The organism is Pseudomonas sp. 2822-15 (genome assembly GCF_002742515.1).
Lineage (GTDB): Bacteria > Pseudomonadota > Gammaproteobacteria > Pseudomonadales > Pseudomonadaceae > Aquipseudomonas > Aquipseudomonas salomonii.
Map to the genome: position 1 here is coordinate 1 of NZ_LJRY01000209.1, position 230,686 is coordinate 230,686.

Below are 230,686 nucleotides of genomic sequence, written 5' to 3' on the forward strand. Positions count from 1 at the left end.
GCGCTGTTGCAGCAGCAAGCGGTCAGCGTGTTGTGGATGACCGCCGGCCTGTTCCACCAGTACGCCGAAGGGTTGCTGCCGGTGTTCAAGCAGTTACGCTACCTGATCGTCGGCGGCGATGTGCTCGACCCAAGTGTCATCGCCCGAGTACTCAAGGACGGCGCGCCGCAGCACCTGCTCAATGGCTATGGCCCGACCGAAGCCACCACCTTCTCGACCACCTTTGAAATCACCTCGGCCGAGGAGGGCAGCATCCCGATTGGCCGGCCGGTCGGCAACAGCCGTGCCTATGTGCTGGATGCCCATCAGCAACCGGTGCCGGTCGGCGTGACCGGCGAGCTGTATATCGGCGGTCAGGGCGTTGCCCTCGGCTACCTGAACCGTGCCGATCTGACGGCGCAAACATTCCTCGCCGACCCGTTCAGCGACACGGGCTTGATGTACCGCACCGGCGACCTGGTGGCCTGGCGCGCGGACGGTACCTTGCAGTACCAGGGGCGTAACGACCAACAGGTGAAAATCCGTGGTTTCCGTATCGAGCTGGGCGAGATCGAGGCACGTCTGAGCGAGCACCCCCAGGTCAAGGACGCTGTGGTGCTGGCCCGTGAGGACGAGCCGGGGCACAAGCGCCTGGTGGCCTACTTCACTGAGCGCGACAGTGTCGACCTTCAGGCGCTGCGTGACCATCTGCACGCGCAATTGCCGGACTACATGGTGCCTGCCGCCTACGTTCGCCTGGAGCATTTGCCGCTGACCAACAACGGCAAGGTCGACCGCAAAGCCTTGCCTGCACCCGATCAGGACGCCTTGCTCAGCCGTGGCTACGAAGCGCCGCAAGGCGAGGTGGAGAAGGTGCTCGCGCAGATCTGGGCCGATGTGCTCAAGGTTGAGCAGGTCGGGCGGCATGACAACTTCTTCGAACTGGGCGGTCATTCACTGCTGGCCGTGAACCTGATTGAACGCATGCGCCGCGCCGAGCTCAGCGCCGACGTGCGCGTATTGTTCAGCCAACCGACCTTGGCGGCACTGGCCGCCGCCGTCGGCTCAGGGCGCGAGGTGGCCGTGCCGGCCAACCTGATTACCCCCGAGTGCACGCATATCACCCCGGACCTGCTGCCCCTGGCCCAACTGGACCCAGCGGCGATCGATCGCATTGTTGCCAGCGTGCCGGGCGGCGTGAGCAATGTGCAGGACATTTACGCCCTGGCGCCGTTGCAGGAAGGTATTCTCTATCACCACATCACCGCCGAGCAGGGCGACCCGTACCTGCTGCAATCGCAATTGGAGTTCGACGACGTCGAGCGGCTGCAGGCATTTGCCCAGGCGCTGCAGCAGGTGGTCGACCGTCATGACATCCTGCGTACGGCCGTTGTGTGGGAAGACATGGCCAGCCCGGCGCAAGTGGTGTGGCGTAATGCCGAATTGCCGGTGCAAGGGATTGACCTGGACCCAGCGGACGGTGACATTCTGGCGCAACTGCATGGGCGCTTTGACGCCCGGCATTACCGCCTCGAGGTCAGCCAGGCTCCGCTGATTCGCCTGGTGTATGCCGAGGACCGCGCCCATCAACGCGTGGTCGCCATCCTGTTGTTCCATCACCTGGCCCTGGACCATACCGCCCTGGAGGTGGTCAGCCAGGAAATGCAGGCCAGCCTGCTGGGGCAGGTCGAACCCCTGGCGCCTGCGATTCCGTACCGCAACTATGTGGCCCAGGCGCGCCTGGGTCTCAGTGAACAAGAACACGAGATGTTCTTCCGTGACATGCTCGGTGATATCGACGAGCCGACGTTGCCGTTCGGTTTGCAGGATGTACAGGGCGAGGGGCACGCCATCCGTGAAGCCTCGTTGACCCTGGACGCCGCATTGAGCCGGCGCCTGCGCACACGGGCACGGCTTCTGGGTGTCAGCGCCGCCAGCGTGTTTCATCTGGCGTGGGCCAAGGTGTTGGGCAGTGTGTCCGACACCCGCAACGTGGTGTTTGGCACCGTATTGATGGGCCGTATGCAAGGTGGCGACGGCGCCGACCGTGCACTGGGTATGTTTATCAATACCTTGCCGCTGCGGGTCGATATCACGGGGATGGGCGTGCAGGCTGCGGTCAAGGCGACCCATGCGCGCCTGACCGGGCTGCTGGGGCATGAGCATGCGTCGCTGGCCCTGGTGCAGCGTTGCAGCGGGGTGGCGCAATCGACACCGCTGTTCAGTGCATTGCTCAACTACCGTCACACGCCGGCGGCGCACACCACGCTGACGGCCGAGATGGAGCAGGCCTGGCGCGGTATGCGCTTCCTGGCGTCCGAAGAACGTACCAACTACCCGGTCAGCCTGAGCGTCAATGACCTGGGTGAAGACTTCAGCCTGGATGCGTTGACGGTCGCGTCGGTGGACCCGCAGTTGATCTGCGGTTACCTCGCGACCCTGCTCGAACAGTTGGTCGAGGCCCTGGAGCAAACGCCACAGATGGCGCTCGAGCATCTGTCGATGCTCTCGCCGAAGCAAACTCGCCAGTTGACCGTGGACTTCAACGCCACTGACGCCGAGTACCCACGGGACCTGACCGTGGTGCAGATGATCGAGGCACACGCCTTGCACACGCCGCACGCCGTGGCGGTGGTGCTGGGTGACCAAACGCTGAGCTACCGCCAACTCAACGAGCAGGCCAACCAGGTGGCGCATCACCTGCGCAGCCTCGGCGCGCAGGCCGATGCCCGGGTGGCGATCTGCATGGAGCGCAGCCCAGCGATGATCGTCGGGCTGCTGGGCATTCTCAAATCGGGCGCCGCCTATGTGCCACTTGACCCGCAATATCCGTCGCAACGCCTGGCACTGACCCTGCAAGACAGCCAGCCGCTGGCCGTGCTGGTGCAGGCTCAAACCCGCGCAGTACTGGCAGACAGCGGTATCGCGCTGCTGGACCTGGACGACGCGCGGTTACGTGCGCAACCGCTGCACAACCCGGCCACCGTGGCCGGGCCCAATCACCTGGCCTACGTGATCTTCACCTCGGGCTCTACCGGGCGCCCTAAAGGCGTGATGGTCGAGCATGGTTCGCTGGTCAACCACATCACCTGGCAGACCCGTACCTTTGGCTTCGATGCCGATGAACGGATCCTGCAACGCACCTCGGTGGCTTTCGACGCTTCGGTCTGGGAAATCTGGACGCCACTGGCCATCGGTGCGCGGCTTGTGCTGTTGCCGGCACACGCCTCGCGGGACGTTGAGCAGATGGCGCAGACTATGGTGGAACAACAGGTCAGCGTCGCCCAGTTCGTGCCGAGCCTGCTGCGTCTGCTGGTGCAACTGCCGGCCAGCGGCGTGCAATGTCGCTACCTGTTCAGCGGCGGCGAAGCACTGGAGCCCCAGCTGGCGATGCAAGCTCGGGCACTGACCACTCACGGTATCGTCAACCTGTATGGGCCCACCGAGGCCACCATCGACAGTACCTCGTGGACCTGCGACGGCCACTTGCCGGTCGAGTCGGTGCCGATCGGCAAACCGATCGCCAACGCGCGGGCCTATGTGCTCGATGCAGGCCTGAAACCGGTGGCGTTGGGGGTCGCGGGCGAGTTGTATATCGGCGGCGCCGGTGTCGCCCGCGGCTACCTGGGGCGCGATGACCTGACGGCCGAGCGCTTCCTGGCAGACCCGTTCACCGGCACTGGACGCTTGTACAAAACCGGTGACCTGGTGCGTTACCTGTCCGACGGCAGCCTCCAATATCTGGGACGCAATGACGATCAAGTCAAGCTGCGCGGCTTGCGCATCGAACTGGGGGAAATCCAAACCTGCCTGTTGGCGCACACCGACGTGTGCGAAGCCGTGGTAGTGGTGCGTGACGAGCGCCTGGTGGCGTATCTCACGCTGCATGAGGCGGCGTCTGCCCTGGATATCGAAGCCTTGCGCGAGCAGGTGCAGCAGTATTTACCGGCGTACATGGTGCCGCAGGCGTACGTGGTGCTGGAGACCTTGCCGTTGAGCCCCAATGGCAAGCTTGACCGCAAAGCCCTGCCGGAACCGGGGATGGAGTCGGTGATCGCACGGGGTTATGAAGCACCGATGGGTGCGGTCGAAACCCTGCTGGCGCAGATCTGGGCCGATGTGCTCAAGGTCGAGAAGGTGGGTCGTCATGATCACTTCTTCGAACTGGGCGGGCATTCGCTGCTGGCCGTCGGCCTGATTGGCCGCATGCGCCAGGCCGGCCTGAACGCCGACGTGCGTGTGTTGTTCAACCAGCCAACCCTGGCGGCGCTGGCCGCTGCCGTGGGCAGCGGGCGTGAGATCCAGGTGCCGTCCAACGTTATCCCGGACGGTTGCACGCACATTACCCCGCAGCTGCTGCCGCTGGTGACACTTGATCAGGCCAGCATCGATCGCATTGTCGCCACCGTCGCTGGCGGTGCCGCCAATGTGCAGGATATCTACCCGTTGGCACCGCTGCAGGAAGGCATCCTTTACCACCACATCAGCGCCGAACAGGGCGACTTGTATGTGCAACAGGGCCAGTTCGCGTTTGCCGACCCGGCACGTCTGCAGCAATTTGCCCAGGCGTTGCAACAGGTCATCGACCGCCACGATGTGCTGCGCACCAGCTTCGTCTGGGAAGGTCTGGAACAGCCGGTGCAAGTGGTCTGGCGCCAGGCGCAGATGATCATCCGGGCGGTGCAGTTCGACCCGCGTGGCGGCGACATCGCCGCGCAACTGGCCGCGCACGTTGACCCGCGCCGGCATCGCTTGAATGTGACCCAGGCGCCGCTGATGCAACTGGTGTACGCCGATGATGAGGCTGGCCGGCGCATCGTTGCTACGCTGCTGTTCCACCACACCATCATGGACCACATGGCTATGGACGTGGTGTGGCGCGAAATGGAGGCGTTCCTGCTCGGCAAAGGGGATGAGTTGGTCGCCTCGGTGCCTTACCGCAACTACGTGGTACAGACCCGCCTGGCCAGCCGCGAGCAGGAACACGAGACGTTCTTTCGCGACATGCTCTGCGATGTCGACGAGCCGACTCTGCCGTTCGCCCAGCAGGACGTACGTGACGACGGTTACGACATCGATGAGGTCGACCTGACCCTGGATGCGGGCCTGAGCCGGCGTCTGCGCAGCGTAACGCGTAAAAACGGGGTCAGCCCCGCCAGCCTGTTTCATTTGGCTTGGGCGCGGGTGCTGGGAGTGGTTTCCAGTACCGAACGCGTGGTGTTCGGCACTGTGATGATGGGCCGCCTGCAAGGCGGCGAGGGTGCCGACCGGGCCCTCGGCATGTTTATCAATACCTTGCCGCTGCGGGTCGATATCACCGATCAGGGCGTGCAGGAGGCCGTCAAGGCCACCCATGCACGCCTGTCTGGCTTGCTCGCCCATGAGTTGGCTTCGCTGGCCCAGGTGCAACGTTGCAGCGGCGTGCCGCAATCGTTGCCGTTGTTCAGTGCATTGTTCAACTACCGCCACACCCCGGCCAACGCCGTTGAAGTCAGCGAAGCGTCGCTGCGTGCCTGGCAAGGCATGGAGCTGTTACAGGCACGGGAGCGCTCCAACTACCCGTTGACCTTGAGCGTCAACGATTTGGGCGAGGCCTTCAGCCTCAGCGCGTTGGCACTGGCGTCCATGGGCGCGCAACGCATCTGTGCCTACGTGAACCGCGTCGTCGAGCAACTGGTCGAGGCCCTGGAGCAGGCGCCGCAGACCGCACTCAACAGCCTGTCGATCTTGCCGGCCGAGGCCCGTCAACAGGTGCTCGGCGGATTCAACGATACGCGTGTCGACTATGCCCACGGCCAGACCATTCACCAGCGTTTCGAACGCCAGGTCGAGCTGTACCCGCATACGCTGGCCGCTGTGTATCAGGGGCAGAGCCTGACCTACAGCGAGCTGAACCGCCAAGCCAACCAACTGGCGCACCAGTTGATCGAACTTGGCGTGCAACCCGACGATCGCGTGGCGATCTGCGCCCAGCGCAGCCTGGAAATGCTGGTGGGGCTGGTGGCGATTCTCAAGGCGGGCGCGTGCTACGTGCCCATCGATGCGGCGCACCCGGCCGAGCGCCTGCGTTACCTGCTCGACGACAGCGCACCGGTGGCTGTGCTGATTCAGCCCGCGCTGGCGCAACGTTTGCCGACCTTGACCGTGCCGGTGATGGAACTGGACCGGCGCCTGTGGCAAGGCCCGTCCAAAGGCAACCCGCACATCGCCGGGTTGACCCCGGCGCACCTGGCGTACGTGATCTACACCTCGGGCTCCACCGGCTTGCCCAAGGGCGTAATGGTCGAACACCGCACCCTGGAAAACCTGGTGAGCTGGCATTGTGATGCGTTTGAACTGGGGCACGGCAGCCATACGTCGAGCGTCGCCGGTTTTGGCTTTGATGCCATGGCCTGGGAGGTCTGGCCGGCGCTCTGCGTCGGTGCGACCCTGCATCTGCCGCCCGCCCATGACGGCAGTGAAGACATCGACGCGCTGCTGCGATGGTGGCTGGCGCAGCCGCTGGATGTCAGCTTCCTGCCGACGCCGGTGGCCGAGTACGCCTTCAGCCAGGCGCTGCAACATCCGACCCTCAAGACCCTGCTGATCGGCGGCGACCGTCTGCGTCAGTTCAATACGCCGCAGCGGTTCCATCTGGTCAACAACTATGGCCCGACCGAAGCCACTGTGGTGGCGACCTCCGGGCGTATAGAAGCCGGCCAGGTGTTGCATATCGGCAAGCCGGTGGCCAATACCCAGGTCTACCTGTTGGATGAGCGTCAGCAACCGGTGCCCCTGGGGGTTGCCGGTGAGCTGTATGTAGCCGGTGCCGGTGTGGCACGGGGTTACCTGAACCGCCCGCAGATGAGCGCCGAACGCTTCCTCAAAGACCCGTTCAGTCGCGACCCGCAGGCCCGCATGTACCGCACGGGCGACCTTGCGCGCTGGCTGGAAGACGGCACCCTCGATTACCTGGGGCGTAACGATGACCAGGTGAAAATCCGCGGCGTACGCATCGAATTGGGCGAAATCGAAACCCGCCTCGCTGAACAACCCCACGTGCGTGAAGCCGTGGTACTGGCCCGCGAAGGGCGCCTGGTGGCCTACTTCACTGAGACGCAGCCACTGCAAGTCGAGACGTTGCGCAACGGCCTGCAAGCTTGCCTGCCGGAGTACATGGTGCCGGCCGCGTATGTACGCCTGGACCATCTGCCGCTGACCGCCAACGGCAAGCTCGACCGCAAGGCATTGCCCGAACCGGGGCTGGAAGCGCTGATCAGCCGTGGCTATGAAGCCCCCGAGGGCGAGGTGGAAACCGCACTCGCGCAGATCTGGGCCGATGTGCTGAAGCTTGCGCAGGTAGGCCGCCACGATAACTTCTTTGAGCTGGGCGGCCATTCCTTGCTGGCTGTGGGCCTGGTTGAGCGCATGCGCCAGGCAGGTTTGCAGGCGGATGTACGTGTGCTGTTCAGCCAACCCACCCTGGCGGCACTCGCTGCGGCGGTGGGGGCCGGTAACGAAGTGGCGGTGCCCGTCAACCGTATTGACGCGGGCTGTACGCGCATCACCCCGGACCTGCTGCCGCTGGCCACGCTGGATCAGGCCAGCATCGACCGCATCGTCGCCCATGTCCCCGGTGGCGTCGCCAACGTGCAGGATATCTATGCCCTGGCGCCATTGCAGGAAGGTCTGTTGTATCACCATATCAGCGCGGAGCAGGGCGACCCGTACCAGCAACATGCACTGTTCGCGTTTGACAGTCGCCAGCGCCTGGACGGATTCGTCCAAGCCTTGCAACACGTGATCGACCGCCATGACATCCTGCGTACCGGGCTGTTCTGGGAGCAGCTTGAGGCACCGGTGCAAGTGGTCTGGCGCGAGGCCCCGCTGGGGCTCGACGAACTGATCCCGCGGGCCGGTGATGTGCTGGCGCAGTTGCGTGAACACTTCAGCCTGGGTCAACACCGCATGGACATCCGCCAAGCGCCGATGATGCACCTGGGGTTCGCCCATGACCCGCAGCACCAGCGCTGGATCGGCATGCTGTCCTTCCACCATATGGTCAACGACGCAACGTCCATGGGCGTGCTGGTGGGAGAGATCGAAGCACACATGAGCGGGCGTGCGCAGCAACTGGGGGCCTCGGTGCCGTACCGCAACTATGTGGCCCAGGCCCGCCAGGGCAATGACCAGGCGGCACACGCGGCGTTCTTCGGCACTATGCTCGGTGATGTCGATGAACCGACCTTGCCGTTTGGTGTGCAACGTATCGACAGCGAGCGCGATGCCACCGAAGAGGTTGATGATTGGCTGGGCCCGGTGCTTAGCCAGCGCTTGCGTCGGCAGGCGCGGCACCTGGGGGTCAGTGCCGCTGCGCTGTATCACTGGGTCTGGGCCCGGGTCATCGGTGCGCTGTCGGGCCGCGATGATGTGGTGTTCGGCACGGTTCTGCTCGGCCGCTTGCAGGCCGGTGACGGTGCTGACCGCTCCATGGGGATGTTCATCAACACCTTGCCGCTGCGCGTGCGCCTGAGCGATGACAGCCTGAGTGCGGCGGTCAAGCATACCCATGTCGCCTTGAGCCAGTTGGTGGCCCATGAGCATGCATCGCTGACGTTGGCCCAACGCTGCAGTGGCGTAGCGGCCCCGGCGCCATTGTTCAGTGCCTTGCTCAACTACCGTCATGCGTCGAGCACGGTCAGCGAAGCCAGTCGTGTGGCCTGGGAAGGTATCCAGATGCTCGCCAACGAAGGGGTCAACAGCTATCCGCTGATCCTCTCGGTGGACGATGTGGGCGAAGACTTCCGCATCAGTGCCTTGGCCCCACGTTCGGTGGGCGCGCAACGGGTACTGGGCTATGTGTGCACGGCGTTGGTCGGGTTGGTCGATACGTTGGAACACGCACCGCATGCACCCGCCAACCGCACGTCGTTGCTGGCCGAGGATGAACGCCGGCTGCTGCTGCAGACCTTCAATGGCACCCCGCGGGACTACCCGCAACAGCAATCGGTCCATCAAGTGTTCGAAGCCTGGGCACAAGCACAACCGCAAGCCGTTGCGGCAGTGCATGGCCAACAGCAGGTCAGCTATACCGAGTTGAACACACGTGCCAACCGCCTGGCCCATCATCTGATCAGCCTGGGGCTGCAAGGGGGCGACAGCGTAGCGGTGCTGCTGGAGCGCTCGATCGACCTGCTGCTGTGCCAACTGGCCATCAGCAAGTGCGCGGCGGTGTATGTGCCACTGGATGTTAATGCGCCCGTCGAACGCCAGGCGTTCATGCTGGAGGACAGCCACGCCGCATGGCTGTTGAGCAACACAGGGCAGGCGAGGGTGTTCGATGTGCCGCGCATCGACCTGGACCTGCTGAAGCTTGGCGACCAGCCCGCGCACAACCCGGCACTGGAGCCATCGGCCGAGACGGCGGCGTACATCATGTACACCTCCGGCTCCACCGGCACGCCGAAGGGCGTATTGGTGCCGCACCGGGCAATCACGCGCTTGGTGATCAACAACGGCTATGCCGATTTCAATCAGCACGACCGTGTGGCCTTTGCCTCCAACCCGGCGTTTGATGCCAGTACCCTCGACGTGTGGGCGCCGCTACTCAACGGGGGAGCGGTGGTGGTGGTCGACCAGGACACGCTGTTGTCTCGGGCCGATTTTGCGGCGCTGTTGCAGCAGCAAGCGGTCAGCGTGTTGTGGATGACCGCGGGCTTGTTCCACCAGTACGCCGAAGGGTTGCTGCCGGTGTTCAAGCAGTTACGCTACCTGATCGTCGGCGGCGATGTGCTCGACCCAAGTGTCATCGCCCGAGTACTCAAGGACGGCGCACCGCAGCACCTGCTCAACGGCTATGGCCCGACCGAAGCCACCACCTTCTCGACCACCTTTGAAATCACCTCGGCCGAGGAAGGTAGCATTCCGATCGGCCGGCCGGTCGGCAACAGCCGTGCCTACGTGCTGGATGCCCATCAGCAACCGGTGCCGCTCGGCGTGACCGGCGAGCTGTATATCGGTGGTCAGGGTGTCGCCCTGGGCTATCTCAACCGTGCGGACCTGACGGCGGAGAAATTCCTCGCCGACCCGTTCCGCGACGCCGGCCTGATGTACCGCACCGGCGACCTGGTGGCCTGGCGCGCGGACGGCACCTTGCAGTACCTGGGGCGTAACGACCAGCAGGTGAAAATCCGTGGTTTCCGTATCGAGCTGGGCGAGATCGAAACCCGCCTGGCCAGTTGCCCCGGGGTCAGGGACGCAATTGTGCTGGCCCGTGAGGATGAACCAGGGCACAAGCGTCTGGTGGCCTACTTCACCGAGCGTCAAGCGTTGGACATCGAGGTACTGCGCACGCGCCTGCAAGGGCAACTGCCGGAGTATATGGTGCCGAGCGCCTATGTGCGCCTGGACAGCCTGCCGCTGACCAGCAACGGCAAGGTTGACCGCAAGGCCTTGCCGGCGCCGGACCAGGACGCCTTGCTCAGTCGTGTCTACGAGGCCCCGGAGGGAGCGGTGGAGGTCGCCCTGGCACGGCTGTGGGAGAGCGTGCTCAAGGTTGAGAAAGTGGGGCGGCATGACCACTTCTTCGAGCTGGGTGGGCATTCACTGCTGGCGGTCAGCCTGGTTGAGCAGATGCGCAAGCAAGGCATGGACGCCGATCTGCGGGTGCTGCTCGCGCAACCGACGCTGGCTGCAATGGCCGCGGCCGTAGGGCAGGTGGAGCACGTGGTGGTGCCGCAATCAAGCGTGCCGACGCTTGAGCGCAAGCGCCGCATTTGAGTCAGCGTCTGATCTGAGGTCCACGTGGGAGCGAGCTTGCGCGCTCCCACATTGGCCTCGCGGTGACGCAGCCCCGACTCCCTGCATGAATTATCGGCATGTCACCCCCGCATTGTCCCGGCTTCCCATGACATACACCTTCTCGTGGATGTTTTAGTTTTCCAGCCCTGTGGAAAGCCCTGGGGCACGTATTCGATCCATCTCTTTTTTAAACCTGACGATAACGGTGTCCTGCCCATGACGGGCTTGGCGCTGCTGCTCAATGCGCGATGCACAGGTTGCAATTGAAACCGGACTTTCTCGTCACTGTTTTCGAATCTTAAGCAGGTCACAACATGCACTTCAGCGAATTGATGGCAGTTCTTTCGACCCACGCGATCCATCTGCAACGTGAGGAGGATGATTTGATCATCCTCGGCGACGATGAGGCGCTTGATGATGGGTTGATCGACAACGTACGCACCCACAAGGCGCAATTGCTTGAGTTGATAACCCGCAACGGGGGTGACTGGTTGAGCCCGGCTTACCGCATTACCCCGCAGATGCTGCCGTTGACCACGCTGGAGCAGGCGACCATCGACCAGATCGTCGACGCCGTGCCGGGCGGGCTGGCCAATGTGAAGGATATCTACCCGCTGGCGCCGTTGCAGGAAGGCATGCTGTACCACCACTTGAGCGCTGAGCAGGGCGACCCCTATTTGCTGCAGTCGCAGTACGCCTTCGACAGCCGCGCGCGCCTGGAGCACTTCATTCAGGCCTTGCAATACGTGATCAAGCGTCATGACATCCTGCGGACCACGGTGGTTTGGGAAAGCCTGGATGAACCGGTGCAGGTAGTGCTGCGCAAGGCCACGTTGAACCATGAAGAACTGCACCTGGATCCGCGCGACGGCGATGTGCTCGGCCAGTTGCGCGCCCGCTTCGATGCCCGCCACTATCGCCTGGACATTCGCGAGGCGCCGATGATGCGCGTGGCGTTTGCCCTGGATTCGCCGAACCAGCGCTGGGTGGCGGTGCTGCTGTTTCACCATATGGCCCTGGACCATACCGCGATGGAAGTGGTGCAGCACGAGATGCAAGCCTTCCTGCTCGGGCAGACCGAACACCTGGGTGAGCCGGTGCCGTACCGCAACTATGTGGCCCAGGCGCTCTTGGGGGTCAGTGAGCAACAACACGAAACATTCTTTCGCGAGATGCTTGGCGACATTGATGAGCCGACGCTGCCATTCGGTTTGCAGGATGTGCAGGGCGATGGCCACGGCATTGAAGAAAGCCACTTGATGCTCGACAACGGCTTGAGCAAGCGTCTGCGCGTGCAGGCGCGGCAATTGGGCGTCAGCGCGGCCAGCGTCATGCACCTGGCACTGGCCCAAGTGCTGGGCAAGGTTTCCGGGCGCCAGGAAGTGGTGTTCGGCACTGTGCTGTTGGGTCGCATGCACGCGGGCGAAGGTTCGGATCGCGCCCTGGGGATGTTCATCAACACGTTGCCGCTGCGCGTGAGCGTGGGTGAGCAAAGCGTACGCAGCGGCCTGAAGCTGACCCATCAGCGTCTCACCGCCTTGCTCCAGCATGAACACGCCTCGTTGGCCCTGGCCCAGCGCTGCAGTGCCGTTGCGCCGCCCACGCCGCTGTTCAGCGCCATGCTCAACTACCGCCACAGTGCTTCAGGCAGCAGTGCCGAGGCCCAGGCGGCCTGGGCCGGCATGCAAGCCCTGGGCGCTGAAGAGCGCACCAACTACCCGCTGACCGTCAACCTCGACGACCTGGGTGAAGACTTTCACATCACCGTACTGGCCGACGCCGAAATCGGTGCGTCGCGCGTCGCCCATTACCTGCATGCGGCACTGGAAAATCAGGTAGCGGCCCTGGAACACACACCAGAAGCCCCCCTGCAAAGCCTGGGTATCCTGCCGGCGAACGAACGTCAACACCTGCTGCAACACTGGAACAGCAGCGACACAGTGTTTGCCGACAGTGCGTTAATTCATGGCCAGTTCCAGGCGCAGGCGGCGGCACACCCCGACGCCTGTGCGTTGGTCTATGAAGGCCGGCACTTGAGCTACGGCGAACTGAACCGCCGCGCCAACCAGGTTGCGCATCACCTGTTGAGCCTGGGCGTGCACGTGGATGATCGCGTGGCGATCTGCGTCGAACGTGGCCTGGAGATGATCGTCGGCCTGTTGGGCATCCTCAAGGCGGGTGCCGGCTATGTACCGATTGACCCGGCCTATCCGCAGGAGCGCATCAGCTACACCCTGCAAGACAGCGCACCCGTGGCGGTGCTGGTGCAGCAGGCGACTCACGCCTTGGTGGCTGAGTTGTCGGTGCCGGTGATCGACCTGGACGCTGGCGATTGCCGCGCTGAATCGACCGATAACCCTCAGGTGCCGGGCCTGACCGCAGCGAACCTGGCCTATGTGATCTACACCTCCGGCTCTACTGGCCTACCCAAAGGCGTGATGATCGAACACCGCAACGTGGCGCGCCTGTTCAGCGCCACTGAGGCCTGGTTCAATTTCAATGATCAGGACGTGTGGGCCCTGTTCCATTCGTTTGCCTTTGACTTCTCCGTATGGGAAATCTGGGGTGCGCTGATGCACGGCGGGCAGTTGCTGATAGTGCCGCAGCTCACCAGTCGCTCGCCTGACGCCTGTTATGCGCTGCTGTGCAGCGCCGGCGTCACCGTCCTCAACCAGACGCCGAGTGCCTTTCGTTCGTTGATCGCCGCCCAAGGCCAGAGCGAACTCAAGCACGCCCTGCGTCAGGTGATCTTTGGCGGCGAAGCTCTGGAACCGGGGCTTCTCAAACCCTGGTATGCGCGCAGCAGCAACGCCGGCACGCAACTGGTGAACATGTACGGCATCACCGAAACCACCGTGCACGTGACCTATCGTGCCCTTGAAGCGGCGGATGCCCAGTTGGTGGGCGTTAGCCCCATCGGCGGGCGCATTCCCGACCTGCAGCTGTATGTACTGGACGAGCAGCGCGAACCCGTACCGGTCGGCGTGGTGGGCGAGTTGTATGTCGGCGGCGCCGGGGTTGCCCGTGGCTATCTGAACCGGCCGGAACTGAATGCCGAACGGTTTATTGCCGACCCTTTCAGCACCCGCGCCGCGGCGCGCTTGTATCGCAGCGGTGACCTCGGGCGTCGCCTGGCCGATGGCAGCATCGACTACCTGGGGCGCAATGACGATCAGGTTAAAATCCGTGGTTTCCGCATTGAGTTGGGCGAGATCGAAGCGCGCCTGGCTGCCTGTGACGGTGTGCGCGAGGCCGTGGTGATTGCCCGTGAGGATGAGCCCGGCGACAAACGCCTGGTGGCCTACGTCATCGCCCGCGACGGCGCCGAACCATCGGCCGCCGAATTACGCCAGCGGTTGCTGCTGTCCCTGGCTGAATACATGGTACCGGCCGCCTTTGTGCGGGTGGCGCAGTTCCCGTTGACCACCAATGGCAAACTCGACCGCAAAGCCCTGCCGGCACCGGATGCCGACGCGTTGGCGCGCCGGCAATACGCGGCCCCCGAAGGTGAGGTAGAAGCCACGATTGCCGCGATCTGGCAAGACCTGCTCGGGGTCGAGCGCGTGGGCCGTGAGGATCACTTTTTCGAACTGGGCGGTCACTCACTGTTGGCCGTCAAGCTGATCGAGCGCATGCGTCAGGTCGGCCTGGGCGCCGATGTGCGCGTGTTGTTTGGCCAACCGACCCTGGCCGCACTCGCGGCCGCCGTGGCCGGTGCGAGCAAGGATGTGGTGGTGCCCGCCCGTCGGGTGCCCGAGGGTTGCGCACACATCACCCCGGACATGCTGCCCCTGGCTGAATTGGACCAGACCGCCATCGACCGCATTGTTGCGACGGTGCCGGGCGGTGCGGCCAACGTCCAGGAAATCTACAGCCTGGCGCCGCTGCAAGAAGGGATCTTGTATCACCATCTTGCCGCTGCCCAAGGCGATCCCTACCTGCAATACGTAACCTTCAGCTTTGACAGCCGCGAGCGCCTGCAACGGTTTGCCGCTGCGCTGCAAGGCGTGATTTCCCGGCATGACATCCTGCGTACCGCGGTGGTGTGGGAGCGTCTTGATGAGCCGGTGCAAGTGGTCTGGCGCGAAGCGGAGCTGGGCGTCGACGAGATTCACCTGGACCCGGCCGGCGGCGATATCGCCACGCAGTTGACCGAATGCCTCAACCCGCGTCATCACCGTCTGGATATTCGCCAGGCGCCGATGATGCGCATCGGTTACAGCGAAGATGCGCCGAACCAACGCTGGGTCGCGGTGTTGCTGCTGCATCATCTGGTGGATGACGCCACCTCGCTGCGGATGCTGACGTCGGAGATCGAAGCCCACACCCGTGGCGAAGAAGCGTTGCTGGCGCCGTCCGTGCCGTACCGTAATTATGTGGCGCAGGCACGCCAGGGCGTTAGCCGCGAAGAGCACGAAGCGTTCTTCACCGAGATGTTGGGGGACATTGACGAGCCCACCTTGCCGTTTGGCCTGCAAGACGTGCAGGGCGACGGTCATGGCGTCGAGGAGGTGGTCCTGGCGCTGGATGATCGCCTCAGCCAGCGTTTGCGCGCGCAGTCACGCCAACTGGGTGTGACGCCGGCCAGCCTGTATCACTTGGCATGGGCCCGGGTGCTGGGTGGCCTTTCGGGGCGCAACGATGTGGTGTTCGGCACCGTATTGCTGGGACGTTTGCAGGGCGGTGAAGGTTCCGACCGTGCCCTCGGCATGTTTATCAATACCTTGCCGTTGCGGGTCAGTCTGGGTGAGGCCGGTGTGCGCGCCATGGTCAAGAGCACCCATACACGCTTGACCGGTTTGCTCGGCCATGAGCATGCCTCGCTGGTGCTGGCGCAGCGCTGCAGCAAAATCGCGGCATCCACACCCCTGTTCAGTTCGCTGCTCAACTATCGCCAGCTCGGCGGTGCAGACGTCTCGGCAGAAGCGGTAGCGGCCTGGGAAGGCATTGCGGTGCTCGACAGCAAGGAGCGCACCAACTACCCGCTGACCCTGTCGGTCAACGACATGGGTGAGGCATTCAGCCTCTCGGTGATGGCCGATGCGGCGATTGGCGCCGCGCGGGTCTGCGGTTACATGCAGTGCGTCCTCGACAACCTTGTGCAAGCCCTGGAGCAGACCCCGCAGGCCTCGTTGCGAGGCCTGGGGATGCTGCCGGCGCTTGAGCGCGAGCACCTGTTGCAGCACTGGAACGCCACCGACAGCCTGTTTGCCGACGCGGCCTTGATCCACCATCAGGTTGAGCAGCAAGCCGCTGAACGCCCTGACGCGACCGCCGTGCTGTTTGACGATGAGCGCTTGAGCTACGGCGAACTGAACCGCCGTGCCAACCAGGTTGCGCATCGCCTGTTGAGCCTGGGTGTGCGCGTGGACGATCGCGTAGCGATCTGCGTCGAACGTGGCCTGGAGATGATCGTCGGCTTGTTGGGCATCCTCAAGGCGGGTGCCGGCTATGTGCCGATTGACCCGGCCTATCCGCAGGAACGCATCAGCTACACCCTGCAAGACAGCGCACCGGTGGCGGTGCTGGTGCAGCAGGCGACTCACGCCCTGGTGGCCGAGTTGTCGGTGCCGGTGATCGACCTGGATTCGGCGGGCTTGCAAGTCGAGTCAGCGCTGAACCCACAGGTGCCCGACCTCACTTCGGCGAACCTGGCCTATGTGATCTACACCTCCGGCTCTACCGGGCTACCCAAAGGCGTGATGATCGAACACCGCAACGTAGCGCGGTTGTTCAGCGCCACCGAAGGCTGGTTCAACTTCAACCAGCAGGACGTGTGGGCGCTGTTCCACTCGTTTGCCTTCGACTTCTCCGTGTGGGAAATCTGGGGTGCGCTGATCCATGGCGGCCAGTTGCTGGTGGTGCCGCAGCTTACCAGCCGTTCGCCGGACGAATGTTATGCGCTGCTGTGCAGCGCGGGCGTCACCGTCCTCAACCAGACGCCGAGTGCCTTTCGTTCGTTGATTGCCGCCCAGGGCCAGAGCGCCTTGAAGCACTCCCTGCGGCAGGTGATCTTCGGTGGCGAAGCCCTGGAGCCGGGGCTTCTCAAGCCCTGGTATGCGCGCACGACCAACGCCGGCACGCAACTGGTGAACATGTACGGCATCACCGAAACCACCGTGCACGTGACCTATCGTGCCCTTGAAGCGGCGGATGCCCAGTTGGTGGGTGTTAGCCCCATCGGCGGGCGCATTCCCGACCTGCAGCTGTATGTCCTTGACGACCAGCGCGAACCCGTGCCGGTGGGTGTCGTCGGTGAACTCTATGTCGGTGGTGCCGGGGTTGCCCGTGGCTACCTGAACCGACCTGAATTGAACGCCGAACGATTTATCGCCGACCCGTTCAGCGGCCGTGCTGATGCCCGCCTGTACAAGACCGGGGACTTGGGGCGTTGGCTGGCGGACGGCAGCATTGACTACCTGGGGCGCAATGACGACCAGGTGAAGATCCGTGGATTCCGCATTGAGTTGGGTGAGATCGAAGCGCGCCTGGCCGCCTGTGAAGGCGTGCGTGAAGCCGTAGTGATTGCCCGCGAAGACGCACCCGGCAACAAGCGCCTGGTGGCTTATGTCATCGCGGCCGAGGGCGCAGAGCCATCGGCTACGGCGTTGCGCACTCAATTGTTGGTGTCGCTGGCCGACTATATGGTGCCCAGCGCGTTCGTCATGCTGGCGCGCTTGCCACTGACCACCAACGGCAAGCTTGATCGCAAGGCTCTGCCGGCACCCGACGGCGACGCCCTGGCCCGACGTGAATACGAGCGCCCTGAAGGCGAGGTCGAACAGACCCTCGCGGCGCTGTGGCAAGAGTTGCTTGACGTGCCTCGCGTGGGCCGCCATGACAACTTCTTTGAGCTGGGCGGTCATTCGCTGCTGGCGGTCAAATTGATCGAGCGCATGCGTCAGATCGACTTGAGCGCCGACGTGCGCGTGTTGTTCGGTCAACCGACCCTGGCGGCGTTGGCGGCGGCCGTCGGTGGCCATCAAGCGTTGGTGGTACCGGCCAACCTGATCGGTCTGGACTGCTCCCGTATCACGCCGGACTTGCTGCCGCTGGTCGACCTGGACCAGGCGGCCATCGACCGTGTCGTCGCCAGTGTGTCGGGCGGTACGCGCAACGTGCAGGACATCTACGCGCTGGCGCCGTTGCAGGACGGCATGCTCTACCATCACTTGGCTGCGCCGCAAGGCGATGCCTACTTGCTGCATATGTTGTTTGCCTTCACCGGACCGGAACCGGTGAACCAGTTTGCCAAGGCACTGCAGAGCGTCATCGACCGCCACGACATCCTGCGCAGCAGTATTGTCTGGGACGGGCTCGAAGAGCCGGTGCAGGTGGTTTGGCGCCAGGCAACCCTGGGCCTGGAAGAAGTGGTGATCGACGCGGGCGACGGTGACGTACTGGCGCAATTGCACAGTCAGTTCGACCCACGCCATTACCGCCTGGATATGCAGCGTGCGCCACTGATGCACCTGGCCTATACCCAGGACAGCGCCAACCAGCGCTGGGTGGGCATTCTGTTGTTCCACCACATGATGCTCGACCACACCGCGCTTGAGGTGCTGATCGAGGAAGTCCAGGCCAGCCTCAAGGGCCATACCGAACACTTGGCGCCGTCGATTCCGTATCGCAACCATGTGGCACAGTCGCGCCTCGGTGCCGATCGACAGGCCCATGAACGCTTCTTCACTGACCTGCTCGGTGATATTGACGAGCCGACCCTGGCGTTCGGCCTGCGCGATGTGCAGGGCGATGGCAGCGGTGTCGAAGAAGCCCACCTGATGCTCGACAGTCAATTGAGCGCGCGCCTGCGTGAGCAAGCGCGTCTGCTCGGGGTCAGCGCTGCGAGCCTGATGCACCTGGCCTGGGGGCAGGTGTTGGCGCAGGTTGCCGGGCGTGAGGAAGTGGTGTTCGGCACGGTGTTGCTCGGCCGCCTGCAAGGCGGTGAAGGCGCCGGCCGGGCCTTGGGGCTGTTCATCAACACCTTGCCCCTGCGGGTCAGTGTCGGTGAGCACGGTGCCCGCGAGGCGGTGCGTGTCACCCACGAACGCCTGTCACAATTGCTTGCCCATGAACACGCGTCTTTGTCCCTGGCTCAGCAGTGCAGCGGCCTGCCGGCGGCGCAAGCGCTGTTCAATACCTTGCTCAACTATCGGCACAGTGCGCCGGTCGAGGCTACAAGTGCGGACATCGCTGCCTGGGATGGCATCCAGGCCCTGAGCATGGAAGAGCGCACCAACTACCCGCTGGTGTTGAACATCGATGATTTTGGCGCAGGCTTCCAACTCAATGCCCAGGCGCTGGAAAAAATCGGTGCGCAACGGGTTTGCGGCTTTATGCAGACGGCCCTGGCGCAATTGGTCAACGCATTGGAAGAAACGCCACAGCTGGCCTTGAGTCAATTGTCGGTGCTGTCTACCGCCGAGCGCGAGGCGGTGCTGGTTGATGTCAACGTCACCGCCGTGCACTACCCCGAGCCGCAGACCATCCACCGGCTGTTCGAGGCGCAGGTCGAGCGGCAACCGGATGCCACGGCGGTGTGCCAGGGTGACCAGCACATCACGTATCGCCAGCTCAACCAGCGCGCCAATCAGTTGGCCCACCGCCTGCTCGAAGAGGGGGTGCGCCCGGATGACCGCGTGGCCATTTGCGCGCGGCGCAGCCTTGAAACCCTGGTCGGCCTGGTGGCGATCCTCAAGGCCGGCGCGGCGTACGTGCCGATCGACCCGGCGCACCCGCAGGAACGCATCGCCTACCTGTTGCAAGACTGCGCGCCGGTGCTGGTGCTGGCGCAATCCAATACCCGCTCATTGCTCAGCGACACGCCATTGCCGGTGATCGAGCTGGACAGTGATCAATGGCATCGCCGTGCGACACTTGACCCGAACGTGCAGGGCCTGACGTCGGCGAACCTGGCCTATGTGATCTACACCTCCGGCTCCACCGGCTTGCCCAAAGGGGTCATGGTGGAACACCGTACCCTGGAAAACCTGGTGCATTGGCATTGCCAGGCCTTCAACCTGCACGCCGGTAGCCAAACCTCCAGCGTCGCCGGGTTTGGCTTTGACGCCATGGCCTGGGAAGTCTGGCCAGCCCTTTGCGTGGGGGCGACCCTGCACCTGCCGCCGGCCAAGGAGGGCAGCGAAGACATCGATGCGCTGTTGCATTGGTGGCTGGCACAGCCGCTGGACGTGAGCTTCCTGCCCACTCCAGTGGCGGAATACGCGTTCAGCCAGGACCTGCAACACCCGACCCTTAAAACCTTGCTGATCGGCGGCGACCGCCTGCGTCAGTTCAGCACGCCGCAGCGTTTTCAGGTGGTCAACAACTATGGTCCGACCGAGGCTACGGTGGTTGCCACTTCCGGCCTGATCAACCCCGGCCAGCACCTGCACATCGGCAAACCCATCGCCAACACCCAGGTCTACCTGCTCGACGAACACCTCAAGCCCGTGCCCAAAGGCGTGGTCGGTGAGCTGTACGTCGGTGGTGCCGGTGTGGCGCGTGGTTACCTCAACCGCCCGGAACTGAGCGCCGAACGTTTCCTGCGTGACCCGTTCAGCCAGGATCCGTCGGCGCGTCTGTATCGTACCGGCGACCTGGCACGCTGGCTGGAGGAGGGCACCCTGGACTACCTGGGCCGTAACGACGACCAGGTGAAAATCCGTGGCGTGCGCATCGAACTCGGCGAAATCGAAAGCCGCTTGAGCGAGTACCCGGACGTCAGCGAAACCGTGGTGCTGGCGCGTGAAGGACGCCTGGTGGCGTACTTCACCGAACACCAGCCGGTCGACCGTCAAGCCCTGCGCAGTGCGTTGCAGACGCAGTTGCCGGAATACATGGTGCCAGCGGTGTATGTGCGCCTGGACAGCCTGCCGCTGACCGCCAATGGCAAGCTGGACCGCAAGGCCCTGCCGGTTCCCGATCAGGAGGCATTACTCACGCGCGGCTACGCAGCGCCCGAGGGTGAGGTGGAAATCGCCCTGGCGCAGATCTGGAGCCAAGTGCTCAAGGTCGAGCAGGTCGGGCGCGAGGATCACTTCTTTGAACTGGGCGGCCACTCGTTGCTGGCCATGCGCTTGATCTCCCAGGTACGCCTGCACTTGGGCGTGGAGCTGGACCTGGCGGCGCTGTTTGCGCACCCGCAGCTCTCGGCACTCGCGCAGGTAGTGGCCAAGGCGGGGCGCAGCCACTTGCCGGCGATTGTGCCGGTGTCCCGCGAAGAATCGTTGCCGCTGTCGTTTGCTCAGCAACGCCTGTGGTTCCTGGCACAGATGGACAATGCCGCAGCGGCCTATAACATGCCGATCGGTCTGGGCCTGCGTGGCACACTGGACGCCCTGGCGCTGGAGCGCGCACTGGCGCAGATCGTCAGTCGCCATGAAGTGCTGCGCAGCGCCTTCGTGGTGGACAATGATGAACCGCAACTGGTGTTTACTCCGGTCGAAGGTTCGTTCGTACTGGAGCAGGATGATCTGCGCGAGCAGGCCGACGCCCCGCAGCAATTGCAGGCACTGACCGAGCATGAAGCACTGGCGCCGTTCGACCTGGTCAACGGCCCGCTGCTGCGGGCGCGCCTGGTACGCCTGGGCGATGAACACCATGTGTTGCTGCTGACCGTGCACCATATTGCTGCCGATGGCTGGTCGATGGGCGTGCTGACCCGCGAAATGGTGGCGTTGTATGGCGCCTACAGCCAGGGCCTGGCCGACCCGTTGCCGCCGTTGGCGTTGCAATACGCCGACTTTGCTGTGTGGCAGCGCCGCTGGTTGAGTGGCGAGGTGCTGCACAAGCAGAACCTGTATTGGCAGCAGACCCTGGCCGGCGCGCCGGCCGTGTTGACCCTGCCCACCGACCGCCCGCGTCCGGCGCAGCAGGACTTCAGCGGCGCGGTGCTGCCATTGCAGCTGGATGCGCCGTTGAGCGAGGGCCTCAAGGCACTCAGCCAGCGGCATGGCACCACGTTGTACATGACCCTGCTGGCGGCGTGGGCTGTATTGCTGAGCCGCTTGTCCGGGCAGGATGAAGTGGTCATCGGCTCGCCGGTAGCCAACCGCAATCGGGTCGAAGTGGAGAGCCTGATCGGCCTGTTCGTCAACACCCTGGCGGTGCGCATCGATGCCTCGGGCGAACCGACGGTGCAAACTTTGCTGGCGCGGGTCAAGACCCAGGCGCTGGGCGCGCAGGCGCATCAGGACCTGCCGTTCGAGCAAGTGGTGGATATCGTCAAGCCGGTGCGCAGCATGGCCTACAGCCCGCTGTTCCAGACCATGCTCACCTGGCAGGGCAGCGAGGGCGCGGCCCCGGCATTCGGCGACCTTATAGTGGAGGGCGGCGGCCAGATCAACACGGCGGCCAAGTTCGACCTGTCCCTCGAATTGAGCGAAGCCCAAGGCCATATCATCGGTTCCCTGAGCTACGCCACGGCGCTGTTCGATGAGGCGACACTCGTGCGTCACCTGGGTTATTTCGATCGCCTGTTGCAGGCCATGGTCAGCGATGATCAGGGTGTGCTGGCGCGCGTGCCGCTGCTCGATGAACCGGAGCGCCAACAGCAACGGGTCGTGCTCAGTGGCCTGCGCACACCGCTCAACCCCGGCACCGTGCACAGCCTGTTTGAAGCACAGGCCGTGCGCATCCCGCAAGCACTGGCCGTGCAGGCGGGTGATCACTCGCTGACCTACCGCGAACTCAACGAGCGCGCCAACCAACTGGCCCATCATCTGCGCCAGCTCGGCGTACAACCGGATGCACGTGTAGCGATTTGTGTCGAGCGCAGCCCTGCGTTGATCGTCGGTCTGCTGGCGATTCTTAAGGCCGGCGGCGCCTACGTACCGATCGACGCGAACTACCCGCTGGAACGTATTCACTACATGCTGCAAGACAGCGCTCCGGCGGCGTTGCTGGTGCACGGCGTGACCGCACAGCTGGCCTGCGCGCCGGGGCTGCCGGTGGTCGACCTTGACGGTGGCGATTGGCGCGAGCACGCCCTGCATAACCCGCAGGTGGCCGGGCTGAGCCCGACGCACTTGACCTACGTGATCTACACCTCGGGCTCCACCGGTCAGCCCAAAGGCGTGATGGTCGAGCACCAGGGCGTGGTCAACATGCTTGGCTGGTACCTCGAAGACGTCGGGCTGGACGCCAGCGATGCGGTGCTGCTGCTGACCTCCCACAGCTTCGACCTGACTCAGAAAAACATCTTCGCCAGCCTTGCGGTGGGTGCCACCTTGCACCTGGCGGACAGCCCGTTTGATCCGGCGAGTATCGTGCGCCAGATCGGCGAGCAGGCGATCACCCACATAAACCTGGCACCGAGTGCGTTCTATGCGCTGATCGATGCCGACCAACAACAGGTGTTGAGCGGCCTGCGCAGGGTGGTCCTGGGCGGTGAGCCGATCAAACTGTCGCAGTTGGAAAAACTACAGGCCCCACGCCCGCTCTTCATCAACAGCTATGGCCCGACAGAGTGCAGCGACGTGGTTGCGTGGCACGCGGTCGACGCCGACCTTTCGAGCTATGGGGCGGGCGATATTCCCCTGGGCCGCCCATTGCGCAACCTGACGCTTTACGTGCTGGATGCCTACGGGCAACCGATGCCGACCGGCAGCGTCGGTGAGCTGTACATCGGCGGCGCCGGTGTGGCGCGCGGTTACCTCAACCGTGAAGAACTGACGGCCGAGCGTTTCCTCGACGACCCGCACACCACCGGCGGGCGCATGTACCGCACCGGCGACCTGGCGCGCTATCGTACAGACGGCACGCTCGACTACCTGGGGCGCAATGACGACCAGGTCAAAATTCGCGGCCTGCGCATCGAGCTCGGTGAAATCGAAGCCTTGCTCGCGGCCTGTCCCGAGGTCATCGAAGCGGCAGTACTGGTGCGTGATGAACGCCTGGTGGCGTACTTCACAGGGCAGGCGCCAAAGGTCGAAGACCTGCGTACCTACCTGCAAGGCGCATTGCCGGAGTACATGGTGCCGTCGGCCTATGTGCAGCTCGCGGTATGGCCGCTGAGCCCCAACGGCAAGCTGGATCGCAAGGCGCTACCGGCGCCGGGCCTCGATGCGGTAGTCAGTGGCGTGTATGAAGCCCCCGAGGGCGAGCTTGAAACCACGCTGGCGCAGATCTGGCAGGATTTACTGGGGTTGGAGCAGGTCGGACGCCAGGGGCACTTCTTTGAATTGGGCGGGCATTCGCTGCTGGCGATGCGCTTGATCTCCCAGGTGCGCCAGCGGCTGGGCGTGGAGTTGAGCCTGGCCGAGTTGTTTGCCCAGCCGCAACTGGCCGCGTTGGCCCAGGTGCTGGCCCAGGCGGCGCGCAGCACCTTGCCGGCCATCCTGCCGGTGCCTAGAGACCAGGACTTACCGCTGTCGTTCGCCCAGCAACGTTTGTGGTTCCTGGCGCAGATGGAAGGCGCCAGTACTGCCTACAACATGCCGATCGCCCTCGGGCTGCGGGGCCACCTGGATGCCCGGGCGCTGGAACGCGCGCTGGCCTCCATCGTGGCGCGTCACGAAGCCCTGCGCAGCCGGTTTGTGCAACACAACGATGAACCCCTGGTGTGTATTGACCCGCCGGAGCAGGGGTTCGCGCTGCTGCGCCTGTCAGTCGACAATGATGTCGCGTTGCAGGCGCATATCAGTGCCGACGCGCTGGAACCCTTCGACCTGGAGCGAGGACCGTTGATTCGGGCCTGCCTGTTGCAGCGTGCCGACGATCACCATGTGTTGCTGCTGACCATGCACCACATCGTCTCCGATGGTTGGTCGATGGGGGTGCTGACCCGTGAGCTGATGGCGCTGTACGAGGCGTTCCGTCTTGGCCACGCCGATCCGCTGCCGCCGTTGACCCTGCAATACAGCGACTTTGCCGTATGGCAACGGCGTTGGTTGAGTGGCGAAGTCCTGCAGCAGCAAAGCCAGTACTGGCAGCAAGTGCTCGCCGATGCGCCTGCACTGCTGATGCTGCCCACCGACCGCCCACGGCCGGCTCGCCAGGACTACAGCGGCGCCACCTTGAGCCTGCTGCTCGACGTCAACCTGACCGCCGGGCTCAAGGCCCTGAGCCAGCGCCACGGCACCACGTTGTACATGACCATGATGGCGGCGTGGGCCGCGTTGCTCTGCCGGTTGTCCGGCCAGGATGAAGTGGTGATCGGCTCGCCGACCGCCAACCGCATGCGCGCCGAAGTCGAAGGGCTGATCGGCCTGTTCGTCAACACCCTGGCGGTGCGTATCGGCGCCGGCGAAGACTTGAGCGTGGCAGCCTTGCTGGCCCATGCCAAGGACCGCACGCTGGCGGCGCAAGCCCATCAAGACTTGCCGTTCGAGCAAGTGGTGGAGGTGCTCAAGCCGGCGCGCAGCCTGGCCCATAGCCCGGTATTCCAGACCTTGCTGACCTGGCAGAACAGCGACGGCCCAAGCCTGGTGATGGGCGACTTGCAGTTCGAAGGGGTTGGTCAGGCCAGCAGTTTTTCCAAGTTCGACCTGTCATTGGACCTCAGCGAAGTGCAGGGCCACATCGCCGGCGCACTGGAGTACGCCACCGCGCTGTTCGACGAGACCACGATGCAACGTTATCTGGGCTATTTCGAACGCTTGCTGCAGGCGATGGTCGCCGATGACCAGGCCCGGTTGGCACACATCCGGTTGCTGGATGAAGAGGAGCGCAACTACCTGCTGCACGACCTTAACGCCAACCAGGTGGCCTATCCGCACGACAGCACCATTCACCAGTTGTTCGAGGCCCAGGTCGAGGCGCATCCGCACGCCATCGCCGTGGCGTTCGAACAGCAACGCCTCAGTTATGCCGAGCTGAACCGCCGAGCCAACCGCCTTGCGCACCAGTTGATCGGCCTTGGGGTCGGCCCGGATGACCGCGTGGCAATCTGCGCCGAGCGGGGCGATGAGGTGCTGGTGGGCCTGCTCGGGGTGCTGAAGGCCGGCGCCGCCTATGTGCCGCTGGACCCCAACTACCCGCCGGAGCGCCTGGCTTACATGATCGCCGACAGTGCGCCGTCGGTGGTGCTGAGCCAGCGCAGGCTGCTGGAGCGCCTGCCGGCGCTGACGATTGCGCACGTGCTGCTCGATGCGCCGCATACGGGGGCCGAACACAACCCACAGGTACCGGGCCTGACAGCTCGTCACCTGGCATATGTGATCTACACCTCGGGTTCGACCGGCAATCCCAAGGGCGTGATGATCGAGCACCGTGGGCTGGTCAACTACAGCCTGGACGCCGCGCGCTTGTTCGGCTTGACCGCGCAGGACACGGTGCTGCAACAAAACACCCTGAACTTCGACCTGTCGGTGGAGGAGATCTTCCCGGCCCTGCTGGCGGGCGCAACCTTGGCGCCGAGCCGCCATGTCTTTGGCAGCGAGGCCGCGAAGGATCCGGCGATCACGCCCACCGTCCTGCACCTGACGGCGGCGCACTGGCACACCCTGGCTGCCGAATGGCACCACACGCCGCACCAGGCCCAGGCGCATTTGCAGCATGTGCGCTTGATCAACGTCACCGGTGATGCGCTGTCGGCGCAGAAGTTGGAGCTGTGGGACGAAGTGCGTCCGGCCCATACCCGCCTGATCAACACCTATGGCCCGACGGAAGCGACGGTGTCCTGCACCGCGGCCTACGTGACCCATAGCGCGGACACCAACGGCAACACGACCATCGGCAAACCGATGGCCAACACCCGTATCTACCTGCTGGACAGCCAGCAGCAGCCGGTGCCGCTCGGTGTGGCGGGGGAGATCTTCATCGGCGGTGAGGGGGTTGCACGCGGTTATCTGAACCTCGACGTCATCAGCGCCGAGCGCTTTATCGCTGATCCGTTCAGCACCGCGCCGGCTGCGCGGATGTACAAGACCGGTGACTTGGCGCGCTACCTGGCCGATGGTTCGATCGAGTACCTGGGCCGCAATGACTTCCAGGTCAAGGTGCGCGGCTTCCGTATCGAATTGGGCGAGATCGAAGCGCGCCTCGGCAACTGCGCCGGGGTCAAGGAAGCGGCTGTGATTGCCCGCGAAGACCTGCCCGGCGAGAAGCGCCTGGTGGCCTACGTGGTACCGCACGCCGGGGTCAGCCTCACGGCGGCCGGCCTGCGCAGTTACCTGGCGCCGTTACTGGCCGAATACATGATTCCGTCTGCGTTCGTGACCCTCGAGGCTTTGCCGCTGACGCCTAATCGCAAGCTCGACCGCAAGGCCTTGCCGGCCCCGGATCAGCTGGCGGTGGCCAGCCGTGATTACCAGGCGCCCGAGGGGCGTATCGAACGCAGTCTTGCGCTGATCTGGGCGCAGGTCTTGCAGCTGGAGCAGGTCGGTCGGCATGACAACTTCTTCGAGCTGGGGGGCCATTCGCTGCTGGCGGTCAAACTGGTGGAGCGCATGCGCCAGGAAGACCTTCGGGTCGACGTCGGCGCCTTGTTTACCCACCCAACCCTGGCGGGGTTGGCCAAGGTCGTGGGCAGCCGCCGTGCACTGGCCATTCCGGCCAATGGCATCAGCGCCGCGTGCCAACGGATTACCCCGCAGATGTTGCCGCTGGCCAGCCTCGGCCAGGACGAAATCGATAGCCTGGTCGCCAGCGTGCCGGGCCAACTGGCCAACGTGCAGGACATCTACGGCATGACGCCGTTGCAGGAGGGCATTCTCTACCACCATTTGCTTGCCGATGAAGGCGACGTTTACCTGGAGCAGGCGACGTTCAACTTTGACAGCCGCGAGCGCCTCGACGCCTTTGCCCAGGCGTTGCAAGGCGTGGTCGAGCGCAACGATATCCTGCGCTCGACCATGCGCTGGGAAGGCTTGAGCGAGCCGGTGCAGGTGGTGCTGCGCCATGTGCCATTCGCACTCCAAGAGATCAGCCTGGAAGGCGAGGGCGACGCCGCCGCGCAACTGCGTGAGCGCTTCGACCCGCGCCATTTCCGCATGGACCTGCATGACGCCCCGCTGATGCGCCTGGTGTGTGCCTATGACGGCCCGCAACAGCACTGGTCCGCGCTGTTTATGTTCCATCACATGCTGTTCGATCACGTCGCCATGGACATCCTGCAATACGAGTTGCAGGCGTTCCTTTCGGGCCAGGAAGCCCGCCTGAATGCACCGGTGCCCTACCGCAACTACGTGGCCCAGGCACGCCTGGGCATGACCGAACAGGAGCATGAAGCGTTCTTCAGCGCGATGCTGGCGGACATCGACGAACCGACCCTGCCGTTCGGCCTGCACGATGTGCAAGCCGGGGGGGGCCTGGAACTGGCGCAACTGCCCGTGGAAGAAGGCCTCGGTCAGCGCCTGCGCAGTGCTGCGCGGCAACTGGGCGTGAGTGCCGCCAGCCTGATTCATGTGGCATGGGCCCAAGTGTTGGCGCATGTCTGCGGCCAGGATGACGTGGTGTTCGGTACCGTGCTGATGGGCGGCATGCAGGGCGGCGAACGCGCCCTGGGGCTGTTTATCAACACCTTGCCGCTGCGCGTCAGCCTGGGTGCCGAAAGCGCGCAGGCGGGGGTCAAGGCTACCCATGCCCGCCTGAGCACGCTGTTGAGCCATGAACACGCTTCCCTGGCTTTGGCGCAGCGTTGCAGCGGCGTGGCCGCGCCGGCACCGCTGTTCAGCGCCTTGCTCAACTACCGTCACAGTGTCGGCGCAGCCTCCAGTGAGGACATTGCCGTATGGGCCGGTATCCAGGCCCTGGGCGGTGAAGAGCGCAGTAACTATCCGCTGTCACTGGACGTCGATGACTTTGGCCAGGCCTTTGCCCTGACCGTGCAGGTCAGCCCGGACATCGGCGCGCAGCGCGTATGTGCCTATATGCACGGCGCGTTGGACAGCCTGGTGGACGCATTGGATCGCACCCCGAACGCTTCACTGAGCAGCCTGGAGATTCTGCCGCTGGTCGAGCGTCGCCAAGTGTTGCTGGATTTCAACCAGACCCGCACCGACGACGCCCAGGATCAACTGATCCATGGGTTGTTCGAGCAACAGGTACTGCGCAATGCCGATGCCATCGCGCTGGAGTTTGACGGCCAGTCGCTCACCTATGGCGAGTTGAATGCCCAGGCCAACCAGTTAGCCCATCATTTGATCGCCCTCGGCGTGCAGCCCGATGACCGTGTAGCCATCGCCCTGGAACGCGGAACACAGATGGTGGTGGCCTTGCTCGCCAGCCTGAAGGCTGGCGCCGCCTACGTGCCGCTCGATCCGGCCTACCCGCCACAACGCCTGGCCTTCATGCTGGCCGACAGTGCGCCGCGAGTGTTGCTCAGTGAGTATGCGGTACTGCCGTTGCTCGGTGCGCTGCCACAGGCGTTGCACGTGGTGACCTTGAACAGTGCGCTGCAACCCTGGCGTGAGCTGAGCGAGCACAACCCGCTCGCGGCTGAACGGGGGCTCGACAGCGGGCACCTGGCTTACGTGCTGTACACCTCCGGCTCCACCGGTACGCCCAAAGGCGTGATGATCGAGCATGCCGGTCTGTGCAACGAGATCCGTGCCATTCGCGGCTTGACCGGCCTGACGGCGGGGGATCGTGCACTGCAATTTGCGACCATCAACTTTGATGCCTCCATCGAGGAGATCTTCGGTGCGCTGACCTGCGGCGCCACCCTGGTACTGCGCAGCGCTGCCTGGTTGAATGATGCCGCTCAATTCTGGGCGCTGGCGGCGCAGGCGCGTCTGTCAGTGATCAGTCTGCCTACGCGGTTCTGGCAGGGCCTGGCGGACGACCCTGTGACCGCCATTCCGAGCTCCGTGCGGGTAGTCGTGGTGGGTGGTGAAGAACTGAGCCCGGAAGCGGTGCAGCACTGGTTCCTGCGCAGCGGGCATACGCCACGCTTGCTCAATACCTATGGCCCGACCGAGGCCACGATTATCGCCACCGCCAATGAGGTGTTCGCAGCCAACCCGCACCCACGCGCCATTGGCCGTCCAATTGCCAATACCCGTGTGTATGTGTTGGATGCCCATGGCCATCCGACTGGTCTGGGAGTGGCCGGTGAGATTCATATTGCCGGTGCCGGCCTCGCACGAGGCTATCTCAACCAACCGCAACTGAGCCGCGAGCGCTTCCTGGCCGACCCGTTCAGCGATGCACCAGGCCGAATGTATAAAACCGGTGACCTTGGCCGCTGGCTGCCGGACGGCACGCTGGAGTACCTGGGGCGCAATGATGACCAAGTGAAAATCCGAGGCTTCCGCATAGAACTGGGCGAAGTCGAAAGTGCGCTGCTGGCTTGCGAAGGTGTGCGCGCGGCGGTGGTCATGGCCCGGGATGACAGCGCGGGGCAGGTCAGCGGCAAGCAGTTGGTGGCCTACCTGTGCGGGACGCCGGTTTCGATCGAGCAACTGCGCGAGGAGCTGCTGACTCACTTACCGCAGTACATGATGCCCAGTGCCTATGTGCAGTTGGACAGCTTGCCGGTAACGCCCAATGGCAAGCTGGACCGCAAGGCGCTGCCGGCTCCGGAGCAGGTGATGCTCAGCCGCGACTACGAAGCCCCGGCGGATGCGCTGGAAGCTCGGTTGGCGAGCCAGTGGGCCCAGGTGCTGAAACTGCCACGAGTGGGGCGTCACGACAGCTTCTTTGAATCGGGCGGGCACTCGCTGTTGGCGATTCGCCTGGTCAGCCTGTTGGCTCAAGCACAGGTGCAGGTGACGTTGGCAGAGTTGTTCCAGCACGCCAGCGTCGCGTCGATGGCGGCGCTGTTGCGCTTGCGCACCGATGCGCCGACGCTGGAACAGGGCCTGGTCACCGTGCGTGCCGGGGGCACGCAGGCTCCGTTGTTCCTGGTGCACGAGTTCAGTGGCTTGAATGTGTATTTCCCGGCGCTGGGCCAGCATCTGGACGCTGATATTCCGGTGTACGGGCTCGAAGGCGTGGCCTGGGGGGCGCCGCAGTTGCAGACCATGCAATGCCTGGCCTCCCGGCATATCGACCTGATGCGCACGGTTCAACCCCACGGCCCTTACCGCCTGGCCGGTTGGTCGTTCGGCGGGGTACTGGCGTACGAAATCGCGGCGCAGTTGATCGGCATGGACGAGGAGGTGAGCTTCCTCGGCTTGCTCGATACCCACGTGCCGCGCCTGGTGGACCAGGGCAAGGCGCGCTGGTCGGTGGCCCATGCCCATCACTTGCATCTGCTTGAACAGTGCCGGGCTTTTTGCCAGGCCCAGGTGCCGGTGGACAGCCACGCGCTGGCGACCCTGGCACAGCTGGAGCGCGAAGCCGAGCAACTGGACTTCAACAGCCTGTTGCAACGCTGTCGCGACGCCGGCTTGTTGCAACCGCAGTTGGCGGCACTGTCACGTGATGGGTTGTGGGCTTACCTGGATCGTGAAGTCGCCCACGGCCATGCGCAGGCGCATTACAACCTGTTCGCGCTGAATATTGCGGTGCATTTGTTCACTGCTGAACAGCGTACTGATGACGCTTCACGCAGCAGCGAGACGCTGGGCTGGGATCAGATCGTGCCGGCCGCGTTGCTGCACCGCATTAATGTACCGGGCGATCACCAGAGCATGATGCAGGCGCCGCACATCGCGGCGCTGGGCCAGGCCCTCGGCACGGCCCTGAGTGCCTTGCCGGCGGCCACGAACCAGGCGCTGCATCAGCCGCTGCTGACGATCCAGAGTGGGCAGGCCGGGCGTGCACCGATCTTCTGCATCCCTGGGGCCGGCGACAGCGTTACCGGCTTTATCGGGCTGACCGATGCGTTCGGGCCGGATTGGCCGATCCATGGCCTGCAACCCCGTGGGCTGGACGCCAAATCGGTGCCCCATAGCCGTGTGGAATCGGCGGCGCAGGCGTATCTGGTGGCGCTGGAACAGCAATGCCCGGTCGGGCCCGTGCATCTGCTGGGGCATTCGTTTGGCGGTTGGGTGGCGTTCGAAATCGCGCTGCGCCTGCAGGCGCTGGGACGTGAAGTGCTGTCCCTGACCCTGGTCGACAGTGAGGCTCCTGGCGGCACCGGCGTGGCCGGCAAGCCGTATACGGCCACCGGTGTGTTGCTGCGGCTGATCGAAACCATGCAACTGGCGGCCGGAAAACCCTTCGGGATTGATCCGCACGTGTTTGCCAGCCTTGACGAAACGGCGCAACTGGCGGCGTTGCACGGTGCCATGGTGCGGGTCGGCATGCTCTCGGCGCGCTCGACCCCGGATGTGATGTACGGCCCGGCGCGTACCTTCGGTGCCGCACTGCGCACGGTGTACCAGCCACGCTCGCGCTTCAACGGCCCTATACGCCTGGTGCTGGCCGAGGATCCGACCCTGGACGCCCAGGGCAATCAGCGCGAACAGGCCGGCATGATCGAGGGGTGGAGCCGGCATACCGATCACCTGGAGACCTGGTATGGCCCAGGCAACCATTTCACGTTGCTCAAGGCGCCGTATGTTTACAGCTTGGCGTCCTGGTGGCACGACGGGCTGGTCGTGCCGGTCGGCAAGGTGACCTCATGACCTGTGGCAGAGGGGGAGCCGGCACGGGCGCTTGCGCCCTTACCTGAAGCAAGCAATCACGCAACTTAGCGCGAGCCCGGCAACTGGTCGGGCCTACCTTTCAACGTATTAGTGGTCATCTATGGAAAAGTCGAAGTTTCGCAAGATTGTCTGGGGCGTGGGTCTGGCCGTTGTTGCCGGCCTGGTGGTCTATTCGGTGCAGTCGCCGGCCGAGCCGCCGCAGTATCTGACTGCCAAGGTCGAACGGGGCGAGATCGAGAATTCGGTGCTGGCCACCGGGATTCTGCAGGGGGTCAAGCAGGTGGATGTCGGTGCGCAGGTCTCCGGCCAGTTGAAGTCTCTTAAGGTCAAGCTTGGCGACAAGGTCAAGAAGGGCCAGTGGTTGGCCGAGATCGACCCGTTGGTGTTGCAGAACGCGCTGCGCCAGGCCCAGGTCAACGAGGAAAACCTCGACGCGCAACGCAGGGCCACGGCGGCCCAGGTCGCCCAGACCAAATCGGTATGGGAGCGTTACCGCAGCCTGCAATCGGATGCCGCGATCTCCAAGCAGGATTTCGAGACCGCCGAATCCAACTATCTGGTGCAGAGCGCCAACCTGGTGGCACTGGACGCACAGCTCAAAAATGCGCGGATCCAGATCGACACCGCCAAGGTCAACCTGGGCTACACCCGTATCGTCGCGCCGATTGACGGTGATGTGGTCGGCATTGTCACTCAGGAAGGCCAGACCGTGATCGCCGAACAACTGGCACCGGTGCTGCTGAAACTGGCAGACCTGGACACCATGACGATCAAGGCTCAGGTATCGGAGGCGGATGTGATCCATATCCAACCGGGTCAGGAGGTGTACTTCACGATCCTGGGCGAAGCCAACAAGCGTTATTACGGCAAACTGCGCGGCACCGAGCCGGCGCCGCAGAACTACCTGGACACCCAGGCCGCCGGCACCACCAAGCAGAACACAGCGGTGTTCTACAATGCCTTGTTCGACGTGCCTAATCCGGAACATCGCCTGCGGATCTCGATGACCGCGCAGGTGCGCATCGTGCGGGACACCGCCAAGGATGTGCTGATGATGCCAGTGGCTGCGCTGGGCAAGCGCAATGCAGACGGCTCGTACGTCGTGCGCGTGGTGGATGAGACTGGCCACGCCCAGGAGCGCAACGTGCAGGTGGGAATCAACAATAACGTCAAGGCTCAGATCAAGGATGGCCTGGTGGAAGGTGACAAAGTCGTTATCGGTGATCCGACCCCAGCCGTGGCGGGGATCTGACAATGACCCAAGCATTGTTGGAGCTCAAAGGCATCAGCCGCAGCTTCGTGGCGGGTGAGAAGGCGTTCATGGCCCTCAAGGATGTCAACCTGACCATCAACGCCGGGGAAATGGTGGCGATCACGGGGGCCTCAGGCTCAGGCAAGTCGACGCTGATGAATATCCTTGGCTGTCTGGATTACGCCACCGATGGTAGCTACACCATCAGCGGTCGCGAAACCCGCGACCTGGCGGACCAGGAACTGGCCGAGCTGCGCCGTGATCACTTCGGGTTTATCTTTCAGCGCTACCATTTGCTACCGCACTTGAGCGCGATGCATAACGTCGAGATGCCGGCGATTTATTCCGGCGTACCGGAAGGGCAGCGCCACAGCCGTGCCAAGGAACTGCTGGCGCGACTCGGCCTGGCCGGCCACTTGGTCAACCGCCCCAGCCAGTTGTCCGGCGGGCAACAGCAACGGGTGAGTATCGCGCGGGCCCTGATGAATGGCGGCGAGGTCATTCTGGCCGATGAACCGACCGGCGCACTCGACACCGCCAGCGGCAAGGAGGTGATGAACATCCTGTTGGAACTGCACGCGGCAGGGCACACGGTGATCATCGTGACCCACGACGCCAAGGTCGCTGCACACGCCGAGCGCATTATCGAGATGCGCGACGGTGAGATTGTCAGTGACCGGCTCAATGAACGGCCCGGGGTCGAACTGGCCGAATCGGCCAATACCAAGGTTCGGGCCAAGCCGGGGCGGCGTCTGGTGGCGAGCCTTGGGTTGTTCAAGGAAGCGTTTGTGATGGCCTGGGTGGCGCTGATTTCTCACCGCATGCGCACGCTGCTGACCATGCTCGGCATCGTGATCGGCATCACCTCGGTGGTGTCGATCGTGGCCATCGGTGAAGGCGCCAAGCGCTATGTACTGAGTGACATCCAGGCGATCGGCAGCAATACCATCGATATCTACCCAGGCACCGACTTTGGCGACAGCCATGCCTCAGCCATCGAGACCCTGGTGTTATCCGATGTCACGGCCCTCAGCCAGTTGCATTACATCGACAGCGCCACGCCAAATGCCGGGCGCAATCTGTTGCTGCGCTTTGGCAATATCGACGTGGATGCCACGGTCAACGGCGTGAGTGCCAGCTCGTTCCAGGTCCGTGGGATCAAGATCGCCGAAGGCATCACCTTCAGTCAGGACGACGATACGCGCCAGGCTCAGGTGGTGGTGATCGACCACAACACCCGCAACCGGCTGTTTGGGCCGAATGTCGAGGCACTTGGCCAAATCATCTTGGTGGGAAACCTGCCGTGCACGGTGATTGGCGTGGCGGCGGACAATAAAAACATCTTCAACACCAGCAAGGCACTGAATGTCTGGGTGCCGTACGAGACCGCCGCTGGCCGCCTGTTGGGCCAGCGTTACCTGGACAGCATCACGGTGCGGATCAAGGACGGCCAGCCGAGCAAGGTGGTGGAAGAAAACGTGACCAAGCTGATGGAGCAGCGCCACGGCACCAAGGATTTCTTTACCTACAACCTCGACAGCATCATGCAAACGGTACAAAAGACCAGCCAGTCGCTGGCCTTGCTGCTGTCGTTGATTGCGTTGATTTCCTTGGTGGTGGGGGGCATTGGCGTGATGAATATCATGCTGGTGTCGGTAACCGAGCGCACACGGGAAATCGGCATTCGAATGGCCGTGGGCGCGCGTCAATCGGACATCCGCCAGCAGTTCCTGGTGGAAGCGGTCATGGTGTGTCTGATCGGTGGGGTGATTGGTATCTCGTTATCGTTTGGCATCGGCTTTGTCTTTTCCCTGGTCATCAAGGAATGGCAGATGGTGTTTTCCCTGGAATCGATTGTCACCGCATTCGTGTGTTCAAGCCTGATTGGCATCATTTTCGGATTTGTACCAGCCCGTAATGCGGCGCGGTTGGATCCGATCGAAGCCCTCGCACGGGACTGAGGCTGGTAAAAAAGCCCGCTCACCTTGACCGGTGGCGGGCTTTTTTGGTGCCTGTTTCAGGACTGGACGCCTATGTCAGTTCGACTGGCCGACGACATGCAAACGATGTGCGCTGGCGTTTTTGATCGCGTCCTCAAAACGGTCGAGCACGCTGCCCACCTGGGCTTCGGTAATGGTCAGGGCCGGTAGAAAACGCAGGACCGAACCGTGGCGCCCACCGGTTTCGATGATCAGGCCATTGTCGAAGCAATTGAGTTTGATCGCCCGTGCCAGTGTGCCGTCACCGAGGCCCGCACGCTTGTGCACGCCCGGCTTGGTGACTTCAACGCCAATCATCAGTCCACGGCCACGTACATCGGCGATCGGGTCATGCCGCTGGGCGATTTCTTTCAGGCCTGCGAGCAGTTGTGCACCTCGTGCAGCTGCGTGCTCCACCAAGCCGGCCTGGTGGATGTGGCGCATGGTCGCGCGCCCGGCGACCATCGCGATCTGATTACCGCGGAACGTGCCGGCATGCATGCCCGGACCCCAGGTGTCGAGGTGCTCGGCGTAAACTATCACCGACAGCGGGTAGCCGCCGCCGATCGCTTTGGACAGGACCAGGATGTCGGGGACGATACCGGCATGTTCGATGGCAAAGGTGCTGCCGGTACGGCCCAGGCCAGTCTGCACTTCGTCGATGATCAGCACGATGCCCAATTGCTGGGTGATCTCACGCAATCCACGCAGCCATTCGGCCGAGGCGGGGATGCAACCGCCTTCACCCTGCACCACTTCAACGAGCACAGCGGCGGGAAGGGTGACGCCGCCTTCCGGGTCCGAGAGCACGGTGCGGATGTACTCGATCGACAGTTGGTCCGTCTGCTCACCGTCGGTGCCGAACGGGCAGCGAAAGCGGTAAGGGTAGGGGAGGAAGTGGGTGTTTTGCGCGGTGACACTGGGAATGCCTTTGGGGTTCAGATTTCCCATGGCCGACAGCGCACCCGCGGTCATGCCGTGGTAGCCACCGTGAAAGGCCATCAGCGCTGAGCGTTTGGTGTAATGACGCGCCAGCTTGATGGCGGCTTCCACCGCGTCCGAGCCGCTGGGGCCGCAAAACAGAATCTTGCTGGAGGCGCGCATCGCGGCCGGCAACTGAGAAAACAGCTCTTGCACAAACGCATGCTTGGCGGGTGTGGCGAGGTCCGGGGCTTGTTGCAGTTGGTCGGTGCTCAGAAAGTCCAGTACAGCTTCCTTGACGGCAGGTGGGTTGTGGCCCAGGGCCAGGGTGCCGGCGTTAGCCAGGCAGTCGAGGTATTCCCTGCCTTGTGCATCCTTGACCCACACGCCATTTCCGCTGACAAACAGGCGTTGGAAAGTGGCGGCGTAGGTGCGAGCATTCGATTCAACTTTCTTCAGATAACTTAGCTCTTCCATAATCATGCACTCATCGGCTGCGTCAGTGCGCAGCGCTGGATAGTTGATGAAACAAGAAACGGCGGGTCGTGAATAACGACAAACTCTTCAAGAAAGCAAACGGGGGCGGTTATATGACCGTATTACTGTCGGCAGTGAAAATAAAATCAGCCGAAAGTTAGCCGTGTTGCTTCTGAAATGAGCGCTACCAAGGTAATTGATGGCCGTAGCCAGTTTGAAGGAAGCAGACAGTGATCGCTATCGGCTTAGGCGCAGGATGCCCCTGAAATCCATGTCATGGACATGGCATGGGTGGCAGCGAACTGGGAACAAGGTCTACACGAGAAAGTTGTGCATGCAAGGTCGCGCAGAAGAACGACGTTTATATCGCCGCCTGCGTCGGAAAATGAGTAAAAAGGCGTTGCTATCAGGCAGTAATGGCACTGCCTTTACCAACTTGCAACCTTAGCAGCGCCTGGATTGGCATGCATCCAACGAATCAGCGAATGCCGCCCACGAATACCCATTTTGATAACAGCACGTTTGAGGTAGCTTTCCACTGTGTTGACTTTCAGTACCAGCGCGTCAGCCAACTCAGGAGCGGTGTGTCCCGCTAAAAGGCCGATGCAAATTTCCTTCTCACGATTGGACAGCTTCAGGCCCGATTGCATTAGACGATTTTCAAAACGCTGGCGCAGGGAGTCAATGTTTGCGTTGTTGGGGACAAAATTTTCAGCGGCGATATTTTTGTCGAGTACCGCTTGTGAATTAATCGCGTTGATGTGTTTCTCTACCAGGGGTAGCAGCAATGATGAGAAATCCTTGAGCGTTATTTGTTCTTGCGTTGAGAAGCTATCGGCGTGCGTGCGATATAACGAAATTATATAACAATACTCGTTTTTGAGTGATTTCAGATGCAGCTGGGAGCTGAAGGGAATAGTTGTTAAGGCCTGTTCAATCCCGACGTTAACCACCGATGAACAGTCGGTCATGTGGTGAACAGGGGAGCATTCACTCATCAGCAGCTCACTCGTCAAGACCTCCGTTGTTTGTTTATTGGATCCAATCGGTGAGGCCATACATGCGGGGCCTCGTATCTCGTAGCTGATCGTATTGGGCTCTGCACGTGACGCGTCGGCGTCTTTTACGCGTAATTGCGTAATGTACGTAGCATCCACGTGCAACTTGGTGAGTACCAGATCGTGCAAAAGCCGCGTAAATTTTCGGCTGCCCGCACTGGTGATGACCTTACCGATAAGAGGGAACAGGGTTTGGGAGTTAATCATTTCATTTCACTGTCATGTTTCACGTTGAGGATTGTCGCAGCGGTTGGATCAGGGAGGTCGACGTCAGGCACCGCAACATTGAGCGTTAGAGAGCAGGCTTTGCGGATCGGCAGGGTAAGAAAATCCAAAGTGTTATTGCATGTTTTTAAATGCTGCCCTAGCATGATTACGAATAATGGCCTTCTGATATTATTTGGCCGATTTCCGTCCTCTTGCGCGTATTTTCATCCCTCCATAAGCCGTTGTGCGCCTAGGATTCCGGACAGCAGGCCTATACCCAGCAGAAATACACTGGGGGCCTTGGTCATGACTTTCTGGGCGGCCGCGAAGGACAGCAATCGGCGTGAAATAGCGCCATAGATCAGCAAAATAGAGACGTCGATCACACCCCAGATCAGTGCAAGCAGCAGCCCCTGTTTAATGAAGTCGCCATCGTGTTCAATGAAACCTGGCAGGAAGGCAAGGAAAAATAGTATGTCTTTGGGGTTGGACAGGCCCACTTTCAGGGCGCGCCAGAAAAAGTGACGGCGGCTGTTTTGCACCGGGGCGATTCCATCGGCGCTGGCACGGAGGCTGGAAACCCCAAGCCAGGCCAAATACAGTCCGCCGACAAGTTGGCCCCAATTGAGCAGCACCGGGCTGACGTCCATTGCGGTGTAGATAAGCGTCAGGGTGATCAGCAGCAGAAGTTGGGCGGACAGCACACCGCCAGTGATCGTGGCGGTGGGCCAGGCCTGCCTGGCGTCGGAAATGACCAGAGCCACCACGGGACCAGGAGAGGCGATGAGGAAAAATACCGCTACGGCAAAGGTTAGGTGCAATATGCTCATAGAGAGGTGACCAGGTCCAATATGCGGTTGCTTTTGCCCAGACGTTGCGCGTAGTAGCGATAGCCGGCCACCGCGAAGGTGCGTTGAATCCAACGATCGTTGCCATCCAGACGGGCTGAGAACGCGCTGCGGGCGTGGGCGGTTTTGCGGTTGTCGATGATCAACAGGTCGCCGGCATTGAGGTGCACCGGGCGGGCGACTTCCCAGGCGGCCTTGCGTAAACCCTCAAGTTTGAGTTGCGCGTGCTTGCTGCTTGCGACCATGAACTGAGGGTCGAAACGAAAAAAGGGCGATTCAGGGTCGCCGTATAGAACGGTTTGTTTTTGGTTTATATCGATACGGCAGTTTTTTTCTGTCGTACAGTAGTCCGAGAGGAAGTTGTAGTTTTCCCCATGAAAATAGTTAAGGTCTGCCGGTGTGACGATGTCGCGGATGTTATCGATGGAGCTGATGAAGGTCGCGGCGTCGGCGTCGGGCGCTTGGCGCAGGCAAAACAACACCAGATAATCCGGCGAGACAGCGTGAAACGCGTTTTCGGTATGCAACTCCAGCTCACAATCGTAACTGTCCGAGCTGGCACTCATAGAATGGATTTTATGGGGAAAAAAATTATTGATTATATCGCCGTTGGATTCTTGGATATAACCAATCGGATCACCCAGTATGGCTGTCGCTTTCAAGATAACTTGTTCACTGATCGTGCAGACTTTGTTTAGACTGGCGCGATCAACGGGTGTCGAAGGGATGGTACCGGTCGGCAAGTTTTTTAAATGCAGAAATCCGTTTTTGTTGCCAAATAAACGAAAATTTAATATCTCTGATTCAATGGCTTGGTCAAGACTTGCTAGTTGGATGCTGGAGAGCAGGAGTTGATTGAATTCGGGCATGGTAAGTTGTCTGCTGTGTTTTTTCAATGACGTTGAGGCTGCAGAGGCTAGTGATATGCCATAGGCAGATAAAACACGTTAATCCGGTCTAGGTGCGCTCGATTTTTTTATAGGTTATGTCGCTTATTTGTACGGGTATTATTTTGCAAACGCCCTGTATTTAAAAGCAGAAAAAAAGGACAGGTAAGGATGAGTATGAGTCATGATGCTCTTGATCAAACGGTGCGCCGACTGCCACCGCTCTACGCATTGCGTGCCTTCGAGCTGGCCGCTCGCTTCAGTTCTTTCACTCAGGCGGCCGACAACCTTTTCATCACCCAAAGTGCCGTGAGCCGGCATGTCAAGGCCCTGGAGGAGCATTTTGGCTGCGCGTTATTCGAGCGCAAAGGACCAAAAATAACCCTCACTCAGGCGGGTCGTTTGTTGGCTCAAGAACTGAGAATCGGCTTTCGTCTGATCGAACACGCCTGCACCACAATCACCCGTAAGGAAAAATCCTTGAGGGTCAAGGCGCCTTCCACCTTGACAATGCGCTGGTTGCTGCATGTGCTTGACGAGTTCAATACGGTGGACGTTACAGAGCAGGCGCAATTGTCCAGTGAGTGGATGGATGTTGACTACGTCAACTTCGATGTAGAGCCGTTCGATTGTGCGGTACTGTTGGGCAATGGCTGTTTCTCCAACGAGCTTGGTTTTATAAAGCTTTTTGACGAGTGGCTGATACCGGTCTGCTCGCCGGCTTTGCTGGAGCAGCGCAATTTAAGCGGTGAAGACGTGTTTGCCGCCGAGTTGATCCATCCGTCCCGGGACCGTCGTGATTGGCATCGCTGGCTGGAGCGCGTGGGCTTGACGTCCAAGGTTTCCTGGCATACCGGCAAGATTTTCGACACCTTGGAATTGGGTATCTCCGCAGCTATTCAGGGGCGCGGAGTGTCTATCGGTGACTTGGCGCTGGTAGGTGACGAACTGGCCAAAGGGTCTCTGGTATTACCCTATAACAAGGCTGTCAGTACGGGCGACAGCTATTACCTAGTCTGGCCCGCACGCAGTAATGGCAACCCTGCATTAGAGAACTTCAAACGTTATTTACTTGACACTTTGCCTGTTATTGACGAACGAGGGTTGGAGTTCCTAAGTTGAACGCAGCGCAAACAGTATCGTCCCAACTCAGCCATGGGCGCTCAGCATCCGTTGTCAGACTGCTCCAGGGGTAAACGCGTGAGGTTTGTCGCTGGCCTCGCCCTCAACCAACGCCGCAAGGATCGCGTCTACCTCGCCGCCCGCTGCTGCTCGCAACGAATCAAGTCGTGAATAAACGCTGACGATACGGAGGATGTTTATGAGCTCAGGGTACCTTTAGAGGTAGAGATAATATCTGCCCGAGAAATATCCTTAATTTTCAATAAGAAAATCCATCGTTCGATTCCGGGTTCGGCACCGTAAATATCAACGGCTTGCATGATTTTTCATGCGAGCCCTTTTTGTTCGGTTTTTGTAACAGATTGTTTGCGGCAGGCGCAGAAACCTATAAAGTTAACCTTTCGGTCAGCTTTGCACTGTCAGCTCCAGCCTTTTGCTTCCAGCGAAAGCGCTCCTGCAAGGATCGATTCCCCAGTACATAACTAAAAGGGCGGACCCATAACCGCCCAGAGGATGATCCATGTCCAACCGTGATATCTCCCGGCGCTCGTTCCTTCAGGGCGGGCTGGTGGCGGGTGTGAGCGTGACGCTTACACCGCTCAGCACCCAGGCGCTGGCGGCCTTGATGGAAAACAGCGTGACCGTGCCGTCCGAGCAATGGCTCGGCAACAACGGCAAGGCACGCTCGCGTAACGACGCCTTGTCCAAGGTCTGCGGGAGCAAGGTGTTTGCCCGCGACATCCGCGCCAAGGACATGCCGGGCTGGCCGCAGCAGCAGGGCCACGCCATGTTGCTGAAGACAACCAAGGCCGATCGCATCTACGCCGGCTACGACCTGTCGTGGCTCGGCGCCGAGTTGCAACCTGACCGCATTGTCACCGCCGCCGACCTGGACAAGGACGGCATCGTCTTCCCGGAAGAGCACGCGCCGGATCCGCTGCTGCCGGAAGGCAAGGTGCCGATGTTTATCGGTCACCCTGTGGCGATCCTGATCTGGAACGACTTCGAGCGTTTCCGTCAGGCCAAGGCCAAACTCAAATTCAATGATAAAGCCATCCGTTACGGCGCCCAGGTGCCGTACTACGAACGTGATCCGTACGGCAGCTTCCGCTACGTGCGCGTCGGCGGTGCGACCTCGGCGGACGAAGATGAATTCGCCAGCCTCAAGGATTCGATCCTGTTCCCGATGCTGAAAAACCGTCGCCCGGTGTGGAATTCCCAGCCGGACCTGCACGGCAACCTGACCGAGCGCGGGCTGTTTTACGCCGACCGGATGCAGCAGCAAATCGACGCGCCGCCAGACAACTGGCTGGTGTTCGACGAGCGCTACAAAACCCCGTCGATTGAACCGGCGGCGATGGAGCCGGACAACGGTAACGGCTGGTACGATCCAGCCACCAAGACGTTGCACTTTGTGGTCGCGACCCAGTGCCCGCTGGAAGCCGCCACCGAAACCGCGAAGATGATCGCGCCATCGCGCTTCGGCCTGGCGGATCTGAACATGCACCCGGGTTACACCGTCGGTTACGGTTCCAAGGACCACAACATATTTGTCTACTACGCAGCCCTGGCCGCGTTGTACGGTGCCAGTGTGCCGGTGCGCCTGGCCAACGACCGCTATGAGCAGTTCCAGAGCGGCATCAAGCGTCATCCGTTCGACATCCGTTACCAATTAGCGGTGGATAAAAACGATCACAGTTTCCAGATCTTTCGTGCCGAGATGAACGTCGACGGCGGCGGGCGGATCAACTACAGCCCTTCGGTGGCAGCGGTTGGCGCCACGGCAGCGCAGTCGATCTACTACATGCCGCAGAACGATTTGCAGGTCACGGCCTACCATTCCCGCGCGGTTGAGGCGGGTTCGATGCGCGGTTACGGCACCCTGCAAAGTATGGCCTCGACCGAGATGATGGTCGACGAAATCGCCGGACGTCTGGGCATCGACGCCATCGACCTGCGCAAGAAAAACGCCTTGCTGTCGGGCATGAAAAACACCCAGGGCGCGGTGCCGGCGGGGGCGTTGCGCTTACACGAGATTCTCGACAAAGCGGCTGCCCACGACGTCTGGAAAAACCGCGACCAGATCAAAAAGACCCGCGAGGCCGCTGACCCGGATAACTGGTATGGCGTGGGTTTTGCCATCTGCCAAAAAGACTTCGGCACCGGTTCCGAGGCACCCATGGCCAGCATCGAATTCACCGCCGAAGGCCACGTGACGTTGCGCCATATCGGCATTGAAATCGGCACCGGCATGTCCACCTCGCAGGCCCTGGTGGTGGCGGATTTCATCGGCATCCCGGCCACGCAAGTGAAGACCGGCGAAACCGAATGGCAAGAGTTGCAACTGATCACGGGCGGCAACCCTTACGTCATGAGCCAGGCCGAGCAGGATGGTTTTCTGCGTAACCCGCGTTGGGTCGGCAAACTGGCGTCGGCCTCGTCGGCGACCAACTCGGCGTATTACTTCAGCCACGCCACCCGTGAAGCCTCCCGGGTGCTGTTCAACCACGGCCTGTGGCCGGCGGCGTTGCAGATTTGGGGCCAGGGCCCTTACGGCGGCCAGGCCAACCCGTACGTGGTGCGCCGCGAAGACGCGCATTGGGTTGACGGCAAACTCACCGCCAATGGCATGCAGCCGCTGAGCTTTGAGCAATTGGCCAAACACGCCCACGAAAAAGGCCTGGTGACCGGCGCCACTGTGCACGGCTTCAACCGTTGGAGCTGGGCCGAGGCCGATTACAGCATCGATGGCGTGCGTGAACGCCTGCCGCTCGACGGTCTGGCCGTGAAGTACGGCGACGGTGCGCCAAACGCGAAGAAAGCCCAGATGACCAGCAACGGCTTCCACCTGCTGGATCGCCAGAATGTCCACTACCCGGACACTCAGTTGAACAACGCGGCGGTGACTTACTACAGCCCGGTCGCGACGCTGGTGGAATTGAAAGTGAACAAGGGCTCCGCTGAAGTGCAAGTGCTCAACCATCACTCGTGGGTCGAGTGCGGTCGGGTGCTGGTGGAGGAACTGGTCAAGGGGCAGCTCGAAGGCGGGATCGCCATGGGCATTGGCCACGCGTTGATGGAAGAGATGCCGCTGTACGAAGGCGGGCCGGGGGAGGGTGACTGGAATTTCAACCGTTACCGTCTACCGATGGCTCGACACGTTGCGGTGTGGAACCAAACGGCCGAAATCCTGCCGCCGCTGTCGCCGAGCGACCCGTCCAAGGGCATCGCCGAAGTGGTGATGATCCCGATCGTCGGCGCCATCGGTAACGCCGTGGCCCACGCCATCGGCAAACGTATCCGCGACCTGCCAATCACTTCTGCGCGCATCAAGGAGGCCCTCAATGGCTAACCGTCCGTTTCAACTGACCCTCAATGGTCAATCCGTCGGCCCGGTGGACATCCCTGATGACCTGCCGATGATTGACTACCTGCACGAATACAAAAACCTCACCGGCTCGCGGCTCGGCTGCGGCCAGGGCATTTGCCACGCCTGCGTGGTGATCGTCGACAACCCGGACGGCACCAGCGAAGAAGTGCGCACCTGCATCACGGGGGCACACTATTTCGAAGGCAAAAAAGTCCGCACCATCGAAGGCCACGCAACCCGCGACGAGCAGGGCAACGTCACTGAGCTGAACCCGATCCAGCAGCGCTTCGTCGATGAATTCGCCTTCCAGTGCAGCTACTGCGCACCGGGTTTCGTCAATGCCGCAACCGTGCTGGTGGAGAAGCTGCAACGTCAGCCGATCGTCAAAAGCCAGCTGGAAAAAGTCATTGAGGACAGCCTCGGTCACCACATCTGCCGCTGCACCGGCTACGTGCGTTACTACAACGCGACCCGCAACGTGCTGACCGATCTCGGTCTGGTCAAGGAGGGTTAAGCATGAAGCAACTACTTTCCCGCTTTGCGCTGGCGGTTGGCCTGGCCGCGCCGGTGTTGTTGGTGCACGCGGACGATCAGGTGAAGCGCGGCGAATATCTTGCCCGCGCCGCTGACTGCATGGCCTGCCACACCGCACCGGGTGGCGCGCCGTTTGCGGGCGGTCTGCCGATCGTTTCGCCGTTCGGCACGATCTATGGCACCAATATCACCCCGAGCAAAGAGCACGGCATTGGCCTGTACACCGATGACGAATTCTTCGCTGCGCTCACCGAAGGCAAACGCCGGGATGGCGCGAATCTGTATCCGGCGATGCCGTACACCTCGTATCACCTGATGCCCCGTGCTGATTCGGACGCAATCCATGCGTACCTGAAAACCATTGAGCCCATCGAGCGTGCGGCGCCGATTACCCGCCTGAGCTTTCCGTTCAACGTGCGTCTGGGCCTGATGGGCTGGAACATGCTCTACGGCAAGGACGTGAAACTTGCGCCGACCGAAGGCAAAAGTGCAGCGTTCCAGCGTGGCCAATACATGGTCGAAGTGCTCGGCCACTGCGGCGAATGCCATACACCACGGGGCTTGCCCGGCGCGATGCAGCAGGATAAACGCCTGACCGGCGGCGTGCTCAACGGCTACCTGGCACCCAGCCTGTTGGCCACTGACCTGGCCGCTCGCGGCTGGAATCATCAGGACCTGAGCACGTTCCTCAAGCACGGCATGAGTGCCCAGGGCACGATGTTCAACGAGATGTTCCCGGTGTTCCACAACAGCACCCAGGGCCTGAACGATCCGGACCTGGCCGCCATGGCGACCTTCCTGCTGGGCGATCAACCGCCGCAGGCCAAGGTGCTGAGCGAGACGTCGCTGGACGCCCTGAGCCCAAGCGCCCAACGCGGCCGCCAGGATTACCTGAACGTGTGCGCCGGTTGCCACGCGCCGAACGGCGAGGGCAAGCCGCACATCGCGGTGGCCATGCGTGGCAACACCACGTTGCGCCTGGAAGATCCGCGCAACCTGCTGCGGGTGATCGAGGACGGCATCGGCGAGCAGCAATTCACCGGGTTCGAGCGCATGCAACCGATGCCGGGCTTTGCCGACAAGCTCAATCACCAACAGCTGACCGACCTGCTCAACTACCTGCGCCAGGGTTGGGGCGGCCAGTCGGGTGAGCTGGCGGTCAGCGACGTGCAGAAGCTGCAGGCGGATGCACCGCCAACCGAGCACACGGCGCACTGACATCCGGCATCTGCTGCAGGATCCCGACGGGAACCAGGGGAATCTCTTTTCAGAACTTGAACAGCTCAGACAAATGGCTGCCCGCTGAAACCTCGTGGCAGGCGTTGCAGCCCAGGCAAATCGGTGAGGCGTTGCGTCCAGGCACTGCGCCAGTCAACGACAGTATGGGTTTTGGTCTTGCGCGCGGAGCGGCGGGCAGCGTTGCGCTGGGTGCGGCGCGCTTCTTTGTAGGCGTCGGTATTGCGGCAGGTGCGGCATTTGACCCGGTTCAGCTCCGTGCTGGACGTGAGGTTGGTGCCGTGATGGCCGCAAGCCAGATGCCCGGCGACCTTGAAGTGAGTGACCATGTAAGCGTCTCCTTCTTATGGGGGTACGCGCGGCCATTCAGCAGCGGCGACGCGTGGGCAGGGCGGGGGCAAACAACCCCGAGCCCTCAGGGTTGTGACCTCGTCGGCGGCGCGGCGTTCGGTTTTATTCCAGGGGCGGTTCACGCTACCCTGTGGCGCCAACAATCATAAAAAGGAGTGAGTGATGAGCGTCGAAACCTTGCCGCTGGAAGGCAGTTGCCGTTGTAACCGGGTGCGTTTCAGCGTGAGTTTGCCGCCGGTAATCACTATGGCGTGCCATTGCAGCGGCTGCCAGAAAATGACCGCCAGCGCGTTTTCCCTTAGCGCGTTGATTCCGGCCGCGGGTTTCACCGTGATCCAGGGTTGCCCGGTGATCGGCGGCTTGCACGGCGTGGACCGCCATTATTGCTGCCCGCACTGCATGAGCTGGCTGTTTACGCGCCCCCATGGCATCGATGAGTTCGTCAATGTGCGCGCCACCTTGCTGGATAATGTCCGCGACTACGTGCCGTTCATGGAAACCTGGACCAGTGAAAAACTGCCGTGGGCTGCGACGCCGGCGGTCGAAAGCTTTGCGCAATTGCCCGAGCCGCAGGACTTCCCGCGCTTGATGCAGGCTTACGCCACCTTCAGTGCCCGCTGAGTTCAATCAATCAGGGCCAGCAAGTCGGTATCACCGACGTCCACGCCCGCCTGGGTCAGCAATGTGGTTGCCTGGCCCCGGTGGTGGGTCTGGTGGTTGAAAAAATGCATCAGCAGTGCAAAGAACGGCTTGTGGTTCGCCACGCCGCGCATGTTGTGGTACTGCAGACGCTGGTCCAGATCGGGTTCGCACAGGCTGTTGCCCCAGTCGATGATCAGTTGGTCCAGCCAGGCGCGGCGGGCCGCCAGCTCGCGCAGGTTGGCGAAGGCCAGTTGCTTCAAGTCAGAAGGCGTGGCAATCGACGTTAATGGCGCCAGTTGGGCAAAGCCTGCCGGATGCTCGGCAAATCGCTTGAGCCACACCGTGTCCCCCAGCGTCAGGTGATTGAGTGTGCCGAGGATCGAGCCGAAGAACGCCTGCCGGTCCGTGGTCAGTTCTGCGTCGCTAAGCTGGCTGGCGGCGGCATACACCTTGCGGTTCATCCACTGGTTGTAGTCAGCCATCAATAGAATGTGCTCAAGACGGTTCACGTGGTTTCTCCTTCAACGTGGTGAGGCCATCATAAAGCGTGCCCGCCCGGCGGTCTTGGTGTTCCTGCGGCGGCAAGCTATGGTTGATAAACGCCAATACTGTGCTGCGGGAGAGTGACACCATGAATACCGGCAATTTACTTGAACAGCTGCTGCGTGCCAGCCAGCAAGGCGGCGGGGCCTCGGGCGGTGGCCTGGGTGGTTTGCTGGGCGGCTTGCTGAACCGTTCCGGCAGCGGCAACGCTTCGGCAAGTGGTGGGCTGGGCGGTTTATTAGGTGGCCTGGGCGGATTGTTGGGCGGTGCGCCGGCCGGTGGCACTCCCCAAACGCGTTCCGGCGGCATGAACTATGCGGCATTGGCCTCCTTGGGGATGGCCGCGTTCCAGGCGTATCAGGCCTGGCAACGCCAGCAGGCCAGCGCACCGCAGCAAGCGATTCAGACGGTTGACCAGCTTGACGGGCAGGCAGCTGAAGCCCATAGCCATGCGGTGTTACGTGCTTTGATTGCGGCAGCCAAAGCCGATGGCAGGATAGATGACAACGAGAAGCAAATGATCTCAACCGAGATAGGCCGCCATACCGATGAGCCGCAGTTGAAGCAGTGGCTCAACGACGAAGTCGCCAAGCCGCTGAATGCCGCAGATTTTGCCGAATATGCCGCTGATCCAGGCTTGGCGTCCGAGATCTACCTGGCCAGCGTGATGCTGGTCGACGATCAGCAGGATGCAGAGCGCAGCTACCTGGACGAACTGGCCGCGCAGTTGCAGATCGACGCGAACCTGCAACTGCACCTGGAGCAACAGGCCAAAGCTTAAAACCGTACGGTTGCGCCAGTGGTCAACCATTGGTTGTGATCACCGGTAAGGCTCTGGCCAACCACGACATCCACATCCACCCGCTTGCCCACATGGAAGCGCGGCCCGGCCTGCCACGCCTGGTCACCACCTTCCTGACCATAGCGTTCACCGATCAGCGTCAGCGCGTCTGCCAACTGGTACTCAAAACCGGTGCCCCAGGTGAGGCGGTGGTTTTGCTCGCCGCCGTTGTAGGCATGGGTCCAGCCGCCATTGAGGCTCAGGCGTAATGCCTGCACCGGTTGCCAGGTCAATGGCACATTAAAGTCCGCGCCGTCGAACGCATGCTGGCGGTCCAGGGCAAAGTGGCTGGTGGCAGACATCGCGATTTGCAGACCCAACGCCTCCTGCGACCACACTTGGGCCTTCACCTGCGGACTGATTTGCGTCTCGGCTTCGCCGGCATTGCTGGCGCGCGACAGTGCCGCGCTCCACTCCACGGCAGGCAGTGCGCTGAAGGTGCACGCCGGGTTAAGCGTCTGGTTATGAATGTTGCCTTGATGGCGGTTGGCGGTGTACCAGGCGTCGACGCTGCACTCACCCGGATCGTTGATCCCGCCGTCGTCGACCACATAGGAACCGCCGGCCGCCTGGGCTTTGGAAAACAGCGCGATCAGTAAGATAAGGCCGAGTGTGGTACCGACAAAAATCAGGTTACGTTGCAGCGCGCGGCGCTTGGCCGGTGGCAGCAGCAACAGGGTATGGCGAGCGCCCCGGTAGTGACGTTCGCGGTATTTGGCGAACCCGTCCGGGCGCTGTGGGCTGTGTTTTTTGTGCATGATGCACCTCGCTTGAATTCAGCTTTCTACGGTCAGCACCGAAATGCCGCTGGCTTTGGCCTGGCACACCAGCTCCAAGGTGTCGTCACCACCCGGCAGGGCGATGATCACGTCGGGGCGGCTGTCGGCGAGCATGAAATGGTTGCGCTGGCGTTCCGCCTGCTTGCCGTGGCGTTGCCAATTGGGCGGGTAGCGCACCACGTCGATGCGCATTTCCCGCGCCCATTCCTCGATGTCGCTGCCGAGGAACTGGTTGCCGCCGTGAATCAACACCTGCACGGGGCGCAGGCGGTGGTAGGCGTCCAGCACTTGGCGGGACTTTTTGGTGTCAGCGTAATGACGACCTGCACAGATAAGCACGCGCATAGTCAGGGTCCTTGTGATGCACGGTGGCGGCCGGGCGACCGCCACCGTTTAAACGGCGGGGGTGATCAGTACCACTGCTTGAAGCGGCGGATGTAGATCGTTTTCATCAGTTGTGCCACGCAGCAGTAGGCGAGCAGGGTGCCGACCAGCCATGGGAAGTACGCCAGCGGCAGGGGCTCCAGGCCCACCAGGGTGCCCAGCGGCGAGAACGGTACGTAGATCCCCAGCCCGATGACGATGGCGGTCATCATTAACACCGGCCAGGCGGCCGTGCTCTGGAAGAACGGGATCTTGCGAGTGCGCAACATGTGCACCACCAGGGTTTGCGAGAGCAGCCCTTCGATAAACCAGCCGGACTGGAACAGCGTCTGCATTTCCACGCTATTGGCGCTGAACACGTACCACATCAGCGCAAAGGTGGTGATGTCGAAGATCGACGAGGTCGGCCCGATCCAGATCATGAAGCGGCCGATGTTTTTGGCATCCCACTTGCGCGGTTTGGCCAGGTATTCCTTGTCCATCTTGTCCCACGGCAAGGCCAGCTGGGAGATGTCGTACATCAGGTTTTGCAGCAGCAGGTGAATGGCCAGCATCGGCATGAACGGGATGAACGCACTGGCCACCAGCACCGAGAACACGTTGCCGAAGTTGGAGCTGGCGGTCATGTTCAGGTACTTCATGATGTTGCCGAAGGTTTCGCGGCCCTTGAGCACGCCTTCTTCCAGCACCATCAGGCTCTTTTCCAGCAGGATGATGTCGGCCGACTCCTTGGCAATATCGGTGCCACTGTCCACCGAGATACCCACATCGGCATCACGCAGCGCCGGGGCATCGTTGATGCCGTCGCCGAGAAAGCCCACGGTGTGGCCGTTGGCTTGCAGGGCTTTAAGTACGCGGGACTTCTGCAGTGGCGTGAGCTTGGCAAACACCGTACGTTCTTCCACGCGGCGCAGCAGGGTGGCATCGTCCATCGCTTCGATTTCCACGCCCAGCAGCGGCTGGCCGGGTTCCAGGCCGACCTGGCGGCAGATCTTGCTGGTGACCACGGCGTTATCGCCGGTCAACACCTTCACGGCCACGCCGATTTGTTGCAGCGCGGCAATCGCCGGGCCTGCGGTTTCCTTCGGTGGGTCAAGGAAGGTCAGGAAGCCCTGGATCACCAGGTTGCGCTCATCGGCGGTGGTGTACTGCTGGCGCGCCATGGATTTAGGGATATTGCGCGTCGCGACCACCAGGACGCGGAAACCGTCCTCGTTGTAGTCGTTGGCCAATGCCAACAGTTCTTCGCGGCGTTGATCATCCAGCGGCACGGCGGTGCCACCTTCGAGCATGTGCGTGGAGATGCTCAACATCTCTTCCACGGCGCCCTTGCACACCAGCAATTGGTCGCCGGCCGTGTCGCGCACCACAATCGACAGGCGACGGCGCACGAAATCAAATGGCAGTTCATCGACCTTGCTGTAGGCCAGCGGCAACTGGAACTTGGGGTTCTGCTCCGAGAACTGCACCACGGCCTGGTCCATCAGGTTTTTCATGCCGCTCTGGTGGAAGCTGTTGAGCCAGGCCAGGGACAGCACCGCGTCATCCCGTTGGCCGAAGGCGTTGACGTGATGCTCAAGGATGATCTTGTCCTGGGTCAGCGTGCCGGTTTTGTCGGTGCACAGTACGTCCATCGAGCCGAAGTTCTGGATCGCATTGAGGCGTTTGACCACCACTTTGCGCTTGGCCATGGCCGTTGCGCCTTTGGCCAGGTTGGCGCTGACGATCATCGGCAGCATTTCCGGGGTCAGGCCCACGGCAACCGCCAGGGCGAACAGGAACGCATCGCCCCAGTCGCCTTTGGAGAAGCCGTTGAGGAAAAACACGATCGGCACCATCACCAGCATGAAGCGGATCAGCAGCCAGCTGACGCTGTTCACGCCACGGTCGAAGGCGGTTTGCACACGGGAGCCGACAATCGCCTTGGCCAGGGAGCCAAAGTAAGTGCGCGGCCCGGTGGCGACCACCACGGCCTTGGCGCGGCCGCTGACCACGTTGGTGCCCATAAAGCAGATGTTCGGCAGGTCCAGCAGGTTGCCTTGGTCGGCCGCCAGCGTAGAGGCGGATTTTTGCGTGACATCGCCGAGGGTGTCGTACTTCTCCACCGGCAAGGCTTCGCCGGTCAGCACGGCCTGGCTGATAAACAGGTCGCGGGACTCGATCAAGCGGATGTCGGCCGGGATCATGTCGCCGGCAGACAGCTGCACGATGTCACCGGCCACAAGGTCGCGCATCGGCACTTCGCGCAGGATCGGCTGGCTGCCGACTTGCTCGCGGCGCAGTACCGTTGCCGTGGTGCGCACCATGGCTTTGAGGGCTTCGGCGGATTTGGCCGAGCGGTGCTCCTGCCAGAAACGCAGCAGGCTGCTGAGCAGGACCATGGTCATGATGATGATGACCTTGGTCAAATCCACTTCTTCACCGGCCTGCAATGGCAACCAGTAGTCAGTAACAAAGCTGATCCCGGCCAGGGTCAGCAGTACATAGATGAACGGGTTATTCAGTGCCTGCAGGAACTGGACGATGGCATGAGGCGGCTTGTCGTGGGCCACTTCGTTGTAGCCTTCGCGTTGCAGGCGTGCCGAGGCGTCCAGTTCGGTCAGGCCGTCCTGGGTGGCACGCACATTGGCGAGGGTGGCCGACAGGCCGTTCTGGGCTTCACGGGCGGCACGCATCGACAGCTTGGTGTCGGTTGCAGTGCCATTTTTCTTGTGCAGAGGCGTGTTTTTTACGGCGCTCATTGTCTGTACTCCTGTCGCCAATTCTCGACAAAACATACCCGGTACTTACCTGAATACAGGCGAGCGAAAGCATGCCGAGCCGCGGACTTCGCGATCGGTTTAAATAGGGTGTTCAGATAACTTCTACAGTGCCCGCTTAGTGCGCGTTAGTTAACTGGCGCGCAGCGGGCTACTACTGGATGTGTTCATAACGAACTCCAGACTATTGATTGGGAAGTTGCTGTTTCCAGCTGGTTTAAGCGGCGCGAGTGCTCAGGTAAAACTCGAGCAACAGGCTGGCTTGAGCCAGGGTGGAAACCTGGGGTCTCTGCGGGTCTTGAGGGTCGGCGTGGTCCCAGTGCTGCAGCAACTGGCCGCTGGCAGGGCAGATACGCCAATGCGCCAGCGGGGGAGCTGGGCGCAGCTGATCTTTACTGGCTAGGGGAGAGGGCGCAGCAAAGGTTGAGCGCGTAGGTGAAAAACCTACAGGCTCGCGGCACAGCTTGGCGCGCAGGGCTGCGGCCAGCGTGCGAATGTCAGGCAAAACAATCAATTGAAAGGTCATAACACACCTCGGGACCGGACGGGCGACCGGTGAGGCAGTTACGGTGGAGCATCAAGCTCTAGCGCAGCTTACCGGACCTGGAAGGCGAGTCCTGTCATATTCTGGGTTTGGCGCCCGATGCCCGCGTGAGCGGTGCTCGGACAGCGACTAGATACTGTGTCCATTGGCTTCTTTTGTGAGGTTTAAAAAAGGCCCCAGTTGTGGGCAGGGGCAATCTACTCAGCTGGTTACAAAATGTCAACGCATGGTTGATTAAATGCGTCGGTGTTCAGAGTTCATTCAGATAAGCTGCCTCGACAAGTTGTGCGATATATAACTTCATATCCCTTGTGCAGCCAGAACTGCCAGATAGATCAATACCCCACCACAGGCGCCATAACTGATGCGTTGCCATAACGGTGAGGCGTTCTTGCGCAGCAGGTTGACCAACGCTGCAATCAGAAAGCACGACAACACCGCTGCCAGCATAAAGCCCGCAAAAAATATCAGCGTTTGCCCAGGGCTGGGCGTGGTGCCGACGATGCCGGACAAGGCGCTGCCCAGCGCGCCCCAATAGACAATGTTTTTCGGATTGGCCAGGGAAATCGCCGCGCCTACCACCAGCGCATTTTGCCTGGAGCTGGCGGGCGCGCTGCTCGACTCGGGCAAGTGCCAGGCATCGATCAAGCTGCGCATTCCCAGCCAGGCCAGGTACAGCGCGCAGACCACCGTTAGCGGCACACGCACCGCGTCATGCTGGATCAGCAAGGCGATGCCGGTAAGGCCGATCACCGCCCACACCGCATCGCCTACCAGCGAGCCGATCTGCACCAGCAAGGCCGGGGTGAAACCGTGCAGCAGGCCCCGGCGCAGCGTCTCTGCCAGCACGGCGCCGGGAGACAGACAAAACACAAAACCGAATACCAGCGCGTAAAAGAAGATCGTCAACATGCCCGTGTTCCTTCAAGAGAGGGCGGGCAGTGTGGCGGCAGGTGGGCCGGGTGTCTTGAACCAGATTGCGCTTCAGCGTTTAAACAACACACTTTGATAGCGGCCGGGCGTGATGCCATAAGCGGCGCGAAAATGCCGGTTGAGGTGGCTTTGGTCAGCAAAGCCCAGGTCATGGGCGACCTCGCTGGCCGCTATGCCATTGCGCAACAAGCCTTTGGCGCGGCGGGTGCGCAGTTGCATCGCCCATTGTCGCGGGCTGAGCCCGGTTTCCTTCTGGAAGGCGCGCAGCAGGTGAAATTTGGACAATCCTAGCTCATCGCCGAGGTGGTCCAGGGGCAACACTTGATGCAAGTGCGCAGCCAGCAATTCCTGGGCGCGGCTGATCATGCTTTTGCCCGTTGCTGTGCTGCCAGGTACACGCACACCACTGACGCCGACCACCTCACCCAGTAGCAACACCAAGGCTTCCTCATTGAGATCGCGGACCAATGCGTCGGTACTCAAGGCGCCTTTCACCGCCACTGCCAGGCGCTGCGCCAGATCAGGCTGAAAGCACAACGAACGATCGAACTCTAACTGCGCCAACCCAAGGTCAGCCGCCAATTGGTTGGCTGTGGCATACAGGCTGACAAACTGCCAGGGCGCGCCTTGTGCCGCGCCGCCGCCCTGAATCTGACCGGGGTTGTACAGCGTAATGCTGCCCGGCCCGGCTTCGAATTCGCGGCGGTCGAGCCAGACCTTTTCCTCACCGACCAGGTTTACACCGATCACGCATTCATCATGGCTATGGCGGGCAAAGGTCAGGCCGGTGCAAGCGGTGCTGCTGACTTCGTAATTGCCCAGCCAGGCGTGATATATGGCGCTCATGCGTCAGCTCCAAAGGCGTTCAGCATGAGCATACGCTGACAGGGCCGCTCAAATCGACCGTTGGCTGACACGCTGCGTCAGGGTTGTGCTCGGATTTGGCAACCTGGTCATCCGCTTCTCCAGTTACAACTGCGCGATGTGGTCGAGTTCGGTCTTCAGCTCGGCAGGGCTGAGGCTGGCGAAGTGCAGAGCGAAAAACGCCCTGCAGCGCCTGGCGATGATGTCCAATGTGGTGTTGAAGGCCGCGTCGATACTTGCCTCGTTACCGTCAATGTCGGACGGGTCTTCCAACCCCCAATGCGCCTTCACCGCCGGCCCGAAATATACCGGGCACGCTTCGCCCGCAGCTTTGTCGCACACGGTAATCACCACATCCGGCGGGCTGCCCTCAAAGGCCTCATTGCCCTTGCTGTACAGACCTTCGGTGCTGATGCCCGCGGCCTGCAACGTGCTCAGGCTGCGCGGCAGCACCTGGCCTTTGGGGAAGCTGCCGGAGCTGATCGCCTCAAAACCTGGCGGCGCCAGGTGGTTGAACATCGCCTCGGACAAGATGCTGCGGCAGCTGTTGGCGGTACACATGAACAGGACTTTCATTGTGGTATCTCCTTCAGAGACTCAGGCGCAAGGCGAGGGCGGCGAGGGTGATCAGCAGCACCGGCAAGGTCAGCACGATGCCGACCTTGAAGTAGTAACCCCAGGTGATGGTGATGCCTTTGCGCGCCAGGATATGCAGCCACAACAAGGTGGCCAGGCTGCCGATCGGGGTGATCTTGGGGCCCAGGTCGCTGCCGATCACGTTGGCGTAGATCATCGCGTCCTTGACCACGCCCACGGCATGGCTGGACTCGATCGACAGCGCGCCGATCAGCACCGTCGGCAGGTTGTTCATCGCCGACGACAACAGCGCCGTCAGCACGCCGGTGCCCATGGCCGCGCCCCATACGCCGTAGGTGGCAAAGGTGTCGAGCCAGGTGGCGAGGTAGGTGGTCAGGCCGGCGTTGCGCAGGCCGTAGACCACCAGGTACATGCCCAGGGAAAAAATCACGATCTGCCACGGCGCTTCTTTCAACACTTTGCGCGTAGAGATCTTGTGGCCCTTGGCGGCGATCACCAGCAGCAACACAGCGCACACCGCGGAAATCGCACTGATGGGAATGCCCAGCGGCTCTAACGCGAAACAGCCCACCAGCAAGATGCCCAACACCCACCAGCCGGCACGAAAGGTCGCACGATCATGGATGGCGCTGGCGGGGTCTTCGAGGTCGGCCGGGTCGTAGGCCTGGGGAATATCCCGGCGAAAGAACCACAGCAGGACCGCAAGGGTGGCGGCGACACTGACGAAGTTCACCGGCACCATCACTGCCGCGTATTCGTTGAAGCCGATCTTGAAGTAATCCGCCGAGACGATATTCACCAGGTTCGACACCACCAGCGGCAGGCTCGCGGTATCGGCGATAAACCCCGCGCCCATCACAAACGCCAGGGTCGCTGCCGGAGAAAAGCGCAAGGCCAGCAGCATCGACATGACGATGGGCGTAAGGATCAACGCGGCGCCGTCGTTGGCAAACAGCGCCGAAACCAGCGCGCCCAGCAGCACCATATAGGCAAACAGCCGCCGGCCACGCCCACGGCCCCAACGCGCCACATGCAGGGCGGTCCAGGCAAAGAAGCCGGCCTCGTCGAGCAACAGGCTGATGACAATCAGCGCAACAAAGGTGCCGGTGGCGTTCCAGATGATGTGCCACACCACGGGGATATCCGCCAGGCTGATGACCCCGCAGGCCAGGGCCAGAATGGCGCCCATGCTTGCACTCCAGCCGACCCCCAGGCCCTTGGGCTGCCAGATGACCAGGACGATGGTGAAGATAAAAATGCCAATTGCGACAAGCATGAATTAACGCTCCGATGGCTCAGCAGCAGGTGCTGGCCCGTTGTGGTCGGTCGCCCATGGCAGCAAGACGCTGCGCGTCGTGGTGCAACCAGGGCTGGTTGGCTTGCAAGGTGGTGTCCAGCACTTGAGTGACCCATGCGGGCAGTGCCGGGTTGATGCGGTAGTAGATCCATTGGCCCTGACGACGATCCAGCAGCAACCCGCCACTGCGCAGTTGCGCCAGGTGACGGGAGATCTTTGGCTGGCTGTCGTCCAGAGCATGGATCAGTTCGCACACGCAAAGTTCGCCTTCGCGCAGGATCAATAACGTCAGGCGGGCGCGGGTGGCGTCGGCCAGGCATTTGAACAGAGTGGGCGGGGAGAGGGGATCCGACATGATCAAGGTCTTTCATATATGGTTATACGAATATACGAATATCCATATATGTAGGTCAAATCCTGATTTCGATTGATGTGGATCAAACGCCCTTCAATCCGCCACAAGTGACTGAAATTAAAATGAAACACGAATGTCCTAAAGTGCCTGCCCATTGCTGATGAAGGATGAACCCGCGTGACCCGTGCCACTCGCAACCTGCGCAAGACCCTCGATTCCGTCGCGGACAATAACGAAACTGCGGCGTTTGACCTGATGCGCGCCGTCGAAAAACTCGGCGATGAAGTGCTGCGCCAACGCCTGCTCAATACCATTCACCGGCTCAATCAGGACGCCCATGAACTGCGTGAGGCGCGTGAATCGGTGGAGCAGGTGTCGGTCAAGCTCGCCTGAGTGCGCAAGATCGTTCAAGACAACCTGCTTTAAACGCTGGCATGCTTGTCGACTGTTTGTCGATGAGCCGTCTCCATGCCTGCTGCCTTACCGCATTACGCCTTCGCCCGCGGCGCCATCGCCGTTATTCCGTTATCCCTGGCCTGTGCGCCGTGGGGGCTGCTCGCCGGCTCCATGGCCATCGACGCGCAATTTACCCCGCTGCAGGCCCAGGGCTTGTCCGCCATCGTGTTTGCCGGTGCCGCGCAGTTGGTGGCCATCGGCATGGTCAAGAGCGGCGCCAGCCTGATTTCGATTGTGCTGACCACCTTGCTGCTGACTTCCCAGCACTTGCTGTATGGCATGCACATGCGCCCGACACTCTCGTCACTCAACGCCCGTTGGCGCATGAGCCTGGGCTTTTTGCTCACTGATGAGTTCTTCGCACTGGTCAACCACTATGACCGTGAGACGTTCAATCGCTGGTATGCGTTGGGGGTGGGGCTGACGTTTTACATCGCCTGGAACCTTTTTACCCTGGCCGGCATTGTGCTTGGCAAAAGCATTCCCGGGCTTGACCAGTTGGGGCTGGAGTTTTCGATTGCTGCGACCTTTATCGCGTTGATTACCCCGGTGGTGCGTGATGTGCCAACGGTGGTGTGCGTGGCGGTGTCGCTGCTGTTTTCGGTGTGGCTGAGCTTTCTGCACTGGGAGTCGGCGGTGGTGGTGTCCGGGGTGTTGGGCATGAGTGCAGGGTTTGCCTGCAAGCGACTGGGGGTAGGGCAGAAGTGATCTACATCATGATTGTGGCCATGGGGCTGGTGGTTTTCCTTAACCGTTACCTGTTTATCGAGCCGCGTTTGCCGGTGCGGCTTAACCGTGGGGCGCGGGAGTTTTTGGGGTTTGCAGTGCCTGGGATGCTGACGGCGATTTGCGGGCCGATTATTTTTCTCGCTGATCACAAGCTGAATTTGAGCCCGACGAATCCTTATTTGCTGGCGGGTGTTTGTGCGGTGGCGTTGATGTTCTGGACGCGTAGCGTGTTGATTACGGTGCTGTTGAGCATGGGGTTGTTTTATTTGTTTCGCTGGTGGTTTTGAGGGGCACGCCTTGGTGTTGCTTTTGCTGTGGCAACCCCGGCTCCCACAGGTTGACCGCATCTCGCCCTGAAATCGCAGGCAAAAAAAGGCCCGCGGGAGAGCGGGCAGAAGGGATACTTCTTAAAAATGAGCCTGCTGACTATAGGGGCCAGGCGCACCCTTCACAGTGAAACAAAGTTCATGCACGCATCAGACAATCACCGGAGAGTGGTAAAGTCGCATTTTTTCCAAAGGAAGCAATGGCATGCGAAAGCTGGTAATTGGCGCATTGGCAGTGGCCGCACTGTCCGGCTGTGCGGGCTCGAAGATGAAGGACGCGCGCAGCGGTCAGCCCTACAAGACCCTGGCGTCGGACAAGGCCACATTGGTGGTAGCCCAATGCATTCAGTTCGGCTGGCAGGACGAGGCGGTGTTCGGCGTTGATGCCGGTGGCTTCAAAGAGCCGCTCGAAGCCGGTGGTTTTACCGTCTACACCACGGGCGGTGACTACTTCGCCGATGTGCGCGTAGCCGGTGCCGGTTCCAGCGTCAACTACTATGCCGCCCAGGACACAATGCCGGCCAAGCGTCGATTGGCCGCACTGGCAACCTGTCTGTAAGCTGTCTCCTTAGCATTTTTCGGAAACGCCCGGCGGGACAGTCGCGGGGCATAGGTTTATCATTCGTTTCGCTCGCTCGACGTGATGGCTCTTTACCAGTACACGGACGTCGAGGCCTTATCGTCGAGCGGGCCTCGTTTTCTTCCTAGCGCGGCATGTAGCCCAAGTGCCAGCGCCGGGGAATCTTCAGTGATACCAGCCCCAGCACGGCGGCCAATGCGCCACTGACCAGCAGCGCCTTGAGCCCGAGCTGGTGCTCCAGCACCGCGCCGATCACGGCGCCCACGAACATGCCGACCCACGGCACCAGTTGCACCCGCCAACCATTACGCCGCTCCCCCAATATCCAGCGCCCCAGCCCGCGGCCAAAACGTGAGAGCGCGCCGGTCACATAGGTCAGGCCCACCGGCAAACCGTTGACCTCTTCCACGGCCGCATTGAGCATGCCCATGGCCAGGATCGCCGCCAGCAGCGCCGGCAATGTATCGTCGAAGGGCCACAGCGCCGCGCCGCACAACAAGGCGGCGATACACAGCAGCAAAGGCAGCGCATGCCGGCGGCTGAAGCGGCTGACCACCACACCCAGTGCGTTGCCCAGCACAAACATCGCCACCAGCAACAGCAGGCGCCCGGTCAGGCCCAGGTCGCCGGCGCTGATCGCCACCGCCAGGCGCGTGGTGTTGCCGCTCATGAATGAAACAAAATCCCCGCTGGCCATAAAGCCAATCGCATCGGTCATGCCCGCCAGCACCGACAGGCTGGCCACCAGCATCAAGCCGACCCGCCCGCGCCAGCGTTGGCGATGGGCAAGTGCTGCATTGGCGTAAGGCCTTTGGGACGAAGGCAACATAGGACCGGGCTCCGCGGTGAGATTATTCGGCCACTACCGTAGGACGCTTCGGCCGCGCATGCAATGACCTCAGACACTTTCCAGTCGCCAGCCGCTGGGCTGCCAGATCAAATGGTGGGTCGGCCGGATCGCCTGGATGAACGCCTCGTCATGGGACGCCGCGACAATCGCCCCGGTAAACCCGCGCAGCGCCTGTTCAAAGGCCAGTACCGATTCCAGGTCCAGAGGGTTGGTGGGCTCGCCCAGCAATAGCAGTTGCGCCGGGGAATCGCGCCACAAGGCGATCGCCATTGCGGCTTTCAAGCGTTCGCCGCCGCTCAGTTGGCCGGTGGGTTGGGTGACGCGCACCGCGTCCAGTTGCAACAAGGCCAGGCGCGTGCTCAGCTCGGCTTCGGCCAGAGGCGTGTCGAGCAGGTTGAGTTGTTCGACGATGGAACGCTCATCCATCAGCAGCGCCAGGTGCTGATCGATATACGCGGCGGGTATCGACACCGTGCAGGCGCCGCTGACCGCCTGCCATTGGCCTGCCAGCAGCTTGAGCAGCGTGGACTTGCCGCAACCGTTCGGCCCACGCACGGCCACGCGTACCGGGCCGATCAGGTTGAGCGAGAGGTAAGTCGCCGGCTGGTGCGGGTCAAGCCACGGCAGTTGGGCATGCTCCAGGGTGAGTAGGTGTCGGCCGTTGGGCAAGGCCGAGCCGGGCAGGGCGAGCAAGGTCGGGGTTTCATCGGCGACACGCGCATAAGCCTGGCGCACCTGCCCATCCAGCTCATTCTTGTAGGCGTGGTGAGCGCTGCGCACCGTGCTGACGATTTCCTTGGCGGCGCCTTTCCAGCGGGCTTTGGTAAAGCGATCAACGTTGGCGGTTTCGGCGTGCTTGCGTGAGCGTGCGGCATTGCGTTGCAGGTTGTCGTGATCTTTTTGCAGGCGCTTGCGTTCGCGGCTGCGTTGCAGGCGAGCATGCTCGAGCGCCATGGCGGCAGCGTGCTGTTCGGTCTCGCGTTGCTGGCGATAGGCAGCGTAATTGCCGCCATACACACGCATGCCAAGGGGCGACAGCTCGACGATGCGCCCCAGGGTATTGAGCAGCTGTCGATCATGGCTGACCACCACCAAACCGCCGCGCCACTCGCGCAAAACCCGCAGCAGCCACTCGCGTCCATGGCTGTCGAGGTGGTTGGTGGGTTCATCCAGCACCAGCAGATCCGGCGCCGCCAATAGCGCACCGATGACGGCAACCCTGGCCAACTGGCCGCCACTCAGCTGATTGGCTGGCGCGTCAAAGCCGAGCGCGTGTAAACCTGCGCCATCGAGTGCGGCACGCAAGCGTTCGGCAAGGTCCCAGCGATCGTCAATCAGCTCAAGGTCACCGGCCCGGGCCTCGCCTCGGGCCATGCGCCCAAGCGCGGCCAAGGCCTGGGCGGTATCGGTGATCTGCGCAAGGCTTGCTCCCGGTTGCAGCGTCAGGCTCTGTGCGACGTAAGCTACGCGGGCCTTGCCGTTCAGCTTACCGGAAGAGGGCGCAAGCACCCCGGCAAGCAGCTTCGCCAGGATACTTTTACCGCGACCATTACGGCCGACAATCCCGGTGGGTGTGTAATCAATGGACAGGGTGAGATCGTCCAGCAAGGTTTCGCCATTGGCGAACTGGAAGCACACGTGTTGCAGGGAAACCAATACGGGCAGGCGTTTGACGTCAGTCATCAGCACCTCCAAAAAAATGTCGAACAGGCCAACAAGCGCGCCAGGCGGCTGGTTGCAGGTACATTTTGGAAGGCTTAGTGGTTCACGTCGGCGCTCATCCCGTGAGTCAGAAGGGACCCGAAGGCTAACTCAGCTTGGCGCCCTTGGGCAAGTCAGTGGCCAATTGCTCGAGGAACATCGCCAGCGCGACTTCTTCGGCTTTGAGGCCCTTGCGCACCCGTGGTTTGGGCAGTTTGGACAGTTCGCCCAGGCTGAAATGCTCCAGCACGGCAGGGTGGATGTAGCACTTGCGGCACACCGCTGGCGTATTGCCCAACTGCTTGGCGACATCTTTAACCATCGCCACCACGTGGCGCTTGGCATCGGATTCGGGCTGCCACTGCAACTCGCGCAACACCGCCAGGGCCATGGCGGTGCCGGCCCAGGTGCGGTAATCCTTGGCGGTGAAATCGGCGCCGGTGAGGCTGTGCAAATAGGCATTCACGTCGTGGGAACTGACAGTGTGGCGCTCGCCGTCTTCGTCCAGGTACTGAAACAGATTCTGCCCCGGCAACTCCAGGCAGCGCTTGACCACCGTGGCCAGGCGCCGGTCCTTGACGCTGACCTGGTGCTCGACGCCACTCTTGCCGCGAAACTGGAACTGGATCTCGCTGCCCTTGATGTCCACATGGCGGTTGCGCAGGGTGGTCAGCCCGTAGGATTTGTTGTCGCGGGCATATTGGGTGTTGCCGACGCGGATCAGTGTGGCGTCCAGCAGCATCACCACGGTGGCCAGGACTTTTTCACGGGTGAACCCCGGCGCGGCGATTTGCGCTTCCAATTGCTTGCGCAGTTTGGGCAAGGCATTGCCGAACTCTTGCAGGCGCGAGTATTTGTCGGTGTCGCGCACTTCGCGCCAGCGCGCGTGATAGCGGTACTGCTTACGGCCTCGGGCATCACGGCCGGTGGCTTGCAGATGCCCGCGCGGGTCGGCGCAGATCCATACATCGGTGTAGGCCGGTGGCACGGCCAGGGCATTCAGGCGTTTGATTTCATCGGCATCGGTGATGCGCTGGCCTTTGGGGTCGACGTAGTGAAACTTGCCACGCAGCTTTTTGCGGCGGATGCCGGGTTGGGTGTCGTCCACATAATGCAGGTCGCGGGGCAGGTCGGCAGGCAGCGCAGAGTCGGGCATGGTGCAGGTTCCTTGGCAACAGATCAGGCCGGTATACCTGATTGACCACAGGGTTTTGCGCGGGTGCCAAATACTTACGCCAACACCGCCACCGCCTTGATTTGCGCCCACAACGCCTGGCCCGGATGCAGGTGCAGCTGGTCGCGGGAGAAGCGGGTAATCCTCGCCAGCAGCGGCGTACCGCCGGCATCCAGGCGCACCAGCACGTGGGCGCTGTTGTCCGCCGCTATTTCCTGGGTGACCGTCACCGGCAAGCGGTTGAGGATGCTGCTGGCTTCCTCGGCGTGCAGGCTGAGGCTGACGTCGCGCGCCTGCACCTTGACCCGCAACGGTTTGCCCAACGCCAGCGGTGCATGAGCCACGCGCATTTGCAACGGGCTGTCGGGCAATTGCAGGGTGAGCAGTTGATAGTGTTCATCGTAGGCAAGCACGCTGCCATTGATGACCACCCCGGCGTCATCGCCCAGCGCCATCGGCAAGTCCAGGCGTGCCAGGGTTTCGCCGATGGGGCCGCTGGCCAGGGCCTTGCCGTCACTTAACAGCACGATGTGATCGGCCAGGCGCGCGACCTCATCCTGGGCATGGCTGACGTACAGCACCGGAATATCCAACTCATCGTGCAGGCGTTCGAGGTAGGGCAGAATCTCGCTTTTGCGCTTGCTGTCCAGGGCCGCCAGGGGTTCATCCATCAACAACAACTGCGGGCTGGTGAGCAGCGCGCGGGCGATGCCGACGCGCTGACGTTCGCCGCCGGACAAGTGCTGCGGGTGGCGTTCAAGCAAGTGGCCAATGCCGAGCAGTTCGGCCGCCTGGGCCAGGTGCACGCGGCGAAGCGAGCGTGCAATACGCTTGAGGCCGAATTCCAGATTGGCGCGCACCGACAAATGCGCAAACAGGCTCGCCTCCTGGAACACATAACCCAATGCGCGCTTATGCGGCGGCACAAATATGCCGTTGCGGCTGTCTTGCCAGACCTCACCGTTAATTTGGACCAATCCGTCTGCAGCCCGCTCAAGCCCGGCGATACAGCGCAGGCAGGTGGTCTTGCCGGAGCCGGAATGCCCATACAGTGCGGTCACGCCACGGCCGGGCAGGTGCAGGTCCACGTCCAGCGCAAAACCCGGGTACTTCAGGTTCAGGCGTACATCAATCATGGCGGTCAGCTCCAACCCATTCTGGTTTTACGGCTGGAATAGAGCGCCAGCAATACGAGAAAAGCGAACACCACCATGGAGCCGGCCAGCCAGTGGGCCTGGGCGTATTCCATGGCCTCGACGTGGTCGTAGATCTGCACCGAGACCACGCGGGTCTTGTCGGGGATATTGCCGCCGATCATCAGCACCACGCCGAACTCACCGACGGTGTGAGCGAAGCCCAGAATCGAGGCGGTGATAAAACCAGGGCGGGCCAGGGGCAGGATCACCGTGAAAAATGTGTCCCAAGGGTTGGCGCGCAGCGTCGCCGCCACTTCCAGTGGGCGCGTGCCAATGGCGGAGAAGGCGTTTTGCAGCGGCTGCACCACAAACGGCATGGAATAGATCAGCGAGCCGATCACCAGCCCGGCGAAACTGAACGTCAGGGTGCCCAGGCCCAGCCATTGGGTGAACTGGCCGAAATAACCGTTGGGGCCCATGGTCAACAGCAGGTAAAAACCGATGACCGTCGGTGGCAACACCAACGGCAACGCGACAATCGCGCCTATGGGGCCGCGCCACCAGGAGCGGGTGCGCGACAGCCACAGGGCAATCGGAGTGCCGATGATCAGCAGGATCACAGTGGTCAGTGACGCCAGTTTGAGGGTCAACCAGATGGCGGAAAAATCGGCACTCGACAGCGGCATGTTCAGTGGGCCAATTCGTAACCGTAGGACTTGATCACCGCAGCGGCTTTTGGCCCCTTGAGGTATTCAACCAAGGCTTTGGCCGCCGCGCTGTCCTTGCCTTTATTGAGGATCACCGCGTCTTGCTTGATCGGGTCATGCATGGCCGCCGGAACGATCCACGCCGAACCGCTGGTAACCTTGCCGTCCTTGTAGATCTGCGACAGCGCAACAAAACCCAGCTCGGCGTTGCCGGTGGACACGAACTGGTAGGCCTGGGTGATGTTCTGGCCTTCGACCAGCTTGTCCCTGACCTTCTCGGTCAAGCCTTCTTTAGCCAGCACTTGAGTGGCCGCCAGGCCATAAGGCGCCGCTTTGGGGTTGGCGATGGACAGGTGCTTGAAGTCGTTTTTCTTCAGCACCTCGCCCCTGGCATCCACATAACCTTCTTTGGCCGACCACAGCGCCAGGGTGCCGACCGCGTAGGTGAAGCGTGAACCTTTGACCGTGTCGCCTTCGCTTTCAAGCTTTTGCGGGGTGGTGTCATCGGCGCTGAGGAACACTTCGAACGGCGCGCCGTTCTTGATCTGGGTATAGAACTGGCCGGTAGCGCCGTAGGCCGCGACCAACTTGTGGCCGGTGTCTTTTTCGAAATCGGCGGCCATCGCCTGGATCGGCGCGGTGAAGTTGGCGGCGACAGCCACCTGGACTTCATCGGCGTGGGCAGTGCCGAGGGCAAAGGCGGCAATAAGGGGGGCCAGGCGTGAAGCGCGGATCATCATGAAGCAGCTCCTTGGGGGTATACGGCATGCTCTAGGCAGAAGGCTCTACCGCTATGTATGAGAATATATAGCGGTTGGCCATTGCCGGTACAGTGCAAAGTTGCCCCAGGTGTCAGTTGCGCTTGAGCTTGGCCAGCACCTGTTCGGCCAGCTGACGGGTCAGGTCATACGTGGAAATATCTCTACCCAGACGCAGTGCCTGGCCTGCCCACAGGTTGCTGAAGCCGGCTTCATCCCTGGCCTTGAGCGGCATCAGGGCGCCGCCAGAGGTGGGGAATGCCGGTGCCGATGGGTTGATCGCGCCCAGTTCACGCATCACCCGATTGACGATGCCGCGCGCCGGGCGGCCGGTGAACAGGTTGGTCAGCGCGGTTTCGCTGGCCTGGGCATGGCGCAAGGCATAGTGGTGTGACCCGCTGACGTTGGCTTCAGGGGTGAACAGGTACGCAGTGCCGATTTGCACCGCCGAGGCACCCAGGGCCAATGCCGCGACGACGCCGCGTGCATCGCCAATGCCGCCTGCGGCGATCACCGGCACCTTCACCGCGTCAACCATTTGCGGCACCAGCGCCATCAAGCCGATTTGGGTGTTGAGGTCGTCACTGAGGAAAATCCCTCGGTGCCCGCCCGCTTCAATGCCCATTGCAATGATTGCATCGCAGCCATGCTGTTCGAGCCATATGGCTTCTTCAACGGTGGTCGCCGAGGACAGCACCTTGGCACCGGTGGCTTTAACCCGATCGAGCAAGGCTTGTTCCGGTAGCCCAAAGTGAAAGCTCACCACCTCGGGGCGAAACTCTTCGACGACTTTGCAGGCGGCCTCGTTGAACGGCGCGCGGTTGGACACCGGGGTGGGTGCATCAAAATCGGCGCCCAGTTCGCGGTAGTAGGGTTCCAGCAACGCCTTCCAGCGCTGGTCACGCGCTTGATCAGCCGGTGGCGGTTGGTGGCAGAAGAAATTGACGTTGATCGGGCCATTGCTGGCTTGGCGAATGGTGCTCAAGGCTTCGCGCAGTTGCTCGATGCTCAGCGCGGCGGCGGGCATTGAGCCCAAGGCGCCGGCCTGATTGGCGGCAATGACCATCGCGGTGGTGGTGGCGCCGGCCATCGGCGCCTGGATGATCGGCACGTCGATGCCCAGCAGGTCGAGAATGCGGGTGTCTGGCCAGGTGCTCATGGGATGCGTCTCCAGCGTGAGTAAGACTTTGCGCTGTTTTAGCAGGGCCATTGGCACCCGGCCAGTCTGTTTTATTCACTGGACGATGTGGCGGTTTTGTGCTTTTTCGTCAGTCGATGGCATGCCCCAACACCGTATGAATGCGCTCGGCGATATGCGCGGCGTGGGTTTCCAGGGCGAAGTGGCCGGTGTCCAGCAACTCGATCACGGCATTGGCATTGTCGCGCTTGTAGGCGTGGGCGCCGGGTGGAATGAAGAACGGGTCGTGCTCGCCCCAGATCACTAGCGTTGGCACCTGCGTGGCTTTGAAAAATGCCTGGAATTGCGGGTACAGGGTGAGGTTGTTGCGGTAGTCGAGAAACAGGTCCAACTGGATCTCGTCGTTGCCGGGGCGCTGCATCAACAGCACATCAAGCATGTAGGACTCCGGCGCAATCAACTCAGGTGTACTCACGCCGTGCAGGTATTGGTAGCGCGTGCCTTCCAGGCTGATCACCGCGTTGCGGATCACCTCGCGGTTGGCCTGGCTGGGCTCGGCCCAATAGGCACGAATCGGTGCCCAGGCATCGCCGAGGCCTTCCAGGTAAGCGTTGCCATTTTGCGAGACCAGCGCGCTGACCCGTTGAGGGTGCGCCACCGCCAGCCTCAGGCCAACCGGTGCGCCGTAATCGAAGACGTACAGGGCGTAGCGCGTGAGTTTCAGTGCATCGACAAAATGCCCCACGGTGGTTGCCAGGTTGTCGAAGCTGTAGTGGTAGTCGCGTTCTGCAGGCACTTCGGTAAAGCCGAAACCTGGCAAGTCCGGGGCAATCACCCGAAACCGCGTGGCCAGCAGCGGGATCAGGTCGCGGTACATATGCGAGGAACTCGGAAAGCCGTGCAGCAGCAAAATCACCGGGGCCGCCGGGTCGCCGGCTTCACGGTAGAACATGCGCACGCCGTCGGCGTCGACGTGGTGGTAGCGAACGGCAGGGGCTTGGATAGACATGATCAGTACGCCTTTTGTAACTTGATTGGTTTGTTTTAGTGGTTACATTCTCTAAAAATCTGCGCTCAAAATTGTAACCTGTCAAACGTTTTATACCGGTTATAAACTTGCCGGGTGTAACTACACAAAAATGAAAATAACGGTTACGATTGCGCCGTGATCAAGAGGATTCACCATGGCCATCTCTACGCCCTCAGTTGCACCGCTCGAACCTTATGTCCTGGCCGATGAGCCCGTGCTGGACATGCTCAATACCCTGGCGACTATCGACGGCGTGCCGTGGGATTTCTGGCAGGCGGACGCGGACGTGCAGCGTTGGCTGGTGCGTTTGCAGTGGGCCGAGGCGGGCGGCATTCCGGTATTTGCAGACGGTGCGTTGCTGCGCGCCGCGCGGGAGCTGCGTGAGGTGATTCGTGAATTGGTCGCCGCACGCAAGCAGGGCCAGGCGGGCAACCCGGCGGCCCTCAATGGCTTTTTGCGCAAGGCGGTGAGCCACCCGCAGCTGCTTTGGCCGGCATCCGGCGCGCCGCAATTGGAGCGCCAACGCAAAGTGCAGACCGCCGAGCAATTGTTGTCGCCGCTTGCCGAAGCCGCAGCTAATTTATTGGTGGCCGGCGACTTCAACCTGATTCGCCGCTGCGAGCATCCTGAATGCATCCTGTGGTTTTACGACCGGACCAAGGCTCACAAGCGCCGCTGGTGCAGCATGGCCTTGTGTGGCAACCGGCATAAGGTGGCCGAGTTTCGTAAACGAAAACTGGGGCTTTAACGGCGAGGGCGCTGCAAGCGATCAAATAACAGCCGGTGTCTATATCGGTATTCCCTAGGGTTTCACCGACTGTTCGCGTTCCAACAGTTGCCGTTTGCGCTCTACGCCCCAGCGGTAGCCCGACAGTTCTCCATCACTGCGCACCACGCGGTGACAGGGAATCGCCACCGCCAGGCTGTTGGCGCCACAGGCCTGGGCCACCGCGCGAAATGACTTGGGCGCGCCGATCTGCGCAGCTATCTGCGCGTAGCTGGCGGTGCTGCCCACCGGGATGTCGCGCAGTGCCTGCCACACGCGCTCCTGAAAGGCGGTGCCGCGCAAATCCAGGGGCAAATTCAAACCCAGGGCAGGGGCTTCGATAAAGCCCACGACCTGGGCGATCAACTGTTCGAACGCATGATCTGCGCCGACCAGTTCGGCTTTGGGGAACTGGTCTTGCAGGTCGCGCAGCAGGGCGTCCGGGTCATCGCCCAATAAAATCGCACACACGCCGCGTTGGCTTTGCGCCACCAGAATCGCCCCCAGCGAACATTGGCCCACGGCAAACAAAATCGTGCTGTTGGTGCCGCCGGCTTTGTAGTCGCTGGGCTTCATGCCAAGCACTTGATTGGCGGATTCATAAAAGCGGCTGTTGGAATTAAAACCCGCGTCATACAACGCATCCGTCACCGAATGCTCGCCCTTGAGGCTGTGGCGGACTTTGCGCGAACGCAAGGCGTTGGCGTAGGCCTTGGGTGTCAGCCCGGTCACCGCTTTGAATACGCGGTGAAAATGGAACACGCTTAGCCCGGCGCCATGGGCGAGGGCTTCCAGGCTGGGCGCGGTTTCGGCCTGCTCGATCTGCCTGCATGCCTCGGCCACCAGCTGGGCGTGATGGGCCGCCAATTGCGTCTGGTCGCCGGCCGCGCGTTTGCTCGGACGATAACCGGCCGCTTCAGCTTGTGCCGGGGTGTCGAAGAACTCGATGTTTTCCCGGCGTGGCAACCGCGAGGCGCTGCTGGGGCGGCCATACACGCCGGTGGTTTTAACGCCGTAGACAAACAGGGCGTCGGCCTTGGCATCGCGGGCGACGATAGCGGCCCAGCGTGGGTCTTGTTCGGTGGTCATGGCCTGCACTCTTGACGGATCACGGCCAGATTAACCGCGTTGCTGATGGCCGACACTCTGAAGCTTGCGGTCAAATTAGCCGGCGGTGCGAAAGGTCAGGTTGATGCGCTGCGGGCCCATGACCGCATGCACGTCTTCCTTGATTGGCATCACCCCATGAAAACGCAAGCGATCGACACCGCCCCAGACCACTACGTCGCCGTGGAACAGTGAAACTTTCTGGGTTTTGTCGCTGCGCTCGTGGCCGCCAAACAGGAATATAGCCGGCAAACCCAGGGAGATTGAAACGACTGGTGCGCTATAGACACGTTCGTTTTTGTCTTGATGCAGGGACATCTTGGCGCCGGGCACATAGCGGTTGATCAGGCAGGCGTCCGGGGCAAATGCGCTGAAGCCAGCTTCGGCTGCGGCAAGCGTGGCCAATTCACGCAACGTCTCGGGCATAACCGGCCAGGGCTGCTGATTGCGTGGGTCAATGGGGCTGTAGCGGTAGCCGGCGCTGTCGGTGGTCCAACCCAATGCGCCGCAACTGCTCAGTGCAGCCGACATGGTGAAACCGCCGGGTGTGACCATTTGCCGGAACGGCGATTGGGCCAACACCCGTCGCAACTCAGGCAGCAGGCGGTCAATCCAGGGCAGGGCGAAGCCCTTTAGCACGTAGGACTCTTCGCCAATCTGCTCGCGCCCCGCCGGTTGCTGCAAGGCATCCTCAGCGAACAGATCTGCCGTCGGGCCTGGCATGGTTTACAGCGCCTTGCTCACGGTGATGTCGGTGATTTCATCGGTGGCATCGTGGATTTTTGCCAGGGCTTCCTTGGCTTCTTCAACGCTTCCCGATTGCAGCAGGGCGAATTCAAAGCGACGTTCGCCATTGAGCTTGTACTTCATAACGTATTTAGTCACAGCGGTTTTCCTGTCGAGGGTTCGGCTCAGCTTAGTTTGGTGCTGGTGCGGCGAACAATGCGAATCTTGTGGGACAACGCAGGTTTGCGGGTAACGCTGATGGCGCGGCGCGTGACCACATCCAGGGTAATGTTCCAGAACCCGGTGCTGGGGGCGGTGATTTTCGCCGGAAATTTGTCAAACGCGCCGCCATGGTAGGTGTGGCGGCCGCCGTTCTTGAAACTGCGGAAATTGGCATCGCTCATCAGGCGAATGTTGCAGGTCTGCGAGCATTCGATGACAACGATGTCGCCCTCGTTGAGGTGCTCGCGCTGGTGGATGAATTTCATGGGGGTGTCTCCAGAAGGGCTTTTTCTGAAAAATCAGAATGATACGTAGGTTAAGATAGAGTTTATCAGCCCTGACGCGATTATTATCGGGTCGTCGTCGACGACTTCGACAATTTAAAACAGTTATTTCCCGAGTTTTCAGAGATAAATCCTACATATGCGGGAGAAATTTCCTCTCTACGCTGTCGTAGGGTCTTTATCGGAGGTTTAAGTATGAAGTGGAGTGTGTTGGTTCTGGCCTTGGCGTTAGGTGGATGTGCTTCGGTTGCAGATATCAAGCAGACCCCGCCAACCTTAGTGGTTATTTCAGGCAAAAAACCGCCTGAATATGCCGCGTGTGTGGTCCGAAAACTGGAAGCGACGCGCCGGCCGCCGCAGATTGAGCCGCATAAGGACGGTGTACAGGTTATTGTGCCGCAGAAATTCTCGGCCGACCCTTCGGCAATCTTCGAGATCGAAGAGCGCTCCAGCGGCAGCAGTATCAAGCTCTATGAAAGCATGTCAAATGTGCCGATTCGCCCAGGCGACATCAAGAAAGCCGGGGAGGATTGCATCTCCGGCTAAGCCTCTGGTTTATCCGCGTACTGAACCCGATAGAAAAGCCTGACCCTGCCGTTGCAGCGTCAGGCTTTTTTTTGCGTCTATCGGAGTGTTCTCGCTTAAGGATCATTGCCCTACTATTTGTAGGCCTATGCGTTTGTAGTCTAAGCCTATAACTATAAGGAAGGAGCCGTGATGATGTTTCTGGAACGACTGTTGATAGGCAGTGTGTTGCTGTTGCTAGTGGGCAATGCCCACGCGCTGGCGGGAAAAAAGGTCTTTACCGAAGGCGACTCACAGCCCGGCGCCATGCCCTGCGTAGCTTGCCGCGGCGGCGAAGGGCAGGGGCAAAAGGTCGGTGACAGCTATGTGATGCGGCCGCTGTGGGGCAAGGATTCCCACAACTGGGACGCCGGCATGCATCGAATCAACACGGCTGCGTCGTTCATCCGGGTCAAGTTTCACGCCAATGACGGGGTCAATCTTTACGGTCAGACGGTAGAGGGCGTGCTGATCGGGCAGGGCATCCGTTAAACTGTCGGCCACTCAACGCGCCATTCAATGCAAAGATGCCGCTCAAACCCTGGGTTTGCGCGGCATTTGTCCTTCCTGGAAAGCCCGTCATGAAACGAGAACACGTTAAAGCCCGACATGCCGAAGGCCAGATAACGGCCACCCATGTCATCCAGAACCCCGCCGACCTGGGCGAGTGGATCGTATTTTTCAAGAAGAGCGGCGGTCGCAGTTACTTCCTGGTTGACGATCAGGACGAGGTTGAGTCATTCCCGCGCCTGGACGACCTGATCGAGACCTTGCGTGGCCTGGGGATCAAGTTCGCCGAAGTTCATCTGTAGCGCGCAGGGTTACTTGCACACCACCACGACGCTGCGGCTTTTGAAGTTGCCCACGTCCTTACCCAGGGTCTTGTCGCTTTCCTTGAGTGCCGGCGTGCCTTCGGTGCCGACGATGCGGTAGCCGGTGCCTGCACACGAAGCGTCAGCTTTTTCGTAGCAACTGGCCCACGAATTGGCCTCGCCCGAGCAGTCGATAGTCAGGCCTTGCTCGCCGTTTTTCAGGTAGGTGTCGGACGTGGTGGTGCAGCCGGTCATCAGCGCCAGGGCCGCAGTCAGTGCCAGAATCTTGTTCATGAGTTGGGTCGTCGTTGAGGGTGTAGGTGGGGCGCAGACACTGTCGTGGGGCGTTTTCAGCAAGATTATAGCGAACGGCCATCAAGGTACAGACAAACACAAAAAAGCCCCGTCGACCGGGGCTTTGTGCGCAAGCAATGACGCTTACTTTTTATCTTTTGGGCGCTTGCTCGATGCGTGGCCGGCTTCGTCCACAAACACTTCAGCCACCGCAACGGCCATGCTTTCGCTCGCGAATACCCCGGCGACGCTGTCGCCGTGGAAGTTGATCAGGTGCCAGCCGTCCGCTCGCTTGGTGATCAGGTAGCCGTTTACGCCTTTGGGTTCTGACATCTATCAATCTCGTGGTGTGGTTCAGGCGAACAATGATAGCGCCAATTGGCCCCGAGGCGCGCAAGTTGTTGCAGGCCAGTGCCGTGCAGCGAAAAGCGTGCTAAAACCATTGAGGCGCTCGTAAGCGAAGGGGCGATGACGGGTTATATCGCCTCCCGAATAAATGCTCTTCGTAGGATCAGCGGAACTTACGCGCACATTTTTTCTCTATGTTGACATCGCAACGCCAGCAGGACCCATTGTAAGGTGACTGCGGCCTGATTAGACTGCGCCGAATTCCGTACGCACAGCCCTTTGTAAGGACTTATATGATCAAGAAATGCTTGTTCCCAGCAGCCGGTTACGGCACTCGCTTCTTGCCAGCGACCAAAGCCATGCCCAAAGAGATGCTGCCGGTGGTGAACAAGCCACTGATTCAGTACGGCGTCGAAGAGGCACTGGATGCCGGCCTGAACGAAATCTCCATCGTTACCGGCCGTGGTAAGCGCGCGCTGGAAGACCACTTCGACATCAGCTACGAGCTGGAAAACCAGATCAAGGGCACCGACAAGGAAAAGTACCTGGTCGGCATCCGTAAACTGCTCGACGAGTGCTCGTTCTCCTACACCCGTCAAACCCAGATGAAAGGCCTTGGCCACGCCATCCTCACCGGCCGCCCGCTGATCGGTGACGAACCGTTCGCCGTGGTCCTGGCGGACGACCTGTGCGTCAACCTGGAAGGCGACGGCGTACTGACCCAAATGGTCAAGCTGTACCAGAAATACCGTTGCACCATCGTTGCGGTTCAAGAGGTCGACCCTCAGGAAACCAACAAGTACGGCGTGATCGCCGGCGACGACATCGGTGATGGCCTGATCCGTGTGCGCGACATGGTTGAAAAGCCGGCGCCGGAAGACGCACCTTCGAACCTGGCGATCATCGGTCGTTACATCCTGACGCCGGATATCTTCAAGCTGATCGAAGAAACCGAGCCAGGCAAAGGCGGCGAGATTCAAATCACCGACGCCCTGTTGAAGCAAGCCAAAGATGGCTGCGTGATTGCCTACAAATTCAAAGGCCGTCGCTTCGACTGCGGTGGCGCTGAAGGCTACATTGAGGCCACCAACTTCTGCTACGAGCACTTCTACAAGACCGGTAAGGCTTACTGATTCACAGTAGCTCGCCCAAAAGCCACCTTCGGGTGGCTTTTTCGTTTTTCAGCCCCATGTAAGTCGGTATGCTGATGAGCTGCCGAGGAGAGTGAAATGGCCTACGATTTTGATCTGTATGTAATTGGCGCCGGTTCCGGCGGTGTTCGCGCGGCGCGCTTTGCCGCAGGCTTTGGCGCCAAAGTGGCGGTAGCTGAAAGCCGTTACCTGGGCGGTACCTGCGTGAACGTTGGCTGCGTGCCGAAAAAACTGCTGGTGTACGGCGCGCATTTCGCCGAAGACTTTGAGCAGGCCAGCGGTTTCGGCTGGTCACTGGGTGAAGCGAACTTTGACTGGGCGACCCTGATCGCCAACAAAGACCGCGAAATCAACCGCCTCAATGGCATCTACCGCAACCTGCTGGTTAACAGCGGCGTGACCCTGCACGAAGGGCACGCGCGTTTGGTTGATCCGCACCAGGTAGAGATCAATGGCGAGCGCTTTACGGCCAAACACATCCTGATCGCAACGGGCGGCTGGCCGCAGATCCCGGAAATTCCGGGGCGTGAGCATGCCATCGGGTCCAACGAGGCGTTCTTCCTCAAAGAGCTGCCCAAGCGCGTGCTGGTCGTTGGCGGTGGCTACATCGCCGTCGAGTTTGCGGGCATCTTCCATGGCCTGGGCGCGCAGACAACCTTGCTGTATCGCGGCGACCTGTTCCTGCGCGGGTTTGACGGCGCGGTGCGCACGCACCTGAAGGAAGAGCTGACCAAGCGCGGCCTCGACCTGCAATTCAATGCCGATATCGAGCGCATCGACAAGCAGGCCGACGGCAGCCTCAAGGCCACCCTCAAAGACGGCCGCGTGCTCGAAGCCGACTGCGTGTTCTACGCCACCGGCCGCCGCCCGATGCTCGACAACCTGGGGCTGGAAAACACCGGGGTCAAATTGGATAAGCGTGGCTTTGTCGAAGTCGACGACCTGTACCAGACCGCCGAAGCCTCGATCCTGGCGATTGGTGATGTGATCGGGCGGGTGCAATTGACGCCCGTCGCGCTGGCCGAAGGCATGGCGGTTGCGCGTCGGCTGTTCAAGCCTGAGCAATACCGTCCGGTGGATTACGCGATGATCCCGACCGCGGTGTTCAGCCTGCCGAATATCGGCACCGTGGGCCTGAGCGAAGAAGACGCGAAGCAAAACGGCCATAACGTGCAGATCTTCGAAAGCCGCTTCCGGCCGATGAAGCTGACGTTGACCGATTGCCAGGAAAAAACCTTGATGAAGCTGGTGGTCGACGCCGACACCGACAAAGTCCTGGGTTGCCACATGGTCGGGCCGGATGCGGGTGAGATCGTCCAGGGCCTGGCGATCGCGCTCAAGGCGGGTGCGACCAAGCAGCATTTCGATGAAACCATCGGCGTGCACCCCACAGCGGCGGAAGAGTTCGTCACCATGCGCACGCCTGTGGCGGGCTGATCAGGCCTCGGCAGTTGCCTCTGGCGGCGTTGCAACGACGGCCGCCAGGCGCAATGCCTCGATGCTGGCCTGCGCCTTGATCAGGTCCAACTCCAGGGTTTTGCTGAGCTGCTGTTGCTCGCTCAGCGCCGCCTGGCGCGCTTGACTGTCCTCTATCGCAACCCGCAAACGCTCCTGAAGCAGGGTGCGTTCGCTGTCTATCCGGCCAAGCTGTTCGCTGAGTGTTTGCTGTTGCGCCTGGTCCTTGCGTGATTGCTCCTGCAAGGCGGTCAATTCCTTGCTGGTCACGCGGTGCTCGATCAACAGTCGCTCATTATCGCGATGCAGCTGGGTGATCTCGTCCTGACGCACCATGGCGCTTTGTTGCGCCTGGCGCAGCTCGGCCTGCACCTGCTGCAACTGGCCTTCATGGCGCCGTTGTTCCTGCTCGCGTTGCTCCTTGACCGCATTGCGGTAGTGCTCAAGCGCGTCGCGGGCGTGCAGGTGCTTGTCTTCCAGTGAGCGAATCTGCTCGTCCTTGTCATTGATGCGCAACTCGTAATCGCTGCACGCCTGGCTGAGCCCCGCATTGCGGGTTTGTTCGGTTTGCAGGCTGGTGCTGGCGGTCTGCAAGGCGGCGCTTTCTTCGGCGAGTGCGGCGGCCTGGATATCAAATTGCTGCTTGAGCTGGCCGTGGGCTTCTTCAAGCGCTTGCACCTGAGCGAGCAGGGCGGCTTTTTGCCGTTCGAATTGCGCCAGCGCCAAGTCAATCGGCTCCTGGGCCTTGTCTTTAAGGCGCTGGGCCAGCCGCGCTACCAACTCGCCCAGCTCGTCGTCGATGGGCGCCTGGGTGATCGTCAGCCGGGTTTCGCTGTCATCGAGTTCCTTTAAGTACCGGTGAATCGTGGTTTTTGAGCCGGTATTGCCCATCTCGATGCGTACCGCATCGATGCTGGGGTTTTCGCCACGGGCCAGGATCGCCAGGCGTGCCGTTTGAACCACTGCTTTGTTTATGCCGCCGCGTGCCATGGGGTCTCCGTCGATTTAGTACTGTGGTACGTGGTATGTAAATACATACTATATCACGGATAAAATACCGTTAAAATTAATGAATTAACAGATGGGATATTGGCGTATTATCCCGTGTTATAGCGGTTTTAACTGTTAATACACCCGCCAGCAGTACGAATAGGCCTTTTATGAGCGACCTGGACCGTTACCTCAACGCCGCCACCCGCGACAACACGCGGCGCAGCTATCGCGCGGCGATCGAGCATTTTGAAGTGAGCTGGGGCGGGTTCCTGCCGGCCACCAGCGACAGCGTGGCGCGCTACCTGGTGGCCCATGCCGGGGTGCTTGCGGTCAACACCTTGAAGTTGCGGCTCTCGGCGCTGGCGCAGTGGCACACCAGCCAGGGTTTCCCGGACCCGACTAAGGCTCCGGTGGTGCGCAAGGTGCTCAAGGGCATTCGGGCGGTGCACCCGGCGCAGGAAAAACAGGCCGAGCCTTTGCAGCTCAAGCACCTTGAGCAGGTAGTGGCAGCACTGGAGGTTGAGGCCAGGCAAGCGCTTGAGGCGCAGGATCAGCCGCGATTGCTGCGCGCCAAGCGCGACACCGCGCTGATCCTGCTGGGCTTCTGGCGCGGCTTTCGCAGCGACGAGTTGTGCCGCCTGAACATCGAACACGTGCAAGCGGTGCCCGGCGCCGGCATCAGCCTGTACCTGCCGCGCAGCAAAAGTGACCGCGACAACCTCGGCAAGACCTACCAGACCCCGGCACTGCTGCGCCTGTGCCCCGTGCAGGCCTACAGCGAATGGCTGAGCGTTTCGGCCCTGGTGCGCGGCCCGGTGTTCCGTGGGGTAGACCGCTGGGGCAACCTGGGCGGGGAGGGGCTTCACCCCAACAGCGTGATCCCGTTGCTGCGCCAGGCCCTGGAGCGCGCGGGCATCCCTGCCGATCAATACACCAGCCACTCACTGCGCCGTGGCTTTGCCACCTGGGCCCACCGCAGCGGCTGGGATTTGAAGTCGCTGATGAGTTACGTCGGCTGGAGCGACATGAAATCCGCCATGCGCTATGTTGAAGCGACACCCTTTTTGGGCATGACCTTGGCGACCCAACCGCTGCTTTGAGATTTCTTCTATTAATACGCAGACCTGATAGAGAAAACCAATCGTCAGCATCAGGTTTGCCAATGAGCCATCGATGGAAAGAGTGAGTAGGATTCATCTCATCAACTTTTCAACCACTGACGGAGAGTCACCGATGCCTATCATCAACAGCCAAGTAAAACCGTTCAAAGCGACCGCCTACAAAAACGGCAACTTCGTAGATGTGACTGACGCTGACCTGAAAGGCAAATGGTCGGTAGTTTTCTTCTACCCAGCCGACTTCACCTTCGTTTGCCCAACCGAACTGGAAGACCTGGCTGACAACTACGCCGAATTCCAGAAACTGGGCGTCGAGATCTACAGCGTTTCCACCGACACCCACTTTGCCCACGCTGCCTGGCACAACACTTCGCCAGCCATCGGCAAAATCCAGTACACCATGATCGGCGACCCAACCCTGACCATCTCGCGCAACTTCGACGTACTGATCGAAGAAGCCGGCCTGGCAGACCGCGGTACTTTCGTGATCAACCCGGAAGGTCAGATCAAAATCGTTGAACTGAACGACGGCGGTGTTGGCCGTGACGCTTCCGAGCTGCTGCGCAAAATCAAAGCCGCTCAATACGTCGCTGCTCACCCAGGCGAAGTTTGCCCAGCCAAGTGGAAAGAAGGCGAGGCTACTCTGGCTCCGTCCCTGGACCTGGTCGGCAAGATCTAAGTCTGTGAAACATCAAGGGCGGATTGCCGCACCTTAAGTAAGCTGCACCGCCCTCAAAACGCCCGGGCGAGATTCGCTCGGGCGTTTTTTTGTCTGCAATAAACCGAATTAACAGGAAATCGCCCGTATGTTGGATGCCAATCTTAAAGCTCAGTTGAAGTCATACCTGGAACGGGTCACCCAGCCGATCGAGATCATCGCCTCCCTCGACGACGGTGCGAAATCCCAGGAAATGCTTGCCCTTTTGCAGGACGTAACCAGCCTCACCACGCTGATTACCCTCAACACCGATGGCAATGATGCGCGCAAGCCGTCGTTCTCCATCAACCGCCCGGGTGCCGATATCAGCCTGCGTTTTGCCGGCATCCCCATGGGCCATGAATTCACTTCGCTGGTGCTGGCCCTGTTGCAAGTCGGTGGCCACCCGTCGAAGGCCAGTGTCGAAGTGATTGAACAGATTCGTGCCTTGAAAGGCGAGTTCAGCTTCGAGACCTACTTCTCGCTGTCGTGCCAGAACTGCCCTGACGTGGTTCAGGCGCTGAACCTGATGGCCGTGCTTAACCCGAACATCCGCCACGTCGCCATCGACGGCGCGCTGTTCCAGGCTGAAGTCGATGAGCGCCAGGTCATGGCGGTGCCCAGCGTGTACCTCAATGGCGTGAACTTCGGCCAGGGCCGTATGGGCCTGGAAGAAATCCTCGCCAAGCTCGACACCAGCGGTATCGAAAAGGCTGCCGAGAAAATCAGCGCCAAAGACGCCTTTGATGTACTTGTTGTGGGTGGTGGCCCGGCCGGTTCCGCTGCTGCGATCTACGCTGCACGTAAAGGCATCCGCACCGGCGTGGCAGCTGAGCGCTTCGGCGGCCAGGTGCTGGACACCATGTCCATCGAAAACTTCATCTCCGTGCAGGAGACCGAAGGGCCGAAACTGGCCAGCGCGTTGGAAGCCCATGTGCGTCAGTACGACGTGGACATCATGAACCTGCAACGTGCCAGCAGCCTGGTGCCGGCCAAAAACGCCGGTGACTTGCACGAAATTCGCTTTGAAAGCGGTGCGACCCTCAAGTCCAAAACCGTGATTCTGGCCACCGGCGCCCGCTGGCGCGAAATGGGTGTGCCGGGCGAGCAGGAATACAAGGCCCGCGGCGTGTGCTTCTGCCCGCATTGCGACGGCCCGTTGTTCAAGGGCAAGCGTGTGGCAGTGATCGGCGGTGGTAACTCCGGCGTTGAAGCGGCCATTGACCTGGCCGGTATCGTCAGCCACGTGACCTTGCTCGAGTTCGACAGCAAATTGCGCGCCGATGCGGTGTTGCAGCGCAAGCTCCACAGCCTGCCGAACGTGGACGTGATCACCAGTGCGCTCACCAGTGAAGTCAAAGGCGATGGCCAGAAAGTCACCGGCCTGGCGTACAAGGATCGTGACAGCGGCGAGTTCAAGACCATCGAACTGGAAGGCATTTTTGTCCAGATCGGCTTGCTGCCCAACACCGACTGGCTCAAAGGCACGGTGGAATTGACCCCGCGCGGCGAGATCATCGTCGATGCGCGTGGCGAAACTTCACTGCCAGGCGTGTTTGCTGCCGGTGACGTGACGACCGTGCCGTACAAGCAGATTGTGATTGCGGTGGGCGAGGGCGCGAAGGCTTCGCTGAGTGCTTTTGATCACCTGATCCGCACGTCGGCACCGGCATAAATTCATATACCGCAAATAAAAAACCCCATGAGTGATCATGGGGTTTTCTCGTTCCCACGTTCTACGTGGGAATGCATCCGGTGACGCTCCGCGTCACGCAGAACGCTTACAGCGGTGCCGGCTGAATAATCTCAACCCAGTAAGCATCCGGGTCTTTGATGAACGCCAGGCTTTTCATGCGGCCATCACTCAGGCGCTTCTGGAAATCGCAGCCCAGCGCTTCAAAACGCTCGCACGCCGCGACGATATCCGGCACCGAGATGCAGATATGGCCAAAGCCGCGCGGGTCGGTATTGCCGTTGTGGTAAGCGAAGTCGGCGTCGTGTTCGGTGCCGTGGTTGTGGGTCAGTTCCAGGATGCCTGGGATCGACTTCATCCACTGCGTGCGCGCAGCGGCGTCGGCCGGGATCTGGGCCTTGTCCACCAGAGCGAGGAAATACAGGCTGAATTCGGCTTCAGGGAAGTCGCGTTTTTCAACCAGGGAAAAGCCCAGGACGCGGGTGTAGAAGTCCAGCGACCTGGTGATGTCCTTGACCCGCAGCATGGTGTGGTTGAACACGAAGTTCGAAGTGGCGGTGTCAGGTTGGGCAGTGACGCCCGGGAAAGTGTTCAGATCGTGCAGGCTCATGGGCCCTCCAGAAAAAATGGGGCAAACGCGACTCGTGACTTGAGTGGTCCCTTGGCTTGCGGCCGGCATCCGTGCCGCACCGTCATGATACGCAAGCGTGGCCGGGCGAGCCAAATGAAAAAAGTCACTCAGGCCTTGCGAGTCAAGGGTGCCAGGCTCAAACTTCGACGCTTGAACCTTGGGTGTTTGTCTTGATGATTGAATTTCGTAAACCGCTGTTGAGTGCTGTCTGTATGTTGTTGAGCAGCCCCTTTGTGTTGGCGGCCGATCCGGAAATTCATTGGCCCAGTGGCTGGCAAGTCGAGGAAGTCGTGCCCGACGACGACGCGCCGGTAAAACCTCAGGCGGTGTCCCGTCAGCGCGCCATCAAGAATGATGAAAACGGTAACACCCTGATGGTCATGGAGTTGACCGGCACACCGATTGAGGCGGGCCATAAAGTTAATCTTCAAGGCGTACTGCTGGACATGCGCAAATCCATCCAGAAGGATTTTGCCGACAGCGGTTATCAAAGCGTGTGCACAAAGATGCACACCAGCACATTGAGCCGTCTTGACGCGCTGGAAACTACTTGCGTGATTACCGAGAACGGCCGGCACATATTGTCACAAACATTGGTCGGCGCAGTTGATACCGATAAAGCCTATGTCTTTTCCTTTGCCGGCCAGGCCGAAGCCTATGAAGCCAGTAAGGACGAAGTCAATTCGGTGCGAGATAGCCTTAAACTTTGAACGGGTTATTACGCTCGTTTCTGAACAAAGTGATCGGTTAATCAAGTTCGTTTTCGAAGCAAAAAAAACCCCGCATCCGCGGGGTTTTTTGTACGCGTCTTTCGATCAGCCGCGCAACCAGGAATCTACAGTGGCAGCGCCATACTGTTCTTTCCAGGCTTTCAGGCCGCGGTGGTTGCCGCCTTTGGTTTCGATCAGTTCGCCGGTGTGCGGGTTGTGGTAAACCTTGACTACACGTGCGCGGCGCTGTTTTGGTGCGGCGGCGGCAGCGCTGGCTTTGCCAGGGTTGGGATCAAGGATCGAGATGATGTCGCGCAGGCCTTTGCCGTAGTGCTTCATCAAGCCTTGCAGCTTTTCTTCGAATTCGATTTCTTTTTTCAGGCCGGCGTCGTTCTTCAAGGATTCCAGCTGAGCCAGCTGCTCTTGAAGGGCTTTTTCTGCTGCGCGAAATTCGGCAAGTCTGGACAAAATCTGTACTCCAATAGTGTAGTTGGCTGATATCAACTGCAGATAAAGCGTGTAAGCCGAGAGCTTTAAGGTAACTCAAAGAAAGAGGCCTTTCTGCGAGTTCAGCACAGGCAGGAAAAATTGTAGTAGTTAATGCCGCACGAGTAAATCACGGCGTTCCCTGAATAAGATTATTTCATCCGGCGCACTAGATGGCTATTCAATGGCTGGTCAGCGACTTAATGAACGCTTCACAGGGTAACGGCTGACCGAACAGGTAGCCCTGCAGGAAGTCCACACCTTGGGCCGCGAGGTATTCGCATTGCTCTGCTGTTTCCACGCCCTCGGCCACAATACCCAGGTCCAGCTTGCCGCTGAGTTCTATGATGCTGTCCAGAATATGCCGTGAGAGTGCATCGGCGCCGATCATGGCGACAAAGCTTTGATCGATTTTCAAGTAGTCGACATTGAAGTTGCGCAAGTAACCCAGGCTGGAATGGCCGGTGCCGAAGTCATCAATCGCGATCATCACCCCCAGTTGATGCAGGGCGTCGAACAGCCGGGCGGTGGTGTCGGTCGGCTGAATCAGCTCACGTTCGGTCAACTCCAGTACCAGCGTCACCTGGCCGGGGGCGAACGCAGCGAGAAATTCCCGACAGTCCTGCACCAGGTCCAGGTCCTGGCAGTGACTGGCGGTGATGTTCACGCCGATGTGGAAGCCTGGGCTGAAGCGTCCGGCATGCGGGGCCAGTTGTGCGGCGGTCTGGCGTAGCAACGAGCGGGTCATCGGCACGATCAGGCCCGAATGTTCGGCCAGCGGGATAAACAGGTCAGGACGAACCAGGCCTTCCTTCGGGTGCCGCCAGCGCATCAACACTTCACAACCGGCCCATTCGCGGGTGTCGCCACGCACCACTGGCTGGAAATACGGAATGAATTCATTGGCCCCCAGTGCCCGCTGCAACTCATGGGTCGGCGCGGACGAGCGCTTTTGCAGCCAGTGGGCCAGCGCGCCCGCCAGTACCCCAAAGAACACCAACAGACTGAACAGCGCCGGGTAACGCGCCTCCATGTACCGCCACACCTCACCGACGGGCATGCCGGCATCGACACTGTACGGGTAACGCTCAGAGGCCAGGTGCTGATGGGCCACCGCAAACTGCGGCATCGCAGTGGTGTGCACCTTGCCGTCAGCGTCCAGCCAGTTGGGCCCCACTTGCAGGATCAGGTGCGCGTAGCGGCTGATCAGGCGCAAGGCGTTGGTCAGGTGGTAGCCGTCAACCGAGGCAAACGCGGCTTTATCGCCATCGACCCGGCGGTAAACCAATAACGCAGTATCGGGCGTTACCGGGTTGCCGTTCATCAACCACAGCGTGCCCGCTACGTAGTCGTCCGGGTTGACCGGTGACTGGTAGCTGTCGCCGAACAACGAGCTGCAATAGATGTTTTTTTGCCAGGACAAGGTGGTTGCCCGCACAAAAGGGCGCCGCGTCACCTGCTCGCGCAGTGCCAGTTGCGCGCCGTTGTCGCACGGCTGGCCGGCCAGCGGCAGTAATGTCTGGGCGGCGAGGGCGGTGTTGTCGAGCATTAAATCGAACTGGCGCACAGCCTCCAGCGCGGTTTGGGCGGTGCTTTGCTCAAGGGTGCGCTCGGCTTGCCAATGAAGAATCACAACCCCCAATAAAACGGGAATCAGGCCGCAGGCACTGCTGATGAGCGCGCGTGCGGTTCGGCTTCGGGGGCCTTTGGCAGTGAGGGGCATAGAGGCAGCCAATAACGGAATAAAAAGACGGGTGTGTGCCGATGATAGTTGGCATTGCGCAGTGTCGCTCACTTGTTTGGCACGCCTTGACCTAGCCGTTCGGTCAGTTGTTGCGATTGTCTCTGCTTGGCAAGATAAACATCGTTGCAAAAAGTAAGAGACTTCGAAGCACCGCCCCTTCCAGCCTCTCTCTCAGCCGTTTCAGCCCACTTCTGGCGGGACGGTCGACCCTCGTCTTTCAATTGTTGAAATTCGTTTCGTAACCCGTTAACGCGACTTGATAAGGAACTACCTGCAATGAATAACCTCCGACTGGCCGCGGCCTTCCTGGCTGCTACCGGCGTCGCCACGCTGCCTGCTTTTGCCGCAGACGGTACCATCAGCTTGACCGGTGAAATCACCGGCACCACCTGCAGTATCAGTGGCGGGGCAGGCTCGGCGCCTGGTGCCAGCCCGAACTTTGCCGTTGTACTCAACAAGGTTCAGGCCAGCGCGCTGGCGGCAAAAGGCCAGACAGCCGGCACCACCCCGTTTGTCGTGCGTGTGGGGGCGTGCCCCAAGGACACAACGGTGGCCGTGCTGTTTGAGAGCAGCAGCCCGGCGATCAACCCGGCTACCGGCAACTTGAAGAATCAAGCGCCGGCCAAACCCGCGCCTGCCAGCCTCGTCGAGGTGCAGATTGTCGACGGCACAACCCAAAAGCCAATGGACCTGCGCTTGGCGCTCAATTCGAGCAGCGCAAAAGTCCCCGAAAAAGGTGAAGCGTCGCTGCCGTTTGCGGCCCAGTACTTCGCCACCGGCGCCGCAACCCCAGGCCCGGTAAGCACGCAGGTGCTGTACTCCGTCACGTTCCCCTGATCAGGGCCCGGAGCCTGGCGGTTCGCCAGGCTCCGGATAGCGCCTTGGAGGACCGCCCCATGTTTGCTCGACTCCTGTTCGCAATTGCCTTGCTGCTCGCCATTTCGGTGTGCAGCGGATGGCCATCCATTGCCCATGCCGGCGTAGTGATCGACGGTACGCGGCACATTTACCCGCAACAGCGCCGCGAAATCACCTTGCGCCTGACCAACGACGACGAACGCGCTCCGCGTCTGGTACAGGTGTGGCTGGACCAGGGAGACCCGGCGTCAGATCCCTCTAACAGCGAGGTGCCTTTCAGCCTTTCGCCGCCGGTGTTTCGCCTGAACCCGCAGAAAAGCCAGGCCGTGCGCCTGGTCTACACCCAAGAGCCACTGCCGGCGGATCGGGAATCGTTGTTTTGGCTCAATGCACTGGAGATCCCGCCCAAGGTCAACACCGAGGCCGATGATGCCCCGGCCAACCACCTGCAGTTCGCCTTTCGTATCCGTACCAAAGTGTTTTTTCGCCCGGCCGATCTGCCCGGCAGCCCGAACGAAGCGCCCACGCAATTACGCTGGACCTTGCGCCGCAGTGCCCAGGGGGCGCTGCTGGAGGTACACAACCCATCGGCCTATCACGTGACATTCAACGAGGTGGCGTTGGCCATGGGCCCGCAAAAAGACGCGCCGCTGCTGCAGGCGCAAGAGGGCATGGTGCCGCCTGGCGGCAACCTGACCCTGAGGGTGCACAAGGCCGTGCAGACCATCCCCGCCGATGCGCAAGTGCATTTCAAATTCATCAATGACTACGGCACGTTTTCCGCGCCGCAGCGTGCTCCTCTGAAGTTCTGACTATGCCAGCCTTGTTGCCACTCACATTCTGCCAAGGCGCTGCCTGGCTGCTTTCTCATCCTAGACTGCTGTTGCTGTTCGGCTTGCTGAGCACGCTTGTGCTATCGGCCGAGGCTGCCCCGTTGTTGTTTGATCTGGAGGCTTTTACCAGCGGTGTGTCCAGCCCGGCGGATCTCTCGCGCTTCAATACCGGCAATGTGTTGACGCCTGGGGTTTATCGCGTTGACGTGATACTCAACGGGCAATCACTGGGCCGTCGCCCGATCACCTTCGTAAACGTGGACAAACAGAACGCTGCGCAACCCTGTGTGAGCGCGCAACAATTGGCCGAACTCGGGGTGGTACTGCGCAGCACCGAGGCAGCCGTCGAGGAGGCTTGTCGCGATTTCGCCGCATGGATTCCCATGGCCAGCCGCCATGTCGATGTCGAGTCCCTGACCCTGGACGTGAGTATCCCGCAGGTCTACATCAATCGCTCTGCTCGCGACTACGTTGACCCCGCCCAATGGGACGCAGGCATTGATGCCGCGCTGCTCAATTACACCTTCAGCGCCGCGGCGGTGACCTCGGGTGCGGGTGAAGATCGCGGTTACCTGGGCCTGGACGGCGGGGTCAACCTGGGTGACTGGCGGCTGCGCCACCAGGGCGGGCAAGCCTGGGCTTCACGAAGCGGCCACTTGCCTTATCAAGCCACGGCCACCTACCTGCAACGCGCCGTTGCCGCCTGGCAGTCGCAACTGACCGTGGGCGACAGTTTCAGCAGCGGCCAGATTCTCGACGGCGTGCGCGTGCGCGGCGTTACGCTGGCCACTGATAACCGGATGCTGGCGCCGTCGCAACAAGGTTATGCGCCTCAGGTGCGCGGCGTTGCCGACAGCAATGCCACGGTGACGGTGCGCCAGAACGGCTACACCCTTTACGAAACCACGGTGGCGCCTGGGCCTTTTGTGATCGATGATCTCTACCCCACGGGCTACGGAGGCGACCTCGACGTCAGTGTCACCGAGGTAGATGGGCGGCGCAGCACCTTTGTCGTGCCTTATTCGGTGGCCCCGCAGCTATTGCGTTACGGCGCCACGCACTACAGCGCAACGGTGGGACAGGTGCAGCAGCATGGCGTCAGCGATGCCAACGCCTCGGTGTTTCAAGGCACGCTGCAACATGGGCTGATCGATAGCCTCACCGTTTACGGGGGCACCACCCTTTCCCAGGGTTATAGCCAAGGCAAGGCGGGCCTGGCGCTAAGTACAGCCGTTGGCGCGTTCGCCCTGGACACCACCCACTCGCGCACACAGGTGCAGGGGCAGGCGGTAGCGCGCGGACAAAGCCTTGGCCTGGCCTATAACAAGAACCTGCCGTTTTCGGGAACGCATTTTGCGCTCGGCGCCTATCGCTTCTCGACCGCCGGCTACCTGAACCTGCCGGACGCCTTGAATGTGCGCGATCTGGGCCGTCACGGCGGGAACCTGGACAGCTATGCGCGGCAAAAAAGCCGCCTGGACCTGACGATCAGCCAGCAGTTGGGGGAGGGCACCCTGAGTGTGTATGGCAGCTCTACTGACTACTGGGCCGGGCAGCAAGGGCGCCAGACGTCGTTCACCGCCAGTTATGGGGCCAACTGGAAGTCACTGAGCTGGAACCTCTCGGCGCAGCGTTCGAGGGTCAGCGAACTGTATCGGGCGAGCGACCATGAACGCGCCGAGGACATTTTCTTCGGCCGCTCGACGCGCACCGAACGCGTGGAGAATCACTGGGTACTGAGCCTCTCCATGCCATTGGGCGAGGGCACGCGCGCACCGACCCTGAGCAGTTCACTGTCGCGGGATGCGGGTGATTCACGCGGCAGTCAGCAACAACTCGGCATCAATGGCTTGCTGGGGGAGAAGGCGCACACCCATTACGGCCTGGTCGGCAGTCGTGGCAGCGGCGATCACGGCGGTTCAAGTTTCAACGCCTATGCAGGCTATCGCAGTCACGCCGCCAACCTGCGCGGCGGGTATGGTCAGAGCCGGCGCAATGCGCAAGTGTCCGTGAGCGTCGACGGCGGCCTGATCGCCCACAGCGGTGGCGTCACCCTGGCACAAAACCTCGGTGAAGCGTCGGCGCTGGTGCATGCGCCGGGTGCCCAGGGAGCGCAGCTCGGCGGTTCCGGGGTGCTTATCAACAAGCAGGGTTATGGGGTCATGCCTGCTTTGCGGGCGTACCAGCCCAACGCAGTGGACATCGACCCGCAAGGCATGCCCATGGACGTGGAATTAAAGGAGTCGAACCGCTCCGTGGTACCCACCTTGGGCGCAATATCGCTGGTCAAGTTCGAGACCGTCAGCGGCCGGGCGGTGGTGATCAAGGCCACCCATCCGAATGGCAAGCCGTTGCCGTTCGCCGCCCAGGTATTGGATGAACAGGGCAACGAAGTGGGGGTTGTCGGCCAGGCGGGCAAGGCCTTTGTGCGCGGGGTTGCCGACCACGGCAGGTTGACCGTGCAGTGGGCGCAAGCGGCGCGCGATCGTTGTTTTATCCATTACCGGTTGCCGCCCCGAGACCCCGACCGGCGCCAGCAAAGTGCGGACCAATTGGTCAGCCGATGCACCCTCGACACCTCTACACACAAGGAAAACAGTTGATGAAGCTTCCTTGCCGCACGCGGCGGGTGATGCTTGCCGTGCTGGCCTGCGCAGTCATCATGCTCACCGCAAGCGCCCAGGCCGGCGTCGCCTGCGATCCCGGCTCGCCGACGGTACTTTCGGTGCCGCGTATCAACGTCCCGGCCAACCCGGTGGTCGGCCAGGTACTGGGTAGCCCGGATGGCTATCCCATTGAAGCCGCGCATGGACTCAGGTGCACTTACACGACCGACGTCATCATCAAATACTGGTCGTACATCAATATATCCCGCGACATTCGTTGGACCGGCCAATATTTCGGCCACTCGTCGCTCGCCATGCCGGTGTATCAGACCGGCGTGCAGGGCGTCGGTTTTGCGTTTATGGCGCAGGACCGTGACGGCGGCCCGATGCGAATCGTGACCACTGGCAACACGCTTTTGCGCGGGCCCATCCACCCCGGCCTGGCGACTTGGGGTGTACGTGGGCGGGTGTTTTTTGTGGTCACGGGCCCCATCCAGGGCGGCACGGTCACACCTCGAACATTCTCGGGCCTAAACCTGTACACCAACCCTACGTATCATGCCTTTAACTTCGGCAGCATCGAAATCGGCGAACCCAGCCGGCCCACCTGCAGTGTGTCGACCTCCACCGTGGCGATTGCCTTGGGGGCCGTGGAAAGCCGAGCCTTCAAGGGCATTCACAGCGTCGCCGGCAATGGCAGCGGGACGATCACTTTGCAATGCCCCGTCGGCAGTCCACAGCAGCACGTGCGGGTGACATTGGTCGACCAGACGCAACCGGCCAACCGCAGTGATCGGCTTTCGCTGACCGCCAGTTCTACCGCCAAGGGCGTGGCCTTGCAGGTGCTGTTTGGTGGTCGCGTGATCACTTATGGCCCCGCTGCGGGCGCTCGTACTGCCGATCAACCCCTGGGCCGCGCTGGCGCCAATGGCACCTTCGAACTGCCGTTGACGGCGCACTACATCCAGACTGCCGCGACGATTGAACCCGGCACGGCCAATGGCCTGGCGACATTTACCCTGGTCTATCGGTGACCCACTTCTGCGCAAGCGCGAGAAAAGCCAGTGTGGCAGGCGAGGCCTGGCGGCGATCCAGCACCGCCAGGCCGATGCGGCGCGGCACGGGCGGCGATAACGGCCGCTCGACATAACGGCCATCGGCGTGATCGGGCAGCGATGCCTGCGCCACGATGCTCACGCCGTCGCCACGGCTGACGGCCGCCAGCGTGCTGAGCAATTGCGCGCAACGATAACGCACGTTGGGCCGCAAACCGGCGACGCTGAACAAGCGCATCACCAGCTCCGATGAGCCGGCTTCGGTGAGGATGAACGGATCATCACACAGTGCCTGTAAAGGCACCGACGCGCTGGCAACCAGCGCATGGGTGGCCGGCAACAACGCGACCAACTGATCCTCCAACAACGCCACGGTGTCGAAGCGTTCACTGTCTGTTGGCGTGTCGGCGAGCACCACAAAACCCACGTCGACGCGCCGCTCGTCCAGCCACTGGATAACTTGCCGGTCTGACCCTTCGTCCACATGCACTTCAATGCCGGGGTAGGCCAGCCGGAAATGGCTGAGAATTGCCGGCAACAAACGCACCGACGCGGTGGGGCCGAAGGAGCCGATGCGCAAGGTACCGCGCTTCATCCCACGGGCATCGGCGGCTTCCTGCTGCAAGGTCGCGGCCAGACCCAGCATGGCACGGGCGCGCCCGAGTAATTGCGCGCCGATATCGCTCAGCTCCACCAGCGTCTGGTGGCGCCGAAACAATTCCACGCCCAGCTCCTGTTCCAGGGCCTTGACGGCATGGGACACCGCCGACTGGCTGATGCCCAGGCGGTGCGCCGCACTGGTGAAACCTCGCAGCTCGGCCACCAGAGAAAAAATTTCCAGTTGGGTCAAGGTCATGAGTAAAGGCTCATTTTACGATTACTGATCATTAGTCGAAGAATATGCCCATCCTGTCGCCTGTCGAGCAACTGCTAATGCAACCTCCGTCTGATCGCCTCACCTACCTGAAGCTGGCCGCTGTGACCATGATTTGGGGTGGCACTTTTGTCGCCGGACGTTACCTGGCCAATCAAGTCGACCCGCTGCTGGCCGCCAGCCTGCGGTTTATCCTGGCCAGCCTGGCGCTTCTGCTGTTTATGCTGTGTGCACGCATCCCGCTGGCGCGGCCACGTCCCCGGCAACTGCTGCATCTGGCGGTGCTGGGGTTTTTCGGGATCTTTTTCTACAACCTGTGTTTTTTCTACGGCCTGCAGTACATCAACGCCTCGCGCGCTTCGTTGATCGTGGCGTTGAATCCGGCGGTGATCGGCCTGGCTTCCTGGTGGTTGTTCAAAGAGCGCCTCGGCACTGCCAGGGGGCTGGGTATCACGTTGTGCCTGACCGGCGCTGCGACGGTGATCGTCAGTCGCAACCCGCAGTTGCTGCAAGGTGCATCGAGTACCTGGCAGGGCGACCTGCTGGTGTTCGGCTGTGTGCTGGGGTGGGGGATTTACTCGTTGTTTTCCCGCGCATTGAATCAAAACCTGGGGCCGTTGCAAACGGTCACCTGGTCAGTGCTGCTGGGCACCCTGATGCTGACGGTTGTCACCGCGCTCGCCGGGCGCTTCACGCTTGCAGGGCTTGGCAGCCTGCACCTGCCGCAGGTTGTGAGCCTGTTGTATTTGGGCGTGCTCGGCTCGGCGCTGGCGTACATCGGCTATTACGATGGCATCCGGCGTATCGGCGCGACCCGCGCAGGCGTGTTTATCGCGCTGAACCCGCTGACGGCGGTGATCTGCGGCGCGCTGCTGCTTGGCGAACAGCTAACGTTACCCATGGCGCTCGGCGGCGCGGTGATCCTGTTGGGCATCTATCTGTGCAACAAACCCCTTGCGCAGCCCAGCGCAATAGGGATTTGATGAGAGTGCGGACAAATACTGTTACGCTGTGTAGAATCGATTTACGCATACAAGAATATGGACTTGCGCTCACGCAAGCCTCGGCCGTCAGAGACTGATGTAATCATGAAGCTACTCGGCTCCCCCCTGATCTTTGGTGACTTCCTCGCCCGCAGCGTGCGGGGTCTCTCGTGCGCGCCACCCTGCAACCTCATCCTTGCCTGTAATTGACTACTTGCTACTTACGAGAATGATGAGGTGCCGAAATGGCCGACCAATACGAAAACCCAATGGGCCTGATGGGCTTTGAATTTATTGAATTCGCATCGCCCACTCCGGGCACCCTGGAGCCGATCTTCGAGATCATGGGCTTTACCAAAGTCGCGACCCACCGCTCCAAGAATGTGCACCTGTACCGCCAGGGCGAGATCAACCTGATCCTCAACAACCAGCCCGACAGCCTGGCCTCGTACTTCGCCGCCGAACACGGCCCTTCGGTGTGCGGCATGGCGTTCCGGGTCAAAGACTCGCAGCAGGCTTACAACCGCGCGTTGGAACTGGGCGCCCAGCCGATTCATATCGAAACCGGCCCGATGGAACTCAACCTGCCGGCCATCAAGGGCATCGGCGGTGCGCCGCTGTACCTGATCGACCGCTTCGGTGAAGGAAGCTCGATATATGACATCGACTTCGTGTACCTCGAAGGTGTCGACCGCAACCCGGTAGGGGCGGGCCTCAAGGTCATCGACCACCTGACCCACAACGTGTATCGCGGCCGCATGGCCTACTGGGCCAACTTCTACGAGAAACTGTTCAACTTCCGTGAAGCACGCTACTTCGATATCAAGGGCGAATACACCGGCCTTACGTCCAAGGCCATGAGTGCCCCGGACGGCATGATCCGCATCCCGCTGAACGAGGAATCGTCCAAGGGCGCCGGCCAGATCGAAGAGTTCCTGATGCAGTTCAACGGCGAGGGCATCCAGCACGTGGCGTTCCTCACCGAAGACCTGGTCAAGACCTGGGATGCGTTGAAGAAGATCGGCATGCGCTTCATGACCGCGCCGCCGGACACCTACTACGAAATGCTCGAAGGCCGCCTGCCAAACCACGGCGAGCCGGTGGATCAACTGCAGGCGCGCGGTATTTTGCTGGACGGCTCCTCGATCGAGGGCGACAAGCGCCTGCTGCTGCAGATCTTCTCGGAAACCCTGATGGGCCCGGTGTTCTTCGAATTCATCCAGCGCAAAGGCGACGATGGGTTTGGCGAGGGCAACTTCAAGGCGCTGTTCGAGTCGATCGAGCGTGACCAGGTACGTCGCGGTGTACTGACCACCGACTAAGCGTCAGCAACAAAAAAGCCCGGCCGAGAAGGTTTTCAGCCGGGCTTTTTAGTGCCTGCACCTTTTAAGCTTTGCGCTGACGCACCAAATGTTTGAAGCCTTCATACACCAGCACCATCACGGCCAGCCAGATCGGGATATACGTCAGCCATTGCCCGCCCTTGATGCCTTCGCCCAACAACAAGGCCACAAAGAGCAGTAAAACCGGCTCCACATAGCTGAGCAACCCGAACAGGCTAAAGGCCAATAAACGGCTGGCGATGATGTAGCTCACCAGCGCTGAAGCACTGATCAAACCCAGTATCGGGATCAAGGCATAGAGCTTGGGATGCACATCCAGCACCGCAAAACCTTGTTCGCCATGCTGCACAAACCACCAGGCCACCGGCAGCATCAGCGCCATGTCCAGCCACAAGCCGCCCAGATGATCGGTGTGCAGGTATTTACGCACCACGAAATACACCGGGTAACCGATGATCACCACCAGGGTGGCCCAGGAAAAACCACCGGCCTGGTACAGCTCATTAAGCACCCCGAGTGCGGCAAAAAATACCGCGATCTGCTGCAAGCGCGACAAGCGTTCGCCGTACACCAGGCGCCCGGTCAACACCATGGTCAGCGGCAACAGGAAATACCCCACCGACACATCCAGGCTGCGCCCGTTCAGCGGCGCCCACATAAATAGCCACAATTGCACGCCCAGCAGCGCGGACGAAAGCACCACGCCGCCGATCAATCGCGGCTTCGCCGCCAGCATTTGCAGCAACTCCCACACACGCCGCCATTCACCGCTGACAATCATGAACACAGTCATGCACGGCACGGTCAGCAGCATGCGCCAACCAAAAATCTCCAGGCCGCTCAAGGGCGTGAGCAGCGAGGTGAAGTAGTACATCACGGCAAACAACACCGAGGCCAAGACCGATAAAACAACACCTTTAGACACACTGTCCTCGCGAAAACTGTCTGATACACAAAGAAGGGGAGTTTCAGCAGGTGATTATGGTGCTTTTGGTGATGGTTGGTCGCACTGTTTAGGGGCGTTTTGCAGAAATTTACTCACGGGCAGGGCTTTGCGTGAAACAGTGGCGAGCAGGTTTACCTGCTCGCCACAAGGGCAGGGCGAACGGTTTTTATCTGCTACGAGCGCGCAATGCGGCCCGAGACAAAATGGCTCACATCATTAAACCCCGGCGTAGACGAATGCCCCGGCGTCACCAGCGAGTCAATAAACGCTTCATCTTCTGCCGTGATCTTCACGTCCAGCGCCCCGGTGTATGCGTCCCACTGCGCCTCGGTACGCGGCCCGACAATGGCCGAACTGACCGCCGCGTTATTCAGCACCCAGGCAATCGCAAACTCGACAATCCCCACGCCGCGCCCTTGGGTGTACTGCTGAATCTGCTGGGCGATGCGCAGCGACTCCACCCGCCATTCGGTTTCCAGGATGCGTTTGTCCTGGCGCGCCGCACGGCTGCCGGCTTCGGGTGTCACGTCGGGCGCGTATTTGCCACTGAGTACCCCGCGCGCCAATGGGCTGTAAGGCACGACGCCCAAGCCATAGGCAGCGGCTGCGGTGATCTGCTCGACTTCAGCCTGACGGTTGACGATGTTGTACAGCGGCTGGCTGATAACAGGTTTGTCGACACCCAGGCGTTCGGCCAGGCGAATCACTTCGGCGATACGCCAGCCCCGGTAGTTGGACAGCCCCCAGTGGCGGATTTTGCCTTGGCGGATCAGGTCGCCAATCGCCGACACGGTGACCTCCAGCGGTGTGCCGTGGTCCTCACGGTGCAGGTAGTAGATATCCAGGTAGTCGGTGTCCAGGCGTGTCAGGCTCGCTTCCAACGCATTGAACATGCGCTTGCGGCCCAAGCCACTGCGGTTGGGCAAACCGTCTGCCGGGCCGAAACCGACTTTGGACGCCACCACCCAATCCGCCCGATTGCGGGTGATCGCTTCGCCGACGATTTCCTCGGAGCGCCCGCCGGTGTAGACGTCGGCCGTGTCGATAAAATTGATGCCCTGGTCCCAGGCCTTGTCGATGATGCGCAGCGAGTCTTGTGTGTTGGTCTGCTCGCCAAACATCATGGTGCCCAGGGTCAGTGCGCTGACCTTCAACCCGGACTGGCCCAATGTGCGGTAAATCATGCAAAGCTCCTCATGGCAGGTAAACGTTACCCATGCAATACCAGACTCGGCAGCTCTGGAACAAGCCCTGCGCGTGTTTCTTCATGGATTGAGCAAGGCCTGGCAACGCTGCTGTAAAAAGCCATGCAGCACTTTCACCCGTTCCGACACTTGCAGGCGGTGTGGGCACATCAGGTTGAACGGTGTGGGCTCGCCTTGCCAGTCGGGCAGCAACGGCACCAGCCGCCCGGCCTTGATATCACCGGCAATATCGAGGTTGGCCTTATAAGCGATGCCGTGGCCTGCCAGCGCCCAGCGCCGCACGATTTCACCGTCATCGCTCAGGTAGTCGCCCGACACCTCCACCTCCTGCAGCAAGGCACCCTGGCGAAAGTACCAGGTGCTATTCGCCTGCCCACGGCGCATGTAGCGCAACGTGCTGTGCTGCGCCAGGTCAGCCGGCGTGCGCGGTGTGCCATGGCGCGCCAGGTAGTCGGGGCTGGCGCAGGGGATGCGATGGTGGCCAGGCACCACAGGCAACGCCACCAGGCTGGAATCCCTTGGCACACCAAAGCGCAGGGCGATGTCGACGGTGTCACGAAACAAATCCGCGTTGCTGTCGTTGAGCAGCAACTGCAGGCGGATAGTCGGGTGTTCGAGCTTGAACTCATCCAGCCAACCCAGCAGTACGTTACGGCCGAAGTCCGAAGGTGCCGCCAGTTGCAATAACCCACTCAAGCTCTGGCCTTGTTGCTTGATCGCCTGTTCACCTTCGGCCAGCGCTTCGAGGGCCACCCGCACGCTGTCCAGGTAGCGTCGGCCTTCTTCGGTCAGGCGCATGCTGCGCGTCGAGCGGGCGAGCAAGCGGATGCCCAGCCGGGTTTCCAGGCGCTTGAGCGCAATACTTGCCGCCGCCGGGGTGAGGTTGAGGCTGCGCGCCGCCGCCGACAGGCTGCCGGTGTCGGCGGTACGCGCGAACACTTCAAGGTCCAGGGTCGAGCTCATTTGTAAAAATCCTTTAAAGATCTTGTCGTTTTACCGGGATTTTTCGCCGATTGCCAAGCTGAGAAGATCAACGCTCACTTTCTTAGCCAGGTAACAACCCCATGACATCTTCCCTCAGCGGTAAAACCGTCATCGTGATCGGCGGCAGCAGCGGCATCGGCGCCGCCGTGGCCGAGGCCGCCACCGCCCGTGGCGCGCAGGTGGTGCTGGCCGGGCGCCGTTTGACCTCCGGTGTCGACAATGGCGTACGCAGCGAACCCGTCGACGTAACCGACAGCGCTTCGTTGCAACGGTTGTTCGAAACGGTCGGGCGCTTTGATCATCTGGTGTTTACCTCCGGCCCGTCGGTGCGGGCCAAACCGTTGATCGAGACGGACCTGGACGAGGCCCAGGACAATTTCAACGTGAAACTCTGGGGCGCCTTACGTGCGATCCAGCAGGCACTGCCATTTTTGGCTGAGCACGGCAGCATCAGCCTCACCTCGGGCCAGTTGGGCCGTAAGTTAATGGCAGGGCAGTTCATCAAGACGGGTATCAATGCTGCGACTGAAGCGTTGGGCAAGCAGTTGGCAAAAGAATTGGCACCACGGCGCGTCAACGTGATCAGCCCCGGCGTGATCGACACGCCAGCGTATGCCGGGTTGGCAGAAGAGCAACGCTTGGCGATGTTCGCTAAGGCCGGAGGGGCGTTGCCGGTGGGGCGAGTGGGGCAAGCAGAGGAGGTCGCGTCAGGGTATGTGCTGGCCATGGAAAATGGCTTTATAACCGGCGCCGTGTTGGATATCGACGGCGGCGGCCTGTTGTAAACACAGAATAGAAATGTGGGACCTGCTTGTGTGGGAGCTGGCTTGCCTGCGATGGCATCAACTCGGTGTACCTGATACACCGAGGTGTCTGCATCGCAGGCCAGCCAGCTCCCACAGAGGCCGCGCTATACCTTCAAGGTACGCGTCATGCGCAACGCCAGCACACTGCCGGCCACGATCACCGCCGCCAGCAAGTACAACGCCATGTCCGTCGACCCGGTGGCATCCTTCACAAAGCCGACGATATACGGGCTCAGGAACCCCGCCATCTGGCCCATGGAGTTGATCAACGCCAAACCGCCAGCCGCCGCACCCGCACTGAGCAGGGCAGTGGGCACCGGCCAGAACATCGGCAGGCCGGTAAGGGCGCCCATGGTGGCGATGGTCAGGCCGAGAATCGCAAGGGCCGGGGTGGTGGCGAAGTTCACCGCAATCACCAGGCCAATCGCGCCCATCAACATCGGTACCACCAAGTGCCAGCGACGTTCCTTGCGCAAATCGGCGGAGCGGCCCACCAGCAGCATGAACACGGCGGCCAGCAGGTAAGGGATCGCACTCAGCCAGCCAATCACCAGGTTATCGCTGAAGCCCAGGTTCTTGATGATCGACGGCAGCCAGAAGTTGATGGCGTACACGCCGCTCTGGATGCAGAAGTAGATCAGCCCGAACGCCCAGATCGCCGGGTTCTTGAACACTTCGCCGAGCGAATCGGTGGTGGTTTTCGGCTTGTTGGCCAAATCCGTCGCCTGATCGGCTTCCAGCACCGCACGCTCATGGGGCGTGAGCCACTTGGCGTTGGCAAAGCTGTCGCTGAGCAGGAAGTAGGCGAGGGCGCCGAGTATCACGGTGGGAATGCCTTGCAGCAGGAACATCCACTGCCAGCCCGCCAGGCCGCCCTGGCCCGCGGCGAAGTGGTTGAGGATCCAGCCGGAAAACGGGCTGCCCAGCAGGCCGGACACCGGAATTGCCGACATGAACAACGCCATGATCCGCCCACGGCGAAAGGTCGGGAACCACTGAGAGAGGTACAGCACCACGCCGGGGAAGAACCCGGCTTCTGCGGCACCGGTCAGCAGGCGCAAGCCATAGAAGTGGCTGGGGGTGGTGACGAACAGCAGGCACGTGGAAAGTGTGCCCCAGACAATCATCATCAGCGCAATCCAGCGCCGTGGGCCGAATTTGGTCAGCGCCAGGTTGCTCGGCACGCCGCACAGCACGTAGCCGATAAAGAAGATCCCGGCACCGAGGCCGTATACCGTTTCGCTGAATTTCAACGCATCGAGCATCTGCAACTTGGCAAAGCCAACGTTCACCCGGTCAAGGTAGTTGAACAAGTAGCAGATAAAAATGAAGGGGATCAGGCGCAGGGTAATGCGCTTGTAGATGGCGTTTTTATCGTCATCGGTGGCCAGTGTGGCAGCGGCGCTCTGTGACATGGCAGTCTCTCTTTATTATGATTTTTCGCGATGCGAGGGTAACGTTGATCGCCCAAAGAGTCTCGGCCACCTTGCTGGGTGCTGTCTTTGTGCCCGCGCACAGTCAAGCGGGCTTTGCGCTGTGCTTCTGTACAACCCCGCCTTTAAAGGAACTTAGCCCCATGTTCGAGCTGGATCATGACCTGGCGCAGGATATCGTCAATCGCACCATGGCGATCCTGCCCTATAACGTCAATGTCATGGACAGTCAGGGCCTGATTCTCGGCAGTGGCGAACCGGAGCGAATCAACACCCAGCATGAAGGCGCGCAATTGGTGTTGGCCAACGGCAGGGTCGTGGAAATCGATGGCCAGACCGCCAAACACCTGAAAGGTGTGCAGCCCGGCATCAATTTGCCGTTGATGCACGACCAGCGCCTGATCGGCGTGCTGGGCATCACCGGCGAGCCTGAGGTGTTGCGCACCTACGCGCAACTGGTGCGCATGACTGCCGAAATGCTGGTCAGCCATCGCCATCAACAAGCCGAGCAGCAGTGGCGGCGCCAACGCTGTGATGATCTGCTGGCCTTGCTGCTGGCCGACAGCGGTGACTCACCGCGCCTGGTCGATGAAGCCCGGCAGTTGGGGCTCAAACCCCAGCTGGCCCGCACGCCCTACCTGTTCGAACTGGGTGCAGGCCAATCAGCGGAGGCCTTGAGTGCCTGGTTGAGCAGCCGATTCCCGGACAGTTGGTGCGTCAGTTCTGCACAGTTTTCCTTGCTGTGGTGCAGGCCTGCGGCGACACCAGTGGATAACCCAAAACTGCTGGAAAAACTTCAGGGCCTGGGCTGGAAGGTCTTGCGCGTGGCGGTTGGCGGGCAGGCCGATGGCTTGGCCGGGTTGCGCCGCTGTTACCGCCGCGTCACAGACTTGCTGGCCTATGGTCGCGATATCCTGCCGCAAACGCAGCTGTTGACCCTCAATCGCTACCGCCTGCCGGTGATGCTCTGGCGCCACCGCAACGACGACGCCCTGGACGAATTGCTCAACCCCTTGCGCAAAGTCCTGGCCAAGGACGCCAACGGCCAGTTATTGGCTACTTTGCGCAGTTGGTGTGAACACGACGGCCAAAGCCAGGCTTGTGCCGATGCCCTGGGCATTCACCGCAACAGCCTGCGTTACCGCATGGAACGCATTGCCGAACTCAGCGGCGTCGACCCGCTGACCCTCGACGGCATGCTCGCGCTGTACCTCGGCGTACAGCTATTGCCCCAGGCTTTGTCGGAATGAACAACAAACCTCACCGGCACTTGTGCATCGGACCGGCGTCATTGCCGATGGCAACTGGCAGCATGGGCGTTATAAAAATCGGAGAAAGCCCATGAAAATCATCATCGCCCCCGACTCATTCAAGGACAGCCTGAGTGCCGAAGGCGTTGCCCAGGCGATTGCCGATGGGCTCGTTCAGGTATGGCCGGATGCACAGTTAATCCAGTGCCCAATGGCCGACGGCGGTGAGGGCACGGTGGATGCGGTACTCGCCGCCTGCAACGGCGAACTGCGTCGCGAAACGGTGCGCGGGCCCCTGGGGGAGGCAGTCGAAGCACGCTGGGGCTGGCTTGCAGCCAGCCACACCGCAATGATCGAAATGGCCGAAGCCAGCGGCTTGCAACGCGTACCGCCTGGCCAGCGTGATGCGTGCATCAGCAGCACATTCGGCACCGGCGAGCTGATCCGCGCAGCCCTGGATGCCGGTGCGCAACGCATCATCCTGGCGATCGGCGGCAGCGCCACCAACGACGGTGGGGCAGGCGCGATGCAGGCGCTCGGCGTGCAGTTGTTCAACGCCCAGGATCAGGCCCTTGCACCGGGCGGCCTGGCCTTGGCCGGGCTGACGCGTATCAGCCTGGAGCACCTGGACCCACGTTTGGCCCAGGTGCGGTTTGAAATCGCCGCCGACGTGAATAACCCGCTGTGCGGGCCGCACGGCGCGTCGGCCATTTTTGGCCCGCAAAAAGGCGCTGACCCACAGCAAGTCGAACAACTTGACGCGGCGCTCGGGCACTTTGCCGATCACTGTGCCCAGGTTCTGCCCAAAGACGTACGCGATGAGCCGGGCAGCGGTGCGGCCGGCGGTCTGGGGTTTGCCGCCAAGGCCTTTCTCGGGGCGCAGTTCCGTGCGGGCGTGGAGGTGGTCGCCGAGTTGGTGGGCCTGGACGCGGCCGTGTGTGGCGCGGACCTGGTGATCACTGGCGAGGGCCGCTTTGATGCCCAAACCCTGCGTGGCAAAACACCTTTTGGCGTGGCACGGATTGCTCAGCGTCATGGCGTGCCGGTCATCGTGATCGCCGGCACCTTGGGCGAAGGCTATGAGCACATGTACGCCCATGGTGTGGACGCCGCGTTCGCCTTGCCGTGCGGCCCCATGAGCCTGGAGCAGGCGTGCAGCGAGGCGCCGCGTTTGCTGCGTGAGCGCACGGTGGACATTGCGCGGGTATGGCGCACGGCGCTCGGCCAGCGTGGTTGACATGTGGGAGCTGGCTTCCACAACCGTCAGCCCCTAGCCAGCATGCCGCCTCGGCCCCTACACTGGCCGGCCACTTGTCTTTCAAAGGATGAAACACAATGCACGCACCTGAACCCCATATCGTGATCCAGCGCTTTACCGAAGCCCACCTGGAAGGCGTCGCTGCGCTCTATAACGACCCGGCCGTGTGCCGTCAGGTGCTGCAAATGCCTTATCAGTCGGTGGAGTCCTGGCGCAACAAGCTGGCTCTCGATAATGAGCGGCGGCTACAGCTGGTGGCGGTGCATGGCGGCGAGGTGATTGGCCAGCTTGGCCTGGAACAGACCCTGCGCGTGCGGCGCAGCCACGTCGGCTCATTCGGCATGGGCGTGGCGACGGCCTGGCAGGGCAAAGGCGTGGGTTCGCGGCTTTTGAGCGCCGCACTGGAGGTGGCCGACAACTGGATGAACCTGCACCGTGTGGAACTCAGGGTGTATGCCGACAACCAAGCCGCGCAAGGCCTGTACAAAAAGTTTGGCTTCGAGGTTGAAGGCCTGCTGCGCGATTACGCCCTGCGTGACGGCCGGTTTGTCGACACCGTGAGCATGGCGCGCCTGCGCCAGTCGGCTTAATCCTGCAGTGCAAACGCCACCGCAGCCTGCGCATGCAGCTCGGTGGTGTCCAGCAGCGGCAGGTGGCTGTGCTGCGGCTTGATCAGCAGGCCGATTTCCGTACAGCCCAGGATGATCGCCTGGGCACCTCGCGCCGCCAGTGATTCGATCACACGTTGGTAGACCCGGCGTGAAGCCTCGCTGATCACCCCGACACATAATTCCTCATAGATGATGCGGTGTACGGCCTGGCGCTCGTGTGTTTCCGGTACCAGCACGGTCAAGCCCTGCGCGGCCAGGCGGGATTTGAGAAAGTCCTGTTCCATGGTGAACGCAGTGCCGAGCAAACCCACGGTCAACGTACCGGCGTCGACCGCCGCCGTACCTGCGGCGTCGGCAATATGCAGGAATGGAATCGACACCGCCGCTTCGATACGCGGCGCCACCAAATGCATGGTGTTGGTACACAGCACCACACAGTCCGCGCCGCCGGCCTGCAGGCGGCGCGCGGCGTCTTCAAGGATCAGTGCGGTGTCGTCCCAACGCCCGGCATGCTGAGCCTGCTCCACCGGGCCGAAGTCAACGCTGTACATCAACAGTTGCGCCGAGCGCAGCGGCCCGAGTTGGTCACGCACGCGCTGGTTGATGATGCGGTAATACTCGGCGCTGGACTCCCAGCTCATGCCGCCGATAAGGCCGATAGTGCGCATGCGATACTCCGGACAAGGAATGTTGCTTCACCTTACCCATCGGCCACGCATTAGTCATACGCAGTTGCCGGCCAAATCACCGGTGCAGTTTCGCGGGCGGTAATCATACGGCCGGCCGCCGCATCTGCCATGATCATGCCTCGCAACCTGGCTCACCCAAGGAAATTGGCAATGGACGATATACAGCAACTGGGCGAGATGCTTCGTCATTACGCCGACAGCGAAGCGCATAAAAAACAGCAATTTGATCTGCAATCGGCGCGCTGGGCACAAAAGCTGGGTGAGCTGTTCGGGCACATTGAGCAGTGGCTGGAGCCGGTCAAGAGCGTCGGTTTGCTTGAAGTCCAACGTGAAGCTTATGTCGCCAGCGGCCCTGGCCTGCCGGCCGAGAGTTCGACCTTCAAGACCGAGAAGCTCACCGTGCATATCACTGGCAAGGCCGTGGAATTTGTGCCGGAAGTGATGGGGGCAGGCGGCTCGATAGCCGTGTCGGTAATGGGCCTGACAGCCGCGCGACACGGCAGTGTGTCACTGGTGCTGCCGGCGGACAAAAACGATTGGCTGTGGAAGAAAACCAACGGTTTGAAAGACCCGGACACCTTTGCCTTCGATGCCAACTTCCTGGCTGCGCAGCTGCAGAGCCTGATCCCGCGCGATCGCGGCTTTGACGCAGGTTGCAACGCTGTCAAACAGCTCGCTTGAAATAACAGCGATTTTCCCAGAGTTGGCTATACCTACAGCTCAGTGTCTCGACGATGACTGCCAGGGAGTTCAATGATGAAATCAAGGCTAATGATCAGCACGCTGTGCGTTGCAATCGCAATGGTCGGCTGTGCCGGCAAGGTAACGCAACCGGACGAGTATTCAGGCTTTCTCTCGGACTACAGCCACCTCAAAGAGGCGAAGTCGCCTTCAGGGGCCGAGGTGATGCGCTGGGTTGACCCCGACCTGAACCTGAGTAACTACACGGCAGTGTTCATTGAACCGACGCAGTTCTACCCCAAACCCCAAGCCACCGCGAAAATTCCCGACAGCACCCTCAACGGCATCAACACCTATTACAACCAGGCGCTCAAGCGTGAGCTGGCCAAGTCGCTGGCGCTGGCCAGCGCGCCGGGCCCAGGTGTGATCGTGGTGCGCGCGGCCATTACCGCCGTCAGCAGCAAGACTGAAAGCCTCAAGCCCTACGAGTACGTGCCCGTGGCGCTGGTGGCAGCTGCAGTGAGCACCGGCACCGGCATTCGTGACCAGGAAACCACCCTGGGCACCGAGGCGCAGTTCCTCGACGGTGGCAGCGGCAAAGTGATTGCCCAAGTGGTGCGCAAAGGCACCGGCAAGCCGTTGTCCAACGACTCGCAGGTGATGAAGGCCGATGACGTGAAAAGCGTGATCGACGGCTGGGCGTCGGACTTGCATCAGTCCTTTGTGAAGCTCAAAAAGCCCTGACTACTGGCTGTGGCAAGGGCGCAAGCTCCCTCGCCACAGCTTTTAGTCGTGCACGTGATGCTCCCTTGTCGGCCTGATATTTTGAGGCGCGTGCCGCAGCATCACTTAAGCGGTGTCAGTGGCGGCAGCTTCCATTGACCATTGCCCACCTCAGGCTTGGGCAGGTAAATCCGCAGTACGGCGTAAAACGGACCGGGTGGGGCCGGCAACCAGTTGCTCTGTTCGGCTTTTGGCGGCTCGTGGTGCTGCAGGGCCAGGGTCAGGCCGCCGTCGGCGTCCCGCTTGAGGTTGGGCAGCATCGCTGAGTTGATCAGGTAGCGCTTCTTGAGGTTGGGCGCCAACAGCTTGGTCTTGGCGTCGTACATGGTCAGCGACCAGAACGCATCGGCCGGTGGCAGTTGGTCCTTGGCAAAATGTACGGTGTAGCTGTGACGTGCGCCGTTGGCCGGTTTGCCTTCGCTGTCGACGAAGTAGGTCATGTAGATGGCTTCGTCGGTGGAGTTGCCGAAAATCCCCAGGTTGGCGCCGGCGTAGCGGTACAGGTAGTTGTTTTTCAGGCGGTCACGGCTGCCGAACAGGTCGCTGCTGGTGACTTGGTGGGTATCGACCTTGTCTTTCTTGAACGCAGCAAACTCGGCGCGGCCATCGGCGATCCCGTCTTCCAGGGCTTTACGCTGTTCAGTGGTCAGGTCCTTGACCTTGAAGGGCGCGCCGGGGGCGATACCAATCTTGGCAAAGCGCGCCATCAGGTCTTTTTCACTGTCCTGGGGCGCGGCAAAGGCCAGCATGAAGTTCAGGTAGCGAAACAGCTGCGGGCCTTCGGTCATGGTTGCCATGGGTTTGGGCCATTCGATCTTCGCCACTTTGGCCGGCGCAGGCTGCTTCACGTAGGCACTCAGCGGCTGCACTTTGTAGCCATTCTGGATCTGCTTGACCTTGTTCAGGTCCTTTTCATCAAACAGCTGCGTGCGGTACAGCGCATAGGCGATGTTGCTTTCGCTGTAGATCACGCGGTCGACGTCGACAGGCTGCTGACCTTTCCAGTCGGGCCCGGCGATCATGTAGTGGCCACCATTGTTGCCGGTGCTGCGAGTGCCCAGGTAGGCGATATTCTGCGTGTAGAGGTCGATCAACTGCACCGAGTAGTAACGGTTGTCGTCGATTTTGGGCAGGGTCAGTACCAGCGGCTCTTTGCGCAGGTCCATCCATACGAAAGAGTAGGGCGTGTCCGCGTTCGGGGTGACGAAGGCAGTGTCCCTGGGCGTGAACACCTGGGCGGTATTGCCGATATGGTTGAACGGCGCCTTGTAGTTGGCACCGCCTTTGTCGACGGCCTGGGTGTAGAGCGTCTTGTACATCTCCACTACCGGGTAGCCGTACAGGTAGGCTTCCTTGGCAATGGCCCGGGCTTCAGTCGGTGTCGCCGTGAAGTCGGCCCAGGCGCCGGTGCTCATGAGTATCGAGAGGCTCGCCAACAGCAGGCGCGTCGGTTTTCCAATCATGTTGTTGCGTCCTTCCTGAGTGCTTTATAGAGGGCGTGGGATCAAAGCGCCGAGTTTCCTGTTTTATTGGCCGAACGTCACGTTAATCCCTGCAAACAACGTGAACCGAGCTAATCCATCGCCTTTGCGTGCCACCGTCCATTGCGGCTCGACAAAGGCATTGACGATAGTGCTGCCGGCTTTCCAGGCCTTGCCTGCGCCCACGCCGATGGAAAGGTAGCAGGCATTCAGACTTGCCGGCTGACCAAACGCATCAGTTTGTGGGTGTGGGGATGTTCACGGTTTAGCGCGGGACGAAAACGCCGCAGGTTTCGGGCTCAAGCAGCGGGCAACATCGATTTGACCTTGTCACGCAGTTGGTCAATGGAGAACGGCTTGGCGATCACTTGCATGCCTGCGGGCACATCGATGTTATCGGCATAACCGCTGGCGAACAGAATCGGCAGGGCGGGGCGAAGCTCGCGCACGTTAGTGGCCAGTTGCTTGCCGTCCATGTCCGGCAGGCCCACATCGGTCATCATCAGGTCGATGGGCTGGTCGGTGTTTTTAACAATCTTGAGGGCCTCTTCGGCGTCGGCAGCTTCAACCACCGAGAACTCCAACTCTTCAAGTACATCGACGATCAGCATGCGCACGATGGCGTCGTCTTCGACTACAAGGATGGTGGAGGGGGCAGCGCACATAAGGGGAATTCCTGAAAAATGGAAAGGCAGGTGTCTGGCGGTGAAAGGCCGTTCTCTACTGAGTCACGGCCCTCTCGGCAAGTTCCATTGGCGGGGCATTGTGAAGGGAATGGATGCAAATGTCGCGTGGCATGCACGGCGGCGCGCCGAGCGCGCAAAGCGTCAATGACAGGCTACAAGCGGGCCATTGACGCCACGGGCTTCAAGTCAAAGTGTGGTGTTGAACAGGGCATACGGTTTGTTGTAGGGCACCGTCATAATAAAGTTTCCTTCGCTGAATTCGCTGATGTTGTACTCCGGCACGCCTTTGGTAATGGCCACCGGATCAAGCGTGCCCGCCGTCTTCCCGCTGTTCAGGGAGACTTCTAACCCTTTTCGCATTGACGCTTCATCAGGAAAGGTTGCAATACCGAAGTTTGGATTAAAGAAAAACCATTCCTTCTGGTTGTTTTTATCGAGAGTGACGCCCGCGAGAAGCCCATGATTCTGGGTGCTGATCTTCAGGGACATGGGAGGGGTTGCGGTGCTTAACCGCTCAGCAATGTCGGTATACGGCACTTGGCTGACGCGTTGAGTACCGTGAAACTGCTCACGGAGCACCTGATGCATTTGGTTCAGCTCTTTACGAAAGGCCTGAACCTTGGTGTCGTTAGCATTCCTGGCGGCTTTGAAAAAGTTATTGATGAAGGTGTCCCGCTGGTTGTTCAGAATGGCCAGCGCCATCATATTCACCAGGGCTGCACACTCACCATTGGAGGCCAGGTCTGTTTGGCTGAGGTAAAAGTTCTGCGGCATCATGGTGGCCTTGCCACCTTCGGCCAGTACTTCCGCTTCAAAAGTCTTGAAGCTCTCAAGACTTTGAATGGCCATGCGCCTTTCTATCTCTTTGGCCAATGTGCCGATGGCTTCGGGATTCCCGGCCTTGCTGACGGCCAGGCTTTTTATCTCCGAGACCCTCATGCTCGAGTGATAGCCCGGAATATCGTCGATAACCCCGGAAAGACCTCGAGCGTAAGCGGCTGGATCGCTTTGTCGCGCTGCCTGTAAGGCTTGCCTGAACTGTTCTCCGGTTGCCTTTGGTACGGGAGCGACATAAGTGGCCAGCCAATCTATGAAGTTGTTGTTTATTTCACCGTTGGCGGCGACGGTTGCAGGTTTGAAGTCTAGTAGCCCTGTACCGTAGGGCTGCTGCCTGATCGGATCAAAGGCATACCATTTTCCGTTTTGAAAGGCGGCACCGCTTTCAATGGTCTGCCCGGCGATCTTGTAGGTGCCTGTTGCCACAACGCCATGCTGTTTACTGGCCGCCTTGAGCAGGTCATAACTGCCGGCAGCTCCCTTGAGCATAGTGATGCCCCGAGCGCTTTTAGAGGCCAGAAACTTGACCCCTGTGCCTATGCCTCTCACCAAGTCGTCCATTCCGCTCAGTGGGTTGAACGCACTGATGGCCGCTGCACCGATGATGCGTGCTGCCCGCAAACCCTTCGAAACGGCCGTCACGGTCTTGATGCTGGTGGTAGCCACGCGCGCTGCCGTCGACGCGCCTAGCGTCACGAAACCGAAAGCATCCATTGCCAGGTCTAACCCGGCTTCCAGGTAGTCACCATTCCTGGCGTTAACGATCGCTGACCTGAGCGGGATGAAATTCAGGAAAAAGTCGGTCACTTTCCAATCGTTTTCTCTCTGTTGGTCGAAGCTGGTGAAACCTCTGGCCCGCTTGATCACATCCTGATTATCAAGATCGAGATGTTCGACAAAGGCATCGGCGAGGGCCTGCGTCCGAACGCTTGAGAAACTCGAAGGAACGGGTAATGGAATGCCGGCGGACTTGTCCTGGCTGAAGTCTGGCTTAGGATCCCTGGTCGGCGTGAACGGCTCTTTCCTGAAGATGTTGTTGGCATGGCGCTCACGCTGTTCGGTCAATACGCTGGCGGGCACCACGGTGATGGCGCCTTTACTCAGGTCGATCTCATAGACTTTATCGTCCGTCCCGCCTGTGACTTTTACCCACAATGTTTTACTGGTGTGTATCAGTTTATTTTTAGTTGGCGTGATGGGTATCTGGTAGGTTTTATCTTGATAAAACTCGAGCTTTCCATATTCGAAATTCTGCCTGTCAGCGAGCGGAAGGTCGGCCACCAGGGATTTGATCAACTTATCCACGCCTTGCTTGCGTGTGTCGATCGTCTGGGTTAATTGTGCGTTGAATGTCTTATTCACGTCGAAGGTGAGGGATTTGCCTTTAGTCGCTTGGAGAATGCGCGGGTCTTCAGTTTCCCATTTATAGGCGTGCAGCCCGCTCATCACGATATCCAACAGCGAGAACATACCCGCTGGCGCTCGATTCGGATCGTAAAGCGGTTGCGAGAGCGTTTGATTGGAGTCCTTGACCTTCAAGAGCTTTTCTTCAAGAGGCACCGTGTCGCCAAACCGCTCCTTTATCAAGGCTCGGGCCATTTGTTCGCGACTGGGAAATTCGGCGCCTACCTCGTTGGAACCTGCTACCCGCTGGCTTAATTGTCGGTTGAACTCGGTTCTGACTTTCTCAACGTCGTCATGGCTGTAATCACCCTCTGTTTTAAGGCTGATCACATTATTGACAACGCCCCAATCGAGCAACGCCGCTTGCTGGGCCTGCGCGGTGACGGAAGGATCCTGCAACGTGGCGTTTTCAGCTGCGAGCATGACCTGGGCAAACGTCATGCTCGATACTTTTCCCGGCGTCTGGGCTTCAATAGCCGCCACTGCGATCGACAAGTTGACCCATGCCACGCTGCCGTAGGTGACATTGGCGGGGATGTCCTTGACCAGCAGCGCGGGTGCCTTTCTTGCCAATAACAAGTAGGCACCCGCTTTGGCCATCTCGGGGGTGGTTTTGCCGCTTTCAATCAAGTGTTGGGTCAACCCCTCTTTTACAACCGAGAGTGGTTGCCCCCAATGCGCTCGCTGCGCCAGATCGAAGCCGGCCACCTTGTTTCGATGCGGTGCAGTGACGGACTCCGGGTCCAGCAGCGCATTGATCGCGGCCAATGTGTAGTCATTCACACTGGTCTGTGTGGCGATTCCGTTCAATCGGGTCTGCAATGCCAGCCCGAACGCTTGTGCGCGAGGCGAACTGACGATGGCTTCCAGGGCTTTGGCGGGATCGTCTGACGCCTGACCCGTGAGCGGCTGGTTGCTGTTCAAATACTCCAGCACACCCTGGCTTGCGCCCAAATGAGGTGGGTTTGGATGGCGGTTGGCGTACTGAACAGCGGCGTTCTGCAGCGCGCGTTGCTCAGTGCCACTCAGGGGCTGCGGCCACGACAGGCCACCGCCAAAGTTGCCTAAAGGGTGTTCCTGAGCCCGGTTAAGGACCGCATGGGCAAGGCCGACCAGGCCAGTATGGGTGCTTGGCGCAGACAAACCCATCGACTGGATGTAGGTCTCCAGGGTAACCGTACTGCCAGCCTCTGACGGGTAGCCTGAATCGGGATGAATATCCATCGGTGTGGTTCGCAATGCCGTCAGGATTGCAGGCACAGTGGCGTCGATGCCCAGACGTGTGGCGATGTCACGCAGCTTTTGCCCTAAAGACTGCAAATTCTGTTTGCGTCCAAGTTCCGTTTTAAGGTCACCTGACGGCGGGTGGGATGCAGGCGCGTGAGCTTGGGTTGATGCGGGCCGTGTTTGAGTGGTTGGGTGGGGGTTTGACGACAAGGTGTTAATGGGGGCTGGGGCAGGTGCGGGAGTTTCGAGGACAAAAGGACTGGGGTTGTCTGCAATTGTGCGGGTAGGGGCGGTTATGCTCATTGGAGTTACCTTGGTGGGTCAAAAAAGACGCCTTCCAAAAGATCTTCCGTGTTCCTGAGGCGCTATCCTGAGTGCCGCCCCCCTTCACCTACGTTCCGCCGCATCTGTGTGCACGTGTGTAAGTGATCTAATGAAACCGGCCCGAATTGGCGCGAAACTCAGTCGCGGCCTGTAGGCAAACGCTTCAAAACAACGCACAAACATAGCCTTGGCCACTGCTATTCGGGCAAACTCCCCCTTTTTCCGCACTTGGCCAAGGCATGCCCATGACTCCCGCGTCGTCCGTCGATGAAAAGAGCTTCCGTACCCTGCTGAGCCGAAACGTCGCGTTACCTTTGGGCGTCGGCGTGCTCAGCGCGGTGTTTTTCGTTTGCCTGATCACTTATTTGCTGTCGGTGATCCAGTGGGTGGAGCACACCGACCGGGTTATCAATAACCTCAATGAGTCGTCCAAGCTCACAGTGGACCTGGAAACCGGCCTGCGCGGTTTCCTGATCACCGGCGACGAGCATTTCCTCGACCCTTACGAAGTGGCCAAGCCGCGCATCATTGGTGACCTGCACAACCTGCAGGAGCTGGTGGCGGACAACCCGCAGCAGGTCGATCGCCTCAAGCGCCTGGAGTCGATGCAATACGAGTGGAACAAGTACGCCCAGTCGATGATCGACTTGCAGCGCAACGGCGGCGATTACCGCGGGGCGGTGAAGGCCGGACGCGGCAAGAGCCTGACCGACGCGATCCGCAATGAATACGTGGATGCAGTCGCGATGGAGCAGGCATTTCGCGTCAGCCGCAATGCCGATGTGACCCGCACCACGATTATCAGCGTGACCTTGTACCTGGTTTTTGTACTCGGGTTGAGCGGGTTCCTGGCTTATATCGGAAGAAGAAATTTAGTCGCACTTTCAGACAGTTACAGCGAAAACCTCGCGTCGCAACAGAAGATTGCCCGGCGCCTGGAGCAACAGGCCTGGCTGCGTAACGGCCAGACCGAACTGGCCGAACAGGTGCTCGGCCAACTGACCCTGAACATGCTGGGGCGCAATATCCTGCAGTTTTTTGCCCAATACATGGGGTCGGCGGTTGCAGCACTCTACGTGCGCGAAGAACACGGCGGCCTCAAGCGCGTGGCCACCTACGGGTTTTCCCGCGAGCAAGAGCAAAAAGAACAGGCGATCTACAGCGATGAGGGCATTGTCGGCCAGGCGGCCCAGCTTGATCGCCTGATCCGTCTGGACGATGTGCCGGTGGATTACTTCAAGGTCAGCTCCGGCCTGGGCGAAGGTTCGACCCGCAGTGTACTGGTGGTGCCCACCAGTGATGATGACCGCGTCAATGGCGTGATCGAGCTGGGGTTCCTGCGCCCACTGGATGAACGTGACGTTGAGTTGCTGGAACTGATTGCCGGCAATATCGGCACCTCCATCGAAGCCGCGCGCTATCGCCAGCGCCTGCAGGAAGTGCTGGCCGAGACCCAGCAGCTCAATGAAGAGCTGCAAGTGCAGCAGGAAGAGCTCAAGACCGCCAACGAAGAACTCGAAGAACAGTCGCGCATCCTCAAGGAGTCCCAGGCCCACCTGGAAACCCAACAGGCGGAGCTTGAGCAGACCAACGAGCAACTCGCCGAACAGACGCAAATCCTGTCCGATCAACGCGATGCCATGGACCGCAAGAACGTCGAGCTGAACCAGGCCCAACTGGAGCTCGAAGACCGTGCCGACGAGCTGCAGCGCTCCAGCAAGTACAAGTCCGAGTTCCTTGCCAACATGTCCCATGAGCTGCGCACGCCGCTCAACAGCTCGTTGATCCTGGCCAAATTGCTGGCCGAGAACCCGCAGGAAAACCTCAGCGCCGAGCAGGTCAAGTTTGCCGAGTCGATCTATTCGGCGGGCAACGACCTGTTGAACCTGATCAACGATATTCTGGATATTTCCAAGGTCGAAGCCGGCAAGCTGGAAATGCGTCCGGAAAACTCCAGCGTGGCCCGCCTGGTCGATGGCCTGCGCGGGATGTTCGAGCCCTTGGCCGCCGATCGCAAGCTGGGTTTTCAGGTGGACATTCAAGCGGACGCGCCGCCGATGCTGTTCACCGACCGCCAGCGCCTGGAGCAGATCCTCAAAAATCTGCTGTCCAACGCGGTCAAGTTTACCGAGCAGGGCGATGTCAGCCTGTCGGTGTCCCGTGCGCCAGGGGAGGGCGTTGCCTTTACCGTGCGCGACTCGGGCATCGGCATCGCGCTGGACCAGCAGGAAAGCATCTTCGAAGCCTTCCGTCAGGCCGATGGCACCACCAACCGCCGTTACGGCGGCACTGGCCTGGGCCTTTCGATCTCCCGTGACCTGGCGAGTTTGCTCGGCGGTTATATCAGCGTGACCAGCGAGCCGGGCAAGGGCAGCGTGTTCACCCTGGTACTGCCGGAACATTATGTAGAGCGCGAGGAGGGTGCCGCGCCGATCGAGGCGCCACGCCAGGCGGTGGCGGCGCCGGCGCCCAAGCCCATGGCGATTTCACCGCTGCCGGTGGCCGATGCCAAACAGATTCCGCGCTTTGCCGACGACCGCGACAAGGCACCGTTCGCCACGCGCTGCATCCTGGTGGTGGAAGACGAACCCAACTTTGCCCGCATCCTTTTCGACCTGGCCCACGAACTGGGCTACCACTGCCTGGTCGCCCACGGCGCAGACGAAGGCTACAGCCTGGCCGAGGAGTACATCCCGGATGCGATCCTGCTGGACATGCGCCTGCCTGACCATTCCGGCCTGACCGTGTTGCAACGCCTCAAGGAACACGCCAATACTCGCCACATTCCCGTGCACGTGATCTCCGTCGAAGACCGCGTCGAAGCCGCCATGCACATGGGCGCCATCGGTTATGCGGTGAAGCCGACCACCCGCGAAGAGCTCAAGGACGTGTTTGCGCGCCTGGAAGCCAAGCTGACCCAGAAGGTCAAGCGCGTGCTGCTGGTGGAGGACGATGACCTGCAGCGCGACAGCATTGCCCGCCTGATCGGCGACGATGACATCGAAATCACCGACGTAGGCTACGCCCAAGCAGCCCTGGACCTGCTGCGCACCAACATCTACGACTGTATGATCATCGACTTGAAGCTGCCGGACATGCTCGGCAATGAGCTGCTCAAGCGCATGGCCACCGAAGATATCTGCTCGTTCCCGCCGGTGATCGTGTACACCGGGCGTAACCTGACCCGTGACGAAGAAGCCGAGCTGCGCAAGTATTCGCGCTCGATCATCATCAAAGGCGCACGCTCACCTGAACGCTTGCTGGACGAAGTGACGCTGTTTCTGCACAAAGTCGAATCCCAGCTGTCCCATGACCGCCAGAAGATGCTCAAGACCGCCCGCAGCCGCGACAAGGTCTTCGAGGGGCGCAAGATCCTGTTGGTCGACGACGATGTGCGTAACATCTTCGCCCTGACCAGTGCCCTGGAGCACAAAGGCGCGGTGGTGGTGATCGGGCGTAATGGCCATGAAGCCATCGACAAACTCAATGAAGTCGAGGACATCGACCTGGTGCTGATGGACGTGATGATGCCGGAGATGGACGGTTACGAGGCAACTGCCTTGATCCGCCAGGACCCGCGCTGGAAGAAACTGCCGATTATTGCGGTGACGGCCAAGGCCATGAAGGACGATCAGGAACGCTGCCTGGCGGCAGGCTCCAACGATTACCTGGCCAAGCCGATCGACCTGGACCGGCTGTTCTCGCTGATTCGCGTATGGCTGCCGAAGATGGAACGCATTTAAGTGGAGCACGTTTTCTTGGAAAAAAGCAGCGACATTGAGCTGCGCCTGCTGATTGAGGCGATTTACCTCAAGTACAGCTACGACTTTCGCGACTATTCCGGCGCGTCCGTCAAGCGCCGCGTGGCCCACGCACTGCGCCAGTTCGATTGCGCGACCATTTCTGCGCTACAGGAGCGGGTGTTGCATGATCCGACGGCCTTTATGCAGTTGCTGCAGTTTCTGACGATCCCGGTAAGCGAGATGTTTCGCGACCCGTCGCACTTTTTGGCGATTCGCCGGGAAGTGGTGCCGCTGCTCAAGACCTACCCCTCGATCAAAATCTGGATCGCCGGGTGCAGCACGGGCGAGGAGGTGTACTCCATGGCAATCCTGCTGCGCGAAGAGGGCTTGCTCGACCGCACCATCATTTATGCCACCGACATTAATCCGGCGTCCCTGGACAAAGCCAAGCAAGGGATTTTTTCCCTGGAGAACGTGCGTGCCTACACCGCCAATTATCAGCAGGCGGGCGGCCAACGTTCATTTGCCGACTACTACACAGCGGCTTACGATTACGCGATCTTCGACAAGACGCTGCGCGAGAACGTGACCTTTGCCGATCACAGCCTGGCTACCGACAGCGTCTTTTCAGAAACTCAATTAATTTCATGTCGCAACGTATTGATTTATTTCAATAAAAAGTTGCAGGATCGAGCGTTCGGGTTGTTTCATGAGTCGCTGTGCCATCGCGGCTTTCTGGTGCTGGGCAGTAAGGAAACCCTGGATTTCTCCGCCTACAGCAAGCAATTCGAACCCTTGGTCAAACAGGAACGGATCTACCGAAAATCATGAGCGACGCCGCAACTAACCCGCCACGCGGGATTGAAGCCATCGTCGTCGGCGCTTCCGCCGGCGGTGTTGAGGCGTTGCTGACGATTTTCGGTACGTTGCCTGACACCTTCGGCTTACCGATCATTGCCGTGCTGCACCTGCCGGACGAGCGTCGCAGCCAGTTGGCCGAAGTCTTTGCGCGGCGCCTGAGCATTCCGGTGCAAGAAGCACGCGACAAGGAAACGATCGCGCCAGGCACCCTGTATTTCGCCGGCCCCGGCTATCACCTGTCGGTAGAAAGCGACCGCAGCCTGTCGATGAGCCAGGAAGACCGCGTGCATCATTCGCGGCCGGCCATCGATTACCTGTTTGCCTCGGCTGCCGACACCTACGGCAACAGCCTGCTGGCGATTCTGCTGACCGGCGCCAACCAGGATGGCGCGCGTGGCCTTGCCCACGTCAAAGACTCGGGTGGCACCACCATCGTCCAAGAGCCCACAGAAGCGCGTATCGCCGTGATGCCCCTGGCGGCGCTGGCCTTGCACACACCTGATCATATTCTCACCTTGAGCCAGATTGGTTCACTGCTGGCTTCCCTGGAATCTTCCCCATGTTAAGTACTGTCCAGGCCAAACTGCTGATCGTCGACGATCTGCCGGAAAACCTGCTGGCCCTTGAAGCGCTGATCAAGCGCGAAGATCGCCAGGTCTTCAAGGCATTGAGCGCTGACGAGGCCTTGTCACTGTTGCTGGAGCATGAGTTCGCCATGGCGATTCTCGATGTGCAGATGCCCGGCATGAACGGTTTCGAGCTGGCCGAACTGATGCGCGGCACCGAAAAGACCAAGAACATCCCGATTGTGTTCGTCAGCGCCGCCGGCCGCGAACTCAACTATGCGTTCAAAGGCTATGAAAGCGGCGCAGTGGATTTTTTGCACAAGCCGCTGGATATCCACGCGGTGAAGAGCAAGGTCAATGTGTTCGTCGACCTGTACCGCCAGAGCAAGGCGATGAAACAGCAAGTCGAAGCCCTGGAGCGCAGCCGCCGCGAGCAGGAGCTGCTGCTGACGCGCCTGCAGGCCACCCAGGCCGAGCTTGAGCAGGCCGTGCGCATGCGTGACGACTTCATGTCGATCGTTGCCCACGAAGTGCGCACACCGCTCAACGGGCTGATCCTCGAGACCCAGTTGCGCAAGATGCACCTGGCGCGGGATAACGCCGCCGCGTTCACCCTGGACAAGATGCACGCCATGGTCGACCGCGACGAGCGCCAGATCCAGAGCCTGATCCGCCTGATCGAAGACATGCTCGACGTGTCGCGCATCCGCACCGGCAAACTGTCGATTCGTCCGGCGCGCTTCGACCTGGCGCAACTGGTGCGCAACCTGGTGAAAAACTTCGAGCCGCAAGTGGCATCCGCCGGTTCTTCGATGCACTTGGTGGCCGATGAACCGGTGGAGGGCAATTGGGATGAGTTCCGTATTGAACAAGTGGTCACCAACCTGTTGACCAACGCCCTGCGTTACGGTGCCAAAAGCCCGGTGGATGTGCGTGTGTACACCGAACACGGTGAGGCGCGCGTCGAGGTGCGTGACCGTGGCATCGGCATCAGCGCAGACAACCAGAAGCGTATTTTCCAGCAATTCGAACGCGTTTCGGCCAGCCACGTCGCGGCGGGTCTGGGCCTGGGGCTGTTTATTTCCGAGCAGATCGTGACGGCCCATGGCGGCACCATCGAGGTCGAGAGCCAGATAGGCGAGGGCGCGCTGTTCCGGGTGTGCCTGCCACTTGGAGAGCCGCAATGAAATCAATCGTCAGCTCGACGCAACCTCTGCGTGACCCCATGGTCGTACTTGCAGCAACTGACCGGACAAAGGCTTCCCATGAGTGAAGATGCACAAGATGTCGTACTGATCGTCGAAGACGACGAATCCATTATGTTTGTGCTGGGTGAATACCTGGCAGGCCTTGGCTACCGGGTACTGAAGGCGATCGATGGGGAGCAGGCCTTCGAGATTCTGGCCACCAAGCCGCACCTGGACCTGATGGTCACGGATTACCGCCTGCCGGGCGGGATTTCCGGCGTGCAGATCGCTGAGCCTGCGATCAAGCTGCGACCTGAATTGAAAGTGATCTTTATCAGCGGTTACCCGCAGGAGATCCTCGACTGCAACAGCCCGATCACGCGCAATGCGCCGATTCTGGCCAAGCCGTTTGATCTGGATACCTTGCAAGAGCATATCCAGCGCCTGCTGGCCTGAATCACCAGGGCTGCCTGGCAGCAGCCCTATTGCTTGATCATCTCCCGCACCTTCGCCGTCAACAAATCGAAGGTAAACGGCTTGGTGATCAACTGCATTCCCGGGTCCAGGAACCCCCCGCGCACCGCCGCATGCTCGGCGTAGCCAGTGATAAACAAGACCTTGAGTTCCGGGCGCAATTGCCGCCCGATTTCTGCCAGTTGCCGCCCGTTCATGCCGGGCAGGCCCACATCACTGATCAGCAGGTCAATACGCTGGTCGGATTGGATGATCGGCACGGCGGTATTGGCATCGCCGGCCTCGACAAAGGCATAGCCCAATTCCTTGAGCACAGCGCTGACCAACAGACGCACGGCGGCATCGTCTTCGACGATCAGTACGGTTTCGCCGGCATTGGCGAAGGGCAGCAGCGCCGGGTTGACGACGGCGTCCGCGATGCGCTCACCGACAAAGCGCGGCAGGAACAGGCTGACCGTCGTGCCCTTGCCGACTTCACTGTGGATGGTCACATGGCCATGGGATTGCCGGGCAAAGCCGTAGATCATCGACAAGCCGAGGCCGGTGCCCTGGCCGATCGGCTTGGTCGTAAAGAACGGGTCGAAGACCCGGCCCAACAGGCTTTCGGGAATACCACAGCCGGTGTCGCTGACGCTCAGTTCCACGTAATCGCCTGGCAGCAAGGTGCCATAAGCGGCCGTAAACACATTGTCGAGGTGGCGGTTGGCGGTCTCTACAGTCAGGCTACCGCCGCTGGGCATGGCATCGCGCGCATTGATCACCAGGTTGAGCAGGGCGCTTTCCAGCTGATTGGGGTCGGCCTCGGCGGTCCACAGTTCATCGCTCAGACGCATGTCCAAAGCGATGCTTTCGTTGATACTGCGTTGCAGCAATTCGCCCATGGAACTGACCAGCTGGTTGATCTCCACGGGCTTGGAGTCCAGCGACTGACGGCGTGAAAACGCCAGCAAACGGTGGGTCAGGCCGGCAGCGCGGTTGGCCGAGGTCACGCCCAGGTCGATCAAGCTGTCGAGGTCGTCCAGTTTGCCGCGGGCCACCCGCCGGCGCAGCAGCTCCAGGCTGCCGATAATGCCGGTGAGCATATTGTTGAAGTCATGGGCGATACCACCGGTCAACTGGCCGACGGCCTCCATTTTCTGTGACTGGCGCAACGCTTCTTCGTTGTTGCGCAGTTGCGCCGTGCGCTCTTCAACCTGCTGCTCAAGGGTTTCCAGGGTGCGTTGCAGGCGCAGTTCGCTCTCGCTCAGGTCGATCAGGCGGTCACGCGCTTCGTATTGCCGGCGCCGACCACGCAGGGCAGCACTCACCAGGCTGATCAGGGTCACCGGATGGAAAGGGCGCTCCAGGAAGGTCACGTTGCCCAGCAAACCGCTCAGGTGCGATGAGCCGTTCTGTTCACTGCCGCCATGGTGGGTGAGCAGCACGATGGGCAAGTCGGACCAGGCCGGCTGCTCATGCAGGTAGGTCAGCAGCGGCTCCAGATCGACACCGCGCAGGGCTTCGGCGGCAATCACCAACATACCGACGCCGTGCTCAAGTGCTTCGCAGAGTACGGTCAGGTTGGCGGCAACCATGCCGTTGTAGCCGGCTTCCTTGAGCATCATCAGCGCCAGGGAGCCGTCACGGCCCAGTGGCGCGAGGATAATTGCGCGCTCGGAGACGGGAGAAAGACCGGTCACACGCCCTCTTCCTTGAGCAGGGGAGAACCGGCGCCCATATAAGTCGGGATACCGCGCAGTACGCCCTGGAAGTTGTCCAGAGGCTCGCCCACCGTCAAACCCGTGCTGCCAATACGGTATTCGCGAATAGTGGACTCGTGGGTGCCGGTGCGCTTCTTGATGATCGAAATAGCCCGGCGGACCTTGCCGAGGGCTTCGAAGTAACGCAACAGGATCACGGTATCAGCCAGGTAAGTAATGTCGACGGGAGCCTGCATGTCGCCCACCAACCCATGTTGAGCCACCGTCATGAACGTCGCCGCACCGCGACGGTTCAGGTACAGCAGCAACTCGTGCATATGCAGGATCAGAGAGTTTTCCTCAGGCATCGCCGCCTGGTAGCCGTTGATACTGTCGATAACCACGGTTTTGATCCCACGTTCATCGACGCAACGCCTGACTCGGTGGGAGAACTCGCCGGGCGACAGCTCCGCCGCGTCCACCTGCTCGATCAGCAGGTTGCCGGTGTCTTGCAGCGCGGCCAGGTCAATGCCCATGTTTTTCATGCGCTCGAACAACAGGCCCAGCTCTTCATCGAAAATGAACAGCGCGGCTTTTTCGCCGCGCGACACGGCAGCGGCGGCGAAGATCATCGAGATCAAGGATTTGCCGGTACCGGCAGGGCCGAGGATCAGCGTGCTGGAGCCGGTTTCTACGCCGCCGCCCATCAAGGCGTCCATTTCGCGGATGCCACTGCTCAAGGTCTGACGCACGTAACCACCACGATGTTCGGCGGCCACCAGGCGTGGGAACACGTGGATGCCGTCTTGCATGATGGTGAAGTCGTGAAAGCCGCCACGGTATTTCTGGCCACGGTACTTCACCACGCGGATGCGGCGGCGTTCAGCGCCGTAAGTGGGCGTCAGCTCTTCCAGGCGAATTACGCCGTGGGCCACGCTGTGTACGGTTTTATCCAAAGATTCGGTGGTCAGGTCGTCAAGCAACAATACCGTGGCGTCGTAGCGCACAAAGTAGTGCTTGATGGCCAGGATCTGGCGCCGATAGCGCAGCGAGCTTTGCGCCAGCAGGCGGATTTCCGAAAGGCTGTCGACCACCACGCGGGTGGGTTTGACCCGTTCCACCACTTCAAAAATCTGCCGGGTGGCCTCACCCAGTTCCAGGTCGGAGGAATACAGCAGGCTTTGCTGGTGCTCGGCGTTGAGCAAGCTTTCCGGTGGGGTCAGCTCAAAGATATGAATGTTGTCGTCCAGGTCCCAGCCGTGGGACTTGGCACCTTGGCGCAACTCGCGCTCGGTTTCGGACAGGGTGATGTACAAGGATCGCTCACCGTTTTTCGCGCCGGCTTGCAGGAAGTGCAGCGCTACGGTGGTTTTGCCGGTGCCGGGTTCGCCTTCCAGCAGGAACAGGTGGCTGCGTGATAGCCCCCCGGAAAGAATGTCATCAAGACCTTCGATGCCGGTGGCCGCCTTTTCACTGAACAGCTCTTTGGATGTAGACAAGAAGTGCCCTCGGGTCACGTACATGTAATGGGGGCGCGTCACCTCGGGCGCGCCATATTTACTTGACCGTAGCGGTTTGTGGCGGTTCAACCTGTCGTATAAATCGTGGTGGATTTGTGACCTGCGCCAAAGCGCTGCTTTTGTGTGGGAGCTAAAGCCCTTGCTGTAACGCCGGATCATCCGGGTTCTGTTGTTCCAGCTGCGCCAGCAATACCTGCACATTCTGCAACTGCCCGGTTTCTTTCCAATAGTTGACCAGCAACACACGCGCCTTGCGATTGGCGGGGTGGCGCTGAACGATTTCTTCCAGTTGACGCTGGGCGGCGTCCACTTCTTCCTGGGCGTGCAGGGTGGTGGCGAGGTCGAAACGGTAATCCTGATTGTCGGGCTCAAGCTCCACGGCTTTGGACAGGCCAAGCAGCGCGTACGGCCGCTCCCCATGGTGCAACAGCCACATGCCCAGAGCGTGTTGCAGGTAGGCCGACTCCGGATGCGCTGCCAACTGCCGCGCCAGCAACTGGCGGGACTCGTCGGTCTTGCCCTGTTTATCGAGCAATTCGATCTGCGCCACCACGGCTTGCAGGTTGTCCGGCTGCAGGCGCATGGCCTGCTCCAGTGCATGTTGTGCGTCCGGCAGCAGGGCGCTGTGGATGTACAGGCGCGCCAGCTGAATCCAGCCCTCGGCGGTTTCGGGCTGAGCCTTGAGCTTTTTCACAAACTCATCGAGCACTTGCTGCAAAGGCCCGAAATACAGGCCCAGGGTATCCGGCGACAGGCCGAGCAAGGCATTGGCGGCAGCAAAGCGAACTTCCTGCTCGGGGTCATCCAGCGCCGGGCCAAGCAGCAAGGTGCGCTGGCCGCTGGGCACCAGGCCGACAATGCTGTGAATCGCCGCTTCGCGAACCAATGGCGACTCATCCGCCAGGTCTTTATCTGCCAGCTTCAGCGCTTGGGGGCTTGGGTAATTGGGTAGTTCGGCGTGCAATGCGGCGCGACGTTCCGGCGACAGGTCCGGGCGACCCAGCTGTTGATACAGCACACGGGCGGCGCCGGGTTCGCCGTTGCGCGCCTGCTTCAATGCCTTGGCGTAACCATGGGCAATCGCCGGCGGCACGGCCACCGGAGTGGAACGGGAGAAAAACCAGGTGACCAACACAAGCAACAACAGGGCGCACAGGCCGAGGATGGAATAACGGCGTGACTTTGACATGCAGGCGTCCAAAAGCTGGGGGCAGCTATCGCAAAGCCTCAAGCTTCGGCCAGACCACGACGAGTGTCAAACCCGTATCAGCCGAGCACGTAATCCACCGGTTCCAGGGCAGGGGGCAGGTCGATCTCGCCCAGGGCTTTGATAATCTCGCGCTCCAGGGTGCGCACTATCGCATTGCAGGGCAGATCGTTTTCATCGAAACCGAACGGGTCTTCCAGATCATCACCGATTTCATCCAAACCAAAAAACGTGTAGCTGACGATGGCGGTGAACACCGGCGTCAACCAGCCCAACGGCTCGGCCATGGCGAACGGCAGCAAAATGCAGAACAGGTAAATGGTGCGGTGCAACAGCAAGGTGTACGGGAAGGGCAGCGGTGTGGTTTTGATCCGCTCGCAGGCGGCCTGCACCAGGCTGAGGCTGACCAGCCGGGTTTCCAGCTGGGTGTAGCGCCATTCACTGATCACGCCCTGTTCGGCCAGCCGCGAAAAGCGCGCGCCCAATTGTTGCAGCACGTGGTCGGGGAGATTGGGATGCGCCGGGTCGACAGCCATCCAGGGCGTGATGACGCGGGCTTGATCTTCACGGCGCAGGTGCGCGACCAGGCCGTGGGCAAACCCACACAGCCCACGCAGCAGGCTGGCGCGTTCAGGTGAGTCGCCCAGCACCTGGGTTTCGCGAATCAGCGAGCGCACCTCAATGACCATCTGCCCCAGCTGCTTGCGGCCCTCCCACCAACGGTCGTAGCAGGCGTTATTGCGAAAGCTCATGAAGATCGACAGCGACAACCCCAGCAAGGTAAACGGCGTGGCATTGACCTTGGAGAAGTAGGCCGGGTGCAGAGTCTCCACCAGCACGATCACCGACGCCAGCAACGTGACCATCAGGCTGCGCAAGGCGATGCGCTTGGCAATCGAACCTTTAAGGGAAAACAGGATACCCATGAGGTTGGGTTTGGGACGGACGATCATCGGGACACGGCTTCTTCGGCGGCATAGGCCTGGAGATTAGGAGGTTGCGCCCCGCGCGTCCAATCACTGCGGCTGACCGGCTGATAGGCCGGATCAATGATTAGCCAAACCAGTCAGCCAAGTTGAAGGCTTTGACCATTGCCGCCACCGCGCGCCAGGGCGATTATTTCCACGATTCTCGTCGTGAAAATGTCCTGAAAATAAAAACACACAAGGATTTGGAACCATGCGTGAGTATTTGGCTGCCACCACCGCATTCGATTACCAGCACACCGTCGACGCCGCCCTGTCCGGCAACCTGCAAGCCTTGAATGCCTGCGTGGAGTGTTGCGACCGCCACGCGCTGCCGGGTCGCATTGCGTTGTTTTGGGAAGGCAAGGACGGGCGCAGTGCCAGCGTGACCTTCACCCAATTGCAGGACCAGGCGGCGCGCTTTGCCAATTTCCTTCTGGCCCAAGGCGTGCAACGCGGCGACAAGGTGGCGGGGCTGCTGCCACGCACAGCAGAGTTATTGGTGGTGGTGTTCGCCACGTGGCGTATCGGCGCGGTGTATCAGCCACTGTTTACCGCCTTCGGGCCCAAGGCCATCGAGCATCGGCTGAACAGCTCCGGCGCCGCAGTGGTGGTCACCGATGCGGTCAACCGCGCCAAGCTGGCAGAAGTCGAGGGCTGCCCGACCATCGTCACGGTGGCCGGGGACAAGGGCGAAGGCATCGTGCGCGGCGACTACAGCTTCTGGGCCGAACTGCCGAATTATTCGAATACATGCGAGCCGGTGCTACTGGGCGCAGAAGACCCGTTCCTGCTGATGTTCACCTCGGGCACCACCGGCCCGTCAAAAGCGCTGTCGGTGCCGCTCAAGGCCATCGTCGCGTTCCAGAGCTACACCCGCGACGCGGTGGACTTGCGCCCCGAGGACGCCTTTTGGAATGTCGCCGACCCGGGCTGGGCTTACGGTATCTATTTTGGCGTGACCGGGCCGTTGTCCATGGGCCACCCGATTACGTTCTACGATGGGCCGTTCACCCTGGAAAGCACCTGCCGGGTGATCAATAAATACGGGATTACCAACCTCACCGGTTCACCCACCGCATACCGCCTGCTGATCGCCGGCGGCGAACAGTTCGCGCGCTCGATCAAGGGCAAGCTGCGTATCGTCAGCAGTGCCGGCGAACCGCTGAACCCGGAAGTGATCCGCTGGTTTGCCGACAACCTGGGCGTGGTCATCCATGACCATTACGGCCAGACCGAGCTGGGCATGGTGCTGTGCAACCACCATGGCCTGGAGCATCCCGTGCACGTCGGCTCGGCGGGCTTTGCCTCACCGGGCCACCGCATTGTGGTGCTCGATGATGAGTACCAGGAACTGCCGGCGGGCCAGCCGGGCATCCTCGCCATTGACCGTGAACAGTCGCCGATGTGCTGGTTCGCCGGCTACGACGGGGTAAAGACCAAGGCATTTGTCGGCAAGTATTACCTCAGTGGCGACACCGTGGAGCTGAACCCGGACGGCAGCATCAGCTTTGTCGGGCGCAGTGATGATGTGATCACCACGTCCGGCTACCGCGTAGGGCCATTCGACGTCGAAAGCGCACTGGTCGAACACCCGGCCGTGGTCGAAGCCGCCGTCGTCGGCAAACCCTGCCCGGAGCGCACCGAGCTGGTCAAAGCCTTTGTGGTGCTCAACGAACAGTACCGCGCCACGCCGGAGCTGGCCGAAGAGCTGCGTTTGCACGTGCGCAAGCGCCTGGCGGCCCACGCCTACCCACGGGAAATCGAATTTGTCAGCGACTTGCCCAAGACCCCGAGCGGCAAGCTGCAACGCTTTATTTTGCGTAATCAGGAAATTGCGAAGGCAAAGGCCATCGCCTGATCCACTTTTAAGGAAACAATGATGCAGATTGAAAACAAGGTATTCCTGGTCAGCGGCGGTGCTTCGGGCCTCGGCGCGGCCACCGCTGAAATGCTGATTGCCGCCGGTGCCAAAGTGATGCTGGTCGACCTGAACGCCGACGCCGTGGCGGCCAAAGCCAGGCAACTGGGCGACAACGCCCGCAGCGTTGTGGCCGATATCAGCCAGGAAGCCGCCGCCGAAGCGGCTGTTCACGCCGCCGTTGCAGCCTTTGGCGGCCTGCACGGGCTGGTGAACTGCGCCGGGGTGGTACGTGGCGAGAAGATCCTCGGCAAGAACGGCCCACACGCGTTGGCCAGCTTTGCCCAGGTGATCAACGTCAACCTGATCGGCAGCTTCAACCTGCTGCGCCTGGCGGCGGCGGCCATCGCTGAAACCGAGGCGAATGCCGACGGTGAGCGTGGCGTGATCATCAACACCGCCTCGGTGGCCGCGTTTGACGGGCAGATCGGCCAGGCGGCGTATGCCGCCTCCAAAGGCGCCATCGCCAGCCTGACCTTGCCCGCCGCCCGCGAAATGGCGCGTTTTGGCATTCGCGTGATGACCATTGCTCCGGGCATTTTCGAAACCCCGATGATGGCCGGCATGACCGCCGAAGTGCGCGATTCACTGGCCGCGGGCGTGCCATTTCCGCCGCGTTTGGGCAAACCGTGCGAGTACGCCGCGCTGGTACGCCACATCATCGAAAACAGCATGCTCAACGGCGAGGTGATCCGTCTCGACGGCGCCTTGCGCATGGCCGCCAAGTAAGGAGAACACCGCATGAACGATCCGATTGTCATTGTCAGCGCCGCGCGCACGCCCATGGGCGGTTTCCAGGGCGACCTCAAAGGCCTGACCGCGCCGCAACTGGGCGCTGCCGCGATCCGCGCCGCCGTCGAACGGGCCGGGATTGCCCCGGATGCCGTGGACGAAGTGCTGTTCGGCTGCGTGCTGCCCGCAGGCCTTGGCCAGGCGCCTGCGCGTCAGGCCGCTTTGGGCGCCGGGCTGGACAAGGCCACGCGCTGCACCACCTTGAACAAGATGTGCGGCTCGGGCATGGAAGCGACCATCCTCGCCCACGATTCGCTGCTGGCCGGCAGTGTCGACGTGGTGGTCGCCGGCGGCATGGAAAGCATGTCCAACGCGCCGTACCTGCTCGACCGCGCGCGCAGCGGCTACCGCATGGGCCACGGCAAGGTGCTTGACCATATGTTCCTCGACGGCCTCGAAGACGCCTACGACAAGGGCCGCCTGATGGGCACCTTTGCCGAAGACTGCGCCGAGCACAACGGTTTCACCCGTGAAGCCCAGGACGCCTTCGCCATTGCCTCGCTGACCCGCGCGCAAGAGGCCATCACCCACGGCAGCTTTGCCGCCGAAATCGTTCCGGTGCAGGTCACCGTCGGCAAAGAGCAAAAGACCATCCTGCATGACGAACAGCCGCCCAAGGCCAAGCTCGACAAGATCGCCAGCCTGAAACCGGCGTTCCGCGAGGGCGGCACGGTGACGGCGGCCAACTCCAGCTCGATTTCCGATGGGGCGGCGGCGTTGGTGCTGATGCGTCAGTCCGAGGCGCAACAGCGTGGCCTCAAACCCTTGGCGGTGATCCACGGGCACGCGGCGTTTGCCGATGAGCCCGGGTTGTTCCCGGTGGCGCCCGTGGGCGCGATTCGCAAGCTGATGAGCAAGACCGGCTGGAACCTGGGCGACGTTGACCTGTTTGAAATCAACGAAGCCTTCGCGGTGGTCAGCCTGGTGACCATGAGCAAGCTGGAAATCCCCCACAGCAAGGTCAATATTCACGGCGGCGCCTGTGCCCTGGGCCATCCGATTGGTGCTTCCGGTGCGCGTATCCTGGTGACGTTGCTTTCGGCCCTGCGCCAGAAAGGCCTCAAGCGTGGGGTTGCCGCCATCTGCATCGGCGGCGGTGAAGCCACGGCCATGGCCGTCGAATGCCTGTATTAAGGACTCAACATGCTGCCCAATGACGAACAACTGCAAATCAGCGAAGCGGCCCGGCAATTTGCCCAGGAACGCCTGAAACCGTTCGCCGCCGAGTGGGACCGTGAGCACCGTTTCCCCAAGGAGGCCATCGGCGAAATGGCCGAGCTGGGCTTTTTCGGCATGCTGGTGCCGGAACAGTGGGGCGGTTGCGACACCGGCTACCTGGCCTACGCCATGGCCCTGGAAGAAATCGCTGCCGGCGATGGCGCGTGCTCGACCATCATGAGCGTGCACAACTCGGTGGGTTGCGTGCCGATCCTTAAATTCGGCAACGAACAGCAGAAACACCAGTTCCTCACGCCGCTGGCCAGCGGCGCCATGCTCGGTGCCTTCGCGTTGACCGAGCCCCAGGCCGGCTCTGATGCCAGCAGCCTGAAAACCCGCGCCCGCCTTGAGGGCGACCATTACGTGCTCAATGGCTGCAAACAGTTCATCACCTCCGGGCAGAACGCCGGGATCGTGATTGTGTTTGCTGTCACCGACCCGGCCGCAGGCAAGCGCGGGATCAGCGCGTTCATCGTGCCCACCGACTCGCCGGGCTACACGGTAGCGCGAGTGGAAGACAAACTCGGCCAACATGCGTCCGACACCTGCCAGATCCTCTTCGAAGACGTAAAAGTGCCGGTCGCCAACCGTTTGGGTGAGGAGGGCGAAGGCTACAGGATCGCCCTGGCCAACCTCGAAGGCGGCCGCGTCGGTATCGCCTCGCAATCGGTGGGCATGGCCCGCGCCGCCTTCGAAGCCGCCCGTGACTATGCCCGCGAGCGCGAAAGTTTTGGCAAGGCGTTGATCGAACACCAGGCCGTGGCCTTCCGGTTGGCCGACATGGCGACCCAAATCGCGGTGGCCCGGCAAATGGTGCATTACGCAGCGGCCCTGCGTGACAGCGGCAAGCCGGCCTTGGTCGAAGCGTCGATGGCCAAGCTGTTTGCTTCGGAAATGGCCGAGAAAGTCTGCTCGGCCGCCTTGCAAACCCTGGGCGGTTACGGTTACCTGAGCGACTTCCCACTAGAGCGGATCTACCGCGATGTGCGGGTCTGCCAGATTTACGAAGGCACCAGCGATATTCAACGCATGGTCATCTCACGCAACCTTTAAGGAGCCGATAATGAGTTACGAAACCCTTTTGCTTGAAGTCCAGGGCCGCGTCGGGCTGATTACCCTTAATCGCCCGCAAGCCCTGAACGCCTTGAACGCGCAGCTGGTCAGCGAGTTGAACCAGGCGCTGGACGGCCTGGAAGCCGACCCGCAGATCGGCTGCATCGTGCTGACCGGCTCGAAAAAAGCCTTCGCCGCCGGCGCCGACATCAAAGAGATGGCCGAGCTGACCTACCCGCAGATCTACCTCGACGACCTGTTCAGCGACAGCGACCGCGTGGCCAACCGCCGCAAGCCGATCATTGCTGCCGTCAACGGCTTCGCCCTGGGTGGCGGTTGTGAACTGGCCTTGATGTGCGACTTTATCCTGGCCGGTGACGGCGCCAAATTCGGCCAGCCGGAAATCAACCTCGGCGTACTCCCGGGCATGGGCGGCACCCAGCGCCTGACCCGCGCCGTGGGCAAGGCCAAGGCCATGGAAATGTGCCTGACCGGGCGCTTTATCGACGCCGTCGAAGCTGAGCGTTGCGGGATTGTGGCGCGTATCGTGCCGGCCGATGACCTGCTTGAAGAGGCGCTGAAAACCGCGACCTTGATTGCCGGCAAGTCCGTGCCGATCAGCATGATGGTCAAGGAAAGCGTGAACCGTGCGTTTGAGGTGAGCTTGTCTGAAGGCGTGCGCTTTGAGCGGCGGGTGTTCCATGCCGCGTTTGCCACCCAGGACCAGAAGGAAGGCATGGCGGCGTTTGTGGCCAAGCGTGCGCCTGAGTTCAAGGACCAGTAACCCGAAAACCCTGAAGATGCTCGTTCCCACGCTCTGCGTGGGAATGCCGCCCTTGACGCTCTGCGTCAGCTATTGAGGCGTGACGCGGAGCGTCACCGGATGCATTCCCACGCAGAGCGTGGGAACGAGCAACTGGCAGTCAGAGCTGGTAGTTCTTCAGCTCCCTGGCAATCACCATCCGCTGAATCTCGCTGGTGCCTTCGTAAATCTGCGTAATCCGCGCATCCCGGTAGTAACGCTCCACCGGGTAATCCTCAAGGTACCCATACCCGCCATGAATCTGCATCGCCGAAGAGCAGACCTTTTCGGCCATCTCCGAGGCGAACAGCTTGGCCTGGGAGGCTTCCGACAGGCACGGCTTGCCGGCGCTGCGCAGACGTGCGGCGTGCAGGATCAGCAGGCGGGCGGCATTGAGTTGGGTCTGCATGTCGGCCAGCAGGTTGGCAATGCTTTGGTGCTCGATAATCGCCTTGTTGAATTGCACCCGATCACGGGCATACGCCAGCGCCGCCTCAAACGCCGCACGGGCGATGCCCAAGGCTTGCGCGGCGATGCCGATACGCCCGCCTTCGAGGTTGGACAGGGCGATGGCCAGCCCTTTACCGCGTTCACCCAACAGGTTGGCTTCGGCTACTGTGCATTGGTTGAGCGTGACGGCGCAGGTGTCCGAAGCGCGAATGCCCATCTTGTGTTCGGTACGGTCGACCACAAAGCCCGGCGTGTCGGTGGGCACCAGGAAGGCCGAGATACCTTTCTTGCCCAGCTCCGGGTCCGTCACCGCAAACACAATGGCCAACTTGGCGCGTTTGCCGTTGCTGACAAACTGCTTGGCGCCAGTGATTACCCACTGGCCATCGCGCAATTCGGCGCGGGTGCGCAGGTTATGGGCTTCGGAACCGGCCTGGGGCTCGGTGAGGCAGAAACAGCCAATGGCCTGACCGCTGGCCAGTTCGGCCAGCCAGGTGTGTTTTTGCGCATCGGTGCCGTAGTTGAGGATTGGCCCGCAACCGACTGAATTATGGATACTCATGAGTGCGCCGGTAGCCCCATCACCGGCGGAAATCTCCTCGACGGCCAGGGCATACGCCACGTAGTCGACATAGGTGCCGCCCCATTCTTCAGGCACCACCATGCCCAGCAGCCCGAGTTCGCCCATCTTCGCGACCAGGGCGTCATCGATCCAGCCGGCTTTTTCCCAGGCTTGCGCATGCGGGGCGATTTCGCCACGGGCAAAGTCGCGGGCCATGTCGCGAATCATCACTTGTTCTTCAGTGTATTCAATATCTTGCATGGCTTATTTCTCGCTCTGCGTGAAGTTTCTGAAGAAGCTCTCGACATGGCTGGCGTCCAGTTCATGGACCGTCGCGGGGTTCCAGTGCGGGGTTTTGTCCTTGTCGATGATCAGCGCGCGAACCCCCTCGATCAGGTCGCCGCGTTCAAACCACTGGCGATCCAGGTGCAACTCCAACGCGAAGCACTGCTCCAGCGACAAGCGTCGGCCACGGCGCAGCATCTGCAGGGTCACGGCCATCGCCAGCGGCGAGCGGGTCTGCATCAGGCTGGCAGTGGTGAGCGCCCATTCGTGGCTGTCGGCAACGGTGACTTGCTGCAGTTGCTCGACCATGCTCGGCACATCCGGCAACGCGAAGAAGTGGTCGATCGCCGGGCGCAGCGCGGCCAGTGGGGCGTCGGGCAATTGTTGAACCGCAAGCTTGGCCAGTACGCCTTGCAGGTCCTTGAGCGGCGAATCCTGCCATTGCAGGCGGTCGAGTTTCTGGTCGAGTTCGGCGAGTTTGGCGCTGTCGATACACCAGTCGGCCAGCCCGCAATACAGCGCATCGGCGGCGCGAATCTGCACGCCGGTGACGCCAAGGTAAACCCCCAGCTCGCCAGGGATGCGCGATAGGAAATAGCTGCCGCCCACGTCCGGGAAATAACCGATGGCCACTTCCGGCATCGCCAGGCGGCTGCGCTCGGTCACCACACGCAAGTCGGCGCCTTGCACCAGGCCCATGCCGCCGCCGAGAACAAACCCGTCCATCAGCGCCAGCACGGGTTTGCGGTAATGGTGAATCGCCAGGTCGAGGGCGTATTCCTCGACGAAGAAGTCCTGATGCAGGCTGTCGCCCTGCTTGAAGCTGTCGTAAAGGGAGCGAATATCGCCACCGGCGCAGAACGCCTTTTCACCGGCACCGCGCAGCACCACGGCATACACCTGCGGGTCATCCGCCCAGGTCTGCAACTGCGTGGTCAGACTGCGGACCATGTCCAGGGTGATGGCATTCAAACCGGCGGGGCGGTTAAGGGTGAGGTGGCCGATATGGTTGCGGACTTCAGCCAGTACCTCGTCTTGAAGAATTACGGCCTGGCTTGCTTCGGATGAAACCTGAGCAGTCATCACTAACTCCCTGCTTTTATTGTTCTTTATCAAGATGTTCGCGTACGAACCATCTCGCGATCGTACCAGTGCAAATTTGCCCAGTACAACCCGGAATCATGCAGGTCGTTTTTGCATTTATGCAGCGCTGCGGCTGCCGAGCACTTCGACGATGCTACGGCGCCGGGCATGGCCTTGCGCCGCGTGGATCAGTTGTTCCAGCTCGGTGGGCTCCACATCAAAGAACTGCTCCATGTCAGCCAGGGCCAGCTTAAGATCGGCTGCCGTGATGGCCGCGTCGGTCAGCGGCGCGGCGTTGCCCAAGACGATGGCAGGCGGCTCGACTGCACCTTTGGGGTAACGCGTACGTGTCAGGTTGTTATAGGCCAGTGCACAGGCCAGCAGCGCGCCCGCACCGAGCATCACTGGGCCTACTTCCTGCCAACCCAGAGCAATGGAGGCCGGATCTGCGAGTACCAGCGTCATCGCCAGGCCTCCGGCGGGCGGGTGCAGGCAGCGCAGCCAGCAAATCAAGACCACAGTCATGCCCGCCGCCAGGCAAGCGCTGCCCAATGTGCGGCCAAGTACCCGTGCCACCAGCAAGGCCACAACGGCGGCGCACAAGTAGCTGCCGATAATCGACCACGGCTGAGCCAGCGCACCGGACGACACGGCAAACAGCAACACCGCCGATGCACCGAGCGGCCCGAGCAGGTGCAAGGCGACTTCCATACCGAATACCTGGGCACACACCCAGACGCTTAATAGCGTGCCCAAGGCCATGCCAATCGCGGCGCGGCTCCATTCGGCGGGGCGGGTATTGATTGCAGCGGGTAACCAGCGAGCGAGCATCGACACGATCCATAAAGCAGCAGGCGAAAAAAAAGGCTCGCCTGGTTGCCCGGATAAGCCCTTTGAACGTTCCAACAGTTGGGGGAGGAACCTGAGCAGTGTGCCGAGCTTGCTGCCCTGGCGCCAATGCATATTAATGAAGGTTAAATGCAAAAATTATGCAGTTAGTTGCCCTCGTTATAGATGATGCGATGCGTCGGTTGCGGCAGTGGCGTGCAGATGCACCCGAGTACACGACTGTCCGTCTCTTCATTGAACAGCTGTCTTTGCAGGTTCTCCTGCAGTGCAGGGTCGTCGGCCAGCGGCCCCTTCAATGCCACCAAGGCGTCGCGCAACGCCATCAATCGATCCAGCCTCGGCGCAGGGATAAGCAACAGGTCTTCTGGCACGGCATTGCCCTTTTGATCAAGCAGGTCGGTGTGCGTGGAAGGCTGACTGCGCCCGGTAGTAGATAGTTAACGCACATGAAAAAGGAGTCTACATTTGGGTTCCGGGCATCGGAAGGCAAAGTGCGCCAGCGTTTACGCATAGCTGTGTAGGCGCTTTCCGGGCGGTTATAACGAAAAACGCCCACTCTCGAAGGAGTGGGCGCCGTTTCCGTCAGACCGCTGTCAGCGTAATTACGGCGCGCTGACTTTCTCCAGGTGGAGCAACACATACGGGTCTTTGTCGAATTCCCCGGTGAGCGTCGGCGTGATCGAACGCAAGCGCGGATCCTGCAGTTTTTCGAAGTCCTGAGCACTCATCACCAGCCACGCCGGGCCTTGCAGCGGCGCCAGGTCGGCGGCCGACTGGGTAAACAGCGGCACCTTATCGCAGTTGAAGTTGACCATGAACTTGATGGCTTTTGCATCTTTGCCTAATCCGTGCAGAACCACCGGCGCCGGTTGCTGCATGATCTGTTCTTTGACACCGAGGCTGAAGGTACGGGTGTCGTAGAGTGTGCGTTCCAGCGGTTCGACTACCACAATGTAGGTCGACCACAGCGCCAGCACCGCCGCGAGTGCAGGCCCCAGCGGACGTAGACGCACCTTGAGCAGTGACAGCAAGGCCACGACTTGAAGCACACCCAGTGCTCCGAAGATCAACCCGAGGTTGTCCAATTGCGCCGGGTAACGCTTGCGCGCCACCACCAGCCCGATCACCAGCAGCGCTGGCAGCAGCGTCCAGATGCCCAGCATCAAGCCGCGCAGCCAGGCGAACAACCGCCCTTGGCTGACCTGGAACGGATAGGCCGCAATAATCGCCGCCATGGGCAGCATCGGCAGGATGTAACGTGCCTTCTTGGCCTGAGGGACCGACAGGCCGAGCATCACCAGCAAACCCGCCGCGGCGCAATACAGCACCAGTTTCAGTGCCGGGTCGGGTGCCCGGCGACCGCCGATGGCGACTGCCAGCAGCACCAGCAACGCCAGTGGATAGGCCAGCGCGTAGTTGCCCATGGAACTGGTGAAGTAATACAAAACGCCGCTGGAACCTTCGGTGCCGTCCATGCGGCCCAGGAACTGCATGCGGATCACGTCCTGCATGAAGTCCTCGCCACCACTGAGCTTGGCCAACAGCAGCAACAGGCCGACACACGCCGCCAGCACGGCCAGGGCGATAAAGCCGAAGGTGAACAGTTGGCGCCATTGGCGGTTGATCAGGTAGTAGCTGCACAGCACCCCGGTGGGGATCACCAGACCGATTGGCCCACGCACCGCAAAGCCCAGGATCAGCAGCAAGAACAGCCAATGCAAGCGTTTGGCCGCCCCGAAGTGGTCATGGGCATAGCCCAGGTAGAACACCGTCAAGGCGATGGCCGCGAGCATCTGGTCCAGCGATACCGCGCGGGTTTCACTGATAAAGGTGCTGCTGAGCAGCAACATCGCGATGCTGAGCAGGCCCCAACGCGTGGAGTAGGGCGCCGTGAGGCGATACACCAGCACCACGATCAGCGCCGAGGCGATGGACGTGGGCAACCACGCCGTCAGGCTGCTGACCTCGCCGAACGGCAAGGACAACAGCCAGGTCAGCAGGGTCGAGGTCGCCAGGTAGTCAGCGTAAGGCTGGCCATAGGTGGTGGGGAAAAAACTTGGCCCATGGCGCAGCATTTCCTGGGCAAACACCACAAAGCGCGAGTCAAAGCCGATGATTGCCTGGTGCCAGTTGCCGACAATAAACAGCACCAGCGCCAGGAGCCCAAGCCCCAGCGACTGGTTGCGCAGCGTTGCTGTAAGCAGCGGCGGTTGAGCTTTGTTCACGTCTTTAGGCTTCCTTGGCTGGCGCGACCCAGTTTTGCTGGGGAATCGGCAGCTCGCAGGAGTCGCCACGGCCCATCGGGAAATACTTGAAGCCTTTGCGCGCCAGGCGCTCGCCGTCGTACAGGTTGCGACCGTCGAAGATCACCGGGTTTTTCAGGCGGGCGTGGATCAGTTCGAAGTCCGGCGCCTTGAATTGCTGCCATTCGGTGCAGACGATCAACGCATCGGCGCCGCTCAAGGCCGACTCCGGCGTGCCCAGCAGGGTCAGGCGCGACTCGTCACCGTAGATGCGCTGGGTTTCCTGCATGGCTTCGGGGTCGAACGCACGGACATTGGCGCCGGCCGCCCAGAGGGCTTCCATCAGTACGCGGCTTGGGGCATCGCGCATGTCATCGGTGTTGGGCTTGAAAGCCAGGCCCCACAAGGCGAAGGTTTTGCCTTGCAGCTCGCCCTTGAAGTAAGCGTTGATGCGTTCGAACAGCTTGCTCTTCTGGCGCTGGTTGATCGCTTCAACGGCTTCGAGCAGGTCGCTGGAGCAGTTGGCTTCCCTGGCGCTGTGGATCAGGGCGCGCATGTCTTTAGGGAAACACGAACCGCCGTAGCCGCAGCCTGGGTAGATGAAGTGGTAGCCGATGCGTGAATCGGCGCCGATGCCCAAACGCACGGCTTCGATGTCGGCGCCCAGGTGTTCGGCCAGCTCGGCGATCTGGTTGATGAAGCTGATCTTGGTGGCCAGCATGCAGTTGGCGGCGTACTTGGTCAGTTCGGCGCTGCGCAGGTCCATGAAGATGATGCGGTCATGGTTACGGTTGAACGGCGCGTAGAGGTCGCGCATGACTTCACGCACCTCTTCGCGCTCGCAGCCGATGATGATGCGGTCCGGGCGACGGCAGTCGGCAACGGCCGAACCTTCCTTGAGAAATTCCGGGTTGGAGACGATATCGAACGCCAGGTGGCGACCGGCAATGTGCAGGTTTTTTTCGATATGGGCGCGCAGTGTGTCGCCAGTGCCGACCGGCACGGTGGATTTTTCCACCAGGATCACCGGCTCCACGCGATGGCGGGACACGGCATCGCCCACAGACAGCACGTATTTGAGGTCGGCCGAACCGTCTTCGTCCGATGGCGTGCCCACGGCAATAAACAGGACTTCACCGTGTTCTACAGCGAGTTTTTCGTCAAAGGTAAAGTGCAGGCGCCCGCTTTCCAGGTTTTCCTTGACCATGGCCGCCAGGCCCGGCTCGAAGATGGTTACGTGGCCTTTTTGCAGCGACTCGACTTTGCTTTTGTCCACGTCCATGCAGATCACATCGTGACCGACTTCGGCCAATACGGTGGCCTGTACCAGACCGACGTAACCGCTACCAAATACACTGATTTTCATGGGGCATTCCTGGGGCTTGCAACGCTAGCACGACGAGAGTTAATAACCAGAACACCGAGAATGACCAAGGCCACTCCCAGGGTTTTTGAAAGCGAAAAATGTTCGTTGAACACCGGCAGGCTGGCGGCCAGCAGGTACACCAGCGCGTAGCTGATGCTTAGCAGCGAATAGGCGCGGCCCAGGGGCAGGTGTTTGAGCGCGCCAAGCCAGCACAGCATCGACAGCGCATAGGCGATAATCGCCAGGATCACCACGCCCAGGGCGCCCAGATCAATGGCGTTGCTGTTGAACGCATTCAACCATTCGGTCGGCAATGGCAGGCGCGTCATGCTCCAGCGCATGCCCAACTGGGCCGCGCTGACCAGGCCGACACTGCCCAAAGCCAGGGCAAACCCTTGCGCGCGGCTCATACGTGACGCCCCAGCAGCACTACGCCACCGATCACCAGGGCGACACCCAGCCAGTGACGGCCATCGATGTGTTCATGGAAGACAAACCGCGCCATCAGCGTGACCAGCACAAAATTGAGGCTGAGCATGGGGTAGGCGATGCCCACTTCCAGGCGCTGCAACACCAGCAGCCATACCAGCAGGCCAAGGCCCAGGCACACCAGCGCCGACCACAGCCACGGCGAGCGCAATTTGGGCGCCCAACCGTCTGGCTGGTCACGCCAGCTTTCCACCGCAAACTTTTGCGAAACCTGGCCCATGCAGGTGAGCAGACAGGCGCCCAACAGGAGAAGCAAAGTGATCATTGCGCAGCCTGTGGGAAAATCAGGATGACGATATTGCCTTGCTCGTAGCGCTTGCCGTCTTGGGGCAGCAGGTTCACTTCGGCTACTTCATCGTCGCCCTTGACCCGCATGACCACGCCAACCGAGCCTTTTTTACGCGCTTCGCTCATCCATTGCTGGACGTCGGCGGTGCCGACCTTGCGATAGGCGGTGTCCGGATAGGCAATGCCGTATTTCACCTCGCCGATCGTGTTGTACAGCGCAACATCCGGGCGACCCAGGCGCCATGACAACGCCGATGCAGCGCCAAGGTCATTGCTGAGCAGGGCGGTAGTCGGTTGCAGTTCGGGCAAGTGGTCGATGATGAATTGGTCCGGGGTTTTGTTATAAACCACCGAATGGGGCAGGGCGGCCGGCACCAGGGCCACCAGCAACCAGCTGCCGATGACCGGCGCAGCCCACAGTTTCAATGGGCGCGCCGCTTGCAGCAGGTTGACCAGGATCCAGCCGAACAGGAAGGTGAACACCAGCACCAGGCTGAAAGTTTCCTGGCCCGGCTCATACACCGGCTTCTTCAATTGGAACCAACTGATGGCCAGCAGCGCCACGATCCCAATAGCCAGGTTCAACCAGCCGTTGATGCGCAAAGCGCGGCCATGGCCCTTGGTCAGCTTGTCGCTGAGAGTGGAGCCCATCAGCAAGGCCAATGGCAGCAGGCACGGCATGATGTAGGACGGCAGCTTGCCTTTGGCCAGGCTGAAGAACGCCAGGGGCATCAACAGCCACAGCAGCAGGAACGCAGTCTTGGGCAGGCGCTTTTCCAGCCAGGCCTGTTTGACCGTGGACGGCAGCAGGGCGATCCATGGCAACGAGAACGCGACCATCAGCGGCAGGTAGAACCAGAACGGCTCGGCATGCTGGGCGTCATCGCCGGCAAAGCGCTGGATATGCTCGTGCCAGAAGAAGAAGTTCCAGTAGTCCGGCTCTTGCAGGTGCACGGCGAGTGCCCAGGGCAGACTGACGACAATGGCGACGACCACGGCCACCACGCCATAGCCCAGCAACTCACGAAAGCGTTTCTGCCAGATCGCGTAGGGCAGGGCGATCAGCACCGGCAGCAGCCAGGCCAGGAAGCCTTTGGTCATAAAGCCCATGCCGCAGGCAAAACCCAGCAAGGCCCAGGCCCCCAAGCGGCCGTTGCGCGTGGTGCTGTCGAAACAAAACCACAGGGCCACGCCCGTCAGGTTTACCCAGAAAGTGAATTGCGGGTCCAGGTTGGCGTAACCGCCGAGCAAGGCCACGCTGACAAAGCTCATGTACAGCACGCTGCTGACCAGGCTTTTTTGCGGGTCGTTCCACAACCGGCGCGAGACCAGATAGACCAGCAGGATGCTCAGCCCGGTGCTCAAGGCCGACGCAAAGCGCACGCCGAACAGGTTCTGCCCGAAAATCGCCTGGCCCAGCGCGATCATCCAGTAGCCCGCAGCGGGTTTCTCGAAGTAGCGGATGCCCATGAAGTGTGGCGAGGCCCACTTGCCGGTCAGCAGCATTTCCTGGCTGATCTGCGCATAGCGGGTTTCATCCGGGATCCACAGGCCATGGCTGGCCAGGGGCAACAGGTAAAACACGCCAAACGCCAACAGGAGCAGGGGCAATGCCCAGCGCCGGATCATGCCTTTTGCACTCCGAGCCAACCCTCACGGCCGCTGAGCGCGCCGCGCACCAGCTGTTGCTGGGGCAGGGTGGAGACATCCGCGGGCAACAAGTCGCCCAAGGGTTTGAAGTCGATGCCGCGCTGCCCGGCCTGGGCGAGCAGTTGGCGAAAATCTTCAGCCATCAGAATCCCTTCTACTTCTGCGTGGATCGTATAAACGTTGAGCTTCGACTCGGCGAACCGGTCAAGAATGAAGCCGTTGAAATCTTTGGCAGCCACTACCGGCCCGACGACTTCGTCGAAGGTCGGCAGGTCTACCGGAATTTGTGGGGTGCCCGCGCTGCCATCGTCCAGGGTCGGACGAAACAGGCTGGTGCCCCGGCAATCGCTGTTATAGCGAAAGTTGAAACCTTGTTTGGCTTGCACCACGCGCTCATCGGCACGCCAGCCGGCGGCGGCTGAACAGTCGATGCGCTCACCCAGGATGTCGCTCAGGGTGTCCACGCCTCGACGGATCTGCTCGACCAGCTGTGCGTCACTCCAGCGCCCGGTATTGGCTTGCCAACCGTGATGGTCCCATGCGTGCAGGCCGACTTCATGGCCGGCAGCCTTGGCCTGGCGCATCAAGTGCCCCAGGTCACGGCCGATCGGCTTGCCTGGCCAGGCGGTGCCGGCCAGGAGAATATCCAGGCCATACAAACCGACGGCATTGGAACGCAGCATCTTCCACAGAAACTGCGGGCGGATCAGGCGCCACAAGTGGCGCCCCATATTGTCCGGCCCGACACTGAAGAAGAACGTCGCTTTAACCCCGGCTTCATCCAGGGATTCAAGCAACCGCGGCACACCTTCACGGGTGCCACGGTAGGTGTCGACGTCGATTCGCAAGCCTGCCTGCATTACTTCTTGTCCGCGATTTCGAGCATGGCTTCTTTCAAGAAGAAGTCCAACGTGTTGCCGATGGTTTCGCTCATCTCAACGGTCGGCTCCCAGTTCAGCAGGCGCTTGGCGTTTTCGATGCTTGGCTTGCGGTGTGCCACGTCCTGGTAACCGGTGCCGTAGAACGCCTTGCTCTCTACGTCGCGGAAACCGGCGAACGGAGGGAAGTTGCTGCGCAGCGGGTGAGCTTCGAACTGACGCAGCAGTTCTTCGCCCAACTGGCGGATGCTGGCTTCGTTTTCCGGGTTGCCGATGTTGATGATCTGGCCGTTGCAGACATCGTTGTCGTTATCAATGATGCGGGCCAGGGCTTCGATGCCGTCGGCGATGTCGGTGAAGCAACGCTTCTGCTCACCACCGTCGAACAGGCGGATTGGCGTACCTTCCACCAGGTTGAGGATCAACTGGGTGATGGCACGGGAGCTGCCGATACGTGCCGAGTCCAGACGGTCGAGGCGTGGGCCCATCCAGTTGAACGGACGGAACAGGGTGAAGTTCAGGCCCTTGTCGCCGTAAGCCCAGATCACGCGGTCCAGCAGTTGCTTGGAGACCGAGTAGATCCAGCGCTGCTTGTTGACCGGGCCGACCACCAGGTTGGAGGTGTCTTCGTCGAAATACTGGTCCTGGCACATGCCATAGACTTCGGAGGTCGACGGGAAAATCACGCGCTTGTTGTACTTGACGCAGTAGCGAACCAGTTTCAGGTTTTCTTCGAAGTCGAGTTCGAACACGCGCAGCGGGTTACGGGTGTATTCGATCGGCGTGGCGATGGCCACCAACGGCAGGACCACGTCGCATTTCTTGATGTGGTACTCGATCCACTCGGAGTGGATGCTGATGTCGCCTTCCACGTAATGGAAGTTCGGGTGACTGCGCAGGCGCTCGATGGCGTCGGAGCCGATGTCCAGGCCGTAGATTTCGTAACGGTCGTCACGCAGCAGGCGCTCGGACAGGTGGTTACCGATAAAGCCGTTAACACCCAGGATCAGTACACGGGTGCGACGTGGCTTGCGGCCGGACTCGGCGCCGCGCAGTACGGAACCGTCGACCAGGCCCAGTTCGTCAGCCAGGGAAGGACCGGCCAGGTACAGGCCGTTTTCGTTGCGCTGGCCGAACTTGACCACCAGGGAATCTTCACCGCAAGCGATGCGCAGCGGGTTGACGCTGATCACCCGGCCCGGCGCCAGGCCTTCGTTGCCCTTGACCACGTCAGCTTGCCAAACGATGAGTTTGTGCTCGCCGACGGCGCAGAATGCGCCCGGGTACGGTTGGGTCACCGCGCGAACCAGGTTGAACAGTTCTTCAGCCGGCTTTTTCCAGTCCAGCTTGCCATCAGCCGCGGTGCGGCGGCCGAAGTAGGTGGCCTGGCTTTCGTTTTGGGCGGTTTCGGCCAATTTGCCTTGGGCCAGCTGTGGCAGTGCATCGCGCAGCAGGTTGGTGGCCGCGTCACGCAGTTTGGCGTGCAGGGTCAGGCCGGTGTCGGTGCGGTCGATGATGACTTTTTGCTGGGCCAGGATCGCGCCGGCGTCGGCACGCTTGACCATGCGGTGCAGGGTCACGCCGGTTTCGGTTTCACCGTTGACCAGCACCCAGTTGGCCGGAGCGCGGCCACGGTACTTAGGCAGCAAGGAACCGTGCAGGTTGAACGCGCCTTTTTTTGCGGTGGCCAGCAGGGCTTCGCTCAGCAGGTTGCGATAGTAGAACGAGAAGATGAAATCCGGGTTCAGCTTGGCAATACGCTCGATCCACAGCGGGTGGTTGGCGTCTTCCGGTGCGTGCACCGGGATGCCGTTACGGGCGCAGAGTTGGGCGACGGAGCCGTAGAAGTTGTTTTCCTTGGGGTCGTCGGCATGGGTGAACACGGCAGCAATGTCGTAGCCGGCGGTCAGCAGGGCTTCAATACCTGCACAGCCAATATCGTGATAAGCGAAGACAACAGCTTTTGAATTCATGACGAAACCTGATCGGAAGGAGAAGTAGGAGAGTGGGAAGTTGCCAGGCCGTCGACGACGACGACCGGAGCCGGTTCTGCGGGTTGGTTACGCAGCACCTTTTCAATAAAGAACCGTGGACGGGCACGCACGTCACTGTACATGCGCCCCAGGTATTCGCCCAAGAGGCCCATGCCGATGAATTGGCCGCCGGTGAACACAAACAGCACCGCGAACAGCACGAACATGCCTGAACCGGCCCATTCGGCGCCGAACACCAAACGCAGGAACACCAGCGCAAAGGCAAACAGCATGCCCAGTGCCGCGAGGCTGAAGCCAACGATGCTCAGCAGGCGCAGCGGGGTGGTGGTCATGCAGGTGAGCAGGTCGAACATCAGGCTGATCAGGCGCATGGCGCTGTACTTGGACTCGCCATGCTCACGCTCGGCGTGGTGCACCAGGATCTCGGTGGTGTGGCGCGCAAAGCCGTTGGCCAGGATCGGGATGAAGGTGCTGCGCTCGCGGCAGGCCAGCATCGCGTCGACGATGGTGCGACGGTAAGCGCGCAGCATGCAGCCGTAGTCGGTCATGGCCACGCCGGTGGAGCGTTGCACGGCCAGGTTGATCAGGCGCGAAGGCCAGCGGCGGAAGGCCGAATCCTGGCGGTTGTTACGCACGGTGGCGACGACGTCGTAGCCCAGGGCGGCTTGCTCGACCAGGCGCGGGATTTCTTCGGGTGGGTTCTGCAGGTCGGCGTCGAGGGTGATGATCACCTCGCCACGGCACTGCTCGAAGCCGGCCATGATCGCCGCGTGCTGGCCATAGTTGCGGTTGAGGATCACCGCCACTACGTTGCTGCCGTCTTCTGCGGCAGCGTCTTCCAGCAATTGGGCGGAATTGTCGCGACTACCGTCATCCACCAGGATGATTTCGTATTCGTAAGCCAGTTGCTTGCAAGCTGCGGTGGTGCGACGCAGCAATTCAGGCAGGCTCTCTTGTTCGTTGTAGACCGGGATAACGATCGACACGCAATGAATAGGGTAGGGTTTCAAAGATTCATGACCTCGGGGCTAGAACAATTGGAGCGTGAAAACAGCAGTAATCCATCGATAAACAACGCCGAAAGATTAAACAACGTAGCGTGGGTATGCGGCATTCATTCGACTTTCCTGAGGACGGGCAACGGTTTCTTCCATGGGTTAGCAGATTAAAGACGAAAACTACTAAAGGTAAAGCGTAATCAACAGGTTAGTCGGGGAAGACGCGGTTCGTTCTCAAGTCCTGGGGCCAAGATTAAGCGGAAAATTGTTGAACGAATATGAAAGGCGGATGAAAAACTCGTTTATTTGACAGGTAGACAGGTAGGGTTCAGCTAAACCGCTGAGGCGCCTGGGGATTGGTTCTGCGGGCAAAACCGCGATGGATTCTGCACCGTTGCGCTCACGCACAGGGTAATTCAACAAACTTCTCTGCATTGGCCCTCAAGTGCCGGTAAAGTAAGCCATCTCTTGCCAGGGTAGTCGGATGAATAGTGTGCGGATTTTGCGCGGCCAGTTGCGGCCTGCATTGATGGGCGTGTTGATGGCGGTGGCCTGTGTCACCACCGTTCGAGCCGACGATGGCGTGGCGCTGACCAGCGTCGAGCAGTTGCCGGACGGCGTGGAAGTGCGTGGCAAACAGGTCGCGGCCTATACCTGGGATGACCACCAGGGCAAGAACTTGCTGGTACTCGCCGAGCAGGTCAGCGAACGCGATGATGACGGCACCCAATCGGCGTTTGTCTACGCGGCCCAGTATCTGCTCGGCGGCGACCGCCCCAAGCGGGTCTGGATGCTTTATGACGATGTGCAGCATTGCGAATTCGACGCAGGGCTGCGTTTTGATATGACGGCAACCAAGGTCACTGACCTTGCCGGTGATGGCATTACCCAGGCCACGGTGGGCTATTCGCGCACCTGCACCAGTGATGTCAGCCCGCGCGAGTTCAAGCTGATCATGCATGTGGGCAAGTCGCAGAAGTACCGCCTGCGCGGTGTCGATCGCGTCGGCGCAAGCTGGTGGGACGAGGATGCCGGTGCCTTGCGGGGTATGCCGCTGCCTACCGACTGCAGCGTTGCCGCGCAGCAGGCATTGGTCAGCCAGTACAAGGAGCAGGGCACCGAGTTGCCGCTGCCGGGCTGTTACGGCGATGAAAGTGACTTTGCCAAGGCGCCGGACAGCTACCTGGCGTTCATGCGTCAGCATTGGTTTGCACTGATGCAGAAACAGGACGCCGACTGGAGCCAATCCCAGGCGCAGCCTCAGGGCGAAACCCCGACCGAGGACGACGAATCAGCCCCGTGATGTGTGTCGCGATTTGGTGCCAGGCCCGGTCCCGGGTTAGACTCGGCCTTCGCCAATTCACTAAATACCTCGATTAAACAAAGGCTTGAGCGAGGTATTTAATCCAAAGGCTGATCTACCTTGACTGAGTCTATCCGCAACCCACTGACCCTTTACCTCACCCGCTTGGCGCCCTCCAGCCAACTGACCATGCGCTACGTGCTGCAAGATGCCGCCGACCGCCTGGGCTATGAAGACATCAACCTGGAAGAGATCGACTGGCACCTGCTGCAACCCGAACAGGTGATTGCCCTGGTCGGCGCCTTGCGCGAGGACGGTTGTGCGCCGAACACGTCGTCGCTGTATGTGAATGCGGTACGCGGGGTGATGAACGAGGCCTGGCGGATGAGCCTGATCAGCCAGGATCATCTGTTGAAAATGCGCTCGGTCAAGGCCACTCCGGGCACGCGCCTCAGCCAGGGGCGTAACCTGCGCCGCAGCCTGATCCGCGAAATGATGGAAGTCTGTGCCGCCGACCCACGCCCACAAGGCCTGCGGGATGCCGCCGTGATCGGCATTTTGTATGGTTCAGGCATGCGCAAGTCCGAGTCGGTGAACCTGGACCTGGCGCAGATCAACTTCGATGAACGCAGCCTGCGGGTGATTGGTAAAGGCAACAAAGAACTGATCAAGTACGCCCCGGCCTGGGCGTTTGACAAGCTGCAGGCCTGGCTGGCGTTTCGTCGCGAGCAACTCAAGGAAGGCGAGCAGGACGATAGCTTCCTGTTCAACCGTATCCGCCGTGGCAGCCATATCACCCGTGAACGCATCACCAAGCACGCGATTTACTACATCGCCCGTCAACGCGGTGAGCAGGTGGGCGTGAAGATCATGCCCCATGACTTTCGGCGCTCGTTTATCACGCGGGTGATTGAAGAACACGATCTATCGATTGCGCAGAAACTGGCGCATCACACCAATATCCAGACCACCGCCAGTTATGACGTGCGCGATGACAACGAGCGGCGCCGGGCGGTGGACCGGTTTGATTTGTAGTTCTGAACACAGCAAAGATTTTGGAGCCCCCCTGTGGCAAGCCTGCTCGCCACAAGAGCGCCGTTGCCACATAGTCGCAACGAGTTAGAGAATCGGTTTGCCGCCGGTAACGGCGTAGCGTGAACCGGAGATATAGCTGGCTTCGTCCGAGGCCAGCAGCACATAGATCGGTGCCACCTCCACAGGCTGGCCTGGCCGGCCGAGCGGTGTTTCGCTGCCAAAGCTCTGCACATCCTTGTCGGGCATGGTCGCTACAATCAGCGGCGTCCAGATCGGCCCGGGTGCCACACTGTTGACGCGAATACCCTTGTCACCCAGCAACTGCGCCAGGCCACCGGTGAAGTTGGCGATCGCGCCTTTGGTGGCGGCGTAGGCCAGCAGGGTTGGCTTGGGCATATCGGAATTGACCGAACTGGTGTTGATGATCGAGCTGCCGGCTTTCATATGGGGCAGGGCTGCCTTGCAGATGCGAAACATCGCGGTGATGTTGATATCGAAGGTCTTGACCCATTCTTCATCCTCGATTTCTTCGAAGGTTTCGTGGGTCATTTGAAATGCGGCGTTATTGACCAGCACATCGATGCGGCCAAACTGCTCGACGGTCTTGTCCACCAGCGCCTGGCAGTTGGCTTTTTGCGCGATATCGCCCGGCAACAACAGGCATTGGCGCCCGGCTTCTTCGACCCAGCGCGCGGTTTCCCGGGCGTCTTCATGCTCATCCAGATACGCGATGGCCACATCGGCGCCTTCTCGGGCAAAGGCGATGGCCACCGCGCGGCCAATGCCGCTGTCGGCGCCGGTAATCAGCGCGATTTTGTTGGCCAACCGGCCGGAGCCTTTGTAGCTCTTCTCGCCGCAGTCGGGGTACGGGTCCATTTTCTTCTGGGTGCCTGGCACGGACTGGGCTTGAGGCGCGAAGGGTGGGCGAGGGTAGTCGGTCATTTCAGTCTCCATAGGTCTTGAGGGGCCTATGGAGTTAGTTGTTTTGCCGCCCGGGATAGTTGTAACGGATCGGCGACGGCCCCGACGAATGGCGTCAGCCACGCGTCAAGCACGCGCCAGATCAGCCGGCAAACGGCGCAGGGTCCACAAGGTCACCAGCATCGCCGCCACCGCGCACAGCGCAATGCCGACCAGCATGGGCGCAGGCGTATGGTCGGCAAACACGCCAACCAGCGTCATCGACACGGCCGCCGTGATCATCTGGATAGCACCGAGCAGCGCCGACGCAGAACCTGCGACTGCGCCGTGATCCTCCATGGACAACACCCCGGCGGCCGGCAGCAGCAGTCCGAGGAAACCGAAACCGATAAACAGCAGCACCATCATCAAGGCGAGGTTGTCGCTCCACAAGGTGGTGACGGCCAGCGCACTCATGACCACCGCCACGCCGATCACCGACCCGCGAATCAGCGGTGCCAGGCCAAAACGCGCACTCAGGCGTGCGGTCAGCTGGCTCATGGCGAAGAACGACGCGGCATTGACTGCAAAACACAGGCTGAATTGCGTGGGCGTGAGGCCGAAATACTCGATGTACACGAATGGCGCGCTGCCGATAAACACAAAGAACGTCGCCAGGCCAAACCCGCACACCACCGACAGGCCGGTAAATACCGGGTCGCGCAGCAAGGCGCCGTAGCTGCCGATCGCACTGCCCAGGGTCTTGCCCAGGCGGCGTTCGGCAGGATGGGTTTCGGGCAGTTGCACAAAGGTCATCACCAGGCACAACAGCGAAACCACCGCGAGCACCGCAAACACTTCACGCCAGCTCCAGAGTGAAATCACCACGCTGCCGGCCAGGGGCGCGAGGATCGGCGAAACACTCATCACCAGCATCAGCAGGGCCATCAGGCGCGCCGCTTCGTGGCCGGTGTACAGGTCACGCACCACCGCCCGCGGGATCACCATACCGGCGCAGGCGCCGAAGGCTTGCAGGGCACGAAACCCAATCAGCACTTCAATCGTCGGCGCCAGCGCACAGCCGACGCTGGCCACCGCGAAAATCGCCAGGCCCGCGTAAATCGGCGGCTTGCGCCCGTACACATCACTGATAGGCCCGTAGAACAACTGGCACACGCCAATGATCATGAAGAACACCGTGAGGCTCATCTGCACGGCCGCCGGCGACGCCTGCAGGCTGGCACCCAGGGTGGGCAGCGCAGGCAGATAGCTGTCGATGGCGAAAGGGCCAATGGCGGTGATCAACCCGAGCAACAAGGCCAGGTGGGCAATACTTCGAGACATGGGGGTTCCGGGTCAAAGCAAAAGATCGGCCAGCTTAGTGAGCTGTACCTGGGCACACAAGGTGATGCTTACACAGACGCTACATTTTCCTGCGGCTTGAAGGATCTTCATAAAATAAAGATTGAATAATCACACTTAATGTTATTTAAATAACAAAACAAGAGCGCTACGACCTGCCTGGTCGTGCCGCAACAAGGTGAGATAGCAATGGGCAAGATCGCAGTCATCGGCAGCAACATGGTGGATTTGATTACTTACATCGACCGCATGCCGGATCAGGGCGAAACCCTGGAAGCGCCGGGCTTTGCCTTGGGGTGTGGCGGCAAAGGCGCCAACCAGGCGGTGGCGGCGGCCAAGCTTGGCGCGGATGTGCTGATGCTGAGTAAGGTCGGTGACGACATGTTCGCCGACAACACCCTGGCCAACTTCCAGCGTTTTGGCATCGACACCCGTTATGTGCAGCGGGTGCCGGGCGTCTCCAGCGGCGTGGCGCCGATTTTCGTGCGGGCCGATTCCCATAACAGCATTTTGATCGTCAAGGGCGCGAACGCGCATTTGTTGCCGGCGGATATCGAGGCAGCGGCTGCCGACCTGCGTGAATGCACGCTGATCGTGCTGCAACTGGAGATCAACCTGGACACGGTCTACTACGCCATCGAATTCGCCCGCCGCCATGGCATTGCAGTGCTGCTTAATCCGGCACCGGCCCTGGCCGACTTGAGCGCCGAGCACCTGGCGCAGTTGGATTTCCTGATTCCCAACGAATCGGAGCTGGCGTTGATCGCAGGCAAAGTCGTGGACTCGCCGGACTCGGCCCGCAGCGCCGCACAGTCACTGGTCGCCCGCGGTATTCGCCACGTGATCGTCACCCTCGGCGAGCACGGCGCGCTTTACGTGGGCGCGGAGGGCGAGTTCCAGGTGCCTGGCCAGCGGGTAGTTGCCCGTGACACCACCGGCGCCGGTGACGCCTTTATCGGTTGTTTCATCCAGCACTGGAGCCGCGACGGCGCTATTCGCCAGGCCATGGAGCAGGCAGTGGCATATTCGGCCTGTTCGGTCACAGCGCTGGGTACGCAGACCTCCTATCCCGACGCCGAAGCGTTCGCCCGTTTCCAGCAACAGCGGTAATACATTCAACCCAGCCCGGAGAACAATAATGAACAAACCTGCGCTGCAACAGACACCCGATGGCTTCTATCTGAACCGCACGCCCTGGTTCGCCTTTATCCTGCTGTGCAGCATCTTTGCGCTGTGGGCCGCAGCGGCGAGCATGAACGACGTGTTGATCGCGCACTTCAAGAAAGCCTTTCTGCTCAGCGATTTCCAGACCGCCTTTGTGCAGTCGGCGTTTTACCTGGGGTACTTTTTCGTGGCGATTCCGGCCGCGATGGTGGTGCGCCGCTTGAGCTACAAAAGCACGATTCTGATCGGCCTGTTGCTGTACATGCTGGGCTGCCTGCTGTTCTTCCCAGCCGCTTCCACCGCCAAATACGGCATGTTCCTGCTGGCGCTGTTTGTGATCGCGGCGGGCCTGTCGTTCCTGGAAACCGCGTGCAACACCTATTCAACCCTGATGGGCCCACGGGAAACCGGGACGCGGCGCTTGAACATCTCGCAAACTTTTCACCCGTTCGGCGCCATGGCCGGGGTGTACGTGGGCAGCTTTGTGATGTTCAAGGACACCGATGCCACCACCGAGCAACTGACGCAAATGAGCGCCTCCGAGGCGGCGGTGCAGCAGTTGCAGATGATCCAGTCCACGCTGTTGCCCTACAAGTGGATGATCGCCGTACTGGTGCTGATGTTTATCCTGATCGCCATCACCCGCTTCCCGGCCTGCAAGGGCAATAAGCCCGTCGACAATAAATCCGGCAGCCTGCGCCAAAGCCTGGGCCGACTGTGGCGCAACCCGCGCTTTACCTTTGGTGTACTCGCGCAGTTTCTATACGTGGGCGCGCAGGTTGGTGTGTGGAGTTTCACCATTCGCCTGGCCATGCAAATGGGCGGCATGAATGAGCGCAGCGCGTCGTGGTTTTTGCTGACCACGTTTGCCGCCTACTTTGTCGGCAAGATGATCGCCAACCTGCTGATGCGCCGCCTGCACCCGGCCCGGGTATTGGCGATATATGGCGTGCTGTGCATTGTGCTGCTGGCCTACACCATCCTGGTGCCGAACATTTCCGCGGTGTATGCGGCGGTTGGCGTGAGCATTTTTCTCGGCCCGTGCTGGCCGACCATCTACGGCCTGACCATCGATGGCCTGGGTGAAGACACGGGTGTCGGCGGTTCACTGCTGGTGATGAGCATTGTCGGCGGCGGGGTGATTCCGATCTTCCAGGGCCTGTTGTCTGACGCCAGCGGTGGCAACATGCAGTTGGCCTACAGCGTGCCGTTGCTGTGCTTTATCGTGATCGTGATGTATGCGCTCAAGTGTATGCGCCAGTCGGACAGCGTGCCGTCGGGTGCCGCGGCGGTGGCCTCATGAACGCGCGTATCCCGCTGTATCCGGTGCTGTTCAGCGAGCAGGAAAAGGTCCTGCTGCAATCCGACGACTTCAAGGTCAGTGCCTGGGTTTACCCGTCCGGCGTGTTGGCCGTGAGCCTGGAGAACAGCCGTGGACGCCTGGTGGTGTTGCCTTATCAGGGACAGGTGATCTGGTCAGCGGTGTTCGACGGTTGCGACCTGACCATGACTAACCTCTTCGAGCAGCCAAGGCCCAGCCCGACGATAATCGACACTTACGGCTGCTTCATGTTTCACAGTGGCTTGCTGCGCAACGGCTGCCCGGCGCCGGATGACACCCATGCCTTGCACGGCGAAATGCCCTGCGCGCCCATGGACACGGCCTGGCTGGAAACCGGCGAGGGCGTCGTGCGCCTGGGTGGCACCTACCAATATGCCAAGGGCTTTGGCGATCGCTACAGGGCAACCCCAAGCGTGACACTACGCGCCGATTCGGCCCTGTTCGATATCGACCTGGACGTCACCAATCTGGCCGGCAAGCCCATGGAACTGATGTATATGGCCCACATGAATTACGCCTATGTGGCCGGCGCGCAGTTTGTCGAGCCACTGGGGATGCAGCGCTTGCGCCTGCGCACCAGCGTGCCGGACCACGTCAAGCCAACGCCGGACTGGAGCGCGTATATGGCGCAACTGGCCGAGCATCCGGCGCAGTTGGCGTGTCTCGATACACCGGCGTTATACGACCCTGAAATCGTGTTTTTCTTCGACGATGTGGGCGCAGATGCCACTGGCCATGCGCATTTTCTGCTGGACCACCCCAATGGTGCGGCGTTTTACACCCGTTATCGCCCCAAGGAGTTCGAGCACGCCGCACGCTGGATCCTGCACTCGCCGGACCAGCAAGTGGCGGCGTTCGTACTGCCGTCAACCTGTGAACCCGAAGGTTATGCCGCCGAAAAAGCCAAAGGCCACTTGCGGGTACTGGCGCCCGGGGCCAGCGCTTCGTTCAGCGTGACCACCGGCTATTTGAATGCGCGGGAGCGCCAGATGTTGTTGGGTTAAACCAGCAATTGCGCGCCGCTGGCCTGGAGGGCGTCTTTGTAGGCTGGGGGGATTTTCTTGTCGCTGACCACGTAGTGGAAGTCTGCAAGGCTGGCAAAGTGCGCCGTGCGCACCGTGTCGAACTTGCTGAAGTCCGCCAGCAATACACGCTGCTGGGCTTGGCGCAGGACTTTTTGCTTGACCTCGACTTCATTGAAATTGAAGCAGGTCACGCCAAATTCCTGGCTGACGCCCGCTGCCGTCACAAAGGCCCACGTGAGACGCACGCTGTCGAGAATGCTGCTTTCGGCGCTGCTTTCAAACACCTGGTTCTTGCGGTGAAAGGTGCCACCGCACAACACGATATGGCAGTTGGGCTTGTTCTGCAGCTTGAGCAGCACGTTCAACGAACTGCACACCGCCGTGAATTCCAGCTCGTCGGGAATGAAATCAATCACAAACGGCGAGGTGGTGCCGCAGTCGAAAAATACCGTGTCACCGGGCTGTATCAACCGCGCAGCGAGTTTGCCGATGCGGCGCTTTTCTTCGACGTGACGCGTGCCCTGGTCGGCGACCCGGTAATCACCGGCCTCACTGCCGACCCGTGTGATGTAGCCACCGAGCAGGCGAAAATGCTCGCTGAAGTGGCTGAGGTCGCGACGCAGGGTCATCTCGGAAACATCCAGCAGCGCCGCCATTTCCCGCAGGTGAATGGCGCTCTGGTCCTGCAGGGCTTGCTGGATAAGCTTGAGTCGCTCGGCTTTTTTACTGTCCACGGGCATTCCAGGGCTTGATTGTTTGTGTTAACTAAGTAACATTAATTGTGAATATTGTAACGCTTAATGTGAGCGCCGCAACACGCGGCACACCACCATTGGCAACATACAGGCAAGGGCACGTTATATGAATACGCTTCAACCCGCAGCATTGGCCAAGTACATCGATCACACCTTGCTGGCCCCCGATGCGACCCGTGAACAGATTCGCACCCTGTGCGAGGAAGCGCAGGCGCACGGCTTTTATTCCGTATGCCTGAACTCGGGGCAGGTGCCTTACGCCGCGTCCTGCCTGAGCGACGATCGCGTGGTGATCTGTGCGGTGGTGGGCTTCCCGCTGGGCGCCGGCCTGAGCGACACCAAGGCCTTTGAAGCCGAACGGGCGATAGCCGCCGGGGCAGGGGAGATCGACATGGTGCTCAATATCGGCTGGCTGAAGGACGGCCTGCTTGAGGCCGTGCGCGAAGACATCGCCTTGGTGCACAAAGCCTGCGGCGCCGTGCCGTTGAAGGTGATCCTGGAAACCTGCCTGCTCAGCGACGAACAGAAGGTCCAGGCCTGCGAAATCTGCCGGGATTTGGGGGTGGCCTTCGTCAAGACGTCCACGGGGTTCAGCCGCAGTGGTGCCACGCTTGAAGACGTGGCCTTGATGCGCAAGACAGTAGGCGCTGGCGTTGGGGTCAAGGCGTCCGGCGGCGTACGTGATTATGCGACGGCGGTGAAGATGATTGAGGCCGGGGCTACGCGCTTGGGCAGCAGCTCGGGGGTTGCGATTGTGGGTGGGGATATGGCGGCGGTGGGTAGTTACTGAAGACTGTTTATATAACTCAACTAAATGTATATTTAGTTGAGTTATGTCTAACGGATATAAAAAAAGGAGAAGGCTAGTTCACCCGTGTAGGAACAACCTCCTAAAAAACCTCAGCTATAAGGCTAGGGCGCGTTCTTGTCATCACCGCCAAAGGTGACGCTCTTATGCACAAAGTAGCCCACGACCCCCCAGCGCGTGTCGTCGTCTCGAAAAATGACTTTCTCTTTGACGTTGGTGGTGGCAAATGTCGAGGCAAACTCGATCACTGCATAGCGTCCTGCAGGCGCATCGGGCAGATCAACAATAAAGCCAATGCTCTCGGGTTTTCGCGCCTGTAACGAACCCAGTCCGAGACGCAACGTTTTGAGCCCGGCCACCCACGCAAGCTCAGAGGTTTTCGCTTGCATAACCGGGCTCGCGGCTGCCCAGGTCTTAGCAGGTTCGCCGGCATCAAGCAGCATGAGAAACGCAGCGGCGCTGTCGAATACCTGGTGTTGCTGCTGCGGGGTTCCGGGATCGGAGGCCACGACCTTGGGCGATGGTTTGTTGAGGCTCACATCGCAACCGCCAAGCAACGCAGCGGCGAGCAATACGGCGGCATAGAGCTTCATGCAGATCTTCCTTGAACACAGGTGGCGTTGGGACGAGTAAAGATCATGCGTAAAGGCGTTGCCATGTGGTGCTTTAAAAAGATGAGGTTGAGGCGCTTAAGCAGTCCAGTGGCAGCGATGAGTGAGAAGGTGAAAAACCTGGAGTAGCTGATTCCAAATCTGACGCGTACTGCTCCTGATTACGTAACATCGTGTTACGCATAATGTATATTATGTTAAATTATATGTCCGTGCTAGAGCCGAGCTGGTTGTTCGAGTACTTAACCTAATCAACCGAGCCGCTCGTTGATTTCTTTTCCGGTTTTAATCGGGAGTTTGTGCAGATCCAGACCACGCTGGCCGCCTTCAATGACGCTCGCGCTGCCAGTGCCGCAGAACCTGCAAGGCACACGGGTTAGGGCGCGCCCTCCTCCACAAGCAACAGCGCAGAAGCGCTTTGCGGCGCATTTGCCCGTTCTGGTTGAACACGCCTTGGACTAGTCATGGCGCGCAGTCAGGCTCAATCTAAAGTGCGCGAAACCACGTACGCAGAAATGATCCCGGTCAGGGTTCTGGACGGTGAAATGCGGGCCATCCAAGTGACAAATTTATTGCTGATGCCCGGTATGACCGCCGTTCGACCCGCGTGCATGGCTCGATAACCAATCAGCGCGATGTCGTGCGGTTGGCTGTAGCCAAGCTTGGCCATACGGCGCTCATCGATCAACCCTGCGGCATGGAAGAAGTTGGTACGTGTTGGCCCAGGGGCAATATGGGTACAGCTTACGCCCGTGCCTCGCAGGTCATGGGCCAAGGCTTCGGAAACACTGATAACGTAGGCCTTCGAGGCAGCGTAAGCCGCCTCCAGACCATGGGGAACCACATACCCGGCCGAAGAACTGAGATTGAGTATGCGGCCGCGACCACGCTCGATCATCGGTTGCACATAGTGCAAGGTCAGTTGCGACAGGGTCACGACGTTCAGTTGCAACATGCCGGTCATCTGAGTGGCGTCGTGGTCTTGAAAAGACTGGCCAACAATGCCGGCACCCGCGTTGTTAACCAGGTATTCGATCGGCAGTGCCAACTCATTAACCTGGAGAATCAAGCGCTCTGCCGCTCCCGGCAACGACAGATCCTCACACAGAGCGTAAGCGTCGATCGACTGCAGTCGTTTCAACTCCGTGGCCAACGCCTGCAGTTTGTCACGACTACGCGGACTGGAACACAGCACTACGCCGATGCCGTCCCGCGCGAATAACCGGGCGAGCTCGGCGCCAATCCCAGACGATGCTCCCGTAATCAGTGCGTAACGCATGCCTTCCACCTCAGTTCTTGTTATCCATTATTGAGCACTGCGTGCCAGGGATGAGTGTAGGGGCCCGCCCGGAAATACCCGCACAGGCCCCAAGGCCAGTTTCGGGTCTGTAGCGGCCATGCATGCCCGAGTGGGCTGGCCTGTTCCGACCCATTGGCGGCCATCTATAGCCTAGGTGGTCGTCACCCGCCCCCTATATTCTTGCCCCATACGGCGCCGTATTTTCTCGCCAAAACCCTATGTTTCATCCAGAGAGCACCCCATGAGCCGTGTAGAAACAAAAACAACAACACGCCTTGAAGTACCGTCTCGCGACTATCTCTATTACCGCGATGCCCTGGCCGATCAGCCACTGCCCGCCGCGTTCATCGATCTCGACCAATTCTCCGTCAACCTTGAACGACTGCGGTTGCGTGCAGGCGGCCTGCCTGTGCGGTTGGTCACCAAGTCAGTGCGTTCAGTACAAATCATTCGCCGGATCCTTGAGGCCGGACCGTTCATGCAAGGCTTGCTGTGTTATTCGGTGGGTGAAGCCGCGTGGCTGGCCAGCGAAGGCTTCGACGATATTGTTGTGGCCTACCCCAGCGTTGAGCCGGCCGATATCAGGGCGGCTGCAGCTCAGATAAAAAAGGGCCGATCGATTACGCTGATGGTCGATTGCACGGAACAGGTAATCAAGATCAGCCAGATCGCAAGGGAAGAAGGCGTGGTGATTTCGCTAGCCATGGATCTGGATATGTCCTCGCGTTTTCCGGGTGTCTACTTCGGCGTACACCGCTCACCGGTGCATGACGTGCCGACCGGGCTGGCCCTTGCGCGCTTCATCGCCAAACGCCAAGGAGTAGTGCTGGAGGGGCTGATGGGATACGAAGGACAAATCGCAGGCCTGATGGACGATATACCAGGACAGGCGTTAAAAAATGCGGTGATCCGTTACCTCAAGCGCAAGTCGATCCGCGAGGTCAATGCACGACGCAGGGACGTGGTTGCAGCTCTGAAAAAGGATGGGCATGCCCTGCGTTTCGTCAACGGTGGTGGCACCGGCAGTTTTGAAAGTACGCGTGAAGACGCATCGGTCACCGAGTTGGCTGCAGGCTCCGGGCTATATGCACCTACGTTGTTCGATCACTACAAAGCGTTCAAAGCGCTCCCTGCGGCAGGCTTTGCATTACCCATTACGCGAGTGCCCAAGCCAGGTGTAGTGACATGTTCGGGTGGGGGCTACATCGCCTCCGGCCCCATGGGTCTGGATCGTTTGCCGCTGCCGTGGCTGCCTGCGGGTTGCAGCCTGATCCCCAACGAGTCCGTCGGTGAAGTGCAGACACCGTTGCGCCATTCTCTCGCGACCGCGCCCTCGATTGGCGAGCCGATCTTGTTTCGGCACGCCAAGGCCGGTGAGTTGTGCGAGCGGTTCAATGAGCTGTTGCTTATCCAGGATGGCAAGGTCATCGATAAGGTATTGACCTACCGAGGCGAAAGAAAAAGCTTCTTTTGACATGCAGCCAGTTGCCCACCCCGCCCCATTGCGAATCGCTACCGGAAAATAACAATGAACCAGATAACCCTTTCAAATCCCTCGCTACTGGATCCAGCCAACGCGGTGCAGTCCATATTCGATTCCCAGCAGCGCGCTGTGCGTGTCAATGGCGCACCGTCCTACCCGCAACGCATCGAAGCGCTGAAAAAATTAGAGCTGATGGTCAAAAACAACCGACAGCGGTTTCTGGAAACAATCTCCCTGGACTTCGGCAACCGCTCTTTCAGCGAAACCGAGCTAGGCGAACTGATGCCGATTCTGAACAGCATCAAGTATGTGCGTGCGCATCTCAAAGGCTGGATGCGCCCCCAGAAACGCAAGGTAGGGATGGCGTTCAAACCCGCGAGCGCAAAAGTGGTCTATCAACCATTGGGCGTGATCGGCATCATGGCGCCCTGGAACTACCCGTTAACGCTGACACTGGTCCCGTTGATCGAAGCGTTGGCAGCTGGTAACCGCGCAATCATCAAACCGGCGGAGCTGACGCCACATACCGCTGAGCTATTGAAGGAACTGATCAGCGCGATCTTCCCGGAAGATCAGGTTGCCGTTGTCACCGGTGGCCCGAAAGTGGCAGCCCATCTGAGCACCCTGCCCTTCGATCATTTGCTGTTCACCGGTTCGACACACATCGGCCGCCAAGTGATGGCGGCCGCCGCTGTCAACCTGACACCGGTCACGCTTGAGCTGGGCGGTAAATCGCCAGTCGTGTACTGCCGCGATTACTCTCTCGAAAAAGCGGCAAGAATCATTGCCATCGGCAAACTCTTCAACGCTGGCCAGACCTGCGTGGCGCCGGACTACGTTCTGGTGCCCGACGATTTGGTCGATACCTTCGCCGCCGCTTTGCAGGAAGCGGCAAACGCGCTTTACCCAAGCATCAGCGCTAACCCGGACTACACATCAATCATCTCCCAACGTCACTTCGAACGGCTCGATGACATGATCGAGCAGGCCGTGTTTACAGGCGCCAAGGTCTGGCAGCCGAACGATGACAACGCAAAGCAGGCGCGCAAAATCCCACCCACGATCCTGACCAATGTGTCTTTGACCAGTACGGTCATGCGTGAGGAGATTTTCGGGCCCATCCTGCCGGTTATCGGTTATGCCACGCTGGATGACGCCATAAAACTGATCAACGATAGACCTAAGCCCCTGGCGCTCTACTGCTTTGCCCATGACAAAACGAGCATTGAACATGTGCTGGACCGGACCCGCTCCGGCGGGGTCACGATCAACGGCACGATGCTGCATGCCACACAGGAAGATTTGCCATTCGGCGGGGTCGGCGAAAGCGGCACCGGGGCTTATCACGGTTTTGATGGTTTTGTGCAAATGTCCCATGCCCGCGGCGTATTCAAACTGAGCCGTTTCAACATGTCACATCGGATCGCAGCCCCCTACGGGAAGCTGACGCGTTTGATCACGCGTCTGATGCTGGGGAAATAACGCTTCACCCCTGAAAAATCCGCAGATGCGTGAGCTTGAATTTCTGTTCAATTCCGCAGGCATCTACCGGGGACGGTATGCAGCATGACGCATACCCTTCCCCGGGATCGCCAGTTATGGTGCGTCCAGGCAGGCGTTGCAGGCGCTCGCCCTGGAGCAGCGTCACGGGCCAGTGACTTCACCATCCTTCGCCCCGCCTTCCACGCAAACCCCTATGCTGGAGCAGAAAGCCCAGCAGGCATGGCGAGCCGAAACCCCTCATAAAGCAAAAAGGTCCTCAATATCACCGAACTGTCGGTGCTATTGAGGACCTGGGACTATGGCGACTCCGATCGCCATGGCTTGTCTTCAACCGCGTTGAAATACCGGCAGCCATTGCAAGGCGGCACCCGGATCGCCCTTGATCTTGATCTTGCCCTGCATGAACGCCACCGGTGCATTCAACTTGCCCGCCACCAGGCTTTCGAAATCCTTGCGTGAAATGGCGATGGTGGTATCGGCTTCGATATCGTCGTTCGACACCGTGCTGCCCGACACGCAAAGGAACCCTATGTCCTTGAGGTGCACTTTCAGGCTAGTAGCGGGAACAGGGCCGCTGGCGATAGACAACTTGAATTTCTCGGTCACTTCGGTGAGGTATTCCATATTGAAACTCCAATGCAGTGCTCAAAGCACTTGGGATAGATAAACATGATTTCCCGGACCTGCGCCGGGAGGTCGAACGGCACATCGTGCAAGGGCGTCAATCAGTCCCTGTAGCGGGTATCCAGGCGATCAAGCTTGCGCAGCAATGCAGGCCAGACAAAGCCGCCCCCCAAACCTTCGGTCTGCACCCGCGCTGCGTCAGCCACGCCTTTGAGGATCTGCGGATCAATGCTCAGCAAGTCGCCACCGGCCTGCGCACTGATCTGGATCTGGCAGGCACTCTCAAACATGTACATCGCCAGGAACGCATCGGCGATGGTTCGGCCCACTGTGAGCAGCCCATGGTTGCGCAGCATCAGGAACGTATTCGGGCCCAGGTCGTCCTGCAACCGCGGCTTCTCTTCATCACGCAGGGCGACCCCTTCGTAATCGTGATAGCCAAGCCCGCTGAGGACGAATGACGCCTGCTGCGACACCGGCAACACGCCGGCACGTTGTGCGCTCACGGCAACGCCCGTGCGCGTGTGCGTATGCAGCACGCACTGCACATCGTTGCGCGCGGCGTGGACCGCACTGTGGATGACAAAACCCGCTCGGTTCACATTGAACCCGGATTCGCGAACCTGATTACCCTCCTGATCCACCAGCACCAGTGAAGACGCTGTGATTTCCTCGAACAGAAGCCCATACGGGTTGATCAGAAAATGGTGCTCCGGGCCTGGAACACGGGCACTGATGTGCGTAAAGACCATGTCCGTCCAGCCATATAACGCAACCAGTCGATAGCATGCCGCCAGATCACATCGCAGCTGCCACTCCTGCTCACTCACTTGCGCCTTGAGCGAAGGGATGTGCATTTGAATCTCCTTACCGTGTGGTTCTTATTGTCAGTTCCGCACGGCAAGCATAAAGCCAGACCCAGAACCTCCTCGTTGCTCAAAGGGACAGTCGGGAGTCATTTCAGGTCAGCATTGACTCAGAATTACACGTGCACGTGAGTTCGCCGTTGCAGCGCCAGCGTAGCCATCCATCACGCAATCAACGCCAACGTGATCCGCAAGTGGTCACCGATTTACTAGGATTAATCACCCGTAACTCTGCCGGACTTCGTCCCCGTGCTAGTTACACCCAAGCGCGCACTAGAAAAGAGGGTGATCATCTCGCGACTTCTGACTGCATGAGTGGGTGGCCGTTTAACTACGCATGGGGTGTACCCCGGACGCTCAAACATGAATTACTGGCCTGTTACCAAGGTAGGGTTTGCGCTTGCTCATGCTCCAAGCTGTAAGACATTGAAGGATCAGGGCGCGCTGCTATCAATTGAAATAGCCGCGCAGCAGAATCCTGGGCCGTCATTTCCGCGCCTTGAACACCGATCCCCGTGCAGCCGTCCGGGATGGACCGTATAGCTCAGCAACTGCTCACCCAGCTCATCAGCGATACGCCCCCCGATGACTCAGTGGCTGAACAGCGAACGCTTCTTCTTGCCCGCCAACGTTTCGGGTTTAATCAGAAATCGTGCTAATGCGGGCAACAACCACAGCGCACCGACCATGTTCCAGAGCAGCATGAAGGTCAGCATCAGCCCCATGTCGGCCTGGAATTTGATGGCTGAGAAAATCCAGGTGCAGACACCGATAGCGAGGCAGAGCCCGGTAAATAGCACTGCTTTACCGGTGGATTTCAGCGTCTGGTAATAAGCCTCCTGCAACGGCAACCCGGCGCGTAGAAAACTTTCCAATCGACTGTACGTGTAAATGCCATAGTCCACGCCAATCCCTACACCCAGCGCTATAACCGGCAACGTCGCGACCTTGACGCCAATTCCCATGAGCGCCATCAGCGCGTTCCCCAGTACCGAGGTCAGTACCAACGGCAGTACGATACACAGCGTTGCCGCCCAAGAGCGGAATGTAATCATGCACATAGTTGCCACGCAGACATACACCAGCACAAGAATGCTCAGTTCCGACGCCTTGATCACCTCGTTGGTAGCCGCTTCTATACCCGCGTTTCCGGCGGCGAGAATGAACTCCAAGCCGTCCTTGTTATTCGCCCTGGCAAAGTCCTTGACGGCCTGTACCACGCGTTCAAGCGTCTGCGCTTTATGGTCGTTGAGGAACACGAGCACCGGGGCAAGGGAGCAATCGGCGTTATACAGGCCGTCGGCATGGGCAATGGAGCTGTTCAGTACATCAGGGTTGCGCGAAAGAGTTTCCCATTTCAGGCTGCCCTCGTTCATGCCCTTGATCATTTGCTTGGCCACCGTCACCAGGGAGATCGCCGATTGCACGCCCTCAGTATTTTGCATTTTCCACATCAGTTCATCGATGGGCGCCATCGCCGCGTAACGTGAACACGCTTCGGGCGCCATCTTGACCATCACCACCAGCACATCGGAACTGGTGGAGTAATTGTCGATAATGAAGTTGTTATCCTTGTTGTAGCGCGAATCCGGGCGCAACTCCGGGGCACCTTGGTCCAGGTCGCCGATCTTCAGGTCGTGACCGTACCAAAGGCCGACGCCGAGCGCGATCAACGCAAGGATAACTGACACTTTCGCCACTTCGGGGCTGGCGAACCGGGACAACAGACGCCAGAAGGCATGCTCGCGGATCGCGTCCTTCTTGCTGCGTTCGATAGCTTGTTTGCTGATGCCAACATAGGAAATGGCGACCGGCAGCAGAATCAGGTTAGTGAAGACAATCACCGCGACACCGATAGACGCACCAATTGCCAACTCCCGAATCACGCCTATATCGATAATCAGCAAGGTAATAAACCCCACTGCGTCGGCAAAGATCGCGATCAGCCCCGGCAGAAATAATTGGCGGAAAGTTCGGCGTGCGGCCGTCAGGGCGTTATCGGCGTCACTCGATTGCAAGGCGATACCGTTGATCTTCTGCACGCCGTGGGAAATGCCGATGGCAAAGATCAGGAATGGCACCAGCATTGAGTAAGGATCCAGGCCGAAACCGGCAGCGTGCATCAGCCCCAGTTGCCAGACCACCGCCACGAGGGTGGTTATCAGTACCGCGACAGTGCTGTATACGCAGCGCGTGAACCAGTACAACAACACCAGAGTAATGATGAATGCGATACCAAAGAACAGCAGCACCAGGGTCAAACCGTCGATCAAGTCACCGACTTTCTTGGCAAAGCCGACGATATGGATGCGCACGTCGGGGTTCTGCACTTCGAACTTGCTGCGAATCTTCTCTTCAAGGTCATGGGAAAACGTCTGGTAATCCAGGGCCAGCAACTTGCCATGGTCGTTGGGGTCTGGATAAGACTCCAACAACGGGACTTCAATGATGCTCGACTTAAAGTCGTTGGCCACCAGCCACCCTACCTGCCCGGACTTGAGCACGTTATTGCGCAACTGATCGAGGCTTTGCGGCGAGCCATCGTAGCTCTGCGGAATCACCTCACCGCCAGCGAAGCCCTCTTCGGTGACTTCAGTCCAGCGCACGCTGGGGCTCCACAGCGACTTGAGCCCCGAGCGGTCGACGCCAGCGATGTAAAACACCTCATCGTTGATCTGGCGCAGGGTCTCCATGTACGCCTTCGTGAAAATATCGCCATCCTTGGCTTCCACCGAAATACGTACCGTGTTGCCCAGGTTCGCCAGGTCGTCGCGATGCTCCATCATCCTCTCAATGAAGGGGTGCTTGAGCGGGATCATTTTTTCAAAACTGGTGGACGGCCGAATCAGTGTGGCCTGCCAGAACAAAAGCGCACTCACCAACAGGCAAATAAAGATGACTACCGGACGGTTGTTGAAAATCAGGCGTTCGAGAAACGTCGCCCCGTCTTGACTGCTCATGGACATTTCTGCGTTTCCTGTTATTGACCCAGCTCAGCGCCGTTCAGCGTGGTGATGTGGATACCGCCCTGACCGACTAGCGCCAGATGACCGCTTCCGGCGGATGTCACCGCGGACAACGATATCCGGTCGGGCCGGTTAAACACGCTGAAGGTCCGCCCTCCATCCGTGCTGCGAATCACGCTGCCACCGTTGCCGACAATCACCAGCGAACCGTCTACCAGCAAAGTCGCGCCGGACAGGCCGAACTCCAAGCGGCCATGGTTGGCCTCAAGCGCTATCGGTGCCCAACTGCTGCCGAAGTCAATGGAACGGTAAAGATTGCCGCGCAGACCGTACGTCAACAGGGTTGCCGGCTGGCCCGTGCCGATTACGCCGAACAGCGAGCCGGAGTAAGGCCCGTAGACACGCTGCCAGGTTTGCCCCGAGTCGTAGGAGCGAAACATGCTGCCCTGTTCTCCGACCACGAATAGCCCGGCGTCCCTGACTGCTGTGATCGCGTTGAAATGGAGCTGATCGGGGTTGTCGAATCGATCACTGATGTCCTTCCAGTGCTGGCCGCCATCGCTGGTTGCCATCGCCATCCCGTAAGCACCCACGGCAAAGCCGTAGTTCGCGTCCTTGAACCAGACGTCAAGCAAGGGCGCCTGACGTTTGAGGTCTTCGAACTGACGGGCCCAAGTGCTTCCACCGTCAACGCTCACGAGGATCTGTGCATCATGGCCTACCGCCCAGCCGCGTCTGGCATCAATGAAGTAAACCGCCGTGAGCATTTGCCGAGTCGGGACCGATGCCTGAATCCAATGGCCGCCCTGGTCGTCAGAAAAAACGATATGCCCGCGATCACCGACGGCCACCAGTCGGTCGCCAGCATGCACCACGTCGAGCAATAAATTGCGCCATGCATTGGCGGACTCAATGGAATCAGACGAGCCCTGAGTTTTTTCAATGCTGTCGCTGGCGGCGGCAACAGGCACATTGAAAGCCAATAGCGTGAAGACCATGAGCAGCAAGACAGCAATTAGGCAAGGCGGAACGTTTAACGCTGGTGATAAGCCGAATACCCCACTCATTCTGAGCCGAGCTCGCTTGTTTAAACATTCATTCATTGAGTCATCCATTCTTGAAAGCCAGGTTCATATCGCCTGGTTTTGTATGCCGAGAGGCGATGAGAACCTTTAATCCAGCAGTGCCCAACGGTCGTTATGGCGCTCGTGAAACCTCAATTTCAGTCCAACTTAAGAATGAGCACGGCGGCTAAACGGAAGTGTTCTGAATGTCATTGAATATCCATCCCTGTTCCACTGACGAAGGCCAGTTAAACCCAATGCGATCAGCCCGCAGGCACGGCCGCCCACAAACCCAGGTATTGGGCCAAGAACGGGGCGTTAAGCCTGCGAACTGTCGTTGCTAACAACCGCTCAGTCAGCGCGTACCACGCCGCCTTAATTCTGCAGGGTTGAAGTAATCGCTTGAGGGGTTGGGCTGGTCGAAGTCAATGCTGCGCGGCTCTTCACTGTCCATCTTCTGTGCCACGTAGCGACGAGACTGCAGATCGTGAAACACGTCCACGGCCGACCAGATAGTGGGCAGGTTGTAGAAGTTAATCAGATAAGCAATCGACACGCGCCACAACTCCCCTCGCCCATCGTATTGATCAGCCAGGACGATCTGCCAGCTGTCCTCGTCAAAGTACAAGGTGCGCTTGGAATATAAATGCCGCGCCGTTTTCTTAAGCGTCCCTTCCACTACCCATACACGATGCAACTCGTTACGGGTGTAAGCCGGGTTAAGGTGACCGGGTTTGAACAGATCTTTGTAGGTAACGCCGGCGGCAATCATTCTGTAATTGTTATAGGGAACATAGATTTCCTTTTTCCCGATCAATTTCCAGTCAAAACGGTCGGGTGATCCATTAAACATGTCCTTGCTGTCGAGGGTCATAATACCGTCGTTATCGCCGGGCGTATCGTAAGCCAGCGTAGGCGCGCGCCTGACTCGACGGGTGCCTGGTTCATAAGCCCAAGCCAGCCGTGGCTCCATGACCTGGTCCATGGTTTCATAGACCAGATCTACCTCGCCAGCACTTCGCGGAGGGCTGATGGCGGTGCTGAAATAGTGAAACATGACGTTTTTCAAGTCCGCATAGTTGGACGTCTGATCATAATAATTGAACAGAATTTCCTGCTGGAATTTGTACATAGTGAAGTTACCGTTAGCCTCTACGGAAGCCTCATTAAGTGGCTGGACCAAATGGGTTCCGCGGTAACGGGCGAGGTGGTTCCAGACGGCTTCGACGCCGCTCTTTGGTATAGGAAAGGGGATACCGCCGAACGCATCGGTGAAACCATTGCCGCCTTCTTGCAATTGCGCGGTGGTCGCATTCTTCAGGGTATTGTCATAAACCCACTGTGGGGCGCTAGCGGTACGTCGAGTCTGGTAAACCGGCATTTGATAACTGTCGGGATACGTCTTGAACATCGCTATCTGGCCGGGCGTCAGCTTGTCCTTGTATTGCGCCAGGTTAGCGGAAGTTATGGTGAACAACGGCTTGTCCTGTGGAAACGGATCGACGTAATGGTCGCCAGATTTGTAAGGGGTCGGTGGGGTTACGCCGGCACCCGTCCACGCGGGGATACTGCCATCGGCGTTCCCGGCCTTTTCTCCACCTAATGGCGTTAAAACCGTACGTAGTTGCTGCGCTTCCTGCGCAGGAACTGCCGCCTGAGCGGTGACGGCAACAGTCCCGAGCATCATGGCCATGCTCAACAATGAGGCTACTTTAAACATCGTTAATCTCCGCAAGCAGTATCTAAAAAATGGTGTATCAGAAGGAGTACTTGACGTCGAAACTCACATTGTCACGGTCGCGTACAGTGTTGCCCTTACCGGCTCCACTGAAGGTGGTGTATTGCAGCTCAGTTTCCAGGCCGCCGCGATAATCTGCCTTGACACCAAAGGTGTAAGCTTTTCGGCCCTCCATGAAGTTACCGGTCAGATCGGAATTGCCTTTAACGTCATCGGAATAGTTAATAGAGGGCGAGAGATTGACACCGGCATACACATCATTCCAGGTGCCCGTGATCACCAGTGTATAACCGTAGGAGTTACGGGAAATCGGTGAATCAGATAAGTCTGGTGAACCGGCAAACTTTCGAACTTCCGGTGTCGGTGTAAAGGCGGTATAGGTCAAGTTTCCACCCAAGTGTTCGCCTGCCAACTCGGCAATGCCGATTACCGAATCAAAGCTCAGTGCGGGGCCAAAGTTGTAGATCGTCCCTACAGACGCATTGTAGGACTCTACCCTCTTATAGTTATTCAACGTACCGTCACGGCACAGCGACTTGCCTGACACCTGAACGCAGGCCTGGCCACCCGCCACCGAGGAGTCATAAATATTAGTAGTGCCTGCGATGCCCTGGCCAAGGATGTCACCCAGTAAATCATTGGTTGCGCTGATACTGATGGGCATGTTAGGTCGATACGCCAGTTCGCCAAACAATGAAGCATTACCCAAGGTGGTATTGAAGCTGAAGCCGTACATGTGGACGTCTTCCACATACGCGCGCTGTACCACGGCGTTACCCACCATATCCAGAGTCGCTATCGCCCCCGCATTGCTGCCTGCCACGCCAGACAAGCTGGCGAGGTCGATACCTTTATAGTTTGCGAGACTGAGGGATTCCAACGGTTCCTTGGTATGGTAATTAACAAAGTAAAAACCGAAATCCGTGTAATTAAGCGCTGGCGCTATGTAGTGAAGATTTATCCCAAACTGTCCACTGTCCCTGGCTTTGATATCCTTGCCAACGTTGGCCACCTTGAAGATACCAGTGTTGGCGTCCATGAAACTGTTAATTCCATGGGGTCCGGCACCCAAGCCGATACCCGGAACCGCCGCAGCGATGCCTTGATATGCGGCGAACGCAGGCGACAGCTCGGGTACCTGTACGTAGGCTTGCTTTCCGCCTTTACCAAACAGATCCGTCGTCGAATAATAGGTGCCCACCGGATCCAGAGAACTTTCCTTCCAGTCGACCTGGTAAAAGGCCTCCATGGATAAATTGTCGGTCAGGCCCAGGTTGAAACTTAGGGCCCCGACCGGTACCAGGACTTCCTTGAGTTGCGAGCCGGGCAAACGGAATTTAGTTACATCCAAAGGGTTGGTGGTATTTACGCCGCCTCGATAAAATACACTTTCGCCCCAGTTGAATACCTGCTTGCCCACTCGTACTGACAGGGGATGATCAAAGGGATCCCACTTGCCATAGATGTAGGCATCGAGGAGTTGCCCGCCTCGTCCGGCATCCCGTCGCGCTTCATAGGTGAAACGGTTGTCTTTGGGGTAGTTCTGGCTTGGCTCAACAATGTCTGAATGATCATAGTAATCGGTGTGATTATTCATGATCTGGCTGTCATAAAAAGCCGAGCCACGAACAAAGACACCGTAATTCTGATACGTGGCACTTAGTTCCGACGTCAGCTTATAAACTTGCGAAATTAGGCCTGGGCTAAAGTTGCGATCGCCGTCATTACCGTTAAACGCATCATTATTCTTGTCCTGACTCTGCACTCGCCACGCCGCCCCATAGGACACGGTCGAGTCGAGGGAGCCCTTGACTTGGCTGTCCATAAAACTGAACTCAACGGCTCCCACAGACGGAATAACTAGGACCGAGGGCAATAAGCCAGCCAATACCCGACTGATTCCGGCGCGAACGCGCACTTTCGTAAATTCCTCAACGTCTTTGCTCATGCTCACTTTGCTCCGAGGCAGTTATTATTATTTTTCACGCCCTATCTCTTTGGATGAGTGCGCGTACTCTCAGGCTCACCCTGATGTGAGCCTGCGGACGAACTTATTCAGATCCAAAGACACCTGCTTACATCTAATGCGTACAGGTCACGCCCGTATGCCTCAAGTCATGGGGCAACGCTTCAGACACGCTGATAACTCAAGCCCTTGGAAGCAGGCACCACCTATCCTGCCGAGGAACTGGGAATACGTATTTGGTAAATCAGGCCGACACTACCGCCCCCTGCGTTGTTGATGAAAAACTCGCTTGGCAACTCAGTTCCGGTGCCGCCTGAGGCTCCCGTAATCAATGCATAAAGCATTACATCACCTGCCTGGTGTCTGGTTATGCGGGCTTGTCGTTGGACTCGAGTGTAGAACCGGACCCACCCACAAGTGCATAGGCCTAAAGGCCAGTTTGGGGTCAGTCCCGGCCATCCAGATGCCGATTGGTCTGGCCTGTTCCGACCCGTAGAGCGGTCTTTTTTACTCTTGGTCACTATCAACAGCGCCTTCGATCCCCCACCAGTACGCGCTCATGGTGCTGATTGATGGTTATCCGTATATTCAGGGCTCCAGCTCAATAAGCCGCATCAGATTCACCGGGGACGTCATAGGAGGTTTCCCGCAGCGCGTGCAGACTCTCCCGATAGGCCCCCAGTTTGGCCGCGAACACCCTGCCCTGCGACGCACTAAAGGATTACTTCGAAAACGCCTCTTTTCCACTCCAAATTAAGGCAGGCGTCCGCCATTGTTCAGGGTAGCCGAGACCATAATGGGGGCAATGGCGGCCATACTTGTCCAACCGTCACGCTGAACAGCTGCAAACCCATCGCTTCGAACGGACGCCACCGTTGCGTTGATAAATACTTGCACGCGACCATGAACAGGGCTTTAGAATCAAACAAAAAAGGGGCTCAGATGGACGGTTCTGCGCGTTACACCACAGCCAATTTTCATACTTATCTTTTGCGATGCATTACCGGCATGAGCAAAGACTTTGGTATTGACCCGGTACGTTTATGCATGGGCCTGGGCTTTGAGATAGAAGACCTTTCAAGCCCGGACTGCCTGGTGTCCTTTCGTCAGGCAGCGTCCCTGATCCGCCGGGCACTTGCATGCACCAAGGATCGCGAACGTGGATTGGGGCTTGATATAGGCACCCAGGAAACCATTGGTTCGATTGGGTTGGTGGGTTACGCAATGCTCACCAGTCCAACCTTGGGTAATGCGATCGATCTGGGCATCAAAATGCAGCGCCATGCGGGCGTGTTGTTGCAACTGGAACGGGTCGATAGTGGTAAATACCTGACGATTCGTGCCAGAAGCCTGTTTCACGAGCCGGATCTCCAACCGTTTTTGGTGGAAGAAAGCTTCGGTGTCTTTCTAAACCTGGTACGAACACTGGCAGGCGATACCTTCACTCCCAGCTTTGTTGAGCTGAGTTATTCAAAGCCGTCGTACTCAGCCCATTACGACCAGGTATTCAAATGCCCTATACGTTATGACCAGTCGGAGAATATTTTTGCCTGCGACGCCCATTGGGCAGAAAAACGCATAGCGACCTACGACCCGCTTAGCCACCGGCAGGTGTTGGATTTTCTTCAGATGAATGTTGCCAAACAGTCGATGGAGGATGAGTTCATCGAATCCATAGAACGCATCGTACGCCGAGATCTGCGCCAGACCCCGTCCCTATCGGCGGTCGCTACGCAACTGTGCATGAGTGATCGGACTTTGCGAAGGCGTCTGGCAGACCAAGGGAGGTCATACCAGAATGTTCTGGATCAACTTCGAATGGTGCACGCAGTCGCCCTGCTCACCAACCCACGGTTGACCATCGACGAAGTGGCGTATGAAGTGGGCTTCAGCGACGCACACAACTTTCGCAGAGCGTTCAAGCGCTGGACCGGACATGGGCCTCGGAAGTCCCAATAAGCGGTAGGTCTCCCGGCACCGCGGGGTAATGAAGTAGCCCATGACCACTTGATTGACCTCGTCTTATTGCAAGAGGAGCCCATGTGGTTGGGCCCCTCTTCGCAGTAAGACCTATAGTGGCATCGCGTTTACCGTAACCTACGCACCCGCCTCTGCACGGCGTGCACGTTGGCTTTGCCTGCCGATCTCCTCCATGGTATCGAACAAGGCGCGCATCTTCTTCGGGTCGGTGCCTAGCATGCGTACTGCACGCGCTTGCTCGGGCGGCATAAATACTTCTATTGATTTTTTCTTAATGGCAGTGAGCAGTGTCTGTGCGACGAATTCTGCAGTGACGGGCTCGCTGGCAAAGGCGAAAGACGAAGCGTCGTCATTAGCTTCCTGTTCAAGCATCGGTGTTTCCGTTGACGTTGGGTGCAAAATGGTGAAGTCGATTGGGCCATGGCGTTCCTCCAGAGCGAGTGCATGGTGAAATGCTCGAAGCGCCTGTTTTGAAGCACCATAGCTGGCGATACCGGGAAAAGGCATGAACGCGGTCATGCTACACACCGTAACGATGTGGCCATGACCTTGCTCATTAAACTGTTTGAGGACTGCCAAGGTGCCGGTAAGTGGCCCCATGAAGTTGGTATCAAGTGTGCGCTGATGTTGTGCCAGGGGCACGTCACGTGCGTAACCGGTATAAACGATTGCCGCATTATTGACGAGTATATCAAGCTGGCCGAATTTACTGATCGTCGCCTCAATGGCATTCGTCCATTGTTTTTCCGAGCAGATATCCAAACCCACAGCGCCCGCATTAACGCCCAAGGATGCCGCCAGTTCGCGTGCCCCTTTACTATTAATGTCTGCCAGCATGACACGATAACCCTGAGAGATAGCGAGCTTCGCAGTAGCTGCACCAATACCGCTGGCGGCACCCGTTAACAACATAACCTGGTTATTTTTTTTCTTCATGGGTATTACTCCTGCAATTGCCACAACGCAAGGCAATCAAAATAGGGGGAATGGCTAAAAGATGATTCCTGATGCTTTGCCAACGAATGACCTCTTCAGTCAGCGTAATCCGATCGTTATGACGTCTTGAGCGATGGTTTTCTCCAGGTGTAGGTGACGTGACTGTTCGAATAGGAGCCGCAACGACTGCGCCTACTAACCTCGTCAAAGGGAGGTGGTCACCGGGTTGGTGTTCATGAAGCGGCATGGCAGGGCCGTCCGCCGTATTCAAGAGATTATGAGGGCGACTGCTTAGCCACCAAGGGGGAATAAGGCCATTTTAGGGGTTCGGTCAGGCCAGTAAGCTCCCGGCGCATGCGGCTCACTAAGTTCGGGGCAGTCTTAAACCGATTGCAACTTCGCAAGGGTATTTGGCAGAAGTGGTTTGGCAGGTCGTTCGTTCGCGGCGACAAGGGTTAAATGCCACGTGCGCAAAAGGTTAACTGATCCATAGCGGCCATCATCGTAGTGACCTGGGCATCATGGCCCCTGCGGATAATAAGTCACTATTCAGCCGAGACAGGACGCCACCGCTGGTCCAATGGCGACATCGTCTTCCTTTTTTATGGCCTTGGCAGACCCCTCTCTGGCCGAAAGCGCTCTATCGTCCTCGGGACGAGGATATTATATTTTATTAAAAATGCAGAAAGTTAAACATGGATACTGGCGTAACATCCACGGCGTCTCAAGATAAATGTTTAAGGCTTCATCAGTCTCAATTACCTATATAATAATTACGGAGATAGTTGAATGACAATCGGCAACTTTGATGTTGTAGTTATTGGCTCTGGTGCTTTTGGTGCTAGCGTGGCGTTCCATCTTTCTGCTGCGGGTCGTAACGTAGCTCTGGTCGATCAGGCAGCGATCGCTTCCCAAACTTCTCCTCGGGCTGCAGGCTTGACAGGTCAGGTTCGTCGTTCAGAAATGATGACGCATATCGCGTCGCACTCAGTTAAAAAGATCATCGAATTTACCGAAGAAACTGGCGAGCCACTGGAGTATTTTCAATCAGGCAGCCTTACGCTGGCTCGCACTGCGGAACATGCCGCCTTGATTCACGGAGGTGTTGAGCTCGGCAAATATATGGGGTTGGACGTTGACCTTGTTTCCGCCGAGGAAGCCGCTCAATTAATGCCTTTCTTGAATCCAAAGGATATTCTTGCGGCAGGTTACGTGCGCAGTGATGTCTATTTAGACCCAGGACAACTCCCGCTTGGCTATGCGCGCGCCGCACAGAAGTTAGGCGCTACTTTATTACCTCATACCGAGATAGAGCAGATCATCGTGGAGCGCGGGCAGGTAACTGGGGTGGCTACTTCCCGAGGTGATCTCAAAGCCCCTGTCGTGGTAGATGCAGCCGGTGGCTGGCTAAGGCTTGTAGCATCCTTCGCAGGTGTCGCTTTGCCGGCATTTCCAGTTCGACATCAGTTGATGGTTACCCAGCCACTCGCTGAAGTCACGTCAGCGCAGCCCACCGTCCGAATTCTCGATGCCAATATATACATCCGTCCCGACAGGGGCGGGTTAATGTTTGGCGGTTATGAATCCGATCCGGTTTTTTACGGTGCAAACTCAATGGGCAAGGATTTCCGCATTGAAGATCTGGAGTTGGATATTGATGTATTGAAGCGCCTGGCGAAATCTGTTGAAGCACAATTCCCGATTTTTCGTGATGCAGCTATAAAAGAACACCGTGGTGGGCTGCCTACTATGACAACCGATGGCGATCATATTCTGGGCCCGGTACCCGGCGTAGCAGGCTTGTATGCTATCGGCGGTTGCAATGTTGGGGGTTTCTCGGTGTCTCCGGCGCTAGGTGAATTGCTGGCGCACTGGATCATTGCGGGTGAGCCTTCTATGAACTTGTCGCGAATGCTCCCCTCCCGGTTTGTTGAGAAACTGCCCGAAAGCGATATGCTCGAACAGTGCCGTTCTCGTTATGCCAACTACTACAGTGCAAATCCAACAGAGAACACGACTTCCGCGGAGACCTTGCGGTGAAAGCGCAATTGATTGTAAGGGAAGCATTGACGATCCAATCAATAATTCGCCTGGCCTTAGGCTACGCAATTGCGACAAATGGCCTGGTTCTTATACCGTTTCTGGTTGCGGCGGTGATGTCCCGTTTCGGTTTAGATGAAAGTGTTGCAACACAGATTGCAGGTCTGGAAATTATAGGCATCGCGATTAGCTGCGCTGTATTTCCTCGCTTGATAGCCAAGGCCGCACCGTTATTTGTGGTTATCGGTGTACTCGGCACGGGCTTCGCACAGGCCTTAAGTTATTTTGCTCCAACCATTGAAGTAATGGGGGCTGCACGGAGCATGGCGGGCCTGTTCGAGGGGATGATCTTCGTAGTGATTGCATCGGCTCTCTCACAACGCGTTTGCGCGGAACGCGTTTGGGGGCAAATCAATCTGATCGCAGGCGGATTGAATGGCAGTATTCTGATCTTTGTCTCGCTTCTACCGGATGCGTGGATTAATCGAGGCATTTTCTTTACGGTATTCTGCCTGGTTATTGTGACATCAAAGTACGTACTGCCTATAGGATGTTTTGCTGAAAGGGGCGATAGACTGCGATCAACGTTACCAAAGGGTAAGCCGTCAAGAGCGCTGATTTTTGCGATATGGGCTGTAACGATACTGATTTATGGCGTTCAGGCTTCTCAATGGGCAGTTGCCGGTCTGGTGAGTGAGCGTGCCGGACTGACGACCTCCACCATCGGTATTTTTCTTTCGCTTTCGTCGCTTATCGGTTTTCTCGGCGCGATATTTCCGGCCATGAGTAGAAGCCAGGGTCATCGTTTAGTGCTTATAATCCTGGCGCAGTTAGTGATGATTGTGTCACTGATAGGTTTTTTCGAGTCGAACACGCTGCTATACCTATTTCTAAATCAAGTTGCTTTGAATTGTTCCTTCTTTGTAGTTATTCCTTTTCTCACCGGGTTGCTTTCAGAAATAGACTCCGATGGGACCTTGGTGGCTCGAACGGTTGTACTGACCTTCGTAGGCGCGGGCATCGGCACAGCAATAGCTGGACAACTTTATCATTCATTTGGTGGCCGCCAGTTCGCGATCTTGCTGGGGATCGGTATCGTTCTAGCTATTCCTTTTGTTTGGGCGGCTTTTCGAGAACGGAGGAAGCAACCTTTAAGCTATTCGAGCTGAGTTGTTTCTCACTTACCTGTGAAGGAAAATAAAATGAATCATATGTCCCCTCAGATGACTGTGTGTACCAATTTGCCTTTTGAGATTGCGGAAAGCCCACTATGGGATGATAGGCGGTCATTGCTTTGGTTTGTTGATATCAACAACCATGCCATTCATTCGTACGACCCAAAAAGTGGTGTACTCAATCGTTATCAGATGCCCGCCCTTGTTGGAAGTATCGGTTTATCTGAGGACGAGCGTCTAGTCGCGGCGCTTAAAACAGGCATACATCTGTTTGATCCTGCAACGGGCGAACTTGAGTTCATCGTGAACCCGGAAGTAGACCGTCCCGGTAATCAGCTAAATGACGGAAAAGTTGGGCCGGATGGCTGCTTCTGGGTCGGCAGTATGGACGAGAACAGCATGAATATTTCCGGCGCGTTATACCGTGTTACCGCATCCGGAGAAGTAACCCTGGTTAAGGATGGGATTTTTATCTCCAACGGGCTCGCATGGAGTCCTGATGGAAAAATCATGTATCACTCGGATGGGTTAAGTTCAACAGTCAAGGCGTTTGACTTTGATGTTGCGACTGGTACGATTTCGAACGAGCGAGATTTTTTCACGTTCGATCATGAAGAGTTTGGTTGGCCCGATGGCGCAACTATGGATGTACATGGAAATTACTGGAGTGCCGGTATTTTCAGAGGAAAAATAAATCAGGTTTCTCCCGAAGGAAAACTGTTACGCAGCTTGCAAATGCCCGTTTTAGCTACAACGATGCCTTGTTTGGGGGGAGATGATGTCCCAACTCTTTTTGTGACATCTTTAGCATCGGATGTTGATGATGTGCGACAAGAAGGGGCGTTACTTTCATGCGAGATTGACGTTGCAGGTGTTCCTTCATACAGGTTCAGCGTCGCTGACCTTACGCTGAGTTGACAGGCATTACGACGGATCTTAATCCACTGCGGCTCGCATAAAACGTTGCATAACAGTATGCCAGAGGTCCTGCCGGTAAACCGGCGGGTACCTCTGGCGCTCTGCTTTTTTTAACGCCGTACTGGTCGTCCAGCTCATTGATCAGCGGGTTACAAAGTATAAGAGATACCCACTTGCACCGTACGCGACTCCCCAGGGTAAGCGTAGAAGTTCAGGAACGAGCCTTCGTCGTACTCACGGTTGAACAGGTTCTTCACGTCGAGGTTGAGCCTGACCTTTTCGTTGACCTTGTAATAACTGAGCAAGTCGACAACGGTGTAAGCCCCCATCGAGAACGTGTTATTGGCGGTCTGCCCGGCACGTTCGGCTACGTATTTTCCACCTGCGCCGAGGCCAAACCCTTTAAGCGCGCCGTCCTGAAACTCGTATACGTTGAGCAGGCTGAAGCTACTGCGCGGAATATTCGCCAGCCGTGTTCCGGAGCGCACGGTAGTGTCCCGGGTCACTGCGGCATCCACATAGCCATAGCCGCCGATCATGCGCCACTCGGGCGTCAGATTGCCGGCCACGTTCAGATCGAAGCCGCGGCTGCGGACTTGCCCTGTCGCGACATTGAAGGCCGAGTCAACCGGGTCGACACCCTGGACATTTTTCTTCTCGATCTGATAGATCGCCGCATCGACGCTCAATTGACGGTCCAGCGCTTCCCACTTAACCCCCGCTTCGTAGGACTTGCCCTTCTCCGGCTCGAATCCGCCACCTTGACGACTGGCACCCGTGTTGGGCTTGAACGAGCGCGCGGCATCCGCGTAGATCGCAACCGTGTCAGTGAGGTCATACATTACCCCGATGCGCGGCGTGACGGCGTTGTCGGCGGCGTTCCAGCTCCTGACGCCGGGCACGTAGGATTCGTACTGGTGCTCGAAGCGCTCAAAGCGCGCACCGGCGAGCACCTTTAAACGCTCGGTCAGCGCCACTTGATCCTGGACGAAGGCGGCGTAAGTCTTGAGGTTTTCTTTGTCGTGGGTCGGCGTACGCGTCAGCGCCGGACGTGGCTGGCCATAGACCGGGTTGAAGATATCGATTGGGAAAGCTCCCGCCGCGCCGCTGGAGCGCTGGATGATCGACTTGTAGTCGTAGTCCTCATACTCGATGCCGGTCAGCAACGTGTGATCAAGGCCGCCCGTGGAAAAGCGCCCGGTCAGGTTCAGTTGATAGTCCTGGTCGGTCCAGTCCAGCTTGCGGTAGTTGAAGTTGCGCTGGAGTGTTCGGCCATCGGCGTTGAGGCTGGTGGCATTGTTTGCCTCAACACCATTGCCCTTCATCGTACCGTCCAACCACTGCATACCACCGCCCAGCGTCCAGTTGTCGTTGAGTAGATGCTCGAAGCGCAACTGAGCCATGTTGTTATCGTTGTGCAGGTTACCGGCGTACTTTTCACCCCAGAAGGTCTCACGGGACGGCGTGCCACCCTGGTTGGCGAAGCGGGTCAGGCCTCGGTCAAGCGGATGATTGTTACGCATGAAGTCGCCTTCGAAAATCACCTTGGTGTCGTCATTGACCTGCCAGCTCAGTACCGGTGTGACCCCATAGCGTTCGGTTGAGACATGGTCGCGGAAGGTGTCGCCGCCCTCTCCCACCACGTTGAGGCGATAGGCCAGGCGGCCTTGCTCATCCAGCGGGCCGGAGGCATCGAGGGTGCCGCGCTTCATGCCCTGATCATCCACCTGGCTGCCCAATGTGACCGTACGTTCGGGCAAAGGCTGTTTGGAGACCACGTTGAAGGTACCGCCGGGATCGCCGCGCCCATAGAGCATCGTCGCTGGCCCGCGAAGTACTTCAAGGCGCTCAATGCTGTTGGCGTCCGGCATGCTGGGGTAGCCCCGGTTAATCGGAAAACCGTTACGGTAGAACTCAGCGGTTGTAAACCCACGCACCGTGAAGCTGGTAAGCCCTTGGCCACCGAAATTGTTCGCTCGGCCGACGCCGCCGGCGTAGTCCAGGGCCTCCTGAAGGCGAGTCGCACCAATGTCCTCGACCACGTCCTTGGGCACTACGGTGATGGACTGTGGCGTCTCATGAATTGAGGTGTCAGTGCGCGTGGCACTGGCAGAGCGTGTGGCGCGATACCCTTTGACAGGCCCCTGAGCCGTCTCGGCGTCTACGTCTCCCGTGACATTGAAGGCTTGCAACTCAAGGCTGGCATTTTCGCTGCCGGCCACCTGCGCCCAGGCAACAGGGGCAACCGCCTGAAGTACGCAGAGAGAAATCAGGGTATGACGCATGGATTTTGGACCTAATGGATGAGCGGACGGGAAGGTAAACCTGCCTGGAATTCGGAAGGCATGATATACCAACGGATCTCATTTGCCACTCATTCTCATTTGCAATCTTTCGAGTATCGGCTTTGTACCTCTGCCATCCCAGGGCCGGTATGGCAGGGGCAATTTCTCTAACCTGCTTCGACTGCCTTAAGCACGTCGTAGATCTCGGCAACCACCTGCCCCGTCGCCTGTTCAATCGCCCCCTCATTACGACACAAAACCCACCCCTGTTCGCCCGCCGCTCGCACAAACGCCTGGGTACATTCGACATGCTCCTGCAGCGTATGGATCAACGTACTGCCCAATCCGCGCCGTCGCTGCGCGGCCCTCGACCATGAAACCTCGGGGTCGGTGATGACGCCCACATGCAGGTCCGGCACTCGCACGTGTCGGCCCAGGTTTAACTGCAATATGTCTGCGAACGGGACTGTGCGGCGAAACGCGGCATCTGAAGGGTACCAACGGTCTATCAGGATAATGCTGTCGGCTGGTTGTTTAGTCAGCACGTGCCGGGAAATCCACAGCCGGCTCTCCGCAAAGCGCTCACACACTTTCCACTCCGAATCATCGGTGGGGTTTCTGGCGTGTGTGTTGAGCAGGGCCATGGTCTCAGCCCTGTAGGGATCGCTTTTTCTCTCGCAAAGACGGATCACCTTTTTGTTGTCGGCCCGCAGTGCTTGGGTAACGGCTTCCAACAGCGTGGTTTTACCCGTGCCTTTTGGGCCATCCAGGGAGACAAATAATGGACGATTCATGCTTCACGTAATGATGGATAAGTGATCAACACCTTAACGTAGTTTAGGGTTAATGACGCTTGGCGATGCTATGGCTCACGCAGCAAAAAAGACGTGCCCCATGCCAACGGCTCCAACCCCAGGTGCACCGCCAGCGTCTGGCCGATATCGGCAAAGCTGGCTCGCTCGCCCAACCAGCCCTTCGCCACGCCTGCACCATAAGCCAGTACGGGCACATGCTCGCGGGTATGGTCGCTGCCCGGGCGCGAGGGGTCGCAGCCGTGGTCGGCGCTGATGATCAGCAACGTTTGCGGGTCCATCAACGCCAGTAACTCCGGCAGCCTGCGGTCGAACGCTTCCAGCGCGGCAGCATAGCCGGCCAAGTCTCGGCGATGCCCGTAGAGCATGTCGAAGTCGACGAAATTGGCAAACACCAGGCTGTTGTCGGGTGCTTCCCGGTAGGCTTTGAGCGTGGCATCGAACAGTGCATCGTTGCCATCGGCCTTGTACAAGCGGCTGATACCACGATGGGCGAAAATATCGCCGATTTTGCCCACCGCATGCACGCTGCCGCCGGCGTTGCAGAGGCTGTCCAGCAACGTCGCTGACGGCGGCGGCACGGTGTAGTCGCGGCGATTGGCGGTGCGGCGGAACTGACCTGCGTGTTCGCCGGTGAAGGGTCGGGCAATGACCCTGCCGACCGTGTATTTATCACATAAGGTACGGGCGATTTCACACACCCGGTACAGCGCTTCAAGGCCGAAATGGCTTTCATGGGCGGCGATTTGCATCACGCTGTCGGCCGAGGTGTAGCAAATCGGCTGCCGGCTGCGGATGTGCAATTCACCCAAATCGTCCAGCACCGTGGTGCCCGAGGCATGGCAATTGCCCAGGATGCCCGGCAACCCTGCCTGCTCAATCAGGTCGGCGAGCAGTTGCGGTGGAAAGGACTCGGTCGGTCGCTCGAAATAACCCCAGTCAAACAGCACCGGTACGCCCATCATCTCCCAATGCCCGGACGGCGTGTCCTTGCCGGATGATTGCTCGCGCGCATGGCCAAAGGCGCCGATCGGTGCCGCGTCGCCCCAATTGCCTGGCAGCGGGCCATTGCCACTGGCCGCCGCTGCGGCGCCCAATCCCAACTGGCCCAGATTCGGCAGGGTCAAAGGCCCCCGGCGCAATGGCCCATCGGCCTCACCACGGGCACAGGCTTCGGCGATATGGCGCAAGGTGTCGGCGCCGGTATCGCCAAACAGCGCGGCGTCGGCACTCGCGCCTATGCCCAATGAGTCCAGCACTAATACGATGGCCTTGCTCATAGGATTGCCTGGATCAATTCGCGCGCGGCCAGGCGTTCACCGCCCAGCCGATACGCCGCGCGCAAGGCGGATGCGCCCTGCCCGGCCTGCTCTTGGGTGCGCGCGTGTACCCAGCCCAGGGGCCGTTTTGCATTCACTTGTTCGCCTACAAAGGCCAACTCGCTGAAGCCCACGGACAGGTCCAGCACGTCGTCCGGATGGCTGCGTCCACCGCCCAAGGTCACCACCGCCAACCCCACGGCGCGGGTGTCGATCTCGGTGACACAGCCCTCCTCCTCGGCCCACACCGGCACCGACACGGCAGCCTTGGGTAAATGTTCATCGGGTTTGTCGGTAAAACCCTGCGGACCGCCCAGCGCAACCACCATCTGTTCAAAGCGCTGCAAGGCCGCCCCGCTCTGCCAGGCTTGCAGCAATTGATCACGGGCCTGAGCCTCGTCCCTCGCCAGGCCGGCCATCGTCAGTGCCTGAGTGGCCAGCGCCAACGTCACCGCCCACAGGCGCTCGCTGCGCACCTCGCCCTTGAGCAAAGCGACCGCTTCAGCCACTTCCAGGGCATTGCCGGCACTGCGGGCCAGCGGCTGGTCCATGTCGGTGATCAGGGCACGGGTATTGACTCCTGCACCGTTGGCCACTGCGACGATGCTGGCGGCGAGTGCTTGCGCCTGCTCAGGCTCAGCCATAAAGGCGCCGTTGCCGGTCTTCACATCCATGATCAACACATCGAGGCCGGCGGCGAGTTTCTTGCCGAGGATCGACGCGGTGATCAGGTCGATCGACTCCACCGAGCCGGTCACATCACGGATCACGTACAAGCGCTTGTCCGCCGGCGCGAGGTTGGCGGTCTGGCCGATGATCGCGCAGCCGACTTCGGCCACCACCGCACGCAGGCGTTCGGTGCTGGGGTGGCAGTCGTAGCCGGGGATGCTTTCGAGCTTGTCCAGGGTGCCGCCGGTATGCCCAAGACCACGCCCGGAGATCATCGGCACGTAACACCCGCAGGCCGCCAGCAAGGGCGCGAGCAACAAGCTGATCATGTCGCCGACGCCGCCGGTGGAATGCTTGTCGACTACAGGCCCCGGCAGTTCCCACTTCAGTGTCTGGCCGGAGTCGCGCATTGCCTCGGTCAAGGCAATGCGTTCGCTCACGTCCATGCCCTTGATGAACACCGCCATGGCGAACGCCGCCACTTGCCCATCGCTGAGGCTACCGTCGGCAATGCCGGCGACGAACCGTTGAATGTCGATAGCGGCCAGGGCATGCCCGTCGCGCTTACGGCGAATCACTTCTTGTGGCAACCACATACTGTGCTCCTTACAGCGAAATGAAAAAGCCGACGATCGCCGCGCTCATCAGGTTGGAAAGCGTGCCGCCGATCATGGCCCGCAGGCCCAGCCGCGCCAGTTCTTGACGCCGTTGCGGGGCGATGCCCGTGAGGCCGCCCAGTTGGATCGCAATCGAGGACAGGTTGGCAAAGCCGCACAGGGCGAAGGTGACGATCACCTGGGTGTGTGCCGACAACAGCGGCACCCCGGCTGCGGCGGCCTTGTCTGCGGTCAGGTAATTGGCCAGGTCGGCATAGGCGACGAACTCGTTGAGCACCAGTTTTTCCCCGATAAAACCGCCGGCCAGCACCGCCTCATGCCACGGCACCCCGAGCAGAAACGCGATGGGCGCCAACACGTGCCCGAGCACCAGTTGCAAGGTCAGTTGCGGGTAGCCGAACCAGTTGCCCGCCCAGCCGAGCAGCCCGTTGAACAAGGCGATCAACGCGATAAACGAAAGCAGCATCGCGCCCACCGCCAAGGCCAGGCGCAAGCCGACCTGTGCGCCCTCGGCAGCCGCGTCGATGATATTGGTCGGCCGATTCTCGGCCTGCCCCAGTTCTTCAATCACCTCGTCGGTGCGGGCCGCTTCGGTTTCCGGCTCCATAAGCTTGGCCATCAACAACGCCCCCGGCGCCGACATGAAACACGCCGCGATCAGGTATTTGAGTTCCACCCCCAGCCCGGCGTAACCGAGCAGCACCGAACCTGCTACTGCGGCAAAACCACCGACCATCACCGCGAACAACTCAGAGCGCGTCAGCTTGGCAATGAACGGCCGAACCACCAGCGGCACCTCCGACTGGCCAATGAAAATCGCCGACGTGACCACCATCGACTCGACCCGACTGGTGCCCAGCAACAGACGAAGGCCGCCGCCCACCAGCCGGATAATCCAGCCCATCACGCCGATGTAATACAGCACTGAGATAAAGCTGCCGAAGAACACAATCATCGGCAATACCCGGATAGCAAATACAAACCCGCCATTGCCGAACACTTCAAACATATGCGGTGAACTCAAACCGCCGAACAGAAACTCGATGCCTTTGTTGGCGTAGAGCTGCAGGGACGCCACCGCGCCCGACAACGCGGCGAGCACGGTCTGGCCCCAGGGCACGTACAGCGCAAAAGCGCCGATCAACACCTGAATCACAAAGGCCACCGAAACCGTGCGCCAATTGATCGAGCGTCGCTGGTGGGATAAAGCAATGGCAATGACAATAAGGGTCGCTATTCCGACAAGACTGATCATGCAGGCGTCTCAACAAGGGACCAAGCGGACGCAGGCCGGTTGGCCTGCCCAGGATTAGAAAGCGTCGAAGGCGCCCGGCAGCAATTGCGCCAGGGTCCAGGTACGCGTGGCGGCCGGGTCACTGCCCTGGCAAATCACCACTGCATCCTTGGCCATCAACTCCAGCATCACCTGGCGGCAGGCACCGCAAGGGCTTATCAGTGAAACGTTGGGTGCGTAAACCGCGATGGCCCTGAAACTGCCCGGCGCATGGCCCTGGCTGATGGCACTGAACAAAGCGCTGCGTTCGGCACAATTGGTCAGCCCGTAGGAGATGTTCTCCACGTTGCAGCCCTGTATGACCTCACCGTCGGCGGTCAGCAACGCCGCGCCGACCGGAAATTTGGAATAAGGCGAATACGTACGCTCGGCCGCCCGCTTGGCCTGTTCCATCAAACGCTGTTCAATTGTCATTTACAGGGTGCATCCCATTTTTTGCGAGCACGTCCAGGACGGTCGTGACGCTCTTATGGGTGTTATTAAAATAACATTTGATGTGAATACTCAATCTTTATTTTTGCCCATGAACAAAATCACAAGGAGGCTCAACAATCGGGCCCCGTGCCCGTGGCGGTGCCTGACCACAGCCGGTAACCTGAGCGCTCACCCACGCTGATCACCGAGGCGGCACTTGGATTATTTCGCTGCGCTGACCGCCTTTGTCGAGGCCGCCGAAGGCAATAACTTCTCCCGGGCGGCTGAGCGACTGGGCATCAAGGCATCCACGGTCTCGCGCTACGTGAAGGATCTTGAGCAGGATTTGGGCATCGCCCTTTTCAACCGCTCGACACGCACGCTGCATCTGACCGAAGGCGGCCAGACGTTTCTGCTGCACGCCCGCCGTGTACTGGATGAGCTTGAGCAAGCCAAGGCGGCGACCTCGGCGCTCAACCAGCAACCCCGTGGGGTGCTCAAGCTTAATTTACCGCCAGCGTTTGCCCGTCACCACATCCTGCCGGTGTTGAACGTTTTCCTGGCGCGCTACCCGCAAATCAAGCTGGAGTTGGTACTGGATAACGCCCAGGTCAACCTGATTCATTCAGGCGTAGACCTGGCCATTCGGATTGGCGCCCTGCCCGACTCCACGCTCAAGGCGCGCAAGATCTGCGGGGGGAAGTACCTGTTGGTGGCCAGCCCAGCGTTTTGTGAGCAGTACGCGGCCCCAGCGACACCGGCAGACCTGGCCAGCCTGCCCGCCATCTTGAGCCTCCATGATGTTGCCTTCGAGGCCGGTGGTGAAGTCCTGCCGCTGGTATACGGCGACTGTATCCGTATCAACGACCTGGACGCGCAACTGCTCGCTGCGCGCCAAGGCCTGGGCTTTGCCTTGCTGCCGGATTGGCTGGTGAGCAAAAGCCTTGAGGCGGGCGAGCTACAGGCCTGGTTGCCGCACTGGAACATCCTGGGGGCTGAACAGGCGTTCGCGGTGTGGTTTGTCTACCCGCCCAAGCGCATCGTGTCGTCCAAGGTCCGCTGTTTTATTGACTTTGTCGTCGAACAGCTGGGCGAAACGCCGTATTGGAAATAAGACAAAACCTGTGGGAGCTGGCTGGCCTGCGATGCAAGCAGCTCGGTACATCAGGCAGACCGAGTTGATGCAATCGCAGGCCAGCCAGCTCCCACATTTTGACCGAGTACTGTCAGCTGAAGCGGATATCCAGGGCCCGCAGGTAGGTTTGCAGCCCGGCGTCCTGGATCGGGATCAGGAATGCCTCGGTGTCCGATTCGTTGAAATGCGCATGCCAATAGCCCGGTGGCGTTACGAACGCCAGGCCCGGCGACCAGTCCACCCGCACCGGGTTGCGGATCTGACCGTCGGCGTCCAGCTCCGTGCCCACCAGTGAATAACAGCCCTTGGGGCAGTCGATGATGAAATCCAGCGCAATCGACTGGTGCCGGTGCGGCTTCTGGATCGAGCCCGCCGGCAGAATGCCGTACATGGCCCAAAGCACATGCGTGACCGTTCGGGTCTGGGGGAAATTGCGGTTGCCGAGCAAAATGCTGATGCGGCTGCGGTCCTGGGCGCGGGGATCATCCGCCGCTTCCCGCAGCTTCTGGTTGGCCAGCGCGGCGGGATACAGCGTCGGCACGAAGCGATCAGCGCTGCGCGTCACGCCCAGGTAGCGCAACAGCGGTTCGTCATGCACGTAGTACAGGCGTGCATCCTGTGACGCACTGAAACGCGCGGGCTGCAGGCCAGGCAGCGCGATAAAGCAACCGCTGGACCATGGGATATCATGCTCGCCCTGCACCACCCGGCCCTCGCCTGCGATGACATAAAACACCTGTGAGGTCGCATTGGGGTGCAGGTCCAGGGCATCACCGGCGTTCAAGCGAATAAAGTTGGCACACAACCCCGGCCCGGTCGCCGGGCCTTCACAGCCCAACGCGTCCCTGAGGTCCAGCGCGACCACCCGCGAGGCGCCGCTGTCGTACAGCGAGGCCGGGAAGCTGTGGTAGGGAATGCGGGTAATCAGGTTGGCACTGATCGGGTTGGCCGCCTTGCTGTATTCGAAGTACTCGGCGTCCACTTGCTCGTTTGGCACTGCATCGGTCAGGTCGGGTTTGAATTCGCGGTTCATCAATCACCTCAGGCTTGGGCGGGTTTGAATCCACTATAGGCAGTGCGTCTGCAGGGATTAAGCACTGTGTCGGCACAGCAGTTGTGCAGGATGGGGCGGCTCCGCCCTGCGACGGTGCAATCGGTCTGTCCAGCGCCTGAGCGTGAACCGATGATCCATATGTTCGGCGTTATCTCATGCTCAAACGTCATAATCCCCGGTTCCTCTGCGTGGTAATCTTGGCGCCACCACGAATAGACATTGATCGTCACATGACGATGACCAAAGCCAGGAAAGAACATGCCAAAGATTTCTCACTCAGCGTTGCGCCGCAACTTCCGTGAACTGCTTGCAAAACACATCTGCGTTGAAACCGCCTCCGTCTTCGACCCCATGTCCGCGCGCATCGCCGCCGACCTGGGTTTTGAAGTCGGCATCCTCGGTGGTTCGGTCGCCTCGTTGCAGGTACTGGCGGCCCCCGATTTTGCGTTGATCACACTGAGTGAGTTCGTTGAACAGGCCACCCGCATCGGCCGCGTCGCCCAACTGCCGTTTATTGCCGACGCCGACCACGGTTACGGCAATGCGCTGAACGTGATGCGCACGGTCGAAGAACTTGAGCGTGCCGGTGTGGCCGCGCTGACCATTGAAGACACGCTGTTGCCGGCGCAGTTCGGGCGCAAGTCCACCGACTTGATTTCCGTCGAGGAAGGCATCGGCAAAGTCAAGGCGGCGCTGGAAGCGCGTGTCGACCCTGAACTGTCGATCATTGCGCGCACCAATGCCGGCGTGCTGCCCACCGAAGATGTCATCGCACGCACCAAGGCCTACGAGAAAGCCGGCGCGGACGGCATCTGCATGGTTGGAGTCAAAGACTTCGACCACCTTGAGCAGATCGCCGCCAACCTGACGGTGCCGTTGATGCTGGTGACCTACGGCAACCCGCAGCTCAATGACAGCGAGCGCCTGGCGGCCCTGGGCGTGCGCATTGTGGTGGCCGGCCACGGCGCCTACTTTGCGTCGATCAAAGCCACTTACGACAGCCTGCGTGCCCAGCGCAAGCTGACCGGCAGCACCTCCAACCTCAGCGCTACGGAGCTGACCCATACCTACACATTGCCGGAAAGCTATGTGGCCTGGGCTGAAGAGTTTATGGATGTAAAAGAGTAATTGATGCAGATCGGTTTTAGGCGGGAGGGGCTTGCTCCCACCTCTGACCGCAGCCAGGCACATGCAACAGTGTTGTTACACACCCGAATTAAATTCAGCACACTTATATAGCCATGATTGATAAAGCGATGGCGATGATGAATTTTTATATAAGTGCGTTTAACTTAATAAAAAAATCCGCCGCAGAGCCTGCGGCGGCAAACCAAAGGTTTTTGTCGAAGCAGAGCGGCTAAGACCCCATCAACGCTACACCTTTAAAAAATTAAACGAGGTGAAGTTTAATTAATCCAGTTTAATCCCCGCCACCGCTGCAACCCTCGAAAAATGTGATAAAAATCAGCTTCGACAACCACGTCGAGCACAATAAAAACAGCATTACGCTTACCTGAAACATCTGCCATACAACCTTAAGCGCACTCCAAGCATGCGGTGTTTCTGTGAACGCGTTAATTATTCCGGGGAAGTAACAACATGATCAAACAGTGGAGCCTGTTAACGCTGGCGGTGTGCGCCAGTATCAGCCAAGCGGCCCTCGCCGAGTCGGTCAGCGACCAAGCCGATTCCAAAGGTTTTATCGACGGCAGTAGCATTACCGGGTTGTTGCGCAACTATTACTTCGACCGCGACCGCCAAAGTGGCAAGGCCGACAACCGCGACTGGACTCAAGGCGCGATGCTCAACTACGCCTCGGGCTTTACCCAGGGCACCATCGGCTTTGGTGTGGATGCCTACGCCTACGGCGCGATGAAACTCGACGCCACCCATGCCGATGCCGGCACCGGTGAATTGCCGACCAACCGCAATGGCGACCCGGAAAATGGCTACGGTTCGGTGGGCGCTGCGGTAAAGATCAAGGTCTCCAAGACCCAGCTCAAATTCGGTGACATGCAACCCACCGCGCCGGTATTCGCCACCGGCGGTACGCGTATTTTGCCGCAGACCGCCACCGGCTTTGACCTGACCAGCAGCGAAATCGCCGGCCTGGACCTGGAAGCCGGGCACTTCACCAGCACCAACAGTGGCATGACCAGCAACCATGACCACGATATCTACGCGACCTACGCCAACGTGGCGGCCAACAGCGCAAGTTTTGTCGGCGGCAAATACACTTTCACCCCGTCGTTGAGCGCGACCCTGTATGCCGGCGAGCTGGAGGACATCTGGCGCCAGTACTACACCAACCTCAACTACGTGATCGCGCTGGGGCATGACCAGTCACTGGCGCTGGACGGCAACCTGTACCGCACCCTCGACACCGGCAGCGCCAAGGCCGGGGCCATCAACAACACCACCTACTCGGTGGCGGCGGCCTACTCGTTCCTGGCGGCGCATACCCTGACGCTGTCGTTCCAGAAAGTCCACGGCGACACGCCGTTCGACTACATCGGCACCGGCAACAACGGCGCGGGCGAAGGCGGCGACTCGGTGTTCCTGGCCAACTCGATCCAATGGGGCGACTTCAACGGGCCGGGCGAACAGTCGTGGGGCGTGCGTTATGACCTGAACATGGCCAGCTACGGCGTACCGGGTTTGAGCTTCATGACCCGTTACGTCAACGGCTCGGATATCAACGGTACTCACACCCCGACCAACAGCGCCTATGCCGGCGACTACGGCGCCGACGGCGACCACCACGAGACCGATGTCGAAGCCAAATACGTGCTGCAAAGCGGCCCGGCGAAAAACCTGTCGTTTCGCGTGCGTGACGCCATGGTTTCATCCAACGCTGACCAACGCGATGGCAAGTTGAATGAACTGCGGGTGATCGTCGACTACCCGTTTACCCTGTTGTAAGTGGCTTGGTTGCGCGGGCCTATGGTTTCGTGGCCCGCGCATTCAGGCGCTATGCCGCGCGTTTTAGAACGTCTCAGGGCCTGACAATGAACCCGCTGTAATCGGTCGACGGCTGCATTTCAAAGTAAGTCTGCTGAGCATTAAGCGCAGGAACAGGACCGTGGAGGAATAATCTCACGTGCTGGCCACTGGTCCATCCTTCGGCCACAGGGTCAGTGGGTTTGATTTTCACCCGGATGGGCACGGGCTTATTGGCTGTCTCGAACTTAAGCCACGTCACGACCAGGATGGCCTTGTCCAGGACAGTGGCAGTCGCTTGGGCATAAATGACCTTTTGATCACATTCCAGTAACGCAATGTTCTTTTGGGAGGCGTTCATCTGAGCGAAAGCGTCGAAGTAAGCCAGTTGCCGCCCAGCGATCGATAACGGCGCTTGGTGACGTTGACTCACTGACATCGCGGACCATGCGTCAACCACCTCGGCCAGGGTGCCCGGGTGCATGGCAGGCGCCTCACTCACTTGCGCTACCAACGCTTGCATTTGCGCCTGCGAAGGTTTGGCGCTTTTACGTCGTTTGGCCAGTTTGCCCAGATGACTGGGAATCAACGGCGGCGCTATATGGGCAGGTCTTGGAGTGAGTTGCACAGGAACGTCGGACGCTTGAGTTTTTTCCTTTTCGTGCGCGCAGCCTGGCTTATGTGAATTCAGGGCTTTGAAAAAAAAGTTATCCCTTTGCGAAATTGAAGCCACAACTTCTTCGAGGCAACATTCGCAAAAATAAAAAAGTGCTCTGTCGCTATGGGCAAAGCGGGCTGACACCTTCGCGTCCATGTCCCAACACACTGCCTCCGTCATCAGTTCTTTTGCCATCAGGTGTGCTTACCCTTTACTTAGCGTTGTTTAGCCCACCAGCTTACCTATCAACGTTGTGAGCGACCACCGTAACGGACGCCGTGACCTTGCCGCCCCCTGTGTTTAAACTGCGCACCAACATTCGTTCCAATTTTTTATGAGGCGCCCATGGCCAACCACGACCTGTCCTTCACCCCCGACCCGGATGCCAATTCCATCTCCAGCGACGTCATCGGTTTCAATGGCATCCTGGTCTCCACCCAAATTCCGACCCACGCCGACGGCAGCCTGGAACTGGGCGATATCACCCTGCAAAGCGAATGCACCCTGCAAGCGCTGAAGGTCGCGCTGGAGAAAGCCGGCAGCTCCATGGACCGGGTGATGCACCTGACCATCTACCTCACCGACATGGCTGATCGTGCGGCATTCAACGACGTCTACAAGCGCTTTTTCGCCAAGCCCTGGCCTGTGCGTGCAGCCGTTGGCGTTGCTGCGTTGGCGGTAGAAGGCATGCGCGTGGAAGTCACCGCGATGGCAGCCAAAGCCTGAGTTCCAAGCCACAACACCCATCCACTGTGGGAGCTGGCTTGCCTGCGATGGCATCACCTCGGTGTGCCTGATGGACCGAGTTGCCCACATCGCAAGCAAGCCGGCTACCACATGGCAGCCCTGCGGTAGATGCCGGTCAGGCATTTCACAGCTACAATGCGCGCCTCAACCGTGACAAGCCTGACTAAAAAAACTATGTCCTTGCCCAAGCACCACCTGGAATTGCTCAGCCCGGCCCGTGATGTCGCCATTGCACGCGAGGCTATCTTGCATGGCGCCGACGCCATCTACATCGGCGGCCCAAGCTTCGGCGCACGCCATAATGCGTGCAACGAGGTGAGCGATATCGCTCAACTGGTCGAATTCGCCCGCCGTTACCACGCCCGTGTGTTCACCACCATCAACACCATCCTGCATGACAACGAGCTGGAGCCTGCGCGCAAGCTGATCCATCAGTTGTACGACGCCGGTGTCGATGCCTTGATCGTGCAAGACCTGGGCGTGATGGAGCTGGATATTCCGCCCATCGAGCTGCACGCCAGCACCCAGACCGATATTCGCACCCTGGCCCGCGCCAAATTTCTCGACCAGGCCGGTTTTTCGCAGTTGGTATTGGCCCGTGAGCTGAACCTGCAAGAGATCCGCGCCATCGCCGACGAGACCGACGCGGCCGTCGAGTTCTTCATCCACGGTGCGCTGTGTGTGGCGTTCTCCGGGCAGTGCAACATCTCCCATGCGCAAAATGGCCGCAGCGCCAACCGTGGCGACTGCTCCCAGGCCTGCCGCCTGCCCTACACATTGAAAGATGACCAGGGCCGCGTCGTGGCCTTTGAAAAGCACCTGCTGTCGATGAAAGACAACAACCAGAGCGCCAACATCCGCGCCCTGGTCGAAGCCGGCGTGCGTTCGTTCAAGATCGAAGGGCGCTACAAGGACATGGGCTATGTGAAAAACATCACCGCCTATTACCGCCAGCGCCTTGACGACGTGCTTGAAGATCGCCCGGACCTGGCCCGCGCCTCCAGCGGCCGTACTGCGCATTTCTTCCTGCCCGACCCGGAGAAAACCTTCCACCGGGGCAGCACCGACTATTTCGTCACCGACCGCAAGGTCGACATCGGCGCTTTCGATACCCCGACCTTTACCGGCCTGCCGGTGGGAGTAGTGGAAAAAGCCGGCAAGCGTGACCTGCAGGTGGTCACCCATGAGCCGCTGTCCAATGGCGATGGCCTCAATGTGCTGGTCAAGCGCGAGGTTGTGGGTTTCCGTGCCAACATCGCCGAAGCCAAGGGCGAGTTTGAGGAAGATGGCCAGAAGCGCTATCGCTACCGCGTTGAGCCAAATGAAATGCCGGCCGGCCTGCATCAGCTGCGCCCGAACCATCCGCTGAACCGCAACCTCGACCATAACTGGCAACAAGCGCTGCTCAAAACCTCCGCCGAGCGCCGCATCGGCCTGGCCTGGGTGGCACGCCTGCGTGAAGACCAGCTTGAAGTCACCGCCACCAGCGAAGAAGGCATCAACGCCAGCGTCACCCTGCCCGGCCCGTTTGGCGTGGCCAACAAGCCGGAACAGGCGCTCGACACCCTGCGCGATCTGCTTGGCCAACTCGGCACCACCGAGTACCACGCCACGCACATCGAGCTGGATGCACCGCAGGCGTTCTTCGTCCCCAACTCGCAACTCAAGGCCTTGCGCCGTGAGGTGATCGAGGCATTGACTGCCGCACGCGTTGCCGCGCACCCGCGTGGCGGGCGTAAAGCGGAAACCTCGCCGCCGCCGGTGTACCCGGAAGCGCACCTGTCGTTCCTGGCCAACGTCTACAACCAGAAGGCCCGCGACTTCTACCACCGTCACGGCGTCAAGCTGATCGACGCCGCCTTCGAAGCCCACGAAGAAACCGGCGAAGTGCCGGTGATGATCACCAAACACTGCCTGCGTTTCTCGTTCAACCTGTGCCCTAAACAGGCCAAGGGTGTGACCGGCGTGAAAACCAAGGTGGCGCCGATGCAGTTGATTCACGGCGACGAAGTGCTGACCCTCAAGTTCGACTGCAAGCCATGCGAGATGCACGTGGTGGGCAAGATCAAGGGGCATATCCTTGGGTTGCCGCAGCCGGGCAGTAAGGTGGAGCATTTCAACCCGGAAAACATCATCTTTCAGGGTACGCACTAGCCCTTGGGACGCGGGGCCACCACCAGCCCCGCTGCAACCCCGCTGCCGCCAGCAGGATTGCGGCCACGCCCAGCCATTGCAGCCAGCCCAGGCGATGGCCGAACGCAATCCAGTCGACGACAATCGCCGCGATTGGATAGATAAACGACAGTGCCCCGGTGATGGCAGTGGGCAGTTTCTGGATCGCACCGTACAACAACACGTACATCAAACCGGTGTGCACCACCCCCAGCGTGACCAGCGCGGCCCAGGCAGTTGGCGCTGTCGGCAGGCTGTTCCAGGGCACCAACGGCGCCAGCAGTAATGCGCCGGTTGTCACCTGGATCAACGCCATCAGATGCGGCGGCACTTCCTTGAGGCGCTTGATGATCAGCGCGGCAACCGCATACAAAAACGCCGCGCCCAGGGCCAGGGCAATCCCCGCCAGGTAATCGGCGCCACCGCTTTGCTGCTCGCCATGGGCGGTGACAATCGCCAACATGCCGAGAAACGCGATGCTCAACCACGCCAGTTTCTGCACGGTGATTTTCTCACCTAGAAATACTGCAGCCAGCATCACCAACATAAACGGCTGCACGTTGTACACCGCCGTGCTGATGGCAATGGACGCGTGGGAATAGGATTCGAACAACAGCAGCCAATTGCCGACGATGGCCACGCCACTGAGCATCGCCAGGCCGAACTTGGCCCTGGTGAGCAGTTCCAGGCGCAGATAACCCAGCAATGCGCAGACCAGCAACAAGGCCACTGCGCCGATCACGCAGCGCCAGAACACCACCTCGATCACCGATACACCCGAGACCCATACAAACCAGCCAATGCTGCCCGAGATCAGCATGGCGGCGACCATTTCCCACGACCCGCGACGGATAGATGTGTCCACGATGAAAGCTCCTCAAGTGAGCCACAATTATGGCAATCTGCTGCTTAAGGGCTCCAGCGACATAAAAAGGCAAAAAACTCTATTCACCTTTTGTTATTAGGCAGACAGCATGATTGACACCATCGACCAGCAACTGATCAGCGCCTTGATGGATGACTCGCGCCTGTCGCTCAAGGCCTTGGCGGGCATTACCGGGTTGTCATCGCCCAGCGTCGGCGAACGCTTGCGGCGCCTTGAAGAGCGCGGCGTGTTGACCCACTACACGGTGGATATCGACCCCAGGCATTTTGGCTACCTGCTGCAAGCCATCGTGCGCATCCGCCCCTTGCCGGGCAAATTGCAGGAGGTGGAGCGCCAGATCCAAGCGATCCCCGAGTTCACCGAGTGCGACAAAGTCACCGGCGATGACTGCTTTATCGCACGCCTGCATGTGCGCACCATGGACCAGCTCGACAGCCTGCTCGACCGTCTCAACGCTTATGCCGAAACCAATACGGCCATCGTCAAGAAAACCCCGGTAAAACGCCGTTTGCCGCCCTTGGGTGATTAGTGATTTCGCGTCACTAACGCAGTGACGCAATCGCTATTCTGTCATCACTGGCCGATCTTTATGCTGGGCTCCACTGATTGGAACCCACAGGTATAAAGCTCATGTACGTGATAACAGGCATTACAGGCAAAGTCGGCGGCGCCCTGGCGCGCAACCTCATCAAGGCAGGCCAACCGGTGCGCGCGGTGATGCGCGATGCCGGCAAGGCGGCCTACTGGGCCGATCAAGGTTGCGACGTGGTGTTTGCGCAAATGGATGACGCACCGGCATTAACCGAGGCGTTCAAGGGCGCAACCGGCGTGTTTATCCTGCCGCCTCCCGGGTTTGATCCGCAGCCGGGTTTTCCCGAAGCCCGTGCGGTGATTGCCGCCGTCAGCCAGGCGCTGCAGGCGGCCACGCCGAAAAAGGTGCTGTGCCTGTCGACCATCGGCGCCCAGGCCGCCGAGGTCAACCTGCTGACCCAACGCACCCTGATGGAACAAGCCCTGAGCTCGCTGGACATGCCGGTGACCTTTCTGCGGCCCGCCTGGTTTATGGAAAACGCGCTGTACGACCTGATTGCCGCGCGGGAAACCGGTGTGATCCACAGCTTCCTGCAACCTTTGGACAAAGCCGTGCCGATGATCGCCACCGCAGATATCGGCACCCTCGCCGCGCAGCTGCTGCAACAGGCGTGGGCCGGCCATCGGGTGGTTGAACTGGAGGGCCAGTGGGTCAGCCCCAACGACATCGCCCAGGGCTTGTCGCAGGTACTCGACCGCGACGTGCACGCTGAAGCGGTGGCGCGTGAGACGTGGGAAGCCTTGTTGCGTGCCCAGGGCGCCCAGAACCCCTTGCCACGTATGCGCATGGTCGATGGGTTCAATGAAGGTTGGATCTGTTTTGAGCAGGAGCAGGTGCTTAAAGGGCAAACATCGTTGCTGACGGTGCTGCGCGAACTGGCCGACAACACCCGCTGAGTGTTGCAAACAGACTCCCTGTGGCAAACAGGCTTGTTGTGGCGAGCAGGCTTGCCCTGCGCTGGGCTGCGCAGCAGCCCCAAAACAGCCACCGCGTATTTCCAGGTGTATTGCGTCGTCAGGTATAGGGGCCGCTTCGCGCCCCAACGCAGGGCAAGCCTGCTCGCCACAACAAGCCCGCTCACCACCGGAGGACGATTCAACACAGGGAGATGGGCGTAGACATATCGGGACACGCAAATGTGCCGGGCTGGGGCGATTGCGCTGCTAGCGTCAAAGTCTCTTATTCATGCAAGGAACAACGGAGTGTGTCCTCAACCCAATTCCCATCTGTTACGTCGTGGCCGCTATTCAGAAAATGGTCGAGCATATTTGGTCACTGCCGTGGTGCATCAGCGTCTGCCCTTGTTTCGGGATTTTCAGCTGGGCCGTTTGTTGGTCGCAGAATTTAAACGAACTCATGAAGCGGGCCTGGTCAACTCACTGGCGTGGGTGGTGATGCCGGATCATTTTCATTGGTTGTTCGACCTGAACAACTCAACACTGCGCGATGTGATGCGCCAGACCAAGTCACGCAGCACGCTCAGTATCAATCGAGCCCGAAGCAGCCGAGAACGGTTCTGGCAGCGTGGTTACCATGACCGCGCCGTCCGAGCCGATGAAGATGTTCTGAAAATGGCCCGCTATATCATCGCCAACCCTCTGCGAACCGGGCTGGTCGAGCACATTGGTGATTACCCGCTATGGGATGCGGCCTGGTTATAAAAAGCTTACAGGATGCACCGACCTGTTCCAGCAAACAGGCTCCCTGTGGCGAGCAGGCTTGCCCTGCGCTGGGCTGCGCAGCAGCCCCAAGCCAGCCACCGCGTATTTCCAGGTGTATTGCGTCTTCAGGTATAGGGGCCGCTTCGCGCCCCAACGCAGGGCAAGCCTGCTCGCCACAACAAGCCTGCTCACTACAACAAGCCTGCTGGCAACAAAGAGCTGTGTTCGCAGTGTTAGTCGTGCAGCGCTTTTGCAGCAGTCAGCAAGCCTTGGAATTTGCAATACCGGGCCTTCAGCGTCGTTTGTTGCCGAGCATCCGGCCTGTAGCGCATCTTCACCTTCATCCCCGCCGCCAACAGGTCGATGCCGATCGCCATAAACCCCAACTTCGCCGCCCCCACGCACGCGCTCAGTTCACTGCCGTGCAGCGTGAAGATCTCCCGCTGCAGAATGTTGGCCAGCAACTGCGCCCAATACTCACTGCGGGCCCCGCCGCCGACCAAGGCGCAGGCGGTCACGTCGGCACCGGTCGATTGCACCGCACGCAGCGCATCGAGCAGGCCGAAACCCACGCCCTCCATCACGGCATAACCGAGCATCGCAGGGGTGCAGTCATGCCCCAGGTTCATAAACCCACCGCGCAATAACGGGTCGTTGTGCGGCGTGCGTTCACCGGCCAGGTACGGCAGAAACAACGGCGTCGACAGCGGCACCGGCTGCTCGATGGGCAACTGCGCCTGCACCTGATCCAGCAATGCTTGTTCATCCGGCTGGCCGGTCAAGCGCGTCACCCAGCGCAGACAACTGGCCCCGGCGAGCATGGCGCCCATGGTGTACCAGCGGTTGGGCAAGGCGTGGCAGAAACTGTGCACGGCACTGGCGGGGGTGCCGGCGGCGTGGTCGGTGATGGCGACGATGGCCGCGCTGGTGCCCAGGGTGATAAAGCCGTCACCGGCATTGACCGCACCGATACCCACCGCCGCCACCGGGTTATCGCCGCCACCACCGGCAATCACCACCTCGGGCAACAGGCCCAACCCGCTGACATTCAGTACACCACCCGCCGCGCCACCTTCCACCAGCCTGGGCATGTGGGCCAACGTCAGGCCGGTGGCGTGCAGCATCGGCGCAAACCATTCACGCTGCGCGACGTCCAGCCACAGGGTGCCGGCGGCATCCGACATATCGCTGATGCGCTCGCCCGTCAGGCATAACCGCAGGTAATCCTTGGGCGACAGCACACACTCAATCGCCTTGAATATTTCGGGTTCGTGCTGCTGCAACCACAGCAGTTTGGGCGCCGTGAGCCCGGCCATGGGCAGGCTGCCGGTGGTGTCGGCAAAGCCGCTGCCCAGTTGCTCGGCCTGGGCCACTGCGCGCGCGTCATCCCAAAGAATGGCCGGGTACAGCACACGATTATCTTTGCCCAGCAACACCGCGCCATGCATCTGCCCGGACAGGCCGATGCACGCCACACGCGCAAACGCCGCGTGCTCACGTAACTGCGCCAGCGCCTGCAAACAGGCCTGCCACCAGGCTTCGGGGGCCTGCTCGGACCAGCCGCTGTGGCGCCGTGAAACATTCAGGCGCACACCGGCGTGGGCCAGTACGCTGCCGTCGACGTCCATCAGGATCGCCTTGAGCTCTGAAGTGCCGAGGTCTATGCCGAGGGAAACAGGGTTGCGCATACGTCAGTTATTCCACTTCAATACAGCCACAGGAGTCACGCCGTCGCAGGCTCGGCGCCAGGCGCACGCTTTGGGTGGGGGCGCCGGGCGTGGCCATGCGTTGCAGCAGCATATGCACCGCGCGGGCGCCCAGTTCCTTGACCGGCTGGGCAATCAGGGTGAGGCGTGGCACGAAGAAATCCGCCCAGTCAAAATCGTCAAACCCCACCAGGGCCATCTGGCCTGGCACCTCAATGCGCGCATCACGCAGGGCGTGCATGGCACCCAGCGTCATCAGGTTATTGCCGGCCATGATTGCCGTGGGTGGCACCGGTAACGCCAACAACTGCACGGTGGCTTGCCGCGCAGGCTCGCTGTTGGAACCGCCGTTGACCAATAACTGTGGGTCGAACAGCAACCCCGCGGCCTGCAACGCCGCACGATAACCGGCCACGCGTTCATCGGTAGTGCTCAGCCCTTCGCGCCCGGCAATAAAGCCGATGCGCCGGTGCCCATGCTCAATCAAGTGCGCGACCAGCGCCTGGGTGGATTCGGTGTTCTCCACCCCGACCTGATCAAACTGCGCGCTCATCATGCGGTCCACCAGCACCGTCGGCATCTCGTTGGCCTGCAGATATTCCAACGCGCTGGAGCCGGTCGACGGCGCCAATAGAATCCCGTCGACCCGCCGGTGATGCAGCGCCGTGACCACCCGCAACTCCTGCTCCGGGTCGTCGTGCGGGTCGGCAAACAGCATCATGTAGCCGTGGCGGACGCACTCGGTTTCAATCGCTTGCACGGTTTCACTGAAGTAATGGTTGGACAACGCCGAGATCGCCACGCCAATGGTATTGGTGCTCGAACGCGCCAGCGAGCGCGCCAGGGTGTTGGGGATATAACCCAACGCCTGAATCGCGCGCTGCACCGCCTGCACCGTGACCGGGCTGACCTTGCGGGTGCCGTTCAACACGTGGGACACGGTCGAGGTGGACACCCCGGCCCGGCTTGCCACGTCATCCATGGTGACCACGACGTTTTCCCCTTTAACTCAATGTTTGCTCGACCAGCCGCTGTACGTCGCAACGTTGTCGCGGGTGATCAGTTTTGGCGTGAGCAGGGTAACCGCTTCGGCCGGGGCTTTGTCATTGAGAATGTCATTGCCGACGTTGACGGCAGTCTGGGCCATTGCCCAGGGGTCCTGGCTGGCAGAGGCCTGGATCTGGGTGTCGGTCTTCAGCGCGTTTTCGATATCCGGCGCACCGTCCACCGAGGTGATGATAATGCCGCTGCGCTTGAGCTGTTTGGCCGCCAGGTCGCTGCCGATGGCTTGCGGGTCATTGATCGCGAACAGGCCGTCGATTTTCGGGAAGCGCGTGAGGTAACCCTGCATCACATTCAAGCCCCCTTCCCGTGAGCCTTTGCCGTCCTGGTCATCGGACAGCACCTTGATATCCGGCGCACCGGCCAATGCCGCCTTGCAACCTTTGACGCGGTCGGTCACGGCGGTCACTTGCGGGCCGTTCTGGATAATCACATTGCCCTTGCCCGCCAGCTTGTCCACCAGGTACTGGCAGGCCAGCTTGCCTGCTTCGACGTTGTCGGTTTGCACCGTGGCATTCACGCCTTTGGCGTCCACATCCACCGCCACCACAACAATGCCGGCATCCCTGGCTTTCTTGATCGCCGAGGCCATGGCCGATGGGTCGACGGCATTGAGCAGGATCAGGTCAACCTTGGATGAGATGAAGTTGTCGATCTGGGAAAACTGCTTGCTCAAGTCATAGTCGGCCGACACCGATGTAACTTTCACAGCGGGGTTCAGCTCTTTGGCCCGTGCGGCGGCGCCGTCGGCCAGGGTCACGAAATACGGGTTGCCCAGCGAGCCCATGCTGATGCCCAGGGCTTTGAGTTCGCGGGCTTCGACGCCATGGGACATCAGGGCAGCCAAGGCCATAACGGGAAAGATACGTTTGAAGTTCATACCGGTCTCTCTTGTGATTGTTGTTGAGGTGAATCAGGTACGTGCGCCGGACTGGCGATAGCGATCCAGCGCCACTGCGCCGATGATCACGATGCCCTTGATGATGTACTGCCAGATATCCGATACCCCCAGCAGCACCAGGCCGTTGGTGAGCACCGCGATAATCAGTGCGCCGATCAGCGTGCCGCCGATGGTGCCCACGCCGCCGGTAAAACTGGTGCCACCCAGGATCACCGCCGCAATCGCATCCAGCTCATAGGATTGCCCCAGTTGCAGGCCGTTGGCGGCGAACAGGCGCGAGGCGCTCATCACCGCGCCAAGCCCGGCCAGTGCGCCGGACATGGCATACACAAACAGCAGCACTTTCCACACCTTGATGCCCGACAGCCGCGCCGCTTCCGGGTTGCCGCCCACCGAATAGATCTGCACGCCCATCACGGTGCGGCGCAATATGAACCACGACAGCAGCACCACGGCCACGGCGATGATCACCAGCCACGGCACGCCGAGCACGGAGTCATTGCCGATAAACGCAAACGGCAGGTCGGGGTTGAACACGGTTTTGTCATCGGCCAGCAAACGCGCCAAACCACGCATGGCAGTCAGCGCCCCCAGGGTGACGATAAACGGCGGCAGCCGCATGAAGGCGATCAGCCCGCCGTTGACCAGGCCCAGCAACAGACCGAAACCAATGCCCGCCGCAATCCCGAACATGCCGAACTGCGGCGACATCGATGCCTGCAAGGCCACCACCGCAGACGCCGCCAGAATCGCGCCCACCGACAGGTCAATACCCGCCGTCAGGATCACAAAGGTCATGCCCGCCGCCAGCACCACATTCACCGAGGCTTGCTGGGTGATGATCGACAGGTTCTGCACCGTCAGGAAGTTTTCGCTGGCCAGGGCAAAGCCCACCAGCAGCAAGACCAGCACGGGCAGCATGCCGACGGTGCGCATCAGCTCACGCACGCGTTCGGCCTTGCCGGTTGTTGCAATCATTGAATCAGCCATGGGCAGCCACCTGATCGCCACCAGTGGCGAGGTCGATAATTCGTTCCTGGGAAATGACGTGGCCCGAAGCCCCGCCGACTTCGGCCACTAACTGGCCTTCGCGCATGATCAGCACACGGTCGCAGGTGCCGATGATTTCCGGCAGCTCGCTGGAGATCACCACAATGCCCACACCGGCCAGCGCCAATTGATTGATGATGCGGTAGATCTCGGACTTGGAGCCGATGTCCACGCCACGGGTGGGTTCGTCGAGGATCAGCACGTGCGGCTTGACCTCCAGCAGCCGCGCCAACAGCACCTTTTGCTGATTGCCACCGGACAGCGCGCCAACATTGACCTTGCCCGACGCCACGCGAATCGACAGCGACCTGATCGCATCATGGGCACGTTGCGCCGCGTGCCCACGGTCGAGCACGCCACCGGCATGCGCATCCGGCACACAGGCGCACACGTTGATGTTGTCGGCCACGCTCATGTCCAGGAACAGGCCTTGAGCCTTGCGGTCTTCGGTGAGGTACACGACCCCTGCGCGAATCGCATCCGCCGGGTTTCGCAGTTGAGTGACGCTCTTGCCGACCACTTCCAGGGTGCCGGAAGTGCGCGGGTCGGCGCCGAAAATCAGGCGTGCCAGTTCGGTGCGCCCTGCCCCGACCAGCCCGGCAATGCCCAATACCTCACCGGCGTGCAGGTCGAAGCTGCAATTGCGCACGCGTTTGCCGTCAGCCATATCGCGCACGCGCATCACCACGTTGCCGGGGTTGTAGGCGGCATGTTCCTTCTTGTAGAAACCTGACAGGTCACGGCCGACCATCATTTTTACCAGCACCTCGGCCGACAACGCATCGCGGGTCAGTTCGCCGATGTACTGGCCGTCGCGCAGCACCGAGACCCGGTCCGACAACTCGTAGATCTCGGCCATGCGGTGGCTGATATAGATGATCGCCAGGCCCTGGCTGCGCAGTTGTTTGATCAAGGCAAACAGGCGGTCGGTTTCACGCGATGACAGCGGCGTGGTCGGCTCGTCCATCACCAGGATGCGTGCATGGGCATGCAGGGCGCGGGCGATTTCGACCAATTGGCGCTCGGCAATCGACAGGCTGCTGACGGGCGTGGCGGGTTTGAACTCGGCGCCCCGGCGTTGCAGCACTTCGATGCAGCCTTCTTGCATGCCCTTGCGGTCGATGGTCCAACCACGCCGCAGTTCACGGCCCAGGTAGATGTTTTCGGCCACGCTGAGGTTCGGGCACAGACTCAGTTCCTGGTAGATCACGGCGATGCCGAGGGTCTTGGCAGTGGCGGGGTCAAAGGTGGCGACGGGCTGGCCGTCGATGCGGATTTCGCCGCCGGGGTCGGCCTGGTAAGCGCCGGAGAGGATTTTCATCAAGGTCGACTTGCCGGCGCCGTTCTCACCCATCAAGGCATGGATTTCACCGGGGTAAACCTTCAGGCCGACATTCTTGAGCACGCGCAAACCGTTGAAGGTTTTGCTGATGCCCTGCATCTCAAGCAAGGGTTCAAGGCTCATGGATGAGCTCCTGGATTTATTATTTTTGTAATCGAGTGTTGCCGACTCTATGCCAGATGCATTTGCGCGCGCAAGCGCTTGCGTGAGCATTTTTTGGTTTGATTAAACGTTTCATCATGCGCAAAACGCTGAAATGCATGCCAGGCGCGTCCAGATGCAATGAATTTTAAAGCCCCCCGGAATAAGCCTTCCGCCCTGCCCGCTCTGACCGCCAATGCAAGCGTTGTTGTTCACATCGGGGATCCCAAGGGTGCAGACGTTGGCCACGGCGCGTTGATCTATCCGTTTGAAGGCAGAAAGTTTCCGGAGGGACGCTTTCAGCCTTTGAATCGCCATAATCTCTGCTATTGTCCAAAGACCTCATCTCCTCCTCATCGCTTCAACGCGATCTTCTGTGAGCATGCTCTGCGACACCGCCGCACCGGTGTCGGACCTGAATGTCACGGAAGCCAAGCGATGGACTCAGCCTTACCCGACCCGCCGCAATCGCGCGCAGAAAAGATCGTCGAATTCAAACGCCAGAAAACCCTGCTCAAGACCGGCGCGCTGCAAGACGCCATCTTTAACAGCGCGTATTTCTCCAGCATCGCCACTGACGAAAAAGGCGTGATCCAGATCTTCAACGTCGGCGCTGAACGCATGCTCGGCTATGCCGCCGGTGACGTGGTCAACCGCATTACTCCCGCCGACATCTCCGACCCCGCCGAGTTGATCACCCGCGCCGCCGCCCTCAGCCAGGAACTCGACACGCCCATCACCCCAGGCTTCGAAGCCCTGGTATTCAAGGCCTCGCGGGGCATCGAAGACATCTACGAGCTGACCTATATCCGCAAGGACGGCAGTCGCCTGTCGGCCATGGTCTCGGTCACTGCCTTGCGCAATCGCCACGATACGATCATCGGCTACCTGTTGATCGGCACCGACAACACTGCGCGCAAGCAGGAAGAACTCGAGCGCCAGGGCTTTGAACGCGCGCTGGAAGAAAAAAACCTGGAGCTGGAACACGCCAACCATATGAAGTCCGAGTTCCTCGCGACCATGTCCCATGAATTGCGCACCCCGCTGAACGCGGTAATCGGCTTTTCCGAGGCGCTCAAGGACGGCCTGGTGGGCGACATGAGTGATGTCCAGCGCGAATACATCGGCGATATTTTCACCAGTGGCCAGCACTTGCTGTCGCTGATCAACGACATTCTCGACCTGTCCAAAGTCGAGGCCGGGATGATGGACCTGGAACTGGAACCGGTTGAACTCGCAGGCTTGCTGGCCAACAGTTTGTTGATCGTGCGCGAAAAAGCCGCCCTGCAACGCATCCAACTGAAACTGGACAGCCCGGGTGACTTCGGCACCCTGGCGCTGGACGTGCGCAAGACCAAGCAGATCATCTACAACCTGCTGGCCAATGCGGTGAAGTTCAGCGCGCACGGCAGCTGCGTGACCCTGACCGTGCGTGAAGTCAGCCGCGATCAAGTCGGGCGGATTGCCGGCGACTGGCCCGTGCACAGCTTCGCCCTGTCACCCAGTGTGCAGCAGCAGTTCCTTGAATTGAGCGTCAGCGATACCGGTATCGGCATTGCCGTGGACAACATGGGCAAACTGTTCAAGGCCTTCAGCCAGATCGACAGCAGCCTGGCGCGCAAATTCGAAGGCACTGGCCTGGGCCTGGCCATGGTCAAGCAGTTGACCGAATTGCAGGGCGGCAGCGTGGCGGTGGCCAGCCAACCCGACCTGGGCGCACGCTTTGTGGTGTGGTTGCCATTGCATCGCGCCAGGGAGGCCAGCGAATGACCGACATCCTGATCGTCGAAGACAACGAGGCGAACATGCGCCTGGCGCGGCTGTTACTGGTCAATGCCGGGTACAACGTGCTGTGGGCCGCCGACGCCGAAACCGGCCTGACCCTGGCCCGCGAACAGCAACCGGCGCTGATCCTGATGGATATCCAATTGCCCGGCATGGACGGCCTGGCGGCAACGCGCGTGCTCAAACAAGACCCCCACACCGCGCACATCCCGGTGATCGCCCTGACCGCCATGGCCATGAAGGAAGACTGCGAAAAAACCCGCCAGGCCGGCTGCGACGCGTATGTCAGCAAGCCCCTGAGCTACAAAGAGCTGTACCGCGTGATCGCCACCCTGCTGCCCCCACACACCACACCCTCTGCATGAGTCCTCTCCATGGCCAGCTCACCCGCAACGCTGTTGATCGTTGATGACGAACCCCAGGTTCGCAAGCTGCTGGAAACCCTGCTGCAACATGAGGGCTACCAGACCCTGACCGCCAGCAGCGGCGAAGAAGCCTTGCAATTGGTGGCGCAGCAACCGCCCGACCTGATCCTGCTGGACATCATGATGCCGGGCATGGATGGCTATGAAGTCGCCAGCCAACTCAAGGGCAATGCCGCCACCGCGAATATCCCGATCATCATGCTCACGGCGCTCAGCGAGTCCGAGGCGCGGATCAGCGGCTTGGAAACCGGCGCCGAAGAATTCCTAAGCAAGCCGGTGGAGCATATCGAGTTATGGCTGCGGGTGCGCAACCTGCTGCGGCTCAAGGCCCATGGCGATCAATTGAAAACCCATAGCCTGATGCTCGAACAGCAACTGCAGAATCAACCCCGCGAAACCGTGCATGACCTGGCCCGTGAGGCGCTGGAAAACGACCTGTGTCTGGCGGTGGAGCGCAGCGATTTCACCCTGCATTACCAACCCAAGGTCGAGCTGGCCAGTGGTGCCGTGTGTGCCCTTGAAGCCCTGCTGCGTTGGGACCGCCCCGGCCATGGCGCGGTGTCGCCGGCGGTGTTTGTGCCGTTGCTGGAAACCCTGGGCCTGATCGTGCCCGTCGGCCGCTGGGTCATCGACAACGTGTGCCGCCAGATCGCCGCGTGGCAACGCAGCGATATTGGTGCGGTGGAGGTCTCGGTGAACGTCTCCGGGCATCAATTGATTGAAGGCGACCTGATTGCCGATATCGCCAGCAGCCTGAAAAATACCGGCGTTGAAGCCCATTGGCTGGAGGTGGAACTGACCGAAAGCTCACTGATGGAAAACACCCAGCACACCATCGCCAGCCTGCAACGCCTGCGCGCGATGGGCGTGAAAATCTCCATCGACGATTTCGGCACCGGCTATTCCAGCCTGGCCTACCTGCGGCGCTTCCCGATCGACACGCTGAAAATCGACATTGCGTTTATCCGCGAAGTCACCAGCAACCCGCAGGACGCAGCCATTACCCGCACCATCATTGAACTGGCCCACAGCCTGGAATTGCGCGTGGTGGCCGAAGGCGTCGAATCCCAGGCGCAGTTGGCGTTTCTGAAGGCGGCCGGCTGCGATCAGATCCAGGGCTACTTGTTCAGCCGGCCGTTGCCGATGCAAGAGCTTGAGCGTTTGCTTCTGGAAAAACGCAGCCTGGAACGAGGCTGGTGATGCCGTTGTGGCCAGGCTCGACGGCGTGCCTGAGCTGTTCAGGTTCCTGGGTTCGTGAGCCACACCACAATTGAAAATATGGGAGCGGGCTTGCTCACGAAAGCGGAGTGTCAGCCAATACATCCTTCACTGATACACCGCTTTGGCGAGCAAGCCCGCTCCCACAAGGTGTGTGTGTATCTGGGAATCTAAGGGTCCAGCACCCCGCCGCTGTAGCTGTTCGACAAGCGTGTGCCGGTAAATTTGGCCACCACCGAACCCTGGGCCACCAGGCGTTCGCGGTGGCCTGTCAACATCCGCCCGGTTTGTGCCGCGCGTAAAATCACTTCCGAAGACGGGTCGCCAGGGCGGCCGATGATGCGCGCGAAACGCTCGCCCTCCTCAACCGGGTCACCCAGTTTTTTTTCAAACACCAGCACGCCGGCGCAGGGCGCCAGGACGGTTTCCATGCAGCCCATGTCCACCACCTCGCCCTGCCATTCGCTGATCGTGGCGACTTCATCAATTACGCCATTGATGCACAGCCACGCCCACAGCCCGTCGGCATCTTGTTGCGCGAGCGCGTCGCTGACATCGGCTTGCCCGCGCAATTCGACAGTCGCGGCCAAGCGCGGCGCGCCATGGTTGATGATGGTTTCTTCAAAGGAGCCGTCACCGCCTTCATCCCACACAATCACCACCTCGGCCTGTAATGCGGCCGCCAGTGCCAGACCGTGGTCGGGCCAGAAACTGCGATGAATGTAGAGGTACGGCAGGGCCTCATCGTCGGTGTGCAGGTCCAGCACCAGGTCGGCATCGGCCGCCAACTGCACCAAACTTTTTTGCCATTGCGCCAGGTTGCTCGCCGGGCGTTCCATGGACAGGGAATGATCGAAGGCGCGGTTAAAGTTTTGCCCGGTGGCTTCATGGAAACGCCCGAGCAATTTGCCCTGGCGAAACTGGCCAATGCCAAACGGGTTGGCCTGGGGCAATACGGTCACGCTGCCGCGCAGACGGCCCTGGGCCTGGCACGCCTGCAAGCGCGGCAGCAGTTGATGCAGCACCAGCATTCCGGCGATTTCATCGGCGTGTACGCTAGCCTGCAGGTGCACCTTGGGGCCACTGCCGTCGCCTTCAAAGCGCCAGGCGCCGATGTGCAGCGTGTTGCCGGCATCGCCTGGCACCTGCCACGAAAGGTCTTTTGCCATGCCTTGCCCTCCTCTGATCATTTAATCGCTAGAGATTGAACACACGTTCAATTAACCTGAGCACTCCGGTCTTACATCAAAGGCATTCCCGTGACTGTCGAGCCTCCCAAACTGCGCCGCGCCGACCCCGATGAACGCCGTGACCTATTGGTCGCCGCGACTCTCACCTGCCTGGCCCGCGACGGCCACGCCGGGATTTCGGTGCGGCGCATCGCCGCCCAAGCCGGGGTGTCGGTGGGCTTGCTCAACCACCATTTCGGCAGCATCGACGCGTTGATCGCCGAGACCTACCACAAGCTCGCCAATGAGCTGACCAGCGCGTTATGGGCGCAAGTCGAGCTGGCCGAAGGCGCCGCCGCGCGTCTGGACGCGTTTCTGCGCGCGTCGTTTTCGCCACGGGTGATGGACCCCGACCTGCTCGGTGTGTGGGTGGTGTTCTGGAGCCTGATCCGCCACTCGCCCCACGTAAACCAGTCCCACGAAAACAGCTACCGCGCCTACCTGGCGCTGATCCAGCAACTGCTGGACGACCTGGCCCGCAGCGAAAACCTCAAGATCGACGACAGCCACCTGGCCGCCATCGGCCTATCGGCGATGCTCGACGGGCTTTGGCTCGAGGGGTGTCTGAACCCCGGCACTTTCAGCCCCGCCAACGGGCTGCATATTTGTCGCTGCTGGGTACAGGGGTTGCGTCACGGCGCATTCGGCGCCGACCACGTCCTGTGATTCCGGGTGGCGGGCGCTGAGCATGGCCAGGGTGCCGCTGACCGCGATCAACACCGCGCCGATGATCAGCGACACATCCATCGACGTGCCCCAGATCAGGCTCGAGAGCAAAAAGGCCCAAATCAACCCGGTGTATTCGAACGGCGCCAGCAAGGTCGCCGTGGCCCGACGGAAACTTGCAAACAACAAAAACTGGCCGATGCCGCCGACCAGACCTGCGGCCAGCATCCCCAGCCAGGCCGGGGTCGGCGCCGGGGTGTGGGTCCAGGGCAAGGTCACCGCCATGCACATCACGAATACCACGTTGGTGATCAGCATCTGCTCCAGCACCGAGGTAGCCGGGTCGACCTGGCGCAGCTGGATATAGGTGAACGCCCAGCACAAGGCGGCGGCCAGCGTCAGCATGATGGGCAGCGGATCGACCATGTTGTTCGGGCGACAAGCGATTACCACGCCGACAAAGCCGATGATCAGCGCCACCCATTGCCCACGACTGGCACGCTCCTTGAGGATCAGCGCAGCCAGCAGCGTGACCATGATCGGTGCGGAGAAATACAAGGTGGTCATTTCCGCCAGGGTCAAGTCCTTGGCGGCGGTGTAATACAGCAACCACGCCAGCAGCGAGAGCAGCCCGCGAATGATCAGCCGCTTGCGGCTCACCGAGGTCCATGCCCTGCGCAACAGGCCCATGCGGCCGGCGATCACGCAGGCGCCGACCACCACCAGGCTGCGCCAGAACAGAATGCTGAACACCGAGTAATCGGCCACCAGCCATTTGATCGCCGCGTCCTGCAACGCCAGGAACGCGTAGGCCAGTGAGCACAGGGCAATTCCCTGCAGCGCGCGGTCCTGTTTCATCCCGCCGACCTGCGCAACGGCGTGCCGCGCCGTTCGGCGATGGCGTAAATACCCTCGATCAGGAAGGTCAGGCACAGGTAAACACTGGCCACCAGCAGCAAGGGTTGATAGATCTGCAAGGTCTGTGCACGCACCACGTTAGCCGCGCCCAGCAGGTCGACCACGGCGATGGTCGACGCCAGCGCGGTGGATTTGAGCAGCATCACCGTCTCACCGGCCAGGGTCGGCAACAGCAGGCGCATCGCCCGTGGCAAGCGCACCCGCAGCAGCGCTTGACGCGGGGTCATGCCGAACGCCGCAGCGGCTTCCATTTCGCCCTTGGGCACCGCCAGCAGGCCTCCGCGAATCACTTCACCGACATAGGCGCCCACCGACAGCACCAGGGCAAACACAATGTACCAGTAGCCGTCACGCAGGAACGGCCACACAAAGCTGCCCCGAATCATCGGGAACTGGGCGAACAGGCTGCCCAGGCCGTAGTAGAAAATGTAGATCTGGATCAGCAGCGGCGTACCGCGCAGCACACTGGTGTAGGCCAGCGCACTGCGCGCCAGCCACTTACGGCGTGACAACCGCGCCAGCGCCACCAGCACCGCCGGGGCAAAACCCAGCACCGCGCTGATCAACAGCAACGACAAGGTGGTCTGCAAGCCCTTGGCGATCAGCCCCGCGTAGTAACTTATCCACTCAGGCATGCGCGCCTCACTCGACAACCGGCATCCAGCGACGGATACGTCGCTCCAGGCGCCCGGACAGGTAGTTGGAAGCCAGCGTCACCAGGTAATACAAGGCGGCGGCCGTGAGGTAGAACAGCAAATAATGACGTGTGGAACCCGCCGCCTGCTTGGCGGTGTACAGCAGCTCGTTGGTGCCGACCACGCTGATCAAGGCACTGTCCTTGATCAGGTTGATCCACAGGTTGGACATGCCCGCCAGCGCGTACGGCGCCATGATCGGCAAGGTCACCCGGCGAAACAGGCCAACGCCGTTCAAGCCAAAGGCTCGCGCCGCTTCTATCTGGCCGTGGGGAATCGCCAGGATCGCCGCGCGGAAAATCTCCGACGCATAGGCGCCCTGCACCAGCCCCAATACCAGGATCGCCACCAACGGCCCGCTGATGTTGACCTGGGCAAACCCCAACCACAGCATCAAGGCGTTTAGGCCCATGGAGCCTGCGTAATACAGCAGCAGGATCAGCAGCAGTTCCGGCACCGCGCGAAACACCGTGGTGTAACCGCGCATCAACAGCGCAATCGGGCGCGGCGCACTGAGCTTGGCGCAGGCCACCACCAGGCCGATCAGCAAGCCCACGGCAAATGCGCCGACGGAGATTTGCAGGGTCATCCATAACCCTTTGAGCAGTGCGTTGCCCCATCCTTGGTCACCAAAGCTGAGGAGATCGAGCATTATTCGGTCTTCTGGGCGATTGGCTGGTAGGGGCTGTCACAGGTCTTGCTCACAAACGCCGGCGTGTCGCCGCGCTTGCACGGGCTGACCGACAGGCCGAAGTAGTGCTGGGACAAGTCGTCATAGTCTTTGCTCACCAGCAGCTCACCGATGGCCTTGTCCAGGCGGGCCTTGAGCGCGGTGTCTTCCTTGCGCAAACCGGCGCCGACGCCGCGCCCGATGATCGGGTCGTAGGGCACGCTGGCGATATGCGCCAGGCCGCTGGCTTCCGGGGTCTTGACCATCATGGCGATGGCGGTGTCGTCGGCCATCATGTAGTCGATACGTCCGGCGATCAGATCGGCATTCGCCGATTCCTGGGTGTCGTAGTACTTAAGGTCAGCGATATTTTCGTAGTACTTCTTCAGGTAGTTGGCGCTGACTGTGGAGATCTGCACGCCGATCAGCTTGCCCTTGAGGCCTTCGGGGGTGATGTCCACCGTGGCGCCTTTGGGGCCTGCCACGCCCAGCAGTGAATCGTAATAGGCGCGGCTGAAGGCGATCTGTTTTTCACGCTCATCGGTGACCGACATCGAAGAGAAAATCACGTCGATTTTCTTCGCCAGTAACGACGGGATGATGCCGTCCCACGCCACTTCCTTGATCTGACACTCGGCTTTCATGCCTTCACACAGCTTGTGGATCAGGTCCACTTCAAAGCCCGACCACTGGCCGTTCCCACCTTTTACGGTGAACGGTGGATAGGGTTCGGCCGCCACCGCAAACACGATGGGTTTTTCTGCCGCCAGGGTAAAACCTGCGGTCAACATCAACACTGCACTGCCCAACCACGTTGCCATGCGTTTGCATTTCATGATTTGCCCCGTCTTTTTCTGGAGTTAGCGAGTTTGATGCGCGTTGACGAACTGTCGGCAACGCTCACTGCGTGGGTCGAGGAACACCGCGTCCGGCGTGCCGGTTTCTTCGATCAAGCCTTGGTGCAGAAACGCCACTTTGGACGACACATCCCGGGCGAAGGCCATTTCATGGGTGACCAGGATCATGGTGCGGCCTTCTTCGGCCAGGGAGCGGATCACCCGCAGCACTTCGCCCACCAGTTCGGGGTCCAGGGCTGAGGTGGGTTCGTCGAACAGCATGACTTTGGGGCGCATGGCCAACGCACGGGCAATCGCCACACGCTGCTGTTGGCCGCCGGACAGGAACGCCGGGAATTCGTTGCGTTTGGCGGCCAGGCCAACGCGGTCGAGCAAGGCTTCGGCGCGTTCGATGGCTTCGGCACGGCTTTCGCGCAGCACCTGGGTGGGCGCTTCGATAAGGTTTTCGAGGACGGTGCGGTGCGGCCACAGGTTGAAGTTCTGGAACACCATGCCCAGGGTCGAACGGATGCGCACCAGTTGCTTGGCATCGGCCACCAGTGGCGCACCGGGCATGCCGTAATTGAGCTTGATGCTTTCACCGTCGACATGAATGCTGCCCTGGTCGGGCACTTCAAGCATATTGATGCAGCGCAGCAAGGTGCTTTTGCCCGAGCCGCTGGCACCGATCAACGAAATCACCTCACCTTCGTTGGCCGTAAGCGAGATGCCCTTGAGCACTTCGATATTGCCGAAGCGCTTATGCAGGTCGATCACCTCAATCATCTTGCGCGCTTCGACCGGCGCCAGCACTTCGATTTTTGGCGTCGGCGCCACACGCGGCTCACCGGCAAGCTTGGCGACAAACCCGGCGATACGCTGGCAGGCCTCAGCCAGGCGGGCTTCGCCCAAGGTGAACGACAGGCGCACAAACCCTTGCGCCGGCTCGCCAAACGCCGCGGCATCCAGCACCGATACACCGGCCTCGCGGAACAGACGCCAGGCAAAATCCAAGGAGCCCAGGCCCGTGTCGCGCACGTCCACCAGCACAAACATCCCGGCTTGGGGCGCCTGCACCTTGATGCCGGGGCACGCACTCAGGCCGGCCACGACCAGGTCACGGCGGCGCCGGTAGATATCGCGCATGCCCACCGTCACTTCATCATGGGCCAGCACCGCCGCCGTGGCGGCTTCCATCACAAACCCCGGCAAGCCGTAGAGCATGCTCAGCACCAGGGTTTCGGCGTGGCTGATCATGTCCGGCGAGGCGATCAGCCAGCCGGTTCGCCAGCCGGTCATGGCGTGGGATTTGGACAGGCTGCCGATCACGATGCAGCGCTCGGCCATGCCGGGTAACGCGGCGAGGCTGTGGTATTGGCCGTCGAACACCAGGCTTTCGTAGACCTCATCCACCACGACCCACAGGTCATGGGCAATGGCCAGGTCGGCTATCGCTTGCAGTTCCTGCGGGTTGAGCACCACGCCGGTGGGGTTGTTGGGGTTGGAGAAAAAGATGGCGCGGCTGCGCGGGGTAATGGCGGCGGCGAGCATGCGTGCATCCAGGCGAAACCCGGACTCCGGCGAGCACGGTACGCGCACCAGTGTGGCGCCGCTGGCGTTGAGTGTGGCTTCGTAGGTGACGTACATCGGGTCGAGCACCAGCACTTCATCACCGGCTTGCAGCAGGCACAGGGAACTGATGAACAACGCGTTTTGTGCGCCGGGCACGATGATCACGTTTTCGGCGCTCAGTGAGCGCGCCAGGGTCTTGCTGTAGCGCGCTGCGACGGCCTCGCGCAGGGCGCTGCGGCCCGGGATTTCGGTGTAGTGGGTATCGCCGCTGTGCAATGCGCTGACAGCGGCGTCGGTGATGAACGACGGCGTGGCGAAATCGGGGTCGCCAACGCTGAGGATGATGATGTCTTCGCCCTGGCTTGCGGCCTGGAACGCTGCGTGGTGGATGTCCCAGGCGGCGACGCCCTGCCCTGCAATTCGTTCGACGAAGGGGGAAAACCGCATGCCAGAGCCTCTCGTTCAAGAAGAAAAAGCGCGAACCCGTTGGTGTGCTAACGGGTGGATGGGGTCAACATAGTGCAAACTGAACAGTCGTTCAATGGGTATGTTTGAGGGGGTGTCGTTTATCGAGTGAACAGGTCGTGAATAACATTTCCTGGGGATGGGAGCCTGAATTCTGCATAAGCTGAAAAGCTGCTTTTTTGTGGGAGTGTGACTCCGCTGTCGCTCTAGCCCTTACAGCCTTGCGGAATTCGACATTGATGGGGGTAAGGCTCAGATTGATAGAGGCTTACCGTTGGGTCATCAGGTCACAGCGAGGGTCTTGCAACTCCTCGGCTGAACCCAGGTTCAGTTCAGTCAAGGTGACGTGAGTGCTGAGCAACACAAAGCTGCCATCGTCGCGGGGCGCCATCAGCAGGCTGTACTGGCTCATGCTGCCGCCCTGGGCATCGACGTAGTCACGCAACACCTCCAGGGGGTCGCGCGCATCCGCGTCCGCCGCCGACAACGTGCGGGCACTGTAGGTGTGCCCCATCAGGCGCGTGGGCAATACGCGCCACTGTTCATCGAGGCTGTCGCCCTGTTGGTTGAGGAAAGCGAAGGTATACGGGCGCAGGCAGGCGATGTGCAGGTGGAACTGGTTCTGCGAGCGCCCGTAGCGGGAGTTGATCGCCACCGAGACGAAAGCGTCCGGGATTGCTGTTACCAGGCCCGCCGACAGCACCGCACGGTGCCGCCAGGCCTGGGTAAAGTAATGCGGCAGCAGGTGACGACCCAAGGCCGGGTCTTCAATGCCGGTGATTTTATCCACGGGAATCAACAGGTCCTGGAACGGGCCGTTGCGGTCTTTGAGCAGGCTGTAGCCTCGGTCCAGATCCACCGCCAGGCACGGGCCGGGGTTTTGATGCTGTTGCTGGTCGGGTACACATTGCCGGCTGACGATACGCCACAACGCGTCGGGGTTGCCCCGCCATTGCCAGGCTCCCAGCAATGCCAGCACAGCGAGCAAACCACCAGCGATCTTGAATACGGTACCGCGCTTCATGCAAAAACCTCGACGAGCAGGGAGGGTGTTTTTGTGCCGACATCCCTGTCGTTAAGGCTAACGTTTGGCGGGGGCGAAAAACTCCAGCCCGATTGGATCTTTTATTGCGCCGACAAGAATACGGTCGATATGTGTCAGATCATCGGCCGTCAGGTGCCAGCCAAACACCTCTTTAAACCGGGGCTGCGCCAGTTGATGGACATGATCCGCATGAAAACCATCGGTTCGCAGTTAATGGAAACACATTGAACCTGGGCCAGGCCGGCTGGCCCAGGGGGGGCGAAATATAGGGTAACGACTGAATCGGCGCGAGCAGGGAATCAAACTGAAGCGGCTGTTACGTAAGGGAAATACCTCGTTAGTTCCACGTCGAGGCTCTATTCCCACGCGCACAAGGTCAGCCCCCCTATGAACAGTATTTCCAGTCAGGTCATCGCACGCCCTGCGCCTGCTTCAACGTTGCCTCTGCTCCCCCCGCTCTCAAGGCAAAAGCGTGACACATCTGCCGCGCAGGAAGAGCAGGCCACCCCACGTGCCAATGGAGACAGCGAACTGGCAATGCAATACGCGATCGCCCTGAACCTGGCTGGCCGTCGTACTCAGGTTAACGACTTCGATCACATTCCTCCCCACTCCACCTTTGGCCAATGGTGGCGGCACTTGCATGATGCCTTCCAATCGCCCGATGTTCAGCAGTGGATCAAGGCCTCCGGAATTGACCCCGCCTCGATAAAAATCGATGCCAAATCAGGTCAGATATCCTTTTACCTTGAGCGTTCTCTTGACCCGCTACGCACGTTGCACACGCTGGGTCAGGACGACAGCCAGTGGGCTGCTCTGAGCGGGCCTATCCTTGAGGCCGCAAGCGTCATAGAGGGCGAAATTCCTTTTGCACCTCCCGTCAATAGCCCGGACGCACCCGTGCCCTGGAGGCTGGTCGGTCGGTTTTATCAGGAGCCACAGAACCTGACGCAGTCCGGCATGCTCAAGCGAGCGGACGAAATCAGCCACCGGACGTATAACTTCAATCCCCTCGACCCAACCCGCTTCGCGGACAAGATCCAGGCGCGCAGCGAAGAAACACTTCAGCATCAGAAAGCGGCGCTGGGTGACATTCACAACTGGCACCGGGCAGGCGCTGCACTGCAACGCCTGGCGATGGCTCTGGAAGATGGCAGTAAAGAGATCGAGGCACTCCAGACCGAGTTGAAACAGGCGCTGCCTCTGTCGGCAGTCAGCACCTATCGGGCACCCGGCATTGGCGCCTCAAACGAAGTCAGCCTGCAGCAGTTTCTACAGGATCATGGCTGGGATATCCCCACCAACTCCGAGCAACTGGAGAACCTGGCCAGTGCCCTCCTCACGCCGAATTTCAAGGCCGCCCCCCATGGCAACCTGGGCGGCGCGCTGGCGTGGCCCGAACCGCTCGCGCAGGACGACCAGACACGACTGAGAAGTTATATCAGCGAGGGGAAATTCGGCGACCTCAGTTTAAAACCCTTCAAGAATGTCCTGGACTATCTGCTCAACGGCCGAGCGGTCTCCGCGCAGGAGCAGCGCAATCCCAGACAACTGATCGACAGTTTGATCAGTTCACCCCGGGGAGCGGCACTGGGCGAGGCCATTCAAGCCACATTCGAAGCGCGCTCCGTTAAAGGCAGTGCCAACGACTGGCTGCTGGCAGCCTTGGGCGTGGGGAAATACCCCAATGGCGGCGGTGCAACAAGTATTGATGGCTACCCACTGGTGTCGGCGAACAACAGCCACAAATCGCCATCGACGGTGGTCAAGGAGCTGGAGTCGCATATGCTCGCCGGCGGCCGCGCCGACTCCGCGCAAACAGCATCAGTACAGGCCTACGCCATGCTTGCCAGTCGCGCGCCGCAGTTTCTGGTCGAGGGTATCCCCAAAGAGGTGACGGTGGGCTCACACAGCTGGGTCAGCTTCACCACGGCGGTTGCCCGCGTGGAAGCAAAAGCGCCGGGCGCGACAGCCAAAATGGACTATGCGCAAATCATGCTGGCGGCCGACACTGCACCAATCTCGCACGAGGAAAGGCAGATTGAATATGCTGCCCAGAACGAAGGGATCAAAGCATGGGCTGTTGCCAATGGTTTGGGTTATCCAACGAGTGATACCGACTTGGATGAGGTGCGCAAGGCCTACGACCTGCATGTCGGCGAAATGAGCGAAGCGGCCGCACTGCCAACCCCCGAGGCGCCGACCACCAAAGCCATTGCGCTCGAACATCTGAAAAAAACCTTCCCCGACATGGACCCCGCGCTGTTTGAGCAAAAGTGCATTGAGTCCAAACCCTACACCTACCAATTCCCCGGCCCCTACTCACTGTTGGACCTGTACATCGATGGCAGAGCGCTCAGGTCCCCACCACCGGACTCCGACAGAGGTGAGCGCGGGGCGTGGGTCTCATCATCAGACAAAATTGATATCAACGATGCACTGGCAAAACTCAAACCCCTGCCGGATCCCGTCAAGCAATTCAACGCGGACTTTCGCGAGTACGCTGATTCCGTGAAGAAGATCACGTCGGCGCAACTCAAGTTTCTGATTTCCAAACTGCCTCTGGAAGACCGGCAGAATCTGGAGTTCGGTGAAATCGCCGTGCGCAGAGAAATTGACTACGATAGCCCCAGTCATCCCCTGCGTACTGAAGAAGGGGTGCTGTTGGTCGAGACCCGACGCACTGTCAACGGCCAAATCAATGTCATGACCTACGCCATCGACCGACTGAAGGGCACTGTCACCCGGCGGCCGGGCAAGGTTTATAAAGAAAGCCAACCCTCCGAGGGTTGGTATTCTGCCCGAGGCAAACGATACGACCGAATAAAACCCGAGGGTGAGTACCCCGCAGGGATAACGCAAGAACGCGAAGGCGCTACAGGCGTACCGAAGAACTTTGCCAGCGCCAGAACCCAGTACCTGGTCGATGCAATGGTCGAGGACATGGAGTTGCCTGCGTTGGGCGCCTACTCCAGGGGAACCACGACCTTTCAGACCGAACACCGCACTGTCGAAACTATTCGCGAGGTCATACTGGGCCTGATCCCGTTCAGGTCCGCCATTAAGAACTTCAACGAAGGCAGGACTGCTGACGGCGTTGTCGACCTGGCGTTCGATATCTTTGGTTTCGTGGTCGGCGTCGGCTCCGCCGCCAGGGCCGCGAGAGCTTCGTTCGCCGGTGCTTCCGCGCTGTCGAAAGCTGCCAAGGTGTTTAAGATTGTTGGGCGGGCGGCAGCAAGCTCGCTCAATCCGTTGGGGGGTGTTGATGACCTCGCGCGGGGGGCTGCAAGGGGGGTGAAGTTTGTAGCGGGCAACGCCCACAAAGGCGTCAATTACCTGCGCGGTTCTTACCGCAATGTCGACCTGTTGAAATTGGCAAAAAAGGCCGATATCGCTGAAGGAACATTCAGGGCTACCAACAGTGCTCACCCCAGTAAGGCCCTGGCTAAATTCGATGAGGCGACCCGGAAGTGGTACGCCGTGGATCCGCGCACGCAACAGGCCTATGGCACACCGCTGGAGAACTTTGTCCCGGCCGTGCCCACGCCCGGCGACGCGAACAGTTTGCGCGCAATCGCCAGCGACGACGCCATCCGGACCGCAAGCCAGCAGCACGGCCTGGCAGCCACCGGGACGACCAGGGTGGGGCAAGCAACAGTCGAGCGCCAAGCCGTGATGTTTCAGGGCAATTGGCATGAATACGATGCGGTGAAGCAGCGCGCGATTGGCCCCCCCTTGAAAGACTTTCAACCCAACCGCGTGGCTGCCAGTGGAGATGTACGCTCGCTGGACGACCTGCACGGCTACGAAGCCCGCTACATCGCGGCGGACGAGTTATCGACCACGGGCTTGCAGAACAACGTGTTTGTCGGGCGCAGTAAACGGGAATATGTGAAGGTTGATGGCAGGCTCTTTGAGTCCCAGGTCAAAGACGGCCAGCGCGTCATCCGCCATCCGGACGGCACGAGCCCCGCCATACCTGTCAAGGATCTTGGCCCTTCAGGGTGGGCCCCTATCTCCCGCTCCGAACGCCTGCTGGGAGGCGCCAGTGGAGCACCGACGCCTTTCAGGTTGGGGGATGGAGTCTTCGTCGTGCCGATGGACGATATTAAACGCGTGGAAACTTCAGGCAATCCTTTCAGGCTCAATTACAAAAACGTCGATCAGGAAGTTCTCTTCGACAGCACAGCCGGTGCATGGAGAAGTACCCACGAACAAGGTAAGCACTATTACTGGCGAAGCGCCAAAGGCCAATGGCAACGGGGAACACTTGAAGAATCCAGAAAGGCTAAGAAAGCCACCGACCACCACTATAACTTTGTTGATATTTCGTCGATCCCCAGAATTCCCACACAACTGGCCCCCGTGCCCAAAACACTGAACTACTTTTGGGCGGGCCAGGAAATCCCCGCCCACTTGGTGGAAAACATGGCCAAAAACGCCTCCCGAGCTCCCGGGTATAAATCAGTCCTGCACGTGGACGCCGACAGCCCTGCTGTTTTTAAACAAATCGAAAGCAAATTGAAGGAGAAAGTGCCTGGCGTGACGGTGCTCAACCTTAATGAAGATACCGCATTCAAACAGTTGAAGAACGGTGAAATGTACAGCTACTTCCGACAAGGCCAAGGGAAGAATCTGGCCGCCGCTTCGGATGTAGCCCGCTACCCGATCATGAATAAGCACGGTGGTTTTTATCTGGACACCGATGATCTCATCCAAAGCAACGTCGATGCCGTCGATATAGCCGCAGGTGCCGACGATGTGCTGCTCGGTTTGCCCGTGACACATCAAGTGGCCGATTATAAAACGTTCTATAACACCAGTAACTTTGCTACGCGCCCCGGCAACCCGGTGCTTGACGAGATGATCAGGGAGATGAATAAACGGTTTGCGGCTAACAAATCCTACTTTACGAACAATCGACCGACGGTCACCCGCGGCGCCGATGGCAGCGTCCAATTCACCCCGGAGTTCAAGGAATACGAGGCAAAAATATTCGATACCGTAGGGCCGAATATGTTTAACGACACGCTTAAAACGAAAAGGCCCGACATGTACGACTTGGGTTTGGATGGCCTCACTAAAGAAGCAACGTTGGTCGATGGCAAACTCGTGTCGCAGGGTCCGGTCGTCAACATTCAACAAAGGATGAGTGAGGCCTATGCGCATCAGGGCATGGTGGTGCCAATCATAGCGCCCGTACAGATCAAGCAGACCAAGGAGCATTACTTCCCGCTTCGCTACAAATTCAATGTGAGAGTGGGGGCCGACCATTCCTGGATCAATACCTGATCGAATCTGATTGAACCTGCACCGAGCCGTGGTCCTCCAACCGAGATAGACCACGGCCCGGTACATGCTCGATGACGTTTATTTTATGGATGGCCGTACTCGGCGCCGTACTGCTCACCCTCGCCCTCACCTCCTCCTACCTGCGCTGGATGCCGGTGACCACCTCGGCGGTGTGCCTGCTGCTGGGCGTCGCCATTGGCCCGCTGGGCGTCGACCTCCTGGGCTTGGATATCAAAGGCTCGGCGCGCTGGATGGAGCACCTGACCGAAGTCGCGGTGCTGTTCTCTCTATTTGTCAGCGGCTTGAAACTGCGCCTGCCGCTCAAGCATCGTACCTGGCGCGTAGCGTTTGGCATGGCCGGGCCGGTGATGCTGCTGACCATCCTTGGTGTAAGCCTGGCGCTGCATTATGTGTTCGCGTGGTCCTGGGGCGTGTCGCTGCTGGTCGGCGCGATTCTGGCACCGACCGACCCGGTACTGGCCGGGCTGGTCCAGGTCAATAATGCCCAGGACTATGACGCGCTGCGGTTCGGCTTGTCCGGTGAGGCCGGTTTGAATGACGGGACTGCCTTTCCGTTTGTGATCTTTGCCCTGCTGTTTATGCAACACGGCGGGTTTGATGGCGACTGGTTCGGTGGCTGGGTCCTGAAAAACCTGGTGTGGGCGGTCCCCGCCGGATTGTTGATCGGTTATTGGATGGGGCGTGGTATCGGCCGTGTGACCCTGTGGTTGCGTATCACCCATGCCGACAGCACCTTGTCCCCCAACGACTACCTGACCCTGGCGCTGATTGCCCTGGCCTATGTGGCCGCCGAGGCCGTGGGCGGTTACGGCTTTTTGTCGGTGTTCGCCGCCGGGCTGGGTTTGCGCCAGGCGGAGTTCCGCTCCACGGGGCACTCGCAGACGCCCTCGGAGCATTTGGCGTTGCCGGTGGTGGGCCATCTGGAAGTGGAACCTGAGCGGGCCCTGCAAGGCGATGTCAGCGAACTGCAAGATACGCAAATTGCTGCCGGCGTGATGATGGGCGACATGCTCTCGTTCGGCAGTTTGGTGGAACGCTCGATGGAAGTATTCCTGGTGACCGTGCTGGGCATTGTGCTGGCCAGCCACTGGGATTGGCGGGCGCTGCCGGTGGCTGCGCTGCTGTTTTGCGTGATCCGGCCATTCAGCGTGCTGGTCATACCCTGGGGCCGCCTGATCAGCACGCGGCAGCGCGGCTTGATGGGCTGGTTCGGCATTCGCGGTATCGGCAGCATTTACTACCTGTTCTACGCGCTGAACCACGGGCTGGTCGGCACCAGCAGCGCGTTGGCGGTAAACCTGACGATTTCAGTGATCGCCTTGAGCATCGTCGTTCATGGCCTGAGCACCCAACCGATGCTGGCCTGGTATGAACGACGCGCCAAGGCGAACCCTCAGTCCTGATGTTCGGTGTTGCCTACATCCGCGGCATCATCCAGATCGTTGAGCGGTACTTCTGCATCATCCATCAATGAGCCCGGGTCTTCGTTGCCCGGGTCATTGAGTTCTTCTTCATCATCGAGTTCCTGGGACATGACTGTCTCCTCTAACCGCCTTGGGTGTCGATATCGGCATCGGTTTCAGGCTTGGGCGCACGCTCGGGCTTGAAGTCTGGACTGTAGTCGTTTTCCCGCGCTTTGGGGTCGCCGGCAGGCTTCGGGTCTTTAGGCGCATGGGCAGCGGTGCCGGGCGCCGGCTCGCCGCCATCGATGGCCGGGTCGTTACGGTTGCTGGTTTGGGGGTCGTTGCTGGTGTTCATAAATCACCTCTGTGTAAAACGCACAGTGCGTAAAGTTAAGGTTCCAGCCAGCGCCACGAAGTTCAAATTGCTTAAGACACCGGGTTATCCACCTGGATATAAAACGCATAGGCGCCCAGCAGTACCCAGAACACCATGAACAGCCACGGCGCGCGCATGGAGAACAGCAGCGACTTGCGATAGCCCTTATGGGATGACTCGGTCTCGCAGAACAGCGGTGAATCGTCATAGGCCAGGCCCATCACCGGCTCGCTGCGCAGCAACTCGCTCTGCTTGTAGTGCCAGTGGTCGATGATTTCGTAGGCGGCACGAATACCCGGCCAGGCGTTCAGTGAGCTGAGAATGCCGAGGGCAGCCAGAAACGCCGGCACGATCAAAGTAAAAAACTTGCCCCACTCCGGGTTCAGGTTGCCCATGCCGGAGACAAACGCGATCACCAGGAACGACTGGGCCGTGAGGTAGGCGTCGGTGCGGTTGGCCAGGATGCTGGTTTCGTACTGGATTTCACGGCGGTAGAAGTCGAGGCGGTCCTTGGGCGAACCGAAGATCTTGGCATTGTGTTCGCTGTGATCGTCCACGGCAGCGGCCGGGGTATTGGCAGAGATGATTCTGGGCACGACGTGCTCCACAAGGTGACGAAACTTGTTAGAAGAATCGGGCCTGGGTGAAGTTCAAGTTTGTTCTTGCACCAATTGAGCGCATGCACTGCACCCTTGTAGTGAGCGGGCTGGTGCGGCGAGCGCTTTTGTAGCGAGTGAGCTTGCTCGCCACAAGGTAATCACTCCCTTGACACCGTTCCGGCACAGGCATTGCTTAATGCATTCATCTGCCCGGATACAGGAGCATTCGTTACCCCCCGACCCAGAGCCGACCCCATAAGAAAGTAAGGACCAGGCCCGTTGGCACCGTCAGCCACAGGCTCATAAAAATATGCGTTTTTTTAAGCGGCAGTGCCACCCAAGGCAACCCTGGGCACTGACAAGGTACTGGAATGGCTCGATCTTTCTTTGATGAAATGAATGACGCAAACGGCGCCTGCCGTGCGCACTATCAGGATTTCTCCCGCTGGCTGGCCAATACGCCGCCGGAACTGTTGGCCCAACGGCGTCGCGAGGCCGATTTGCTGTTCCACCGCGCCGGGATCACCTTCACCCTCTACGGCGACGAACAAGACACCGAGCGCCTGATCCCCTTCGACATCATCCCGCGCAGTATCCCCGCCAGTGAATGGGCCGTGATCGAACGCGGCTGCATCCAGCGCGTGAATGCGCTGAACATGTTCCTCGCCGATATCTATCACGACCAGCGCATCATCAAGGCCGGGATCATCCCGGCAGACCAGGTGCTGGGCAACGAGGGTTATCAGAAGGCCATGGTCGGGCTGGACCTGCACCGCGATATCTACTCGCATATTTCCGGCGTGGACCTGGTACGCGACGGCGACGGCACCTACTACGTGCTCGAAGACAACCTGCGCACCCCCAGCGGCGTGAGCTATATGCTCGAAGACCGCAAGATGATGATGCGCCTGTTCCCGGAAGTGTTCGCCAAGCAGCGCATCGCGCCGGTGGACCACTACCCCAACCTGCTGCTCAAAACCCTTAAAAGCGCCAGCCGGCTCGATAACCCCAACGTGGTCGTACTGACGCCGGGGCGCTTTAACAGCGCGTTTTTCGAACATGCGTTCCTGGCGCGGGAAATGGGCGTGGAGCTGGTCGAAGGCGCCGACCTGTTCGTGCACGACCTGAAAGTGTTCATGCGCACCACCGACGGGCCCAAACCGGTGGACGTGATCTACCGGCGTATCGACGACGCCTTCCTCGACCCCAAGGCCTTCAACCCGGATTCCATGCTCGGCGTGCCCGGCCTGGTCGCCGCTTACTGCGCCGGCAATGTGGTGCTGGCCAACGCGATCGGCACCGGCGTGGCCGACGACAAGTCGATCTACCCCTATGTGCCGGAAATGATCCGTTTCTACCTGGACGAAGAACCGGTTTTGCAAAACGTGCCAACCTTCCAGTGCCGCAAGCCGGATGAACTGTCCCACGTGCTGGCCCATCTGCCCGAACTGGTGGTCAAGGAAACCCAGGGCTCCGGCGGCTACGGCATGCTGGTCGGCCCGGCGTCGAGCGCCGCCGAGATCGAGGACTTCCGCCAACGCATCAAGGCACGCCCACACGCCTACATCGCCCAGCCGACCCTGAGCCTGTCCACCTGCCCCACCTTCGTCGAAAACGGCATCGCGCCCCGGCACATCGACCTGCGCCCGTTCGTGCTCTCGGGCAAGGAAACCCGCTTGGTGCCTGGCGGGTTGACCCGTGTGGCGTTGAAGGAAGGCTCGTTGATCGTCAACTCGTCGCAAGGCGGCGGAACCAAGGACACCTGGGTGGTGGAGGGCTGAGTATGTTGAGTAGAACCGCCGCAGATCTGTACTGGATGTCCCGTTACCTGGAACGTGCCGAGAACCTGGCGCGCATGTTGGAAGTCAGTTATTCGCTGTCGTTGATGCCCCAGGCCGGGCGCAGTGACGGGCTGGATGAACTGGCCATGTCGCTGCTCAGCAGCGGCACGCTGGACAGCTACCTCGAACGCCATAAACAACTGGACGCCGAACGCATGCTGCACTTCTTCGCCCTCGACGAAGAAAACCCGGCCAGCATCTACAACTGCCTGCGCGCCGCCCGTGGCAATGCCCACGCCGTGCGCGGGCGCATCACCGCCGACATGTGGGAAAACCTCAACGCCACCTGGCTGGAAATGCGCAGCATCGCCGCCGGCGGCCTGGCGCGCCATGGCATCAGCCACTTCTGTGACTGGGTCAAACAGCGCTCGCACCTGTTTCGCGGGGCCACCTCCGGCACCATCATGCGCAATGACGCCTACCGGTTTATTCGCCTGGGCACCTTTGTCGAGCGTGCGGACAACACCTTGCGCCTGCTGGATGCGCGCTACGAGATGTTTGGTGAGGAATCGGAGGAAGTCAGCGACCTTTCGGCACGCGGCTATTACCAGTGGAGCGCCCTGCTCCGTGCGCTTTCATCGTTCGAAGCCTATACCGAGCTGTACCCGAATGCGCTGAATGCGCGCTCGGTTTCGGAGCTGCTGCTGTTGCGCAGTGATGTACCGCGCTCACTGCATGCGTGCATCGAGGAGTTGAGCCATATCCTCGCCGATTTGCCCGGCAGTTACGGGCGCACAGCCCAGCGCCTGGCGGCCGAGTTCGAAGCGCGCCTGCGCTATACCGGCATCGATGAGATCCTGGAGGACGGCTTGCACAGTCGGCTCACGGACTTTATCGACACCGTGCGCGAACTGGCGCGGGCGATTCACAGCTCCTACCTGGAAGTGGTGTGAGTGCATTCGGGTTACTTATCTGTCAATTCGGGTGATTGACCCTGCTTGAGTGCCGCTCTTATGTTGGGCAGGTGAACGACCTTCCCAACATAAGAACAGGTACAGCCCATGTCCGAACTCCACCTGGATCCCGCCGCCGCCCACACCCTGCAACGCTGGCACACCATGCTGGCCACTCGCGACCTCACCGCCCTGCCCGAACTGCTCGCGCCTGACGCGGTATTCCGCTCGCCCATGGCCCACACGCCCTACCCCGGCGCGCCGGTGGTGTCGATGATTCTCAACACGGTGATCAAGGTGTTCGAGGATTTCGCCTATCACCGTGAACTGGCGAGTGCCGACGGGCTTAACGTGGTGCTGGAGTTCAGCGCACGCGTGGGCGAAAAACAGCTCAAGGGCATCGATATGATTCGCTTCAACGAACAGGGGCAGATCGTCGAGTTTGAAGTGATGGTGCGCCCCTTGAGCGGGTTGCAGGCACTGGGTGAGGAAATGGGCCGCCGGCTGGCGCCGTACCTGGCCAAGGCCAAATCCTGATGACGATCGTTCCCGCTCCGCGTGGGAATGCCTCTTGCGACGCTTTGCGTCACGTCTTGGGACGCGGAGCGTCCTGGGCTGCATTCCCACGCAGAGCGTGGGAACGATCAGTCCGGGTGGTTATTGGTTTTTGACTAATACCGGCTCGGCGCGGTACTGGTCGGGGAACAGTTTCTTGAGTTGCGCCACCTTGGGCAAATCATTGATCACGATGTAAGGGTAAGACGGGTTCTCGGTCAGAAAGTCCTGGTGATAGGACTCCGCCGGGTAAAACGTCTTGCCCATCTCCACCTTGGTCACGATCGGCTTGTCGAAAGCTTTGGCGGCGTCCAACTGGGCGATATAGGCCTGGGCGACTTTTTGCTGCTCGGCATTTTGCGCGAAGATTTCCGAACGGTACTGGGTGCCGCTGTCCGGGCCCTGGCGGTTCAATTCGGTGGGGTTATGGGCCACCGAGAAGTAGATCTGCAACAGCTTGCCATAGCTGACTTTGCTCGGGTCGTAAGTCACCGACACCGACTCGGCGTGGCCGGTATCGCCGTCGCTGACCGACTCGTACTGGGCCGTGTTTGCCGCGCCGCCGTCATAGCCGGACACGGCGTTTTTCACGCCTTGCACATGCTGAAACACGCCTTGCACACCCCAGAAGCAACCACCGGCGAACACCGCGGTTTGCAGGTTGCCGGACTCGGCGGGCAAGTCCATGGCCGGTGGTGCGATCATCACCGCGTCATCGGCACCACCGAAGGAGAACGCCGAGCTTTGGCCGACGAAAGCGGCGAAGGCCAGCGCGGGTAAAAATTTGAGCAGCTTCATCACATTCACTCCAATGCAACTGAATAAACAGGGCCAAAATGTGGGAGCGGGCTTGCTCGCGAATGCGGTCCAACAGTCACAAAAGCTTTGGCAGATCGAACGCTTTCGCGAGCAAGCCCGCTCCCACACTGATTGGGTTATCACTTCATGTCAGGCTTAGCCGAAGGTGAAGGCATACGCCGACACATGCGGGTCGAGAAATTCGATGCTGAACGTGCGGTCTTTAACGCCGGCTGGCTGACGCACCAACTGGTACAGACGCTGCTCGGTCACCGTGCCACTGCCATCCGGCGCCACATCGGTGCCATGAGCATCGCCGGGCGCCTGGCCATCAATCGTCACCTTAAAGCGCACCGGCTTGCCATCGGCGCCAGGCCCCAGCACCAGGTGCAGGTCACGGGCATGAAAGCGGTAAACCACACGCCCACCGGCCTGGTCGAGGGTGGCTTGCTGGCCGCCGACATTCCATGGGCCTTCCAGGGTCCAGTTGTTCAGGGCCAGGTGGCCGGCCGCCGGGTAATTCACGACTTTGTCGGTGCCTAAGGTGCCGGCGGTGACGAAATTTTCCGCACGCTGAAAGCCCAGGTAGGTTTCCGGCGATTGCACCTCGTTCATGTCCGGCGCCTGCTGCACACCCTTGGCATCAGCCTCGATCAAGCCTCCGGCGACGTGGCTTGCACCGGCCTCACGCAGCAGTTGCTGAATCACCCGCTCCGACTCGGCGTAGTCGCCTTCACCGAAGTGGTGATAACGAATCTGGCCCTTGGCATCGGCGAAGTAGTGCGCCGGCCAGTATTGGTTGTTGAAGGCGCGCCAGATCTTGTAGTTGTTGTCGATCGCCACCGGGTAGGTGATGCCCAGGTCTTTCATGGCCTTGGTGACGTTATTCACATCGCGTTCAAAGGCAAACTCCGGGGCGTGTACGCCGATCACCACCAAACCCTGGTCTTTGTATTTCTCGGCCCAGGCTTTGACGTACGGCAAGGTGCGCAGGCAGTTGATGCAGGAGTAGGTCCAGAAATCCACCAGCACCACTTTGCCCTTAAGGGCCTCGGCCGTCAGCGGCGGGCTGTTAAGCCATTGCACCGCGCCCTCCAGCGGCGGCAGCGTGCCTTCGATCGGCAGTGTGTCGCTGTGGTTGGCCGCCGCCATCATGGCGCCACCGGCCATCATCGCCCCGCTCTTCTGTGCAGGCTTGGCGCTCAGTTGGTCCACCAGGCTTTGTTCCAGGCCGCCGGTTGAGGCGGTCGACAAGCGCGACAGCACACCCGTGTCCAGGCCCAAGGCGATAGCCGCCACACCGGCCAGCATCAGCGCACCCAGGCCACGGCGCAGCCATTCGCCGGCACCCAAGGACTTTTTCATCAAGCCAAAGACTTTACCGCCGACCAGCAAGGCCAAGGCCAGGGAGGTGGCAGCCCCGGCGGCATAGGCCAGCAAGAGCAAGGTAGTGCCGATGCTGGCCCCTTGCAGCGCGGCGCCGGTCAGCACCAGCCCGAGGATTGGCCCGGCGCAGGGCGCCCAGAGCAAACCGGTGGCCACGCCGATCAGGAACGACGCGCCCGGACGCGGTTTGGCACCGGCCCCGGCGGCTTCCGACAAGCGACTGCCGGCGGCCACCAAGGGCCGCGTCAGGCGCTCCGACAGGTGCGGCAGCAACAGCGTGAGCCCGAACAGGGCAACGCACAGCAACGCGAGCCAACGCCCGTATTGATTGACTTGCACCACCCAACCGCCGCCCACCGCAGCCAGTGAGGCCACCAGGGCGAATGTCACCGCCATCCCCGCTAACAGCGGCAAGCCACTGCGCATAAACGGCTGCCCGGTGCGAGCGAAGACAAAAGGCAGAACAGGCAGGATGCACGGGCTGACAATTGTCAGCACGCCGCCCAGATACGCGAGAACCAGCAGCCACATGGGATCGACCCTTATACGAATTAAAAATAGACATCGGCTTAAGCCGCCGTAAACGTCATGGCGACGCCATTCATGCAATAGCGCAGCCCGGTAGGCGCCGGGCCGTCGTCAAATACGTGGCCTTGATGGCCACCGCAACGGCGGCAGTGGATTTCCTTGCGCACCACGCCATAGGCAGTGTCGACATGGCTGGCGACCGCGTTGTCCAGCGGCTGCCAGAAGCTTGGCCAGCCGGTGTGGCTGTCAAACTTGGTGGTCGAGGAGAACAGCGGCAATGCGCAACCGGCACAGGCAAAGGTGCCGGCACGGTGTTCATCATTGAGTGCGCTGCTGTAAGGGCGTTCGGTGCCCTCCTCACGCAGCACGTCGAATTGCTCGGCCGTCAGCACGCTGCGCCACTGGGCTTCGGTGTGGTTGACCTCAAAGGTCTCGGCCGCTTCGACCTCGGTGACCATGTTCAGCTGTTTCAGCAGGCCTCCGGCCAGGACGGCGACGCCCAGGCCACCACCGGCCAGCAGCATTTGTCGACGTGAGTACATGGCGTTCTCCTCAATGAGCAATGTCGCCATCCTGAGCCTTGGACGGTCGCGAAATCCTCACGCAGAGTTAAACAATTCGTGATAACTACACTGTGTCAAAACCCGCACAATGCGCGGACTACAAGCAAAGGTTTTCTGTTATGGATCAGCCCAAACGTGTCCTGGTGGTCGAGGACGATGCCCATATTGCCGACTTGATCTGCCTGCACCTGCGCGACGAGCAGTTCGAGGTGGTGCACAGCGCCGACGGCACCGAAGGCCTGGGCCTGCTCGAGCAAGGTGGCTGGGATGCGCTGATCCTCGACCTGATGCTGCCCGGCGTCGATGGCCTGGAGATCTGCCGCCGTGCCCGCGCCATGGCGCGCTACACACCGATCATCATCACCAGCGCACGCTCCAGCGAGCTGCACCGCATCCTCGGCCTGGAGCTGGGCGCCGACGACTACTTGGCCAAGCCGTTCTCGATGCCGGAGCTGGTGGCACGGGTCAAGGCCCTGTTGCGCCGGGTCGACGCCATGGCGCGTAACCTGAAGATGGACGCCGGCAGCCTTGAGCTGGGCGCGTTGTTCATCAACCCGCTGACCCGTGACGCCACCCTGCAAGGCCAGCGCCTGGACCTCACGCCGCGGGAATTCGACCTGCTGTACTTCTTTGCCCGCCAGCCCGGCACAGTCTTCTCGCGCATGGACCTGCTCAACGCGGTGTGGGGCTACAGCCACGAAGGCTACGAGCACACCGTGAACACCCATATCAACCGGCTGCGCGCCAAGGTCGAGGTCGACCCGGCCAACCCGGCGCGCATCCTCACGGTGTGGGGCCGTGGCTACAAATTCGCCGAGAGCGCGCCATGAAGCTGACCCTGACCCAACGCCTATCGGTGGTGTTCGCCGTGTTGCTGGTGATCTGCAGCGGCACCTCGGCCTGGCTGCAAGTGCGCTCCAATCACATGCATGAACTGGAAGTGGTGCAAGGTCTGTCCCGCGACCTGGCGGCGCACATTGCCCGCGACACCCAACTGATGGACGCCGACGGCCTCAAGCCGGATGCCGTGCGCAACTTGTTCAGCCAATTGATGCTGGTAAACCCAAGTGTCGAGGTGTACCTGCTTGATATCGACGGCCGTGTGGTCGGTAACGCCGCCCCCAGCGGGCATTTGCTGCGTGACCATGTGGACCTCGCGCCGGTTCGGCGCTTTCTCAGCGGCGCCATGCTGCCGATCCTTGGCGATGACCCGCGCAGCGTCGACGGGCGCAAAGTGTTCAGCGCTGCGCCGCTCAAGGCCAGCGGCCAGCAAACCGGTTTTCTGTACGTGGTGCTGCTGGGCGAAGCCCATGATGTGTACGACGCCAAGGACGCCACCGGCATGGCCTTGAAGATCGCCCTGTGGTCCATCGGCCTGATCGCCCTGCTCTGCCTGATGGCTGGCCTGCTTGCCTTTGCCTGGATCACCCGGCCCCTGCGCCAACTGACCGACAAGGTCGGCCGGTTCGACATCAACGGCGCGCCGAAAGTCGCCGAAACGACGGTTCCCGAACTCGACAGCGGCGATGAAATCGCGGTGCTCGATCACGCCTTCGTGCAGATGCAAAACCGCCTGGGCGAGCAATGGCGCGCCATTACCCATCAAGACCAGGAACGCCGCGAGATGGTCGCCAATATTTCCCACGACCTGCGCACACCACTGGCGTCCTTGCATGGCTACCTGGAAACCCTGTCCCTCAAGGACGCGAGCCTGAGCCCCGAAGACCGTCGGCGCTACCTCGGCATCGCCCTGGACCAGAGCCGCAAAGTCGGCGGGCTGGCCCAGTCACTGCTGGAGCTGGTGCGCCTGGAGCATGGTTTTGTGCAACCCGTGATTGAGGGCTTTTCGCTGCCGGATCTGGTGCAGGACATCTTCCAGAAGTTCGAACTCACCGCGGAAGCCCGCGCCATTACCCTCACCGCCACGCTACCGCCCAAAGTGCCGACAGTGTTGGCCGACCTGGGTTTGATCGAGCGGGTACTCACCAACCTGCTGGACAATGCGCTGCGCCATACGCCGGTGAATGGCGAAGTCGAGGTGATCCTGGCCGCCGAGGCCGGTGCCGTAGCGGTCACCGTCAGCGACAGCGGCCCGGGCATTGACGCCGAGCTGCGCGAAGGCTTGTTCCTGCGAGCGTTCACCATCGGCGGCGCACGCCGCGATGGCGGCCTGGGCCTGCGCATCGTGCACCGCATCCTGCAATTGCATGGGCGCAGCATCCAGTTGGTGGAACGCCCTGGGCACGGCGCAACCTTCAGGTTCTCCCTGGAAACCCGCGCATCAGTGCGTTGACTGACTTTCCTGTGGGAGCTGGCTTGCCTGCGATAGCATCAACTCGGTGTACCTGACACACCGAGGTGTGTGCATCGCAGGCAAGCCAGCTCCCTGATTTTTCACCGAGTTCGGCCTGAACTAATGTTCCGGCCGTTACATCCCTTCCACCGCCCACCAGCGCGGCAACAACTGCCGCACACGGGCTTCACCAAAGCGGTCATCTATCAACATCACCACACCTCGGTCCTGCTGGCTGCGGATCACCCTGCCTGCCGCCTGCACGACCTTTTGAATGCCGGGGTACAAATAGGTGTAGTCGTAACCCGCGCCGAAAATCGCGCCCATGCGCGCTTTCATCTGCTCGTTGACCGGGTTGAGTTGCGGCAAGCCCAGTGTGGCGATAAATGCGCCGATCAAGCGCGTGCCGGGCAAATCGATGCCTTCGCCAAACGCGCCGCCCAGCACGGCAAAGCCGATGCCTTGGCTGTGCTGGGTGAACTGGTCCAGAAACCCCTGGCGCTCGGCCTCGGCCATGCCGCGTGACTGCAACCACAGCGCAATCTGCGGATGCCGCTCGGCCATCAACTGCGCCACCTGTTGCAGGTAATCAAAACTTGAGAAAAACGCCAGGTAGTTGCCCGGCTGCCTGGCAAACTGCTCGGCAATCAACTCGACAATCGGCGCCAGGGAGGCTTGGCGATGCACAAACCGCGTGGAGATGGCATCGATAATGCGCACCTGCAGTTGCTCGGCCTGGAACGGCGACTCCACATCGATCCACGCGGTATCCCCAGGCAAGCCGAGCAAGTCGGCGTAATAGTGGCGTGGGCTTAAGGTCGCGGAGAACAGCACACTGCTGCGGGCGGCGGTCAACCTGGGGCGGATGAATTCGGCGGGCACCACGTTACGCAGGCACAGCGTCGAGGCGCTGTGCTTGCCGAACTGGCGCTTGCTGATATCAAAGATGAAGTGTTCATTGAACAGCTCCGCCACCTTGGCAAACTGCAGCGCCTCGAAATAGAAGGCTTGCAGGTCGCCGCTGAGGGCTTCGGGGTGGTCGTGGAAATAATCGCCCATGGCGCTGCTGCACAGGCTCAAGGCCTGGAGCATTTTGTCGGGTTTGTCGGCGTAAGCCTGGTACGGCGCGAGCTGGTCCTTGTGCAGGGCGTTCCATTCACGGTTCAGGCGCTGCAATGGTTTTTTCAGCGGCTGCGGGGCGCTGTCGCGCAGGGTCTTGAGGCTGTACTGGTCGAGGCTGGCGCTGTACATCGAGCGGGCGCGCTCCACCAGGTTGTGGGCCTCGTCCACCAGCACGGCGGCGCGCCATTGGTTTAACTGGGCCAGGCCGAACAGCATGGCGCCGAAGTCGAAATAGTAGTTGTAGTCGGCGACCACCAGGTCGGCCCAGCGCGCCATTTCCTGGCTCAGGTAATACGGGCACACCTCATGGGCCAAGGCCACCTCGCGCAGGTTGCGCTGGTCCAGCAGGCGCACCTTGGACGCCGCCACGCGTGCCGCCGGCAAGCGATCATAAAAGCCCTTGGCCAACGGGCAGGAATCCCCGTGGCAGGCTTTGTCCAGGTGCTCGCAGGCCTTGTCACGCGCCACCAGTTCAAGCACGCGCAACGGCAAGTCGGGGCTGCTGGTGTAGAGCACGTGCGCGGCGTCGAGGGCCAGCTTGCGGCCGGGGGTCTTGGCGGTGAGGAAAAACACCTTGTCCAACTGCTGCGGCGCCAACGCCTTGAGCAGCGGAAAGATCGTGCCGACGGTCTTGCCAATCCCGGTAGGCGCCTGGGCCATCAGACAACGGCCGGTGCTGACGGCCTTGTAGACCGACTCGGCCAATGCACGCTGGCCGGTGCGAAATTCGGCATGGGGAAACGCCAGCGCCCGCGCGGCTTGGTTGCGCGCCTCGCGGTGCTGCATTTCCTGGCGCGCCCAGCCGAGGAACAGCGCACATTGCTGGTTAAAGAACTGCTCAAGGTCGGCCGCTTGAAAGCGCTGGTTCAGTAAGGTTTCACCTTCGCCAACAATATCGAAGTACACCAACGCTAGGTCGATTTCCTGCAGGCCGAGTTTGTGGCACATCAGCCAGCCGTACACCTTGACCTGCGCCCAATGCAATTGCCGATGGTTGGCGGGTTGGGCCTCGAGGTCGCCGCGATAGGTTTTGACTTCTTCCAGGCGATTGCTGTCCGGGTCGTAGCCGTCTGCCCTGCCCCGCACCTTGAGCTGCTGATACTCGCCTTCCAGGGCCACTTCATTCTGGTAATGGGCGCTGCGGCGCGAGGCTACGGTGCGATGGCCGATGATGCCTTCCTGGGCGCTGGGCGACGGCGTAAAGCGCAGGTCCAGGTCGCCGACCTTGGCCGTGAACTCGCACAGCGCGCGCACCGCAATGTTGTAGCTCAAGCGGTTTGCGCCCAGCGCACATAACAGACGGTGACCGGCATCTGGTACTCGCCGCAGAACTCCAGCCAGCGCAGCTGGTTGTCCTGCAGGCGGTCGCCGGGGCCTTTGACTTCGATCATGCGGTAGCTCTTTTGCGCCGGCCAGAACTGGATCAGGTCCGGCATGCCGGCGCGGTTGGCGCGGATATCCAGCAGCAGGCGTTCAAACCAGTAACGCAGGTGTTCAGCCGGCAGGCAGGTCAGGGCCTGTTCCAGCAGCTCTTCGCTGAGCAGGTTCCAAAACACGAATGGCGACTGGATGCCCCATTTGTCGACGTAGCGCTGGCGGATGGTGGTTTTGTAACGCTCATCCGTGAGCTGTTCGAAGCAGGCGGCGAACAACGCTGCGCGACGTTGGTGAAAGTCCTCGCTGTGCAGGTCCACCGGCCCACGCTGGAACGGGTGAAAAAACGACCCCGGCAGCGGCGCGAAAATCGCCTCCCAGCACAACAGCCCGAACAGCGAATTGATCAACCCGTTTTCGACGTAATGCACCGGCGCATCGGGCTCACTCAAATGCGCCTGCACGCAGGATTCCACCGACATCAGCGGCGCCTGCACCAGCGCCAGGTCCAGGCGCGTGACCTCACGCGGCTTGACCTTGGGCAGCGCCGGCTCGCCGAGCTTGCGCCGCAGGCGTGGCAGCACGCGCAGCAGGTGTTGTTGTTCGGCAGCGCTTTGCGGTGCTTGCTGCGCCGCACACGCCAGGGCCATGGCTTGCGCGTAATCCTCCTGGCGTTCGAGCACGCGAATCAAGCGCGAGCGCGCGCCGGGATAGGCGCAATCACGGTAGATCTGCGCGGCCAATTCCAGCTCGGCACTGCGCTCGCAATATTGGCCGATCTGGAACAGCAATTTAGCCCGGCGCTTTTCCAGCCACGGGTTGTCGGTGGCCAGCCGCACGATCTGCGCCAGTACCTCGTCCAACGCCTGCCCGGCTTCGAAGGCTTGCTGGCATTGGTGCAGGAACAGAAAACCGTGCACATCGTCACGGCTACGCAAGCCACGGGACTCGGCGCAGAACTCGACTTTTTCGTAGGTGTAGATGCCCAGGTCCGCCAGCACGAACTCCGACCAGTCCTGGTGCAGATTGCCGAAGAACATCAGCCGCAGGCGGTCGCACAGGTCCATCACGGTAAGGCTGTAGAGCGTGTCGCTCAGTTCGGGGCACCACTGGGCAAAGCTGCGTGACTCGGGGAACTGCGCCGCCAGCCCTTGCAGCCAGTCGGCCTTCTTGCCTTTGGGCTGGTCAATCCAGGGCGCGAAGGCGGCGAGGATTTCGCTTTTTTGCAGCAGCGCGAACAGCTCATCAACACTCACCGGGCTCAGGTTTTCGACCCAGCCCTGCTGCACCAGCGCAAGCGCGGCCGTGTGGGTGCAGCCGATTTCCAGGTAATTGAGCTTGCTCCCGCGAAAATGCACACCTTTGCGCATCACCATGCGCACCAATAACGCCTGGGACGGCTGCGGCAACCTGTCGAATTGCTGAATAAACTGCATTTCGTCCGGGTCGAGCAAATCGGCATAACGCTGCCCCAGCCACAGCAGTACTTGGCGGAAGTTATGCAGGTAATACAGGGGATCGTCGAGGGGGTTGGCCATGTCGCGCACTGATCAAATACTGGTTATGCATACAGAGTGCCGCCAGTGGCGGGCTGTTGCAATCAGTAATAGATAAATGGCCCACGCAACTTTTTGTATAAAAGTGATCAGATAGGACAGTTGATGGCGTAACATTTGTGGCTCGAGGCCTTAGGCCCGGGACTTTTCAGCAGGACTTTTCAGGGTTAAAGGTAAGGGTAATGAACATGAAGAATTTGGGTCTGCCGCTGGTTGCACTCACTTTTCTGCTGATGGCCGGTTGCTCCACGCAAACCGTAGTGACATTGCAAAATGGCACGCAGTATTTGACCAAGGACACCCCCAAGACCAAGACAGCCGATGGGTTCTATGAATTCACCGACATCGCCGGCAAGCACATCCGCATCAAGGCTGATGACGTAGCCACGGTACGCAGCGAAAAGTGAAAGCAAACGCCTGAACATGAAAAGCCCCGCCATGCGGGGCTTTTTCTTGCCTGCTTGATCGTTCCCACGCTCCGCGTGGGAATGCAGCCCAAAACGCTCCGCGTCCCAAGGCGTGACGCAGAGCGTCACAAGAGGCATTCCCAGGCAGAGCGTGGGAACGATCAGTACGCGTGAGGCCTGCCGAACCCGTCGCAGCGCTGCGCCGCTGATCGATGAAGATTTATTTACCGAAGGATTTTCGCCAACCCGGCGTTTAACCGATAAGCCGCCTTCATCTTCGAAGGCGGTAGAACGGAGAAAGACGGCCATGGCACTCATGTCCCGTACGATACGCGCGCTGTTACTCATCCCCCTGAGCCTGGCGGCCCTAGCCAGTGCACCGACGTTTGCCGACACCCTCATCATCCGTCAGCCGCCGCGGGTCATCGTCGTCGCTCCTCCGCCGCCGCCGGTTTATTACGGGCACTGGGGTTACGCCCCACGGCCTTACTACTATCCCCATCATGTTTACAGCTATGGCTACGGCTACCCCCACCGGCCGTATTGGGGCGGTGGCTGGCGGGGGCAACACTGGCATTGATCAGCCGATGCTGACGCCGTCCGTCCACAGGCCGCCATGCCCGACGCCGACCAGGGTCACCGAGTCGGCGCCAAAGGTCAGCACCGTGTCGGCACCGACCACTTTGGCATGGTCGCGCAGGTCGGTGCTGCCTTCCACATTCTGGAACACCAGCTTGTCCGTGGTTTGGTAGCCGATCACCCGATCATTGCCAAAATGGCCGCCGAACAGGAAGGTGTTATGCCCACTGTTGTCGCGGATCGTGTCATTGCCTTTGCCGCCTTCAATAAAGTCTGCGCCTTTGCCGCCCTGGATCAGGTCATTGCCGTGGCTGCCGATGATGAAGGTATTGCCCTTGTGCGGTTCGGCATTGCGATTGAGGTCCTGCACCCAGGTGGTGGCCCGCGCCGGGTCGGACAGGTTGGCGACGATCACCGTGGAGTCGCGGGTCATCTGGTCGTAGAAGCCGGACTCGAGGATGCGCGTCATGCCGTCGCCATAACCGGTGGGCAAATGCGAGACCCAGGTCGGCAGGTTGACGATGGAAAACGGCAGGATATTCCACAACGTCGACGCGTAGTGGTCGTTGAAGCTGACGATATTGTCGGTGGTCGACTCGTGGGGTTTGTCGTGCACGCCCAGGGACGACAAGTTGAAGGATGAGCCGTCAAGCGCGCGGAACACCGGGTCGTTTTCGTAGCCGATGTTCAGCACTTTATCGCCGGCGCTCTGGGTCGGTGAGGCATAGGCCACGTAGTTGGCGTCCTTGTAGAACCCCGACCATTTGTTGTTGCTTAAATCCGCCATGCTGTTGACGGCCAGCCCGCCCAGGCTGTGGCCGCTGACCACCACGTCCTTGCCGCTCAGGCCATGGGCACCGGCATAGTCGGCGACATTTTTGAGCAAGCCGCCAAAGGCTTCGCCCGCGTAGTTCTTGGCATAATCCTTGGGGCCAAAGGCCGCCAGCAGGTCGCTGATCACGTCGCCGATGGAGTCGGTGATCAGGCTTTCCCGTGGCCCTGAGGTGCCACGAAAGCCGATGCCGATTTCGAGCAGTTTGCCGGCGTCATCGTACTTGCCCAGCACCTCGACCTGGGCCGTGGTGTAGCCGGCCTTTTCGCCAAAGAAAGTGCCGCGCGCATCGACCTTGCCGCCATAGCCCAGGGCGCTGGCGCTGATGGGCGTCCAGCCGGCTTTTTGCACTGCTTCAAGCGCGGCCTTTTCCGAGTCGGGGTTCCAGGGAATGCCGGGAATCACACCTTGTGAATCCGTGCTGCCGAGCAGCGCACCCACCAACGTGGCCGGCAAGCCAAGCCCCAGGCCATTGTGCTGGTAACCCACGGCAAAGCCGTTATCCAGGTTGTGGTAGGAATACAGCGTGATCGCCATGGCATCGGCGAACAGCGTTTTGGAGCCCTCGGTGCCGAGGTTTTTATAGTCAAAGATACCCATGGTAGTGCCTCTCTGTTGTTGGATTTGTAGAGAAAGCGAAAAACACGTTTTAGCGTTGGACGCTGGCTTTATGTGGGAGCTGGCTTGCCTGCGATAGCCTCACCTCAGTGTCACTGACACACCGAGTTGCCTGCATCGCG

Annotated in this window: 178 protein-coding genes and 2 pseudogenes; 80 read left to right on the top strand and 100 right to left on the bottom strand. The window is 60.3% G+C overall.

Features of this window, described 5'->3' with window-relative positions:
- From AOA59_RS22335 to AOA59_RS22350, 4 genes are all read left to right on the top strand, one after another.
- Positions 1-10,737 (top strand): non-ribosomal peptide synthetase (locus tag AOA59_RS22335; protein ID WP_143522803.1); only part of this gene is annotated, 10,737 nt, incomplete at its 5' end.
- Between the two features lie 335 nt (positions 10,738-11,072).
- Entirely contained in the window at positions 11,073-32,216 is a 21,144-nt protein-coding gene (locus tag AOA59_RS22340) for a non-ribosomal peptide synthetase (protein ID WP_099489104.1), read from the top strand.
- 121 nt (positions 32,217-32,337) lie between these two features.
- Positions 32,338-33,489, top strand: a complete 1,152-nt coding sequence (macA, locus tag AOA59_RS22345; RefSeq protein WP_065929941.1) for a macrolide transporter subunit MacA — start codon at positions 32,338-32,340, stop codon at positions 33,487-33,489.
- Positions 33,490-33,491: 2 nt separating this feature from the next.
- A complete protein-coding gene (locus tag AOA59_RS22350) occupies positions 33,492-35,450 on the top strand; it encodes a MacB family efflux pump subunit (protein WP_065929942.1) in 1,959 nt (652 codons plus the stop codon).
- Positions 35,451-35,525: 75 nt separating this feature from the next.
- On the opposite strand, the gene AOA59_RS22355 is transcribed toward AOA59_RS22350, so the two are convergent.
- The 4 genes from AOA59_RS22355 to AOA59_RS22370 form a co-directional block, all read right to left on the bottom strand.
- Positions 35,526-36,866 (bottom strand): diaminobutyrate--2-oxoglutarate transaminase family protein, encoded by a 1,341-nt coding sequence (locus tag AOA59_RS22355; RefSeq protein ID WP_099489105.1) that lies wholly within the window; start codon positions 36,864-36,866, stop codon positions 35,526-35,528.
- Between the two features lie 428 nt (positions 36,867-37,294).
- Positions 37,295-38,131: a helix-turn-helix transcriptional regulator gene (locus AOA59_RS22360; protein ID WP_099489106.1), complete on the bottom strand. Its 837-nt coding sequence runs from the start codon at positions 38,129-38,131 to the stop codon at positions 37,295-37,297.
- A 224-nt stretch (positions 38,132-38,355) separates the two neighbouring features.
- Complete coding sequence (locus tag AOA59_RS22365; protein ID WP_069787461.1) at positions 38,356-38,961, bottom strand: LysE family translocator; 606 nt, start codon at positions 38,959-38,961, stop codon at positions 38,356-38,358.
- The gene (locus tag AOA59_RS22370) at positions 38,958-39,848 is read right to left on the bottom strand and encodes a TauD/TfdA family dioxygenase (protein ID WP_065929946.1); all 891 of its coding nucleotides are present in this window, start codon (positions 39,846-39,848) and stop codon (positions 38,958-38,960) included. Before AOA59_RS22370 ends, AOA59_RS22365 begins: the two co-directional genes overlap by 4 nt.
- A 189-nt stretch (positions 39,849-40,037) precedes the next feature.
- Here AOA59_RS22370 and AOA59_RS22375 point away from each other — a divergent pair, with 189 nt between their 5' ends.
- The 4 genes from AOA59_RS22375 (at position 40,038) to AOA59_RS22390 (ending at position 46,110) form a co-directional block, all read left to right on the top strand.
- The gene (locus tag AOA59_RS22375) at positions 40,038-40,988 is read left to right on the top strand and encodes a LysR substrate-binding domain-containing protein (RefSeq protein WP_083221741.1); all 951 of its coding nucleotides are present in this window, start codon (positions 40,038-40,040) and stop codon (positions 40,986-40,988) included.
- A 520-nt stretch (positions 40,989-41,508) separates the two neighbouring features.
- Complete coding sequence (locus AOA59_RS22380) at positions 41,509-44,340, top strand: xanthine dehydrogenase family protein molybdopterin-binding subunit (RefSeq protein WP_099489107.1); 2,832 nt, start codon at positions 41,509-41,511, stop codon at positions 44,338-44,340.
- Positions 44,333-44,872: a (2Fe-2S)-binding protein gene (locus AOA59_RS22385; RefSeq protein ID WP_056860105.1), complete on the top strand. Its 540-nt coding sequence runs from the start codon at positions 44,333-44,335 to the stop codon at positions 44,870-44,872. Before AOA59_RS22380 ends, AOA59_RS22385 begins: the two co-directional genes overlap by 8 nt.
- Positions 44,873-44,874: 2 nt before the next feature.
- The gene (locus AOA59_RS22390) at positions 44,875-46,110 is read left to right on the top strand and encodes a cytochrome c (RefSeq protein ID WP_099489108.1); all 1,236 of its coding nucleotides are present in this window, start codon (positions 44,875-44,877) and stop codon (positions 46,108-46,110) included.
- A gap of 65 nt (positions 46,111-46,175) precedes the next feature.
- Here the strand turns inward: AOA59_RS22390 and AOA59_RS22395 are convergent, their stop codons facing one another.
- The gene (locus AOA59_RS22395; RefSeq protein WP_065929950.1) at positions 46,176-46,457 is read right to left on the bottom strand and encodes a hypothetical protein; all 282 of its coding nucleotides are present in this window, start codon (positions 46,455-46,457) and stop codon (positions 46,176-46,178) included.
- 184 nt (positions 46,458-46,641) lie between these two features.
- Here AOA59_RS22395 and AOA59_RS22400 point away from each other — a divergent pair, with 184 nt between their 5' ends.
- Positions 46,642-47,100, top strand: a complete 459-nt coding sequence (locus tag AOA59_RS22400) for a GFA family protein (protein WP_099489109.1) — start codon at positions 46,642-46,644, stop codon at positions 47,098-47,100.
- A gap of 2 nt (positions 47,101-47,102) precedes the next feature.
- Here AOA59_RS22400 and AOA59_RS22405 read toward each other — a convergent pair whose 3' ends face one another.
- The gene (locus tag AOA59_RS22405) at positions 47,103-47,630 is read right to left on the bottom strand and encodes a DinB family protein (protein WP_099489110.1); all 528 of its coding nucleotides are present in this window, start codon (positions 47,628-47,630) and stop codon (positions 47,103-47,105) included.
- Positions 47,631-47,752: 122 nt separating this feature from the next.
- Between AOA59_RS22405 and AOA59_RS22410 the strand changes: the two genes are divergently transcribed.
- Positions 47,753-48,445 (top strand): tellurite resistance TerB family protein, encoded by a 693-nt coding sequence (locus AOA59_RS22410; RefSeq protein ID WP_065929953.1) that lies wholly within the window; start codon positions 47,753-47,755, stop codon positions 48,443-48,445.
- Here AOA59_RS22410 and AOA59_RS22415 read toward each other — a convergent pair.
- From AOA59_RS22415 to AOA59_RS22455, 9 genes are all read right to left on the bottom strand, one after another.
- Positions 48,442-49,263 (bottom strand): hypothetical protein, encoded by an 822-nt coding sequence (locus AOA59_RS22415; RefSeq protein WP_099489111.1) that lies wholly within the window; start codon positions 49,261-49,263, stop codon positions 48,442-48,444. The genes AOA59_RS22410 and AOA59_RS22415 overlap by 4 nt on opposite strands.
- Before the next feature lie 18 nt (positions 49,264-49,281).
- Positions 49,282-49,629 carry a DUF2493 domain-containing protein gene (locus tag AOA59_RS22420; RefSeq protein ID WP_065929955.1) on the bottom strand — a complete coding sequence of 116 codons (348 nt, stop codon included), beginning with the start codon at positions 49,627-49,629 and terminating at the stop codon, positions 49,282-49,284.
- 65 nt (positions 49,630-49,694) lie between these two features.
- Positions 49,695-52,409 (bottom strand): magnesium-translocating P-type ATPase, encoded by a 2,715-nt coding sequence (gene mgtA, locus AOA59_RS22425; protein WP_065929956.1) that lies wholly within the window; start codon positions 52,407-52,409, stop codon positions 49,695-49,697.
- Positions 52,410-52,644: 235 nt separating this feature from the next.
- Positions 52,645-52,953, bottom strand: coding sequence for a hypothetical protein (locus tag AOA59_RS22430; RefSeq protein ID WP_099489112.1), 309 nt, complete (start codon positions 52,951-52,953; stop codon positions 52,645-52,647).
- 318 nt (positions 52,954-53,271) lie between these two features.
- Positions 53,272-53,883 carry a LysE family transporter gene (locus tag AOA59_RS22435; protein WP_099489113.1) on the bottom strand — a complete coding sequence of 204 codons (612 nt, stop codon included), beginning with the start codon at positions 53,881-53,883 and terminating at the stop codon, positions 53,272-53,274.
- Positions 53,884-53,955: 72 nt separating this feature from the next.
- Positions 53,956-54,750, bottom strand: coding sequence for an AraC family transcriptional regulator (locus tag AOA59_RS22440; RefSeq protein WP_099489114.1), 795 nt, complete (start codon positions 54,748-54,750; stop codon positions 53,956-53,958).
- A gap of 123 nt (positions 54,751-54,873) precedes the next feature.
- Positions 54,874-55,344: an arsenate reductase ArsC gene (locus AOA59_RS22445; RefSeq protein ID WP_099489115.1), complete on the bottom strand. Its 471-nt coding sequence runs from the start codon at positions 55,342-55,344 to the stop codon at positions 54,874-54,876.
- A gap of 13 nt (positions 55,345-55,357) precedes the next feature.
- On the bottom strand, positions 55,358-56,641 hold the full coding sequence (locus AOA59_RS22450) for an arsenic transporter (RefSeq protein ID WP_069787469.1): 1,284 nt from the start codon (positions 56,639-56,641) through the stop codon (positions 55,358-55,360).
- A gap of 19 nt (positions 56,642-56,660) precedes the next feature.
- Positions 56,661-57,017 (bottom strand): metalloregulator ArsR/SmtB family transcription factor, encoded by a 357-nt coding sequence (locus AOA59_RS22455; RefSeq protein ID WP_065929962.1) that lies wholly within the window; start codon positions 57,015-57,017, stop codon positions 56,661-56,663.
- Between the two features lie 177 nt (positions 57,018-57,194).
- On the opposite strand from AOA59_RS22455, the gene AOA59_RS22460 reads away from it, so the two are divergent.
- The 4 genes from AOA59_RS22460 to AOA59_RS22475 all read left to right on the top strand — a co-directional run bounded on the left by AOA59_RS22460 (position 57,195) and on the right by AOA59_RS22475 (position 59,087).
- Positions 57,195-57,410: a hypothetical protein gene (locus AOA59_RS22460; RefSeq protein WP_065929963.1), complete on the top strand. Its 216-nt coding sequence runs from the start codon at positions 57,195-57,197 to the stop codon at positions 57,408-57,410.
- Positions 57,411-57,485: 75 nt separating this feature from the next.
- A complete protein-coding gene (locus AOA59_RS22465; RefSeq protein ID WP_058420359.1) occupies positions 57,486-58,181 on the top strand; it encodes an AzlC family ABC transporter permease in 696 nt (231 codons plus the stop codon).
- Positions 58,178-58,489, top strand: a complete 312-nt coding sequence (locus tag AOA59_RS22470) for an AzlD domain-containing protein (RefSeq protein WP_065929964.1) — start codon at positions 58,178-58,180, stop codon at positions 58,487-58,489. Before AOA59_RS22465 ends, AOA59_RS22470 begins: the two co-directional genes overlap by 4 nt.
- Before the next feature lie 244 nt (positions 58,490-58,733).
- Positions 58,734-59,087, top strand: a complete 354-nt coding sequence (locus AOA59_RS22475; protein WP_099489116.1) for a lipoprotein — start codon at positions 58,734-58,736, stop codon at positions 59,085-59,087.
- Positions 59,088-59,232: 145 nt separating this feature from the next.
- Here the strand turns inward: AOA59_RS22475 and AOA59_RS22480 are convergent, their stop codons facing one another.
- The 8 genes from AOA59_RS22480 to AOA59_RS22515 form a co-directional block, all read right to left on the bottom strand.
- Positions 59,233-59,937, bottom strand: coding sequence for a YoaK family protein (locus AOA59_RS22480; protein ID WP_058420356.1), 705 nt, complete (start codon positions 59,935-59,937; stop codon positions 59,233-59,235).
- Between the two features lie 69 nt (positions 59,938-60,006).
- Complete coding sequence (locus AOA59_RS22485) at positions 60,007-61,641, bottom strand: ABC-F family ATP-binding cassette domain-containing protein (protein WP_099489117.1); 1,635 nt, start codon at positions 61,639-61,641, stop codon at positions 60,007-60,009.
- A 124-nt stretch (positions 61,642-61,765) separates the two neighbouring features.
- Entirely contained in the window at positions 61,766-62,815 is a 1,050-nt protein-coding gene (locus tag AOA59_RS22490) for a DNA topoisomerase IB (protein WP_099489118.1), read from the bottom strand.
- A gap of 74 nt (positions 62,816-62,889) precedes the next feature.
- Positions 62,890-63,969 carry a molybdenum ABC transporter ATP-binding protein gene (gene modC, locus AOA59_RS22495; RefSeq protein ID WP_099489119.1) on the bottom strand — a complete coding sequence of 360 codons (1,080 nt, stop codon included), beginning with the start codon at positions 63,967-63,969 and terminating at the stop codon, positions 62,890-62,892.
- Positions 63,970-63,974: 5 nt separating this feature from the next.
- Entirely contained in the window at positions 63,975-64,661 is a 687-nt protein-coding gene (gene modB, locus AOA59_RS22500; RefSeq protein WP_178076286.1) for a molybdate ABC transporter permease subunit, read from the bottom strand.
- Entirely contained in the window at positions 64,658-65,416 is a 759-nt protein-coding gene (gene modA, locus AOA59_RS22505; protein ID WP_099489121.1) for a molybdate ABC transporter substrate-binding protein, read from the bottom strand. The genes modB and modA overlap by 4 nt, the downstream gene beginning before the upstream one ends.
- Before the next feature lie 112 nt (positions 65,417-65,528).
- Positions 65,529-66,593, bottom strand: coding sequence for a nitronate monooxygenase family protein (locus AOA59_RS22510; RefSeq protein ID WP_099489122.1), 1,065 nt, complete (start codon positions 66,591-66,593; stop codon positions 65,529-65,531).
- 109 nt (positions 66,594-66,702) lie between these two features.
- Positions 66,703-67,581, bottom strand: a complete 879-nt coding sequence (locus AOA59_RS22515) for an alpha/beta fold hydrolase (RefSeq protein ID WP_099489123.1) — start codon at positions 67,579-67,581, stop codon at positions 66,703-66,705.
- A 175-nt stretch (positions 67,582-67,756) separates the two neighbouring features.
- Between AOA59_RS22515 and AOA59_RS22520 the strand changes: the two genes are divergently transcribed.
- The gene (locus AOA59_RS22520) at positions 67,757-68,350 is read left to right on the top strand and encodes an ABATE domain-containing protein (protein ID WP_065929973.1); all 594 of its coding nucleotides are present in this window, start codon (positions 67,757-67,759) and stop codon (positions 68,348-68,350) included.
- A gap of 54 nt (positions 68,351-68,404) precedes the next feature.
- On the opposite strand, the gene ada is transcribed toward AOA59_RS22520, so the two are convergent.
- The 4 genes from ada to AOA59_RS22540 form a co-directional block, all read right to left on the bottom strand.
- Positions 68,405-69,457 carry a bifunctional DNA-binding transcriptional regulator/O6-methylguanine-DNA methyltransferase Ada gene (ada, locus tag AOA59_RS22525; RefSeq protein WP_099489124.1) on the bottom strand — a complete coding sequence of 351 codons (1,053 nt, stop codon included), beginning with the start codon at positions 69,455-69,457 and terminating at the stop codon, positions 68,405-68,407.
- A gap of 75 nt (positions 69,458-69,532) precedes the next feature.
- Positions 69,533-70,198, bottom strand: a complete 666-nt coding sequence (gene alkB, locus AOA59_RS22530) for a DNA oxidative demethylase AlkB (RefSeq protein WP_099489125.1) — start codon at positions 70,196-70,198, stop codon at positions 69,533-69,535.
- 3 nt (positions 70,199-70,201) lie between these two features.
- Positions 70,202-70,360 carry a hypothetical protein gene (locus AOA59_RS32440; protein ID WP_017135489.1) on the bottom strand — a complete coding sequence of 53 codons (159 nt, stop codon included), beginning with the start codon at positions 70,358-70,360 and terminating at the stop codon, positions 70,202-70,204.
- Positions 70,361-70,386: 26 nt separating this feature from the next.
- Positions 70,387-70,689 (bottom strand): DUF1883 domain-containing protein, encoded by a 303-nt coding sequence (locus tag AOA59_RS22540; RefSeq protein WP_003173824.1) that lies wholly within the window; start codon positions 70,687-70,689, stop codon positions 70,387-70,389.
- A gap of 213 nt (positions 70,690-70,902) precedes the next feature.
- On the opposite strand from AOA59_RS22540, the gene AOA59_RS22545 reads away from it, so the two are divergent.
- The 3 genes and pseudogenes from AOA59_RS22545 to AOA59_RS22555 all read left to right on the top strand — a co-directional run bounded on the left by AOA59_RS22545 (position 70,903) and on the right by AOA59_RS22555 (position 72,083).
- Positions 70,903-71,253: a hypothetical protein gene (locus AOA59_RS22545; protein WP_065929976.1), complete on the top strand. Its 351-nt coding sequence runs from the start codon at positions 70,903-70,905 to the stop codon at positions 71,251-71,253.
- Positions 71,254-71,544: 291 nt separating this feature from the next.
- Positions 71,545-71,763 (top strand): annotated as a pseudogene (locus AOA59_RS32700) (c-type cytochrome); the annotation flags it as partial.
- A gap of 89 nt (positions 71,764-71,852) precedes the next feature.
- Entirely contained in the window at positions 71,853-72,083 is a 231-nt protein-coding gene (locus tag AOA59_RS22555; protein ID WP_065929978.1) for a hypothetical protein, read from the top strand.
- Between the two features lie 9 nt (positions 72,084-72,092).
- Here the strand turns inward: AOA59_RS22555 and AOA59_RS22560 are convergent, their stop codons facing one another.
- Together AOA59_RS22560 and AOA59_RS22565 are read right to left on the bottom strand one after the other, a co-directional pair.
- Positions 72,093-72,377, bottom strand: coding sequence for a hypothetical protein (locus tag AOA59_RS22560; RefSeq protein WP_017135492.1), 285 nt, complete (start codon positions 72,375-72,377; stop codon positions 72,093-72,095).
- A 144-nt stretch (positions 72,378-72,521) separates the two neighbouring features.
- Positions 72,522-72,710 carry a hypothetical protein gene (locus AOA59_RS22565; RefSeq protein ID WP_017135493.1) on the bottom strand — a complete coding sequence of 63 codons (189 nt, stop codon included), beginning with the start codon at positions 72,708-72,710 and terminating at the stop codon, positions 72,522-72,524.
- Positions 72,711-73,018: 308 nt separating this feature from the next.
- Between AOA59_RS22565 and galU the strand changes: the two genes are divergently transcribed.
- Complete coding sequence (gene galU, locus AOA59_RS22570) at positions 73,019-73,858, top strand: UTP--glucose-1-phosphate uridylyltransferase GalU (RefSeq protein ID WP_003212579.1); 840 nt, start codon at positions 73,019-73,021, stop codon at positions 73,856-73,858.
- A 96-nt stretch (positions 73,859-73,954) separates the two neighbouring features.
- Positions 73,955-75,313 carry a glutathione-disulfide reductase gene (gene gorA, locus AOA59_RS22575; protein ID WP_065929979.1) on the top strand — a complete coding sequence of 453 codons (1,359 nt, stop codon included), beginning with the start codon at positions 73,955-73,957 and terminating at the stop codon, positions 75,311-75,313.
- Here gorA and AOA59_RS22580 read toward each other — a convergent pair whose 3' ends face one another.
- Entirely contained in the window at positions 75,314-76,321 is a 1,008-nt protein-coding gene (locus AOA59_RS22580) for a DNA-binding protein (protein ID WP_099489127.1), read from the bottom strand.
- A gap of 170 nt (positions 76,322-76,491) precedes the next feature.
- Between AOA59_RS22580 and AOA59_RS22585 the strand changes: the two genes are divergently transcribed.
- The 3 genes from AOA59_RS22585 to ahpF all read left to right on the top strand — a co-directional run bounded on the left by AOA59_RS22585 (position 76,492) and on the right by ahpF (position 79,814).
- Positions 76,492-77,424, top strand: coding sequence for a site-specific integrase (locus AOA59_RS22585; protein ID WP_099489128.1), 933 nt, complete (start codon positions 76,492-76,494; stop codon positions 77,422-77,424).
- Positions 77,425-77,557: 133 nt separating this feature from the next.
- Positions 77,558-78,121 (top strand): alkyl hydroperoxide reductase subunit C, encoded by a 564-nt coding sequence (gene ahpC / locus AOA59_RS22590; RefSeq protein WP_003173835.1) that lies wholly within the window; start codon positions 77,558-77,560, stop codon positions 78,119-78,121.
- Positions 78,122-78,248: 127 nt separating this feature from the next.
- Positions 78,249-79,814, top strand: coding sequence for an alkyl hydroperoxide reductase subunit F (ahpF, locus tag AOA59_RS22595; RefSeq protein ID WP_058420342.1), 1,566 nt, complete (start codon positions 78,249-78,251; stop codon positions 79,812-79,814).
- Between the two features lie 106 nt (positions 79,815-79,920).
- Here ahpF and gloA read toward each other — a convergent pair whose 3' ends face one another.
- On the bottom strand, positions 79,921-80,442 hold the full coding sequence (gloA, locus tag AOA59_RS22600; RefSeq protein ID WP_099489129.1) for a lactoylglutathione lyase: 522 nt from the start codon (positions 80,440-80,442) through the stop codon (positions 79,921-79,923).
- A 194-nt stretch (positions 80,443-80,636) separates the two neighbouring features.
- Here gloA and AOA59_RS22605 point away from each other — a divergent pair, with 194 nt between their 5' ends.
- Entirely contained in the window at positions 80,637-81,173 is a 537-nt protein-coding gene (locus AOA59_RS22605; protein WP_099489424.1) for a DUF4946 domain-containing protein, read from the top strand.
- A gap of 105 nt (positions 81,174-81,278) precedes the next feature.
- Here AOA59_RS22605 and AOA59_RS22610 read toward each other — a convergent pair whose 3' ends face one another.
- Positions 81,279-81,641, bottom strand: a complete 363-nt coding sequence (locus AOA59_RS22610; RefSeq protein ID WP_065929983.1) for a histone-like nucleoid-structuring protein, MvaT/MvaU family — start codon at positions 81,639-81,641, stop codon at positions 81,279-81,281.
- 199 nt (positions 81,642-81,840) lie between these two features.
- Entirely contained in the window at positions 81,841-83,382 is a 1,542-nt protein-coding gene (locus tag AOA59_RS22615) for an EAL domain-containing protein (RefSeq protein WP_099489130.1), read from the bottom strand.
- 297 nt (positions 83,383-83,679) lie between these two features.
- On the opposite strand from AOA59_RS22615, the gene AOA59_RS22620 reads away from it, so the two are divergent.
- The 4 genes from AOA59_RS22620 to AOA59_RS22635 are packed head-to-tail and all read left to right on the top strand — an operon-like array spanning position 83,680 to position 88,734.
- A complete protein-coding gene (locus AOA59_RS22620; protein WP_099489131.1) occupies positions 83,680-84,240 on the top strand; it encodes a fimbrial protein in 561 nt (186 codons plus the stop codon).
- 59 nt (positions 84,241-84,299) lie between these two features.
- Positions 84,300-85,073 (top strand): molecular chaperone, encoded by a 774-nt coding sequence (locus AOA59_RS22625; RefSeq protein ID WP_099489132.1) that lies wholly within the window; start codon positions 84,300-84,302, stop codon positions 85,071-85,073.
- 2 nt (positions 85,074-85,075) lie between these two features.
- A complete protein-coding gene (locus AOA59_RS22630) occupies positions 85,076-87,697 on the top strand; it encodes a fimbria/pilus outer membrane usher protein (protein WP_099489133.1) in 2,622 nt (873 codons plus the stop codon).
- Positions 87,697-88,734 carry a fimbrial protein gene (locus AOA59_RS22635; RefSeq protein WP_158235260.1) on the top strand — a complete coding sequence of 346 codons (1,038 nt, stop codon included), beginning with the start codon at positions 87,697-87,699 and terminating at the stop codon, positions 88,732-88,734. The genes AOA59_RS22630 and AOA59_RS22635 overlap by 1 nt, the downstream gene beginning before the upstream one ends.
- On the opposite strand, the gene AOA59_RS22640 is transcribed toward AOA59_RS22635, so the two are convergent.
- On the bottom strand, positions 88,715-89,611 hold the full coding sequence (locus AOA59_RS22640) for a LysR family transcriptional regulator (protein ID WP_099489135.1): 897 nt from the start codon (positions 89,609-89,611) through the stop codon (positions 88,715-88,717). The genes AOA59_RS22635 and AOA59_RS22640 overlap by 20 nt on opposite strands.
- A 77-nt stretch (positions 89,612-89,688) precedes the next feature.
- Between AOA59_RS22640 and AOA59_RS22645 the strand changes: the two genes are divergently transcribed.
- Both AOA59_RS22645 and hppD read left to right on the top strand, forming a co-directional pair.
- Positions 89,689-90,612 (top strand): DMT family transporter, encoded by a 924-nt coding sequence (locus AOA59_RS22645; protein ID WP_099489425.1) that lies wholly within the window; start codon positions 89,689-89,691, stop codon positions 90,610-90,612.
- 245 nt (positions 90,613-90,857) lie between these two features.
- Positions 90,858-91,934 carry a 4-hydroxyphenylpyruvate dioxygenase gene (gene hppD, locus AOA59_RS22650; protein ID WP_099489136.1) on the top strand — a complete coding sequence of 359 codons (1,077 nt, stop codon included), beginning with the start codon at positions 90,858-90,860 and terminating at the stop codon, positions 91,932-91,934.
- 64 nt (positions 91,935-91,998) lie between these two features.
- Here the strand turns inward: hppD and rarD are convergent, their stop codons facing one another.
- The 3 genes from rarD to AOA59_RS22665 all read right to left on the bottom strand — a co-directional run bounded on the left by rarD (position 91,999) and on the right by AOA59_RS22665 (position 95,069).
- Positions 91,999-92,880, bottom strand: a complete 882-nt coding sequence (gene rarD / locus AOA59_RS22655) for an EamA family transporter RarD (RefSeq protein ID WP_065929990.1) — start codon at positions 92,878-92,880, stop codon at positions 91,999-92,001.
- A gap of 194 nt (positions 92,881-93,074) precedes the next feature.
- Entirely contained in the window at positions 93,075-94,085 is a 1,011-nt protein-coding gene (locus AOA59_RS22660; protein WP_069787486.1) for an aldo/keto reductase, read from the bottom strand.
- An 81-nt stretch (positions 94,086-94,166) separates the two neighbouring features.
- Positions 94,167-95,069 (bottom strand): LysR family transcriptional regulator, encoded by a 903-nt coding sequence (locus AOA59_RS22665; protein ID WP_099489137.1) that lies wholly within the window; start codon positions 95,067-95,069, stop codon positions 94,167-94,169.
- Between the two features lie 101 nt (positions 95,070-95,170).
- Here AOA59_RS22665 and AOA59_RS22670 point away from each other — a divergent pair, with 101 nt between their 5' ends.
- The gene (locus AOA59_RS22670; protein ID WP_099489138.1) at positions 95,171-95,875 is read left to right on the top strand and encodes an SDR family oxidoreductase; all 705 of its coding nucleotides are present in this window, start codon (positions 95,171-95,173) and stop codon (positions 95,873-95,875) included.
- 125 nt (positions 95,876-96,000) lie between these two features.
- Here AOA59_RS22670 and AOA59_RS22680 read toward each other — a convergent pair whose 3' ends face one another.
- Complete coding sequence (locus tag AOA59_RS22680; RefSeq protein ID WP_065929993.1) at positions 96,001-97,311, bottom strand: MFS transporter; 1,311 nt, start codon at positions 97,309-97,311, stop codon at positions 96,001-96,003.
- A gap of 161 nt (positions 97,312-97,472) precedes the next feature.
- Here AOA59_RS22680 and AOA59_RS22685 point away from each other — a divergent pair, with 161 nt between their 5' ends.
- The 3 genes from AOA59_RS22685 to AOA59_RS22695 all read left to right on the top strand — a co-directional run bounded on the left by AOA59_RS22685 (position 97,473) and on the right by AOA59_RS22695 (position 100,427).
- Positions 97,473-98,579 carry a sugar diacid recognition domain-containing protein gene (locus tag AOA59_RS22685; RefSeq protein WP_099489139.1) on the top strand — a complete coding sequence of 369 codons (1,107 nt, stop codon included), beginning with the start codon at positions 97,473-97,475 and terminating at the stop codon, positions 98,577-98,579.
- A 91-nt stretch (positions 98,580-98,670) separates the two neighbouring features.
- Positions 98,671-99,816, top strand: coding sequence for a glycerate kinase (locus AOA59_RS22690; RefSeq protein WP_099489140.1), 1,146 nt, complete (start codon positions 98,671-98,673; stop codon positions 99,814-99,816).
- A 98-nt stretch (positions 99,817-99,914) separates the two neighbouring features.
- Positions 99,915-100,427, top strand: a complete 513-nt coding sequence (locus AOA59_RS22695) for a GNAT family N-acetyltransferase (RefSeq protein ID WP_065929996.1) — start codon at positions 99,915-99,917, stop codon at positions 100,425-100,427.
- On the opposite strand, the gene AOA59_RS22700 is transcribed toward AOA59_RS22695, so the two are convergent.
- Entirely contained in the window at positions 100,424-101,116 is a 693-nt protein-coding gene (locus AOA59_RS22700) for an aspartate/glutamate racemase family protein (protein ID WP_065929997.1), read from the bottom strand. The two genes, AOA59_RS22695 and AOA59_RS22700, sit on opposite strands and share 4 nt — an antisense overlap.
- 171 nt (positions 101,117-101,287) lie before the next feature.
- Between AOA59_RS22700 and AOA59_RS22705 the strand changes: the two genes are divergently transcribed.
- Both AOA59_RS22705 and AOA59_RS22710 read left to right on the top strand, forming a co-directional pair.
- Positions 101,288-101,818 carry a hypothetical protein gene (locus tag AOA59_RS22705; protein ID WP_065929998.1) on the top strand — a complete coding sequence of 177 codons (531 nt, stop codon included), beginning with the start codon at positions 101,288-101,290 and terminating at the stop codon, positions 101,816-101,818.
- Positions 101,819-101,893: 75 nt separating this feature from the next.
- Positions 101,894-102,562 (top strand): DUF3313 domain-containing protein, encoded by a 669-nt coding sequence (locus AOA59_RS22710; protein WP_099489141.1) that lies wholly within the window; start codon positions 101,894-101,896, stop codon positions 102,560-102,562.
- 101 nt (positions 102,563-102,663) lie between these two features.
- Here AOA59_RS22710 and AOA59_RS22715 read toward each other — a convergent pair whose 3' ends face one another.
- From AOA59_RS22715 to AOA59_RS22725, 3 genes are all read right to left on the bottom strand, one after another.
- Positions 102,664-104,064: a DUF1254 domain-containing protein gene (locus tag AOA59_RS22715; protein ID WP_065930000.1), complete on the bottom strand. Its 1,401-nt coding sequence runs from the start codon at positions 104,062-104,064 to the stop codon at positions 102,664-102,666.
- Positions 104,065-104,381: 317 nt separating this feature from the next.
- On the bottom strand, positions 104,382-104,747 hold the full coding sequence (locus AOA59_RS22720) for a response regulator (protein WP_065930001.1): 366 nt from the start codon (positions 104,745-104,747) through the stop codon (positions 104,382-104,384).
- 207 nt (positions 104,748-104,954) lie between these two features.
- Positions 104,955-108,539 (bottom strand): hypothetical protein, encoded by a 3,585-nt coding sequence (locus tag AOA59_RS22725; protein WP_143522804.1) that lies wholly within the window; start codon positions 108,537-108,539, stop codon positions 104,955-104,957.
- A 266-nt stretch (positions 108,540-108,805) separates the two neighbouring features.
- On the opposite strand from AOA59_RS22725, the gene AOA59_RS22730 reads away from it, so the two are divergent.
- From AOA59_RS22730 to AOA59_RS22750, 5 genes are all read left to right on the top strand, one after another.
- Positions 108,806-112,303 (top strand): response regulator, encoded by a 3,498-nt coding sequence (locus tag AOA59_RS22730; RefSeq protein ID WP_099489143.1) that lies wholly within the window; start codon positions 108,806-108,808, stop codon positions 112,301-112,303.
- Positions 112,304-113,134 (top strand): protein-glutamate O-methyltransferase CheR, encoded by an 831-nt coding sequence (locus AOA59_RS22735; RefSeq protein WP_065930004.1) that lies wholly within the window; start codon positions 112,304-112,306, stop codon positions 113,132-113,134. It begins immediately after the preceding gene.
- The gene (locus AOA59_RS22740) at positions 113,131-113,730 is read left to right on the top strand and encodes a chemotaxis protein CheB (protein WP_065930005.1); all 600 of its coding nucleotides are present in this window, start codon (positions 113,131-113,133) and stop codon (positions 113,728-113,730) included. Before AOA59_RS22735 ends, AOA59_RS22740 begins: the two co-directional genes overlap by 4 nt.
- Complete coding sequence (locus AOA59_RS22745; RefSeq protein ID WP_065930006.1) at positions 113,724-114,917, top strand: hybrid sensor histidine kinase/response regulator; 1,194 nt, start codon at positions 113,724-113,726, stop codon at positions 114,915-114,917. The genes AOA59_RS22740 and AOA59_RS22745 overlap by 7 nt, the downstream gene beginning before the upstream one ends.
- 78 nt (positions 114,918-114,995) lie before the next feature.
- Entirely contained in the window at positions 114,996-115,373 is a 378-nt protein-coding gene (locus AOA59_RS22750) for a response regulator (RefSeq protein ID WP_003217591.1), read from the top strand.
- A 26-nt stretch (positions 115,374-115,399) separates the two neighbouring features.
- Here the strand turns inward: AOA59_RS22750 and AOA59_RS22755 are convergent, their stop codons facing one another.
- The 4 genes from AOA59_RS22755 to AOA59_RS22770 all read right to left on the bottom strand — a co-directional run bounded on the left by AOA59_RS22755 (position 115,400) and on the right by AOA59_RS22770 (position 120,750).
- Entirely contained in the window at positions 115,400-117,070 is a 1,671-nt protein-coding gene (locus tag AOA59_RS22755) for an ATP-binding protein (RefSeq protein ID WP_099489144.1), read from the bottom strand.
- Entirely contained in the window at positions 117,067-118,569 is a 1,503-nt protein-coding gene (locus AOA59_RS22760; protein ID WP_099489426.1) for an ATPase domain-containing protein, read from the bottom strand. Before AOA59_RS22760 ends, AOA59_RS22755 begins: the two co-directional genes overlap by 4 nt.
- 151 nt (positions 118,570-118,720) lie before the next feature.
- On the bottom strand, positions 118,721-119,779 hold the full coding sequence (locus tag AOA59_RS22765) for a HEAT repeat domain-containing protein (RefSeq protein WP_099489145.1): 1,059 nt from the start codon (positions 119,777-119,779) through the stop codon (positions 118,721-118,723).
- Between the two features lie 77 nt (positions 119,780-119,856).
- Positions 119,857-120,750 carry a bestrophin family protein gene (locus AOA59_RS22770; protein ID WP_065930009.1) on the bottom strand — a complete coding sequence of 298 codons (894 nt, stop codon included), beginning with the start codon at positions 120,748-120,750 and terminating at the stop codon, positions 119,857-119,859.
- Between the two features lie 226 nt (positions 120,751-120,976).
- Here AOA59_RS22770 and AOA59_RS22775 point away from each other — a divergent pair, with 226 nt between their 5' ends.
- The 5 genes from AOA59_RS22775 to AOA59_RS22795 are packed head-to-tail and all read left to right on the top strand — an operon-like array spanning position 120,977 to position 126,530.
- Entirely contained in the window at positions 120,977-122,623 is a 1,647-nt protein-coding gene (locus AOA59_RS22775; RefSeq protein WP_099489146.1) for an AMP-binding protein, read from the top strand.
- A gap of 21 nt (positions 122,624-122,644) precedes the next feature.
- Positions 122,645-123,412: an SDR family NAD(P)-dependent oxidoreductase gene (locus tag AOA59_RS22780; RefSeq protein WP_099489147.1), complete on the top strand. Its 768-nt coding sequence runs from the start codon at positions 122,645-122,647 to the stop codon at positions 123,410-123,412.
- Between the two features lie 12 nt (positions 123,413-123,424).
- Positions 123,425-124,609, top strand: coding sequence for an acetyl-CoA C-acyltransferase (locus AOA59_RS22785; RefSeq protein WP_065930012.1), 1,185 nt, complete (start codon positions 123,425-123,427; stop codon positions 124,607-124,609).
- Between the two features lie 9 nt (positions 124,610-124,618).
- On the top strand, positions 124,619-125,746 hold the full coding sequence (locus AOA59_RS22790; RefSeq protein WP_099489148.1) for an acyl-CoA dehydrogenase: 1,128 nt from the start codon (positions 124,619-124,621) through the stop codon (positions 125,744-125,746).
- A gap of 10 nt (positions 125,747-125,756) precedes the next feature.
- Complete coding sequence (locus tag AOA59_RS22795; RefSeq protein WP_056860007.1) at positions 125,757-126,530, top strand: enoyl-CoA hydratase; 774 nt, start codon at positions 125,757-125,759, stop codon at positions 126,528-126,530.
- 139 nt (positions 126,531-126,669) lie between these two features.
- Here AOA59_RS22795 and AOA59_RS22800 read toward each other — a convergent pair whose 3' ends face one another.
- The 12 genes from AOA59_RS22800 to arnC form a co-directional block, all read right to left on the bottom strand.
- On the bottom strand, positions 126,670-127,821 hold the full coding sequence (locus AOA59_RS22800; RefSeq protein WP_099489149.1) for an acyl-CoA dehydrogenase family protein: 1,152 nt from the start codon (positions 127,819-127,821) through the stop codon (positions 126,670-126,672).
- A 3-nt stretch (positions 127,822-127,824) separates the two neighbouring features.
- Entirely contained in the window at positions 127,825-128,928 is a 1,104-nt protein-coding gene (locus AOA59_RS22805) for an enoyl-CoA hydratase/isomerase family protein (protein WP_065930015.1), read from the bottom strand.
- Between the two features lie 117 nt (positions 128,929-129,045).
- Positions 129,046-129,759, bottom strand: a complete 714-nt coding sequence (locus AOA59_RS22810) for an HPP family protein (RefSeq protein WP_099489150.1) — start codon at positions 129,757-129,759, stop codon at positions 129,046-129,048.
- 164 nt (positions 129,760-129,923) lie between these two features.
- The gene (locus AOA59_RS32100; RefSeq protein WP_371919088.1) at positions 129,924-130,148 is read right to left on the bottom strand and encodes a type VI secretion system contractile sheath small subunit; all 225 of its coding nucleotides are present in this window, start codon (positions 130,146-130,148) and stop codon (positions 129,924-129,926) included.
- A 231-nt stretch (positions 130,149-130,379) separates the two neighbouring features.
- Positions 130,380-132,002 (bottom strand): glycosyltransferase family 39 protein, encoded by a 1,623-nt coding sequence (locus AOA59_RS22815; RefSeq protein WP_065930017.1) that lies wholly within the window; start codon positions 132,000-132,002, stop codon positions 130,380-130,382.
- Positions 132,003-132,006: 4 nt separating this feature from the next.
- Entirely contained in the window at positions 132,007-133,386 is a 1,380-nt protein-coding gene (locus AOA59_RS22820; protein ID WP_065930018.1) for a UDP-glucose/GDP-mannose dehydrogenase family protein, read from the bottom strand.
- Positions 133,383-133,796 carry a 4-amino-4-deoxy-L-arabinose-phosphoundecaprenol flippase subunit ArnF gene (gene arnF / locus AOA59_RS22825; RefSeq protein WP_069787501.1) on the bottom strand — a complete coding sequence of 138 codons (414 nt, stop codon included), beginning with the start codon at positions 133,794-133,796 and terminating at the stop codon, positions 133,383-133,385. Before arnF ends, AOA59_RS22820 begins: the two co-directional genes overlap by 4 nt.
- Complete coding sequence (arnE, locus tag AOA59_RS22830; protein WP_056860014.1) at positions 133,793-134,140, bottom strand: 4-amino-4-deoxy-L-arabinose-phosphoundecaprenol flippase subunit ArnE; 348 nt, start codon at positions 134,138-134,140, stop codon at positions 133,793-133,795. Before arnE ends, arnF begins: the two co-directional genes overlap by 4 nt.
- The gene (gene arnT, locus AOA59_RS22835; protein ID WP_099489151.1) at positions 134,137-135,792 is read right to left on the bottom strand and encodes a lipid IV(A) 4-amino-4-deoxy-L-arabinosyltransferase; all 1,656 of its coding nucleotides are present in this window, start codon (positions 135,790-135,792) and stop codon (positions 134,137-134,139) included. Before arnT ends, arnE begins: the two co-directional genes overlap by 4 nt.
- Entirely contained in the window at positions 135,789-136,673 is an 885-nt protein-coding gene (gene arnD, locus AOA59_RS22840) for a 4-deoxy-4-formamido-L-arabinose-phosphoundecaprenol deformylase (protein ID WP_099489152.1), read from the bottom strand. Before arnD ends, arnT begins: the two co-directional genes overlap by 4 nt.
- Positions 136,673-138,664 carry a bifunctional UDP-4-amino-4-deoxy-L-arabinose formyltransferase/UDP-glucuronic acid oxidase ArnA gene (gene arnA / locus AOA59_RS22845; protein ID WP_099489153.1) on the bottom strand — a complete coding sequence of 664 codons (1,992 nt, stop codon included), beginning with the start codon at positions 138,662-138,664 and terminating at the stop codon, positions 136,673-136,675. Before arnA ends, arnD begins: the two co-directional genes overlap by 1 nt.
- A complete protein-coding gene (arnC, locus tag AOA59_RS22850; protein ID WP_056860018.1) occupies positions 138,661-139,695 on the bottom strand; it encodes an undecaprenyl-phosphate 4-deoxy-4-formamido-L-arabinose transferase in 1,035 nt (344 codons plus the stop codon). The genes arnA and arnC overlap by 4 nt, the downstream gene beginning before the upstream one ends.
- 472 nt (positions 139,696-140,167) lie before the next feature.
- Here arnC and AOA59_RS22855 point away from each other — a divergent pair, with 472 nt between their 5' ends.
- Both AOA59_RS22855 and xerC read left to right on the top strand, forming a co-directional pair.
- Positions 140,168-140,986, top strand: coding sequence for a M949_RS01915 family surface polysaccharide biosynthesis protein (locus AOA59_RS22855; RefSeq protein ID WP_099489154.1), 819 nt, complete (start codon positions 140,168-140,170; stop codon positions 140,984-140,986).
- A gap of 120 nt (positions 140,987-141,106) precedes the next feature.
- Entirely contained in the window at positions 141,107-142,021 is a 915-nt protein-coding gene (gene xerC, locus AOA59_RS22860) for a tyrosine recombinase XerC (RefSeq protein WP_065930024.1), read from the top strand.
- An 84-nt stretch (positions 142,022-142,105) separates the two neighbouring features.
- Here xerC and AOA59_RS22865 read toward each other — a convergent pair whose 3' ends face one another.
- On the bottom strand, positions 142,106-142,963 hold the full coding sequence (locus AOA59_RS22865; RefSeq protein WP_099489155.1) for an SDR family oxidoreductase: 858 nt from the start codon (positions 142,961-142,963) through the stop codon (positions 142,106-142,108).
- Between the two features lie 105 nt (positions 142,964-143,068).
- Entirely contained in the window at positions 143,069-144,265 is a 1,197-nt protein-coding gene (locus AOA59_RS22870) for a multidrug effflux MFS transporter (protein WP_065930026.1), read from the bottom strand.
- 207 nt (positions 144,266-144,472) lie between these two features.
- Between AOA59_RS22870 and rbsK the strand changes: the two genes are divergently transcribed.
- Genes rbsK through AOA59_RS22885 form a run of 3 tightly spaced genes read left to right on the top strand, consistent with a single transcriptional unit; the run spans position 144,473 to position 147,793 of the window.
- Positions 144,473-145,393 (top strand): ribokinase, encoded by a 921-nt coding sequence (gene rbsK, locus AOA59_RS22875; RefSeq protein ID WP_069787505.1) that lies wholly within the window; start codon positions 144,473-144,475, stop codon positions 145,391-145,393.
- Positions 145,394-145,421: 28 nt separating this feature from the next.
- Positions 145,422-146,750 (top strand): L-fucose:H+ symporter permease, encoded by a 1,329-nt coding sequence (gene fucP / locus AOA59_RS22880; protein WP_017135709.1) that lies wholly within the window; start codon positions 145,422-145,424, stop codon positions 146,748-146,750.
- On the top strand, positions 146,747-147,793 hold the full coding sequence (locus AOA59_RS22885) for an aldose 1-epimerase family protein (protein ID WP_099489156.1): 1,047 nt from the start codon (positions 146,747-146,749) through the stop codon (positions 147,791-147,793). The genes fucP and AOA59_RS22885 overlap by 4 nt, the downstream gene beginning before the upstream one ends.
- Here the strand turns inward: AOA59_RS22885 and deoR are convergent.
- Positions 147,790-148,548, bottom strand: coding sequence for a DNA-binding transcriptional repressor DeoR (gene deoR / locus AOA59_RS22890; protein WP_099489157.1), 759 nt, complete (start codon positions 148,546-148,548; stop codon positions 147,790-147,792). The two genes, AOA59_RS22885 and deoR, sit on opposite strands and share 4 nt — an antisense overlap.
- Before the next feature lie 127 nt (positions 148,549-148,675).
- Between deoR and deoC the strand changes: the two genes are divergently transcribed.
- Entirely contained in the window at positions 148,676-149,359 is a 684-nt protein-coding gene (gene deoC / locus AOA59_RS22895; RefSeq protein WP_099489158.1) for a deoxyribose-phosphate aldolase, read from the top strand.
- Between the two features lie 122 nt (positions 149,360-149,481).
- Here the strand turns inward: deoC and AOA59_RS22900 are convergent, their stop codons facing one another.
- Positions 149,482-149,970, bottom strand: a complete 489-nt coding sequence (locus AOA59_RS22900) for a DUF4019 domain-containing protein (RefSeq protein ID WP_099489159.1) — start codon at positions 149,968-149,970, stop codon at positions 149,482-149,484.
- 499 nt (positions 149,971-150,469) lie between these two features.
- Positions 150,470-151,267 (bottom strand): SDR family oxidoreductase, encoded by a 798-nt coding sequence (locus AOA59_RS22905; RefSeq protein ID WP_099489160.1) that lies wholly within the window; start codon positions 151,265-151,267, stop codon positions 150,470-150,472.
- 262 nt (positions 151,268-151,529) lie between these two features.
- Between AOA59_RS22905 and AOA59_RS22910 the strand changes: the two genes are divergently transcribed.
- A complete protein-coding gene (locus AOA59_RS22910) occupies positions 151,530-152,762 on the top strand; it encodes an amino acid deaminase/aldolase (protein WP_099489161.1) in 1,233 nt (410 codons plus the stop codon).
- Between the two features lie 54 nt (positions 152,763-152,816).
- A complete protein-coding gene (locus AOA59_RS22915; RefSeq protein ID WP_099489162.1) occupies positions 152,817-154,253 on the top strand; it encodes a coniferyl aldehyde dehydrogenase in 1,437 nt (478 codons plus the stop codon).
- 348 nt (positions 154,254-154,601) lie between these two features.
- Here AOA59_RS22915 and AOA59_RS22920 read toward each other — a convergent pair whose 3' ends face one another.
- The 6 genes from AOA59_RS22920 to AOA59_RS22945 all read right to left on the bottom strand — a co-directional run bounded on the left by AOA59_RS22920 (position 154,602) and on the right by AOA59_RS22945 (position 163,480).
- Positions 154,602-154,898: an SCP2 sterol-binding domain-containing protein gene (locus AOA59_RS22920; protein WP_065930037.1), complete on the bottom strand. Its 297-nt coding sequence runs from the start codon at positions 154,896-154,898 to the stop codon at positions 154,602-154,604.
- A 101-nt stretch (positions 154,899-154,999) separates the two neighbouring features.
- Positions 155,000-155,755, bottom strand: coding sequence for a class II aldolase/adducin family protein (locus AOA59_RS22925; RefSeq protein ID WP_065930038.1), 756 nt, complete (start codon positions 155,753-155,755; stop codon positions 155,000-155,002).
- 599 nt (positions 155,756-156,354) lie between these two features.
- The gene (locus tag AOA59_RS22930) at positions 156,355-158,730 is read right to left on the bottom strand and encodes an RND family transporter (protein WP_065930039.1); all 2,376 of its coding nucleotides are present in this window, start codon (positions 158,728-158,730) and stop codon (positions 156,355-156,357) included.
- A 14-nt stretch (positions 158,731-158,744) separates the two neighbouring features.
- Positions 158,745-159,797 carry a WD40/YVTN/BNR-like repeat-containing protein gene (locus AOA59_RS22935; protein WP_371919085.1) on the bottom strand — a complete coding sequence of 351 codons (1,053 nt, stop codon included), beginning with the start codon at positions 159,795-159,797 and terminating at the stop codon, positions 158,745-158,747.
- Positions 159,798-160,149: 352 nt separating this feature from the next.
- A complete protein-coding gene (locus tag AOA59_RS22940; protein WP_163005439.1) occupies positions 160,150-161,514 on the bottom strand; it encodes a DUF1329 domain-containing protein in 1,365 nt (454 codons plus the stop codon).
- A gap of 37 nt (positions 161,515-161,551) precedes the next feature.
- Positions 161,552-163,480: a DUF1302 domain-containing protein gene (locus tag AOA59_RS22945; RefSeq protein ID WP_065930042.1), complete on the bottom strand. Its 1,929-nt coding sequence runs from the start codon at positions 163,478-163,480 to the stop codon at positions 161,552-161,554.
- 960 nt (positions 163,481-164,440) lie between these two features.
- On the opposite strand from AOA59_RS22945, the gene AOA59_RS22950 reads away from it, so the two are divergent.
- Positions 164,441-165,457, top strand: coding sequence for an AraC family transcriptional regulator (locus tag AOA59_RS22950; RefSeq protein WP_065930043.1), 1,017 nt, complete (start codon positions 164,441-164,443; stop codon positions 165,455-165,457).
- 138 nt (positions 165,458-165,595) lie between these two features.
- Here the strand turns inward: AOA59_RS22950 and AOA59_RS22955 are convergent, their stop codons facing one another.
- The gene (locus tag AOA59_RS22955; protein ID WP_065930044.1) at positions 165,596-166,414 is read right to left on the bottom strand and encodes an SDR family oxidoreductase; all 819 of its coding nucleotides are present in this window, start codon (positions 166,412-166,414) and stop codon (positions 165,596-165,598) included.
- Between the two features lie 789 nt (positions 166,415-167,203).
- Between AOA59_RS22955 and AOA59_RS22960 the strand changes: the two genes are divergently transcribed.
- From AOA59_RS22960 to AOA59_RS22970, 3 genes are read left to right on the top strand one after another with little or no spacing between them, the layout of a single operon-like run.
- On the top strand, positions 167,204-168,454 hold the full coding sequence (locus tag AOA59_RS22960) for an FAD-binding oxidoreductase (protein WP_099489164.1): 1,251 nt from the start codon (positions 167,204-167,206) through the stop codon (positions 168,452-168,454).
- Positions 168,451-169,623, top strand: a complete 1,173-nt coding sequence (locus AOA59_RS22965; RefSeq protein ID WP_256593101.1) for an MFS transporter — start codon at positions 168,451-168,453, stop codon at positions 169,621-169,623. The genes AOA59_RS22960 and AOA59_RS22965 overlap by 4 nt, the downstream gene beginning before the upstream one ends.
- Before the next feature lie 33 nt (positions 169,624-169,656).
- On the top strand, positions 169,657-170,547 hold the full coding sequence (locus AOA59_RS22970) for an SMP-30/gluconolactonase/LRE family protein (protein ID WP_256593102.1): 891 nt from the start codon (positions 169,657-169,659) through the stop codon (positions 170,545-170,547).
- Positions 170,548-170,696: 149 nt separating this feature from the next.
- Here AOA59_RS22970 and AOA59_RS22975 read toward each other — a convergent pair whose 3' ends face one another.
- From AOA59_RS22975 to AOA59_RS23000, 6 genes are all read right to left on the bottom strand, one after another.
- Positions 170,697-172,832: a TonB-dependent siderophore receptor gene (locus tag AOA59_RS22975; protein WP_099489165.1), complete on the bottom strand. Its 2,136-nt coding sequence runs from the start codon at positions 172,830-172,832 to the stop codon at positions 170,697-170,699.
- Between the two features lie 167 nt (positions 172,833-172,999).
- Entirely contained in the window at positions 173,000-173,626 is a 627-nt protein-coding gene (locus AOA59_RS22980) for a dTMP kinase (protein ID WP_099489166.1), read from the bottom strand.
- 68 nt (positions 173,627-173,694) lie between these two features.
- Positions 173,695-174,924, bottom strand: a complete 1,230-nt coding sequence (locus tag AOA59_RS22985; RefSeq protein ID WP_099489167.1) for a phosphopentomutase — start codon at positions 174,922-174,924, stop codon at positions 173,695-173,697.
- Positions 174,921-176,228 carry a thymidine phosphorylase gene (gene deoA, locus AOA59_RS22990; protein WP_099489168.1) on the bottom strand — a complete coding sequence of 436 codons (1,308 nt, stop codon included), beginning with the start codon at positions 176,226-176,228 and terminating at the stop codon, positions 174,921-174,923. Before deoA ends, AOA59_RS22985 begins: the two co-directional genes overlap by 4 nt.
- A gap of 10 nt (positions 176,229-176,238) precedes the next feature.
- On the bottom strand, positions 176,239-177,504 hold the full coding sequence (locus tag AOA59_RS22995; protein ID WP_017135630.1) for a NupC/NupG family nucleoside CNT transporter: 1,266 nt from the start codon (positions 177,502-177,504) through the stop codon (positions 176,239-176,241).
- 54 nt (positions 177,505-177,558) lie between these two features.
- Positions 177,559-177,957 carry a cytidine deaminase gene (locus AOA59_RS23000; protein WP_099489169.1) on the bottom strand — a complete coding sequence of 133 codons (399 nt, stop codon included), beginning with the start codon at positions 177,955-177,957 and terminating at the stop codon, positions 177,559-177,561.
- A gap of 217 nt (positions 177,958-178,174) precedes the next feature.
- Here AOA59_RS23000 and AOA59_RS23005 point away from each other — a divergent pair, with 217 nt between their 5' ends.
- A complete protein-coding gene (locus AOA59_RS23005; RefSeq protein ID WP_099489170.1) occupies positions 178,175-179,071 on the top strand; it encodes a LysR family transcriptional regulator in 897 nt (298 codons plus the stop codon).
- 112 nt (positions 179,072-179,183) lie between these two features.
- Here AOA59_RS23005 and AOA59_RS23010 read toward each other — a convergent pair whose 3' ends face one another.
- Positions 179,184-180,125 (bottom strand): cupin, encoded by a 942-nt coding sequence (locus AOA59_RS23010; protein ID WP_099489171.1) that lies wholly within the window; start codon positions 180,123-180,125, stop codon positions 179,184-179,186.
- 279 nt (positions 180,126-180,404) lie between these two features.
- Between AOA59_RS23010 and AOA59_RS23015 the strand changes: the two genes are divergently transcribed.
- Together AOA59_RS23015 and AOA59_RS23020 are read left to right on the top strand one after the other, a co-directional pair.
- Positions 180,405-181,274: an oxaloacetate decarboxylase gene (locus AOA59_RS23015; protein WP_065930054.1), complete on the top strand. Its 870-nt coding sequence runs from the start codon at positions 180,405-180,407 to the stop codon at positions 181,272-181,274.
- 471 nt (positions 181,275-181,745) lie between these two features.
- Entirely contained in the window at positions 181,746-183,068 is a 1,323-nt protein-coding gene (locus AOA59_RS23020; RefSeq protein WP_065930055.1) for an OprD family porin, read from the top strand.
- Between the two features lie 73 nt (positions 183,069-183,141).
- Here AOA59_RS23020 and AOA59_RS23025 read toward each other — a convergent pair whose 3' ends face one another.
- Positions 183,142-183,939 carry a hypothetical protein gene (locus tag AOA59_RS23025; protein ID WP_099489172.1) on the bottom strand — a complete coding sequence of 266 codons (798 nt, stop codon included), beginning with the start codon at positions 183,937-183,939 and terminating at the stop codon, positions 183,142-183,144.
- Positions 183,940-184,089: 150 nt separating this feature from the next.
- Here AOA59_RS23025 and AOA59_RS23030 point away from each other — a divergent pair, with 150 nt between their 5' ends.
- Positions 184,090-184,470 carry a RidA family protein gene (locus AOA59_RS23030; RefSeq protein ID WP_099489173.1) on the top strand — a complete coding sequence of 127 codons (381 nt, stop codon included), beginning with the start codon at positions 184,090-184,092 and terminating at the stop codon, positions 184,468-184,470.
- A gap of 195 nt (positions 184,471-184,665) precedes the next feature.
- Complete coding sequence (locus AOA59_RS23035; RefSeq protein WP_065930058.1) at positions 184,666-186,645, top strand: U32 family peptidase; 1,980 nt, start codon at positions 184,666-184,668, stop codon at positions 186,643-186,645.
- Here AOA59_RS23035 and AOA59_RS23040 read toward each other — a convergent pair.
- Positions 186,623-187,528 (bottom strand): DMT family transporter, encoded by a 906-nt coding sequence (locus AOA59_RS23040; protein WP_099489174.1) that lies wholly within the window; start codon positions 187,526-187,528, stop codon positions 186,623-186,625. The two genes, AOA59_RS23035 and AOA59_RS23040, sit on opposite strands and share 23 nt — an antisense overlap.
- Before the next feature lie 109 nt (positions 187,529-187,637).
- Here AOA59_RS23040 and AOA59_RS23045 point away from each other — a divergent pair, with 109 nt between their 5' ends.
- The 3 genes from AOA59_RS23045 to AOA59_RS23055 all read left to right on the top strand — a co-directional run bounded on the left by AOA59_RS23045 (position 187,638) and on the right by AOA59_RS23055 (position 189,802).
- Positions 187,638-188,078: an Lrp/AsnC family transcriptional regulator gene (locus tag AOA59_RS23045; RefSeq protein ID WP_065930060.1), complete on the top strand. Its 441-nt coding sequence runs from the start codon at positions 187,638-187,640 to the stop codon at positions 188,076-188,078.
- Positions 188,079-188,179: 101 nt separating this feature from the next.
- Positions 188,180-189,037, top strand: coding sequence for an NmrA family NAD(P)-binding protein (locus tag AOA59_RS23050; RefSeq protein ID WP_099489175.1), 858 nt, complete (start codon positions 188,180-188,182; stop codon positions 189,035-189,037).
- Positions 189,038-189,343: 306 nt separating this feature from the next.
- Positions 189,344-189,802, top strand: coding sequence for a transposase (locus tag AOA59_RS23055; RefSeq protein WP_099489176.1), 459 nt, complete (start codon positions 189,344-189,346; stop codon positions 189,800-189,802).
- 233 nt (positions 189,803-190,035) lie between these two features.
- On the opposite strand, the gene xylB is transcribed toward AOA59_RS23055, so the two are convergent.
- The 5 genes from xylB to AOA59_RS23085 are packed head-to-tail and all read right to left on the bottom strand — an operon-like array spanning position 190,036 to position 195,986.
- Positions 190,036-191,490, bottom strand: a complete 1,455-nt coding sequence (gene xylB, locus AOA59_RS23065; RefSeq protein WP_099489177.1) for a xylulokinase — start codon at positions 191,488-191,490, stop codon at positions 190,036-190,038.
- 7 nt (positions 191,491-191,497) lie between these two features.
- A complete protein-coding gene (locus tag AOA59_RS23070) occupies positions 191,498-192,499 on the bottom strand; it encodes a LacI family DNA-binding transcriptional regulator (RefSeq protein WP_099489178.1) in 1,002 nt (333 codons plus the stop codon).
- A gap of 18 nt (positions 192,500-192,517) precedes the next feature.
- The gene (locus AOA59_RS23075; protein WP_099489179.1) at positions 192,518-193,450 is read right to left on the bottom strand and encodes an ABC transporter substrate-binding protein; all 933 of its coding nucleotides are present in this window, start codon (positions 193,448-193,450) and stop codon (positions 192,518-192,520) included.
- Between the two features lie 33 nt (positions 193,451-193,483).
- The gene (locus AOA59_RS23080; RefSeq protein WP_017135608.1) at positions 193,484-194,461 is read right to left on the bottom strand and encodes a sugar ABC transporter permease; all 978 of its coding nucleotides are present in this window, start codon (positions 194,459-194,461) and stop codon (positions 193,484-193,486) included.
- The gene (locus AOA59_RS23085) at positions 194,454-195,986 is read right to left on the bottom strand and encodes a sugar ABC transporter ATP-binding protein (RefSeq protein WP_099489180.1); all 1,533 of its coding nucleotides are present in this window, start codon (positions 195,984-195,986) and stop codon (positions 194,454-194,456) included. The genes AOA59_RS23080 and AOA59_RS23085 overlap by 8 nt, the downstream gene beginning before the upstream one ends.
- Positions 195,987-196,442: 456 nt before the next feature.
- On the opposite strand from AOA59_RS23085, the gene AOA59_RS23090 reads away from it, so the two are divergent.
- The 3 genes from AOA59_RS23090 to AOA59_RS23100 are packed head-to-tail and all read left to right on the top strand — an operon-like array spanning position 196,443 to position 199,414.
- Positions 196,443-197,774 carry a HAMP domain-containing sensor histidine kinase gene (locus AOA59_RS23090; RefSeq protein WP_099489181.1) on the top strand — a complete coding sequence of 444 codons (1,332 nt, stop codon included), beginning with the start codon at positions 196,443-196,445 and terminating at the stop codon, positions 197,772-197,774.
- Positions 197,771-198,154 (top strand): response regulator, encoded by a 384-nt coding sequence (locus AOA59_RS23095; protein WP_099489182.1) that lies wholly within the window; start codon positions 197,771-197,773, stop codon positions 198,152-198,154. Before AOA59_RS23090 ends, AOA59_RS23095 begins: the two co-directional genes overlap by 4 nt.
- A 9-nt stretch (positions 198,155-198,163) precedes the next feature.
- On the top strand, positions 198,164-199,414 hold the full coding sequence (locus AOA59_RS23100) for an EAL domain-containing response regulator (protein WP_099489183.1): 1,251 nt from the start codon (positions 198,164-198,166) through the stop codon (positions 199,412-199,414).
- A 188-nt stretch (positions 199,415-199,602) separates the two neighbouring features.
- Here AOA59_RS23100 and AOA59_RS23105 read toward each other — a convergent pair whose 3' ends face one another.
- Positions 199,603-200,601 (bottom strand): succinylglutamate desuccinylase/aspartoacylase family protein, encoded by a 999-nt coding sequence (locus tag AOA59_RS23105; RefSeq protein ID WP_099489184.1) that lies wholly within the window; start codon positions 200,599-200,601, stop codon positions 199,603-199,605.
- Positions 200,602-200,802: 201 nt separating this feature from the next.
- On the opposite strand from AOA59_RS23105, the pseudogene AOA59_RS23110 reads away from it, so the two are divergent.
- Positions 200,803-201,231 (top strand): annotated as a pseudogene (locus tag AOA59_RS23110) (TetR family transcriptional regulator C-terminal domain-containing protein); the annotation flags it as partial.
- On the opposite strand, the gene AOA59_RS33195 reads toward AOA59_RS23110, so the two are convergent.
- From AOA59_RS33195 to AOA59_RS23140, 6 genes are all read right to left on the bottom strand, one after another.
- Complete coding sequence (locus AOA59_RS33195) at positions 201,187-202,185, bottom strand: DMT family transporter (protein WP_099489185.1); 999 nt, start codon at positions 202,183-202,185, stop codon at positions 201,187-201,189. The pseudogene AOA59_RS23110 and the gene AOA59_RS33195 sit on opposite strands and share 45 nt — an antisense overlap.
- On the bottom strand, positions 202,182-202,880 hold the full coding sequence (locus AOA59_RS23120; protein WP_099489186.1) for an ABC transporter permease: 699 nt from the start codon (positions 202,878-202,880) through the stop codon (positions 202,182-202,184). Before AOA59_RS23120 ends, AOA59_RS33195 begins: the two co-directional genes overlap by 4 nt.
- 7 nt (positions 202,881-202,887) lie before the next feature.
- Positions 202,888-203,592: an ABC transporter permease gene (locus AOA59_RS23125; RefSeq protein ID WP_099489187.1), complete on the bottom strand. Its 705-nt coding sequence runs from the start codon at positions 203,590-203,592 to the stop codon at positions 202,888-202,890.
- The gene (locus tag AOA59_RS23130; RefSeq protein WP_163005440.1) at positions 203,592-204,446 is read right to left on the bottom strand and encodes a transporter substrate-binding domain-containing protein; all 855 of its coding nucleotides are present in this window, start codon (positions 204,444-204,446) and stop codon (positions 203,592-203,594) included. Before AOA59_RS23130 ends, AOA59_RS23125 begins: the two co-directional genes overlap by 1 nt.
- Positions 204,447-204,470: 24 nt before the next feature.
- Entirely contained in the window at positions 204,471-206,465 is a 1,995-nt protein-coding gene (locus AOA59_RS33350) for an aminotransferase class I/II-fold pyridoxal phosphate-dependent enzyme (RefSeq protein WP_099489189.1), read from the bottom strand.
- Between the two features lie 286 nt (positions 206,466-206,751).
- Positions 206,752-207,507, bottom strand: coding sequence for a CDP-diacylglycerol diphosphatase (locus AOA59_RS23140; RefSeq protein ID WP_099489190.1), 756 nt, complete (start codon positions 207,505-207,507; stop codon positions 206,752-206,754).
- 33 nt (positions 207,508-207,540) lie between these two features.
- Here AOA59_RS23140 and AOA59_RS32445 point away from each other — a divergent pair, with 33 nt between their 5' ends.
- The 3 genes from AOA59_RS32445 to AOA59_RS23155 all read left to right on the top strand — a co-directional run bounded on the left by AOA59_RS32445 (position 207,541) and on the right by AOA59_RS23155 (position 214,244).
- Positions 207,541-207,756 (top strand): hypothetical protein, encoded by a 216-nt coding sequence (locus AOA59_RS32445; protein WP_158235261.1) that lies wholly within the window; start codon positions 207,541-207,543, stop codon positions 207,754-207,756.
- Between the two features lie 159 nt (positions 207,757-207,915).
- On the top strand, positions 207,916-212,820 hold the full coding sequence (locus AOA59_RS23150; protein ID WP_256593104.1) for a glycosyltransferase family 32 protein: 4,905 nt from the start codon (positions 207,916-207,918) through the stop codon (positions 212,818-212,820).
- 71 nt (positions 212,821-212,891) lie between these two features.
- The gene (locus tag AOA59_RS23155; RefSeq protein WP_099489192.1) at positions 212,892-214,244 is read left to right on the top strand and encodes a sodium:proton antiporter; all 1,353 of its coding nucleotides are present in this window, start codon (positions 212,892-212,894) and stop codon (positions 214,242-214,244) included.
- Here AOA59_RS23155 and AOA59_RS32705 read toward each other — a convergent pair.
- The 3 genes from AOA59_RS32705 to AOA59_RS23165 form a co-directional block, all read right to left on the bottom strand.
- Entirely contained in the window at positions 214,235-214,375 is a 141-nt protein-coding gene (locus AOA59_RS32705; protein WP_163005441.1) for a hypothetical protein, read from the bottom strand. The two genes, AOA59_RS23155 and AOA59_RS32705, sit on opposite strands and share 10 nt — an antisense overlap.
- 11 nt (positions 214,376-214,386) lie before the next feature.
- The gene (locus tag AOA59_RS23160; RefSeq protein WP_099489193.1) at positions 214,387-214,599 is read right to left on the bottom strand and encodes a hypothetical protein; all 213 of its coding nucleotides are present in this window, start codon (positions 214,597-214,599) and stop codon (positions 214,387-214,389) included.
- A 71-nt stretch (positions 214,600-214,670) separates the two neighbouring features.
- Positions 214,671-215,216 carry a hypothetical protein gene (locus tag AOA59_RS23165; protein WP_058420258.1) on the bottom strand — a complete coding sequence of 182 codons (546 nt, stop codon included), beginning with the start codon at positions 215,214-215,216 and terminating at the stop codon, positions 214,671-214,673.
- 374 nt (positions 215,217-215,590) lie between these two features.
- On the opposite strand from AOA59_RS23165, the gene AOA59_RS23170 reads away from it, so the two are divergent.
- The 3 genes from AOA59_RS23170 (at position 215,591) to AOA59_RS23180 (ending at position 218,490) form a co-directional block, all read left to right on the top strand.
- Complete coding sequence (locus AOA59_RS23170; protein ID WP_065930079.1) at positions 215,591-217,000, top strand: circularly permuted type 2 ATP-grasp protein; 1,410 nt, start codon at positions 215,591-215,593, stop codon at positions 216,998-217,000.
- A gap of 2 nt (positions 217,001-217,002) precedes the next feature.
- Positions 217,003-217,953: an alpha-E domain-containing protein gene (locus tag AOA59_RS23175; protein WP_017253783.1), complete on the top strand. Its 951-nt coding sequence runs from the start codon at positions 217,003-217,005 to the stop codon at positions 217,951-217,953.
- Positions 217,954-218,061: 108 nt separating this feature from the next.
- Positions 218,062-218,490, top strand: coding sequence for a nuclear transport factor 2 family protein (locus tag AOA59_RS23180; protein WP_099489194.1), 429 nt, complete (start codon positions 218,062-218,064; stop codon positions 218,488-218,490).
- Positions 218,491-218,610: 120 nt separating this feature from the next.
- Here AOA59_RS23180 and msrA read toward each other — a convergent pair whose 3' ends face one another.
- From msrA to msrB, 3 genes are all read right to left on the bottom strand, one after another.
- On the bottom strand, positions 218,611-219,306 hold the full coding sequence (gene msrA / locus AOA59_RS23185; RefSeq protein WP_099489195.1) for a peptide-methionine (S)-S-oxide reductase MsrA: 696 nt from the start codon (positions 219,304-219,306) through the stop codon (positions 218,611-218,613).
- 156 nt (positions 219,307-219,462) lie between these two features.
- Entirely contained in the window at positions 219,463-221,223 is a 1,761-nt protein-coding gene (locus AOA59_RS23190) for a cytochrome c biogenesis protein DipZ (protein WP_099489196.1), read from the bottom strand.
- 38 nt (positions 221,224-221,261) lie between these two features.
- Positions 221,262-221,762, bottom strand: coding sequence for a peptide-methionine (R)-S-oxide reductase MsrB (msrB, locus tag AOA59_RS23195; RefSeq protein ID WP_069787549.1), 501 nt, complete (start codon positions 221,760-221,762; stop codon positions 221,262-221,264).
- Positions 221,763-221,902: 140 nt separating this feature from the next.
- Here msrB and AOA59_RS23200 point away from each other — a divergent pair, with 140 nt between their 5' ends.
- Both AOA59_RS23200 and AOA59_RS23205 read left to right on the top strand, forming a co-directional pair.
- Positions 221,903-222,613, top strand: a complete 711-nt coding sequence (locus AOA59_RS23200; RefSeq protein WP_065930085.1) for a response regulator transcription factor — start codon at positions 221,903-221,905, stop codon at positions 222,611-222,613.
- Complete coding sequence (locus AOA59_RS23205; protein ID WP_099489197.1) at positions 222,610-224,076, top strand: HAMP domain-containing sensor histidine kinase; 1,467 nt, start codon at positions 222,610-222,612, stop codon at positions 224,074-224,076. Before AOA59_RS23200 ends, AOA59_RS23205 begins: the two co-directional genes overlap by 4 nt.
- Before the next feature lie 135 nt (positions 224,077-224,211).
- Here AOA59_RS23205 and AOA59_RS23210 read toward each other — a convergent pair whose 3' ends face one another.
- Together AOA59_RS23210 and AOA59_RS23215 are read right to left on the bottom strand one after the other, a co-directional pair.
- Entirely contained in the window at positions 224,212-226,470 is a 2,259-nt protein-coding gene (locus AOA59_RS23210; RefSeq protein ID WP_099489198.1) for an ATP-dependent DNA helicase, read from the bottom strand.
- Positions 226,467-228,110, bottom strand: a complete 1,644-nt coding sequence (locus tag AOA59_RS23215) for a VRR-NUC domain-containing protein (RefSeq protein WP_099489199.1) — start codon at positions 228,108-228,110, stop codon at positions 226,467-226,469. Before AOA59_RS23215 ends, AOA59_RS23210 begins: the two co-directional genes overlap by 4 nt.
- Before the next feature lie 200 nt (positions 228,111-228,310).
- On the opposite strand from AOA59_RS23215, the gene AOA59_RS23220 reads away from it, so the two are divergent.
- Positions 228,311-228,535: a YgdI/YgdR family lipoprotein gene (locus AOA59_RS23220; RefSeq protein ID WP_017135598.1), complete on the top strand. Its 225-nt coding sequence runs from the start codon at positions 228,311-228,313 to the stop codon at positions 228,533-228,535.
- A 316-nt stretch (positions 228,536-228,851) separates the two neighbouring features.
- A complete protein-coding gene (locus AOA59_RS23225; RefSeq protein ID WP_256593105.1) occupies positions 228,852-229,115 on the top strand; it encodes a hypothetical protein in 264 nt (87 codons plus the stop codon).
- Here AOA59_RS23225 and AOA59_RS23230 read toward each other — a convergent pair whose 3' ends face one another.
- Entirely contained in the window at positions 229,116-230,546 is a 1,431-nt protein-coding gene (locus AOA59_RS23230) for a lipase (RefSeq protein WP_099489201.1), read from the bottom strand. It lies immediately after the preceding gene.
- Positions 230,547-230,686 lie beyond the last annotated feature (140 nt).

Excerpts from the sequence above, each read along its gene's own strand:
- AOA59_RS23105 (WP_099489184.1), bottom strand. The coding sequence starts at position 200,601 with ATGGCAAAAGACCTTTCGTGGCAGGTGCCAGGCGATGCCGGCAACACG.
- AOA59_RS22810 (WP_099489150.1), bottom strand. The coding sequence starts at position 129,759 with ATGCTCGCTCGCTGGTTACCCGCTGCAATCAATACCCGCCCCGCCGAA.
- msrB (WP_069787549.1), bottom strand. The coding sequence starts at position 221,762 with ATGTACTCACGTCGACAAATGCTGCTGGCCGGTGGTGGCCTGGGCGTC.
- AOA59_RS22745 (WP_065930006.1), top strand. The coding sequence starts at position 113,724 with ATGTTAAGTACTGTCCAGGCCAAACTGCTGATCGTCGACGATCTGCCG.
- hppD (WP_099489136.1), top strand. The coding sequence starts at position 90,858 with ATGGCCGACCAATACGAAAACCCAATGGGCCTGATGGGCTTTGAATTT.
- alkB (WP_099489125.1), bottom strand. The coding sequence starts at position 70,198 with ATGCCAGGCCCGACGGCAGATCTGTTCGCTGAGGATGCCTTGCAGCAA.
- AOA59_RS22975 (WP_099489165.1), bottom strand. The coding sequence starts at position 172,832 with ATGCGTCATACCCTGATTTCTCTCTGCGTACTTCAGGCGGTTGCCCCT.
- AOA59_RS22705 (WP_065929998.1), top strand. The coding sequence starts at position 101,288 with ATGGACGATATACAGCAACTGGGCGAGATGCTTCGTCATTACGCCGAC.
- AOA59_RS22770 (WP_065930009.1), bottom strand. The coding sequence starts at position 120,750 with ATGATCGTCCGTCCCAAACCCAACCTCATGGGTATCCTGTTTTCCCTT.
- AOA59_RS22430 (WP_099489112.1), bottom strand. The coding sequence starts at position 52,953 with ATGACCTTTCAATTGATTGTTTTGCCTGACATTCGCACGCTGGCCGCA.
- AOA59_RS22960 (WP_099489164.1), top strand. The coding sequence starts at position 167,204 with ATGACAATCGGCAACTTTGATGTTGTAGTTATTGGCTCTGGTGCTTTT.
- arnF (WP_069787501.1), bottom strand. The coding sequence starts at position 133,796 with ATGAGCCGCGCGCAAGGGTTTGCCCTGGCTTTGGGCAGTGTCGGCCTG.
- AOA59_RS22635 (WP_158235260.1), top strand. The coding sequence starts at position 87,697 with ATGAAGCTTCCTTGCCGCACGCGGCGGGTGATGCTTGCCGTGCTGGCC.
- AOA59_RS22920 (WP_065930037.1), bottom strand. The coding sequence starts at position 154,898 with ATGGAATACCTCACCGAAGTGACCGAGAAATTCAAGTTGTCTATCGCC.
- AOA59_RS22390 (WP_099489108.1), top strand. The coding sequence starts at position 44,875 with ATGAAGCAACTACTTTCCCGCTTTGCGCTGGCGGTTGGCCTGGCCGCG.
- AOA59_RS22625 (WP_099489132.1), top strand. The coding sequence starts at position 84,300 with ATGTTTGCTCGACTCCTGTTCGCAATTGCCTTGCTGCTCGCCATTTCG.
- AOA59_RS22620 (WP_099489131.1), top strand. The coding sequence starts at position 83,680 with ATGAATAACCTCCGACTGGCCGCGGCCTTCCTGGCTGCTACCGGCGTC.
- AOA59_RS23100 (WP_099489183.1), top strand. The coding sequence starts at position 198,164 with ATGGCCAGCTCACCCGCAACGCTGTTGATCGTTGATGACGAACCCCAG.
- AOA59_RS22685 (WP_099489139.1), top strand. The coding sequence starts at position 97,473 with ATGTTCGAGCTGGATCATGACCTGGCGCAGGATATCGTCAATCGCACC.
- AOA59_RS22385 (WP_056860105.1), top strand. The coding sequence starts at position 44,333 with ATGGCTAACCGTCCGTTTCAACTGACCCTCAATGGTCAATCCGTCGGC.
- AOA59_RS22720 (WP_065930001.1), bottom strand. The coding sequence starts at position 104,747 with ATGTGCGCTGCCCCCTCCACCATCCTTGTAGTCGAAGACGACGCCATC.
- AOA59_RS22540 (WP_003173824.1), bottom strand. The coding sequence starts at position 70,689 with ATGAAATTCATCCACCAGCGCGAGCACCTCAACGAGGGCGACATCGTT.
- AOA59_RS22640 (WP_099489135.1), bottom strand. The coding sequence starts at position 89,611 with ATGACCTTGACCCAACTGGAAATTTTTTCTCTGGTGGCCGAGCTGCGA.
- AOA59_RS23225 (WP_256593105.1), top strand. The coding sequence starts at position 228,852 with ATGTCCCGTACGATACGCGCGCTGTTACTCATCCCCCTGAGCCTGGCG.
- AOA59_RS22375 (WP_083221741.1), top strand. The coding sequence starts at position 40,038 with ATGAGTATGAGTCATGATGCTCTTGATCAAACGGTGCGCCGACTGCCA.
- AOA59_RS22555 (WP_065929978.1), top strand. The coding sequence starts at position 71,853 with ATGAAACGAGAACACGTTAAAGCCCGACATGCCGAAGGCCAGATAACG.
- arnT (WP_099489151.1), bottom strand. The coding sequence starts at position 135,792 with ATGATCCGGCGCTGGGCATTGCCCCTGCTCCTGTTGGCGTTTGGCGTG.
- AOA59_RS23190 (WP_099489196.1), bottom strand. The coding sequence starts at position 221,223 with ATGTGGCTGCTGGTTCTCGCGTATCTGGGCGGCGTGCTGACAATTGTC.
- AOA59_RS23010 (WP_099489171.1), bottom strand. The coding sequence starts at position 180,125 with ATGAACCGCGAATTCAAACCCGACCTGACCGATGCAGTGCCAAACGAG.
- AOA59_RS22475 (WP_099489116.1), top strand. The coding sequence starts at position 58,734 with ATGCGAAAGCTGGTAATTGGCGCATTGGCAGTGGCCGCACTGTCCGGC.
- AOA59_RS23025 (WP_099489172.1), bottom strand. The coding sequence starts at position 183,939 with ATGGCAAAAGAACTGATGACGGAGGCAGTGTGTTGGGACATGGACGCG.
- AOA59_RS22905 (WP_099489160.1), bottom strand. The coding sequence starts at position 151,267 with ATGCGTTACGCACTGATTACGGGAGCATCGTCTGGGATTGGCGCCGAG.
- AOA59_RS23200 (WP_065930085.1), top strand. The coding sequence starts at position 221,903 with ATGGATCAGCCCAAACGTGTCCTGGTGGTCGAGGACGATGCCCATATT.
- AOA59_RS22355 (WP_099489105.1), bottom strand. The coding sequence starts at position 36,866 with ATGGAAGAGCTAAGTTATCTGAAGAAAGTTGAATCGAATGCTCGCACC.
- AOA59_RS22645 (WP_099489425.1), top strand. The coding sequence starts at position 89,689 with ATGCAACCTCCGTCTGATCGCCTCACCTACCTGAAGCTGGCCGCTGTG.
- AOA59_RS22445 (WP_099489115.1), bottom strand. The coding sequence starts at position 55,344 with ATGAAAGTCCTGTTCATGTGTACCGCCAACAGCTGCCGCAGCATCTTG.
- AOA59_RS23160 (WP_099489193.1), bottom strand. The coding sequence starts at position 214,599 with ATGAACACCAGCAACGACCCCCAAACCAGCAACCGTAACGACCCGGCC.
- gloA (WP_099489129.1), bottom strand. The coding sequence starts at position 80,442 with ATGAGCCTGCACGATCTGAACACTTTCCCGGGCGTCACTGCCCAACCT.
- AOA59_RS22945 (WP_065930042.1), bottom strand. The coding sequence starts at position 163,480 with ATGAGCAAAGACGTTGAGGAATTTACGAAAGTGCGCGTTCGCGCCGGA.
- AOA59_RS22955 (WP_065930044.1), bottom strand. The coding sequence starts at position 166,414 with ATGAAGAAAAAAAATAACCAGGTTATGTTGTTAACGGGTGCCGCCAGC.
- AOA59_RS22900 (WP_099489159.1), bottom strand. The coding sequence starts at position 149,970 with ATGAAGCTCTATGCCGCCGTATTGCTCGCCGCTGCGTTGCTTGGCGGT.
- AOA59_RS23090 (WP_099489181.1), top strand. The coding sequence starts at position 196,443 with ATGGACTCAGCCTTACCCGACCCGCCGCAATCGCGCGCAGAAAAGATC.
- AOA59_RS23150 (WP_256593104.1), top strand. The coding sequence starts at position 207,916 with ATGAACAGTATTTCCAGTCAGGTCATCGCACGCCCTGCGCCTGCTTCA.
- AOA59_RS23130 (WP_163005440.1), bottom strand. The coding sequence starts at position 204,446 with ATGAAATGCAAACGCATGGCAACGTGGTTGGGCAGTGCAGTGTTGATG.
- AOA59_RS22765 (WP_099489145.1), bottom strand. The coding sequence starts at position 119,779 with ATGTCAAAGTCACGCCGTTATTCCATCCTCGGCCTGTGCGCCCTGTTG.
- AOA59_RS22785 (WP_065930012.1), top strand. The coding sequence starts at position 123,425 with ATGAACGATCCGATTGTCATTGTCAGCGCCGCGCGCACGCCCATGGGC.
- arnE (WP_056860014.1), bottom strand. The coding sequence starts at position 134,140 with ATGATCACTTTGCTTCTCCTGTTGGGCGCCTGTCTGCTCACCTGCATG.
- AOA59_RS22455 (WP_065929962.1), bottom strand. The coding sequence starts at position 57,017 with ATGTCGGATCCCCTCTCCCCGCCCACTCTGTTCAAATGCCTGGCCGAC.
- ahpC (WP_003173835.1), top strand. The coding sequence starts at position 77,558 with ATGCCTATCATCAACAGCCAAGTAAAACCGTTCAAAGCGACCGCCTAC.
- galU (WP_003212579.1), top strand. The coding sequence starts at position 73,019 with ATGATCAAGAAATGCTTGTTCCCAGCAGCCGGTTACGGCACTCGCTTC.
- AOA59_RS23020 (WP_065930055.1), top strand. The coding sequence starts at position 181,746 with ATGATCAAACAGTGGAGCCTGTTAACGCTGGCGGTGTGCGCCAGTATC.
- AOA59_RS23085 (WP_099489180.1), bottom strand. The coding sequence starts at position 195,986 with ATGAGCCTTGAACCCTTGCTTGAGATGCAGGGCATCAGCAAAACCTTC.
- rbsK (WP_069787505.1), top strand. The coding sequence starts at position 144,473 with ATGGGCAAGATCGCAGTCATCGGCAGCAACATGGTGGATTTGATTACT.
- ahpF (WP_058420342.1), top strand. The coding sequence starts at position 78,249 with ATGTTGGATGCCAATCTTAAAGCTCAGTTGAAGTCATACCTGGAACGG.
- AOA59_RS23170 (WP_065930079.1), top strand. The coding sequence starts at position 215,591 with ATGGCTCGATCTTTCTTTGATGAAATGAATGACGCAAACGGCGCCTGC.
- AOA59_RS23035 (WP_065930058.1), top strand. The coding sequence starts at position 184,666 with ATGTCCTTGCCCAAGCACCACCTGGAATTGCTCAGCCCGGCCCGTGAT.
- AOA59_RS22630 (WP_099489133.1), top strand. The coding sequence starts at position 85,076 with ATGCCAGCCTTGTTGCCACTCACATTCTGCCAAGGCGCTGCCTGGCTG.
- AOA59_RS22710 (WP_099489141.1), top strand. The coding sequence starts at position 101,894 with ATGAAATCAAGGCTAATGATCAGCACGCTGTGCGTTGCAATCGCAATG.
- AOA59_RS22775 (WP_099489146.1), top strand. The coding sequence starts at position 120,977 with ATGCGTGAGTATTTGGCTGCCACCACCGCATTCGATTACCAGCACACC.
- AOA59_RS22795 (WP_056860007.1), top strand. The coding sequence starts at position 125,757 with ATGAGTTACGAAACCCTTTTGCTTGAAGTCCAGGGCCGCGTCGGGCTG.
- AOA59_RS22585 (WP_099489128.1), top strand. The coding sequence starts at position 76,492 with ATGAGCGACCTGGACCGTTACCTCAACGCCGCCACCCGCGACAACACG.
- ada (WP_099489124.1), bottom strand. The coding sequence starts at position 69,457 with ATGACCACCGAACAAGACCCACGCTGGGCCGCTATCGTCGCCCGCGAT.
- AOA59_RS22980 (WP_099489166.1), bottom strand. The coding sequence starts at position 173,626 with ATGAATCGTCCATTATTTGTCTCCCTGGATGGCCCAAAAGGCACGGGT.
- AOA59_RS22750 (WP_003217591.1), top strand. The coding sequence starts at position 114,996 with ATGAGTGAAGATGCACAAGATGTCGTACTGATCGTCGAAGACGACGAA.
- AOA59_RS22370 (WP_065929946.1), bottom strand. The coding sequence starts at position 39,848 with ATGCCCGAATTCAATCAACTCCTGCTCTCCAGCATCCAACTAGCAAGT.
- AOA59_RS23075 (WP_099489179.1), bottom strand. The coding sequence starts at position 193,450 with ATGAACTTCAAACGTATCTTTCCCGTTATGGCCTTGGCTGCCCTGATG.
- arnA (WP_099489153.1), bottom strand. The coding sequence starts at position 138,664 with ATGAATTCAAAAGCTGTTGTCTTCGCTTATCACGATATTGGCTGTGCA.
- AOA59_RS22465 (WP_058420359.1), top strand. The coding sequence starts at position 57,486 with ATGCCTGCTGCCTTACCGCATTACGCCTTCGCCCGCGGCGCCATCGCC.
- AOA59_RS22680 (WP_065929993.1), bottom strand. The coding sequence starts at position 97,311 with ATGTCACAGAGCGCCGCTGCCACACTGGCCACCGATGACGATAAAAAC.
- AOA59_RS22670 (WP_099489138.1), top strand. The coding sequence starts at position 95,171 with ATGACATCTTCCCTCAGCGGTAAAACCGTCATCGTGATCGGCGGCAGC.
- AOA59_RS22520 (WP_065929973.1), top strand. The coding sequence starts at position 67,757 with ATGGCCATCTCTACGCCCTCAGTTGCACCGCTCGAACCTTATGTCCTG.
- AOA59_RS22440 (WP_099489114.1), bottom strand. The coding sequence starts at position 54,750 with ATGAGCGCCATATATCACGCCTGGCTGGGCAATTACGAAGTCAGCAGC.
- mgtA (WP_065929956.1), bottom strand. The coding sequence starts at position 52,409 with ATGAGCGCCGTAAAAAACACGCCTCTGCACAAGAAAAATGGCACTGCA.
- AOA59_RS22730 (WP_099489143.1), top strand. The coding sequence starts at position 108,806 with ATGACTCCCGCGTCGTCCGTCGATGAAAAGAGCTTCCGTACCCTGCTG.
- AOA59_RS22930 (WP_065930039.1), bottom strand. The coding sequence starts at position 158,730 with ATGTCCATGAGCAGTCAAGACGGGGCGACGTTTCTCGAACGCCTGATT.
- AOA59_RS22665 (WP_099489137.1), bottom strand. The coding sequence starts at position 95,069 with ATGAGCTCGACCCTGGACCTTGAAGTGTTCGCGCGTACCGCCGACACC.
- AOA59_RS23050 (WP_099489175.1), top strand. The coding sequence starts at position 188,180 with ATGTACGTGATAACAGGCATTACAGGCAAAGTCGGCGGCGCCCTGGCG.
- AOA59_RS23215 (WP_099489199.1), bottom strand. The coding sequence starts at position 228,110 with ATGGCCAACCCCCTCGACGATCCCCTGTATTACCTGCATAACTTCCGC.
- AOA59_RS22395 (WP_065929950.1), bottom strand. The coding sequence starts at position 46,457 with ATGGTCACTCACTTCAAGGTCGCCGGGCATCTGGCTTGCGGCCATCAC.
- AOA59_RS22885 (WP_099489156.1), top strand. The coding sequence starts at position 146,747 with ATGAACGCGCGTATCCCGCTGTATCCGGTGCTGTTCAGCGAGCAGGAA.
- AOA59_RS22865 (WP_099489155.1), bottom strand. The coding sequence starts at position 142,963 with ATGACCGACTACCCTCGCCCACCCTTCGCGCCTCAAGCCCAGTCCGTG.
- AOA59_RS23045 (WP_065930060.1), top strand. The coding sequence starts at position 187,638 with ATGATTGACACCATCGACCAGCAACTGATCAGCGCCTTGATGGATGAC.
- AOA59_RS22480 (WP_058420356.1), bottom strand. The coding sequence starts at position 59,937 with ATGTTGCCTTCGTCCCAAAGGCCTTACGCCAATGCAGCACTTGCCCAT.
- AOA59_RS22660 (WP_069787486.1), bottom strand. The coding sequence starts at position 94,085 with ATGATTTACCGCACATTGGGCCAGTCCGGGTTGAAGGTCAGCGCACTG.
- AOA59_RS22435 (WP_099489113.1), bottom strand. The coding sequence starts at position 53,883 with ATGTTGACGATCTTCTTTTACGCGCTGGTATTCGGTTTTGTGTTTTGT.
- arnD (WP_099489152.1), bottom strand. The coding sequence starts at position 136,673 with ATGCAGGCAGGCTTGCGAATCGACGTCGACACCTACCGTGGCACCCGT.
- AOA59_RS22800 (WP_099489149.1), bottom strand. The coding sequence starts at position 127,821 with ATGCAAGATATTGAATACACTGAAGAACAAGTGATGATTCGCGACATG.
- AOA59_RS22995 (WP_017135630.1), bottom strand. The coding sequence starts at position 177,504 with ATGATCAGTCTTGTCGGAATAGCGACCCTTATTGTCATTGCCATTGCT.
- AOA59_RS23205 (WP_099489197.1), top strand. The coding sequence starts at position 222,610 with ATGAAGCTGACCCTGACCCAACGCCTATCGGTGGTGTTCGCCGTGTTG.
- AOA59_RS22910 (WP_099489161.1), top strand. The coding sequence starts at position 151,530 with ATGAGCCGTGTAGAAACAAAAACAACAACACGCCTTGAAGTACCGTCT.
- modA (WP_099489121.1), bottom strand. The coding sequence starts at position 65,416 with ATGATGATCCGCGCTTCACGCCTGGCCCCCCTTATTGCCGCCTTTGCC.
- AOA59_RS22515 (WP_099489123.1), bottom strand. The coding sequence starts at position 67,581 with ATGTCTATCCAAGCCCCTGCCGTTCGCTACCACCACGTCGACGCCGAC.
- AOA59_RS22700 (WP_065929997.1), bottom strand. The coding sequence starts at position 101,116 with ATGCGCACTATCGGCCTTATCGGCGGCATGAGCTGGGAGTCCAGCGCC.
- AOA59_RS22940 (WP_163005439.1), bottom strand. The coding sequence starts at position 161,514 with ATGTTTAAAGTAGCCTCATTGTTGAGCATGGCCATGATGCTCGGGACT.
- AOA59_RS22450 (WP_069787469.1), bottom strand. The coding sequence starts at position 56,641 with ATGCTTGTCGCAATTGGCATTTTTATCTTCACCATCGTCCTGGTCATC.
- AOA59_RS22615 (WP_099489130.1), bottom strand. The coding sequence starts at position 83,382 with ATGCCCCTCACTGCCAAAGGCCCCCGAAGCCGAACCGCACGCGCGCTC.
- AOA59_RS23095 (WP_099489182.1), top strand. The coding sequence starts at position 197,771 with ATGACCGACATCCTGATCGTCGAAGACAACGAGGCGAACATGCGCCTG.
- AOA59_RS33350 (WP_099489189.1), bottom strand. The coding sequence starts at position 206,465 with ATGCGGTTTTCCCCCTTCGTCGAACGAATTGCAGGGCAGGGCGTCGCC.
- AOA59_RS33195 (WP_099489185.1), bottom strand. The coding sequence starts at position 202,185 with ATGAAACAGGACCGCGCGCTGCAGGGAATTGCCCTGTGCTCACTGGCC.
- AOA59_RS22935 (WP_371919085.1), bottom strand. The coding sequence starts at position 159,797 with ATGAGTGGGGTATTCGGCTTATCACCAGCGTTAAACGTTCCGCCTTGC.
- fucP (WP_017135709.1), top strand. The coding sequence starts at position 145,422 with ATGAACAAACCTGCGCTGCAACAGACACCCGATGGCTTCTATCTGAAC.
- AOA59_RS22870 (WP_065930026.1), bottom strand. The coding sequence starts at position 144,265 with ATGTCTCGAAGTATTGCCCACCTGGCCTTGTTGCTCGGGTTGATCACC.
- AOA59_RS22715 (WP_065930000.1), bottom strand. The coding sequence starts at position 104,064 with ATGATTGGAAAACCGACGCGCCTGCTGTTGGCGAGCCTCTCGATACTC.
- AOA59_RS23220 (WP_017135598.1), top strand. The coding sequence starts at position 228,311 with ATGAACATGAAGAATTTGGGTCTGCCGCTGGTTGCACTCACTTTTCTG.
- AOA59_RS22365 (WP_069787461.1), bottom strand. The coding sequence starts at position 38,961 with ATGAGCATATTGCACCTAACCTTTGCCGTAGCGGTATTTTTCCTCATC.
- AOA59_RS22485 (WP_099489117.1), bottom strand. The coding sequence starts at position 61,641 with ATGACTGACGTCAAACGCCTGCCCGTATTGGTTTCCCTGCAACACGTG.
- AOA59_RS23155 (WP_099489192.1), top strand. The coding sequence starts at position 212,892 with ATGACGTTTATTTTATGGATGGCCGTACTCGGCGCCGTACTGCTCACC.
- AOA59_RS22560 (WP_017135492.1), bottom strand. The coding sequence starts at position 72,377 with ATGAACAAGATTCTGGCACTGACTGCGGCCCTGGCGCTGATGACCGGC.
- AOA59_RS22420 (WP_065929955.1), bottom strand. The coding sequence starts at position 49,629 with ATGCGCGTGCTTATCTGTGCAGGTCGTCATTACGCTGACACCAAAAAG.
- deoC (WP_099489158.1), top strand. The coding sequence starts at position 148,676 with ATGAATACGCTTCAACCCGCAGCATTGGCCAAGTACATCGATCACACC.
- AOA59_RS22510 (WP_099489122.1), bottom strand. The coding sequence starts at position 66,593 with ATGAGCACCTGGCCAGACACCCGCATTCTCGACCTGCTGGGCATCGAC.
- AOA59_RS22690 (WP_099489140.1), top strand. The coding sequence starts at position 98,671 with ATGAAAATCATCATCGCCCCCGACTCATTCAAGGACAGCCTGAGTGCC.
- gorA (WP_065929979.1), top strand. The coding sequence starts at position 73,955 with ATGGCCTACGATTTTGATCTGTATGTAATTGGCGCCGGTTCCGGCGGT.
- modC (WP_099489119.1), bottom strand. The coding sequence starts at position 63,969 with ATGATTGATGTACGCCTGAACCTGAAGTACCCGGGTTTTGCGCTGGAC.
- AOA59_RS22605 (WP_099489424.1), top strand. The coding sequence starts at position 80,637 with ATGATTGAATTTCGTAAACCGCTGTTGAGTGCTGTCTGTATGTTGTTG.
- AOA59_RS22855 (WP_099489154.1), top strand. The coding sequence starts at position 140,168 with ATGAATAGTGTGCGGATTTTGCGCGGCCAGTTGCGGCCTGCATTGATG.
- AOA59_RS23140 (WP_099489190.1), bottom strand. The coding sequence starts at position 207,507 with ATGAAGCGCGGTACCGTATTCAAGATCGCTGGTGGTTTGCTCGCTGTG.
- AOA59_RS22820 (WP_065930018.1), bottom strand. The coding sequence starts at position 133,386 with ATGAAAATCAGTGTATTTGGTAGCGGTTACGTCGGTCTGGTACAGGCC.
- AOA59_RS23080 (WP_017135608.1), bottom strand. The coding sequence starts at position 194,461 with ATGGCTGATTCAATGATTGCAACAACCGGCAAGGCCGAACGCGTGCGT.
- AOA59_RS23230 (WP_099489201.1), bottom strand. The coding sequence starts at position 230,546 with ATGGGTATCTTTGACTATAAAAACCTCGGCACCGAGGGCTCCAAAACG.
- AOA59_RS22740 (WP_065930005.1), top strand. The coding sequence starts at position 113,131 with ATGAGCGACGCCGCAACTAACCCGCCACGCGGGATTGAAGCCATCGTC.
- AOA59_RS23175 (WP_017253783.1), top strand. The coding sequence starts at position 217,003 with ATGTTGAGTAGAACCGCCGCAGATCTGTACTGGATGTCCCGTTACCTG.
- AOA59_RS22490 (WP_099489118.1), bottom strand. The coding sequence starts at position 62,815 with ATGCCCGACTCTGCGCTGCCTGCCGACCTGCCCCGCGACCTGCATTAT.
- AOA59_RS22415 (WP_099489111.1), bottom strand. The coding sequence starts at position 49,263 with ATGCACAAAAAACACAGCCCACAGCGCCCGGACGGGTTCGCCAAATAC.
- AOA59_RS22545 (WP_065929976.1), top strand. The coding sequence starts at position 70,903 with ATGAAGTGGAGTGTGTTGGTTCTGGCCTTGGCGTTAGGTGGATGTGCT.
- AOA59_RS23030 (WP_099489173.1), top strand. The coding sequence starts at position 184,090 with ATGGCCAACCACGACCTGTCCTTCACCCCCGACCCGGATGCCAATTCC.
- AOA59_RS22410 (WP_065929953.1), top strand. The coding sequence starts at position 47,753 with ATGAATACCGGCAATTTACTTGAACAGCTGCTGCGTGCCAGCCAGCAA.
- AOA59_RS22380 (WP_099489107.1), top strand. The coding sequence starts at position 41,509 with ATGTCCAACCGTGATATCTCCCGGCGCTCGTTCCTTCAGGGCGGGCTG.
- AOA59_RS22985 (WP_099489167.1), bottom strand. The coding sequence starts at position 174,924 with ATGAGCAAGGCCATCGTATTAGTGCTGGACTCATTGGGCATAGGCGCG.
- AOA59_RS22915 (WP_099489162.1), top strand. The coding sequence starts at position 152,817 with ATGAACCAGATAACCCTTTCAAATCCCTCGCTACTGGATCCAGCCAAC.
- AOA59_RS22805 (WP_065930015.1), bottom strand. The coding sequence starts at position 128,928 with ATGACTGCTCAGGTTTCATCCGAAGCAAGCCAGGCCGTAATTCTTCAA.
- AOA59_RS23015 (WP_065930054.1), top strand. The coding sequence starts at position 180,405 with ATGCCAAAGATTTCTCACTCAGCGTTGCGCCGCAACTTCCGTGAACTG.
- AOA59_RS32705 (WP_163005441.1), bottom strand. The coding sequence starts at position 214,375 with ATGTCCCAGGAACTCGATGATGAAGAAGAACTCAATGACCCGGGCAAC.
- AOA59_RS22925 (WP_065930038.1), bottom strand. The coding sequence starts at position 155,755 with ATGCACATCCCTTCGCTCAAGGCGCAAGTGAGTGAGCAGGAGTGGCAG.
- AOA59_RS23125 (WP_099489187.1), bottom strand. The coding sequence starts at position 203,592 with ATGCTCGATCTCCTCAGCTTTGGTGACCAAGGATGGGGCAACGCACTG.
- msrA (WP_099489195.1), bottom strand. The coding sequence starts at position 219,306 with ATGAAGCTGCTCAAATTTTTACCCGCGCTGGCCTTCGCCGCTTTCGTC.
- AOA59_RS22790 (WP_099489148.1), top strand. The coding sequence starts at position 124,619 with ATGCTGCCCAATGACGAACAACTGCAAATCAGCGAAGCGGCCCGGCAA.
- AOA59_RS22360 (WP_099489106.1), bottom strand. The coding sequence starts at position 38,131 with ATGATTAACTCCCAAACCCTGTTCCCTCTTATCGGTAAGGTCATCACC.
- AOA59_RS22400 (WP_099489109.1), top strand. The coding sequence starts at position 46,642 with ATGAGCGTCGAAACCTTGCCGCTGGAAGGCAGTTGCCGTTGTAACCGG.
- AOA59_RS22565 (WP_017135493.1), bottom strand. The coding sequence starts at position 72,710 with ATGTCAGAACCCAAAGGCGTAAACGGCTACCTGATCACCAAGCGAGCG.
- deoA (WP_099489168.1), bottom strand. The coding sequence starts at position 176,228 with ATGTGGTTGCCACAAGAAGTGATTCGCCGTAAGCGCGACGGGCATGCC.
- AOA59_RS23000 (WP_099489169.1), bottom strand. The coding sequence starts at position 177,957 with ATGACAATTGAACAGCGTTTGATGGAACAGGCCAAGCGGGCGGCCGAG.
- AOA59_RS22340 (WP_099489104.1), top strand. The coding sequence starts at position 11,073 with ATGCACTTCAGCGAATTGATGGCAGTTCTTTCGACCCACGCGATCCAT.
- AOA59_RS22695 (WP_065929996.1), top strand. The coding sequence starts at position 99,915 with ATGCACGCACCTGAACCCCATATCGTGATCCAGCGCTTTACCGAAGCC.
- AOA59_RS22725 (WP_143522804.1), bottom strand. The coding sequence starts at position 108,539 with ATGAGCATAACCGCCCCTACCCGCACAATTGCAGACAACCCCAGTCCT.
- AOA59_RS23120 (WP_099489186.1), bottom strand. The coding sequence starts at position 202,880 with ATGCCTGAGTGGATAAGTTACTACGCGGGGCTGATCGCCAAGGGCTTG.
- AOA59_RS22780 (WP_099489147.1), top strand. The coding sequence starts at position 122,645 with ATGCAGATTGAAAACAAGGTATTCCTGGTCAGCGGCGGTGCTTCGGGC.
- AOA59_RS22950 (WP_065930043.1), top strand. The coding sequence starts at position 164,441 with ATGGACGGTTCTGCGCGTTACACCACAGCCAATTTTCATACTTATCTT.
- AOA59_RS22580 (WP_099489127.1), bottom strand. The coding sequence starts at position 76,321 with ATGGCACGCGGCGGCATAAACAAAGCAGTGGTTCAAACGGCACGCCTG.
- AOA59_RS22350 (WP_065929942.1), top strand. The coding sequence starts at position 33,492 with ATGACCCAAGCATTGTTGGAGCTCAAAGGCATCAGCCGCAGCTTCGTG.
- xylB (WP_099489177.1), bottom strand. The coding sequence starts at position 191,490 with ATGCGCAACCCTGTTTCCCTCGGCATAGACCTCGGCACTTCAGAGCTC.
- AOA59_RS22970 (WP_256593102.1), top strand. The coding sequence starts at position 169,657 with ATGAATCATATGTCCCCTCAGATGACTGTGTGTACCAATTTGCCTTTT.
- AOA59_RS23180 (WP_099489194.1), top strand. The coding sequence starts at position 218,062 with ATGTCCGAACTCCACCTGGATCCCGCCGCCGCCCACACCCTGCAACGC.
- macA (WP_065929941.1), top strand. The coding sequence starts at position 32,338 with ATGGAAAAGTCGAAGTTTCGCAAGATTGTCTGGGGCGTGGGTCTGGCC.